Raw genomic sequence first — 227,509 nt, forward strand, 5'->3', positions numbered from 1 at the left:
CGGCCAGACGTTCGAGGTCATGGCGCCGGCCAGGCGGGCCGACAAGAACGCCCCGCCCGCATCGGGCGAGCGGTTCCGGATCAGCCAGAGCGACGGCCCGGGCATCTGGACGGCGGAATTCGAAGGCGATGGCGTCCGGCTCACCGCGAGTGCCGAACCCTGCGACGTCGAGGTGACCGGTACGGCGTCGGACCTGATGCTGTACCTCTGGCACCGGATCCCCGCAGACCGGCTCGAGGTAGCAGGCGACCGGGAGTTGTTCGACCGCTACTTCACCCTCGTCCCGCCCATGTGACGTCCCCGCGTCACAGGTTCAGCGCCGTGCCTTCGCGACGTCCGGCGGAGGGGAGGGCAGCTCCTGCTCGGTCCAGACGGTCTTTCCCTCGTGGGCGTGTCGCGTGCCCCAACGCGCTGTCAGCTGGGCGACGAGCAGCAGACCTCGGCCGCCCTCGTCGGTACTGCGGGCGCGCCGAAGGTGGGGGGAGGTACTACTGGGGTCGGAGACCTCGCAGATGAGGCGGTGGAGGCGGATGAGCCGCAGGGTCACGGGCCCGCCGGCATAGCGGTAGGCGTTGGTGACGAGTTCGCTGACGATCAACTCCGTGGTGAAGATCATCTCTTCGAGTCCCCACTCGGTGAGCTGCTCGGCGGTCAGTCGCCGGGCTCGAGCCGGTGCGGTGGGCTCTGCCGGCAGCTCCCAGGTTGCCACCTGCTCCGAGGCCAGCGTGCGGGTCTGGGCCAGCAGGAGAGCGACGTCGTCGGACGGCCGGGCAGGCAGCAACGCGTCGACCACTGCCTGCGAAGTCTCCTCCAACGGCCGGCCCGTACCGGCCAGCGCGGCGCAAAGGTGAGAGAGCCCGGCTTCCATGTCGTGTTCGTCGCCCTCGACGAGCCCGTTGGTGTAGAGGGCCAGCACGCTGCCTTCGGGAAGCTCCAGTTCGGCGGCTTCGAACGGCAGCCCGCCCAGGCCCAGTGGTGGACCGGCAGGGAGGTCGGGGAGACTCACGTCTCCGTCCGGTGTCACCACCGCCGGAGGGGGGTGGCCGGCGCGAGCTAGGGAGCAGAGCCGGGACACGGGGTCGTACACGGCGTAGAGGCAGGTGGCGCCCACTACCTGTTCGCCCGGGGAAATCTCGCTGTCGGACTCCTGTTCGCCGGCCAGCCGCGTCACCAGATCGTCGAGGTGGGAGATCACCTCGTCTGGCTCGAGATCGAGGTCGGCCAGTGTGTGGATCGCGGTACGCAGCCGGCCCATCGTGGCCGCTGCGTTGATGCCGTGACCGACCACATCGCCGACGACAAGGGCGACCCGAGCCCCGGAGAGCGGAATGACGTCGAACCAGTCGCCGCCCACTCCTGCGGCGCCGCCGGCCGGCAGGTAGCGATGGGCGACGACGACCGCCGGGTGATCGGGAAAACCACTCGGCAGCAACCGGCGTTGCAGGGCCAGAGCGGTGCGACGCTGCTGGGTGTAGCGGCGGGCATTGTCGATGGAGAGCGCGGCGCGAGTGGCGAACTCACCGGCCAGAGTGAGGTCGTCGTCCTCGAACGGTTCGGGAAGCCGGTGCCGCCACAGGCTGAGGAGGCCCAGGACGAGACCGCGGGCGGTCAGCGGAACCACCATCAGGGAGTGGACGCCACGGGTACGCGCATGCTCGGCCCTTTCCGGGTCGAGGCCGGACGCCGCGTCCGACGGGTCGAAGTCGGCTTCCAGAACGGGGCGCCCGCTGGAAAGACACCGCCCCTGTGGTGTGTCCACGGGGAGCGACCTGAGTGAGCCCACCGGGTACAGCAGGTTCTCCGCCGTCGGCGAGACCGTCTTGAGTGCCACTCTGCGGAGAGCACCGATCGCGCCCGGCTCGGGCTCCTCACCCAGGCTGAGCGACTCGAAGAGATCGACCGTTACGCAGTCGGCGAGGCCTGGAACCGCGACCTCGACGAGTTCCGTCGCGGTGGTCACCACGTCCAGCGTGGTCCCGATGAGGGCACTCGCCTCGTTGAGCATCGCCAGTCGGCGGCGTGCCCGATGCCGGTCGGTGACATCTTCGACGAGCTGGGTCACACCCAGCGTCGCGCCGGCGGAGTCTTCCATGCGGAACGCGGAAACGGCGACGAGCCGCTCACGATGGGGGTCGCGGCGCGTCCGGCACAACTGCTCCGTGGAGATCATCGGAGTCCCGGTCTCCAGCACCTCTGTCAGCCGGTTCTCGATCACCTCCGCGTCCGCACGGACAAGGAAGTCGCCGATACGGTGGCCGCGCGCATGCTCGCTCGGGATCCCGCCGAGGTGCGCGATCGCCCGGTTGACCCGCAGGATCTCCAGCCCCGGGTTGTGCACGGAGAGGCCGATCGGCGACCGGCGGAACATCCCGTCCATGACCGACCGGTCGATTTCCCACTGGGCGACCTCCTCGGCCGGCGCACCCACCAGATACCACTCGGCGGTCCGGTCGGCCCTGGCCACGCGCCGGGCACGGACGCCGAAACCGAGCCTTCGCCCGTCGTGGCCCCGGACAGGCAGGATCCCGAACCAGCCGCTGTTCCTGACGCAGGCAGAGGCGGCCTCCCGTACGACGTCGCGGTCGCGGCGATCCACGAGAAGCTCGGCAGCGAGCCGGCCAAGAACCTCCTCGGCCGTATATCCCAGCAGCTCACGAGCACGGTCGCTCCAGCCGACCACCGAGCCGCGGCGGTCCAGCACGACGGAGACGGCGCGAGCCACCGAGAACGGGTCCTCCGGGCTCTCACTGATCAGGGTCACGGATCCGGTCATCACCCTCATGCTCCACCGGGTCCGGTGGACGCGCACGCGCTGGTCTCCGCATTCCACTGCGGGCGACGGGCGACGGGTGACGGGTGACGGGCGGCGGGCGGCGGGCGGCGGCCGCACCGCAGGACCGCGGGACCGCCGCTGCCTTCGGCCTTCGCGATTGCAGCGGGGCCGGCCGTCCCCGCTGCACGTGGAGGCTGTGCCGTCCGCGCACGGAAAGGTTCACACGTCGGCGTTGCGCTCGCGCCACACCCGGCTCTCCGCGTAGTGGTTGTCGTACTGCTCCGAGGAGTCCTTGATGTCCTGGACGGTCGCCTCGCCGTCGTGCACCCGGCCGAGCAGTCGGTAGTAGTCGAATCGGTCCATGCCCGGGGTGAAGCCGACAAGCACCTCGGCGGTGGAGTCGAGGGCGGGGGCGAAGGCGTGCGGGGTGTGCGGCGGCACGGCGAGGAAGTCGCCCTTCGTCAGGGTCAGGACCTCCTCGCCGACCAGCACCTGGAGCGATCCGTCGAGGACGAAGAAGAACTCCGTGGCACGGGTGTGGAAGTGCACCGGAGCCCCGGCTGCTCCTTTCTCGAAGCGCGCGCTGTTGACCGTGAGCGCTCCGCCCGTGGTGTCCGAGTCGGCGAGGAGGGTGATCAGGCTGCCGGGGGCGTCGGACAGCCGCTCGGCGGTGGCGGCCCGGGTGAGAAGCGGCTGGTGGGGGCGGTTCTGGGAGTTCTTCGTCTCGTTCATGACACCAAAATTACGCCGCCAGGTGACCGGATGCATGGTGCATTTGGCCGCCATAATCTCGGGTCAATTCTGCTCGACGAAGCCGCAGAGGCGCCGACCGTCACGGCGGGCTGCACGTTCACGGGCGGCCGGTGGTTCTCGTACTACGACGAGCAGTACGTCACCGACAGCGGGAGCAGATCACCGAAGCGAGGGCGAGGTGGGTGGCGGTGTGACCAAGCCTGTTTCGTAGGCGAGGATGACGAGGTGGACCCGGTCGCGGGCATTGAGTTTGGACAGCAGTCGTGCCACGTGTGCCTTGGCAGTGGCCACACTGATGCAGAGCCGGGCGGCGATCTCGCTGTTGGACATGCCGCGTCCGATGAGTGTCAGTACCTCGCGCTCCCGCTCGGTGATGCCCTCGACTGGGCGTGGCCGGGGGGTGGGTTCGGGGCGGGCGGCGAACTCCTCGATCAGACGGCGGGTGACGCTCGGCGCGATCAGGGCGTCTCCCGCGGCGACCACGCGGATCGCGGTAAGGATGTCGTCCAGATCCATGTTCTTGACGAGGAATCCGCTCGCACCGGAGCGCAGAGCGGCGTAGACGTAGTCGTCGTCCTCGAAAGTGGTGAGGATCAGGACCCGTGTCGTCGTGGAGTCTGCCGTGATCATCCGGGTGGCCTCGATGCCGTCCATTCCGGGCATGCGGATGTCCATCACCACCACGTCGGGCTGGACATCCCCCACGAGCTGGAGTGCTTCGGTGCCCGTCGCGGCCTCTCCGGCGACATGGATGTCGTGGGTGCCGGCCATCAGCACGCGCAGGCCGGAACGTACCAGCGGCTGATCGTCGGCGAGCACGACGCGGATCGTCATGGAAGGTGGACTCCTTCGGGCAGGGGAAGCCGGGCCGCCACACGGAAGCCGCCTCCGGGACGCGGACCGGCCGTGAACTGGCCGCGCAGCAGGGCGATACGCTCGCGCATTCCGACGATGCCCCAACCGGTGGCGCCGCCAGTACCCGGAACGAGGCCACTGCGACCGCCGTTCTCGACCTCGATGGACAGCTCACCGGCCCGGTAGTCGACGGTGACGTGGCAGTCGCGGGTGCCGGCGTGGCGTGCGACGTTGGTGAGTGACTCCTGAACGATCCGGTAGGCGGCCAGCTCGATGTCGGCGGGCAGCGGCCGTCGCTCGCCGAGCCACCGTATGTCGACACGGATACCGGCGCCTTTCGCCGATGCGGCCAGGCGGTCAAGATCGTCCAGGCCCGGTGCCGGATCACGAGGCGCGGGATTCGCCCGGGCGCCCGCATCGGCGCGGCGCAGTGCGCCCAACGTCCGCCCCAGACCGGCCAGGGTCTCCTTGCTGGTGGCCTCGATGGCGGCGAGCGCGTTGCGGGCCTCGTCCGGCTGCGTGTCGATGACCCGTCTGCCGACGCCGGCCTGGATGGCGATGACGCCGACGCTGTGCGCGATCATGTCGTGCAGTTCGCGTGCGATCCGAAGCCGTTCCGCGGTGACGGCCTGAGCCGTGGCCTGGGAATACAACGCCTTGGCGTGCTCCCGGCGCTCGCGGATCGAATCACCGGCCGTCCATGCGGCGGCGAGGGCCACCACGATGAAGGCAAGCGTCTGGACGTACGCGCCCTGCCCGGACGGAAGGTAGAGCGCGGATGCCGCTTGCGCGCCGAGCGCCACGATGGCGGCGGTGAGCGAGGTGCGGCGCGGGCGTGTGGCCGCAATGTAGCCGACAGCGAGGTCGCTGATCAGCACCTGCAGGAAACCGACCTCCAGCATGCCCCTCGCCGACGCTGTGGCGAACCCGCCGGCGAGCAGCAGCGCAAGTGCCGACAGCGGTCTGTGTCGCAGCAGACTAGCCGTCAGCACCGTGAGGACGGCCACCAACAGGAGCATCGGGGCAGAGAAGCCCTGCCGGCTGCCACGCATCGTGACGTGGAGAATCACCGGGTACGCGATGGCTCCGCACCAGGTCAGAGCCTCCCCCGCGACGCGAGCGCCCCTCGGCAGCGGTAGATGTGGGATGGCGGGCATGCCCTGATCGTAGATGTCGTACTCCCTGGCGGGTATTGGCCCGCGGGCGTACGCCCACGGGCCACCGGAGAGCACGGGACTGTGGCCGACGGCCCGATGCCCCGCGGGCCGGCCCGCGGCACCGTTGGCCGGGTGATCGAAGTCAACGAACTGACCAAGCGATACGGAAAGACCACGGCCGTGAGCGGTCTGACCTTCACCGTCCGACCCGGCCACGTGACCGGGTTCCTCGGCCCGAACGGCGCCGGCAAGAGCACCACCCTGCGGATGCTCCTCGGCTTGAACCAGCCCACCAGCGGTACCGCCACCATCGACGGTCTCCCTTTCCGGGCCCGCCCGCGCGGGCTCCGCCACGTCGGCGCGCTCCTCGACGCCCACGACGTACACGGAGGCCGGACCGCTGTGGGGTACCTGTCGGCCCTGGCCCGCAGTAACGGCATTCCGCGGCGCCGGGCGGACGAGGTCCTGCGCGAGGTGGGGCTGGACGGTGCGGCCCGCCGCCGTATCGGCGGGTTCTCCCTCGGTATGAAGCAGCGGCTCGGCATCGCCGGCGCACTGCTCGGCGACCCACCCGTGCTGCTGTTCGACGAGCCGATCAACGGCCTGGACCCGGAGGGGGTGCTGTGGGTACGCGGCCTGTTCCGGCGGCTGGCCGCCGAGGGACGCACCGTGTTCGTCTCCAGCCATCTGATGAGCGAGATGGAGCAGACGGCCGAGCACCTCATCGTCATCGGCAGGGGCGAGTTGATCGCCGCGGAGAGCGTGACGGAGTTCGCGGCCCGCGGCGCCCGTCTGAGCGTCTCCGTGCGCACCCCGGACCCCGCTGCGCTTACGGCGGTGCTGGCCGCCGAGGGCGCCTCGGTTCACTCCGACGGCCCGGAAGGAGCGAAGGAGCTCAAGGTGACTGGCCTGAGCGCGGACCGCGTCGGCGAACTCGCCCTCCAGCACCGCGTCGTGCTGCAGGAACTGGCCACGCGTACCTCCTCTCTGGAGGAGGCCTTCATGGAACTCACCGCCGACAGCGTCGAATACCCCGCAGGAGAACCCCAATGACCCCGATCCACTCGGCGCCCACGCAGACGGCGGCCGCATCCACCGCCGCACGCGCCCGCTTCCGCGACCTCCTCGCCGCCGAATGGATCAAGCTGTGGTCGCTGCGCTCCACACCCTGGGCCTTCGGGATCAGCGCGTTGGCCATCATCGGCATCAACGTGAACGCCGCCATCGCCGACTACAACAACTATCCGAACTATCCCCAAGGCACCAAGGACCTCTTCGTGCCGATCTGGGCGATGCGGGACGCCTTCACCGTCGGCGCCGGCATGGTCCTCATGCTTGCCGCCGGCAGTATCGGGGCACTCACGCTCGTCAGCGAGTACAGCACCGGACAGATCCGTACGACCTTCGCTGCCGTCCCCGCTCGCCGCTCGGTGGTGGCAGCCAAGCTGGCCGTCGTGACAGCGATCATGCTCGTCTACGGTGCATTCGTCGCGGCCGCCTCTTTCGGCGTGACGCAGGCCATCCTGTCCGGGCGGCACATCGGTCTCCCGCTCGACTACCCCGGCTCGCTCCGCGCCACTGCGGCATCCGCCCTGCTCGCGCCGGTGTGCGCGCTCATCGGCATGGGCCTCGGCGCGCTCATCCGGCACACCGCGACCAGCATCGTCACGATCACCGGCGTCCTCCTGCTGCTGCCCTCCCTGATCAACAACCGTAACGAATGGTCGGCGGCCCTCCTCCACGCCCTGCCCCGAGGCGCCTGGGATCGGCTGACCGAGGTGGGCGACTCGCCTGTGCCGGTGCTCTACCCAGCGACGATCACCGAGGCGTGGATCGTGTACGCGGCCTGGCCACTCGCCGCCGCAGCGATCGCCACTGTCGTCGTCCACCGGCGTGACCTGTGAACACACCGGTGGCTGCCGCCAGCCGCCCTGCCCCGTGTAAACGCGCGTCTGCCCGTGAGGCAGCCGGGCCCGACGGACGGGGAATCCCGCACCACCGGAATGACGCTCCCCGCCGACTGGAGCCTCGGGTCTGGACTGCGGCCCGCCGCGAGGCCTACGCGAACGATCAGGATGCCGCCACGTCTCTGGCCGCGGTCAGCGCCCGCGCGCCGGCCGGACCAAGGCCGACAAGGACCCGGGTGAGTGGCTGCCGACAGCCGCGAGCCGGCACTGCCGATACGTCTCCGAGCGGGTCACCACCAAACTCCGCTGGGGCCTGACCGCCGACAAGGCCGAGGCCGGGGCCGAGGCGCTGAAGGTCTTCGCCGACGGCCCCTGCGAAGAGGGTCATCATCTTCACCCCTGCTGCGTAGGGACGAACGGGGCCGCGGTCACGACCGGTGATCACGCGTCGGCGCGCCTGCTCCGCCTGCCCCTTTCCCCGCGCTTGACCTCAGCGTGCGACCCACTCGAGTCGGACGGAGGATGAAGCCGATGAGCGAAGCGGTGGTAACCAAGGGAGATACCCAGCCAGGCGCGCACGATGCCCTGGTCGTGCTGAAGGACGTCAACAAGCACTTCGGCGCGCTGCATGTGCTCCAGGACATCGACCTGACCATCGTCCGTGGCGAGGTCGTGGTTGTCATCGGCCCGTCCGGGTCCGGGAAGTCCACACTGTGCCGGGCCATCAATCGTCTGGAGACCATCGACTCGGGCGAGATCGCCATCGACGGCAAGGCGCTGCCCGCCGAGGGCCGCGAGCTGGCCGCACTGCGGGCCGATGTGGGCATGGTCTTCCAGTCCTTCAACCTCTTCGCGCACAAGACGGTGCTGCAGAACGTGACGCTGGGCCAGATCAAGGTCCGTAAGAAGGACAAGAAGGCGGCCGAGGAACGGGCGCGCTCGTTGCTCGACCGGGTGGGGGTCGCCGATCAGGCGGACAAGTACCCCGCGCAGCTTTCCGGCGGACAGCAGCAGCGCGTGGCCATCGCCAGAGCGCTCGCCATGGACCCGAAAGTCATGCTCTTCGACGAGCCGACCTCGGCCCTCGACCCCGAGATGATCAACGAGGTACTGGAGGTCATGCAGCAGCTCGCCCGCGACGGAATGACCATGGCCGTCGTCACCCACGAGATGGGATTCGCCCGTTCGGCCGCCAACCGTGTGGTGTTCATGGCGGACGGCAGGATCGTGGAGGAGACGACGCCCGACCAGTTCTTCAGCAACCCGCGCAGCGACCGCGCCAGGGACTTCCTCTCGAAGATCCTTCGCCACTGACCGGGACCTGCGGGAATCACATCCCGCTCCGCAGATCGCCCACCACACGTCAATCCCTAGGGATGATCACCATGAAGCTTCGCAAGGTCACCGCCGCGGCCGCCGCTGCGTTCGCGCTGTCCCTGACCGCCACGGCCTGCGGCTCCGACGACGGCAACGGCAGCGGTTCGGGCAGTGGCGACGACAAGATCACCGTCGGCATCAAGTTCGACCAGCCGGGCATCGGCCTGAAGACCCCGGACGGCAAGTACACCGGCTTCGACGTCGACGTGGCGACCTATGTCGCCAGACAGCTCGGCTACAAGCCGGGCGACATCGAGTGGAAGGAAGCCAAGAGCGCCGACCGCGAGACGCTGCTCCAGCGCGGCGATGTCGACTTCATCGCGGCCTCCTACTCGATCAACGACGAGCGCCAGAAGAAGGTCGACTTCGCCGGTCCTTATCTCCTGGCGCACCAGGACGTCCTGGTCCGTTCGGACGACGACTCCATCACCAAGCCCGCGGACCTGAACAACAAGAGGCTCTGCTCGGTCACCGGGTCCACTTCCGCGCAGAACGTCAAGACGAAGCTCGCGCCGCAGGCTGAGCTGCAGGAGTACGGCGGCTACTCCGAGTGCCTCACCGGCCTGGAGAACAAGGCTGTCGACGCCCTGACCACCGATGACTCGATCCTCGCCGGCTATGCCGCGCAGGATCAGTTCAAGGGCAAGTTCAAGCTGGGTGGCTTCAAGATGAGCAACGAGAACTACGGCATCGGAGTCCAGAAGGGCAGCGAACTCAAGGCCAAGATCAACACTGCCCTGGAGAAGATGGTCTCCGACGGCACGTGGGACGCCTATGTGAAGAAGAACTTCGGCCCGGCCGATTACAAGAACGAGCCCGCCCCGAAGATCGGCGTCGTCGTCAGCTGAAGCAGGTTGCCGACCGGCGCGCCGCCCACAGGTGCGGCGCGCCACGCCGTCCACGCACGCGGAAATGTGGGTGACCGTGTTCGACTTTCTCGAGGGTTATGACCTGTTGGGGGCCTTCTGGGCGACGGTGCAGCTCACCTTCTATTCCGCCATCGGCTCCCTGGTCTGGGGAACGCTCCTTGCTGCCATGCGGGTCAGCCCCGTGCCCCTCATGCGAGGCTTCGGCACCGTCTATATCAACGTGGTGCGGAACATCCCGCTCACGGTGATCATTGTGTTCACCTCGCTGGGCCTCTTCCAGACACTCGGTGTCAACCTCGGCGCGACCGCCTTCGAGAGCATTAACTTCAGGCTCGCCGTGCTCGGCATGAGCGCCTATACCGCCGCGTTCGTGTGCGAAGCGCTGCGGTCCGGCATCAACACGGTGCCCATCGGCCAGACGGAGGCTGCGCGCGCCATCGGCTTGAGCTTCCCCCAGGTGCTGTGGCTCATCGTCCTCCCGCAGGCCTTCCGCTCTGTGGTGGGTCCGCTGGCGAACGTACTGATCGCACTGACCAAGAACACCACAGTGGCGGCCGCGATCGGTGTCGCGGAGGCGGCGCTGCTGATGCGGGAAATGATCGAGAACGAGGCTCAGCTCATTCTCATCTCCGCCATCTTCGCGGTCGGATTCATCTGCCTCACCCTCCCGACCGGACTGTTCCTCGGCTGGGTCAGCAAGAAGGTGGCGGTGAAGCGGTGACCTCCGTCCTCTACGACGCCCCCGGGCCGCGCGCCAAGCGGCGCAACGTCCTGTTCACGGTGGTGTTCCTGGTCGCCCTCGCGGCGCTGATCTGGTGGGTGGTCCAGAGCCTCGCCGAAAAGAATCAACTTGAGTGGGACAAGTGGAAGCCGTTCGTCACGGACCCCCGCACCTGGACCACGTACATCCTGCCGGGGCTTGAGAACACGCTCATCGGCGCCGCTCTCGCCATGGCCATCGCGCTGCCGCTCGGTGCGCTCTTCGGTATCGCCCGGCTCTCCGACCACCGGTGGGTGCGGGGCGCGGCCGGCACGGTCGTGGAGTTCTTCCGCGCGATCCCGGTACTGATCCTGATGCTCTTCGCCAACGCGGCCTACTCCGAGTTCACCGACGTCAGTCCGGACAACCGGCCGCTGTACGCCGTGGTCACCGGTCTCGTCCTCTACAACGCCTCGGTGCTCGCCGAGGTGGTGCGGGCCGGAATCCTGTCCCTGCCCGCCGGCCAGACCGACGCGGCGAAGGCGATCGGCATGCGCAAAGGCCAGACGATGCGCCTCGTGCTGCTGCCGCAGTCCGTCACCGCGATGCTGCCGGCGATCGTCAGCCAGCTGGTCGTCATCGTGAAGGACACCGCACTCGGGGGCGCGATGCTCGGCTTCTCCGAACTGCTGGCATCGGTACGCCCTATGAGCGCGAACTACGGGGCGAACACCATCGCCAGCTTCACCGTCGTCGCCGTGGTCTTCGTCGTGCTGAACTTCGCGCTCACCACCTTCGCGAGCTGGCTGGAGGGCAGGCTGCGGCGAGGCAAGAAGTCCACGGGTGCGGTGGTCGGCGTCGACGCGGTCGCGGAGCTCGCGACGCCGGGTGAGCACTTCCTCCCGGGCGGGCCCGGCGGCTCGGCGGGACCGACGAGGCGAAGTGACGATACGAGATAAGACAAGTGAACGAAGGACCCAGTGGCAGCCGGGGCTCCCGCGGCAGCGGGCGGCACCGGGCGACGAACACACTGCGGGCAGGCCCGGCCGACGACCGCCTCGACGGCGGGGCGAACACCCGTCGGTGGGCGTACGGGGCTGGGCCGTGCCCCGAAGCCAGGAGCCGCCGCTCGTGCGGCACAGGCCCCCTGCCCCGCTCTGCGGAGGGCAGGGGGCCCGTGTGCGGCGGCTGTGGATCAGCGCTGCTGGGTGAACGTCCTCCCCTCGTGGGCGTCCGCCGAGCAGGACTGCTTCTCCGTAGCCGTCATCTTGCGGCTCTTGACGACCACTGCGTTGTTCCTGCCGTCCGTGCCGTTCTTGGCCGGGCCGGTGATGGTGTCCTGGAAGAACCAGTAGTAGTGGCCCCACTTGGGGCTGTCGTAGTGGGTCTGCCAGGTGCCCGAGACCTTCTGCATCACCTGGGCGCGGGAGATCCAGCCCACTTCACCGGGCTTCACCGTCATGTTCAGGGAACTGCTCTCCGAGTGAGTGCTCGACCAGCTGTGGTTGTAGCTCGCCGTCACACTCAGGTCCACTATGCCCGCGATCTTGCCGCCCGCGGTGACCGAGACGCCGACCGAATCGGTGGAGCCCACGGTGTCGCCCCAGGTCATGGACTGAGTGGCGTCCGAGGTACTGCAGTTGAACAGTGAATCGGAGACCTGGCGGAACTGACCGAGGTACGCCTCCCCGAGTTCGGGGGAGTTGAAGGTGCATTTACCCAAGCCTGAGCCGCAGTCCGCCGTGAGCTCCTGCCGGGTCGGCTGCTCTTCGGCAGCCGCGGACGGGGCCGCCGCCGCCGCGATTCCGCAAGCCGTCACTGCGACGGCCAGTAGCCGGCCGCCGTGCCGCAGGACGCGGTTGATTGTCATCTTTGGTGCCCTTCGTGCCGTGCTGGGGGGTCGGTGAACTGACGTGTGCGGCAAGGGATTTGAGGCATCCCTGACGTCACGTCGGGGGATCACCGCCTGGTGTATGTGAGGTTGTCCCAACAGCTGACGCAGCCACACCAAGAACAGGCAAAGTTGTAGTTGACGACGAAACGGACGGCCGTGTTCGTACCCGCGCCGTGGGGGCCTGACGACCGCTCGGTCTCATACCTCTGGCGGACCTGCCCGGCGACTGGGGTGACGACCGCCCTCAGCGGGGCCTGGGCAGACCTTTCCCCTTGACCGGGACGTGGCTGTGGGAGGACGACCCGCGACCGGACATCAGTGGCGAAGGGGCCGCCCCCTTCGGTGCTCGGTGCTCCGTTCGGCTTCACGACCGGGGATGCGGGGTTCGCCGGATGGGCCAGGTGCCGGGCCGGTATCAAGCCCTGGTTCGCGGGCCAGGCACAGGGCCGGTATCAAGCCCTGGTTCGACGAACAAGCCCTGGTTCGACGCCGTATGAGGCAGAGTCAGTCGACCGGCCAGGTGTGTGCCGGGGCGTTGAGGTGCATGTAGTCGATGTACTGCCGTGTCATCCGTCGCAGCGCTTCATGGTGGTCGACGTGGGTGGTGTCGTAGATGTGGTGGAACATCTCCGCCTGCCATACCGCGCCGTTGCGGCCGGTGACGCACCGCTGCTCGATGATGCCCAGCAGCGGTTCCCGCCACGCCGTGTCCATGCCCGCCTGTTCCAGCCCCCGGTGTGCCAGGGGCAGCAGTCGCCGCAGTACGAGTTCGGCCACCGGCACCTCGCCCATCCCGGGCCAGTACAGGCGCGCTTCGATCCCGTGCCGGGCGGCAGCGTGCAGGTTGTCCTCCGCGGCCGAGAACGACATCCGTGACCAGACCGGCCGTTCCTCGTCGACCAGGGCGCGCGTCAGCCCGTAGTAGAAGGCGCCGTTCGCCAGGGTGTCGGCCACCGTCGGGCCGGCGGGCAGCACCCGGTTCTCCACCCGCAGATGCGGTTTGCCGTGAGCGACGGCGTAGACCGGGCGGTTCCATCGATAGACCGTGCCGTTGTGCAGGGTGAGTTCGGCCAGCTCGGGGTTGTCGCCGGCGTCGAGCGTCTCCTGCGGATCCTCGTCCTCGCACAGCGGCAGCAGCGCGGGGAAGTAGCGCACATTCTCCTCGAACAGATCGAAGACGCTGGTGATCCACCGCTCGCCGAACCACACCCGGGGCCGCACCCCCTGCACCTTGATCTCCTCCGAGCGGGTGTCGGTGGCCTGCTCGAAGAGGGGGATACGGGTCTCGCGCCAGAGTTCCTTACCGAACAGGAAGGGAGAGTTCGCCGCCAGGGCCACTTGCACCCCCGCGATCGCCTGCGCGGCGTTCCAGTAGTCCGCGAACTCGTCCGGCGAGACCTGCAGGTGGAACTGGGTGCTGGTGCACGCCGCCTCGGGCGTGATGGTGTCCGCGTAGGTCCGCAGGCGGTCCACCCCGTCCATCGAGATCCGCAGGTCCTCGCCCCGGGCCGCAAATATCTGCTCGTTCAGCAGCCGGTATCGCGGGTCCTCCGACAGCGCCGCCTCACCCACATCCCTCTGCCGCAGCGTCGGCAGGATCCCGATCATGGCCAGATGTGCCCCCACTGCCGCCGCCCGGTTCTCGGCATGGTTGAGCGCGTCCCGGATCTCCTGCTCCCACGCATCGGGACCACCGGCCGTCAGCCGTCGCGGCGGGATGTTGATCTCCAGGTTGAAGCGGCCCAGCTCACTGTCCCAGGCAGGATTTGCGATCGCCTCGAGTACCTCGATGCTCCGCATGGCCGGCTCCCCGGCGGAGTCCACCAGGTTCAGCTCGATCTCCAGACCCACCTGAGGCCGTTCGAATTCGAAACGTGCCTCACGCAGCATCTGCGCGAACGCGTCGAGGCATTTCTGCATCTTGTTCCGGTACCGGCGACGGTCATCACGGGTGAACACCAGCGCCGGGACGTCGCGTCCCATCGGCCCTCCGCAGTCTCCTGGGCGGACACCCCTCTACAGAGTCCCACCCCACGGCCGCCCGGACCACTGCGGGCGACGCCGCCTGGGGGTTCCCGCGGCTGTCATACGGGTGCCTGCTCCGGCCTCCACCCCCAGGCGGTGATCATCCCGGGGGAGAGTCCGGCGCAGTCGGGTGACGCCAGATACCGGACCGCTTCGTCGACCCGTGCGTCGTCGACCAGACCGGTGGCCACGATGGCGTCCCGCGCGCGTTCCCATGTCCCGGCCCAGAAGCGGCTGATGGGACTGCCGGGCAGCAGGGGCGGCACATGTATCTCCGCCGCCACGGATTCGAGCCCCGCTTCCCGCAGCAGCCGGGGATACTCCGGAACCTAGGAGACGTCGGTCCCGATGCTGTCCCGCAGCCCTTGCCACATCTCGCGCATCACCTCGGTGTACGCAGTGGTGGGAGCCGTGGCGGTGGTCAGATCCACGGCGTCGCTGAGGACCAGCACACCGCCGGGAGCGAGGAAGGAGCTCAGCCTGGTGACCATCTGCTGCGGGGAACGCAGATGCATGAGGACGAACCGTGCGTGCACGAGCTGGAACCGGCCGGGGTCGAAGTCCGGGGCGGTGATGTCCGCTTCCAGGGCGGTGAGTCCGCGGGTGCGGTCGGCGCTGAGAAACCGTACGTCGCGGTCCACGGCGAGCACCGCGGCGACACCGGCCCGGTGCAGCAGCAGGCGGGCGACCGTACCGGTTCCCGCGCCCACGTCCAGGCAGTGCCATCCCGGTCCGGCCCCCAGCCGCTGCAGCCGTGTCGCGGTGACCTCGTCGTATGTGAGAGCGCCGAGGTCGATCCGGTCGTCCTCGCCCGCCTGCTCCGGGCGGAACACCCGCTCGCCGTAGCGTCCACCTTCTTGGGAGGGCGCCGGGGAGTGCTCGTGCGGCTGTGCAGGCATGCGTCACCGCCTTTCACCACCTCTTGCCGCCTCGGGCCCTCGCAAGGAGCAGAAGGGGGGAAGGAGCGTGAGGCGGCGTGGGGCTGCCCGGGCGCGGAGTGTCCGGCTCAGGCGCCTGTCATCCCAAGTATGACGCGGCCGGCCGACGTGCTCCTGCCGGAGCCGCTGTCTCCGTCATGCCGGGCAGGCTGAGCTCCGTCACCACCGGGTGGGCGGTGGCGGAGCTCAGCCGCGGGCTCAAGGACGTACGCGTACGTACGCCGGTGAAGCCGCAGGTCCTCAGATGACTCCGCAGTCCGCGATGGTGATCTTGGCCTGGGTCTTCCCGCTCTGCGTGCCGTATCCCTCGATCTTCTGGACCAGGGCGAGGCTTTCGTTGTCGGCGACCTCACCGAACACGACGTGCTTGCCGTCCAGCCATGACGTCACCGCGGTGGTGATGAAGAACTGGGAGCCGTTGGTGTTCGGACCGGCGTTGGCCATCGACAGCAGGCCCGGCTTGGTGTGCTTGAGCTGGAAGTTCTCGTCCGCGAAGCGGTCGCCGTAGATGCTCTTGCCGCCGGTGCCGTTACCCCTGGTGAAGTCACCGCCCTGCAGCATGAAGTCCGGGATGACGCGGTGGAAGGACGAACCCTTGTATCCGTACCCGTGCTCACCGGTGGCCAGCGCGCGGAAGTTCTCCGCCGTCTTGGGGACCACGTCGTCGAACAGATTGAAGTTGATCCGCCCCGCGGGCGCGTCGTCGATGGTGATGTCGAAGTAGATCTTGATGGTCATGGTCCCATCCTGACATTCCCAGTCGCCCTGCACGAATTCGACCGCTGGGACGCCCCCGGTTCGCGTGCCGGGAGGCAGGCCTGCTGGGTGTTCTCCGTCCCGTCCGGCTTGCGGAGCAGCCGGGCGTGCACGTCGAGCCCGACGGCGCTCAACCGCTCGGCTACCGCACGGTCGGGTGACGCCCGGTGGACGTCGAGCTACAGCGCGTGGCCGTACGTGTGCTCAAGGCGTGCACAGTCGTCGCAGGGTCCGGGCCGGTCATCGAGCCCTCGTCGAACCGCGGCTTCGGGTGCCTCCGACGGGCAACCGCGACCAATTGCCGGGGACAGGTCGACTGCCGGGGACAGGTCGACGCCGAACGCGCTCAGTCCGAGCGAGCGCAGGTGTGCCGTCACGTGGCCAGGTCGAGCACCCTGTATTCCACCAAGGTCGAGACAAGGGCGATCCTCTGCTCGTCGGGAAGCTCTCCCGGTAGCTCCCGGACGAAGAAAGTTCCTGTGCAGGTGATGAACTCGAGTGCGGCGCGGGCGACCTGATCGACCGCGAAGACCGCTTCGCCCTTGGCGTTCAGCAACTCGACCATGTCGTCGTCGTCACGCAGACTGAAGCTGCCGACACGGGCGTTGACGATTCGGCGACCCAACGTCACGTTGTTCCCGTCGTACCACAGGTCCGGCAGCGGCTCACCGAAGAGCTGCTCGTAGGTATCGGCGAACAGGTGGAACGTCGACGGTGTGAGACGTTCCATGCCCTCGACCACGGGCGCTGTACTCGGCGCGTGCTGAATGTACTTGTCGAAATTCCGAAGGCAGTAGTCGATGTACTGACGGGTGAACAGGATGAACTGGTGCCAGATCTGGTCCACCCTGAGCGAGTACATGGCCCACGCGACCGTACGGTCGGCAGCAGTCAGCACCAGGAATCGCTTCACCTCCCGGAACAGCGCCTGGGCTTCTGCGGCGGACTCGACGACGTGATCCTTCAGCAGTTTCTCGATGAGGAAGGGGGCATCGAACTCCAGCGCCTCGGAAGGGAGTTCTGCTGCGACGGGCTCGGTCGTCGTCGTCATTGAGGCTGCGCCAAGCATTCGCATGTGCACGGAACACACTGTGTCCCGTCGCAGATGTACTCGCATGTGCAGGTATCGCGGGCTTCGGGCCGGACCTTCATCCGGAGCCCGCTGCGTCGTACGTTCGTCAGCCCGGTACCGGCTCCGGCGCCCGTCGTCCGGGCCGCACACGCCTCTGCCTTCTCGGTGAGCCGGTGGTGGAGCGCCGCGTCCCGCTTCACCCAGACGGCCACCGCGCCGAGACCGGATTTCGGCAGTTCCACGGTCGCGACAATGTCGCTTTCGGCAATCTCGATGCTTCTTGACATGTTGTTGAGCCCGGGAAACAGGCGAACGTGGCCCTCGTGGCCCGACGGGGCGAGAAAGCCCGTGAGCGTGATGGCGTTCTCGCTCCCGGCGTCCAGCAATCTGGAGACCAGGGGATTCGTTTCGATACGCTTCCCCGAATCCGATCCCAAGCCCTTTTCCTTGGCCATGGCCGATCTCCTGTCCGTGATGCCGACCTGCGGGACACAACACCACCAGGCTCATCGGAGCACACGCGAGGAAGCCTCGCCCCTCGTACGACTCCATTCAGGTGTGACGTCTGCCCGCAGTTGAGGGATGGAGGGAGAACCGGCCCGGGTCAGTCGGCCACAGGGCTGTCGGTCGTGTCCGCCGTCGACCGGTGACCGGGCCATGCGTTCAGGGCGGTCGCCAGCTGGGCACGCGAACGGACGTCCAGTTTCTGGTAGATGCGGGTGAGACGCGCCTCGACGGTCTTCACACTGAGGTACAGCTTCGCCGCCGCTTCCTGATTGCTGGCTCCCTGGCGGACCAGCAGGGCGAGGCGCAGCTCCGCCTCCGTGAGGGAGGACAGGGCGCCGCCACGGGCCGGGTCGGGTTCGGTCGTACGGGACGGAGTCTCCGTCACCAGTGCCAGCCAGGGCAGCGCCCCCGCCCGTTCGAAGACGGCGGCAGCGCTCTGCAGCGCGTTCTGTGCGGCCGACCGTCTGCGGCGGCGGCGCTCGACCCGGGCGAGCGCGATGAGTGCCCGTCCACGCTCCAGCGGCAGGCCCTCCGCCGCGAAGCGATCGGCGGTCCGGGTCAGCAGCCCCGCCGCCTCCTCGGACTTCCCGTTCGCTGCCAGGTACAGCGCGTACGCCCGGTCGCAGCCGAGCAGCACCGTCGCGCGGCCCAGGCGTTCCGCGACGGGACGCACATCGGCGAGGAGGGTTGCCGCTTCCTCCGGGGCGTCGTTCGCCACCAGTGCCTCCGCCAGCTCCTCGTGCCAGCGCAGCATCGACGGGTCGACCGTGGACTGGGCGTGTTCGCCGACCTGGACCTTGCGCAGGGTCTCCAGGGCGTTCGCCACATCCCCGGCGGCGAGCTGGACCCGGCCCAGTGCGTACAGGCTGCGGGAGAGAAAGACGTGATCGCCCTCCTCCTCGGAGGCCTGGGCGCTGCGTCGTGCGTAGCTGGCGGCGCGGGCGAAGCTGCCACCTGCGGTCTCCGCGAGCGCCAGCGCGTACCAGGCGGGCCCCGGCGAGAGCCCGGCCTCGAGTGTCAGGGCGAGCGACCGGCCGGCGTGCGAGAGTGCCGCGGCGCACTGCCCCTGCCGGGCCCCGATCTCCGCGAGGGTGCGGAACAGTTCGATGGCGTCCTCGACCGGGCCGCGCCGCTCGACCAGTGGCAACAGGGCGTTCAGCTGGTCGCGTGCAGGGGTGAGGCGGTCGTCGAACAGGGCATGACGGATCGTCAGGATCTGGGCGGCGTTGCGAATGCCGAGTGGCCGCTCGAACACTTCGAGGGCCCGCGCCTCGGCGAGCACCCGTTCGGCGTCCGCCGAGCCGAGGACCCGGTCCATGCGCGCCTGCACGGTCAGCGCCCTCGCCGCCGTCCTCCGGTCGCCCACCGAGGCGGCCAGCGCGGCGGACTCGACGGCGGCGGTCCGGGACCGCACGGGATCTCCGTCGGCCAGCACGTACTTCACCGCCAGCCGGAGCTGGACGGCAGCCCGCAGTGCCGCGTCGCCCTCGGAGTCCTCCATGGCATGTACATAGATCTCGTCGAGGTCGGTCAGCCCCTGCCCGGCCGTGTCCAGCACCGCCAGCCGGGCGCGCACTCGGTCGGCAGGCGCGGCGTCGCGGGCGAGGAGATCGGTCGCGGCGCGGATTGCAAGGTCCGCCCGGGCGGCGCGGGCAGCTTCCTCGGCGGCGTCGACGAGCCGGGCGAGTCGCTGCGGGCCGTGCTGGACGGGCGTGGACTCGGCGGCGAGCAGGGCGAGTTCGGCAGCCAGCGCGCTGTTGCCGCGGCGTCGCGCGGTGTCGGCCGCAGCCGCGACCTCCGCTGCCCGTTGCTCGTCGGGAGTGTCCGTGGCCAGCGCCCGGTGCCGTACCGCCTCGACGGGGTCGTCCACGACGTGCGCGAGCGCCGCGTGACCGTTGCTGCGTTCGCTCCAGCAGGCGTCGTGCACCAGCGTGGACGGCAGCACCCCGGCGGTGAAGGCGACGGTGCCGTCCTCCTTGAGGGAGACTAGATTCGCCCGCTCGGCGGCGGCGAGATCGGCCTCGGCCGTGGGGCGGCCCGCGCGGCGGATCAGCGAAGCTGTCGGGCGCAGCGCCAGTGCGGCCAGCAGGAGCGTGCTGCGCACGTCGGGGGAGGCGGCGCCGAGCAGTTGCCGGGCGAGATCGCGGGCGCGCCCGGACAGGGACAGCGCCTCGGCGTGGTGCACGGGCGTGCGTGCGTCCGCGAGGGAGCGGCCGACGGCCAGCGCGAGACGCGGATTTCCACCGCTTGCCTTGTGGATACGGCCGGCCATCCGGGACGGCAGCCGGTGGTGGATGAGGAGTTCGGCGATCTCATCGGCGTGCAGCGGCGGTACGAACAGGACGTCGGCCTCGGACGGCACCCAGAGGGGTTCCGGGCCGGCCGCGTCCGGCTGCTGCGTACTCGTGGCGGGTGTGTCGGGGCCGTATGCCGCCGGTGTCTCGACGGCGATGACCCGTAGCGTCGGGGGAGCGAGATGGAGGGCGAAACGCAGCAGGTCGGCGCTGTCGGCGTCGATGCGCTGGACACCGTCGACGACGAGAAGGACGGGGCCCTGCGCGGCGAAGGTCCGCAGGGTCTGTGCGAGGGCAAGCCGCAGGGCGATGGGGTCCCAGCCGTCGTCGGGGACGGGGGCCTCGCGGCACAGCATGGCGACGGCGGTCCGCTGCGGACCGGGCAGCCTTTCGAGAATGTCGTACGCGCCGGGGCCGCCGTGGGACCGGGCCGCGGGCCAGGAGCACGCCGACAGGGAAGCGACGAGGGCGGCGGCAACGGCGCCGGGTATGTCCCGGTCGGCGGGCAGCGTGGCGACCCAGAGCACGGTCTCGCCGCGGGACTCGGCACGCGTGGCGGCAGCCAGGGCGACTTCGGTCTTGCCGACTCCGGCGTGGCCGGTGAGCAGGGCACGCCCGCGGGTGTGCAGGACACGTTGCGCGAGGAGATCCGCCCGCCCGACCGGCGCAGGCCGGTACGCCGACGCAGTCGTCACGTACCCACCACCCCCTTCCGACCTGCGGGTCACTGCCCGTGAGAGCAGAGAATACGAAGCAGGCCGCCGCAGTCCAGGCCCTGTGTCCGGCATTCGGACGGACACCATGGACAGACGGCGGGGCGCGCCCGCGGCAGCATGCCGCGAACGCGCCCCTGACCAGCCATGTTGCCGCTGTGGCGGGTGTTTCAGAAGGTGAGGCTCCAGGCGTCGATGTAGCCGGTGTCACCCGATGCCACGTCGCGGACCTGCAGCTTCCAGGTGCCGTTGGCGACCTCGCTCGACGCGTCGACGGTGTACGTCGCGATGACGTTGTCGGCGCTGTCGGAGGACGACGAGGTCTTGAGATTGCGCACCGTGCCGTCGGGGGCGACGAGATCGACGACCAGGTCGCCGCGCCAGGAGTGCTTGATGTCCACGTCGACCTTGAGGGCGGCGGGGGCGTTGCCGGTGCGGCCGGTGACGGCGATCGACGAGCTTGCGGTCGAGATGTCCGCGATCGTCACGTCCGCCGCATTGCTGAACGTCGTGCCGCCGGGAGTGCCGGTGACAGCGTTCACGGTCTTCGCGGCGTCGGCGATGCCGGTGCCGCAGCCGCCGGTGCAGCTGCCGGGCAGCGGCCGGGCGTTGCTCTTGATTGCCGACTCGATGTCGGCCGGGGTCAGCGCAGGCTTGGCCGACTCCAGCAGCGCGGCAAGGCCGGCGATGTGCGGGGCTGCCATCGACGTGCCCTGGTAGGGCTTGTAGTTCTCCGCCGACGGGGTGGTGGCACCGGAGTTCAGCGTCGAGAGGATGCCGTTCTCGGGGGTGGTGACGGTGCCGGGGGTGTCGGTGGCGCGGCGGGTCTCGCCGCCGGGCGCGGCGACGTCGACGCTGGTGCCGAAGTTCGAGTAGAACGAACGGTTGCCCTCACGGCTGGTGGACGCCACATTGATGACGCCCGCGCAGTTCGCGGGGGTGAAGCCGGCAGCGTTGGCGTTGCTGTTGCCGGCCGCGACGACGACGGTGGTGCCGCGCGACACGGCGCCGTTGATGGCGTTCTGGTAGACGCTGGGGCAGGTCGCGTTGGGGCCGCCGAGGCTCATGTTGATGACCTTGGCCGGGTTCGGGTTCGCCGGGATGCCCGGGACGGTGCCGCCGGACGCCCAGGTGATGGCGTCGGCGATGTCCGCGGAGGAGCCGCCGCACTTGCCGAGCACGCGGACCGGCTGGATCTTCGCGTTGTACGCGATACCCGCAACGCCCTTGCTGTTGCCGGCCGTTGCCGCAACCGTGCCCGCGACGTGCGTGCCGTGCCAGGAGGAGTTGCTCGCCTTGGAACCGGCGCCGCACTCGCCGTCGGTGGCGTTCCAGTCGCCCTCGTCCTTGGCGTTGTTGTCCCGGCCGTTGCCGTCACGGGCGTCCGCGGAGGTCGAGATGAAGTCGTATCCGGAGACGACATTGGCGGCCAGGTCCGTGTGGGCGGCGTAGCCGGTGTCGATGACCGCGACGGTGACACCGCTGCCGGTTGTCTTGTCCCAGGCACCGGGCACGTTCATACCGCCGGTGGACTCGAACAGGTCCCACTGCTTGGGGTATTCGGTGTCGTTCGGGGTGACCGCCATCGCGTAGGCGCGGATGTCGGGCTCCACGGAGGCGACGGAGGGGTCGGCGCGGAAGGCGCTCATGACCTCGGTGACGTCCTTCTTGGACGCCTCGCCACCCAGATCGACCAGCGCCGCGCCGCCGGCGAGCCGACGCTCGAACGACAGGCTCTCGCCGGTCTCGGTGCCCTTGGCCGTTGCGTCGCCGGCGGCCGCCGCGTTGGACTTGGCCTCTGCAGCCTTGGACTTGTACGTGACGATGACCCTCTCGACCGGTGCGGCCGGCAGTGTGGTCATGGACTGCGAAGCAGGGACGGGCTTCGGTGACGGCGGCGGGGTGGCGGCAAGTGCCACGGAGGAGGTGGCAGCGACGCCGGCGATCACGGCGCTCGCGGCCACGACGGATATGAGTCTCCGTCTGGAACCGTTCAAGGTGTTCCCTTTCAACTGACGCTGCGGAGCGCGGCGGGCGGCGCAGGAATCACGGTTCGCTGTGGGGGTGCGATCCGTGGTCCCCTGGGCCGGGTTCGCCCGCGCGCCGCCGCCGACGCGACAGCCCCTGGTCAAGGGCCGCCACCGACGGAGCTCATGATTTACATGCACCTGACATTGAAGAGTCAGAGGATGAGATCTGCCGGTGCGGCAGACAGTAGGGAACGCCGAGATGAACCCGATACGGGGAAAACCCTTGTCACCCCGTGCGGGCTCCCTGGCCGGCCTCCGTGGTGCGGGAGGCGGGGGGAGGCATGAGAGGTGTGGCGGGCCCGGAAGCTGACGGTCCGTCGGTCCTTTTGTGGCGATACCGCCGGACTTACGGCCCTGTCACTGTGCGGCCGGACCGCGGAGGAGAAGCGGAAGCCGTGGAGCCCCCCGGACGGATCTGCTCACCGACCGGATTGCTGCCGTCTCTCGTCCGGACGGCTCCCCGCTCGCCGGTATCCGAAATACGGAACAGGCTCGTCGATATCCGGTAGAAGCAGGGCTGGTCCCCGCGCCGAAGCCGCCCTGCATCGTTCCGTCGGCGAGCTTCGCCAAGGGACCGCCCGCTCGGTGCCTCGCCCTTGCCCGCACCGGCTCTCACCGGAGTGCGCGGACCTCGCAGGCTGTCGCGGCGACCGGGACCGCCCGGTGCGGCTTCGCCGCACGTACCGGCGTGCACCAAGCGGGGTGGTGGCACCGCCGGCCGCGGGTGACGCCCCCGGGCCGGTGCCCACGGTCAGGGGTTACGAGCGCTGCCGCCGGCGTCCGCGGGCGGCCGGGGCGCGTGCAGGGACAACGGCGGCACCTTGCCCTGCAGGGCGAGCCGGTGGCGTACGGCCATGACAACGACGGACACCAGCAGGATCACGGCTCCGCCCACCCGCAGGATCGTGTCGTAGACCTCTTCGGGCGGCCGCTCAGGGGTCATCGCCGTGATCGTGGTCGCCGCCGCGGCGAGGGCGATGGCCCCCAGCGTGACCAGGAAGGTCAGCAGGACGCCGGACGCCTCGCCCGCTCTGGCGGTCGGTACGACCTGCTGGGTGGCGACGCTGGAGAAGGTCCAGCCCAGCCCCAGGCCGAGCCCGCACCAGGCGAACACGGGTACGTAGAGCCACCACGCGGTCACATGACTGAGCGTGATCATCCCCGTCCCGGCGATCGCTCCGGCGAGGGCCATCACCGCTGTGGGGCGCATCCGCGGTGCCAGCCGGGCCCCCAACGGCCCGGCGAGGGCCACGAGCACTGCGGGAGCCAGGAACACAATGCCCGCCATCAGCGGGGACAGGCCGCGCACGCCCTGAAGGTAGAGCGTCGCCACGAAGACGGTGACGCAGTAGCCCATGTTGGCGACGGAGCCCATGCCGGTCACCAGGACGTAGGGGACGTTGCGGAACAGGCGCAGGTCGACCAGCGGATGCCGGGCGAGGCGTTCCCTCAGCAGGAAGAGCCCGCCCGTCAGCACCGACGTCCCGAGGAGGGTGAGGGTGCGGACGCTGTCCCAGCCCCAGGCGCTGCCGCGTTCCACGGCTGTGGTGAGGGCCGCCAGCGTGCACACGATGGTGAAGCAGCCGATCAGGTCGAGCTGGCGGGGCGCCGAGGTGTCCCGGGAGTCGGGGACGTAGCGGACCGCGATGAGGAGTGCCACCGCGCTGAGCGGTGCGAGCAGCCAGAAGATCCAGCGCCATCCCGGTCCTTCGGTGAACCCGCCGCCCACGAACGGGCCCAGTGCGGTGCCAATGTTCGCGATACCGAACGCAGCGCCCAGCGCGCGGGCCCGGCTCGCTTCGGGGAAGGCGTTGCTGATCACGGCGACGGACACCGGGAAGACGAAGCCGGCGCCGATCCCCTGCACGATCCGGGCGGCCACCAGCAGCGCCAGCCCGGGGGCGAGCGCACACCCCACGGAACCGGCCGCGAACAGGGCGATGCCGACGAGCAGAGTGCCCCGGCGCCCGAAGACGTCCCCCAGCCTGCCGCCCACGATGAAGAAGCAGCCGATGGCGAGCATGTACGCGGAGAGGGTCCACTGGGCGGCCGAGGGCGTGACACCGAGCTCGTCCGCGATACCGGGGATGGCCAGGTTCAGGGCGAAGAAATCGACCTGAATACAGAACAGCGCGACCGCGACCGCGATGAAGGCCCCCGTCCGCGCGGCCGATGGGGACTCTGCGCGCATGGGCACGTTCCTCTCGGGCGAGGCTGTCGCAACGTCGGGACTGGGTCGGGCGTGCCCTTCACCCAATTGTCTGCTCGCCCTCACCGCTCCGCAGCCGGGCCGGTCCGGGTACCACATGGCCTCGTCCGGAAACGCTTGCCGCACGACCGCGGCGGCCGTCCGCGGGCCGCACACGCGCACATGCTGCTGCGCGGATCGGCGCATCGCGCTTGTGCCTGTCCCGGTGAGGGCGGATTCTGGAGGCAATGAACCGGGCCGGTGGCGCTATGAGCGCATGGAACGCGGCGCAGAGTGCCGATTTCCGTGGTCCGCTCGACATCACCCGGGCTGCCACGGCGGTTCTCGACGCCCAGGACACGGTCGTCGGATGGAGCCGCGCGGCCGAGGTTCTCCTCGGTTACCCGCAGCACGAGATCATCGGAAAGCCCCTGGACACGTTCCTGTCGCCCCGGCAGGCGTCCGGGCTCACCCCGGCGCAGGAGTCTGCACCGGCCTTGGGCACCCGGTTGAGCGGCAGTGAGATCCGTGTCGCCCGGCACCGGGACGGCCGCGAGCTGCTGGTCGCCACGGCAGTGTGTCCCCTGCTCGACAGCGGCGCCGCGGCCCGCGTCCTTGTTGCGGCCGAGCTGGAGAGTCTGCGGCTGTGGGAATCCCGGTTGGCCATGCTTCACGGACTGGCCACCCAGTCACCCGTCGGTCTGGCCATCTACGACACCGACCTGCGCCTGACGTGGTGCAACGCCGCGTACGAACAGGAGATCGGGCTACCGTTCGCCGAGTTCCGCGGTATGCGGGCCGACGAGCTGTACTCCGAGGGCAGGTTTCTGACCGAGGGCTATCCGCGCACTCTCGATGCGGTCATGCACCACGTGCTCGACACCGGTGAGCCGATCCTCGACCTGCACTTCCTCGGTGAGCCGCCCAGCGACCCCGGAACGGACCATCTCTGGTCATGTTCCTACTACCGACTCCAGGACGCTGCCGGGCATGTGTTCGGAGTGTGCGAGGACGCATTCGACATTACCGATCGCTACGAGGTCCAGCGGCGGCTTGCCCTGCTCGTCGAGGCCGGCCGCGGAATCGGCACAACCCTGGACGTGATCGTCACTGCCGAGGACCTCGCCGAGGTGGCGGTCCCCGATTTCGCCGCCACCGTGACGGTCGACCTCGCGAAAGAGGTCCTGGAAGGCGAGGTGCTGAGCGGCGCCGGCAGCCCGGCAGTGACGAGTCTCGTACGAGTCGCCTTCCGATCGGCCCGGGCGGCGAACGGCCAGGGCGGCCGGGGGAAGCCGCCTCAGCCTTCCCCTGTCGACCACCCGCCGGGTTCGCCCCAGGACCGCAGTCTCGCCTCGGGCGGGCTCGTGCTCGAAGACGACACCCTGGTCGTGCCGTTGCGGGCCGGGGGCAGCATGCTGGGACTCGTCACGTTCCTCCGCGACGGTCCGTCGGCCACCTTCGACAACGGCGAGGTCGCACTCGCCGACGAGCTCGCGACCCGTACGGCAGTGAGCATCGACAACGCCCGGCGCTTCACCCGTGAACGCACGGCCTCGCTCGCCCTGCAGCGCCAACTGCTGCCGCAACACCTGCCGCAGCAATCGGCTGTCGACGTGGCCCATCGCTACCTGCCCACGGACGACCTGACGGGTGTCGGCGGTGACTGGTTCGACGTCATCCCGCTCTCCGGAACCCGGGTCGGACTCGTGGTCGGGGATGTGGTCGGCCACGGCCTGCAGGCGGCGGCCACCATGGGACGGCTGCGCACGACCGTACGCGCGCTCGCCCAGATGGACTTGTCGCCCGATGAGTTGCTCACGCGACTCGACGATCTGGTGAGCCAGTCGGCGGAGGAGCAGACGGACCCCCTCGGCGGGCCTGCCGATCCTTACGAGGATGACGCCACCGGTGCGACCTGCCTCTACGCGGTCTACGATCCGGTCTCGCGACGATGCACCATGGCCCGGGCGGGGCACCTGCCACCGGCGGTCGTGGACTCCGAGGGCGCCCTGTCCTACCCGAACCTCCCGGCCGGCCCGCCACTGGGGCTCGGCGGCCTGCCGTTCGAGTCCTTGGAGATCGAGCTGCCGGTGGGCAGCCTGATGGCCCTCTTCACCGACGGCCTGGTCGAAGCCCGCGACCGCGACATCGATCTGGGGATCGACATCCTGGGGCGGGTGCTCAGCGACCCTCGCGGGTCCCTGGAGGAGCTGTGCGACCGCGCTCTGTCGGAACTCCTGCCGGACGGCACGACAGCCGACGACACGGCCCTGCTACTCGTCCGTACCCGCGAACTCGACGCCGGGCACGTCGCCGAATGGGAGCTGCCTGCCGAACCGGTCGCGGTGGGCCATGCACGGGATCTCGCTACCGGACAACTGCACAAATGGGGCCTGGAGGAGCTGTCGTTCTCGACCGAGCTCGTGGTGAGCGAGCTGGTCACCAACGCGGTCAGGCATGCTGAGGGGCCGCTGCGACTGCGCCTCATCCGTGATCGCACACTCCTGTGCGAGGTCGCGGACACCGGTCACACCTCACCACATCTCCGCCACAGTGCGGAGGACGACGAAGGCGGGCGCGGACTGTTCATCGTCGCGCAGCTCGTGCACCGATGGGGAACGCGCTACACCCCGTCCGGGAAGACCATCTGGACGGAACAGGCCTTTCCTTCGGCGGGACGCCCGGCCTGACCACGACCACGCCTGACCACACCGGGCCGCGCCGGCCACCACCTGCCGCTGTGCGTCCTTGAGATGAGCTTCTGCCTCGGCGGCCCCGACCGGGGACTGCCCGGATGCCGACGAGCCGTTTGGCCGACGGATTCCAGGTAACTCGCTTTGATGAGGGCCTCTGTCGAGACGAGTACGAGTCGTACACCGCATCGAACACACCGAGTAGTGAACCAGGAAGGCAGCCATGTCCACAGTCCTGATCGTCGTCGCTCTGGTAGCGGTGCTTGCGATCGTCGCCGCCGCGGTGTTCGTCCTCGGGCCGGGCAGGGGAGGCGGGCGGAGGGGCCTCAAGCGCCGGTTCGGCCCCGAGTACGAGCAGACCCTCGCCCGCCACGACGGCGACACCAAGGCCGCGGAACGCGAACTGAACGAACGCGTCAAGCGCCACGGCGGTCTGAAGCCGAAGCCGCTGGCCAATGAGACGCGTGAGCAGTACGTCGCCCTGTGGGCCGGCCTCCAGGAGCGCTTCGTCGACTCCCCGGACCAGTCGGTCGCCGCGGCGGACCAGTTGCTGGGCAAGCTGGCGGGGGAGCGCGGCTTCCCCGAGGCCACGGAGTACGAGGACCAGCTCGCCGCGCTCTCCGTCCATCACCCGGAACGGGTCGGCGGCTACCGCCGGCTGCACCGCGCGGCGCGCGGGGAGGCGAGCACGGAAGAACTGCGTGAGGCGATGGTGGACGCCCGTGCGCTCTTCACCGTCCTGGTCACCGCACACCCCGTGGACACCCGCAGCCGGCCTGCGCGTCCGGCCGGGCACGGAGGGCGCAGGCACCAGCTCAACCCGAAGGGGAGTGGGGCGTGATGACGTACGAAGCAGAGCGTGCTGGGTCACCCGAGCGCGTCGAGCGCCCCGAGCATCCTGGCAGTCCCGAGCTCGGTGGGTCGCACGGCCGGAACACGGCGAGGCAGCTCATCCCGCAGGAGGAGCGCGACAAGCTGACCCTCCGACTGCAGCAGTCCCTCGGCGGCTTCGTCGACGGCCCGCGGCATGCGGTCCAGGAAGCGGCCGCGGTACTGGACGACACCGCCGACCGCATCACGGCCGCCCTCACCGAACGGCGCCAGTCCCTCCGCGCCGGCTGGCACGGAGACGGAGACGGAGACGCGGCGGAAACGGAGGAACTGAGGGTCGCCCTGCGCGCATACCGCGAGGTGACGGAACGGCTGCTGCGTTGGTAGACCGTGGTCGTACGACACGGATCGGACCAGGAGGCGGCGGGCTTGGGACGGCTCGCCGCCTCCGCCTGCCCGCCTCCCCATCTCCGAGGGCTTCGGCGGTTGTGTACCGGACCCCCAGCGAGCGCGGTGAGGCGCGGCGGTCAGTCCCGATTCCGCAGCCTGGCGAGCGCGGCGCGGCCCCGAGGCGAGAGCCGGTAGCCGATTTCGAGGCTCTCCGTCAGGCCGAGTTCCTTCAGCTTGCGTACGTCGGACTTGAACGCCAGGCGCTCCCGCCCGGTGCGGACCGCGAGGTCCGCGGCCCTGGTGCCCGGGTGCGCTGCGATCAGGGCCAGTACCTGCAGAGTCCACGGGCCGTGGCGGGACGCTGCGTCGAGTCGGGCCAGCCGCCCCCGCAGCTCGTCGATCGCCGCCTCGTCCAGAGTGTCGTCGCGGCGCAGGCTCTCGCGCGGATCGTCGCCTGCCCGCCGCAACCCGATGCGGTACGTGCTGCCCTCACGCTCCCTCAGCTCGGCGAGCAGATCATCGAGCGATGTGTACCCCGCGCGGCGGGCTTCCTGTGCGGAGATGCGGTCCATCTCGATCTGGTCGAGGGACACCACCTCCAGGACCCCGATGGCCGTGCGTATCTGTGAACCGGCCCGCACGCGAGGGTTCCGCCAGGTGCGGAAGGCCAGATTGATGCGGCCCTCCGCGATCCCGTCCAGCACCGTGCGCTTGAACAGCACGACGACCTCCTCCAGGCGGTGCGTCCGGCGCATACTGCCTCATGCCGTTCCGGGGCATCGGCCTCAACGGGGCGGTTCCCCGCCATTCACACCAAGGGATCAGTGGCACCCGACGGCCCAGCAGCCTGGGGACGGGCGCTGGGGCGAGCGCAATGCTCACCCATGCGTCAAGAGCCGGTACAGCAGGAACGGCCGCTGGTGTTGCCGTCGGAGCGTACGACACCCAGCGGTGGGCGCAGTTCGGCGCTGACGAGGCCGCCGCTTCCGTGAGCAGGGCCTCGCAGTCGGAAACGGGAGGCCCGGCCCTACCGTTCGCCGCGGTTGTCGAGCAGGCGCTCGACACGGTCGAATCGTTCGTGCAGTGCCCGCACTTCGGCGCTGAACACCTCCTCGCCCTGCCGGGTGTACTGGCGAACCTCCGCACCCAGATGGTGGGCTTCGTGCTCCGCCTTGCCGACGAACCAGGCGGCGATGGCCGCGGTGATCATGCCGAAGGTCGTGATCCCGGCCAGCATCACCACCGAGGCGATGACACGGCCCCAGGCGCTCACGGGGTACAGGTCCCCGTACCCGACCGTCGTCGCGGTCTCGACGGACCACCAGACGGCCTTGGGGAAGGAGGTGATGTTGGCCCCGGGGGCGTTCTCCTCGGCGGGAACGACCAGTGCCGAACCCGCCACCAGGATGGCGGCGGTGGCCAGCGACACCCACAGAGCGGCCCGGACATGAAATGTCCGCCACCACCGGTTGCCCAGCAGACGACCGAGAAGGAGTGCGAAAAACGACTGCTGCACGGGCAGAACCCCCCGGGCTACGGGCAAGAGCGTGAGGGCGAGGCTACCGTCGTGCAGAGGGTGTCAGCGGCCTGACACACGCCGGTCCTGGTCCGAGAACGAAATCTGCCGTGCGCCGCCGGAGCGACGAACAAGCGGCCGGAGCCGGTGAACACGGATGGCTTGTGATCTCCGATGTGGGGACAGCGCGACGCCGAAGGGGACGTCGGTGTCGTACGGCACTCAGGCCGGTCCGTCATTCCGACTGAGCAGCGCGCCGATTAATCACATGCGCCGCCCGGCAGGCTGCGCCCACACTGGCGTCCCGGATCACATCCACCCGAAGGAACTCCACGCGTGCAGGCCTCCGTCACCGTCACTCCCGCCCGGATACCCGAGCTCCTCCTTGGTCTCGCCACCGTCCGGCCGGTGTTTCTCTGGGGCGCTCCCGGGATCGGGAAGTCCTCCCTGGTACGGAAGTTCGCCGAATCGCTCGGGCTTGAGTGCGTGAGTCTGCTCGGCACCCAGCTCGCCCCCGAAGACCTGATCGGCGTACCGCAGATCAGGGACGGGCGGTCGGTGTTCTGCCCGCCCGAGGCGATCGCCCGCGACGAGCCGTACTGCCTCTTCCTCGACGAGCTCAACGCCGCGACGCCCGATGTGCAGAAGGCGTTCTACTCGCTGATCCTCGACCGCCGGATCGGGAACTACGAGCTGCCCGCCGGCAGCATCGTCATCGGCGCCGGCAACCGTGCCACCGACAACGCGCTCGCACGGCCCATCGCCTCCGCACTCGTCAACCGGCTCACCCACGTTCATCTCACCGCGTCCCCCGCCGACTGGATGGTGTGGGCCGGGGAGAACGGCATCCATCCCTGGGTGACCGACTATCTGACCGACCGGCCCGACCACCTCTGGTCGGCGCCGCCCAAGTCGGAGGAGCCGTTCTCCACCCCGCGCTCGTGGCACATGCTCTCCGACGCGCTGCACTCCTTCGGGCCGGCGCTCGACGAGGACACCCTCAAGGTGATCACTCACGGCACGCTGACGCCCGCGCACGCCGTCTCCTTCTGCGGCTACGCAAAGATCGTCCGTCACACCTTCGGCATCGAGGCGATCCTCAAGGGCGACGCGTCCTGGCCGCAGCGGATCGAGGACCGTGACCTGCTCTTCTACCTCGCCGAAGCCTTCCGCGGCCGGCTCGTCAAGGAGCTGCCCGCGAACAGGGAACACGTCTCGCCCTCCGTGCGGCAGATCGCCTACCGAGCCAAGTCGCTGCTCGTCCAGCTCGCCGAGATCTCCGTCGAGGTCGCCCAGACCGTCATCGCCGACGACTCCGACGGACAGCCCGTACTGCCCGCCTGGTTCCTCATCGAAGCCGCGCGGGACATGCCGAGGCTCGTCGAGGCACGCCGGTGAGCCGCACCCGCAAGCAGACGGGAGAGCGGCCTGACCCGGCGGCCGAGGCATTCGCGGCCGGGGTCGCCCTGGTGAAGCGCAATCCCGCACTGGCCGCGCTGGAGACCAAGTTCTGCCGGGAAAAGGGCTGTGAGCGAGCACCCCGCAACGGCCTCGCCACCGTCGACTCCAACGGCTGTGTGCATGTTCATCCGAGCCGGCGGGCCGAGCCGGCCGAGTGGGCCTGGGCACTGGCCCACTGCCTGCTCCACCTCGGCTTCGGTCACGTCCGGGCGGCCAAGGGGGAGCGGCAGCAGCCGGACCGCTACGACCTGACCGCACGCTGCGTCGTCGTCAACCGCTTCATGCTCACCCTCCCTGTCGGCCGCGCCCCCGACGAACTCCCCGACTCCTATCCCGGCGGTGACGAGGAGCAGCTCGCAGCCCGGTGGCGGCGTGACGGCATCCCTGCCGGACACGAACACTGCGGTACGGGCGGCACCGCCCCCGACCAGCTGCTCCTTCCGCACACCAGCTGGATGGCCCAGCCCCCCGACTGGCAACTGGCCTTCGCCCACGCCCTGACCCGCACGGTGTCCGCGGCCATGGACGTCGCGGGCGGGCGACGGGACAGTCTCACCGGTGAGCGGACCCCGCAGCAGCCCTGGGACCGGGCGCTGAGCTGGTTCGTCTCCTCGTATCCGCTGCTCGGCGGGATCGCGGCGGGTATGACGCTGGTCGCGGACGCCGAACTCGCCCGCGCCCACGGCATATCGGTCGCCGCCGTCAACGCACATGCGGGCGAGATCTACATCAACCCGCTGAGGCAGTTTGCCGACGACGAGTGGCGGTTCATCCTCGGCCACGAGATGCTGCACGCCGCCCTGCGGCACGGCGAGCGCTGCGGCGCCCGCGACCCGTTGCTGTTCAATGTGGCCGCCGACTATGTCGTCAACGGATGGCTGCACGCGATGGGCGTCGGCTCGATGCCCGAAGGGCTGCTGTACGACGCGGAGCTGAAGGATCTCTCGGTCGAGGAGGTCTACGACCGGATCGCCACCGATCTGCGTCGGCTGCGACGACTGGCGACGCTGCGGGGCAAGGGCATGGGGGACATCCTCGGCGAGCCCCTCGCACACGGTCGCGGCCCGGGGACGTACGTCGACCTCGACGAGTTCTACCGGCGCGGGCTGCTCCAGGGACACGACCTGCACATGGCCGGGGTGCGCGGGCTGCTGCCGGCCGGGCTGATCGAGGAGATCCGGGCGCTGGCCCATCCGCCCGTGCCGTGGGACGCGCGGCTGGCGCGCTGGTTCGACGAGTTCGTACCGCGCCCGCAGCCGGTGCGCAGCTTCGCCCGCCCCGCACGCCGGCAGGCGGCCACCCCCGCCATTCCCCGGGCGGGCCGGTACTTCCCGCCGCAGGAGATCGCCCGTTGCACGTTCGGGGTGGTACTCGACACCTCCGGCTCGATGGACCCCGCGCTACTGGGCAAGGCACTGGGCGCCATTGCCTCGTACGCGGAGGCCCGGGACGTGCCGGCTGCCCGTGTGGTGTTCTGCGACGCGGCGCCGTACGACGCGGGCTATCTCCCGCCGACGGAGATCGCCGGGCGGGTCCGGGTGCGCGGGCGCGGCGGCACCGTGCTGCAGCCGGGGATCGACCTGCTCCAGCGGGCAGACGACTTCCCGGCCGCCGCGCCCGTACTCGTGATCACCGACGGTGGGTGCGACGTCCTACGGGTCCGGCGTGACCACGCCTTCCTGATCCCCCGGGGTGCCGCCCTGCCGTTCACCGCCCGGGGCCCGGTCTTCCGGGTCCAGTGAGTCGCGGTCCGTCGGACGGACAGGCGACAGAAGTCCGGGACCTGCCCGAGGCCGGAGGATCGAGCCGGCAGGCTCTAGCGTCCGCGCCGCCGTGCCTGCCCGTTCGTCCTCCTCTGTGCCTGCTGCTCGGTTCCCTGCCGGGCCGCCTTCCGTATCTTCGCTGTCTTCCCTTTGGGGTTTCCCGGCTTCCGCTTCACCAGCGCCTCGGGGAGACCCGCCGTCAGCCAGGTGAGGAACGCGTCTGCGGACTCCCTCTCGGTACGCGACAGTTCGAAGCCCCGCTCCGTCACTTCTGCGAGGAGTTCCCCGAAGTCACGGGCCACCTCAGGGAGTTCCGCCCAGGTGCCCCGCCCGGTTCCCGCGAGTACCTCCAGCAGTACGCTCTCCAGGAGGATGCCCCCGTGAGCGCGATGGACCTCCCTCCGTAGCGCCTCCACCGCCAGTGGCACGGTCCGGACCAGCGCCACCCGCTGGCTGACGAGACGGCGCAGCTCGTCGGCCTCCAGTGTCCCGACCGGCCGGCGCCTCAGGGCATGTACGGATATGCCGAGGGGGCTGTACTCCGGGGGCTCCGGCCAGAAATCACCGGTGAGCTCTTCGAGGGAGCGGCTGCGGTCGACAACTCGGTTCATCCGCGGAGGCTTTCACGGACCGGCCCGGCAGAACACCGCAGTCCGAGGATCCCCGCTGGCCGGAGCGGCTGCGGGACCGGCGGCGACGTTGCCGGACGAGAGAGGGTCAGGTCTCGGTGGGGACGCAGAGGACGGGGATGGTGGAGAGGTGCAGGAGTTTGTGGGGGGTGGAGCCGAGGAGGGCGCCGCGCATGGGGCTTTCGCCCCAGCTGCCGACCACGATGACGCGTGCCCGATGACGTTCGGCGGCGCCGAGCAGGGCCTGGGCCGGCTTTTCGTCGACGATCTCGACGGCCGACGGGACACCGGCCGCGTCGGCCGACTCCACTGCATGGGCGAGGGCGGTGCGACCGGTCTGGCGGATGGCCTCGTGGTGGATCCGGTACTCCTCTCCGAGGCCGCCGGGGGCTGCGGCGCCGTAGACCAGGACGAGGGGTTCACCGAAGGCTGCCGCGACCTCGATCGCCACCCGCAGGGCACGTGCCGCGCCGGGCGACTCGTCGTATCCCAGGACGATGGACATCTCATGACTCCTTGCGGTGGACGAGCTCCGGGTCGGCCACGCCGCGGCGCTCCGTCCAGAAGGCACCGGACCTCAGGCGCCAGAAGCACATGATGATCACGCCGACGAGGACGATCCCGATGCCGATGACCAGAGGCGGACCGAGGCCGAACCAGGAGACGCCGCTGTACGAGTTCTCGGGGTCGGCCATATCGGTGACCGATTCGACCAGCAGCCAGGCCAGCAGCGCGGAGCCGATCAGTGGACCGACGCCGATGAGGAGGAAGTTGTGCACGCTTTCGGTCAGATGGCGGCGGTAGTAGATCACGCAGGCCAGGCCGGTGAGCGCGTAGTAGAAGGCGATGAGCAACGAGAGTGCGGTGAGCGAGTCGAACAGGGCGTTCTCGCTGATCTGATTGACGACGAGATACCACACGATGGCGATGCCGGCCACCCACCAGGTGCTCACATCGGGCGTACGGAATCGCGGGTGGATGTGCGCGAACGGATGCGGCAGCGCCTTGCGGCGGGCCATGGACAGCGCGGTACGGGAGGCCGGGATGATCGTGGTCTGGGTCGAGGCCAGCGCGGAAGTACAGACCGCGAGGAGCACCACCCAGTCCCAGCTGCCCATCACTTCCCGGGCGAGCACGGCGAAGATCGCTTCCTCTTCTGCGGCGTTCTCGGCGAGGAAGGCGGCCCCGGCGTAACCCACGACCGCGAAGCCGACCGACAGATACGTCACCAGCAGCACAACGGTCGACCAGATGCCGGCTTTGCCGGGCGCGGTGGCGGAGTCCCTGACCTCCTCGGTGAGGTTCACTGCGGACTCCCAGCCCCAGTAGATGAACACACCGAGCAGCAGTCCGCCGGTCAGGGCCGCGCCGCCGGCGCCGAAGGGGTTGAGCCAGGCGAAGGATGGTTCGATGGGGTCCAGCGAGCTCGTGCCTGCGTAGACGCGGTAGATGGCCACCACGGCGAACACCAGCAGGAAGAGGATCTGGGCGAGGATGAGGATGTTCTGGACGTGGGCCGACATCTCGGTGCCGATGACGCACACCGCGGTCATGACCAGGATCAGGACAACGGCAAGCGTCTGTCGTACCACTTCGTTCTCGGCCAAGCTGTCGAGACCGACGGCGAGCAGGCCGAAGCGCACGGCGACGTCCGCCAGCGAGCCGATCACCAGGACGCCGGTCATGGTGATGGCCCAGCCGCCGAGCCAGCCGGACCAGGGACCCATCGCCCGGGTCACCCAGGAGAAGGTCGTCCCGCAGTCCTGGTCCACCTTGTTGAGGTAGTAGAAGGCCGAGGCGATCAGCAGCATCGGGACGAAGGAGGCCAGCATCACGCCCGGCGCGTAGATGCCCACCAGGGCCACGATCGGGCCGATGACGGCGGCCAGCGAGTATGCGGGTGAGGTCGCGTTGAGACCGATGACCAGCGCGTCGAGGAAGCCGATCGCATTGGCCTTCAGCTCAGTGGGCGGGCTGGTGCCCGCTGCATCGTCGGCCATGATCCCTCGCTTCGTCGGCGCGCGGGTGCATACGCATATTCGCCCGGCCCGGCCCCCGGCGCACGGCGGGCACCGCCATGTGCAGGACGGCAGCTCCGCCGCACAGGTTGATGGACGACGCCGGCCATGGGCAAGCCGTGCCGGGAAGCAGTTGAGCGCCGTGAACCACCGGCAACCGCATGCCCGGCGTTGCTGTCCCAAGGGATCGGTTGCTGTCCCAAAGGGATCGGAGCAGGAGCCGTGGCACTGGGAGGGAAGGGCGCGCGTCGCATGGTCGTGGATGGTGATCACCGGCCAACCGCACGGCAGTGACTGGTTCGACAGGCCGGCAGTCCCGATCCTGCCCGCTGACGTCGCGAACCGCATCCGTGTCGCGCCGGCCGAAGGATGGAGCCCCGCGCACGGCGGACCCGCCCTTCGGGCTGACCCGTCCGAGGGCTTCACGCCCTCCGCCTGAACGGCTCGTCGGCCCAGGGCAGTGCGCCGGAGACGACGCTCGGGGGCGCGGTGTCACTCGTGACGGTGATCTTGGCCTTTACCGCTGTCGGGCGGTGGAGGTGCTGCGGGAAGCTGAGCGGATGTGCCACCAGATCCGGATCATGCCTTTCACCGTCGTCGCCCTCGCCCTCCTGGGCGTGAGCGGCTGTGTGTCCGTGCCTCCCGCTGCGAAACCGGTGACGCCGGGTCTCGCGCCGGCAGAGGGCCGGTCGCCCTCCCCGATCGCATCATGGCGGCCGGTGCAGCCTTCGCCACGGGAGGAGCTCGCGACGACGGGCCCGAAGCAGGTGGAGAGCAGGCCTCCTGCGGGCAAGGACCGTACGGACGACCGTCCGGTGCCGGGCCGGGCTCTGCCGGATCCGCCGGCCCGTCAGACTCCGCCTCCGCAGCGGAACGCACAGCGCCCCCGGATGGAGCGGCCGCGCCCTGTGGTGCGCCCTGTGCATCCTGCGCTTCCTCGGCAGACGTACGACATGCACAGTCTGTGCGATGCCTCCGACGGGTTCAACAATCCCTCTCTGACTGCCATGTGCCGTGACTCGTACGGTCGTTGACTTCAACCGGCCAGGGAACGGCGGAGTACTGCGCTGATCGCCGTGGTACGGTGCGAAACCGGCTCAGAGCGGGCGATGGTGGCCGGGGCGCGCTCGGCGCGCGGCCGAGGGCCGCACGGCGACGGTCGCGCCCTGGCGGCATACGGCCGGCCGGGAGAGCGGGTTGATCATCGTGGCGACGGCGCTCTGCGGGAGCGTCGGCGTCACGATGCCCACGCTGCCCGCCAGGTCGTCCGAGTGAACGGCACGTTCTTTCATCCGGGTGATCAGCATGTCGTCGGGCGTCAACGGCCGCGGCCGCCACAGCGCGATGCGTACCGGCCGGTCTGCCACTGACGCCAGGCCGGCGTCTCGGTTACCGGGTGTCCCCGCACTCTCCTCGTGTGCCCCGCCGTCGCGCCCCCGGCCGCCGGGGCCGCTGTCACGTCCCTTCGGGCGCCGGGGATACCGGCTCCCACGGCGGGAATCCGGCGCCGGGCCGCGCTTCGGGGCCCGCCGCGGACCCGACGCAGCGATCGTCACTTGCGGAGCGGCCGAGTACCGCTGCGCCCAGCCTCCACTCAAGAGCCCGGAACGACTCACCCATGCAATCTGTGCATGCATGAGACGTCAGGCGCTTGAAATCGATAGTATTCGTGTATGTCGATGTCGTTGAGAGAGACCCTGCAGCTGACCGTGGCGGCGTTGATGCATGCCACGGGCGACTCGCAGAGCGAGCTGGCCGGCGCACTCGGCCTGACGCAGACACAGGTGTCGCGTCGTCAGGCAGGGCGCACCGCATGGACGTTGGACGACTGCGACAGGCTGGCCGCACACTTCGGGCTGCCCGTGCTGGACGTGCTGGCCGGGCCGACCCGTGCCTGCGAGCTGCTGTCTGCCGCCCGGCGGCGCACCGTGCACGTCACACGCGGAGCGGCACGGGCTGCGCGGGGCAGCGACCTGTCCGCGCAATCGGACTCCGGCCTGCTGCTGAACAGGCCTTCGTTCTCGCACGAGGAGGTCGGACGATGACCGACTTCGGGTCCATCGACGCGTTGCTGGCTTCGGCCCGGCAAGAGGTTCAGCTTCCGCCTGTCGAGGAGCGGCGCTCTCTGCGGGAGGGACTGAATCTGTCGCGCGCCCAGGTCGCCGGCGTGCTGGGAGTGAGTCCCTCGACGGTGGGTGGCTGGGAAGCGGGCCGTGATCCCAGCGGTGAAGTCCGCGAGAAGTACGCCTATTTCCTGCAGGGTGCACAGGCAAAGCTCCATGCTCAGAACAACGAGGAAGCTACCGCGGCCGCCGACGCGCACCTGCCGGAACAGGCGCCGACCGAACAGGTGCCGATCGAGCAGGCGCCGATCGAGCAGGCGCCGACGGAAGAGGCGCCGACGGAACAGGGCACGGCCGACGCCGGCCGTACGGGCGTGGAGCCGGACGACGTCGACACCCTCTCGTCCCCGCAGCCCTGCGTGCTGTGCGGGCAGCCCGCACACCACGAGGTGGCCGGATTCCCGCAGCACCTGGACATGGCCGGCTGCGCCGCCGCCGGCACGCAAGCGCCCGCCTCCGCGGTGAATCCGCCGGCCGCCGGGGCGTCCCGGCCCGCCGCACTGCCCCGGCCCGCGCCGACAGCGTCGAGCGGCGAACGGTCGGCGCCACGCCGCGGTGCCCCGCCGGTGAAGGTGGTGCCTGTGGGGCGCCGGGTGCAGACGGCGTCGGACATGCCGGATCTGATCGGCCGGGCGGTTGCCGAGGCATTCGCCAAGCAGGGCGGTGACATCGAGGCCGTGACCGCGGCGTTGATCAAGCGTGCGATCCCGGATGCGATGATCCTGCTGGACGAGACCCGCAAGGGGGCGCGCTACGACATCATCGGCCACCCGTGGATCCCGGACATCCTGCGCAAGAAGACCGCCAAGGGTGCCGACGAGATCTGGGAGGCCCGCCCCAAGTGGACCCGGCCCGAACTCCCGCCGGGACGGCACGAGATCACCGCGCTCGACATCAACGGCGCCTACCTGTCCGCGTTGAAGACGCATCTGCCGATCGGGCAGCTGGAACACTCCGCCGGCCCCGGACATGACCGGCGCCGGGCCGGCGTCCACCTCATCACCCCGCCCGCCTGGGAGCACGAGGACGTACTCCCGAATCCGACCGGCAACCGGGACGAGCCCGGCCCGCTGTGGGTCACCGAACCCACGCTCCGCCTCCTGCTACGCCTGGCCGGCCCCCGGTACGGACTGTGCGAAGCGCCCGTCATCCATGAGTCCTACACCTCCGGCGCCACCGAGAACCTGCTGGAGAAATTCCGTAACACGCTCAAGGACGCCCGCAACAAGGCCATCACCGAGGACGACGAGGTGACTTTGGAGTACGTGAAGGCCATGTACTCCAAGTTCGTGTCCACGATGGGGGAGTCGAACTACAACCGGGAGCTGTACCGTCCGGACTGGATGCACCTCATCCGCTCCCAGGCCTTCGCCAATCTCTGGATGAAGGCCTACAAGGCCCACGATGAAGGCCTCATCGTCGTACGGGCCATGGGCACCGACGAACTCCATGTCATCGGCGACTGGCAGAGTGTCTTCCCCGAGGGCCGCGGTGTTACGGAGGTCAAGGTCAAGGACACGTACACCGCCGGCACCGGTATCGACCCGGCAGCCGCCGGGGACAGCGACGAGGCGGGGGAGGAGTAGCACGTGCCTGAGCGCAACATCGAGTTCGGGAAGTACGGTGCCCGCGGCATCAAGGGCCACGAGGCCGTTGCCCATCAGCTCGACGCCCTCGCCGGTTACATCGCCACGCCCATCACCCAGCGGCGCGGCCTGATGGCCCGCCTCCACTACCTGACGAAGACCGAGCACGCCCGTAGGGCTGCGCGCGAGGCCGGACTCACCGTCACCGACCGCACCTTCAAGGCCTGGCTGGGAGGCAGGCGCAGCCCTTCCCGCAAGAACCTCGAGCGCATCGACACCGCCTATCGAGCCGTGCGACGGCAGAACGTGGCCCGCTACCTGCTCGTCCGCCTCAATGCCCGCGGCGGCACCCGCGTCGAGCTGCACCCGCTCAACCAGTCCCAGGTCGCCCGCCCCCACCAGCGGGTGCTGGAATTCCGTACGCTCAATGTCCGCCGCTGGGACCGCATCGTCGAGGCGTGGGTCGCCGATGACGACCGGGCCCTGGACGACGCCTGGATCGATCAGATCGTCGACCTCGGCTCCCAGTGGGGACAGTACGAGTACGTGTCGAACCTCGGTTTCGCCGCCTGACGGAGCTTGTGCCGACCGTTGGGCAGACCGCTGCCGCGCCGGTCTGGGGGCAGGGGGATCCGGCGTGCCTCAGGGCGGTGGGTGCGGCCGCCGTGCGGGGGCGGGCAGGGAGTGCAGTCACCCCCGCCGACCCTTGCGAACGTGTCGGTGACGCGGGCCGGCATCCCGCGGCCCGGCCGGCCGGTCGCGCGGTGGAGGACGGTGGTGCCGCCCGGCCCGCAGGCCGGTTCAGCCGGGGGGCGATTCTGCGGACGGGCGCTCCGCCTGCTCGGCCGCGGCCTGTGCCGTGCGGCGCGCCGTTTTGGCCGCACGGTCGGCTGCCCGGGCCCGGTCGTGCGCCTCGCGGGCCCTGCTTCGGGCGGCCTGACGCTGCTCCTGGGCCTGCTTCAGCTCCCTGGCCAGCGTGGATGCTCGTTCCTCGGCCTCCCGCAGCAGTTCCTCGGCCTGCTCGTGCTCCGCCTCCGTCTGCTCCCGCTCCTCCTCCAGGGCGCGCGCCTTTTCCTCGGCGGCTTCCGCGTCCTTCCTGGCTCGGTCGAGCTTTCTGAGCTGCTCCTGTTTCCGGCGTGGCTCCTCGGCTCTGCGCCCTGCGGATGCGTCGGCCTCATCGGCGCCTGCGCGGCCGGAGCGGGTGCCCCGCCGGGCGGGCGCCGATGGGCCGGGTGACGGCCTGTGCAGCACGGTGGCCTGCAACGCTTCGGTGAATCCGACCGGTGCGCCAAGCGGCTTGGCGAGGTGTCCCGCTGCCCATTCCCGGGCTGCCCGAGGGTCGGCCAGCACCGCGTGCAGGGTGGATTCGACTTCGTGCTGAGCCTCGTCGCTGACCGGCTGGCCGGCGGCCTCCGCCAGCTGCCGGGCCTCGCGGGCCAGCGCCCCGACCAGAGCGTGCTGCCGACTGCTGAGGTCACGCAGCTGTTCACCGTCGAGTTCCTGGTGCGCCCGGCGCAGGCCTTCACCGAGGCTGATCAGCGGCTGGACCTTTTCCGGCCGGCGGCGTACGAGGAGGTTGCTGGCCCAGGCCGACAGCGTGGGGCGGCGCAGCTCCTTGATCTGCGCGGCAAGTTCGCTGTCTCCCGCTTTGCGCGCCGCCGTCGCGCGCTCGTTGCGGGCGGCGGTGAAGTCCTGGGGCCGCAGCTCGTACAGCTCGTCGGTAACGCTCTCGAGGTCCACAGTCCTCCCGAGTCCTCCTGCGGGCGCGCTCCCCGCTACCGATCTTCCCACTGCGGAGTTGTTTGTGCCGTCCGGCGGTGCGTACTCCCCGCACGGAGCCGGCGGGGGCGCCTTCGCCGGCAGATCCCGGGGAGCGGTGTTGCGCCATTCGTGTTGTGATCGATGGCGGAGGAAACCACCATGCCCTGAAAGGACGGGAGGGATCATGACTGAGAAGCTGCGAGCCCGAGACATCATGTCCAGTGGGGTGCAGTGCGTCGGTGCGCACCAGTCGCTGTTCGATGCGGCGAAGATGATGCGCGATCTGAACGTCGGCTGCCTGCCCATCTGTGGTGACAACAACAAGCTCACGGGCTTGATCACCGACCGTGACATCGTCATCAATTGCTGCGCCGAAGGAGTCGACCCTGCGACGGTGCAGGCCGGATCCATGAATGCCAAGGTGCACTGGATCGATGCCGACGCCGATGCCGCCGAGGTCCTGACCACCATGGAGGAAAATCAGATCAGGCGGCTGCCGGTGATCGACGTCAAGAGCGGCCACCGACTGGTCGGAATGATCACGGAAGCCAATCTCGCCAAGAACCTCAGCGACGATCAGATCGCCGAGTTCGTGAGCCGCGTGTACGCGACAGCCCCGATGTCCGATCGGTCCGACGCCTGAGCGCGCCTCTTCGCCCCTTGGCCGGGGTCCGCCCCCGCTTCGCGCTGCCGGCCGTCGCTCGCGAGGCTGCCCGTCACCGGCGGGTTCAGCCTCGAGGAGCGGAAGACCGGTGGTCGGAGCGGGGCCGCGCCCGCAGCGGCCCCGGCGGGCCTGCAGCAGACCCGCCGGTCGTACGTCCCGCCGTGGATCCGGCCCTCACGGCCGGCAGCAACGGAGCCGGCACACCCGCTGGGTCACGCTATTCGTTGAGCCACGCATCAATAGGCTGAGAACACATTGTCTATGGATCCGTAGCGGTGAGCGGCGTAATTGCATGCGGCTACGATGTTTGCGATGGGGTCGTAGATGTCCCACGAGGTGCCGTCGACATGGTACTGACTGAATGTCGGATCGATCACCTGCATCAACCCCTTTGAAGGGATCCCTGCCCGCGCGTTCGAGTCCCAGAGGTTGATCGCTTCTGGATCGCCACTCGATTCCCGCATGAGGGTTCGGTGGATGCCGTCGTAGCTTCCGGGGATGCCTTTGGCCTTCATGACGATCAGGGAATGGTTGATCCAGCCGTCAAGGCGCCCTGCTTTGGCCGGCGCTGCCGCAGCCGTGGTGGGGAGGACTGCCGAGGTCACGACGAGCGCTGCAACAGCGCCGGCGAGACCGCCTGCGAAGCGTCTGCCCATCTTGGTCAGTCGGGGCTTCAGTGTTGCGGAGAGGTGCACGGCGATCTCTTTCTCAGGTGAACCCGTGGGCAATCCTGGGGGCGATCGACATTCGCGTATGGAATGAGGAATCGCCATTCGGAATTGCCAGCATCGGAGAAAGGGGGACGTGCAACAACCCCTTTTTGCTGTGATTGGCACCACAGGGGTTTTAGAATGCATATGTCCCAATTAAGTCCGATTTGTAGTTATCAATTAATGCTGAGGAGGACGGGGTCGAAGAGCCTCGGCCTCCCTGCCCTCCCGTGTCGGCGGACGAGTGGACCGCCTTTCAATCGGCCGTCCGGGACAGGGAATTCGCCCGGAAAGCCGGACAGCGCGGCCGGACCTCACCGTCCGAGGTCCGACCGTCGGCGGCGAAGGGGCAAAGGCCCAGACCGCCCCGGGCGCTGCCCGCGCTACGGGCAGGGGTGCGCCTCGCCTTTCGCTCCCCACGTCTTGCGTTGGTCGCCGCGCGCCAAAGTGCCGCACAGCAGCTCGGTCACCGGCTCGCCGTTGCTGCCCCGCAGCACCGCAAGCAACTTGTCCTCCGTCAGCCGGCCGCCGCCCGCCGCGCCGTGCGCGTCGATGCGGCCGGTGGCCCCGTCGAAACCCCCGCCGCCCAGGCCCTGGTACAGCACCCCCTGCAACAGCCCGCGGTCGAGGCGGTCGTCATGGCCGCCGGTGGTGCGCCAGGCCTGGTCGATGCCTTCGGCGAGATAGCGCAACGCGTCCCAGGCGAGCGTGACATGGCCGTCCTCGCGCATGGCTTTGGTCCTGGCGCTGCGGTCGCCGCCGTACGCACGGTCGTACGCGGCGAGGAAGGCACCGGCCTCTGGGCTCTGCGCCGCCAGCGTGGGGGCGTAACCGTGCGAGACGTAGAAGAGAGTGAGGCCCTTGAAGGCGTCCCAGGGGCGCTGCTCCTCCGTCAGCGTATTGGTGACGTCATCACCGCCGAGCACGCTGATCTTCGGGCAGTCGCCGGAGATTCGGGCGATCTCGGCCAGGAACAGCTGGAACTGGCTGGCCCGCGCCGACCACACCACCGCCGTCCGCGGCTCCTCCTTCACCGCACGGCAGACCTCACGGGCCAGGTCCTCCACGGTCTGCACGGGCCGCCCGCCGAGTGCACCCGGCACCGGGTCGGGCTCCGGTGCGTCGGTGGGGGTGTAGAGGAGTACGTCGGTGCGCCGCGGACCGTACGAGGCGCGGAAGGAGGCGGCGAGGCTGTTGCTGTACGCGTCGGTGGCGTCGGCGACGAGACTCACCCGGCGCGCCTTCTGTCTGCCCGTGGTCATCCCGGCGTCCGAGGCGAACGCCGCCATCAGCTCGGCGGCCCGCGCGTCGGTGGGGGCCGTCTGGTAGTAGTGCTCGCCCTGGCGAAGGAGTTCATCGGCGGTGCCCGATGTGCCGACCATCGGGATGCCGGCCTTGTCGAGGGTGCGAATCGCCTCGTACGTCTTGCGACGGCTCTGCCCGAAGCCTACGACGCCCGCGATGGAGGGGTCGCTCGCCGCGAGCTCCGCGATCCGGTCGGCGACGGCGGGTGCGTCCTTGAAGCGGTCCCCCGCGTTGGCGGCGAGTACCCGCAGCGGTACGCGCTCGCCGGAGCGCAGTGCATGGGCGTTGATGCGCTGCTGTGCCAGCGCGATGCCACGCAGCTCCGCCAATGTGCCGCCGCGTACCGGGTCTTCGGCGTCCTTCCCGCCGGTGAGCGGTCCGAAGTAGACGACGGTGCGGCGGCCGGGGCGGGGATCGTCGGCGGGCCGGCCCGCGAGCTCCTTGTCGACCTCCTCGTTCTGCCGTTCGATCTGCTGGAGCACGGCTCGTACGGCCTGTTCGCTGGGCTCCTTGCCGAAGCCGGCCGCACCTTCGGCGACGCCGACACACTGCCCGTCGGTGCCGAGGAAGGTGGAGCCCTGGCAGGGGTCGTCCTTGTTGCGACCCCCGAAGTCCGGTACGAGGACGAGGCCGACGACGACTGCCAGCGCGAGTACTCCGATGCCGAGCACTCCGGCCACCTCGGTGCCCGGACCCCACCGCGGCGACGGCGTCACCAGCGTCGGCCAGCGGCCGAGCCAGTACACCGCTGCCTGGTCGTCCTCGGGACCCTCGGCCACCGGCACGACAATGCCGGTCGGCTGCCCCGGTGTCATCCCGCGCCGTTCGATGTTGATCAGTTCGGCGCCGGCGTGGGCGAGGCCCGATGCGTCGATGTCGGGGATGCGCGAGGCGAGCGAACGTACACCGCCCGCCACCGCGAACACCGAGGTGCAGCGCAAGTCCTCCATGGCGGAGCGGAGTTCACGCAGGAAGCGCTGGACGCGCGAGTCGGCGGGCCCTGCCTCGTCGAAGAGCAGCACGAAGCGGGAGGTGCGGCGGCGCCGCCAGGGATTGAGGAGGCGGGCCCGGCAGACCTGGTCGAGGTCGGCGAGCAGGGCATGCATGAGCACCCGGTCCATGCGCTCCGGCTCATCGGCCGCCTCGCCGTGTACGAGATCGAGCGCGGAGCGGAAGAAGTCGGTCGGAGGACTGCCGTGCTGCCGGCGTACCCACTCCGCATACCAGCTGCGGCTGCGGGCCCGCCCCAGCATGCGGCGGTTGGCCCGCCAGCCGTAGAGGGCGCGCGGCAACCGCTGGAAGAGCGGGCCTGCGATGAAGTTCCACAGCAGCTCGAGGAGGGTGCCGCCGCTGGCCTGGTCGCGGCCGCCGAGCCACCACAGCGTCTGGGCGGTACGGGACCAGTTGCGGTGCTCCGCGTAGCAGTGGTTGCGCAGCTCGGCGTGGCGGCGCTCCATCAGTCCCTCGATAGCGGGCGCGGTGACGACGGAGCGCAGTAACCGGTAGCTGTGCAGCCGAAGTTCCCCGGTGCCGGGCGGCATCGTCTCGGCGAGCTGGAGGGTCAGATGCTCGAAGATTTCGAGGGGTGGCGGATCGGTCCCGTCCGGGATCTGCGGGATGTACGCGTGCGGCGCGAGGACCTCGCTACGGCCGCGCATCCGTGAGCGGAGCCCCGCGACGATCCGCCGTCCCGCAGTGCCGCCGCCCGGCTCGCTGAGCAGGACGACCGGCACTCTGCTGCGGCTGCGCCGCGGCTGTACCACCAGTTTGTCGAATGCATCGATGAAGCGCTCGACGCCCGGATAGGCCGGAATACGGCTCTGTGGATCCCCCGCTGCCATGACAGGCCCCTCCCTTGTTCCCCCTGAGAAGCAAGGGATATTCCCCTTAACAGCGCTGTGCAAGCGTGTAGTTGGATCACATGGCAGGCACAATCCTGGGAGCGGCCGGGAGACACCTTCACCCATGACTTCCACCCCACCCACGAGAAGGCAACCTTGGTAGGTTGCCCGGATGACGTCATTGCTGCGCCTGGAGAAGGTCACACCGGACAACGTTCTCGCCGCGTGCCGGTTGCAGGTGCGACCTGACCAGGAGGAGTTCGTGGCTCCGGTCGCGCGGTCCCTGGCGGAGGCCTATACCCAGCCTGAGATCGCCTGGCCTCGGCTGATCTTCGACGGTGAGCAGCTCGTGGGCTTCGTCATGGGCTTTTTCATGGTCCGTTTCGACCCGGACAACCCGGACGACGCGTTCCGCAGTGGGATCTGGCGACTGAACATCGCCGCCGGTCAACAGGGCCGGGGGTATGGCCGCTTCGCTGTGCAGTCCGTGTGCGAGGAGGTTCGAAGGCGAGGGCAGACACGCGCAACGGTGACCTGGGCGCCGGGCGAGCACGGGCCCGAGCGGTTCTACCTGGGTCTCGGATTTCGCCCAACGGGAGAGAAGAGCGGCGATGAGGTCGTGGGTGAGCTCGCCCTGACCGGGGCCGGGGCCTGACAGCGCCGGCGTCGACGGCGGAGGCGAACGACTGCGGACGTGCCCGAGTCGGTGTACATCACGGCATCACCGTGAGCGCCGACACGTGCTTCCGTGACCTCACCGGCAGTTGCGCGCCCCGCTTCCGGTCCAGGTACCGTGCGGGTCGACCACCGCCGGACCACGGCGACGGTTCGTCAATGGGCCGATGGGCCCGCCCCTCGGTCGGGGGCCGGGGCCTGCAGTGGCTCCGGTTCGCGCAGCCGGCGCAGCGCCTGATGGGCCGACCAGACGACGGACACCAGGGGCACGGCCACCACCGCGCCCACCACTCCGGCCGCGATGGCGCCGCCGACGACCGAGAGCGCGACCACCACAGGGTGCAGCCGCACGGCCCAGCTCATCACGAGAGGGTGCAGCAGATGGCCCTCGATCTGTCCGATGATCACGATGAGGGCGACGACCATGGCCGCGATCAGCGGGCCTTTGGCCGCCAGGGCGACCACTGCGGCGACCGCGAGGGCAATGGGTGAGCCGATCAGTGGAATGAAGGCGGCGAAGAACTCCAGCAGGGCAAGAGGGACCGCGAGCGGCACGCCGAGAGCGAAGAGGGCGACGCCGACCAGGATCGCGTTGGTCGCGGCCACCAGCACGATGCCGTGGGTGTAGCCGGTGAAGGTCCGCCAGGCGGCGCGGCCCGCGACCGACACACGTTCCCGGGCGGCCGGCGGCAGCTGGTCGCAGAACCAGCCCCACTGCCGGTCACCGGAGTGGATGAAGAAGATCGAGCAGAACAGGGCCAGTGCGAACACGGTCAGGACCTCGACGAGGCGGCCCGCGCCGCTCAATGCCGTACTGACGAGGGTGGACCGGTGGCTGGACAGGAACTGCCCGATCCGTGACCGGATGTCGGTGAGTGCCTCGGGGTTGAGCCTGAACGGCGGGTCCTCGAGCCAGCGCTCGATCCTGCCGACGCCCGCCCCGAACTCCCGTGCCAGCCCGGCCCGCTCTCCGGCCACCGCCTCGCCGACCAGGGTCAGGACCCCGAGAACGAGGACGATGCTGCCGAGCAGGGACACGGTGACGGCCAGCGGCCGTGGCAGGACCCGCGCCAGGAGGTCGGTCAGCGGCCGGAGCATCGCGGTGCCGACCAGGCCGAGGAAGACGGCCACGCCGATCTCGTGGAACCGACCCAGCACGGAGAACACGGCGTACACGAGGCCGCCCACCACGAGGATTCGCCAGGCGTACGCGGCAGCGGTCTGCAGGGCGGGGAACACGCGCGGCTCGCCGCCGGGCCGGGAGTGGGGCGGCGTGCGCCGGCTGCCCGTCTTCCCGGCCGGAGGGCGGGTGAGGCCGCGCAGTGCCTGACGCGACGCGGTGCGGATCCGGTGCCGGCGCCCGGCGGACGGCGCGCCGGGGTCAGGGTCTGTGGAGTGCGGATCCGGTGGCATGGACATCCACAAGCTCGTACCACCGCGGGCTCTCCGTGCCACGCCACCGGCGCGACATTCGCCCGAAGGTACGCGGCCGTGTGCGGTGGCGACGGCCGCTCCCGCCCGGCGGGGAGTCCAGGAGGCGGCAGCCAAGTGCGAGCGGCCTCGAGCGGCCTCGCGACGCTCACTCAGCGGCCCTGCTCAGCGGCGCCGCTCAGCGGTTTTGCTCAGCGGCGCTCCGGGCGCTGTAGGCGAGAAGCGTGCCGGCCCCAGCCGGGTCGCGAGCGCCGGGGCGAGTTGTCAGCCGGTCTGCCGCTCATCCTCACCGGGAATGTCAGGGAACGAGTGATGCTCGTGTGCCACCACCCATCGTTCCCCCTGCTTGCGCAGCCCGAGTGTAAGGCGGAGACGGTTCGCCGGTTGTGAGGCGAGCTCCTGCGGAGTTCCGCAGCGGAGCAGGGCCTGGGCGTAGGCGACGTCATCGCCGGCGGTGACCTCCAGGGACGTGATCTCGAACGCGGCGCCCTGAGCCTGCCACTCGAAGAAGGGCGGCCACGTCTCGCGGTAGTCGTCGATGCCGCGGACCCCCTCGTAGGGCGGCGGCACGTCGAACATCACGATGTCGTCGGCGTGATTCGCCAGGACACCTTTCAGGTCGCCCGCGTGTACCGCCGTGGCCCACTGCTCGATCAGGGTCCGAATCTGCTCTTCGTTGTCGGACATGGCTCAGCTCACAGTCCTTTGGACGGCACTGCTCCGCAGTGCGTTCGGGGGCGCGCGTCAAACACGTCCACCTAGGAAGACATTCTTCCGCACCGAAACTCATCGCCCAGATCGCGCCCGCGTCACGGCTGGAACCGTTCTGCGCTCCCTGACAGCCGGTGAGCCAAGCCCGGGTAGTCGATGACGAGCCCGTCCATGTCGAACTCCAGGTCACTGCGGTACTCACCCGAAGCGAACCGGACGAGCGCACCGCTTTCGGTACGCGTGAGATGGGTGTAGGTCTGGCGTGACGCATGCACGGTCAGGTCCGGCACCGCGACCCAGGCCATCAGGCACGTCTGTTCACCGGGTGCCAGATGGAGCCCGTGTCGTAGCACCGGCATGGTGTTGGTGAGGGGGGAGAGCCCGAGATCGCAGTCGAGCGCGCCGCCGGTGTCGGACACGTGCTCACCGTTGGCGGTCCACCGGCCGCTGCCGTCGTGCAGCAGGAGGAGTTCGTGCGAGCCCGTGGCATTCGCGGCGTGAACCCGCAACTGACTGGTCACGTAGTCCTCACCGGTCTCGAGTTCGTACGAGATCCAGTACGGCTCCGGTGCGGTTCCGACCGCGCGTCCACGCGCTCGCAGGGTCGTTCCGCGGAGTTCGATCCAGGAGGTCTCGTATCCCCGGCTCTCCGTGACTTCCCATGTGAGGACGTGGGAGGCGGCCATGTCCTCACCCTAACGAGGTTGCGGTGACGGCGTCACCGACGCTCCGGCCGGTGAAGGGGTGAAGGGGTGAAGGGGTGAAGGGGTGAAGGGGTGAAGGGGTGAAGGCGCGGAAGGCGCGGAAGGGGAGAGGGGCGCGGAGGGGGAGACGAGCCGTACCTGCGCTGTTGCGCCGCCCGGCGGGGCGGGCCACTGGTCGGTACGATCAGAAGTGATCGTCGGCCGAGTCGCCCGGGGGTTCGAGCATGGGGCAGCCGGGCGGAGCGAAGAAGGTCGCCATGACTACGATCTCCCTCAAGGCCGCACCTCTGCGGGAGGGGCTTACCCTCCCCTACGCCGAGGCCGGCTATCCCGGTGGCACGCCTGTTGTCTTCGTACACTCCTTCGCCGACTCCTGGTGGTCTTTCGAACCCCTCCTGAGGCGCCTCCCGCCGTCCCTGCACGGTTACGCACCGAGCCAGCGTGGCCACGGCGACGCCGACCGGCCCCCTGACGGATACCGGCCCGAGGATTTCGCCTCCGATCTCGTGGCTTTCCTCGACGCCGTCGGAATCGGCCGCACCGTACTCGTCGGATCTTCCAGCGGCGGCGTGCCCGCCCGTATCGTCGCGGGCAGCCACCCCGACCGCATCTCGGGGCTGGTACTGCTCGGTGTCCCGGCCACGCTCGCGGACAAGCCTGCGGTGGCCGGGATGGGGGAGGCCGTCCAGCGCCTCTCCGATCCCATCGACCGCGAGTTCGTCGAGGACTTCATGGGCGCAATGGTGTCCCGGCCGGTCGCCCGGGGACTCATCGAGACCATGATCGACGAGAACCTCAAAGTCCCCGCCCGCGTGTGGAAGGAGACGGTGCGCGGACTGCTCGAAGCCGATCTCACCTCGACCCTGGCCGGCATCCTGGTACCGACTCTCGTCATCTGGGGCGACCAGGACGACTACCTTCCGCGCAGCGACCAAGAGGTCATCCTCGACGCCATCCACGGTGCGCGCCTGCTCACCTACGAGGGCGTCGGCCATGTCGTCCACTGGGAACAGCCCGACCGCGTCATCACCGACCTCGTCGAGTTCGTCGCCCGTACGGAGCCCGCCGGCTCTCCCGGCAGTCACTGAACGCACAGAACGAGCTGCAACCGGAACTCCTCCGCGGAGCTAGACAAGCGTGATCGCCGCGGCGGCGATGAACAGCATCTGCAGTGCCGTGCGCGGGCCGAGCGGATCCCCCTGCGCCACGCGCCGCCTGGTCGCGGAGACGTTGGCAGGGAACATGGCGATCATGAGCAGGATCAGCCCGGCCGCTGCCCACGGCGCCGTCACTGGGATCAGCAGGCCGACTGCGCCGACCAGTTCGAGGATGCCGGTGGCGGTGACAAGGAGGTCCGGTCGGGGCAGCGCCGGCGGGACCATGCCTATGAGGTCGTGGCGGAGCTTGGGGTAGAAGTGGGCGAACCCGGTGAGCAGGAACATCAGCGCCAGCCCGACGAGCAGTGCCGGGTGCCAGCCGTCGAGTGCCTCTACACCGGCCAGCCCGGCCAGGCGGGCCGCCAGAAACCCGGCAACGAGTGCGACAAGGGGTTCCATGAAGACCTCCCAGAGCGTGAACTTGTCAGTATCAAGATAAGCGGTTCGGGCACTATCTTGTCAATGGAAAGATATGCTGAGGTCATGACCGACCGGCCCTATCACCACGGGAACCTCCGCCGCGCTCTGCTCGCCGCGGCCGTCGAAGCGATCGAACAGAACGGGCACGCGGCGCTGAGCCTGCGCGATCTGGCACGCCGCGCGGGCGTATCGCACGCCGCCCCCACCCACCACTTCGGCGACAAGACAGGCCTGCTCACCGCACTCGCCGCCCAGGGCTACGACCTGCTCGCCGACGCGCTCGACGCTGCCGGTGACGAGATGCTCGAGGCGGGCGTGGCCTATGTACGGTTCGCCGTCGACCACCGGGCTCACTTCGAGGTGATGTTCCAGCCCGGCCTCTACCACCGCGACGATCCCCACGTCGCCGCCGCCCGCAGCCGGGCCGATCAGCGTCTCGCGGATGCGCTCTCGGCACTGCCCGACCCTCCGGTAGCCGAGGACCGCCGGGCGGCCGAACTCGCGGCGTGGTCCATCGTGCACGGCTTCGCGTCCCTCTGGCTCAGCGGCGCGCTGCCCACCGAACCGGACGATGACCCTGGCACCCTGGCCCGGACAGTCATTCGCCGGCTGTTCGAACACCACTGATCAGACGGCCGTAGGACGCGGCTCTGGTCAGGGCGCGGTAGCGGCCGACGGGCCCCGGTCCACTCGCCGATCTGCCGTACGGGGCCCTGTTCAACCCCATGAAATTTGGGGAGTCCGCCCGGGTCAGCGAGACCCACCCGTCGTAGAGCGGCGGTCCTGCGGGATACGCTCGAGCAGCCCACGGAGATCGTCGGCATGTTCTTCCTCCTGCGCGAGCAGGTCCTCGAACACCCGGCGCGTAGTGGGGTCGTCCTTGCCGAGCCACTGGATGATCTCGGTGTACGACGTGATGGCCACCCGCTCGGCCACCAGGTCCTCCTTGATCATGTCGATCAGGTCGGAACTCGCGTCGTACTCCGCATGGGCCCGCGTGGTCAGCGTGTCCGGATCGAAGTCCGGCGCGCCGCCCAGCTGCACGATCCGCTGAGCCAGCTTGTCGGCGTGCTCCTGTTCCTGCTGCGCATGCTCGAGGAACTCCGCGGCCACAGGCTCGGAGTAGAGCCCGGACGCCGTGTAGTAGTGCCTCTTGTAGCGCAGGGTGCAGACGATCTCGGTGGCCAGGGCTTCGTTGAGCACTTGGAGCACCCGCTCAAGATCGGCGCCGTACGCGTCCGTCACCGGCCCCTTCCCCATCTCCTTGCGGGCACGGTCGCGAATCTGCTCGATGTCGGTGAGGAAGTCGGCCACGGTGCAGAACACCCTTTCCTGTCGCATGGGGCGCGGACAAGCTACGGGTACCCGCCGTGTGCCCTCGCCCATCGGAGTCCGTCAGGGTTCAGCCGCTCGGCACAGGCCTGAACCTTGCCCGATGGGGGAGGTGTGGGTTGCGGACAGCACACTGAATGGGTGCAGCGGACATCCGCACGGCGAGAAGGAGACCGGTCATGAGCCGCCCCACGGACAGTGACGGCAGCACGGGCGACGGTACAGAGGGCAACGCCGGGTACGGAAAGAAGCCGTTCAAGCGGTCCACCAGCCACTTCGCCGACCGCATCACCGCCGACGGCAGGGACGGCTGGCCGGTCGAGGCAGGGCGCTACCGCCTGGTCGTCAGCCGCGCCTGCCCATGGGCGAGCCGCGCCCTCGTGTCGCGACGTCTCCTCGGCCTTGAGGGCGCGCTGTCGCTCGCCGTCACCGACCCGATTCAGGACGATCGCAGCTGGCGCTTCACCCTGGACGCGGACGACCGTGACCCGGTGCTCGGCATCCGCTACCTGAGCGAGGCGTACGACGCGCGGGAGAAGAAGTACCCGGGCGGCGTCAGTGTGCCCGCGATCGTGGACGTGCCGACCGGACAACTGGTCACCAACGACTACCAGCAGATCACCCTGGACTTCGCGACCGAGTGGACGGCACTGCACCGCCCCGGCGCACCCGACCTCTACCCCGAACGGCTGCGCGACGAAATCGACGAGGTCATGGAAGGCGTCTACCGGAACGTCAACAACGGTGTGTACCGCGCCGGTTTCGCGGCGGAGCAGAGTGAGTACGAAGAGGCGTACCGCGACGTTTTCCGCCAGCTGGACCTGGTCGGCGAGCGGCTTTCCAGCCGTCGCTATCTGGTGGGCGACACCATAACGGAGGCGGACATCCGGCTGTTCACCACACTGGTGCGCTTCGACGCCGTTTACCACGGCCACTTCAAGTGCAACCGCTCGAAGCTGGCCGAGGACCCGGTCCTGTGGGCGTACGCCAGGGACCTCTTCCAGACTCCCGGCTTCGGCGACACCGTCGACTTCGACCACATCAAGCGGCACTACTACCGGGTGCACGAGGGCATCAACCCGACCGGGATCGTGCCCCTCGGCCCCGACCTGACGCAGTGGATGACCCCACACCACCGTGAGGAGCTGGGCGGACGGCCCTTCGGCGACGGCACACCGCCGGACCCGGTGCCCCGGGGAGAAGAGATCTCTGCGGAAGGCCGCCACTGAGAGGCCGTCATCGCGCCTCCCGCCTCCCCTGCGGCGGCCTCGTCCGCCACTTCGGATCTCTCGAGGACGTCGGGCAGCGCGGCGGCTTCCCGAAGGGGGCTCAGCCCCAGCCCTGGGAGTAATGCCTGCGGAAGCTTCTGCGGTCCTGCGCCGACCGGATCCATCGGGTGGCCACCAGCCCGAGAAGACTCACCACAATGACCGTCAGACCGGGTGTAAGGGTCCGGAGGTTGGCGATTTCGGCAAGTGTCGTCGGAACGTCTGCTGCTCCCGGCGCGACCGCCCCGCCGTCACCCGGTGGCGCGCCTGCTGCCGGGTCTGTGCCGATACCGCCCCCGGAAGCCGTGCTGCCGCCGATCACGCTCACGCCGAGGGCTGCCAACGCCGTGGTCACCGGCTGGAAGTACGTGGTCCCACCACTGGCGCAGTCGCCGTTGCCGCCCGAGGTCACGCCGAGCGCCAGCCCCTGGGCGAACAGCGGGCCCCCGCTGTCCCCGGGCTCGGCGCAGACTGTCGTCTCGATCAGACCGGTGACCGTGCCCTCGGGGTAATTCACCGTCGCGTTCAACCCGGTCACCCGGCCGGACCGCATTCCCGTCGTGCTGCCGCTGCGGAAGACCTCCTGACCGACGAAGGGATCGGCGGCCCCGGTGATCCCTATTGCCTGGCCGCCACCGATGCCCACGACGCCACTCGCACCGGAAGCGCCGCCGTCTTCGTACCGGACGAGGGCGAAATCGCTACCGGGGAATGTGCCGGCCGTTGTGGTCCCGACCCGTTTGCCGACCCCCGAGTCCCGGAACCATGTGGTGCCCGTCGGACCGCAGTGTCCGGCCGTCAGGATGAAGTTGTTCCGGCCGTCGGTCACATTGAATCCGGCGGAGCAGCGCTCGTTGCCGCCGAAGATCGGGTCGGCGCCGTTGACCCTGGTGGTGAACGAGCCCCTGGTCCGTTGCATGTCCACGAAGCCGCCGATCTCTTCGGCGAGGCCGGACATGCGTGACCAGTCCGCGGCGGAGACGGTGCTGTCGGCCTGCACCACGACCTTGTTGGAGGCGTAGTCCACCGCCCACGCGGTGCCGGGCACCCGGGGCGCCGCGCGCAGCGCATCGGTGGCCGAGCGGAGCCGGCTCATGCTGTGGCGGACGACTTCGGCGCGTGCGCCTGCCCGTCCGACCTCGGCCGCAGCGTCTGCATCGGTCACCGCGACGACCGGGCGCCCGTCGGAGCCCATCCAGGTACCCGCGGTACGAGATGTGCCGAGCCGTGCGACCAGAGTCGTACCCAGGTCGGCGCGCGCGGCGGTGCCTCCGTCCCCTTGCCCTGCGGATTGCCCTGCGGCCGGTTCGTTCGCCATCGCGTTCGTCATCATCAGCCCGCCGCAGAGCAGTCCGCCGACGGCCGCCAGCCTCGCGATCCGCTGCAGGCTGCGTCGTGCGTGCTTCATCCGTCGCCCCCAAAGCCGTTCCGGCACGGCGTCACCAGCGCCGGGGTCCGCGGAAGGCGGAGCCCTCCTTCCATTACGTGCCGCCCCGCCGTCCTGTTCACCTCCACACCGCCCAAGCCGTCCAGAGCCCTCCATGCCGGCCTCATGCCGCTCTCACGCCGGGGGGATGCGTACGGTGATGATCACAAGCCGTCGGGTACGGTGGCCAGGCCATTGACTCCAGAGGGCGGAGGCCGGCAGCGTCGCCAGCCTTCACAGCAACGAGGCATTTCGTGCCTACCCATGAGGGAAGCACCCCTGCCGATCGACATCGGCCGATGCGGTGCCCGGACCAACAATCTCATCGACACCTTCCACGAGGCAGCCGGATACCCCTCACGGCGCCGGTGACGACATCACCGGCCCTGGGGCCATCCCGCCAGCGAGACGACAAGGGAGTTTGATGTTCGGCAAGGTACTGGTCGCCAACCGTGGCGAGATCGCGATCCGCGCATTCCGCGCAGCATTCGAGCTGGGCATTTCCACGGTGGCGGTGTTCCCTTACGAGGACCGCAACTCATTGCACCGTGCCAAGGCGGATGAGGCGTACCTGATCGGTGAACCCGGCCATCCCGTGCGGGCGTACCTGTCGGTCGATGAGGTGATCAAGGCCGCGCGCAGGGCCGGCGCGGACGCGATCTACCCCGGCTACGGGTTCCTGTCGGAGAACCCGGACCTGGCCGCGGCCTGCGCGGAGGCGGGGATCACCTTCGTCGGACCCCCCTCCTCGGTACTGCATCTGACGGGGAACAAGTCCCGTGCGGTCGCGGCGGCGCGGGAGGCCGGCGTCCCGGTACTCACCTCGTCGGAGCCGTCCACGGACGTGGAGGCGCTGCTCGCCGCGGCCGAGAGCATGCAGTTCCCGCTCTTCGTGAAAGCCGTAGCCGGTGGTGGCGGGCGGGGCATGCGCCGCGTGGCCGAACCCCGTGAGCTGCACGAGGCAATCGACGCGGCGATGCGCGAGGCGCAGTCCGCGTTCGGTGACGCGACGGTCTTCCTCGAGCAGGCCGTGGTGAACCCGCGCCACATCGAAGTGCAGATTCTGGCCGACGCCGACGGCAACGTCGTGCATCTGTACGAGCGGGACTGCTCGGTGCAGCGGCGCCACCAGAAAGTCGTCGAGATCGCGCCCGCACCGAACCTGGATCCGGAACTGCGCGAGCGGATCTGCGCAGACGCCGTCGCCTTCGCGCGCCACATCGGCTACGTGAACGCGGGCACCGTGGAGTTCCTCGTCGACGAGCGAGGCAACCACGTCTTCATCGAGATGAACCCCCGCATCCAGGTCGAGCACACCGTGACCGAGCAGGTCACCGGCCGGGACCTGGTGATCGCCCAGATGCGCATCGCCGCCGGCATGACCCTTCCCGAACTGCACCTGACACAGGACGACATCGTCCTGTCCGGCTCCGCCCTGCAGTGCCGCATCACCACCGAGGACCCCGCCAACGGCTTCCGCCCCGACGTGGGCACCATCTCCGCCTACCGCTCACCGGGCGGGCCCGGAGTCCGGCTCGACGGCGGCACGGTGCACACCGGCGCCGAGGTGTCGGCACACTTCGACTCGATGCTCGTCAAACTCACCTGCCACGGGCACGACTTCGCCAACGCCGCCCGTCGTGCGCGCCGGGCGATCGCCGAGTTCCGCATCCGCGGGGTGGCCACCAACCTGCCCTTCCTCGGTGCGGTGCTGGACCACCCGGAATTCAACGCCGGCCGCATCACGACCAGCTTCATCGACGAGCATCCGCAGCTGATCCGGGCCCGTCCCTCGGCCGACCGCGGCAGCCGCATGCTCAGCTATCTCGCCGAGACGACCGTCAACCGGCCCCACGGGCACCGGCCGCAGGTCATCGACCCCAGCGACAAACTGCCGCCCATCCCCGTCGGTACATCGGCGCCCGACGGTTCCCGGCAGCGCCTCGCCGCCCTGGGGCCGGACGCCTTCGCGGCCGAACTCCGCCGCCAGTCGGCTGTCGCCGTCACGGACACCACCTTCCGTGACGCTCACCAGTCCCTGCTCGCGACCCGTGTGCGAACCCGGGACCTGGTGGCCGTTGCCCCGCACGTCGCGCACACGGTGCCGCAGCTGCTGAGCCTGGAGTGCTGGGGCGGCGCGACCTACGACGTGGCGCTGCGGTTCCTTGCGGAGGACCCCTGGGATCGACTCGCGGCGGTACGCGAGGCGGTGCCCAACGTCTGCACACAGATGCTGCTGCGTGGGCGCAACACCGTTGGCTACACCCCCTATCCGACAGAAGTGACGGAAGCGTTCGTCGCCGAGGCCGCAGCCACCGGAATGGACATTTTCCGGATTTTCGACGCTCTCAACGACATCTCACAGATGCGCCCGGCGATCGATGCGGTACGCGCCACCGGCACGTCCCTGGCCGAGGTCGCCCTCTGCTACACCGCGGACCTGTCGAACCCCGCCGAGAAGCTCTACACGCTGGACTACTACCTGCGTCTGGCCGAGCAGATCGTCGAGGCCGGCGCCCATGTGCTGGCGATCAAGGACATGGCCGGGCTGCTGCGCCCGCCGGCCGCCCGCACTCTGGTGACGGCGCTGCGCGAGCGGTTCGACCTTCCGGTGCACCTGCACACCCACGACACGGCGGGCGGGCAGCTCGCGACACTGATCGCCGCGATCGACGCGGGGGTCGACGCGGTCGACGCCGCGGTCGCCTCGATGGCGGGCACCACCAGCCAGCCGCCGCTGTCGGCACTGGTCGCGGCCACCGACAACACCGAGCGGGCGACCGGACTGTCGCTGCAGGCAGTCGGGGATCTGGAGCCGTACTGGGAGGCGATGCGCAAGGTCTACGCGCCGTTCGAGTCCGGGCTGGCCTCGCCCACGGGGCGTATCTATCACCATGAAATCCCCGGCGGGCAGTTGTCGAATCTGCGCCAGCAGGCCATCGCGCTCGGTCTGGGGGACCGCTTCGAGCTGATCGAGGACTGCTACGCGGCGGCGGACCGGATGCTCGGCCGGCTGGTGAAGGTGACACCGTCGTCGAAGGTGGTGGGAGACCTCGCGCTGCATCTGGTCGGAGCCGGAGTGGAGGCCGCGGACTTCGAGGCCGACCCGGCCAAGTTCGACGTGCCCGACTCGGTGATCGGCTTCCTGCGCGGTGAGTTGGGCGACCCGCCCGGCGGTTGGCCCGAGCCGTTCCGTACGCGGGCGCTGCACGGCCGTCCGCCGCAGGCGGAAACCCCCACGCTGTCGGACGAGGACCGGAGCGGTCTGCGGGACGCCCCCCGGGCGACACTGAACCGGCTGCTGTTCCCCGGCCCGACCAAGGACTTCGACGCCCACCGCGAATCCTTCGGCGACACCTCCGTACTGCCCACGCAGGACTTCCTCTACGGCCTGGAACCGGAGACCGAGCACACGGTCACCCTCGAGCCCGGCGTCACGCTGCTGATCGAGCTGGAAGCCATTTCCGAGCCCGACGAGCGGGGCTACCGTACGGTGCTGGCCACGCTCAACGGGCAGATGCGACCGGTGTCGGTCCGGGACGAGTCCGTCGCCACCGACGTCAAGGCGGCGGAGAAGGCCGAGCGGGGCAACGAACGCCACGTTGCCGCACCGTTCGCCGGCGTGGTCACACTGCAGGTCGAGGAGGGCGCCTCGGTGTCCGCGGGCCAGACAGTGGCCACCATCGAGGCGATGAAGATGGAGGCGTCCATCACCGCCCAGTACGCGGGCACCGTCGGCCGGCTGGCGATCGGCAAGATTCAGCAGGTCGAGGCGGGCGACCTGCTCATCGAGATCGCCTGACACCTGTCGCGAACGGGCGGCCCGGAGAGGGGATCTCCGGGCCGCCCGTCAGACGGGCCGAAACCGGACGTGGCGCCTCTGCTCGCATCAGGGGATCGCTGTGGGTAACCGTTCGAGGTGCGGGGGCCTTGTGGCGCTGGTTCGCTGAAGGCGCACGATGTTTTCTCTCGTCCAAGGAGCGACGATGAGCGTTGTGGGTGACCCCGGTGGCCGAGCCCAGCAGATGCGGGACCAGGCTCAGCAGATGACGGAGGCGGCTGAGCGCACGACTGACCCGGACGAGCGTCAGCGGCTCCAGGAGAAGGCCCGGAAGCTGCGGGACCAGAGCGAGCAGCAGAGCAGCATGGGCGGCGGAGACATTTACCCCCCTGAGTAGGCGCTTTGTGTACGGCAGAGGTGGGGACCCAGCCGCTTCTGCTCGACACGTTTGGAACCGTCGTCCACCGGTCACCCGAGCACCATGGGCAGGGCTGCAAAGAAGCGCGCCCGATCGCAGGCGCGGCTGCCTGCCGCGGAGACGGCACGATGTACGGAGCCGAGCATGGGTGAAATGGACGCAGTAGAGAGCGAGGCTCTCTGGGATGAGTTTCATCGACTGGTGAACATGACCTCCCAGGAGCTGAGCGCATGGCTCGAGACCCGAGAGGCGGCCGAGAGTACGGAAGCTCTGCCGCAGGGCGTCGGCGCCGAGGAGGGCAGGCGTGTGCTGTCGATTCTGTTGAAGCGGCGCGCCGACCTCACCGACGACGACGTACAGGTCATGCACCAGGTCGTGGAAGCGGTCGAGGCGCAGCAGGAGCGGGATGGAGACGCCACGGACACTCAGTGGCGTCACAGCCTCATGACCCTCGGACACGATCCGCTCAAGCCCTGAAGGAAGCGGAACAAAAGAGGCGGGGCCATGGGCGACCGTGACGTGGTGGCAGCACTGCTGGACTCGCAGGGCCGCAGCTTCGCGCAGGAAGCGGGGATCAGGCTCCGGGACACACCGCAGCCGCTGTACCAACTCCTCGTACTGGCCCGCCTGTTGAGCAGGAGAATCCGCAGCAGCACCGCGGTGGAAACCGCCCGGGCCCTGAACGGGGCGGGGCTGCGCACCCCGCGACGCATGAGGGAAGCGACCTGGCAGCAAAGGGTCGACGCCCTGGGGAGGGGCGGTTATCGCCGGTACGACGAGAGTACGGCGACGCAGCTCGGTGACGGAGCACAGCTGGTGATGGACGAGTGGGGCGGAGATCTGCGTCGCCTCCGGGCCGAGGCGGCCGGTGATGTCGCGTCCCTGCGCCGGCTGCTCCAGAAGGTTCCGGGTATCGGCCCTACGGGCGCGGACATCTTTCTCCGCGAGGTGCAGGACCTCTGGTCCGAGGCAGCGCCCTATCTGGATGAAAAGGCATTGCAGGGCGCGCGGAGTCTGGGGCTGCCGGACAAGCCGTCGAGACTGGCGCGGTACGCCGGAGAATCAGGGGCGGCTGTATTCGCCGCTGCCCTGGTCCGTGCGGCCCTGGACAAGAAGGTTGCCGACGCCTGTCTGCGACGGGCGGAGACGGAGCACACTCCCGAAGGCAGAACGGAGTGAGGGTCGAGCCGGGTGTGTGAGGGTCGAGCCGGGTGTGTACGGAACAGCAGGCAATGCGCGCTCGATCTCCGACGCGCGTGCCCTGCTGCGGTGACAGCAAAGGGTGTCAAGGGCTGTGTGGTGACCGCGGTGTGTGGTGACCGCAAGGGGGCTGGACCTGACGCGGCGGGTGTCCGCCTCAGTCCCAGCCCTGAGTGGTTCCGGCTTACCGTCCTGACTTCTTCGCCCGGTCGGCAGTCTCTTCCGCGACTTCCTGTGCCTTGCCGGTGATCTGCTCGCCGCGGCCCGCCGCCTGCATGCCAGGGTCGTCCTTGGCCTTGCCGCTGGCTTCCTTCATCTTGCCCTTGACCTGCTTTGCCTTCGCCTTTGCCTTACTCATGACGGTTTTCTCTTTCGCATGGGAAATGGATCGACCCACCTGCGCCCATCACTCCGAGTGCGCATGTGCGTGCTTATGGGTTCTGTTCGACACACCGCCACCGGCTTGGCCGTGCCACAGGCGATGCGTTGCCGCCGTCTCGAACAGCGGGTGCCCGCATTGCCGCGGAATATCCCAAACCTCCCGACCGGATGGGAGAATGAGGGAGTCGGTCGTTCTGCAAATCGGCCTCATCGCGGGAAAGGTCGCGATCGGGTGGTCCGGATACGCCCGTCCATCGAAGCGGTGGGCATCCAAAGGGATGGGCATCGCGAAGCGCCGACGTGGGTCCGGCCGGTGTTACAGGTGTGGGATCGGGTACGTGCACAGTTCCCAGGATCTAGGAGGGTGATATGCAGCGAGGCAGTGATCGCCTCAGCGTCCATAAGGACGACGAGATGAAGCATGAATTGCAGGGTCTGCTCCGTTCAGGACACCCCACACGGGTAGAGGAGTGGCACGACCCGGAGCCCGGTGCGGATGACGACCCGGAGATCGCGTCGGGCGCGGTGCCTGCCATGGGCTCGCTGGGACCGGACGACAGGGCAGAGGTCGAATTGGCCCGGCATCTGGGCCGTAGGGCTTTCCCGGCGACACGCAGCGGACTGGTGCAGGCTCTGAGCGAAAAGCATGCGCCTGCCTGGCTGGTCGATCTGGTGAACGGGCTGCCGGCCGACGAGACATACCCCACTGCGCACGAAGCGGTCAGGGCCCTCGCGCGTCAGGCGTAGCCCTCCCGCCGGGCTGCGGCCGCCGACGCCGGCAGCCGCAGCCCGGCGGCCTTCAGGACCCGTTTTCCGGGCGGCGCGCCGGAGGTGTGAGGCCGGGCGTGTGGCCCTCTCGTCCTGTTCAGCCTTCCGTTCCGGGCGCCTCACGGGATTCCAGTGGCCGGGTGGCGGGTCCGTGAAGGACCGAACCGTTCGTCGCGAACCGTGAGCCGTGGCACGGGCATTCCCAGACCTGCTCGGCGTCGTTGAACTGCACCAGGCAGCCGAGGTGGCTGCAGCGCGCGGAGAGCACGGTGACGTGGCCCGACTCGTCGCGGTACACGGCGCACCGCCTCCCCTCCAGACGCACGACCGCCCCACTGCCGGGCGGAATGTCGTTCACCGAGTCGACGTGGCTGGTGTGCAGGCGGTCGCCGACGAAGTGCCGGGCGACAGCCGTCTGGAACTTCGCCAGCTCCGCCGTCTCCCTCACCCGAGGCAGCCTCCTCGGGTCGTACAGCTCGGTCCAGTCCGGCCTCGAGCCGCCCGCGATGTGCGAGGCGAGCAGGCGGCCGGCCATCACCCCGTTGCTCATGCCCCAGCCGCCGAAGCCGGTGGCCACATAGACGTGTTGGGTGCCCGGGTGGGCATGCCCCACGTACGGCAGGTGGTCGCTGGAGTCGTTGTCCTGCGCGGCCCAGCGGTAGGCGTTGTCGGCCTCCGCGAACCCCGGCATCCGTTCGCGCGCCCAGGAGTCGAGGCGCGCGAACCGCTGCCGTACGTCTCCGGCCCCGGGCTCGAACGATTCCCCCGTGACGATGAGCAGCCGGCGCCCTTCGCCGTAGGGCGCACTGCGCACCGAACGGACCCTGTTCTCGGGACTCATGTACATGCCTGCGGGGGCGGCGTCGGACGGCACCGGCGCGGCGATCACCAGCTCCCGCCGGGGCTTCAGCCGGGTGAAGAGAAGGGTCCGGTCGAATACCGGGTAGTGCGTCGCGATGACGGCGTCGCGCGCCTCGACCGTGACTCCGCCCTCGGTCGACAGCCGACAGCGGCTGCCGTCGTGGAGTGCGGTGACACGGCAGCGTTCGTGGATGCGGCCTCCGACAGCGACGATCTTCTCGGCCAGCGCGAGCAGAAACTTCCGGGGATGGAACTGGAGCTGGCCCTCGACACACACTGCGCCGGAAACAGCGAAGGGGAGCTCCGTCTCCGTCACGAAGGAAGCGTCGAGACCCGCCCTGCGGGCTGCCTCCGCCTCGTCCCTGATCCCGCCCGCGAGCTGCGGATCCTCCGCGTACGTGTAGGCAGAGGCTCGCTCCAGGTCGGCGTCGATGTCCAGCTCGGCGCAGAGAGTGGCGGTCCGGTCGACAGCGTCCTGCTGCGAGAGCGCATACAGCGCGGCCTTGTGCGCGCCGTGCTTCGCCTCCAGCCGCGCGTATCCCAGACCGTGCAGGGACGTCACTTTGGCTGTGGTGCAGCCGCTCACGCCGGCGGCGATCCGGTCCGCCTCCAGGACGACGACATCCAGGCCGGCCCGGACCAGTTCCCATGCGGTGCACAGGCCGACGATGCCGGCGCCGATGACGGCGACATCGGCGGTCAGATCCGTTCCGGGGGGTGGATAGCCGGTACCGGGAGTGGTGGCCATCCAGTACGACTCGTCGATTGTGGGGCGTTCCGCAGCCATGTCAGCCATGTCTCCCGACCTCCCGTTCTGCGCTCCGGCCAACCGTGCCGCGTGACCGGACTTCCCTCGGCCCCGCGCGCCGGGGACGTGAGGTGGCGCAGCACTCAATCGGTCCTCGCGCGGGCGCCTTCCCGTGTCCTGCCGCTCGCCGCGCGGCGGTCGGGATGGCGCTTCAGGTATTCGGCTTCCAGCTCCGTCATGCGCTTGCTGTGCGCTATCAGCGCGTTCTGCGAGCCGTGCAGCAACGTGTCGTGCCGGGTGCGGTGAATGGTCTCCAGCTCCCGCAGAAGCTGCTGCTCGTCGAGATCTGCCGGCCCCACGCCGCTGCGGCCGCGTCCCGCGTCACTCATCGAATTTCCTTCCGTCTGCACATCTTCCGCATACCGGTTACCCGGCGGGGGAGCGATGACGTGATTGCCGTCGATTCGAGCAGCGGCGGCACACTCCGGGCACCGCACCGCATCGCCGGGCAGGCCGGCTCGCCCGGGCCGAATGCGGGCCGATGGCGCTGTCAGCACCCGTAACCCCGCAGCTGAGCTCTGGGCGACCGGGCGACGGACATCTACGAGAGGGCTGCGGTCCTCTGCCCTCCCCTCCACTCTGGCCCCACGGACAGGCATTGGCACGCCGAGCCGAGACGCGACCAGCGATTCTCCGGTCGTCGCCCTGCCCCGGATGCCGCAATCGGAGGGGGACCAGGCTCGGGCGGCCCCCGGGCGCGCCGCCACCACTGGCGCGCCCGGGCGGCCCTGCCGTGGCCGGACGACGCTGCTCGTCGCATGCCCTCGTCTCCGGCCATGCCCCTCGTTCTCGATCCGGTCCGCATGGTGTGGGCGGGTTCCCGCAAAACCGGTACCCGGCAGCGTTCGCTCCATCCGTACCGGCCTGGGGCTTCGGTTCGTAGACACCTCGCTGACTCGGCCCTCCGGGCCGATCGGGCGAACTTTGTGATCGTGGGCAATTCGGGGGCACACGCCATGACCGAAGGAACCGTCCGGACGGAGGATTACATGATCGGCATGACGTCACTCGCTGAGCAGGAGCACGGAAGTACGGCTGACCTCGCGGCCGGCAATGAGTGGGTCACAGGAATTGGCCCCTTCATCATCGGCATCGCCGTGGTCGCGTTGTTGATCGGAGTGGTTGCTCGGAGAAGCGGTCGCGGCCGAAGCAGGCCTCCGCGCCCCGAGGAACAGCCCCGGCGCAGCTCCCACCGTGCCCCCACGAAGGCCGAAACCCGTGAAGCCGATGACTTCGGCGGCGAGGGAGAGCGACTCTCCCCTCATGAACTGAGGGGCTACGGCAACCAGGGTCGGTCGTCCGCTCCCCAGGAGAAGCGGCCGGAGGACGAGGACAACAGGCGAGGCGGCTTCGGCAGCGGCGGGCTGGGCGGCTGAGGCGACGGGCCCGGCGGCTGAGCGTCGGCGTGAAGCCGTCCTTCTCCACACCGGGAACCCGGCGTCGAGACGTCCCGACCGGGCAAGCTGCCTGGTCGGCAATCCCATCGAGCCGACGGCGAGTACGGTGCATTTCGTGAGGATCTACTCGCACGACAGCCCCGCCGGTGACCGGGGTAATCCGGCTGACCTGCGGCCGGCCGTAGGCAGTGCTGCGAAGGGCGAGCGCGTGGAGCAACAGAGCGCAGAACGCGCGGAGCGACAGGTGGAGCAACAGGGTGTGGCGCAACAGAGCGCAGAGGCGTGGAGCAGTGCCTGGCCACTCCCACCGGATCGCACTCAGGCGATCTTGGAAGCCACCAAGCATGTGGCCGCCACACTCAAGAGCGGCGGGCACTCGTTCGCCCTGGCCGGCAGCGTGGCAGCCTACGCGCACGGCGTGCCGGTCAGCCTCCAGCACGACGCCGACTTCTGCATTCTGCGCGAAGACGCGGCCGTGGTGACCGAGGCCCTGGAGAACGCGGGCGTCGAGGTGCGTACCCCGCCGGAGGACTGGCTGATCAAGGCGCGCAGCCATGGTGAGGAGATCGATCTGATCTTCGAGCTGGCACAGCAGCCGGTGACCGCAGAGCTGCTCGGCCGGGCCGAGACCCTGCCGGTGGACTCGGTGCGCATGCCGGTGCTGTCACCCACCGACCTCGTCAGCAGTCTGCTGGCCGCCTTCTCCGAGCATCACTGTGACTTCGGAGCCGCACTCCCCATCGCCCGAGGCCTGCGCGAGAAGATCGACTGGGGCCGAGTGCGCCGCGAGCACCGGGATTCGCCGATGCCCGACGCGTTTCTCTACCTCCTCGAGCGTCTGGAAATCATCCAGCAGCGGGAGGCAAAGCCATGACTCACGCCGACGCCGCCGAGTACCGCATTGCGCACCTGCGCGAGCGGCTGGCGAGCGGGCCGACCGCGGAGATGGGCGTACGGATCGAACTGCGCGGCGACACCGTCCTGCTGTCCGGCACGGTCTCGAGCCCCGCCTGCCGGGACGAAATACTGCGTGTCGCACGGGAGGTGCTGGAAGGGCTCTCGTTGCGGGAGGACGTGGTGGTGGCGTCCACGACCGCACCCGACCATCCTGAGGAGCTCTCGTGATCCGAGTGGCGGCAGTCGGCGACATCCATATGGGACCCGACAGCGCGGGGACGCTCCGGCCTGCCTTCGACACTCTGGGGGAGTGCGCCGACCTGCTCCTGCTCGCCGGTGACCTGACCCGGCACGGGACGGTCGACGAGGCCGAGGTGGTCGCCGGGGAGGTGGCCGGCCTGGATGTGCCGGTGGTCGCGGTTCTCGGCAACCACGACTACAACAACGATCAGCAGGCCGAGGTGACGGCGCTGCTCGGTGAGGCGGGAGTGACCGTCCTGGAGGGCGAGGGTGCCGTACTGGACATCGGCGGGGTGCCGGTGGGGGTCGCCGGTACCAAAGGCTTCGGCGGCGGGTTCGCCGGACGCAGTGGCGGCGAGTTCGGCGAACCCGAGATGAAAGCGTTCATGCGTCACAGCCGGCTCTGCGCGGACGGCCTTCGGCGGTCTCTGGAGGAACTCAGGGAGCACGACTGCGTGGTACGGGTCGCGCTGACGCACTTCGCGCCGGTTCCGGACACCCTCGCCGGCGAGCCGCCGGAGATCTTCCCGTTCCTGGGCAGTTACCTGCTGGCCGAGGCCATGGACGAAGCCGGGGCCGACCTCGCTGTTCACGGCCATGCGCACCTGGGCAGCGAGCGGGGGATGACGAGCGGCGGAGTGCACGTGCGTAACGTCGCCCAGCCGGTGATCGGACGCGCTTTCGCCGTATACCACCTGCCCGTGCACGCGAGCCGGAACGGCGCGGCCGCCTCGGCGGGGCCGCCGAACACCGCCGTGCTCGGCTGAGGGACCCCGCCTCACACGACCACTCGGTCACGCCGCACACGGCCACTCAGTCACAGGGGTGTCCTGAGACTCGACTGCCCCCCGCGCCACGCCGAGAGCAAGCGTTCACCGAGACGTGCGTCGCCCCAACCAGTGGCATCGACACCGAACGCCACCTCTTCCTCGAGCCAGGGCTCCTGCTCGAGCAGTCCGCCGATGACATCTCGCCGGACAATCTGCTCGTGGACGGCGTCCGCCTCCACGTGTTCGGCGTAGAAGTGAACCGCGGCGGCCCCCGCGCCGACCCGCTGCAATGCCTGAGCCATTCGCCGCGAGCCGGGCGATGAGGTCACTTCCACCGCCGCGAAGTGCCCCACCAGAGCACCTCGAAGCGCACGATGCAGCCCGAACATCGACATCATGTTGACACTCGACAGCATTTCCGCCACAGCCGCGTCGACATAGCGCCCGTACGTCGTGTCCAGACCGAGGTCCGCCATCAAATCGGCGAAGAGCCGCGCATGCACCCGGTCCGCACGTCCGGCGCCGAACTCGTCGAACTCCACTGCCACCATGGCAGCCTTCGCCCTGCCCCACAGTCGCGGGATGACCCATGCGTGGGGATCTGCTTCTTTGAGGTGGTAGAGGGACCGCTGGGCCGCGTACTCCCGAAGGTGCCACAACTCGCCCACGTCCTTGAGGAAGTGGGACGGGCCCGTACCGGTAAGGGGTTCGACAAGGATCTCCTCCAGTGCCTCCTCGGCCTTCCTGGGCGGGCCGGCATCCGCGCGCAGCGCGGCGAGGAAGCGCCGCTCCATCACCCCACGAAGGCGCAACAGTCCGGGATCCCACTCCCACAGGGGATCGACACCGGAGAATCCGCGGTAGTGCAGTTCGTAGCAGAGGTATAGCGCCAGTTGCAGGTCGTCTCCGTAAGGGTCGGCGCCCCCGGCCGCCTCATCCTCCGGCAAGGGGGTGCCGGGTGGCCCGGTGAGGGCGCGTACGACTCCGTACGAGAGTTCTCCACGGCCCTGGGGCAACGCGGGCTCGCTGAGCCGGCCGTCGGCAGTCCGCAGGGGGGTTGTCTCTTCCCTCATCACGTCTTCTCCCGGCGCCGGTGGCTGGTGTCGCACCATGGATAGGTCCGACTGCGCCGGCAGGTGCACAGCGCGACGGTGAAACGATCCGATGCCACCGTGCTGCCATCGTCGAGAACCACCTCGACGGGGCCCTCGACAAGCATCGGGCCGTCCTTTGTCAGCGTGACGCGACGCGGTTGTTCACTGGATGCGGTCGGCACGGATGATCACCAGCTCTTCCTTCTCCTCGCCGGGCCCGATCAGCCCCTGCTCCTCCAGCCATCCACTTCGCGAGCGGAGCACCGGTCCGAAGGGGATGCAGCGCCGGTCGGTCACCTCCGCCCTCAGCCCCGCCCGGCTCAGACGCGCCAGCGTCGGCTCGACGCCGCACAGAGCGGAGTGCACCAGCAGAAGGGCTCCACCGGGGCGAAGCAGTTCAGCGGTGCCGTCGCATATCCGGTCCACCAGGGCTCGGCCGTCGCAGCCCGCGTCCCAGGCCAGGGCCGGCCCGCGGTGCGGCAGACCGGGTTGCGGCGCAGGCACATAGGGCGGATTGCTCAGGATGAGATCGAAGCGGCGGCCTGCGGCCGGAGCCAGCAGATCGCCGCGCAGCACTTCGACTCTCAGCCGCGCGAGCGTGGCGTTGAGGCGGGTGGTGAGTACGGCGCGCAAAGCCTTGTCGACGGCGGTCACACGAGCGCCGCGCCGGGCTGCGGCCAGCGCGAGCGTTCCCGCTCCTGTTCCCACATCGAGGACAGCCGCGCCCGGATGCAGGGGTTCGCGTTCCAGAGCCTCTGCCAGCAGGAGTGTGTCGTCCTGGGGGGCGTATACCCCGGGGGGAGTCAGTGGGCGCCCGACTCTGCTGTCCGCTTCCAGCATGCTGAGCATCGCGACACCTCCGCAGCTTGTGTACGCAGTCCCTCGATCAAGCTGCCCTGCGCCGCGCAGCGCGATCATTGCGGGCTGTTCCAGGGGTGCCTCGTGCCGCGCACCCGCAAAATCCGTCACAATCCCCGGATTCCCCGCCGAATGACTTTCTCACAGCGGAACCGAACACTTCACGATCGTACTCTGCATCCCTGCTGGTCACAGCCTTGCACCGGCACGTCTGTGCCACCACGCATGGACCTGTGCGGGCCACGCCGACGGCCTCGTTGCCCGAGATGCACCGGTCGGACGGCAGCGGAGTATGGGAACCCGCATGGCACGACCGCCACACGGAGGAAGGCAGGCAGATCCCGGTGGACGACTGATCGATGGCTCCGGGGCAATGACGGGTGGGCCTCTTCGCGCGACGTCGGATGTCGACAACCTGGAGGCCGCCGAGCGGGCGCTGGCGGCTGTCTGGTCCCGGCTGTTCACCACTTCAGCATCACGCAGCTTCCCGGGGCTGTCGCGGGCACGCACCACCGCCAACCCGTCACGGGCGCCGGAATGTGCTTTCCGCCGCCTGGAGACGCAGCTCCTCCAGTGTCCGAAGCTGACGGTCCGCGCGTTCGAGGAGGGTGTCCAGCATCTGCGACTTCAGCCGTGGCTCGTCGTCAGCCAGCACCCGGAGCGTCTTCCATAGCGCCGCTTTGCCCTCCACGCCCAAGCGCATCATCTCCAGCTCCAGCAGGGAGCTGAGCGGCGAGCGACGCACGAGGCGGCCGTTGCTCTTGAGGCGGCCGGCCTTCTCGGCCAGCCGGCCCGCAACAACCTTGTGACGGCGGACTGGAAGGTCGAGCCCTCTCATGATCTCCAGCAGAGCCGCACGGTCCTGAGCAATCTCTGCCGCAATGGGCTCCAAAGCGGAAGAGGCCGCCGGTTCGCTGTGGGTCTTCGCCATACGACGGGCCAGGTCGGTGCCGGCGAAAGAGCCCGCAAGATGGTCGTTGAGGTAGATGCCGAGCAGCTGTGAGCGTTCCGCAGTGGCGTGTCCCGATCGAGAATGGTCCACGGCGTTCCTCCTTGCGTATCCATGTCCGTGCGAATTCACGGCCGTGCGATTCACGTCCGGGATGTCGATCCCGCGCCGACGGGACGCCCGCGGGGCCGGGCCGGCACGTACAGGCCGGGGTACCTCTCAGGAGCTGGACCCCTGGGAACAGAACGCCGTGGACGCGGCGGTCACGTGTGCAGGATGCTGTTCTGGCCGTCGTGGGCGTCGGCGTGTTCGTCGTCGAACCAGTAGTTGTCGGCGGCGAGGTAGCGGAACTCGTAGCACTGCTCGCTCGGCAGATGGAGAGTGACGGCGCGGATCCCGTCCTCTCGCTCCACCAGGGGGTGGGCGCCGGGCTGCCAGTCGTTGAAATCGCCGACGACGCTGACATTGCCGCAGGGCTGGTCCGAGGGGAGGACGAAGGTGATCTGTGTGTCGTTCTTGCGGCGGAATCGCTCCAGCATGGAGGTGCCTTTCATCACGGAGAGGGGCTGGGGCAAGCATTCCCGTCACAGCGTTCGCCCGTCGCGCCCGGTTACGCCAACGGGGCCTCCCGTCGCCCGTATGGCCCGGGCAGGATGCGGCGGGGCGATACCGCCGTGCGCAGGGACTGGCCGAGGTGCTCCCCTCGTCGGTGAGTCCGGCCATACGGGCTGAACAGGCATCGACCCCCGCCGTGGCGAAGGCCGGTCGGCGCGGGCGGGAAAGAGCTGGGGGATCGGTGACATCGCCGTTCTGGAGGGCACGGCGCTCACCTGCGAGGTCCGCGCTTACGAGGGCTGCGTGAGCGTCCCCGTAAGCGCGCTCCTCTACCAGTAGTGTCGTCGGCCGCCGACCGCATGCCCCATGGCCCCCAGGATCCACAGGATTGCCCCGATCACGAGCAGGATGATCCCGATGGTCCACAGGATGCCGATACCGAACAGGAACCCGATGATGAGCAGAATGACGCCCAGAGCGATCACGGTGTCCTCCGATCTCGCAGAAACCTGCCTCTCTCACTCTGCTCCATGGCTGTTTCGGCGGCAACCGCTCCCGAATCGACGCGGCGTCGCTCATGCGGGTTCCCCTTCCTGCGCCGGCTCGAGGGCCCACGACACTCCGCTCCCGCCTCTGAGCCGCTTGGCCCAAGGTGTCATCAGCGGGCGCGGCCGGAGCGGACGCGGCTTCTTCAGGGAGTGAGGATCGTCTTGATCATCCCGTCCTGCTTGGCCTGGAACGTCTTGTACGCCTGTGGACCGTCCTCGAGGGACAGCGTGTGCGTGGCGAAGCCGTCCACCCCCAGTGGGTCGGAGTCGTCGAGCAGCGGGAGAATCTCGTCGACCCAGTGCTTGACGTTGGCCTGGCCCATACGGAGCTGGACCTGCTTGTCGAACAGGGTCGCCAGCGGTACGGGGTCGATTGGCGGTAGAGGTGATCCGGACGATGGCGTCGCTCGGCTCGGTGATCTCAAGGTCGGGCACCGTGTCGACCCGTACGTCACGCCGGCCATGCCACGTAAGCGCTCTCATACGACCGAGGCGCCGGTAAAGCGCTTCGGGCACGAGCCCACGGCGCCTACGCCTCGCAGTCGCGCAACCGGGCCCGGCACATGGAGAGGGCGGCGGGCGCAGTGGCCACGCCGACGGCCCAGTACAAGATGCGCCGCGCCCATGAGTGATGAGACTTGTTTCTATGGCAGAACAACGGCGCACACGCGCCCGGCCCTCCGCAAAGACGTCGGGCACGCGAACCTCTTCCGCCCGGGGGCCGGAGCAGGCTGCCCGCGATGCCTGCCAGCGGCTGGAGGGACTGATCGGCCATTCACCAGAGGGTGTGTCGGCAGTACGGCGTACGGACGACGGATGGTGTGTCGTCGTTGACGTCCTTGAGGTGGCTCGAATTCCGGACACAACGAGCTTGCTCGCCTCCTACGAGGTGCAACTCGATCAGGGCGGCGAGCTCTTGGAGTACAGCAGGGTCCGCCGCTATCGAAGGGGCGCCGCCGACGAGTGATCCGCCCTGCCCGACCAGCTGAGAGGACGCCCTATGCCCACGACCACCTACGCCGACGAGGTCTCCTGCCCCCCGCGTGCCGGAACGTTGTACGACGTGCTGGAACTCATCCTCGACCGGGGCATGGTCATCGACGTGTTCGTCCGGGTCTCCCTGGTCGGCATCGAGATCCTCAAGATAGATGCGCGCATCGTCGTCGCCAGCGTGGACACCTATCTGCGGTTCGCGGAGGCGTGCAACCGGCTGGACCTGGAGCGTGACTCGGGCAGCACCACCGTTCCGGAGTTGATCGGCGGCGGTGCGGCCAAGTCCATCGGCAAGCGCAAGGTGAGGAAGGCCACGGAAGCCGTGGGTGACACCGTGCGCAAGGCGGTCGGAGGACGTGACGACGATGACGCCGACGAGTCCGACGAGGAGGAAGAGCAGGAGCAGGAGCGGCCGCGTCGGCGCGCCCCTGCACGCAGCGGGGCCCGACGCCGACGCGCGGAGGCATGACCGGTGACGAACAACGGTGTGTACGTCTACGCGATCATCCGGAGCGGGAGACCACTGCCGAATGACACTTCCGGCGTGGGCAGCCCGCCTGCTCCCTTGAGGATGATCCGGCAGGGACCCGTCACTGCCGTTGTCAGCGACGCGCCCCCACAGCTGCGTGCGCGGCGCCGAGACCTGCTCGCACACCAGGATCTCTTGATGCACCTGGCCGAAGGCGGACCGCTGCTCCCCATGCGCTTCGGAATGGTGGCACAGGACGAGGAGAGCGTGCGCAAGCAACTGACCGTCGCCAGGACACGTCACATCGCGGCCTTGGAGTACCTCGACGGTGGGGTCGAAGTGAACATCAAGGCCCTCCCGGCCCAGAATGGGCTGGCCGCCCTCGTCGCGGAGGACCAGAACATCCGGCGGCTCCGCGAGGAAGTACGTCGCCATCCCAGTTACGACGCCAGTCTCCGACTGGGTGAAGCCGTGTCTGCCGCTCTCTCCCGCAGGGCGGCCGAGGCCGGCCAGCGCGTGGTGCGCGAACTCACGCCCATGGCCCGCGCGGTGGCCGGGGGACCGGAGGTCCACGGATGCGCTCTCAACGTGTCGTTCCTCGTCAACCGGAGCGACAGCGACGACTTCAGAACGAGGGCGCAGCGGTTTGCTGACGCGCACCGTGAACGAGTCGAGCTCCGCATGGCCGGCCCGCTGCCCTGCTACAGCTTCGTCGCCGCCGACGGCCCTCTCGTATCGGCCGGAGCCTGACATGGGACTCATCACGGGACTGCTGACACTCCCTCTCGCGCCGGTTCGCGGAGTGATCTGGGTGGCCGAGAAAGTCCATGATGCCGCCGAGCGTGAACTGCATGACCCCGCCGTAATCCGCGCCCAACTGGCTGCGCTGAACCAGGAGCTCGAAGACGGAAGCATCAGTCTGGAGGAGTTCGAACGGGAAGAGGAACGGCTGCTCGACCGACTCCATGATGCGTACTGCGCACCGAGAGAACGAAGGTGACTGACTCATGGATGATCAAACCAAGGTGGCCCTCGCCGTCTCAGTCGTGGGCGGCTACGTGCTGGGCCGTACGAAGAAGGGCCGACTGGCCATCACCGTGGCGACGTATCTCGCAGGAAGGCGATTCGGCCTCGAACCGCGTCAGCTTGCCGCTGAAGGAATGCGCAGGCTGGGTGAGATCCCACAATTCGCCGACCTGCAGGAGCAATTGAAGGGCGAGGTCCTCGACGCCGGCCGTAAGGCGCTGACGGCTACAGCGAACCGAGGGATGAGTTCGTTGGCCGACGCGATCAGTGATCGCACAGCCCGCCTCGGCGAGGGCCTGGGCGAGGAGGAGGAAGAGGAAGAGGGCGAATACGAGGACGAGTACGAGGAGGCGCCGGAAGAGGAAGAGGAGGAAGAGGAAGAGGAGGAAGAGCCGGAGGAAGAGGGCGAGTACGAAGACGAGGAGGGCGCCGAGGGCGAGGAAGAGGAGGAGGAAGAGCCGGAGGAGGAGGAAGAGGAGGAAGAAGAAGAGGAGGAGGAAGAGCCGGAGGAAGAGGAAGAGCCGGAGGAGGTAAGCCCGCGACGGCGCCGAAGCCCTCGGGAATCGGCACGAAAGAAGCCCGAACCCGCAAGGGCCCAGCCGTCGCGAGGACGCTCCACGAGGGCCGCGGGCAGGAAACAGGCCCCTGCCAAGAAGGCGGCAGCGAAGAAGAGCGCGCCGACGAAGACCGCTGCGAAAAAGACAGCAGCGAAGAAAACCGCAGAGAAGAGGGCTCCGGCCAAGAAGTCCGCGGCCAAGAAGGCCACGCCCTCGAAGCGCGCGGCCAAGAAGACGGCTCCGGCCAAGAAGTCCGCGGCCAAGAAGACCGCGCCCTCGAAGCGCGCGGCCAAGAAGACGGCTCCGGCCAAGAAGTCCGCGGCCAAGAAGACGACGCCCTCGAAGCGCGCGGCCAAGAAGACAGCCAAGCGCGCCGATCGCCGGAGGTAGCCAGCCATGGCCAGGACGCAAAAAGACGAACCCGAGGCGGAGGAGTCGGGTGTTGACCGTCTCCGTGAGGAGCTGTCGAACTTTCTCTCCGCACAGGTGGAGCACCTCGCGGAGAAGGCGGGCGACAAGCTCACCGACGTCACGGGCCGGCTCACCGATGCTGCCGAGAGTGGCGGAGCCCTGCCCATGATCGGCTCCGTCCTCAAGGGGGACTCGCCGCTGAAAGCCTTCGTCACTCAGAAGGCAAAAGGCGTCAAGGACAGCGTCGTGGACAAAGCCAAGGAAGCTTTTGGAGGTGGAAAGGGGAAGGGGAAGGGCGGCGGCGGCAAGTCGATGAACATCATCGAGGTTCTCGATGTGGGAGTCCCCCTGCGCACCGCCTACGACTTCTGGACGCAGTACGACCAGTTCAGCAGTTTCACCAAGGGGGTCCGGAGCGTCTCGATGAGCGACGAGATGGCCAGTGACTGGAAGGTCAAAGTCGGGCCTTCGTCGCGAAGCTTCAAAGCGACCGTACAGGAGCAGATTCCCGACGACCGCATCGTATGGACCTCCGAGGGATCCAAGGGCAGCACCCGCGGAGCCGTCAGCTTCCATGAGCTGGGACCGACGCTGACCCGCATCGTGCTGGTCGTGGAGTACTACCCCTCCGGGTTCTTCGAGAAGACCGGCAACCTGTGGCGCGCTCAGGGCCGTCGAATGCGACTGGACTTCAAACACTTCCAGCGGTACGTCACCCTCACCGACAACGAGCCCGAAGGCTGGCGCGGCGAAATCCGTGACGGCGAGGTCGTCGTGTCCCATGAAGAGGCCATGGAGGAGGAAGAAGCAGCCGAGGACGAGACAGAGGACGCGCAGGACGACAACGGCTACGAGGACAACGAGGAGGAGGGAGAGGAAGAGGAGGGAGAGGAAGACGAGGAAGAGGAAGACGAGGACGGTGAGTGGGAGGACGAAGAGGAACCTGCCGACGAGGAGCGAGAGGACTGAGGCGCCCACGTGACCGACGTCGACTTCAGACAAGGCTCCCAGCCCGTCGCAGGGCCGCAGACCACCAACCTCGCCGACATTCTTGAGCGCGTCCTCGACAAGGGGATCGTCATCGCCGGTGACATCAAGATCGACCTTCTCGACATCGAGCTGTTGACCATCCGGCTCCGTCTGTTCGTGGCATCCGTGGACACGGCGAAGAAGGCCGGTATCGACTGGTGGGAGAGCGACCCGGCGCTGAGCTCCCGCGCGTCCCGCAGCGCCTTGCAGGTCGAGAACCGTCAGCTGCGTGAGCGCCTGGAGGCGCTCGAATCGAAGGTGGACGACACCTCGTCCCTGCAACGGACCAAGGAGAAACGAGGCACATGAAGAAGCAGGTCCCCGACTCCGCCGGCGCCGTGGCCACTTATGTCTTCGCTGTCTGCCGGGCCCCGGAACCGGCCACGGTGACGGGGCTGCCCGGCCTCACTGACGAAGCGCCCGTACGTACTCTGCCGTTCGGCACACTCACCGCCGTTGTCCAGCACGTGCCCGCTGCCGACTTCAGCGACGAGGCATGGCAGGAACGCCTCTCGGACCTCCATGAACTCGAGCGATGTGCACGCGCGCACCATGACGTGGTTTCCGCCGTTGCCGCCGGCGGCCCCACGATTCCCCTTCCTCTGGCCACGTTGTATCGCGGCGACGAGAGCGCACGGCGAACGCTGGAGAGCGAGGCGGACCGATTCCACGCTGTTCTGAAGCGCATCGAGAACCATGCCGAATGGGGGGTGAAGGTGTACGCCCCCAGCGCCCCGTCAGGCGGGAAGGACACCGTGAGCCCCACCACCTCGCCTGCTGATTCCGCACCCCCGGCCCCGGGTGCCGGACTCGCCTATCTGGACCGCAAGCGAGGTATCCAGCAACGGCGCGAACGACAGCAAGAAGATACGCTGCGCATCGCGGACGAAGTGGATGCCGGACTCCGGACCCTGGCGACCGCGTTCCGCAGGCTGCGGCCACACGGCCAGGAGCCGGCGGGCGATCGGCGCCTTCAGATCCTCAACGCCACCTACCTCGTGGCCGAGCACCGGGTTCACGAACTCGGCGGGCTGGCGCAGACGCTGCGGCAGCGTACCGGGGCAGAGATCGAAGTCTCAGGGCCCTGGGTACCGTACTCCTTCGTCGGCGAGGTGTAGGCGATGACGCACGAGGTGGTGCCCTGGGATACTCCGGGGCCCTTGTCGGGGCCCATCGGAGTCCCGCTCGTCGACCTTCTGGACCGCGTACTGGCCACTGGCGTGGTCATCAGTGGCGATCTGGTCATCGCGATCGCCGACGTTCCACTGGTGCGGCTGTCCCTGCATGCTCTGCTGTCGTCCGTCAACGAGCGAGTTCCCGCACCCTGGGCGGACGGGGGCCCTCTATGACGGCCGGCCGACTCGACGTGGACCGTGACCAGATGGGGCGTGACCTGGTCACGCTCGTCCTGACCGTGGTGGAGCTGCTCAGACAGCTGATGGAAAGCCAGGCACTCCGGCGGGTCGAGCAGGGCGATCTCACGGACGAACAGGTCGACGAGATCGGTACCACGCTCATGCTGCTCGAGCAGCGTATGACCGAACTCTGCGACCAGCACGGTGTGCGTCCGGAAGACCTCAACCTCGACCTCGGACCGCTTGGAACCCTGCTGCCGCGCAGCTGAATTCGTGACGCGGGCCGGCTTCGGCCAGTTGAGGGCCGAGCGCTGCGTCCTGCCTGCGTCGGCCCGGCGAACGGGAGTGCCTGACCCGGTGACCACTCCGGCGGCTTCAGTGCGCCTTGTGACGGCTCCATCCCGGCTCGCGGCGCACACGAGCGGTACCAACGAGCGGCAGCCGCAGTACCGCGGCGAACAGGTGCGGCGACGCCGGGACCAGACGCAGGCTCCACGCGGCTGCAAGAGCCGTGCGTGGCGCACGCCGCGGCAGACGCACCACTCGGGACGTGAGCAGCGTGCCCAGAACCTTTGCGTCGATGACGGGTTCTGCGACGAGGTTGAACGCTCCGCGCACATCACGCAACACCGCGAGGCGGTAGGCCTCCGCGTCGTCGTCGGTGTGCCGTATCTGGAACCGCATGCCCTCCATGTCCGGCACGAACGGCAGCAGGCTCGGCGGCAGCGGCGGGCCGGGCCTGAAGCGGCCTGCGTGGATACCGCGCGTACGCGGCGAGCCCGGCCGGGCTCGCCGCGTACGGCTCGGATTCTCCCGGCCCGAGTGGCCGTCGGCCGGTTGGCCGACCTTCCTGCCGGCGCGACAAGACCTGTCTGCCACGGTTGGTGGACCAGCCGTGTCCCTCCTGGCCACTGTGGTGCGGGACACGCCGTGCTGCCGGGCCAGGGACGTTTATCCGGGCTGGATACGGCCGCGCCACGATCCGGTTTCGCCGCCGCGGTGCTCGATGAACTCCTTGAAGCGTCGCATGTCGCCCTTGACGCGCCGGTCGATCATTCCCGTCGCGTCAGCGGCCGTCTCGGCGGCCCCACTGGACTCCACATCCATCACCAGCTCCACCTTTGTGTGCGTGTCGTCCAGGCGCTGGAAACGGACCATGCCCATCTGCTTGGTGTCGCCGCCGGTGGTACGCCAGGCGATCCGCTCGTCGGGGAGCTGGTCGATGATCTCGGTCTCGAACTCTCGGCGTACCCCACCGATCTTCGTGGTCCAGTGGTTGTGGCGGTCGTCGAGCTGTGTGACCTCCTCAACTCCCTCCATGAAGTTCGGGAACTCCTCGAACTGCGTCCACTGGTTGTAGGCGATGCGGACGGGGACCTCGACCTCGACCGTCTCCTTCACCGTGCTCACTACTGCGCCTCCTCTTGGTGACTGCCGCAGGACAGCTGCCCTGCCGCTCGGATCTCGGCACGTCGCAACGCGTACCCGGCGGCCGCCTCCCTATGGGTGATGTGCTCCTACGATTTCCGCGCCGGACCAGGGCGCTGGCCATCCGGGGGATCTCCTTACTCCCGCCCGACGCGTTGCGCCGGTCGCTGCAGGGGAGCGGTTACGTTCGCCGGTACGAAGGCGTTGCGCCGGGTGACCAGACATCCGGTGACCGGCGGGTCCGGGAGGTGAATGGTGGGGCGCGTGAACGGACAGGCCCTCCCGGCACATGCACAGGCCCAGGCCCAGGCAGAGGCAGAGGCAGAGGCAGCACAGGCACACGCGCGGGCACGCGGAGAAGCATCGCCGCGCCCCGCCGGCCGTGGCGTCGCGCGGCGGCTGCGGTGCCTCTCCGTGCTGCCCCTGCTGGCCGGGCTGCTGACCTCCTGCGAGTCGGCTGAATCCGGCCCGGTCACCCTGAACTGGTACAACTTCCCCGACGACTCAGGTGCTCTGGCCGACGCAGCGAGCAACTGCACCCGCGCCTCGGGCGGGAGGTACCGCATTGCGTACAACAAACTGCCGCGCGGCGCCGACGGCCAGCGTCAACAGCTCGTCCGCCGGCTCGCCGCGCACGACGGCACCCTCGACATCCTGGGCCTCGACGTCACCTGGGCTGCGGAGTTCGCCGAGGCCGAATGGATCCTGCCGTGGACCGGACGCAACCGCCGGAGCGCCACCGAGGGCACCCTCGAAGTGCCGCTGCGGACGGCGACGTGGAAGGGCAGGCTGTATGCCGTCCCGTACAACACCAACACCCAGTTGCTGTGGTACCGAAGCGACCTCGTGCCCAAGCCCCCCAAGACGTGGGCCGAGATGCTGGGCATGGCACGCGAACTCGCCAAGGAGGGCAAGCCCCACTACGTCGAGATCCAGGGCGCCCAGTACGAGGGGCTGACGGTCTGGTTCAACACGCTCGTGGAGAGCGCCGGCGGCTCCATCCTCAACGCCGCAGCCACGGCCCCCTCGCTCGGTCCGCCCGCGGTCCAGGCGGCCACGATCATGCACGACCTGGCCACCTCACCCGCCGCGGACCCCTCCCTGTCCAACCAGATGGAGGATCAGAACAGGCTGGCCATGGAGTCGGGAAACGCCGCCTTCGAGCTGAACTACCCGTTCGTCTATCCGTCGATGAAGGCGAACCAGCCCGAGCTGTTCAAGAGCTTCCGCTGGGCGCCGTACCCCGGAGTGGACCCGGGCAGGCCCTCGAAACCCACCATCGGCGGCATCGACCTCGCCGTCGGCGCCTATTCGCGCCACCCCGACCTCGCGTTCGAAGCCGCGCTGTGCCTGCGCAATCGTCAGAACCAGATGGCCGCGGCGCTCAAGGGTGGACTGCCACCCACCCTGCGCGCGCTCTACTCCGACAAGGCACTCGCCAAGAGCTATCCGTTCGCCTCCGAAGTGCTCTCGGCCCTGGAGAACGCCAGCGTCCGCCCCCAGACCCCCGCCTACCAGAATGTGTCCATCGCGATCTCGCACACGCTCTCCCCGCCCTCGGGGATCCAGCCTCGGAGCGACATCGAGAACATCGGCAGCCAGATCGAGGACGCTCTCCAGTCCAAGGGGCTGATCCCGTGAACACCCCAACCCCTGCCACGCCGACCGTTCCCGCCCCTGCCCCCGGCAAGACGGTCGTGCTGTCCGAGGGCGCACGGCAGGAGCGACGACTGGGCTGGCTGCTGTGCGCGCCCGCGGTGGTCGTCATGCTCGCCGTCACCGCATACCCCATCGGCTACGCGATCTATCTGTCCCTGCAGCGCTACGACCTTCGCTTCCCGAACCAGGCGCGCTTCGTGGGCCTGAGTAACTACGCCGCGGTGCTCTCCTCCGAATTCTGGTGGGAGGCGTTCTGGGTCACCGTGCTCATCACCGTCGTCTCCGTGGTCGTGGAACTCGTCCTCGGCTTCGCCTTGGCGCTGGTCATGCACCGCACGATTTTCGGCCGCGGCACAGTGCGTACCGCGATCCTCGTCCCGTACGGCATCGTCACCGTGGTCGCCGCCTATTCCTGGCAGTACGCCTGGACCCCGGACACCGGCTACCTCGCCGCACTCCTGCCGACCGGGGATGCCCCGCTGACCGAGCAGTGGCCGGCCATCGGGCTGATCATCCTGGCCGAGGTCTGGAAGACCACCCCCTTCATGGCACTTCTGCTGCTGGCCGGACTCGCCCTGGTGCCCGAGGAGACGCTGCGCGCCGCCATGGTCGACGGTGCGTCCGCCTGGCAGCGCTTCGCTCTGGTGACGGTGCCGCTGATGAAGCCGGCCATCCTGGTGGCGCTGCTGTTCCGCACCCTGGACGCCTTCCGGGTCTTCGACAACATCTACGTACTGACCTCGGGTGCGCACGGCACCGGCTCGGTGTCGATCCTCGGCTACGACAACCTGTTCACCGCGCTCAACCTCGGCATCGGATCGGCGATCTCCGTGCTCATTTTCCTTTGCGTCGGCGTGATCGCCTTCGCCTTCATCACACTCTTCGGGGCTGCCGCACCCGGCTCACAGGAGGCGGGACGCTGATGGCCGGCGCAGGCAAGAGGCACCTCACCGGCTGGGCCGTCACCAACATCGTGGTGATCGCCTATGCCCTGTTCCCGGTCTGGTGGATCGCAGCCCTGTCGTTCAAGGACCCGAGCACCCTCACCGACGGAAATTTCGTCCCGGAGAAGTGGACGCTGGAGAACTACCGGGGCATCTTCCAGACATCGGAGTTCACCCGCGCCCTGATCAACTCGATCGGTATCGCCCTGATCGCCACAGTGATTGCCGTCGTACTGGGGACCATGGCCGCCTACGCCGTGGCGAGACTGCGCTTCCCCGGCAAGAGGCTACTGATCGGCATGTCCCTGCTGATCGCGATGTTCCCGCCGATCTCCCTCGTGTCCCCGCTGTTCAACATCGAGCGCATCCTGGGCATCTTCGACACCTGGCCGGGGTTGATCATCCCGTACATGACCTTCTCCCTCCCGCTGGCGATCTACACCCTCTCGGCCTTCTTCCGGGAGATCCCGTGGGATCTGGAGAAGGCGGCCAAGGTCGACGGAGCGACGCCCGCCCAGGCCTTCCGGCTGGTGATCGCGCCGCTGGCCGCGCCGGGCGTGTTCACCACCGCGATCCTCGTCTTCATCTTCTGCTGGAACGACTTCCTGTTCGCGATCTCCCTGACCTCGACAACCGCGGCCCGCACAGTGCCGGCGGCCATCGCGTTCTTCACCGGGAGCAGCCAGTTCCAGCAGCCCACCGGTTCGATCGCCGCCGCCGCGGTAGTGATCACCATTCCGATCATCGTCTTCGTGCTGCTGTTCCAGCGGCGCATCGTCGCCGGACTGACGTCCGGGGCCGTCAAGGGCTGACCGGCAACTGCCGACCGTCAGGACAAGGAGCACCGACCGTGGCCGAGATCGTTCTCGAGGGCATCACCAAGAGGTATCCCGACGGTGCTCTGGCCGTGCGGGACGTCAACCTCACAGTGGACGACGGGGAGTTCGTGATCCTGGTCGGCCCCTCCGGTTGCGGCAAGTCCACCACGCTCAACATGATCGCCGGGTTGGAGGACATCACCGAGGGCACCCTCCGCATCGGCGACCAGGTGGTCAACGACAAGGCGCCCAAGGAACGCGACATCGCCATGGTCTTCCAGAGCTACGCCCTCTACCCGCACATGACCGTGCGCGACAACATGGGCTTCGCACTGCGCCTGGCCAAGGCCGACAAGGCCACGATCCGGAGCAAGGTGGAGGAGGCCGCCCGTATCCTCGACCTGACGGAGCATCTGGACCGCAAACCCGCGAACCTCTCGGGCGGCCAACGCCAGCGCGTCGCCATGGGCCGCGCCATCGTCCGCAGCCCCAAGGCGTTCCTGATGGACGAGCCGCTGTCCAACCTCGACGCCAAGCTCCGCGTCCAGATGCGCACCCAGATCTCCCGCCTCCAGCAGCGGCTGGGCACCACCACCGTCTACGTCACTCATGACCAGACCGAGGCGATGACGCTCGGGGACCGCGTGGTCGTCATGCGCGGCGGCGTCGTTCAACAGGTCGGCACCCCGCAGCATCTCTACGACGAGCCACGCAACCTGTTCGTCGCCGGGTTCATCGGCTCACCCGCCATGAACTTCCTCCACTCCACCCTGGAGGAGAACGCTCTGCGCACCATCGTCGGTGACATCCCCCTGTCCGACGACGTACGCCAGAGCCTGGAGCGCCACAACGCGCCCCGGGACCTCATCGTAGGCCTGCGGCCCGAAGCCTTCGAGGACGCCGCACTGGTCGATCCGGGCCGGCCGGGAACCACGTTCTCCACCACCGTGGACGTGGTGGAGTCGCTGGGCTCGGACGTCTACGCCTACTTCACCGAGGATGACTGGCAGCCGACCGCCACCTCGGAACTGGCGGAGCTGGCCGCCGATTCCGGCCTCACTGAGACGGGAGCCAGCGGCCACCAGATCGTCGTCCGGCTCAGTACCGCGACGCGGATCGCCGAGGGGAGCCAGGCCGAGCTGTGGGTGGACACCTCGAGGGTCCATGTCTTCGACCCACGCACCGGTGCGAACCTCACTCACCGGGAGAACAACGGCTGATGAGCCCGAACCAACAGTGCTGATGAGCCCGAAGCAACAGTAAGGACGTCTGCTCGCCCCGGGCTGTTCGGTTGGTTCTCCGGTCGGCGGCGAGTGCCGTACAGTGGTGTCTACCGACGCGGGGTGGAGCAGCTCGGTAGCTCGCTGGGCTCATAACCCAGAGGTCGCAGGTTCAAATCCTGTCCCCGCTACTCGCAGTGGAAGGCCCGGCGCCCTGGCGCCGGGCCTCCTCCGTATCCGGGGCGCGACGATCAGTGTGTCCATGGTGCCTGTCTCGAGCCTTCACCCCATCCCGTAGACTCGCCCACCGCTTCCGGCAGTTGGCCCGAGGCGGTACATGAATGCCAGCGAAAGGTAGTTCCGTGAGTTCCGTGGACAGGGCCGAGGCGCCGATCTATGCGAGTCTCATAGAGGAGCGGGGAGACGTACCTGCCGAGGTTCGCCGAGTCGCTGAACAGGCTCTGCGGGAGATGGACCGGGCGGTCGACTTCAGCGACGTGCGCGCTTCGGCGATGCGCTGGTAAGAGAGCTCCGCGCCGCGCGCGACTACCTCAACGGCCGGCACGTACGGCAGCGCTTCCCGCATGCTTTCCCGGCGCCAGCGGATACTGAGGCTGCGCTGCGGGGCCGACGTCTGATGAACGCACGAGTAGTCGGGCACATCAGGCCGGCGGATAGGAGCGATGTGACCGGCCAACCTCTGCGCTGCTGTGTGTGTGGTCGCGACACGTCCGATGGCTCCGACTATGTGCTGCTGGAAGTGACGGCGGAGCACGTTGACACGAGACAGTTCCTTGGTGCTCATGGGGAATGTCTCAACGGCGTCCTGGCACCGGGCTTCAGCGTGGAGGTACACCTCATGTGAGCGAGCCCGTGGGTACGCCCACTCGCGTCTGAAGGGCTCGGCTGGAGACGGCGGGCGGGGCGGCTCTCTCTGCTGCCGCCGGCAGACGTGAGGCTACGGCCTGCTGCAGCTCGCCGGAGATCACCGCATCCGTTTCCGGGCCTCCAGATCGCCGGATGTCCCCATTCGCCGTCCTGGAATCGCGTCGTGTGGCGGCCGCGCCTACCGTCGAAGGGTGACGGGCCCTCGCGTCCCGCGGCGGCTCTGGGCTCGCGACAGGAGGATCCCGTGTCAGAAGCCGTTCGCCGCCCGCTGGTGCTGGACAGTCCGGAGTTCACAGCGAGGGCCGGGCATTTCGCCAGCCTGATGAGTGCCGGAGACTTCCAGGAGCGCTTCTTCCGGGACCCCGCCGCTGTGGCGGCGGAAGAGTTCGGGCTGTGCGTTGACACCGCAACGCTGAGCCGGGCCAACCGTCTGACCTACGCACTGCTGGCAGACCCCGACTTCGCCACCTGGGCCGCGGACTTCCAGGCTCGCGTGCCTGCGACGCTGGCCTCGGGCGCCGAGGGCGTGCCGAGTCTCGCGGCGCTGCAGGCGGCGAAAGCTCAGCTGGTCCGGGAGTTCATCGACTCGGTGCAGGCACATCTCGATCCAGCGACCGTCGCTACTGTCCAGGACCTCGACCCGGGCACGGCTGTGGCGGAGGGCGATGCAGCCGTCGCCCCGACGGCCTTCATCGTCATTATCGTCATCATCGTCGTTGTGGTCGTCGTGGCGGGCGTCGGGCAGGCCGACGGGGCCCTGTCGCGCAAGACGCTGCAACTGGTGATCAGGCAGCTCGACGAGCAACAGGCCGCCCAGATCGCCGCAGGGCGGGAGCTCAATGCATGAGGACATCACCACCAACACCACCATCACCACCGACGCGGCTGCGCCGCACGGCGCTCTCGGGATCCTGGACCCTCTGCCTCAGCCGCGCGTTCTGTCCCTGCTGCTGACCTTGCGCTGCACGGCCGAGTGCGGGGAATGCGGCACCCACAGCAGCCCGCGGGTACGGACAAGGCTGCCTGAGGAGGAAGCCGCCCGCCTCATCGACGAGGCGGCTGCCGACAGCTACAACCTGGTGGCTTTCACCGGCGGCGAGCCGATGCTCTACGGCATCGGTCTCCGACGTCTGATCCAGCGCACGACAGACCATGCGATGCCCTCACGGATGGTGTCCAACGCCTTCTGGGCGCGTACGCCGGACAAGGCCGCTCGAGCGCTCGCCCCCCTCGCCGCTGCGGGCCTCGGGGAACTGAGTGTGTCGACCGGCGACGAGCACGCGCGCTTCGTGCCGGTCGAGCGGGTCCTGCATGCCGTTCGCGCCGGTATCGACCGTGGCCTCAACTGTGCCGTGATGATCGAGACGAGGTCCGCGAACCGTGTGACCAGGCGCACGCTGTGCGAGCACCCCTTGTTCCGTGAGACCTTCACCCCGCGCGAGGAGGAGTCGATCACGTTCTGTGAGAGCCCGTGGATGCCGCTCGATGAGCATGAGCAGTATTCGTACCCCGACGGAATGACGGTCAACTCGGGCAACCTGTTCCGCCGGACCGGCTGCGACAGCGTCATCGACACGGTCACCGTCCTCGCGGATGGCCGGATCATGGCCTGTTGCGGCCTGGGCACCCAGGCGATCCCGGAGTTGCAGGTCGGCCATGTATCAACGGGTGGGGTGCACGAGAGTCGACTCCGGGCCGAGGCAGACTTTCTCAAACGGTGGATCCGGGACGAGGGCCCGGAACGGATCCTTGCCTGGGCGGCGGCGAGAGACCCGCGCATTGTCTGGGAAGACCAGTACGCGCATCGTTGCCAAGCGTGCAAGCGGCTCTACAGCGACCCTATGGTGGCCGATGCAGTCCGAGAACACTACGAAGAGAAGGTCCTGGACGTACTGACCAGCGAGTGGCTGATGCACAGACCGTTGCAGCAGTCGTCGCGCGGGGAAGACGCAGCGATCGACACCTGACGCCCCGTCATGCCCGGTGATTCGACCGGCCGATGACAGCGGTAGTCAGCCAAGCCAGGACGTAGTGCTCGGCAGTACGGGCCGAAGACGACCGGCTGAACGACAGCGGCCTGTTCGGGCGGGCGGGCCAGGATGTTCGGCACCACCAGTGGCTTGGGCCGGGGGACCCCTGTGTGCGTTGTGTGTTCGGTCTGGTGGACGATTGGGGGTACGTGGTTCAGCGACGCGCCGATAGACCTGACTGCCTGGCGCCGTGAGCGTGGGGGTTGATCAGCCGGTGTTGCGCATTGCCGACGGTCGTGGTGACGGAGCCGAAGAGGACCGTGGTGGCGAGGATGGGCTCGGCGTGGATGGTGAGCCGCCCACGAGGCATGGTGACGTCCGCGGGCGACAGCGTGCCGGGCTGTCCCGGTTCTTGCGCGGTGCGGGGCGCGTCCTGAGGGGGGAGTGGCAGGGAATCGTCGTCGCCCCCGTGCGGGAACTCTCGCGCCGGGGGGTGCGGGGAGTGTCCTTGGCGCTGCTGGCCACGTTCGCCGTGATCTTCCTCCACGAGATCCACCAGACGCCGAGGGGTGCGGTGGTGGTGCGACTGTTCGGTGAAGTACGCGGCGACTTGCCGCTCCCGCTGGCCCTGTTGCGGACTCCGGTGTCGTTGTTCGTTCCGGCCCTCGAACTGCCGGTATGGGCGGGTCTCCCGAAGCTGTTTCTCGCGTTCGCGCTGGCCGAACTGTCGCTCGGCCGTACACGGACCCTGATGATTGCGTATGGCACGACCCTGGCCGGCACGCTCAGTGCACGGGCGATGATCGGGCTCGGCCCGGGCGGTCTGGGGCTGCCGCCGGAAGCCGGGCAGGCACTCGACACAGGACCGTCCGCCGCGGTGGTGGGCCTGTTCACCTATCTCGCGGTCATCCGGCGCGCGCCCGTCCTGTTCGCGCTCACCGGTGGCTCGATGGTGCTGCAGTCGGTCAGCAATCCCAATCTGGCAGGTCGTGAACACCTGGTCGCGGTGGGCGTTGCGATCATTCTCGCCGTGCTGCACGAAAGGTTCCGAACCGGGCGCCTGACCGGGCGGATCCGATCCGTAGCGGGGAACCGGGATACCGAGGGCAGTCGATAGCGGGGGCCGGCGGCAGTGCCGGTCGGCCGGGGGCTGCGTACTGGTCCGGCTCGGACCCACGAGCGGGCGCAGTCCCGCCCACCGAGGCACGGCACTTGGACGGGACCGGAGGCCGGTCACCTGTCAAGGGCGGCCAGATCGGGTTGCCGGAGGCGCGCGGGGTTGGCGATCACGTCATACTCGGCGATCCTTTCGCCCTCGATGGTGAAGGTGAGGGCGAGGAGGAGCCGTCCACGCGGGGCCACGACAACTCCCACAACTCCATTGACGAGCGCCGGTTCTGCGAACCGCGACCTCCGCCCGAAGACAACGGTTTCCTCCGCCACGGTTTGCGCCCCGCGGACCACTGTTGCTGCGCCCGATGGAAAGGCAGCAGGGTCAGCCCGGCGCATCACGTCCGGAGCCAGCACCGCGAGAAGCGCGTTCATGTCGCCGCCTCGCGAGGCAGCGAGGAAGGCATCGACGACGCGCCGGTGTCGGGCAAGGTCGGCGGCGAGAGCCGCGGGGGTGCCTCGTACCTTGTGGCGCGCGCGGCCGGCGAGCTTCTTCGTGGTGACCGGTGAGCGCTCCACGATGGGAGCGATCTGGTCGAACGGCACGGCGAACATCTCATGGAGAACGAACGCGATCCGCTCGGCGGGAACGAGCGTGTCGAGCACCACGACGCCAGGACGGCATTCAGGCTGCCGTGCCCGAGAACTGAGCCTGGCTCGGGACCTCGTCGTGTCGCGGACATCCACGCGACGGCTCGGCTCATTCACGGCCCGACCCAAATGAGTTGACGGCAACGGCCGTTTGTATCAAGGTCGGCCTGGTCTCCCATAGCAACCATCCGCCCGGCCCTGCGCACAGTCACGCCGCCAGTGCCGCACGGCGGTCTTCATCCGGTTCGGAAGGTGCCTATGTGCGCTCGCAAGATGCATGCAGACGAGGTGGACATCGACGTGTCTCTCGTACGCCGGTTGCTCGGAGCGCAGTTTCCGCAGTGGGCAGACCTTCCTGTCGAGAAGGTCGACTCTGCCGGCACATCCAACGCCATGTACCGGCTCGGCGAGGACATGGTCGTGCGACTCCCTCGCATCGCGGGGGCGGCCAACGACGTGGAGAAGGAACACCAGTGGCTGCCGCGGCTTGCGCCGCCGCTTCCGGTTGCCGTTCCCGTACCGCTGGGCAGAGGAATGCCCGCTGAGGGCTATCCCTGGCATTGGTCCGTCTACCGCTGGCTCGAGGGCGAGAACCCGACCATCGGCCGTCTCGCCGAACCCGGCCTGCTTGCAAAGGATCTGGCGGAGTTCGTCGCCGCGTTGCAACGGATCGATCCCGCGGGCGGGCCGCCTTCCTACCGCAGCGAACCCTTGGCGACGCGCGACGCTGCGACACGCGCCGCGATGGAGACACTGCGCGGAATCATCGATGCCGACGCGGCGACCGTCGCATGGGAGACGGCTCTGCATGCCCCCGTGTGGTCCGGTCCGGCCGTCTGGGTCCACGCAGACCTGCAACCCGGGAACCTGCTGACCGCCCGTGGACAGCTCAGCGCCGTCATCGACTTCGGGTGCCTGGGCCTGGGCGATCCCGCCGTCGACTTGATCGCGGCGTGGTACCTGCTGCCCGCCGATGCGCGCAGTGTCTTCCGTACCGCCCTGGGGGCCGATGACGCGAGCTGGGCGCGAGGCCGTGGCTGGGCGCTGTCGATCGCGCTCATGGAACTCCGGTACTACCGCGACACGAACCCGGTGATGGCGTCCATCGCGCGACACGTCATCCATCAAGTCCTTGCTGAACGGCGATGCTGAGCACTCCGCGGACACGAACCACCTACGAACTTGTGAACATCACCCATGCGGGGGCCGAACCGGCGCTACTCAACCCGTTGTTCTGTGCCGTCGCAGATGTGAGCGTTGTCACCAGTGATTGATGCACCTGACTGACCCACGTCCGGCCGACCGCTGAGTTCCTGGCTGTTCGAGGCAGGACAGTACGCCGCCGAGTGCCACACCGATAGCCGCACAAAGATCAGCAGGCCCGGCGCGAGTGCGCCGGGCCCGATGTCGTATTGAGTGGGTTGTTGACACAACTCGCTGGCCTGCACGTATGACCTGGGCTGGGAGGCTCCTGCACAGGCTAAGCAGTGCTGTGAGCACAGCGATTTGCCTGCCCTTGCGGACCGCCGGGATCGCGGCGCCGGATGTGAAAGCAGGCTGCACGAGACGGTGCAAGGCGGCACGACCGTGGCGTCGCCCGGATGGGCCCCCACTCCGTCTCGCGTTCAGCCAAGCGCTCGGACCAGGCCCGCAGCTCGTCTGACCCGGATCGCGGCCCAGCCGCCGCACCCAGAAAACACGCCATGCCCGCACAGATCAGCCCTTGAGAAGCCGCTTCAACACGCGCATTCAATAGAGAATTCATCGCCCTGGGGACCTGATGATCGGCTCCGGCAACACCCGCAACATGGCCCCCCCTCGTCGCCGCCTGGAAGCAGGCCCTCCACCTGGCCACCAACAACTCCACCTCCTACGACAAGGGCCTCAACCTCCACCGCAACGGCGCCATCGCCCAGATCCACGCGCAACCCGGCCGCCTGGCCGCCGCCGCGAAGAAGGCCACCCACCGAGCCGTCCTGTTCCTTCCCGCACTGACCGACACCCAGTGGGACACCCTCGCCAGCCGCCTCGCCGGCAACCCCCAAGCCGTCGCCGACCTGCTGGCCAACAGGGTCCCCGCGGCCATCCGTGCTCCAGGACACGCCGCGCGACCTGAGGCAGCTCAGTCTCAGATACCTGCCGAAGGCTCTCGTCGATTCGTGTGCGCTTGCTCCCCGCCTCCGGGGGAACCGGCGGCATGCCCAACTGTGCGCAGACCGGGGTCAACTCACGGTGCGTCAGGGTGCCAAGACCCGCGACGACCTCGCCTACCAGTGTGCGCAGCGCCGAAACATCCCTGCCGTCCGCCATGGGTGGATGGTCCCAGAAACCGGGGGAATCCTGCAGGGGAACTGGAGGCGGCGAGGCACATGGAGGATCCGAACGGCCGCCGGGCTTCGTGCCGCATCTGACGGAACGTGACCTGTGTGCAGGCGGACCGGGCAAAAGACTTCTCGCGCTGCGGCCCGGGCGGTGCCACAGCAGCTCTGACGCCCAAGCACTATTTCGTTACGACCACGCGTGGTGCCACACGGTGGTCGGCGCCTTCGCAACCAGCGGCTCTGGGCGGCCGGCACTGCGGTCCGCACGCAAGAGTGGGGGTGCCGAAGGTCAGGTGAGTGCGCCGACGCGGTGAGCGAAGGACCGTACGCCGGGCAGGGTGCGGTCGTGGCGGAGCAGACCGCCGGCCATGGTGCGTACCGCGCCGCGGCGTACTTCTTGCGGGGCGGCTTCCTCGGCGGCGAGGAGGGCGCGGTAGCAGTTGCCGGGTTTGTTCCACTGGTCGAAGGAGCGGGCGACGTCGATCCAGTACCGGGCCCGGCGCTCCGCTGTGGGCAGCTGGGCGGTGTTGACCTGGCGGGCGTGGTCGATGGCGGTTCCGGCGTCGCCGAGGAGGTGGCTGATGGAGATCTGGTGCAGCAGGACCTGGGAGGGGCCGAAGAACGCCGTCCCGGCCGGTGACTGGTCCGCGCCCAGCTGCTTCGCGGTGGCCTCCGCTTCGGCGATCAGGGTGTGCGCGGCCTGCCGGTCGCCTTGTTTCGCGGCGGTGTAGGCGGCGGTCACGTACAGGTTCCCCTGTACCGAGAGGCGCTGGGGTTCGGGGGTAGTGCGGTTGGAGGCCAGGTGCTGGGCGGCGGTGACGGCGACGTCGGTGGCCCGCGCGTAGTGGCCCTGGCGGCGCCAGGAACTGGAGACCATGCGGTGTGCTTCGGCGACGGTGAGGGCGTCGGCTCCTGAGAGGGCGGCGGTCAGAGCGCGGTCGGCGGTGACGGCGGCCAGTCCGTCCTCGCCGAGTTTGATGCACAGCCGGGTCGCGATGCTGTAGAGCTCGGCGACCGCCGTCGCCGACTGCCCCTGCGCGTCGGCGTGTTCGCGGCCAAGCGCCTGGGCGAGGGCGATACGGGAGGGCAGGGCTCGGGCGAGGGCGTCGTAGCGGCAGGTCCCGAAGTCCCGGCGGGAGGCGTCCACCGCCGCGGTGACCGCCGCGCGGGTCGGTTCGCCGACGGGTGTGCCGCCGCGGTGCAGGAGGAGGTCCTCCAGTCCGGTCAGCGCCGGACGGGCCGCCGCCGGGCCTGCGGACGCGCCACCGAGGAGGGTGCCTGCGGTGGTGGCGGCCAGGCCGGCCAGGAGGTTGCGGCGTCGCACCGGGTCCTCACCCTCTCCCTCGTCACCGAACACGTCTCGTGCGTCTCGTCCGGCCACCCTAGTCCCACCGGCAGGCGGGTGGGCCACGACGCCGGGAGCGGGCGGGGGCGCGTGTCGGGCGGCCAGGCCCAGGAGTTGCGGCGGGATGCTGAGGACATCGGCGATCCGTTGGAGCAGCAGCATGTCGCGCATGGGCTGCTTGCCGCGTTCCATGCGGGAGATGGACGCGGCGGTGTACCCGGTCGCCGTTCCGAGCTGTGCCTGGGTGAGTTCGGCCGCGCGGCGGGCCAGGCGCACGACCGCCCCCGCCTCGCCGCGGGTGATGGCCTCGCGCATTTCTGGGGTGTGCCAGATGGGGTGGGTGTCGTGTAGGGCCACGGCCCGCTGCCTTCCGCCGGTGCTGCGGCAATCATCCCGCCAACACGGGTCAGCGTACGGGTTTTTGTACGTCGCTCACACCCCGTGCACACCGTGTACGCGATGCGTGGTCGCCCCTGACCCCGGCCGGTGAGCGGCGGTTGTCTGCCTGAACGGACGGTCCGAGACCCGGACCTCCGCACATGGGAGGCAGGGACATCATGCGTGTGCTGTATCTGCTCAACATCTCCAACCCCGACCGGCTGGCCGCCGACTCGGGCTGGATCTTCGCCGACCTGTTGGCCCCGGCTCTGGCGGACGCCGGTGCCGAGGTGACGGTCGCATCCCCGGCGCCGGCCGGGGACACGCGGGCCGTGTTCCACCGTACGAGGGTGCACGGCACGAAGTACCGGGCCCGGTTCGGCGCCGACATCGGTGAACTGGCGTCGATGATCCGGGCCGCGAAGCCGGATGTGGTGGTGGCCAACCAGATCGAGGAAGCCCCCGCCGTGCGCGCGGCCCTGCTGGAAGCCGGGTCAGGCGCCCTGCTGGCGGGGTACTGCCACTACCTGCCCTTCTCCCTCACCGGCGGCGGACGGGTCGTGCTGGATCCGTCGCTGGACGACGGAGGGCTCGGGCGCAGTGTGCTGCTGGCGTTCGCCGCGGGCGTGTCCGCCTGCGACCGGGTGATGGTCCACTCCGCCACGGCCGCGTCCTGGGTATCGGCGGCCACCGCCCAGGTGGGCGTCGATGTCGCCGGCCGGATGCGGGTGGTTCCCCCGCCGCGCGACGGGCGCCTGGTCCGCGACCCCGCCACCGTCACCGCTGCGGACCGTACCGGTGCGGGGGCGATCGGGGTGTACAATCACCGGCTCTACGCGCACTACGGCACCGGGCGGTTCGTGGACCTGGCCAGGGAGCTGACCGCGTCGGGGCTGGTGCGGGTGCGGGTGATGGACCTCTTCGGCACACGGCGGGCCGAGCGCTCAGGGCTGGACGACAGCCCCGAGCGGATGCGCGACCAACTGGCCGCGATGGCGCATGTCCAGGTGGTCTCCGACCGGGGCGACCGGATCCGCTACCGGCAGCTACTGGCCGGCGCCTGCTTCGGCATCGCCCCCTTCCGCCCCGGCTGCCCCTGGTCGATGTCGGTGATCGACTGCCAGGGCATGGGCCTGCCGGTGATATCCCCGCGCATGGGCTGGCTCGCCGAACACATCGCCCCCGCCCTGCACTTCACCACCACCGCTGAGGCGGTCGCCCTGGCCGAACGCCTGGCCACCGACGACGCCTTCCACGCCGAACACGCCCGGCGCGCGTTCGCCTCCACCACCCGCCTCACCCCGGCCTCCGTGGCGGCGTCCTACCTGGAGGCGGTCGCATGAACCAGTTTGACGCGGTGTTCCTCTCCTACGACGAGCCCTTCGCCCACCGCCTCCACACCCGCCTGGAGCGGGCGCTCGGCGTACCGGTGAAGCGCCTGCACGGCGTGCACGGAATGCGGCGCGCCTACCGGCTGTGCGCGGAGGTCGTGGACGCGGAGCAGTTCTTCCTCGCCGACGGCGACTTCGACATCCACTCCGCCTTCAACATCTCGGTTATCGGGCCCTTGGAGGAGGGGGTGTCAATGCGGGTGTGGCGGGCCGTCAACCCGGTCACCGGCCACGCGTACGGGTATGGCGGACTCAAGCTGGTGCGGCGTACCGCGCTGCGGCAGATGGGCGACGCGGTCGATGTGCTGGCCGCCCTGCCCGGCAAGACCGAATTCGCCCGGGAGAGTGCCGGGGTCACGCGGTTCAACCAGAGCCCGTTCCACGCGTGGAAGGCCGGGTTCCGTGAGTGCGCGATGCTCACGCGCGGCAGCGAGTACGGCATGAGCGCCGGACGTGCCACAGCACGGATCCGTGCCTGGACCAGTGCCCGGGAAGGCGAGTACGCGCCGTACGTCGCCTCCGGTGCCCGCCACGGCATCGTCTTCGCCCGCCAGGCCGCCGCCGACCGGAAGGCGTTCGAGCACCTCAACGACCCAGCCTGGCTTCGCGCACGGTTCACCGCCGTGCACGGGACACCCGAGGGGATGAGGCCATGAACAGCACCCCGAACCACCAAGATCCCCCACTCCACGGGCCCCTGGTGTTGATCGAGCCGTACGCGTACCGGCTGGGCGGACACCATCAGCACGCACTGCTCGCCCTCGCCCAGGCCTGCCCCGGCACACTGGTGATCGCTCCCAACGGCATCGCCCAGCAGACAGCCGCCGGACTCCGCGACACCGAGGCACAGCTGGTCACCGGAGCGAGCGGACCGTACGCGTGTCTCCTGCTGCGGATCTCGGGCCTGCTGGCCCGGCTCTCCTGGATCGCCCAACGGGTCTTCCGCTCCCACCGCTGGCCGCATGCGGTGCGGCGGAGCCCGCACCAGATCACCCTGATCGCACAGTGTCTGGTGGAGGCCGCCGCACTGCGGACCGCCCGCCGCCACGGCACGGGTGCGGGGACGGTGGTGATCCTGAGCGGCAGCGAGGCCCTCCACGGGGCCGCCGCGCTCCTGGGCGGACTGCCTCACCTGCGGTTCATCCACGAAGTGCTCACCACCGAGGACCCGCCGCTGCACCTGCTCGGACGGCTCACCCGCGGCGGCGAGCGGCGGGTGGTCGCCCTGTGCCCGACCACCGCGGTCCGCGACCAGGTCGACCGGCTTTTCCCCGGCCTGGCGTCGGTGGTGCGGGCGTTCGCGGTCGACGACGGTTGCCGCCTCACCGACGGTGAACGCCATGGTGGCCGGGCCGCCTTCGCTATCCCCCCGGCGGAAGCAGCGGTGTGCCTGGTCGGAGGCTGGTGGCCGCACAAGGACATCGGGGTGATCGGCGCGGCGCTCGGCCGGCTGAAGGAACCGCTGCACCTGATCGTCGCGGGCCACCCGCTCGACGACACCGTGCTCGCCCGCTGGCAGGCCCTGCCGAACGTCCACCTCCACACCGAACCGGGACCGCTCAGCGAACCCGTGCTCAGGCTGGTCTACGCGGCGGCCGATGCCGCCCTGGTGGCCCGCCACTCAGGGGTGGGCAAGGAGTCCGGGCTCGTGATGGACACGGCTCGCTACGGTGTGCCGCTGATTGTTTCCGACCATGACCCGGATCTCAGCCAACGGCTGCGGGACCAGTCCTGGGCCCGGATCTTCCCCGCCGGCGACGCCGCTTCGCTCGCCAGGGTTCTGGAGGACCTGGTGCGCCAGCCCTTCGACATGCCCGGTCCCGAAGCGCCGAAGGTCCTGGACCTGCGGAGTGCCGCCGAGCAGGCCCGGTACCTGACACAGTCCGCGCTCGGTCTGCGCGGGAAGGGGGCGGGATGCTGACGCCGACGCTGATCGCCGTGATCGGGCCCGTCGAAGCAGCCTTGCTCACCACCTGGATCAAGCACTATCGCAGGCTGGGTGTCGAACGCTTCCTGCTCACCTTCCACTTCCCCGAGCACGTCCCCGACCAGCGCCGCCACGAACTGCATGCCGTGTGCCGCCAGGCGGGCATCGTGCCTGCCGGGACCAGTAGCGGACCGTGGCACGAGCACACCAACACCCACATCCGCGACGCCCTACGACACCAAGCGGGGCGGGGGTGGCGCCTGTTCGCCGACGCGGACGAGTTCCACCAGTACCCCACGCACCTGCGCGAAGTCGTCGCCCAGGCCGAGCGCAGCCGCAGGCGGGTGGTGGGCGGTCTGCTCCTCGACCGCGTCTCGGCCTGCGGGCACCTGACCGACTGGAACCAGCGCGACGGCCTCGATCTCGCCTATCCGCTCGGAGGGCACCTCACCCACCGGCTCCTGCACGGCGACCCGCGCAAGATCGTCCTCGCCCGCCACGACGTCCCACTCTCCTCCGGCAACCACCGCGCGCCCGGCCACCACCCCGACCCGGACCGGCTCTGCGCGGTCCACCACTTCAAATGGCGCACCGGGATCCTGGACGACCTGCGGCGCCGAGTCCATCACTTCTCCACCGGCCTGTGGCAGGAACAGAGCCCCGCCGTACGGGACGAGGCCGAGCGGCTCCTCGCTCATGTCGGCCGGTACCAGGGCAGGGTGAACATCGCTGACCCACGCTTCGCGTTCCGCCGGGTCAGCCTGGACCTCATGCCCCACAGCTGGCCCGCCGAAGCCCGGGCCGTCCACACCGCCTGGCGACCACCCGCCACAAGCCGGGAAAGGGGACAATGACGAGGCTGACCGACTGACCGACCGCTGGTGAAGGACTGAACGACATTGCCACCCCTCGCGGTTCTCCTCGCCGGCCTCACCGGCTCCGGGAAGACCACCCTCGCAAAGGCCCTGGCCGCACGCGGGTTCACCCGGCTGTCCGTGGACGAGGAAGTCCACCGCCTCCACGGCCGGTACGGCGTCGACTACCCCGAGGACACCTACTTCGCCCGCGAACGCCCCGTCCTCGCAGCCGTGCGGGGGCAGTTCACAACGAACCTACGCGCCGGGCACGACGTGGTCCTCGATCACGGCCTGTGGCAGCGCGCGGACCGCGAAGCATGGAAGGAGGCCGCCCGCACAGCGGGCGGCCTCCCTGTCCTGGTCCATCTGCCCGCCCACCGTGAGGAGTTGCTGCGCCGCCTCACCGAGCGGAACCTGCGGGCCGACGCGAACGCCCTCGCCGTCACCCCCGAAGCCCTCGACGACTTTTTTGCCCGCTTCGAACCCCCGACCGCCGACGAGAACCCGATCGCATATCCCGGCGATGCCCAGGCACTGGCTGTGCTGCTGGAACGGGCACGCGGCACAGGCCAACCAGGCTCCTAGACAAGGCGATCAGCGTCAGCGAGTTCGCCGGGCAGCTCCTGGACGCGTCCCTTCCCGACGGCTTCCCGCTCACCGGGGTGATGGCGATCGACTCCACCGACTACGAGACGTGGGCGCGGCGCCGGGCCTGGACCCCCCAGCCCGACGTCGCCACAGACAACCTCCCGGTCACGGACACATCGCCGCCGAGCCGCAAGCGTCCGCCGAACGAGCCCGGCTGGCTGTGCACCGGCGCCGACGGCCGACTCATGCACACCGTCGACCCCGACGCGCGCGAGGGATACCGCTCCGGCACCAACTCCGCACCCGGCAATGTCTTCTGCGGCTTCGATCTCCACCTCGCCGTCAACGCCCGCGCCCTCGGCGCACCCGAGGTGCCCTTCGTGATCACCGCCATGCACCTGGCAGCAGCCGGATCCCACAAAGGCGACGCCGGTGTTCACCTGATCGACCAGCACCTCAGCCGCCGTCCGCACACGGGCGAGGTCATCGCGGATCGCGGCTACTCCTTCTGCACCCCCGCCCGCTGGGCCTATCCCGTCCGCGCACGCGGCCTGGAGCCGGTCATCGACCTTCACCCCCGGCAGCGCGGAACCCACCCCGGCCCTCTCCCCGGGACGGTCATCATCGACGGCACCCTGTTCACCGACGCCCTCCCGCACCCCCTGCGGGACCTGCCGGGCTTCCCGATCGGCATGCGCACGGACGAGAAGGGCAAGGTCCGTGACCGCTATGACCGACGCGCCGCTTACGCGTTCACCCCGCACAGCCGTCCCGACGCCGACGGCTACCAGCGCTTCAAAGGCCCCGCTGTCGCCGGACACCTGCGCTGCCCCAACCACCCCCGCTCCATGCGCCTGGCGCCACCCACCCCACCAGCCCCTGCCGCCCCGGCACCGACTGCGCGTGTGGCAAGACCGTCACCCTGGGCCCGGACGTCATGGCGTGGACGCGCCAGCGCACCATCTGGGGCACCACCGCCTGGGCCGCCGACTACGGACGCCGCTCCGCCGTCGAATCCGGAAACGCCGAGATCAAAACCCACCGCCTCCACATGGACCGCGGCTTCACCCGCGTCCTGGGCACCACCAAGAACAGCGTCCTCATCGCCTTCGCCCTCGCCGGCCTCAACCACACCCTCCTCCGCGCCTGGCACACCAAACGCGACCTCCCCGACCCCTGGGCCAAACCCGCAGGCGAAGAAACGAACGACCGCACACTTCCCGGGCCACGCAAACGCGCCCGCCGCCGCGCAACCAGCCTCACCGCGCTCATCGAAGGCGCTCCACCCGGCTGACCCTCCCGAAACCCCACCACCCTGTACGTTCGCGCCCGAGCTGGCTGCGCCATGCCTCCGTACCCCCAGACCGGGTACCAACGGCCCGGGGAAAACCGATCATCCCGCCAACTGCAGTGGGATGAAAAGGTAGAAGGCGGGCGTCAGGCTCGTCAGCCCGACTCCGCCGAACAAGATCCCGAACACAGAAAGAACTCCTAGCCCGGACGAGTCCGGGCTAGGAGTTCTGTAAAGCCAAGTGGGGTATTTGTGTGAACTACCCAGAGTAGCGGGGACAGGATTTGAACCTGCGACCTCTGGGTTATGAGCCCAGCGAGCTACCGAGCTGCTCCACCCCGCGTCGGTAAGGCCACTCTACGGCACAAGGGCGCACGAGCCGAATCGGCCGTCCCGCCCGGCCGGGGACTCCTGCACCAGCAGTCGGCCGAAGTGATCCGTCGGGGTTCTGGCGGGCCCGAGGGTGGCGCGGCCGCGGGATGCCCTGGAGCTGGGGTGGAGCAGCCCGCGAAAAAGTTCTTCAGCTTCTCCCGCAGGCCCTGACATCATCAACGGGCCGGAATGGCATCCGATGAGTGCAACAAGGCGCTCTCCCGACCAGGGAAGAGTGTCCGTGCACAGCGCCGTACGACGCGTCCTGATGTCCATTGTCCGGTCAGCCGCCGCCGCGGCCACCGCAGCGTGCAGCTCGGCGGCCACCCCCGTCACCGCAGAGTCCCAGCGCGCCCCCGGCCAGAAACCTCTGACCGCAGCGGAACTGACGGACGCTCTGCCCGTGGACGCCGACTTCCCCGGCTTCACTGCCGAACCACAGAGCATGTCTCTGCTGGAGGCAGAGGAGGTCGTCACGGTCGACAATGCCGCCTGCCGGCCGATCGCCGACATGATGAGTGTGCATCCCAAGCGCCCCCGTGAGGCGATGGCCTGGGCCACGCTCAAGGCCAATGACGCGCCTCTCCGGGCAGCCCCCGGCAGCGTGACGCTCACCAGCCATGCCGACGACGACGCCCAGGTGTGGATGCGGGAGCTCGAGGACGCCTTGGCCAAGTGCAACAGGTTCACCGCCTCCTCCGAGCGGGGCTGGACGCACCGGTTCCAGGTAAAGCCACTGCCTTCGGTGACGGTGGGGGACGACTCCGTCGCCTACATCCTCACGAGCGTCCTCGCTCCTGGTGGGAAGGGCAATGTCATCACTGTCGTACGTACCGGAGGCACTTTCGCCACGTACCTCATGAACCAGGACGCAGATCGGCCCAGCGCCATACCGGCATCCATCGCGGGCCGTCAGCACAAGAAACTGCAACTCGCCGCGGCCGAGCACTGATCCGGCGGGCTCAGCCGGCCGGAAGCGGAGCGCGGCGGGGCAAGGCGAACCTTCACGGCACTGCATGCCGTTGGGTTCGGCAGCAGGGAATCCTGTCATGCCAACACCAGGTGTGCTCACGCCGAGGCTTCGCGCGACGGACACCGGCGGGACTGGGAACGCGATCCGGCCGCAACACTGGCTTCGCAAAGCCGCCTTTGAGGTCCTGCTCGACGTCTACGCTGACGGTGCCGTCCGCTGCCGCCTGGACATGGGCGGTGAGGTCGAGGTTCACCACCTTGCGCTTCGCTTCCCACTGCGACGTCCATTCACCGGGTGAGGCCGAGGAACTCGGAATCCGGCGTGAGGGCGGAGGAGCCGTCGTAGGAGAACTCGACCTCGGGTCCGGCTGCACATAACCCCCGACCGACGCCCCACTCCCGGCCGACGCCCCGGGATCGATCCGCAGGGGGCGAGTGGTCCAGCGCGACAACACAGGTGCAGGCCTGGCACACGGCTCCGGCGCCGTCGCCTGACGTCCCGCAACGGGAACCGAGCGCCCCCGCCCGGAAACCGGACGCTGTTGGTAAATCCGGGGCCTGCGTGACGACGGCCTGTACGACCCCGTTGGGGTGGTACAGGCCGTCGTCGTGTTTCTGGGGTGGGTTCGTGTCGTTGCATGGGGTGGAGTTGGCGGAGATTCCGGAGGAGACCGCGCGGGTGGCGCGTGCGGTGTTCCCGAAGGGCTGTCTGGCGATGCGGATGCGGGATGTGCTCGGGCCAGTCTTCGCTGATGCCCAGTTCGAGGGGTTGTTCCCGGTGCGGGGGCGTCCGGCGGTGTCGCCGGCCCGGCTGGCGCTGGTGTCGGTGTTGCAGTTCGCGGAGGGGCTGACCGACCGGCAGGCCGCGCACGCGGTCCGCTCGCGTCTGGACTGGAAGTACGCCCTGTCTCTGGAGCTCGCCGATACCGGGTTCGACTTCTCCGTGCTCAGCGAGTTCCGGGCCCGGCTGGCCGAGTCGGATGCGGACCGGGTGGTGTTCGACGCGGTGCTTCGGGCCGCTGGGGAGGCCGGGCTGGTCAAGGCGGGCAAGCGGCAGCGTACGGACGCCACCCATGTGCTGGCCGTGACCAGGGACCTGAGCCGGCTGGAGTTCGTGGTCGAGACGCTGCGAGCGGTGCTGAACCAGGTTGCTGAGGTGGCCGGGGAATGGCTGGTGACGGTGGCGGCGCCGGAGTGGTTCGACCGCTACTCGGCCCGGCCGGAGGACAGCCGTTTCCCGTCCCGATGGGCGGCACGTGTCGAGCACGGAGACCAGTGCGGGGCCGATGGCATGGTGCTGCTTAAGGCTGTCTGGTCGGTGTCGGCGCCGCCCAGCCTGCGGGCCCTCCCGGCCGTGGAGTTGCTGCGCCAGACCTGGGTGCAGCAGTTTTACCAGGCCGACGACGCCGTGCGCTGGCGGGAGCCGAAGAACACCCCGCCGGGCCTGATCCGCTTACGCACCCCGCACGAACCCGGGGCAAGGACCGGATCCAAGCGGGATCTGGGCTGGTCCGGCTACAAGGTCCACCTCAGCGAGACCTGCGAGCCCGACGCACCGCACCTGATCACCCACATCCACACCACCCCGGCACCGGTCAGTGACATCGCTGTCCTGGAGGACATCCACACCGCGCTGGCCGAGCGTGAGCTCTTGCCGGACGAGCACCTGGTGGACGCCGGATACGTGGACGCCGAGCAGATCCACCACGCTCGCCGCGACCACGGCATTGACCTCGTCGGCCCTGTCGGGAAGGTGACCAACCGGAAACAGGCGGCCGGGGACTTCTTCGACAACACTCGCTTCACCATCGACTGGGACCAGCACACGGTCACCTGTCCCGGAGGCAAACAGAGCACTGTCTGGCGAGCGACCACCAGCCACCGGGGCACCCCCGTGACCCGGGTCAAGTTCCCGGCCAGAGAGTGCGGCCCCTGCGAGCTGAGGACGTCGTGCACCGACTCGCCCAAGGGACGCGCACTCACCTTCCGCCCCCAGGCCGAGCACGAGATCCTCCAACAGGCCCGGATCGAACAGGACACCGCGCTATGGCGACGACGCTACGGGCACCGAGGTGTGTCTGAGTCTTTGAGCCAAGGTCAGGGTTAAATACCCAACCAGGACGTGACGGATATTGAGGATTCTCAGTTCTGTTTCCGACGGTAGGCGATGCGGTGTTCGCGTGCCTGCTGGAGACCGTGGGCGCGGGCCGTTCGGATGGCGTCGGCGCGTCCGGTGTGCTCGTCGTCGGGGGTGACGTAGCCGAGCCCGGCGTGCAGGCGCACGGTGTTGTACTCGGTGTGGACCGCGTCGAGTTCGGCCTCGAGTTCGAAGGGGTCGCGGATCTTGGTCAGGTGTGGCCACTCGCCCTTGACGTGGCTGAACAGTGATTCGATCCAGGCCTGGTCGTTGGGGGTGTGAGGGCGTCCGAAGTGCTGGCCGATCAGGCAGGCGGCCATGAAGGTGCGGGTATCCGCGGAGCGCATCTGGGGGCCGTTGTCCGAGACCGCCAGCAGGACGGGCTGTTCGTCGGGCGGTGGCCCGGGGGCGGTGAGTTCGGCACGCATCCGGCGCTCGGCGAGGTGCCCGAGGTCCTCGGAATGCAGCGCGGACAGGAACGCGGTCTCGACCTGGAGGGAGGACTCCTGGGCGGAGACCAACGTGGTGATCCACTTGCGGCTCACCAGGTCCATGATTGCGAGAGCGCACCTGCGTGCTGCCGTGAAGTGCGTGAAGTCGTAGATCCAGATTGATCTCGGGCGCCAGAGCGCCCAGTCGGGAAACGGTTTCTTCTCGCGGTGTTCGCGTACCGGGCCGCCGGGCAGGCGGATGCCCTGGTCGTCCAGGACCCGCAGCACGGTGGATTCCGAGACGTGGACCCAGCCCAGGCGGGAGCCGCGGTGGGCGAGTTTGCGGTGCGAGCGGTCCGTGCCGCCCCACTCCTCGGCGAGTTTGACGATTGCCTCGCGCTCGAAGTCCAGCAGCGCGTGCACCGCAACGTTCGGGCCGGCCGGGCTGTCCTCGAGCCGTCCCGCCACGCGGCGCTGCTGCCAGCGCAGCACCCGCATATGGTCGACGCCCAGTGTGTCGGCGGCATGGCGCACCGACCAGCCGGCCCGCCCTGCATGGTCGACCAGCTCCAGAAGCCCGGCCTTGATCTCCGCGTGCACGCGTGGCGCGACGGGGCCGGCGCTCAGGCCCATCGTGCTTTTCCCTGCTGCAGATGGAGCGCGACTGCCTGCTCCGTGATGGTGGCCCGCAGCCGTTCCACCTCCGCGCGGGCCTCGGCCAGCGCGGCTTGCTCGACGGTCATGCCGGGCCGGCCCGGCACCGCGGCGGCGAACCCGTCGAGCACGCTCTGCTTCGCACACCGCAGCACTGCGATCACGGTGGAGCGGTCCACGCCCCAGCGTTCCGCGGCCTCGCGCTGCGTGTGCTGACCGGTGAGCACCGCCACGAACATCTCGTACTTCTCCGACGGGGCCAGCCGCTTACGCGGCTTCCGGGGAGTAACTCCTGCCATGATCGAAAACCTTCCAGATCAAGGCCCGAAGGCCAGAGACCTGGCTGGGTGTTTCCTCACGATCTTGGCTCATTCACTCAGACGCATACCGGGCACCGTGCTGGGGTCGAGGGCACCATCTCCCAAGGCGTCCAGGCGTTCGGCCTGCGCAGATCCCGCTACCGCGGCCTCGCCAAAACCCGGCTGCAACACCACTTCACCGGAGCCGCCATCAACCTCGCCCGCCTCGACGCCTGGCTCACCGGCAGACCCCTCGCCCGCACCCGTATCTCACCCTTCGCAGCACTCCGCCCCGCTGGATGAGATCCAGCGGGGCGGAATTAACCAACAGCGTCCGGAAACCGGCGGGGGCGCTTGCGGCTCGTGGAACCGGAAGCTGATCACCGTGCTGACCCTGGTGCGAGAGGCCGAGACCTCGCCGGGGCGCCTGTCACGCATCGTGTCCAGGACGGGACACTCCGCACGCGCAACGTCGCCGTGATGTCCGAATAGTGAATGACAGGCAGAATTGCTAGGGAACTCGTCTGCCGTCGTGCGGACGGACTCAGCCGCCGCGTGTCTCGGGTGGAAGGGGACATCTGGTGCCATCGGTTCGGCCGGGGGGCGAGAAGGCTTCTGGTCCGCTCTGGTCCGAGCCAGGGACGCTGCTGGAGCACGTGGCCGTGGCAGTGTTCGGCATGGACGACGATGACCGGATCTGCTACTGGGGGCCCGGGGCGCAGAGCCTCTTCGGATACGAATCCGCGGTGGTGCTGTCCCAGCCGGCCGCGGCCCTTTTCCCCGATCCGCCCCGGGGTGCCCCGGAGGCGGCCCCGTGGCTGGCGGAGCAAGGCCGGACCCTGGGGTACTGGCGCGGCCGGCTGCCGGCGCGGCATCAAGACGGCACGGTCTTCGAATGCGGTTTCCGGGTTTTTCCCGTTACCGGCGCCAGGGGCGGTTCCGTGGTCATGGGCCTGGCGAGCAGGGGCGACGAGCTCGACCGGGTGAAATCCAACCTTGCCTTCCTCGACGCCCTCTTCGAGACCTGCCCCATCGGCCTGGTCATGCTCGACGAGGACTTGCGGTACGTCCACCTCAACCAGGCGCTCGCCGACATGGACGGCCTCCCGATCGAGGATCACATCGGGCGGCACATGGAAGAATTCATGATCACGTCCGATGGCGGCGAGTACCAGCGCATGCTGCGAGGTGTGGCGGAGGGGGGCCGGCCCGTTGTGAGCACGCTGGTGGGCCTGCGCACGCCCGGTCATCCGGATCGTGACCAGGTGCGGTCGGTGAGTTTCTTCCCGCTGAGTCAGGCGGGCGACACGCGCCCCGGGCTGGGCGGGCTGCTGGTGGACGTGACCGACCGGGAGCAGGCCATTGTGGAAGCAACGGCCGGCCGGCAGCGGCTGGCTCTGCTGCACCGGGCAGCGGCCCGGATCGGCACCACCTTGGATGTGAACGTCACGGCCCGGGAGCTGGTCGACACCGCGGTTCCGGAATTCTCCGACGCGTCCGTCGTGGAGATCGTGGAGTGGATGGACGAGCCCGAGGTGTTCAACCCGGAACTGCCGCTGGTCACCCGCCGGATCGCCTCCGGTACGACACTGCCCCCGCCCGCCTTCGAACTCGTCAGCGGACTGGAGAGCGTGACGTATCCACCAGGTTCCAGCATCCACCAGATGCTGCGAACGGGCCGCCCGGTCTCCGTCCCCGTGAACGAGGAGTTCGTGACCCGGACAGTACTGCACCAGGCTCGCGCCCAGCTATTGGTCGAAAGCGGTCTGTCGTGCATTCTCATCGCTCCGCTCATCGCCCGGGGCACGGTCCAGGGAATCACCATGTTCGGCCGCTCCGCCGCCCGCCCGGCCTTCACCGAGCAGGACCTCAGCCTCGCCAGTGAACTCGCCTCCCGTGCTGCTCTGTGTCTGGACAACGCACGTCTCTACAGCCAGGTCCAGACCATTGCGCTCACCCTCCAACGCGCGCTGCTCCCCAGCGCCCTGGCGACCAGCCCCTACGTGGACATCGCCCACCGTTACCTCCCCGGCAGCCACATCACCGAGGTCGGCGGCGACTGGTACGACGTGATCAACCTGCCCGGCGACCAGGTGGCGATCGTCGTCGGCGACGTGATGGGACATGGTGTGCTGGCCGCCGCAGCCATGGGCAGGCTGCGCATCACCACCAAGGCACTGGCTCGCCACAACCGGGAACCCGACGACCTGCTCACGGAGCTCGACGCCTGTGCACAGGAAGCGGGCATCGAACTGGCAACCTGCCTCTACATCCTCTACGACCCCACGACAGGCCGCGCTCGCATTGCCAACGCCGGTCACCCTCCACCCCTCGTACGCCATCCGGACGGCACGGTCGAAACCATCGGCGACGTACTGGGAGTCCCTCTCGGGGTCGGCGGTTTCCCGTTCCGTACGACCGAGATCGACCTCCGCGAGGGCGCCACCCTTGCCATGTACACCGACGGTCTCATCGAAGCGCGCGGCCAGGACATCGAAGAAGGCATGGACGAGCTCCGCGCCCAACTGCACGGGACTTCAGGTCCGTTGGAAGCGACAGCGGACCGCATTCTTTCGAGCCTGTTGCCTGACCCGCCGACCGACGACACGGTGCTCGTCCTCGCCCGCGTCCGCCGCGCGCCTCCGCCTGGCCGACGCCAGGGGTGACCGCGGCTCGATGCCCGTGCGACCTGCCTCGACGGGCCCGGCCCTCGACCTCCCGGGGCGAGCTGGAATCACACCGGAACGGGAAGGGCGGAGGCCGTACGGAGCGGCGTGTTCGGGAAGCTGAGAGTCCGGTAGACCGCCACATTGCCCGCCAGCTCCGAGCATGCCCGAGCCGCCGCTGTGGCGCGGTGCGTGTACGCGGGGTCCGCGGTGTCCAGTAGTACGCCCAGGGTCGTGCCGCTGTGCCCGACGGCCACTCCCAGTCCGCCGACCTCACGACAGATCTCACGCATGGGCTCCAAGGACCACTTGTGCCGGAGGGACTGGTTCATCAACGCACTCCGGGTAGCGATGCTGCCCACCTCTGCAAGGTCACTCCTGCATACGGCGACGGTGAGTCGATCCAGCAGACGTGCGTACTCGTGTCGGTCGGCTGTTGTGAACGGTTTGGGGATGCGGTTGAAGTCGACCGTGTCGACGGCTCCGCCTTCGTCGATCCCCACAACGGCCATGGACGGCAGGGATCCGAGGACCGCGCGTAGGCGCACGCTGCGGTGGTGGAAGGCGACGATCGCCGGGTAAAGCACCCCGTCCGTGGGCTCGATGCGCGCCAGGAACCGCTCGATGCAGGAGGCCGGCATCTTGATGTTCAGTGCTTGGCCCACCGCGCGTGCGGTTGCGACCAGATCGGCCGAGGAACTGGCCAGTCCCTTGCCCTCCGGGATCACGCTGGTGACGGTCAGGACCCCTCCAGCCGGCTGCAGGGCCTCCTCGGTGATCATGCGTGCCAGTTGAAGGGCCTTCTTCTTGTGGGATGGCTGGACCACCAGGTCACTGGAGTCTGGATCCTGCCGGAAGGTAGCCATCGTCCAACGGGCAACGGGCAGCGTCACCAGGAAGTCCCCGTCGTTCTCCGGGAGTACGCCCTGGAGCAATTCGCCGAAGGTCCCAAAGGCGGTGCCCACTCCGGTCGGCCCCCGTGGCGGCGCGAACTGTTGGGACAGCTTCACAGAAGTCCTCTCCTCGTCTTGCCTGCATGCCTGCATGCCTGCGTGTTGGCTCGCCTCACACAGAACCGGGCAGGGCGCCGCCTGTCCTCGCAGACCAGGGGGTGGCGGAGAACACTAGATGAAAGTGATAATCGTTTTAACGTACGGGGATGCCTGAAGGCAAGTCGTCGACAGGGTGCAGCGGCGTCCGGGGGGACTGTCGCCCCCACTTGGCGCCCCGGCGGCGCCGCGCGGCGGTGATCCAGTGCTGGCAATCGGTGTTGACAATCATTTTCATTTAATGTGATGCTCTGCGACGTCGTCCCGGGCTCCTGTGCTCGTCGTGACCAACGAAGCGGCGCGTGGGGAGCGATGGACGGAGCCGAGAACGCACTGCGCCGCGCCTTCCGGGCGGCAGGCAGGCCGATCCAGGCCGGCCCCCGGTCAGCAGGAAGAAGTCGGCAGGAGGAAGTCAGCAGGGGCGAGGCGTCAGAGGGGCCACCGGCGAGCAGAACCGCACGCGTTGCCGGCCGGTGGCGGGGTGTATCTGATCGTTTTCAACACCACAGAATTGCGGGACATCATCAAGTACGCCATTGAGACAACGTTCAGGCGTTTCCTGTTCAAGCTGCGCCGGCGTATAGCCGCTTAACAGGAAGACAGGTCATGCACGTACACATTGCAGAAGCAGTCAAGAAACCCGATCTCATATCCCTTCAGCCGGACATGGTCTGTCTTCGGTTCGAGACGATGAAGATCTATTCGGCCCTGGGAGCGGTCCGCCACCTCCTGGAGTCAGGTGTCGTCAAACCCGGTGACACGCTCATCGACAGCTCGAGTGGAATCTACGCACAGGCGCTGGCACTTGCCTGTCACCGCTATGGAATGAAGTGCCACATCGTGGGCTCCACGACGGTCGACCGGACGCTGCGCGTGCAGCTGGAAATACTCGGCGCCACACTGGAACAGGTCAAGCCGTCGAAGAACCTGCGCCTCGACCAGGAGCTGCGGGTGCGGCGGATCGCCGAGATCCTCGAGGCGAACCCGTCCTACCACTGGATGCGGCAGTACCACGACAGCATCCACTACTACGGCTACCGCGACGTGGCCGGAGCGATCGATCGGGAGATTCCCTCCGGACCGCTGGCGCTGGTGGGCGGAGTGGGCTCGGGTGCGTCGACCGGGGCCATCGCCACCTGTCTGCGGGACGCGGGCAGGGATGTGTCCCTCGTCGGCGTACAGCCCTTCGGCAGCGTCACCTTCGGCTCGGAGCACGTGTCGGACCCGGACATGATCATTGCCGGGATAGGCAGCGCCATCGAATTCAAGAACGTCCGGCGTGAGCTGTACGACAGGCTGCACTGGGTGAACTTCGACTGCGCCATGTCCGGCGCGGTCAATCTCCTCCGGAACAGCGGAATCTTCGCCGGCCTTTCGACCGGAGCGGCCTATCTGGCCACCCTCTGGGAACGCCGAAGGGACGACAACTCCCGCACCTACGTCTTCATCGCGGCCGACACGGGCCATCGCTATGTCGAAAGCGCCTATGCCAGGCACGCGGAAGCCCACGACATCGACGCACTGAAGCCGCACGAAATCACCTCTCTGGATGAGCTGAGACACCCCTGGTCGACGACTTCCTGGTCCGGCCTCTGCGCAATGGGTGAGATCAGTGCTGCCGCTCCGGGAACTCCGCTCCAGGGATGAGAGGTTGACCGATCTCCCATGACTGCACCGACAACGCCGACGAGAGAACAGAAGATGTCACATCCCAAGCCGCAGACAGTCGCCGAACTGACCGACGCCGTACTGTCCGGCGCCTACGGCCCCGATCCGAAGGACCTGGCCGTCACGAGCGCGTTCTGGCTCTACAACACCACCCGGCTGACCGGGAGCCAGGTCACCTACCACAACCACTACCTCCTGCTCCGTGTCGGGCAGTCCTTCGGCGCCTGTTCCTTCGAGGCCGGTGAACTCGCCCCCGACTTCTGCGAGAACGCCTCCGGCTACACCCTGGACAAACTGCTGCGCCATGAGTCGGTCCCGGTCCGTATCGCAGCCCTCGACGCCTACCTCGCACAGGTGCAGCCGCACCGGGACGCGACGGACGCCGAGCCCGTCACACTGCCCGTCGGAACCCCGGAGGTCCGTGCACGCGCCCGCGACGCCGCCATCGCCGGCCTGCTCGACATGGAGCAGGGAGCGAAGGTGGCACTGATCGGCGTGGTCAACCCTCTGGTCGCAGCGATACGCGACCGGGGCGGGGTCTGCCTGCCCTGTGATCTGAACCTGCGCACCACCCAGTGGGGAGAACAGGTCACCGATGACATGACCGAAGTCCTCAAGGAAGCCGATGCCGTGGTGGCCACCGGCATGACGCTCAGCAACGGCACCTTCGACCTCATCCTCGAGCACTGCCGGGAACACGACGTGCCGCTGGTCGTCTACGCACAGTCCGGCAGCGCCGTCGCCCGCGCGTTCCTGCCCGCCGGGGTCACCGCACTGTCCGCCGAGCCGTTCCCGTTCTCGCAATTCAGCGCTGATCCGACATGCCTGTACCGCTACCGAGCCGACAAGCCGGTGCTCGCCAACCAGGAGGGAGCGTGAGCACCGACGCCAAGGAAGCCGCGGCGGATCGCCGGACGCCGGAGACGGCCGAGCCGCTGCCGGGCGACCTGCGGATGGCCCGTACCCTGTGGCCGGTCCTGGCGGCCTCCGCGGTCGGTCTGCTGCCGTTCACCATTTTCAGCACCTACCTGGTGCCCATAGCCGATGAGGCCGGGACCAGTGTGGCCGCAATGGGCGGACTCCGTGGACTGGGCGGCCTGGCAGCCCTGTTGGTGGGCACGGCGCTCGCTCCGCTGATCGACCGCGTGCCCAAGGAGCGGGCCGCCGCGGGCGGACTCATCGCTCTCGGCGCCTCGGCGGCCCTGGGCGCCGGCGGGGACTTCATCATGCTCGCCGTGTTCTGCCTGCTGGTCGGCGCCAGTACATCCGTACTGAACCCGGCCCTCACCGCGGCGGCCGCCGACCGCTTCGGCTCCGGGAAGGCAGCGGGCCGCGCGGCGACCCTGGTGACGGCGACGCAGTCGATGACCGCGATGCTCGCGGCACCTGTGGTGGCCCTGCCCGCGCTGTTGTGGGGCTGGCAGGGAGACCTCGTCGCTGTAACCGCGGCCTCGCTCCTGCTGGCTGTGGTCTTCCTGGCGCGGGGCAGGAGCAAGGGTGACGAGGAGACCGGCAGCGGCCCGCGCCTGAGCTACCTCGCGTCGTTCAAGGCCCTGGGAGCGATTCGCGGGGTGGCGCCGCTGCTCCTCATCGCCCTGCTGCGCACGGCGGTGTTCATGGGGTACCTCTCCTACCTGGCAGCCTTCTACGACGATCGCTTCGAGCTCGATCCCGGACTCTTCGCGCTCGTCTGGACGCTGAGCGGCGCGTCGTTCTTCGTGAGCAACCTCCTCACGGGGCGGATCACGAACTCCGACGAGCCCCGGATCGGTACTGAGCGCATGCTGGCCATCGGCCTGGTCGCAGCACTGGCTTCCGTCGTGGGGTTCTACTTCACGCACTGGCTTCCGCTTGCCCTCGCGCTGACGTCGCTTCATGCGGCCAGCCACGCTGTCGTTGCCGCGTGTGTGGTCAGCCTCCTCGTCCGGCGTTGCGGAACGCTGCGCGGCTCGGCCTTGAGCATCAATGCCGCCGGAATGAGCCTCGGAGTGTTCGTGGGCGCGGCCCTGGGCGGCGCCGGCCTCGGACTGGCCGGTTACCCGGGCACGGCCCTGGTCTTCGGTGCTCTCACCGTCGCAGCGCTGGTGGCCGCCGTCCTGGTGCTCCGGGCGGGCCCGGCGAGCGAGGAGGAGGCGGGCGACGTGCCTGCTTCCGCGTAGCCGACGCGCCGAGCCTGCGTCCGCGCAGCAGACGCGGACGTGCCGTCCGCCCGGGCCGCGGGCGGACGCCGCGCCTTGATCCGAACGCTCCACTTCGACCCGGAAGGCCGACCTCTATGTCCCCGCCCGCGACCTCTGCTCCGTCAGCGAGCACCGGCGCCGATACGTCGGTCGACGTGTCACCCGCCGACGTATCACCCATCGAACCGGCAGAGGTCGTGAAGGACCGGCTTGCCTCCCGCAAGGGCTTGGCCGTGACATGCGTCGTTCTGCTCGTCGTCCTCCTTGCCTCCGCTGTCGTGGCCATCGGTCTGGGATCCGCCGTGATCTCACCGGCTGACACCGCCCGTTACCTGTGGGCAGCTCTCAGCGGCGGGCGCATCGAAGCGGAAGAGGCGACGATGTACCAGATCATCTGGGAGATCCGTACACCGCGGGTGGTGCTGGCGGCGCTCGTTGGGGCCGGGCTGAGTGCGATCGGTGTCGCCATCCAGGCAATGGTGCGCAACGCGCTCGCAGACCCCTTCGTCCTGGGTGTCTCTTCGGGCGCGTCGGTCGGTGCCGTCGGCGTCACGGTCACGGGAGGACTGGCGGCGCTGGGCATCTACGCGGTGTCCGCCGGCGCCTTCATCGGCGCACTGGTGGCGTCGTTCCTGGTGTACGTCGCCTCCTCCAGCCGGGGTGCGCTCTCTCCGCTGCGTCTCGTCCTGACGGGCGTGGCCATGTCCCTCGGGTTCCAGGCGGTGATGAGCGTGATCATCTACTTCGCGCCGGACAGCGAGGCGACCAGCATGGTCCTGTACTGGACGATGGGCAGTTTCGGCGCTGCCACGTGGGGCGCGCTTCCCGTTGTGTCCGTGGCCGTGCTGCTCGGTGTGGCAGTGCTGTACCGGTACGGCAGGGCGCTGGACGTCATGGCGCTCGGTGACGAGACGGCCGCGAGCCTGGGCATCAGTCCCGACCGGCATCGCAAGGGCCTTCTCGTGCTCGTCTCGCTCGTCACCGGGGTCATGGTCGCCGTGAGCGGTGCCATCAGCTTCGTCGGACTGGTCATGCCGCACGTGGTGCGCATGGTGGCCGGTGCCACCCACGCCCGGGTACTGGCCGTCACTCCGCTGGTCGGGGCGATCTTCATGGTGTGGGTCGATCTGGTGTCCCGGACTCTGGTGGCACCGCGCGAGCTGCCCCTCGGCGTCATCACGGCACTCGTGGGCGTCCCTGTGTTCATCACCATGATGCGCCGCAAGGCCTACATGTTCGGAGGCCGCTGAGATGGATCTGAGGCTCGAGGGACTCTCGGTGGTGACCGATGGCAAGAGTCTGGTGCGTGACCTGTCCCTGGCAGTGGACAGCGGCCGGATCGTGGGCCTGGTCGGCCCGAACGGCAGTGGGAAATCCACCGCCCTCAGGTGTGTGTACCGCGCGCTGCGCCCCAGTTCCGGCACCGTCCGGGTGGGCGACGAGGACCTCTCCCGACTGACGATGCGTAGAAGTGCGCAAGTCATCGCGGCCATGACCCAGGACGGTGCCGTCGACCTCGACTTCACGGTCGAAGAGGTCATCGCGCTGGGACGCACGCCCCACCTGCAAGGCAACCAGGTGCTCAGCCGGCGGGAGCGGGACCTGTGTGAGCGGGTCATGGGCCGGCTCGACATCCGGCACCTCGCCCGGCGTGGCGCTCTCACGTTGTCGGGCGGGGAGCGCCAGCGCGTTCTGCTGGCCCGGGCCCTCGTCCAGGAACCGAAGATCCTGGTGCTGGACGAGCCGACCAACCACCTCGACGTGCGCCACCAGATCGAGTTGCTCTCGCTCCTGCGGGGCTCGGGGCTCACCGTCCTCGTCGTACTGCACGATCTCAATCTCGCCGCCGCTGCCTGTGACCGGCTCGGCGTGCTCTCCGGAGGGCGCCTGGTGGCCACCGGCACGCCCGAGGACGTTCTGACCACCCAACTGGTCGACGAGGTATTCGGAGTCAAGGCCAGCATCATTTCCCACCCGCTGACCGGTGACCCGCAGTTGTTGTATTCGCTGAACCCCTCCCTTTGAAAGGCGTCATCACGTCATGTCCATAAATCGATTTCCCGGCTCGGTCCGGCAGCGCACGGCCCTCGGATCCGCACTCGCGGCCACGCTGCTGATCAGCGGCTGCGGCGCCGACGTCGAACCGGACGCCACGGCGTCTGAGAAGGTCACTGTCAAGAGGTGCGGTGAGCCGGTCGAATACACGACACCGAAGCGAGCAGTGGCGTATGAAGGCGGCAGCGCGGACAAGCTCTTCAGCCTGGGCCTGACCGAGCACGTACACGGATATGTGATGCCCCCTGCGAACCCGCCGGTGAGTGAGTCCCCGTGGGCGTCCGAGTACGCCAAGGTGAAGATGCTCAGCGAAGACCTCCTCAACAAGGAACTCGTCGTGGACGCCAAGTCCGACTTCGTTGTAGCGGGCTGGAATTCGGGCTTCAGTGATCAGCGGGGCATCACCCCGGAGATCCTGGACAAGCTCGGCATCCAGAGCTTCATGCACACCGAAAGCTGCTTCAACTACCCCAAGTTCCCTGAGAAGGCAGCCCCGTTCGAGGCCCTGTACACCGACCTTGAGCGGCTCGGCAGGATATTCAAGGCCGAGGACAAGGCGGACGAAGTCGTCGGTGGCCTGAAGAAGCGCGTCGAGGCCGTCACGGCAAAGACCCCCAAGCGTGGTCCGGTGCCGGTCTTCCTCTATGACTCGGGCACGGACCAGCCGTTCACGGCGGGCAGCCAGGTTCCGCCCAACGACATCATCAGGACCGCCGGAGGCAGGAACATCTTCGACGGCCTCGACCAGCGGTGGACTCAGGTGAACTGGGAGGCCGTCACCAAGGCCGAGCCGGAGGTCGTCATCATCCTCGACTACGGCGACCAGCCTGCCAAGAAGAAGATCGACTTCCTCAGGAAGTCACCGCACACGCGGGAACTGCCCGCCGTCAAGAAGAACAATTTCTTCATTCTCGACTACAACGAGGGAATCAGCGGGCCCCGCAACATCGACGGCCTCGAGAAGTTCGCGAAGTACCTGCGTACCCTCGAACGCTGACGTACGGCACCGGCGCCAGGACCGATGTCCGCCCGGAACGGCCCTGGCTGTCGACGCGGGGCCGGCCGGTCGGCAGGCCCTCACGCCTCCGCCCGATGACAGATAGGGAAGGGCCGCAGCCCCCGTGTGCTGCGGCCCTCCGGATCGTGGTCGAGCTGCGGATCTACCAGGTGGGGCCGGAGTGCGGCTCCTCGGCGGATCGGCGCGCCTGCTCCTCCGCCGCCCGGGCCTGGCGCTCGGCCTCCTGCTGGGCCATGTACTCCTGGTGCTCCCGGGCGCGCCTCTCCTGCTCCTGGAAGGCGATCTGAGTGATCTCGTCGTCGCTGAATGCCATGATCATTCTCCTTGTGGTGAACGGTTGTTGTCTCGGTCGTACGGTCGCGAACACGGGGTCAGAAGACCACTCCTGCCCACAGGGGCACATGGTCGGAGTGGCTCGCCGAGGTGGCGTCGCTCCACTTCACCTCCACCCACGGAGAGACGAACAAGTGGTCGATCTTGCCGCCGCTGTTGTGGGTGGACTCACCCATGCGGCACGGCAGCGCGTAGTAGCTGAAAACGGGAGTGATGTCGTTGCCGCACGGGCTGTCCGTCTCCTTGAGCTCGCCCCTGGCGCCGAATCCGTACCCCGAGTGGTAGAACTGATCGGCCGTCGCGGACAGCGGATCGTCGTTCAGGTCTCCGCCCACGAGCTTCGTGTATCCGGCGTACTCCTGCTCCAGAACCCGCCGTGCCTCCACCGCCTCCTCGATGCGCAACTTACGGTCGTTATGCGTCAGATGTACTGAGCAGGCCACCAGCCGACGCGTCGGGGCGGTCACGCACAGCATTTCCCGCTGCTCCTTGCCCAGGTGCTCCGTCTCCCGCCCCCGGCCGGTGTTCTTCGTCAGCTCGTGGCCGCGGTACGTGCTGGTGTCGAAGCCGAGGTCCTTGCGCAGGAGCAGAGAGTTGCCGAAACCGAGCGAATTCATGTGGCCGCACTCGGCGTTCGGCCCGTCGGCACGTTGGAGCACGGGGTCCAGGATGACGTCGTACTGCTGTTCCCTCAGCTTGTTCCAGAGCGCGATGCTCCAGTCCCCGCAGCCCTCCTGGACGGCGACGACGGCGGGCATGCGCTTCCGCACGCTCCGCGCCACGGCTTCGGGTGCCTCGTCGCCCTTCGGGCCGTGTTCGGCGTTGCCGCCCGCCATGTTGAACGTGCCGATCTGGTACTCGGCGGGCGCGGCGGAGCCCGTCAACGGTGTGGGCGGGCCGGCGGTGGCGGTCGCCGTGAGCGCGGTGGCGAGCAGGACCATCGCCCCGCCCAGAGCCAGGGCGGCCTCGCGAAGGCGCGGCCTGAGACGTAAGGAAACCGTCATGGAGATCCTTCCGGTGGTGGAGTGTGCGGGGCAGCGGCCCGACACCTCCCAGGCTGGCAAGCGCAGCGGTTGTCCGGGCGATTCGGCGAGAAACCGCTGGTGAAGTGCGGACAATGAGTTGTCCGCGGACAACCGGCCTGCTGGGATGAACAGTTGTTGCGCGGGGGCGGGACGACGGAACAGGCGGAACGGGACGGAGGCGGCTGCGATGGGCAGGGCGGGCAGACCTCAGGGCGAGCCGAGGGGGCGTAGCGAACAGGCGAACGCGCTGGCACGTTTTGCACTGGAACTCACGCGCGGTGCGACGGTCCGTGAGCTTGCCGAGCGGTACCACATCAGCAAGACGGTCTGGGGGGAGTACCGATCCGGCCAGAAGGTCATCCCCTTGGACTTGCTCGAGCGACTGGTGGATGACCGCACGAGGGACGAGCGAACCCGCCAGTCCTACAAGGAGACCGCCGCGCGCCTGCACCGTGCCGCCGTGGAAGCAGACCCGGGCACCGGACCGGTTCCGTCCGCCGGGGCGAGGACACCGGAGGCAGCCCCGGCCCATGACCCGGCGCCAGTGCCGGTGCCAGTGCCAGTGCCGGATCCGGCCCCGGATCCGGTGGAGGGCAGGGCCCCGGTGAAGGTCCACGTCCCCGTAGAAACCGCGCCTCGGCGGACGGCTGTGCTCCGTCGCTCGCCGCGGCTTTGGGCCGTCGTGGCAGTGGTGGTCACCGTTCTGCTGGCGGTCGCACTGCTCGCGGCGAACCAGGACAGCTCCCCGGGCACAGACGTCTCGGGCGCACCGGGTGCCCCGCCGGGTGCTACGTCCGCCTCCCGAGCCCCTGAAAGCGCCGCGCCGCCGGCCGCCGGCAGTGTGTTCACCATTGGGCCCGGCGGACGCGGTATCTATCAGTGGGACGGACAGGGGGCGGCCTGGACCCGGATCGGTGACACCGCCGAACGGCTCTGGGCCGGGCCCGCAGGCCTGTTCGCCACCGGGACGCGGGACCGGCGCCTCCATGTGTACGGCGGCCGGCCAGGCGTCTGGTACCCCATCGCCGAGCCGGGGCGCGACTTCGCCGTCAGCGGATCGCACGTCTACCGGCTGGCCAAGGACGGCAGTGCCGTCTTCGTGTGGGACGGGGAAGGCACATCGTGGACCCGGATCGGCGGCCCGGCCGCCCGCCTGTACGGGGGAGGGCCCGGACTGTTCGCCACCGACCCGGGGGACGGCCGCATCTTCAAGTACCGGGGCAGGCCCGGTGACTGGGAGTACGCGGGTACGGCGGGCGCGGCCTTCGCACTCACCGACCGGCACTTGTACGGCCTCACTCTCGAGCGCGACGCGGTCAACCGATGGCTGGGCAGCCGGAGGAAGGAGACCGAATACCGCTGGACCCGCGCGGCGGGACCGGCCGGGGCGCTGTACGGAGGCGCGGCCGGACTGTTCTCCACCGACCCGCGGGGCGAGCGCCTACGCCGGTACGACGAGGGCGCCGGCGAATGGCGGGACATCGGCCCTGCGGGTGCGGAGGTCTCTGTCGGCGACCGGGAGGTGTACCGGCTGGCCGCCAACCGCGCGGCGGTGTTCCGATGGGACCGGAACAGCGGGACCTGGCGCCGGATCGGTGGCCCGGCACAGACTCTGACGGCGGCCCTTACCCACTGAACTGGACTGATCGTGTCGGTGCACCTTCGCGTCTCCGGTCGTACGTGAGGCCCGCTGCTGGGCGCGGCCTCACGAGTTCAGCGGTTCGCGGCCCTGGTGGTCACCACGCCGTCGGCCTCGGGCTACGGAGCAGAGCTCGAATGCGCCGGTTGCGCCTGTCGGCGTAGCCCACGTCTCGGTTCACCGCGTCGACGGACACCGGCGCCGGTGTTTGCCCGGCTTCCAGCGGGCCCCTGCCCGGGCCGGCGGCTCGCCATCTGCGAGCATCGGGGAATGACGGCCACCCACCTGGACATCAAGGACCTCATCATCGACTGCGACGACCCGGAGCGACTCGCCTCGTTCTGGTCCCAGCTCCTCGGGAGACCGATCACCGCGAGGACGGGCCCGTATGTCTGGCTCGCACGTGGCGATGGTCCAGGGGTGGGCTTCCAGAAGGTCACCGAGCCAAGAGTCGGTAAGAACCGCATCCACTTCGACGTCGGCTCGCCGGACCCGGCCGCAGAGCAGGAACGGGTCGAGGCGTTGGGCGGCCGGCTGCTCCAGCAGTATGCGGCGGGAGGCTTTCTGGTCATGGCCGACCCCGAGGGGAACGAGTTCTGCATCATCCCTCAGGAGCCGTTCGAGCTCGACGACGACGGGCGAGCGAGCTATCTCAACGACAGCTGCACCTCTCCCCAGTCGGCCTGAGCTTCATCTCCCGGGGTCGGAACGCCACTTGAACGTCGGGGTCGGCGCAGTCCGCCAGTTGCGCATCCGACCGCGACGTCTACGCCCCACTCGGCCGTCGATCCGCTCGCGCAGGAAGTCGGGTGCGTACGCCTCGTCACCCCGCAGGGACCTTCGGCCGAGGCGCGTCAGACGCTTGTCTCAAGCGGCTGACTGGTCGGCTGCTCGGCTGGTGGCCAAGCCGTGGCGGTCGGTCTCTGCCGGAGGATGGCGCGTCAACTGTTGATGAAGGCAAGGAGATCGGTGTTGAAGGCGTCCTTGTGGGAGCCGACCATCGAAAGCCCGTGCGGGGCTCCCGGGTAGATCTTGAGCGTGGCCTGCTGCACGAGTTGCGCCGACTTCTGCGCGGAGGCGCTGATGGGCACGATCTGGTCGTCGTCCCCGTGAACGATGAGGGTGGGGATGTCGAATCCCTTGAGATCTTCGGTGAAGTCGGTTTCGGAAAAGGCCTTGATGCAGTCGAGTGCCGCCTTGAGCCCCACCTGCATGCCCCACAGCCAGAACGAGTCGCGGACTCCCTGGGAGACGGTTGAGCCGGGCCGGTTGGCGCCGTAGAAGCTCTCGCTCAGATCCTTGTAGAACTGCGACCGGTCGGCGGCGACGCCGGCGCGGATGCCGTCGAAGACATCGATCGGCAGCCCTTCCGGATTGGCGTCCGTCTTCAGCATCAGCGGAGGAACAGCGCCGAGGAGGACGGCCTTGGCAACGCGGGCGGTGCCGTGACGGCCGATGTAGCGGGTCACTTCACCCCCGCCGGTGGAGTGGCCGACCAGGATCGCCTCACGTAGGTCCAGGGTCTCGATCAGCTGAGCGAGGTCGTCGGCGTACGTGTCCATGTCGTGGCCGTCCCACGGCTGGCTGGAGCGGCCGTGTCCACGACGGTCGTGGGCGATCGCGCGGAAACCGTTGGCGGCGACCAGTTGGAGCTGGTCGTCCCACGCGTCGGCGTTGAGAGGCCAGCCATGACTGAAGACGACAGGACGGCCGTTCCCTCAGTCTTTGTAGAAGATCTCGGTGCTGTCAGTGGTGGTGACCATGCCCATGACGCTGCCCTTCCTGTTGCTTTCGGCGCTGGTGAGGTGTTCTGCTCAGCTGTGCCGGACGGCGTTCAGTCGGACGACATGCGCCGAGCGTATTGCGGGTGCAGCGGCACGGCATCCTCAGGTCGGAGGGTCGTGACGAGCCTGCCGGTCACCGATTGCGCCGCGGCCTGCCGGTGACGGCTCCGGAGGCGACACCGCTGGTCGCGACGGTGGCGGCGACGCCCTCCTTCCCCCGCCACAGATCATCCGCCCGCTCCGCAGCACTTTAATCGAACACATATATGATAATTGCGGCACGTGCGAGGTGCCGTACGTGTCGAGCGTGGTCATCATGGAATTGCCCGGGCCAAAAGGAGCGCCGGACTGAAAGGGAAACGCGATGGAGCTGTTCCCGCCGTTGCCGCTCGCGGAGTGGCAGGACACCAAAGAAACGCTGCACCGATTCGCGCAAGTCGTCGGGAAGATCCGCCTCGCCGCGAGTGCCCGGCGCAATCACTGGTGGAATGTGCCATTCCATGTCACCGGGCGCGGCATCACGACACGTCCCATGGGCCAGGTCGACGGCAATCCGGTCTTCACGATCGACTTCGATTTCGTCGACCATCAACTGGTCGTCACGACATTGGACGGCAGAGCGATGTCGGTCCCGCTCTTGGGTCAGTCCGTGGCGTCCTTCCACAACAGCGCCTTGGCGGCTCTGGCCGCGCTGGACGTCCGGGTGAACATCGGTAATCCCAGGCCGTTCGACCTGCCCGATGCCGCCCGGCCGTTCGCCGAGGACACCGAGCATGCGACCTACGATCCCGTACAGGCCAACCGTTACTGGCAGGTCCTCAGTCAAGTGGCTCTGGTGCTGGAGGAATTCGCCGCCGGCTTTTCGGGAAAAGCCAGCCCCGTACACCACTTCTGGCACACCTTCGACATCGCCTACAGTCGGTTCTCCGAGCGTCACATGGACCAGCCGCCGCAGGTCGACCCGGTCACCCGGGAGGCCTACTCCCGGGAACTGGTCAGCTTCGGGTTCTGGTTCGGTGACGACGCCTTTGCCGAGCCGGCTTTCTACTCCTATACCGCCCCTGAACCTGCCGCGCTGGCCGGGGAGCCGCTCAGACCCGCGTCGGCCCACTGGGTCACGCGCAACAACAGCCACCTGGCCGTGCTGCCCTACGGCGCGGCCCGCGCCGAGAGTGATCCTCGTGCCGTCGTGCTGGACTTCTACGAGAGCGCTTACGAGGCCGGAGCCGCACGCGCGGGCTGGGACATCGCCGGGTTCGGCTGCCCCGGCGGGATCACGGACCCGCAACTGGCAGTCCCACGCGTCTGATTCGCACCCCGGCGACCTCAACAGAAGCGCCGGTGCAGGTGACGCTGCCAGTTCGCCGGGATGCCCGCAATGGATGCCCGCGAGGAGCGCGCCCTTGGCGACTCGGCCCCACGAGAGGCAGGGGTACGGAGCAGCCGGTTCCCGCCGTGGAAGTCTGTCGGCGGGTGTTCCTGCCGGTGATGGGGGCAACTGGCAAAGTATGGGTATTCAAGCAGCATCACTCCGCAGACGTGGACGCGGCGAGGCCAGGCGTGCGGCGAACAGCTCGGCCGTTGCGGCAGGGGCGCGTGCTGGGTTCGTTGCCCGTGGGGTGATCTATGCACTGGTCGGCGTGCTGGCACTCCGTATCGCCTTCTCCGACAGCGGAGGGCAGCAGGCTGACCGTGGAGGCGCCGTCGCCGAGATTGCCCACAAGCCCTTCGGCAACGTCATGCTGTGGTTGCTTGGCGCAGCCCTGGCAGGGATGGCTCTGTGGCGGCTGTCCGAAGCGTTGTTCGGGCAGGCCGGCCCGGACGGTGGCAAGGCAGGTAAGCGCGCCATGGCGGCCGGGCGTTTCGTCTTCTACGGATTCGTGTCGTTCTCCGTGCTGTCGTACGCGGCGGGCGACGAGAGCAGTGGCAGCGGCAGCGGATCGACCGACAAGCAGTCGGACGATGTGACAGCCAGGGCGCTGGAGTGGCCCGCCGGGGAGTGGATAGTCGGAGTCGCGGGAGTCGCTGTGGTCTGCGGCGGTTTGTGGATTGCCGCGCGCGCCGTCATGCGCAAGTATCGCAAGCATCTGAAGATGTCCGAGATGTCACAGCGGGTACGCCGGGGAGTTGACTTCCTTGGACTGTTCGGCGGTATCGCACGAGGCAGCCTCTTCGCTACCGCGGGCGGGTTCGCCGTGGCGGCGGCCGTGCAGCACGATCCCGGCCTGGCCAAGGGGATGGACGACACCCTGCGTTCTTTCACCGAGACCCCCGCCGGCCCTTGGCTGCTGACACTGATCGCGCTCGGCCTGGTCGCCTTCGGCGTGTTCTCCTGGGCAAACGCCCGTTGGCGCAAGGTCTGAGGGACCAGCTGACGACCGGGCTCCGGCGCCGGTGTACTGACCGTGAAGGGACGTTGCAGCCGTCACCGCCGGCCTGACCTGCCCTGGAGCTCGCGTGCTGAACCGATCAGGCAACTGAGTCGGCTCCTTGAGGAGCAGGAAGCCGGGTTGTCGGGCCCAGGCCCTGAGGTACTCTGCGGCGCCGTACGCGGCCGGCGCCGGCCAGACCGTACCCGGCTTTGATCATCCCTTGGGGCCGGAGGCACACGCGAGAGGAACAGTGCCCGTGAACGAATGGCAGTTGACCAAGACATTCCGCAGCACGTCCGGTGACGTCTGCTGGGACACCCTGGGGCCAGGCGGCCAGGATCCGGTCGTCCTCCTCCACGGCACACCCTTCTCCTCGTATGTCTGGCGCGCCGTCGCCCGCTCACTCGCACGCCATCACCAGGTGTTCGTCTGGGACATGCCCGGTTACGGGGCGTCGGAGAAGTCCGCTGGCCAGGATGTCTCCCTGGCTGCCCAGGGCAGGGTCTTCACCGAGCTCCTGGCGCACTGGGGTCTGAGGGAACCGCTGGTAGTCGCCCACGACTTCGGCGGAGCCGTCTCCTTGCGAGCGCACTTGCTGCATGGCGCCCGCTACCGCGCCCTCGCTTTGGTCGACCCGGTCGCGCTGGCGCCGTGGGGGTCCCCGTTCTTCCGGCTTGTCGGCGAGCACTCCGAGGTCTTCGAGCAGTTGCCGCCCGCGTTGCACCACGCTCTGGTGCGCGAGTACGTAAGTTCGGCCAGCAGTCCCGGCCTGCACCCGGCCGTCCTCGACCGGCTTGTCCGGCCCTGGCTCGGCGATATCGGCCAGGCGGCCTTCTACCGGCAGATCGCCCAGGCCGACCAGCTGTACACGGACGAGGTGCAGGGCCGGTACGGCGAGATCAGTATCCCGACGCTGGTGTGCTGGGGCGAGGACGACACCTGGATTCCCGTGGCGAAAGGACGGGAGCTCGCAGCCCGCATCTCGGGCGCGCAACTTGAACCGATCGCCGGCGCGGGCCACCTCGTCCAGGAAGACGCACCCGCCGAACTCACAGCCGCCCTCATCGCTTTTCTCCAGCTCTCCCGCTAGCTCCCCAGGTGCGGCTGCCGCGCTGACGATCGTGCCTCCGTCTCGCAGGCACCGATGCTTCGCCCTCCTCATGGGGCGGACCGGATCCTACGGCTCCGAGGCAGTCGCGCAGTGACGCAAGGGCCCCGGATCTTCTGTTGCACCCCGGCCGTCGGTGCGGCGCGCGAGTCTGCGGCCGGCAACCGCTGGCGCGGCTTGACCTGCTGTCGACTCCTGCGATCGCGCTGCCGTCGCTCCGCCATGGTTCCGGCTTTTCTCGCGGAGCTAGAAACTGGTAGTAATAGGTAGAAGCTGGATAAATTTCTGTTGAGGAGAGGGTTGAGATGTCATCGAAGCGACGTCGTAAGAAGAGGGCACGTCGTAAGCACGGGGCCAATCACGGCAAGCGGCCTCAGTGCTGAGTCGAGTCCTGGCCACTTTGCGCGTCCCGTAATGATCTCCGGGTGAGTGCGGGAACGGTCCGTCGTGCGGCTGCCGACCTTTCCAGCGAGGGCGAGATTGTGCTGCCGGGCGATACCGGGCATGACGTGGTGGACGCCGTCGCTCCCGGGACGACAGTCGCGAAGGATTCTCCGCTTCTTCATCCGGGCGAAGTCATGCCCGACTCGGGCGCGGACCTGCTTGTGGGATCTGTTGTGAGCCTCCTTCCCGCAGGGCAACTGCTCGCCCGCGCGGCGGCGGTGTGGCGTTACGGGGCCGGGCCTGCGCTGGGACAGCCGCCGTCGGCGATGGTGTTTGCCGACGGCGGCCTTGGCTCCGGATTCCTCCCATGCCTTGCAGTTGTTGCGGTGGTCTGGCAGCGGCTCGCCGACTACGACGGTCAAGCGGGACCGGCGTCGATGACGGCTTGGAGGTTGGTGGATACCGGTAGTTCTCAGACTTCGAGACGCCGAACGGCGGGGCCGGCCGGCGCATCGTCAAGGTCGTGCGCCAACTGACCGCGACCAGGCAGCACGTGATCCTCCAGGGGCGGCTCCCATGGCCGGTCCCGACGTGAGGGCGTGACCCTGAACCGGAACGTGGGCACGGCGTGCAGCTCCTGCGTGACGTCGTCCGCCAAGTGGGCGGACAACCAGGACAACGCGCCTGACGTGCACTGGTTCGCTTCCCTTGGAGGTGTTCTTGAGCAGGCCCGCGTTCACCGTGCGCGCGAACGGCCCTCACTGTCGGCGCAACCCCGGTGTCGCACTCCGAAGGCGCTGCCCGGGCAGGAGGCGGCGCCTTCGCGGTGCGGCGATCGGTCAGCGCATACGCACCCGTCGCCCGTACTCCTCCGTCGGGATTGCCGAAGCCGTCGACGCTGTCGAGTCCGTGTAGTCCGTGTAGTCCACGGGGCCCTCCGCCGGAGTCGGGTCGAGGTAGAACCACTGCGCCGCCGGCCCGGGCACGTGCGTCGGACTGCCGTCCGGTGTCGGCTTCGGCTCGGATGTCGACGGGCCGGGCGGAGTCGGCGCGTTCGGTGTGTTCGGACGCAGCAGTTCCACGCGTACATCCGCCCCTCGGTGCTGTGTCACGAACTCGTCCACCTGGCTGCGACAAGCGTGGTCCCAGTGCGCCACACCCGTCAGATCGAGCCGCATCCTCGGCATCCCGGCAGCGGCGACCGTGTCCAGCGCGTCGATCAGCTTCGGCAGCCGCAGGAAGGTCGCGTTGCCGGTCATGACCAGCTTCGCGGTGTCGCCCTCCACACTGGTGCGGACCGATGTCTGCGACATCCGCAGTGCGGCAAGCACGATGCCCGCGGCGAGGCCCACGAGGACGCCTTCGAGCAGGGCGGTGGCGACGATCGCGACGGTGGTGACGGTCATGACCACGAACTCGCCGCGGTCCTGCCGCCACATCTTCGGGAACTCCTCCGGCGCGAACAACTTCCAGCCGCTGTGCACCAGCACACCCGCCAGTACGGAGATCGGGATGAGGGCGAGCACGCCCGGCAGCAGCAGGGCGAACGCGAGCAGCCACAGGCCGTGCAGCGTGCGGGACAGCCGGGTCCTGGCCCCCGCCTGCACATTGGCCGAACTGCGGGCGACGACCGCGGTCATCGGCAGCGCGCCGAGGAATCCGCAGAGGGTGTTGCCTGCGCCCTGGGCGATCAACTCGGAGTTGTAGCGGGTGCGTTCGCCGGTGTGCATACGGTCCACTGCGGCGGCGGTGAACAGGCTCTCCGCCGAGGCGATGACGGTGAAGGTGACCACGGTGGTCAGTACCGAGCCGCTGGCCAGCGCCGCGAACTGGGTCGGCCCGGGAATCTGTACGGATGCCAGCAGATTGCCGACCTGAAGCGTGGTGACCTGGACCCCCGGCAGTGAGGCCACCGCCATACCGCCCGCCACCGCAACCAGGGCCGCCGGAACCCTCGCTACCGGACCCGGCATCTTCTTCCACACGAAGCTCAGCACGACGGTGGTGATGCCGAGCCCTGCCGCGATTGCCTTCTGCGGATCGCCCAGCGTGCTGGTGACCAACTCGGGGATGCCCAGGATGTTCTCGATGGGCTTGCCGAGGGCCTTGGCGTCGGCCAGCGGGTACGCCTGGCTGAACATCAGCGGCAGCCCGATCCCGGCCAGCATGCCCTGCACCACGGCGATGGAGATCGCCTGGAACATCCGGCCCAGCCGGATCAGCCCGAGCCCGATCTGCAACACCCCGGACGCCAGCACGATTACCCCGAGGGTGGCCAGGCCGTGCTCCAGCACGGCCTCCGCGACCAGCGCCGCCAGCCCTGCAGCGGGGCCGCTCACCTGGAGAGTGCTGCCGCGCGCCATGCCGACCACCAGGCCGCCGACAACCCCGGAGATGATGCCCAGTTCGGGCGGCGCGCCAGAGGCCACGGCCACGCCGATACACAGGGGGAGAGCGACGAGGAAGACGACGAAGGAGGCGGTGATCTCGGTGGCGAGATTCACCTTCTCGGGCATTCCTCCCTTCTTACCGCCCGGCGGCTGCGGTCGTCGTGACGGCCGTGGTGGTTGCGGCGGTGGTGTTCCGTTCGAGGGGGGCACGTTGCCGGACGAGTCGTACGAACCGGCAGCGCCGTACGAGGACGGCTCTGCCCTGTCCGGCGAGGAGGCCGTCGTCTGCGTACGACTCCGTCCGCGTCCGGAGCGCCGGGCGCGGTGCCGACCGCCTCCGGCCTTGCTCTTGCGCCCCTGGGCGCCACCGGATTCCGGGGCGTATCCGTAGGCCTGCTCCTGACCGGGGCTCAGCATGCGTGCACCCGGAAGGCGTCGCCGTCCTCGCCCAGTTCCCAGAGCTCGCCCGTGTCCACCTCGTAGTACCAGCCATGCAGCCGCAGCAGGCCCTCCGCCAGCCGCCGCCGGGCCGCGGGGTACTGCCGCAGTGCAGCCAGCTGTACACGCACGTTGAGCTGCGCCAGCTCTGTTATCCGTGCGCCGTCGCTCTCGGCGGTGGAGTCGGCCGAGCCGGCCGGCTCGCGGTCCAGCACGGGAGCCAGCCCGGGCCTGGCGACCTCCAGCCAGGCCCCTACCCGAGGCAGGCCGGAGAGGTCCTTGCCGGAGGACAGCGCGCCCATGGCGCCGCAGTGCGAGTGCCCGCAGACGACGATGTCACGGACGTCCAGCACCTCCAGTGCGTACTCGACCGTGGCGGCCTCCCCGGACACCAGGTGCGGCCGATACGGCGGCACGATGTTGCCCGCGTTACGTATTTCGAAGATGTCCCCGGGTCGGGCACCCGTGATCAATGCGGGTATGACGCGGGAATCGGAACAGGCGATGAAGAGTGCCTGCGGGAATTGTCCGTCGGCGAGTTTCCGATATGTGTGGCTTTCGAAATCTACCCGGCGCCGGAACGAGCGAGCGCGTGCGAGCAGTGCCTTCATGGTGCCTCCTCAGCGGGTGGTTGTGGCCTGGACCTGGCTCAACACCGTAGGGAGAGCGATGCAAGGCGAAGGTTAGAGCAACGCTAGCGGCGCGTCAGAATTGGGCGTGGGGCTGTGATGTGGCTCCCAATGTCCGGGGACCCGGGTGCCGTTGATTCAATCAATGTACGGTGATCATCCCGGGTGTGAACCATCGGGAATTCGTGCTGCGAGGATTTACTCAGGATTTACTTTGGATTCACGGGAAGACGGAACTCAATGACCCTGCGGGCCTTGCTCATCGAGGACGACGAGACGATCGCCGAACCCCTTGTGGAGGGCCTCGGCCGCTACGGCCTGACGGTGGGTCATGTGTCCACCGGCGCCGCCGGGCTGCAAGGCCCGTACGGCGACATCGTCCTGCTCGATCTGGGACTGCCCGACATGGACGGCATCGACGTCTGCCGTGGCATCCGCCAGGTCTCCGACGTGCCGGTCATCATGCTCACCGCGCGAGGTGCGGAGGCCGACCGGGTGCTGGGCCTGGAGCTGGGCGCCGACGACTACTTGGCGAAACCATTCAGCATCCGGGAGCTGATCGCACGTATCCGGGCCGTGACCCGCCGCTCTGCCGCATGGTCGGGCGCCGCCCCGGTCGCCGCAGCAGGGGAGTCCGCCGGCGGTCCCGGGGCCTTCGCCCGTGCGGCTGTGGCGGCTCCCCTCGCCAGACCACGCGGCCGGGGGTATGGGGCACCGACGTTGCAGGACTCCGCGCCGTCGTCCCTGTCCGCACCCCTGCCCGGCCGGTCGGCAGAACCGTCACACCTGCAGCCCGCGCCGACACTCCCGCCCGAACCCGGACGCGTAGCGCCACGGTCTTCCCCCGATACGGCGGCACTGATCGTCGACCGCCGCACCCGCCAGGTCTGGATCGGGGAGAACCCGATCACGCTCACCCCCAAGGAGTTCGACCTGCTGGCCCTCCTGGCGGAGGACCCCGGGGCTGTCTACTCCCGCCAGGAGATCCTCGACCGAGTCTGGGATCCCCACTTCCACGGCCCCACCAAGACACTTGATGTCCATGTCGCCACCCTGCGGCGCAAGTTGGGCGACCCGGCCTGGATCCGGACCTTGCGCGGGGTGGGTCTGCGCCTCGCCGTACGTCCCCACAGCGACACCGTCCACCCGGAGTCACCGACCCGATGACACGTCGACTGCTGCTCAGTTACCTGACGCTCGCCGCCCTCGTCCTCATCTGCCTGGAGATCCCACTCGGCTACGTCTACACCCGTGCCGAGCGTGAGCGCGCCACCAACGCCGCCACGGAAGAAGCGGAGTTTGTTGCCGACTACGCTGCCCTCTCCCTGACCTACGGCCGCTACGAGGAACTCGCCCAACGGGTCAGCGCCTGCGCGGACCGCATCGGTGGCCGCGTTCTGGTCGTGGACAGCAACGGCGACCTGCTCGCCACCTCCCACTCGCTCGGCCCCGACCAGCAGGCCGGCCTCGCCCGGCGCCCGGAGATCTCTGCCGCGCTCCGCGGCGGTGACGGAGCCAACGTACGTACGTCGACCATCGGTGGCGTCCAGTGGCTCTCCGTCGCCGTTCCGGTACGGCATGGTGCGAGGCTCCACGGCGCCGTACGCCTCACCGTGCCCACCGACGCGATCGCGAAGGACGTCCACCGGGTGTGGCTGGTGCTGGGACTCGGCGGGCTTGCGGTGCTGACCGCCGTCGCCATGGCCGCCTTCGCGCTGGCCCGCTGGATCGGCCGCCCGATCCGTGAACTCGAGCGCGCCGCCCAGACCTTGGGCGGCGGCAGTCTGTCCACCCCGGCCTCCGTCACCACAGGACCGCCCGAAGTGCGCAGCCTGGCCGTGACCTTCAACCGTACGGCTGCCCTGCTGGAGCATCTGCTTGCTTCACAGAGCGCCTTCGCGGGCGAGGCGTCCCACCAGTTGAAGACCCCGCTTGCCGCGCTGCGGCTGCGTCTGGACAACATGGAACCCACCATCCTGCCCCATATGCGCGGCAACCTGGACGCGGCGATGGCCGAGACGGACAGGCTGGCAAGAATGGTGGAAGGTCTCCTCGCGCTCGCCCGGATGGAGGAGACCGCGCTCACCCCCGAACCCGTCGATCTGGACGAGGTGCTGGGCGAGCGTGCCCTCGTCTGGTCCGGGTTGTATGCGCGGCAGGGCGTACTCCTCCTGCTCACCGGCAGACCGGTCGGCGCCGTCCTCGCAGTGCCCGGGGCCGTCGAACAGATTCTGGACAATCTGCTCTCCAACGCCCTGCGGGTCGCTCCCAAGGGGAGCCTGGTGACCCTCTCCCGGCGGCTTTCCGCCACCGGGGCGGAGCTGTACGTCGAAGACCAGGGCCCGGGTATGACTGCCGAACAGCGCGGTCGCGCGTTCGACCGCTTCTGGCGCGCCCCCGACGCCGCCAAAGGCGGCACCGGCCTCGGTCTCGCTCTCGTCCAGCGCCTCACCCTGGCCAGTGGCGGCGAAGCCCTGCTTCTCCCCGCCCCGGGCGGCGGCCTCAAGGCCGTCATCCGTCTCCAGCCTGCGATGTCCCGACGCTCCCCTCGTGGCTTGCCGGGCCTCCCACGCCCCCGCCACCGGCCGGTGGCCGGCGCGTGCACCGGGGCGAAGGAGCACTGACGGAAATCGCTCCCACCTGCCCGACAGGCGGGAGCGCATCCGCTGCATGGTGGCCCGGCCGACCCTCGCCCGTGACCGTCGGCGGCGAGCACTCGCGGGTCAGGCGTCGCCCGGTGAGGGACGGGCGCCTGGGCGGCGCTGTTGGTATTCGTCCGTGAGCAGCGCATCCATGGTCTCGCGGAGATGGCCGATGAAGTCCTCGAACTGCTGTAGCCGTTCGGGGGTGTACCGCGACATTTCCGCGGCCATGCGCGCGGCGTAGGGGCCGAAGAACTCCTCGGCCCGCGGCCTGATGTCGGGGCTGCTGCGCAGTGTCACGATCCTGCCGTCGGTGTGCTCGCGGGTGCGGACGATGTGCCCGGCCAGTTCGAGGCGGTTCAGCAGGATGGTCGTCGCGCCGGACGACAGGGAGATGCGCTCGCTCAGCCGGGCGGGAGACAAGGGAGAGCCCTTGTCCTCGGCGTACAGGATCTCGGTCAGGGCAGCGGCGTCGGTGGAGTGCAGTCCCAGCCAGGTCGCGAAGCGCTGGGTGAACTCGGTGTAGTTGGCGCCGAACGCTCGCAGCCCCTCCATGAGGCGGTCGCGCTGAACCTCAAGGTTGCCGAACTCCGGTGTCTCCATCGGCATGCTCCACCTTCCGATCTGCGCAGACGACGCGCTCCACCACTTCGTTTGACAACCTACCCTGATCAATCTACCTTTGCCGCAAAGGTAGTTACCTTTACGGCAAAGGTATATCAGAGTGGAGTCATCTTGAACGGCAAAGCGGGATCCCCTCCCATGCGCCAGTGGTTAGGCCTCATCGCCGTATCTCTGGGTGTGGCCCTGATCGTCGTGGACATCACCATCGTCAACGTGATCCTCGCCCCGATCATCGAGGACCTCTCGATCGACTCGGTCGAGGCCCAGTGGGTCCAGGAGTCCTACGCGATCGTCTTCGCCGCGCTGCTCCTGCTCACTGGACGCCTGTCCGACCTGTACGGCGCCCGAAGGATCTTCCTCATCGGTCTCGTCGTGTTCGGCGTGACGAGCGTGGTGGCCGCTGTCGCGCCGAACGGTGGCCTGCTGATCCTGGCGCGGTTCCTGCAGGGCATCGGCGGCGCCATGATCCTGCCGACGTCGTTGGCCCTGGTGAACGCGACGTTCACCGGCAAGGCCAGAGGTCAGGCATTCGCGGTCTGGGGATCGACCATCGGCGCCGCCGCGGCCGTCGGCCCGTTGCTGGGCGGCTGGCTCGCGGATTTCTCCTGGCGCTGGGCCTTCGGCATCAACATCCCGCTCGTGGCGGTGATCATCGCAGGTGTTCTGTTCTACCTGCCCGCCTCACCTCGCACTCAGGGGCGTATCGACGGCCTCGGCGGCGTCCTCTCGGCGATCGGGCTCGGCTTTCTGGCATTCGCCATGATCGAAGGACGCACCTACGGCTGGTTGATCACCACCCAGCCGCTGACCATCGGCGGGTTCTCGTGGAGCGGTGGTCCCTCTCCCGTTTTCGCCGCGTTCGTCGTGTCGGCTCTGGTCCTGTTCGCGTTCTGGCGCCGACAGACAGCGCTCGGCCGCAACGACGACGAGCCGCTGATGGATGTGCGGTTGTTCTCCATCTCCTCATTCCGCAACGGCAACGTCGTCACGCTGGTCGTCGGCCTCGGCGAGTTCGGCATCATCGCGGTGATGCCGCTGTGGTTGCAGTTCGCTCTGGACTACAGCGCATTCCAAGCGGGGCTCGCGCTCGTCGCTCTCGCCGTGGGCAGTTTCTGCGCAAGCGGTGCGAGCTTCGCCATGGCCGCTTCGGCGCTGGCCCAGGTGCGGATCGGTCTGCTCCTGGAGGCCGCAGGTCTGGTGATGCTGGGGCTGATCGCCGCCCCCGACAGCGCCTGGTGGTTGATCGCGATCGCGCTGTTCACCTACGGCATCGGCGTCGGGTTCGCTACTGCGCAAGTCACCAACGTCGTCCTCGTGGACGTGCCCGTCGAGAGCTCCGGACAGGGTTCGGGCATCCAGAGCGCGGCACGCGAACTGGGCTCCGCGCTCGGCATCGCTGTACTCACTACGCTGTTCTTCAGCACGCTCACCTCCAGCCTGCGCGACCGCCTCACCAGCACCGGGCTCTCGGATCAGGACGCCGAACAGCTCAGCGGAGTCGTCACAAAGAGCGCGGGATCGGTGATTCCCTCACTCTCGGCCGACCCGCAGACGGCAGCGGTCGCGGACGCTGCGCGCGCGGCAATGACCAGCGGGCTTGAGCTCTCCAGCTACGTCTGCGCCGGGCTGCTGGTGCTGGCGCTCGCGGCCACGCTGTTCATCGCCCCGAGGGGCGCGACGACCGCGGAGCGGGAGCCTTCGCAGCAGGAGCCGAGCCCGCACTAGCCCTCCGTGCGAACCCCGGTGGAGCGCGACCGCTTACGGCGGCCCCTTGCCGATGGCCCAAATCCCTTTCATCCGCGGGTGACTGGGACGTTCACGCCAGAATCTGACACAGCCAACCTCCCACGAAGGACCGAGTCGATGCCCGGGGCGCGTTGGGGAACTGGTTCCGTTGCGCGTTGGGAAAAGGTCTGTTGCTGCATCCCACGGCAGGACAGCACCCTCTTCAACACGCCCCAGCCGCCCAGCCATCCAGAAGCACGACGCCCGGCCCCCGCCCTCGGCGCGCACATCTGCGCCGGGGGCGGGTCTACGGCAGGGATGCCTCAGCTCCGCAGGTGCCCCAGCACGGATCGGACCGCGCGGTCCACTGCGTGGCGTGCCTGCTCGGTGTGATCGATCGTCTCGAACCCGTGGTGGCCGAGCGGTACGTCGATCACCTCGATACTGGCCCCGCAGTCCTTGGCGGCGGTCAGGAATTCCTCGACCGTCGCAGCGATTTCGGCGCGCTCCAGCTCCACTCGGGTCAACACGATCGGCAACTGCCCCGCAGCACGCACCGCAGCCGCAGGGCGAAACCGGGAATCGGTGAGCCCCCAGTTCGGCAGCGGCGCGAGCACGGGATAGGTAGCCGCCACACACCGCAACCATGACGGAGGCGCCGCGAGCCAGTCTGCCGACAACAGCCCGCCACCGGAGAAGCACCACAGCGCGACGCGTTCCCCGTCGACGCGCGGATCAGCTCGTACGAGCTCGACCGCTTCGGCGACATCCTCGGCAGCACGCCCGTAGTGTCCGACATCGTGGAGCCTGTGATCCAGTGTCACGCCGACCACTCCAAGACTCGCCACGTACTGGCCGTAGCCGACAAAGCCCGGCCAGTCGCGCGGCGTCGGCTGCACACCGCGGGGAACCGGGCCGCCATGGACGAACACCACCGCCGGCCGAGGGCCGTCGGCATCGGGCAGGTAGAGGTCGACCTTCCCCACCCGCTTGCGAGGCCGCTCCGCTACGTCCATGAGGAAGGGCCGCAGATGGGCAGGCTGCTCGCTCACCGTCCGGCTCACTCGGTGTCCTTCTCCTGCGGCGGCCCGGAGCAGTACGTCGGCCAGCTCGTCGGGGGTGGAGAGCATCGGCCAGTGCCCGGTGTCGAGTTCGAAGAAGCTCACCCGGGAGTCGGTGAGCGCCTGGAGGCGAGGATCCCCGAGTCCCACCAAAGCCTCGACCATGGCGATGCTCGACCCATTGCCGGTGCAGAGGACCCCGGTCGCCGGTAGCCCGGAGACCGCATCCGACAGCCGGAGCGGCTGAGTGAGCGTGCCCGCCGGCTGCGGCGCGGCAAGACGGGCCACACGCGCCAGTGCGTCTGCGGGAATGCCGTCGACGCTGCCCCAGCGCTGCCACTCGTCGCGCGGCGGCGGGGGGATCCGCCAGTCGTCCTCGGCCTGCTCAGCTCGGTGCAGCAGCCGCTCGCGGACCGCCTGATCGGGCACCAGCTCGAGGGCCGGGGCACCGTCCTGGGGCATGCCGACATCCAGGTACACGATCCGGGCGATCCGCTCCGGGCGCCGGCCGGCAGCGCCGAGCACCGGGTGGATGCCGTAACAGTGACCGACCATCACCACCTCCGGGGCATCGACATGGTCGATCAGCTGCACCAGATCCTGGACATGCCTCTCCAGGTCCGTCTCGGGTCCCGCCAGATGGCTGCGGTCACCCATGCCGGTGAGCGTCACCGGATGCACTTCCGCCCCCGAGTCCCGTAGCCGAGCGGCCACCTCCCGCCAGATCCAGCCACCGGTGAAAGTGCCCGGCACCAGGATGAACGCTGTCATGGACTTCTCCTTCTACGCCGTGGTCCGCGGGGCCGGCCGTACAGGCCGCCCGCGCTCGCCGGTACGGTAGGAACTCCCCCTGAGGGAGGTTCAAGCCGTGCCCCCTGAGAGCACTTGGAGCATCGGAGAGCTCGCCGAGCACGCGGGCGTCACCGTCAAGACCGTCCGCTTCTACTCGGACCGCGGTCTGCTGCCCGAAGCCGCCCGCAGCACCGGAGGCCACCGTCGGTACGGCCCCGAGGCGCTCGACCGGCTCCGCCTGATCCGCTCCCTGCGCAACCTCGACCTGCCGGTCCCGCACGTCGGCCGGATCCTCGACCAGGAAGACGCGATGGAGGACGTCATCGCGTGGCAGCTGCGGGAGATCGGCTCGCAACTGGCCGCCCTGCGCTGGCGGGAGGCCGCCCTCCAACTGCTCCAGGACTGCGCTCCCGAGGAACGAGCCGACCGGCTGCGCCTGATCGGCGCCGTCTCCGCACCGCCCAGCACGGCCGCGCTGGCGCGCTTCTGGCGGCACTGGCTGCCGCCGCGACTCCCCGCACACCTCGTCTCCGCCATCATCGAACAGGCAGTTCCACAGCTCCCCGAGGGACCGACTCCGGCCCAGGCACTGGCCTTCGCCCGGCTGCACGCCCTGGTCTCCGCCCCCTGCGTCGGTGCCGATCGCGGCCAGCCCGCGGCACACCGGCCCGACAAGGGCTACCGGCCGGCCGTGCTCTACGACGGTCTCGGCGAGGCGTACGCGCTGGCAACGCCGGAACTGCGGGCACAGCGGCCACCGAGCCGGGGGGAGGCACTCGACTGCTTCGTCTCCGCCTATGCCCACTCACTCGGCACGCGCGACACGCCCGCCTTCCGCCACCAGCTCAGCCTCCAGCTCGCCGCGGATCCCCGTATCGACCGCTACTGGCAACTCACCGCTGAACTGTCCGGCCCGTCGCAACCGACCCCCGGCGCCGCCCACGACTGGCTCTGCGCTGCCCTGGACACCCAGATCGCCCGTCCAGCCGCCTGAACAGGGCAGCTTCACGTGATGAACTCGGTGGTGGGCGTGGGGATCTCTCGGGTGGCCCGGGGGCAGTACGGGAACCGTTGTTGCCGGTCGCGGGGTGGGCAGGGCCGTCAGCGCGTCGGCGGAAGTCGACCCGATGGATGAGGTGGCGGGATCGTCCGCCGCGACACCACCCGCCGCGAGTACGAGGTCATTCGGCCAACTCCGCCCAGGCAGCGGACAGTCGGCGTACCAGTTCGTCGAGACGGTCGGCGGGGAGGGCGAACGGCACGCGGATGTGGTCGTTGTGCGCGCCGCTCGGGTCGGTCGCGGAGCCAGGGACCACCTCGACGCCGTGCCGTAGCGCGACCTGGGCGAAGACGTCGGCGTCGGTGGCGTGCGGGAGGCGGGTCCACAGTGCCGCGCCGCCGGTGGGGGAGTGCCAGGTCCAGTCGGGGAGTCGGTCGGCGAGCAGGGATTCGAGGCGGGTAAGTCCGGCCCGCAGGGTGTGGGCCCGGGCGTGTTTGATGTCGTCGAGGCGTGGCAGCAAGCGGGCAGCGAGCGCTTGGTCGAGCACCGGGGTGCCCATGTCCGCGAGCGCCTTGAGGCGGGCGAGCCGCTCCACTGTGCCGGCCGGACCTCGTAGCCAGCCGATGCGCAGGCCGCTCCAGACTGCTTTGGTGAGAGACCCGATGGTGAGCGAATCGGTGCCGGGCGGGGCGAAGGCCGCGACCGGTGGGGGTTCCGGGGCGTCGGTGAGTCTGGTGTCGTAGGCCATGTCCTCGACGAGGGGAACTCCGTGCCGGCAAGCGAGCTCGGCGAGGCGCCGGCGCCGGGACGCGGACATCAGGGTGCCGGTCGGATTGTGGAAGGTCGGGGTGACATGGAGCAGCGCGGCCCCGGGAAGGGCCTCGGCGAGCCCGTCGAGCCGGATGCCGTCCTCGTCGAGCGGTACCCGGCGCGGTCGGGCTCCCGCTGCCAGGAAGGCGTCGAGACAACCGGGCCAGCTCGGAGTCTCCACGACGATGGGTGAGCCTCGGCGTACATACAACTGCGCGGTGAGGGCCAGTGCCTGGGTGGCGCCGGTGGTGATGAGGATCTGTCCGGGTGTGGTGGGCAGGCCCTGTGCACTGTAGTGATCCGCGACGGTCTCGCGCAGCAGGGGCAATCCACGCGGATGGTAACCCGTGTCGGTGAGGAGCGATTCGAGGCCGATGCGGGTCACGTGGTCGAGGGCTTCGCGGACTTGGGGCGCAGCGCCGAAGGATGCCATCGCCAGTGAGATCATGTCGCTGGGACCGTCGACCAGTCGCTGTACGAGAGCGGTTGCCGACCCGCCCGGAACCCTTCCGTCGGCGCCCCGCACAGGCCCGGGCCGCACGGCGATCCGGGTTCCGCTCCCGCGGCGGCTGTCCACGGCTCCCGCGCTGCGCAGGTCGTCGTAGGCGGAAACCACGGTGGCCCGGCTGACGGACAGGGCGGTGGCGAGGGCTCGCTCGGACGGCAGGCGGTCGCCGGGTGCCAGGTCACCGGAGTGGATCCGGTGGTCAAGGGCGGCCGCCAGCCTGCCGTACAGGGGGCCGGGGCCGGTCATCCAGCTGCCGAGGATCGCGGTCAGCTCGGCCGGCTGCCAAGAACGGTCCACTTTCCCCTCCAATGGCCCGGTTGCTCTCGTCCGGGTGCCGACAGGCTAGGTCACATGGCCGACAGCCGGCCCGAGCCATGAGGAGTGACCCAGCCGATGGACAGCAGACTGCGCGCGATCACCGCCCTCTCGGTGCCTCGCACCCGTGAACTGGCCGGACTCCACGACGCGTACGACGGACGCGTCCAGGACCTCTCGCCCGACGGCGTACGCAGCGCGCTGTCCGCGCTGGAGGGAACCGGCGGTGCCGAGCCGTACCCGGATCCGCACGACGAGGCGCACGCCCGCGCCTCGGAAACTGCGGCAAGAGTGCACTTTGAGCAGCTGGAGCAGCACCGCAGCAACCCCTTCCTCCATATCGCCAACCTCGACACGGCCTGCTACCACCGCGCCTACGCCCCGGCCGAGGAGCGCCTGGCGGCGAAAGCCGCACACCTGCGCCAGTGGCCCGAAGCGGTGGACGCGGCGGTCTCGTCACTGGACCGAGTCAGCTCACCGGTGGCGCGGGCCACACTGCCCGCGGCCCGCGCGCTGGCCGACTGTGCCGACGGGGATGAACGCGCCCTGGCCGCACTCACCCGTCTCGTCGACCACCTCGAGCACGCCGCGGGCCACGGCGATCCCTCGGCGGCTCTCGGGGGCGAGGCGCTGCGACTGCTGATGTCCTCGGCCGAGGCCTGCGAGGTGGATCTGTCCGAACTCGCCGACAGCGCCGACGCGGAGCGCGTACAACTGCTCGGAGTACTCCGCGAGGCCAGGGCTCCGGGGGAGTCGGTGGCGGAGACCGTACGCAAGGCACAGGCCGACCATCCGCCCGCCGATGACCTGCTCGAGGAGGCGCGTGCACTGGCCGCAGAGGCGGCAGCATGGGCGGCGGAGCGCAATCTCGTCCCGTACAGCGACGGCGAATGCCTGGTGCTCCCGGCCCCCGCATCCCGCCGGCATGTGATGGCAGGTCTGCAGCCCGCAGCACCGGGAGAGGCCGACGCCGCCAGCCTTTTCCACATCACCACGCCGGATCCGGCCTGGCCCCAAGGTGAACAGGAGCAGTGGCTCTCGGTCCTCAACCGCTCCTTCCTCGCCGCGTTCGTACTGCACGAGGTGGCTCCGGGACACTTCTCGCACGGCCGGGCGCTGCGCCGGGCCGAAGGCGACGTGCGCCGCATCCTGATGTCCGAAGCCTTCACCGAGGGCTGGGCGGTCTACGCGGAGCACCTTGCGCTGGAGGAGGGCTTCAGGGCGCACGACCCCCGTACCGCGGTCGGGATCGCCCTCTCCGGTCTGCAGCGGGCCACCAGACTGTCCTGCGCGATCGGTCTGCACACGGGCGCCATGACGGTCCAGGACGCGGAACGCCGCTTCACCGAGGACGCGTTCCTTGAAGGGCCCGCGGCACGGGCCGAGGCGCGGCGAGGGCTGTGGGACCCTCAGTACGGGCACTACACCTGGGGAAAGACTGCCATCTTTCAGGTACGCGAACGGGCCAGGGCCGCCTGGGGCGCGGCCTATTCGCCCGCTCGTTTCCACTCCGCGCTGCTCGCGCTCGGAGCGCCGCCACTCGGTCTGCTCGACACGGCAGTGGAGCGCGGCTGATGCCTTCCGCCGCGCAATTGCTCGTGTTCGCCGGGGCCTCGTTGATGCTGGTCCTGGTGCCCGGCCCCAATCTCGTCTACATCCTGACCCGCAGTGTGGGTCAGGGCCGCCGGGCAGGGCTTGTCTCCGCAGCCGGAGTCGAGGCAGCAACGCTGGTGCACATCACGGCGGCCGCGCTGGGTGTTGCTCAGCTGGTAGCGCGCTCCGAAGCGGCCTTCCTGGTGCTGAAGTACGCGGGAGCCGTCTACCTGGCATATCTGGGGATCAAGACGCTGAGGGGGTCCGCTGGGCTGGATCAGCAGGTTCCTGCGCGCCCGGTCTCGCTGTGGCGGACATTCGGCGACGGAGCTCTGGTGAACCTGTTCAACCCGAAGGTCACACTGTTCTTCCTCGCGTTCCTGCCGCAGTTCGTCACCCCGGGACCGGCCGCGCGTACACACATGCTCGTGCTGGGCGGGGTGTTCTTCGGGATCGCCCTCGCACTGGATGTGATGTACGCGCTCGCCGGCGGCGCGGTGAGTGCATGGCTGCGTCGGCGACCGCGCGTACAGGCCGGACAGCACCATGTGGTCGGCTGCGTCTATCTCGCACTCGGGGTTGTCGCGGCTCTGCCGGTGTTGTAGCGCCGGAGGGCGGCTGTGGCCAGCGCGAGCCGGGACACAGTTTCCACTGGTCAGGTGGTGTGTGTCAGGGGCCGAGGAGGAGTCATGGCCCATCGGATCGTCCTGGTCAGCCCTTGTCCGGCCAGTCGTACGCACGTTTCCTCGATCCCTGGCAGGCGGGGCAGCCTCAGCTGCTCGCGGGCCCACAGCGGAAGCGTGGATACGGCGTTCGCGGTGAGGACGGCGTACGGGACACGGGCGATCCAGGGCAGGGGCGGCTGGAGGAGTATGAAGCGCGCTGCCTCGCGGGCCTCTTGGGTTGCGCGCAGCTCCGGGCGGTAGGCAGCGAGCCGGTCGGCCAGCCCTGCCTGGTCGCGCGGAGGGTCGGTCACACCGAGCGCGACTGCGACTCGTGCAGTGTCGGCGATGTATGCGTCGCACCCGGCGGCATCCAGGGGATGTGCACCGTAGCGCTGGTGGGCGCGGAGGAAGCTGTCGACCTCGGCGATGTGCACCCAGGCGAGGAGATGCGGGTCGGCGGCGTGGTACAGCTGACCGGCGGCGGTGGTCCCTTTCACGCGGTCGTGCACCGACCGGACGCGGTCGACCGCTTGCTGAGCGTCAGCGGCGGTGCCGTAGGTCGTCATGGCGAGGAATGTGCTGGTGCGCTGCAGCCGCCCCCACGGGTCACCCTGATAGCCGGAGTGCGCTGCCACCGCGGCCATGGCCAGCGGGTGCAGAGACTGCAGCAGCAAGGCTCTCAGTCCGCCGATGAACATCGAGGCGTCGCCGTGGACGGTACGGATGGGCCGGTCCGGGCCGAACCAGCGAGGTCCCGGCGTGTCGTGAATGCGGGCACGGTTGTCCGGGCCCGCGAGGCCTGCGACGCGGGTGAACAGGCTGCTGCCAAGTCGCTCCCGCAGGTAGAGGACCCCGGGCACTGACAAGTTCACCCATCAAGTATCCGCCTGGACACGCGGCAGGTCAGCAGGATTCGACGGATCCGGACGTGAGAGCGGCCGGCGTGGGACCGTCGCGGGGCGTGCTGGGGCTTCGGGCCGCCGGTATCCGGTCATGCGTGTGGGGGTGGCCAGAGCAGATGCTCTGGCCACCCCCACACGCATGTGTCCGTGTCAGGCGCGGTGGCTGCCGTAGTAGCCACCGACCTGCTCGTGGTAGCCGGCGTCACCGAGGTGCTTGTCCTTGTCGAACTCGGGCGCGTCCTTGATCTGCGCCTTGGTTCGCTCGACGTAGATCTTCTCCTCGGCTGCGTCGATGCGCGTGACGACGCCTGCGGGCAGCAGCACGTGCTTGCCGAAGATCCATACTCCGGTGTCGACGACCAGGTACGAGGATCCGACGTCGTCGGAGTGCTTGTCGACCTTGCCGATACGTCCGTCGGTCGCCTCGACCGTGAACCCGACCAGGGTTGTGCCTGTGGTGTGGCCGGTCGTCGGCTGGTAGCCCCAAATGTTGCTCATACAACGGCTCCTTCTTCGACTGTTGATGGCCTGGAAAAGCTGTTCACGTCAGCTGAGGTGAATGATTCCCATAGCCTGCGCTTGCCCAACGTTCCTGACCGTACACATCGCTCGAGGAATGCGTACGAAAGCACGGTTCTGCGGTGGGCTGCCGTGATGGAGTAAAAGGTTTCCGGTGCTGCATGGAAAACATCTCACTCACACTTCTGTCTGCTCCGTCTGCAGGGCTGTGCACCCACCTACCAGCGGTACCAGCGGCCACGCTTGCCGCCGCCGGTAGCAGGACGGATCACGAAACCGAGCAGCCACACGACCAGAATAATGATTGCGATCCACCAGAGGGCCTTGAGTGCGAAGCCCGCACCGAAAAGGACCAGGGCGAGCAGAAGAACGAGTAGCAGGGGAATCATGGCTATCAACCTCCAGGAGCCGTGTGCCCCGAGGATTCCCCGTCATGCACTCGAATCCTGCATGGCCCTTTTCTTCTCCCCGGGTGCTGTCCTGCTGTGTTTGAACGACTCATTTGCGGTGAGACGGAAGTCTGTTCACTGGTTCCGAGTCAGGCAGGACGTGAGAGATATGACCGACAAGAAGAGCGAGAAGACCCAGGCCAAGGGTGAGCAGGCCAAGGGCAAGGTCAAGGAGACCGTCGGCCGCGCCGTGGGCAACGAGAAGATGACGGCCGAAGGCCGTGGCGAGCAGGCCAAGGGGGATGCGCGCCAGGCGAAGGAGAAGGCCAAGGACGTCTTCAAGCACTGACTGCCCCCGACCGAGCACTGACCTTGACCAAACACTGACCCTGACCAAGCACTGAGCCCGACGTGCCGGCTTTGGGCCCGACAGGCCACATCTGTCGGGCCCAAAGCTGTCTCGGGCGGGCGTACAGAACGCTGTGCGCGAGTGCGCCCTGCCGGAAGTCCGTGACGAAGGCGCGGCACATCGGGCGTGGCGACTGCGCGGACGGCAGCGGCGCGGAAGGCGGACTCCACGCCCTGTCCGTCATCCGTCAGGTTTTCGTGCCGCGGGGCACAACCATCTCGGTCAGCCGGGCGGCACCGGGCGCGAGGGACGACCAGGAGCCCGGCACGTGCAGCACGGCGATCGCGGATGTCGGAAACTTCGTACGGGTCTGCTCCAGCGCGTAGCCGTCCGCCTCACCGGCAAGCATCATTACCAGTTCCTGCACGCCGGGGTTGTGTCCGATCAGCAGGAGCGTCCTGACGTGCACGGGGGCTTCCCGTACGACGCCGAGCAACTCCCCGGCGCTCGCCCGGTAAATGCGTGCGTCGTGCATCACCGGCGTGATGACGCCGAACTCGACCGAGACGAGGTCCCACGTCTGGCGGGTGCGAAGCGCCGGGGAGCACACGACGAGCTCGGGAAGGCAGTCTGCCTCGCGCAGCCAGCGGCCCGCGGCCGGCGCGTCGCGGCGGCCGCGCGGAGCGAGCGGCCGCTCGTGGTCGGCCACGTCCGGCCATGCCGACTTGGCGTGCCGCAGGACGACGAGGCGCCGGACGTTGCCCGATGTCATGGCGTCGCCGGGTGCTGGTGGCCGACCTCGCGTGCGAGGTCCAGCCCGAGGACGCGGTCGAGGTGGGCGAAGGTCTCGAACTTGGCGCCGGCCGGTACATCGGCGCGACTTTCCATGCCGCGCAGCATGTCCATCACCGCGGGGACGCCGAGATTGTCGGCAAGCGCGGCATGAGCCTGTCGCATCAGGTCGGCGGGGATCGGCCCGGACGGCTCCTGCGCCCAGTCGGCGACCTGCTGACGCCAGTGCCGCAGTGTCCGCCAGGCCTCGGCGAGCGCGGCGCGGGTGATGGTGACCGGCGTGCCGTAGGCGTGGCCGAGCAACAGCATCCTCACAGCCAGCGGATCGATTCCTTCTGGCGCGAGGGCCTCCAGCAGACCCGGGACGCCCTCGTCCGGGGGCGCCGAGCTGACCCGGCCCACGTCGATCAGGACCCCGTCAACGGCGTCCGGTGTGTCGGTGCCGTGAGCGAGCAGGTGCACGTCGGCAGGGGCGCCGAGGGTCTCGGCCGAATGGTGAGCACCGACGGTGGCGGGCGGGTGGATCCCGAGACCGGCCATGGCTCGGTCGAGCGCCTGGGCCTGCTCGCGCGGCAGGTCCGGTGTGGTGAGGACCGTAAGGCTCTGTACGCCGTGCAGCTCCGCGGTGCGCGCCAGTACGTCACCGACCAGGGGCACGCGCAGGTGGTGCACTGTGGCGATCCCGGTGTCGATGGCCGGCAGGTGGGCGCAGATGCGCAGGAGATGGCGGCGTGCGGAGGGAATCTCCATGAGGCGGCCGGTGGGGGTGTCGGCGATACGCAGCATGCTGTGGAGGCTAGTCGTGGGTGCCTCCGAAGAGCGGGAGGACCTGATCAGGGCGTCGAGGTTGCGAAAATGCGGCGCCGCGCGCGACAGGCGGCATGCGAGGCCATGCGGCCGGGCCGCGGGCGTGTGGACCTCCCCTCGGCAAGAGCGAGGCGCGCAGGGGACGCGGACTGCAGCACGGTGCGACGGGGGCCACGTCGATGTCTGTTCCCTCTGTCGGAATGCTTCCTCCGGCGTAGCATTGATTTCGGGTTGGTGCACTCTCACGTGCACGGCCCGGAAGGGCGGCCCCGGTGTGTAACTGCCGGGGCCGTTGTCACAGCCGCAGACGGACCACAGTGGCTCCGGAGCGGGCACCGAGGCGGCGGGTCTCAGCCTGTGCCGCCCCCGCGCTCACGAGGACCGCGGGGGCCCTGTGGGGATCCGGCAGCGGTAAGTGGTCACCTGGCACCCGGAAGTGAGCAGGGCGGCCCGGAACGGTGCGCGGCGCAACCACGACGGTGTCGACCCGAGGGGGCACAAGGTCGTCGTGCGCGAAGCGATCTGTGGTATGGACACACTGGCTGAAAGTTGTACCCATCGCTCTGTCCGGACTGGGTAGGCATGGGTCTGCGCGCAGCACGGGTTTCGGTATCTCTCGTAGAAGTGGGGCGAACGTGATCCGGGTGTTATTGGTGCACGACACATGGCTCATGCGGTCGGCTCTTACCGCGCTGTTGGAATCCGCGGAGGGCATCGAGGCGTCAGCCGCCTGTTGGGAAAAGGCCCCGAGCCAGGCGCGCTCGTTACGGCCCGATCTCTGTGTTGTGGACACGGACTGTCCGGGGTCTTCGCGGTTACCGGACCATCCAACGGGGCAACGATGCGAACTGCTCGTGCTGGCCACCTCTTGCCGGCCCGGCGTTCTGCGCCGCGCCGTTCAGGCGAAGGCTCTGGGCTTCGTGAACAAGGACGCGTCGCCGGCCCTGTTGCTGAACGCGATCAGGCTTGTCGCGGCCGGGAAGCGGTACGTCGACGCCTCGCTTGCTCTGGACCTCGTCCAGGCGGCCGACATGCCGCTGACCCCCCGTGAGTTGAGCGTGCTGGCGCTCGCTTCGGACGGCGCGTCCGTTCCTGAGACCGCCCGCACTCTGCAACTGAGTAAAGGGACCGTGCGGAACTACATGTCCGCGATCACTCGCAAGACCAACGCCCGCAACTGGAGCGACGCCGTCCGCATCTCGCAAGGAGCGGGCTGGGTATAGGCGGGCCGGCTCAGTTTCGCTCCGCGTGCCAGCGTCCGACCAGGTCGCGGTAGAGCGGCGAGTGGTCGAGCAGCTCCTGATGGCCCCCACACGCGGCGTTGAGGCCGTCGAGCACCAGTATCCGATCGGCACGCAGGGCCGAACTGATCCGGTGGGCAACCACGATCAGCGTTCCGGGCCGCTGCGCGAAGGCCCGTTCGGCCCGGGCCTCGGCCGCCGGATCGAGGTGGCAGGTGGCCTCGTCCAGGATGACGAGCGGCGCGGGGGAGAGATACGACCGGCCGAGCGCGATGAGCTGTCTTTCGCCCTGCGACAGGGTCGCGGGATCGACGTGCGCGTCGATCCCGCCGAGCCTGTGCACCAGGGGGCCGAGGCCGACCGCTTCCGACGCGGCATCCACCGCTGACCGCGACGCTCCGTCCGGGCAGAGGTAGAGCAGGTTCTGGTAGAGGCTGCCGGTGAAGACGTAGGCCTGCTGCGGGATGAGCACGCGCAGCCGGGAGAGGTCGGCTCCACGACCGGCTTGCGCATGCGCCGGCCGGTCGTGGAGCCGTACCTCACCCTTGTCCGGTTCGAGCAGGCCGGCGAGCAGACAGGTCAGCGTGGACTTGCCGATGCCGCTGGGTCCCACCACGGTGAGGTGCTCGCCGGGCTCGATCGTCAGGTCGAGCCCGCGCAGCACGGGCTGCGCCCCAGGGCCGTAGGCGAACGTCACTCCACGCAGTTCGACCCGCGGTACGCCGGGGCGTCGCGGAGCGTGCCCCGGCTGCTCGGGGGTGCCCCCGGGCTCCGGGGCGGCCGGGCCGGGGTCCGGCCCGGGGGACAGTCGGCCGAGGACCACGAGCAGTCGGGTGCCGGCCGCGCCCAGTGCGTTCATCAGGTTGTGCAGAGCAGGCAGCAGTGCCTGGGTCAGAAACGTCAGCGCGCCGAGCAGAGCGCCCGCCGTGACGCCGTGACGCAGCAGCCAGGGGGCGGCGACCAGCAGCAGGACCACCGGAAGGTGTCCGGCGACGCCGAGTGACAGGGAGCGGGCACCCGCCCACCGGGCCAGGGACCGTGCCGCCCGGGCCTCCTGCTCGATCAGCGCGTGCGTCTGCGCCGCCATGGGTGCGCCTGCGCCGCAGGCCACCACATCGCGCAGGCCCTGCGCCATCGAGCCGAACTGCGCGGACAGAGCTTCGTCGGCACGGAGGAAGTCGCGTTGTCGGGCAGCCATCGGTGCCAGCGTGGCCAGAAAGAGCAGCAGCCCCGTGAGCAGCGGTGGGACCACGACGACCAGCAGAGCAGGAGCGAGCGCCGCGAGACCGACAAGTGCCCCGACCGCGGTGAAGACGAAGGACCGCGCCACGAGCACCAGCCCCGCGAAACTGTCCCGTGCGATCTCCGTCTGGTTGGTCAGCCGGGAGACCACCGAGCTGTCAGCGGCCTGCGCCGGTTCGGCCAACGCCTGGTCCAGAGACCGTCTCACCACCCGGCGGACCAGACCGTCCCGCAGTGGTTCGACAAGGTCGGCGAGTCCTCGGAAGACACCGCCGGTGGCCAGGCCGCCGATGACGACGGCCAGCGCGGCCACCGCCAGCCACGCCAGGCCGGTGCCGGTACGGCCGGCGAGAAAACCGCGGTCCAGCGCCATCGCCACGCCGTAACCGCCGAGAAAGGTGTGGGCCGATTCCAGCAGGGACCAGCCACCCAGCTTCAGCAGTACGCGTTTGCGGTGGCCGAGGAAGCGCAGGGCCTGAGGCAGGAGCTGTGAGCGCGTCGTCGTCATCAGCTCCCCTCCGTGTCCTGACCCGTAGCTGCGAACACGGCCCGGTAGTCGGGCTCTTCCCACAGGCGTTCGTGCGGGCCCACGCGGCGGACGCGGCCGTCCTCGACCCATGCGACCAGGTCGGCACGTGCCGCTGAGGAAACGCGGTGGGCGATCAGCAGCCGGGTACCCTTCCGGACGTCGCGTACGAGTGCCCGGCCGACGTGGAGTTCGGTGACGCTGTCCAGGCTTGAGGTGGCGTCGTCCAGGATCAGCAATCGGCCGGCGTGGGCGAACGCCCGTGCCAGCCCGAGGCGTTGCAGTTCCCCGCCAGACAGGGGGGCGTCGGCGAGCGGCGTCGCGTACCCGCCGGGCAGGAGCTGGACGAAGGTGTCTGCCCCTGCCGCCCGGGCCGCCGCCCCGATCTCACCGACGGTGGGCGTGTACGGTCCGAATCCGATGGCTGCGCCGACCGTTTCACCGAACAGGACCGGCCGTTCGAAGGCGTAGCCGACCTCCCGGCGCAGCTCCGACGGATCGGCCTCGGTCAGCGGTACGCCGTCCAGCAGCACCAGCCCGCTGTCGGGGTCGGCCAGCCGCCCGGCGACGGCAGCGAGAGTGGACTTGCCCGAGCCGGAGCGCCCCACGACGGCCATCGTCATGCCCTCGGGCACGACGAGATCGACTCCGCGCAGCACCGGAGCGCCGCCGCGGCTGACGCTGACCGACAGCAGCTCGACGCGCCCGGGACCGTCGGCGGGCAGTGGGCGCGTCCCGTGGCGTACGGCGGGAAGGGTGAGCACTTCGCCAAGGCGACGGGCCGCGGCGCGGCTGCGCAGGAGGGAGTTGAGCTGTCCGACCACCGCACCCAGGCCGGCGGCGAGGGCGGCATAGCGGGAGGCCGCCAGCAGGTCTCCCACGGAAAGGCTTCCACTCACCAGTCGCACCCCGCCGACAGCCAGGACGGCCGTGGTCAGCAGGGGCACCAGAATCCCGCTGCCCACCGACGCGCGTCCGTAGACCTGCCACATGCGCCGCCCCTGGGCGCCCAGTTCGGAGAGCGGAGCCAGTACGCGGGCGAGTTCGCGCTCGGCGGTCCCCGCTGCGGCGACGGTACGGGCACCGCCGAGGGCCTCGAGGAGGCGGCCGGCGATGTCCGCCTGCACGCGCTGGTACTGGGAGATGCTGTCGGAGGACCCGCGGGCGAAGGCCCGCAGCAGCAGGGCCAGCAGGGGGATCCCCGCGAGGAAGACAACGGCCAGCCAAACGTCGATGAGTGCCAGGCAGACCAGACCGCCGACCGGGACGAGGAGTGAGGCCAGGCCGATGGCCGCCGTGGTGGGCGCGGTGCCCGCCTCTGCGGCGTTGCCGGTCAGCCGGGTCACCAGGTCGCCCGGGGTGAAGCGGTCGGCGGCGCGGTGCGGCGCGAGGGAGAGCAGGTGGTCGGCTCCGCAGCGGCGCAGCCAGGCGGTACTGCGGGCGCTGATCGCACCGCCGGCCAGTGCCTCCAAGGCGTCGAAGAGGACTTCGGCGGCGACAAGCACGGCGCACAGCACGACGGCCCGTTGTACCCCCGCGGCATCTTCGAGCAGCAGGTCGAGCGTGTGCCCGAGAGCGGCGGGCAGTGCGACGGCCGCGGCGGCAGATGCCGTGCTGAACAGGAAGAGGGCGAATGTGCGGCTCGCACTGTGCCGTGCCGCACCGAGCAGGACGCCGGAAGCACCGGCGAGGGGCGCGAGTTCGGCTGGGTTGCGGGGCGGGGCGGGCCGGGGCGTGGGGGCCATGGGGGTGCAGTCCTCGCCTCCGTCGGTGAGATGCGGGCCGGTCACGCCGCGGTCCCGGGCGAAGTTGCTCGCCCGGGACCGCTGCGCGCGTGTCACCACAGAGCCGAAGTCCCGTGGTGACCACGCGTCAGTTACAGGTGGTGACGCTCAGGCTGCTGTTACCGCAGAGCAGCAGGCTCGCACGGCTGCCGCCGGTCGCGAGCTCGCCGGTGTCCTCGGACTCGGGGATCTCCATCGTCTGCAGGTCGAGAAGTGTCATGGTGGTGTTCCTCTCCTATTGGGGACGGATCTTGCTCAGGTCCCCCCGTGCAGGGGGACCGGCTTCAGGGCCGCGGTGGCGGCGGGAGGAAGGGCAGATGCACGGGCTGGTCGTGCAGCGCGCTGCCCAGCGCGAGCAGGCAGCCGGCTGTGCCGGTACTGAGGTCCATGGACAGGCGCATCATCTGCTCGCCGGCGAAGGCGAGATGCCCCTGGTAGGGGACCGCGCCCCACGAGAGCGAGTCGATCTGACGGTGCAGATCGGCGGCGTGGGTGCCCGGGCCTCCGGTCGTGGTGCGGCTCAGGTGCAGCACCATGCCCGCAGCGCCGCGGAACAGGCCGGGCTGGGCATAGAACTTGGCCTGCGCCGCCTGCACGATTTCGCCCCTGGCCTTCTCGAACTCCTCGTCGGCGCGGTGGACGAGGTAGTCGTCGAGCACCATGCCGATGCCGACGCTGCCGGCGCCCAGGTAGGGCATGGTCCGCCAGCCCTCATTGACCTGGAGGGCTCCTCCCACGCCTCGTACACAACGGGCCAGGTCGCGGCGTAGTGCGTCGGCGGCCAGGTCCAGCAGGGCGTCGTCGCCGGTCGCCTCGTACAGGCGCAGGTGGAGCAGCGCCGTTCCGGTGGCTCCGTGGAGGAGTCCGGCACGCGGGGCCCGGGCGCCGACTGGCCCGGACGGGGGAGCGCCGGCCTTGTCGGCCGTGAGCCGGGCGCATTGGAGCGCCTTGTCGCGCAGCGCGCTCTCGCCCGTGGAGGTGGCCAGGGAATCGAGGGCCAGGCCGAGTCCGGCCAGTCCGCTGTGCAGGTCGGGGGCGATGTCCTCCCAGCTCTGGGAGGTGATCGTGTCGACGAGGTCCAGGGCGCGTTCGCGGTGTCCGAGCCGGTCCAGGACCCAGGCGATGCCCGACAGGCCGTCGTAGAAGCCGAGTGGGCTGCCGGAGGCAGGGGTTCTCGCGGCCCTCAGCAGCCACTGTTCCGCTTCCGGAGCCGGTTCGGCGCCGGTCTCGGCCAGCGCGTAGAGGACGCCGGCCGCTCCGTAGGCGAAGCATGCGCCGCCGACCGTACCGAACTGGGCTATGTCTCCGGGAAAGAAACGATCCTGCCGCTCCGGAGAGGCGGAGGCCAGGATCGCCCGGGCCATGGAGTCGCGGCTGCGCGGCCAGTCGGCCGGCTCCACGGGTAAGTAGGGGTTCGCCGCCCCTTGGATCCGACGCTCCGGTATGTCCGTACGGTGACCGCGCAGGATCTCGTCGACGGCTTCCTGCAGGAAATCGCGCGGCACCGGGAACTGCTCGGCGGCGATCTCCGCCAGATGCGCGGCTTTCGCCCGGTCGATGGCGAACAGACTGGTGAGGGGCAGGAACAAGGCCAGCCGCAGGCACGCCAGGGCGTACCGGTCGACGTCGAAGCCCCTGCGGTCGGCAGGTGCGACGAACCCCGGATTGGCGATCACCTGACGACGGTTCACGTCGTCGACCGCGGCTGCCTCGAAGTCCAGCAGCACCACCGAGCGTTCGTCCTCGGACAGCATGATGTTGAAAAGGTGCAGGTCGTTGAAAGCCACGCCCCGCGCATGGATCGCCGATACGGCGTCCTCCACCAGGCGGTGCACCCGCATCGCCCACTGGGTGTACTCGGCGAGCCGCTCCGCGCTGGGATCCGCTTCGATCAGCGGGTGCCGGTGTGCGAAGAAGCTGTTGAGCGGACGGCCCTCGATGAATTCCAGTACGAGGAAGGAGTGGTCGCCCAGGGTGAACCAGTCGCGCACCTCGGGTGTGCAGCCGAGCCCGGACAGCCGCTGCAGTGCGTCTCTCTCCCGCTCCAGCCGGGTCACCGCGTCGGCTTCGTCCGCGGCCAGGCCGGCGTGTGGCCGGGCCTCCTTCAGGACCACCTGCTCATCGGTACGCAGGTCCCGTCCGACGAACACGCCGCCGCCGTTGGAGAAATGCAGCGCGCGCTCGAACCGGTACGGGATGTCGGTGAGCGTCGTGGCAGAGCGGGCGGCCAGATGCGGTTCGAGGAAGGCGGGGAGGGTGACCCATTCGGGGACGTGGAACGTCGGGTCCCTGCGGTCGGGAACAAGTCGTCCATGGTTGTCTTCGACCGCGGGGCACAGCTCGCCCCGGTCGTCGTAACAGTGCCGTTCCGTGAAGCTGCCGTAGCGCACATGGACCGGTCCCGCGCCCCAGCGTAAGTCGGTGAGGATGTACGGGCCGGGCTCGCCTCCGAGCAGACCGTCCAGGTCTTCGGCGATGGTGCGGCACTGATCGTCGTCGGCGGGGTAGATGGTGAGGAACTTCCCGCTGGCGGCGCGGTCGGCGTACTTGGCGTTGCGGGTGTGCAGCAGATACCGGCTCGGCATGCACTTGAAGGCGATGGATCGAGGGACGCAGTAGTCCCAGACCTGGGCGAGCACCTTCTCTGCGTTGTCCAGGCAGGCGGATATATGGATCTTCCATCCCTGACTGGGCAGTGCACTGTCGAGCGGTCGGAACGCCAGCCAGTCGCCCGACCGGTGGCGCTGCCAGCCGGCCGGGAGCTCGCGCCGCACGGTCTCGTAGAGAGCGGCGGAACCACTGCCTTCCTCGTACGACCGGTGCGGAGCGTCGTAGAACTGCCGGTTCGCGTCGCAGAAGACGGCGTACCCCTTGTTCATCGCACTCCCTCGGCCGGTGTCGTTGAGACGTTTTCACGCCGCCAGGGCATTCAACAGTTGCGATTGTCATGAACCACCCATGAAGAAATGCATGGGTGGCAGAGAGGCGCAGCCGGGGCATCCCCGCCCGGCGGCGCCGTCGGTTCGCCCGCCATCAGGTTGCGGCCCGTACCGTCACTGTCGATGTCCCCATCGGATGTGCCGGTCCTTCGGGAACGATGGCGCGTCACCGCCGTTTACGGGCGGTGCCGGCCCGGCCTGCCCGATCCCCGGTGGATGGCCTTTCCGGTCATCTGCTGAGCTGTCCGAGCTCGGCCCGGTAGTCGGGGAGGGCGATGGTGCTGACCTCCTGTCCTTTCTTGAGCATCCAGTTCAGGAGGGACTGCCTGCTGAGCAGACTGTTGCGGATACGGAGACCGGTCGCCGTGGCGGGGGCGAGGAATTTTCCTGTGCGGTCGCCGCCCTTCTGGCAGCCCAGGGCGTAGCTGCGAAGCCTGTTCTCGTATCGAGTGAAGGCCGTACGGTGGTCGCCGTTGGCCAGTGCGAGTTCACCGGCCAGCACGTAGGCGGCCACCACGCCGGTTCCTGTGCCCATGCCGCCGATGGTCGCGCCACAGGCGGCGTCCCCGACGAGGCCGATCCGCCCCTTGGACCAGGTGTCCAGGTCCGCCCGGCTGATCGAGTCGAAGTACATCTCCGGAGCGTTCCGCAGGGAGTCGAGGAGTCGTGGCACCTCCCAGCCCAGCCCGGCGAACGCCTGGGCGATCGATGCCTTCTGCTGCTCCGGGTCGTGGCGGTCGTACGAGAGCCGGGGGGCGGCGAAGACGAAGAAGGCGCCGGCCTTCGTCGCGTCCCGGTGGTCGCCGCCGACGCTGGCGAGCCGGCCCGGTGCGTTGTAGCCGACCGAGCCGCGTCCGAGCCCCAGATAGTTGGGCAACTGCCAGGTGGCGGCGTAGTAGCCGAGATGGCGGACGAACGTCTCCTCGGGCCCGAAGGCGAGCCGACGTACGTTGGAGTGCAGCCCGTCCGCACCGATCACGAGGTCGAACTCGCGGGGAGCGCTGTGCCGGAAGCTCACCTGTACGCCTGTGGCTGTCTCGGTGAGGCTCGTGATGGAATCGCCGAAGAGGTACTCGGTGTGCGGGAGGCTGTGCTCGTAGAGCGCCTGCGCCAGGTCGCCGCGGAGCACCTCCACGTCGCCGCCCGCGAAGTCGGCCGGCAGGTGCAGCAGTTGTCGGTCGTGTGCGTCGACAAAGCGAATCGGGCTGCCACCGGTCTGGATCCCGCGCAACCGCCCGAGTACGCCCATGCGTTCCAGGACGGTCAGGTGCGTCTCGCCGCGGAAGTCGACTGCCTGCCCGCCGCCGCGCAGAGCCGGCGCCAGCTCTACCACCGTGGGCTCGAACCCGTACCGCCCCAGCCAGTAGGCCAGAGCCGGACCGGCGATGCTCGCACCGGAGATGAGGACGTTCTTGCTCATGAACCACTCCTCGGACAACTGTGTCCAATGGACACTGATTATTGATGTGTACGGTAGACACAGTTTCGGGGACTGGCAAGACCGTTGAGGTGAGGAGTGGAGAGATGTGTGCCGACTGGAGTGCGAGCGTGCGGTTGCTCTGGGGCCCGCACCCACAGCCCTCGCGGGGCCCCAGGCCGGCGCTCAGCCTGGATCGCATCGCGCGGGCCGGTGCCGAGATCGCCGACGCGGAGGGGCTGGCTGCCGTGTCCATGCAGCGGGTCACTGGGCTGCTCGGCGTCACCAAGATGGCCATCTACCGGTACGTGCCCGGCAAGGCCGAGCTGGTTGCGTTGATGGTGGAGAGTGCGATCGGCGAGGCCCCGCCGCCGAAGGGGTCACCCTGCGGCTGGCGAGAACAACTCGGCGACTGGGCCCACCAACTGGCCACCGTCTTCCACCGGCACCCATGGCTGCTGGACGCAACCGTCGGCCCGAGGGTCATGGGCCCCAGGGAGCTTGCCTGGATGGAGCAGGCCGTCGCCGCACTGGACGGCACCGGTCTGTCCGGCGCCGAGCGGATGGACGCGGTCGTCCTGGTCGCCGGCCACGTGCGGGGGATCGCCCAGCAGGCCCGCGCAGCGGATCCGTCGGGCGACCCCGAAGAGCAGTTCATGGTCATTCTCGGGGAGCTGATGCAGGCGCACGGCGAGCACTACCCCGCCATCGCTGCCGCAGTGGCCTCGTCGATCCAGCACGGCGGGCAGGGGCAGGCACTGGAGTTCGGCCTGCAACGCATCCTCGACGGCTTGGGCCTGCTCATCGCCCAGCGCTCTGGTTGACCCCGCCCGGCCCGGGATCACATCCCCGCCGCCGCCGGCGGTACGGCACCGTCGGCCCGGCCGGCTCCGCCAGGCGTGCGTGATGTGGTGTCCGAACACCGGGGGAGCGTACTCACCTGCCGCCGGCCGTCTCTGCCGCCAGCCGTCCCTGGCGCCGGATGCGGCTGTGCTGCTCCGACTGGCCGCGCACCGCGCGGCCTGACCGAGTGCCAGCCGGTATTCAGGAGGCCCAAGCGCTGCCCGGCGTGCCTGACCAGGAGACCGGGCACCATGACGATTCATGCCGACGCAGAGAGCAGTCAGCAGGAAGGCGTGTCTCCGGAGGGGCCCGCGCGGCGCCGGGTCTCGAGCGACCACATGTGGGTGCAGCGGGGGCACTGGAGGTGGACGAGGGTGCCCTTGTTGGAGATCAGATAGCGCCAGTGTTCACGGCAGTTGCGCATGTCGGCGCACGTGGCGCAGTCCCGTGCGTCGTCGCAGCCGGGGCAGGGCACCCACGCACGGCGGGCAATGTCCGCCTGCGGATCAATGGGCAGCCGCATGGCCTGCGTCCCCTCCGGGAAGTATGCCGGCCCTCACGAGCACGTCGTACGTGCGTTGCTGGTCGGCGTCGAGCCCGGAGTAGAGCAGTGTGTGGGCCTCGTCCTCGCTGCGCAGGGCGGCCACCGGGTCCCAGTCCGGCCCGAGTGCGGCGACGACCTCGGCGCGTCGTCGGGCTTCTTCGAAGGTGAGGTCGATCGAGAAGGGGATGAGGTCGGGGGCGACGTCGTGATCCATGGGGCGACTTCCGGTGGTGCCGACGGGGTGCACTCACACATACCAGCGACCGCATCGTGCGTGAAGGGATGCGGAAGGCAGAGTTCCGCCCTGGTGATCACCTGCCGGGGAGGTCGATTTCCGGCAAATATGCCCATCGCCTATCGAATTCTGCCATTGTTTTGCCCGATTTTGATGCGATGTGCCTTCTGAGTTCCATTCGTGCGGCTGTGACGTACTTCATGGCTCTCGGATTCCCCTGGAAGCAGTGTTTGCTCGGAGGACGCGCTTGTCGAGGTCACCGACCACTACTGCGAGGGCGCCGAGCAGGTCATCGCGGCGAAGGCTGAGGGCAGCGGCCTCCGCAGCCCGAGAGGGCGCAGGAACCGGCCGGCCGGGTCGTCGACGGGCGGTGGCTGTCCGTCGGCCTGAGGTGCCCCGTCGACGGTGCGTTGCGCCTGTACATCGACAACGCGCGTGTGTGGTGCCGAGGGGGGGCTGACGCTGACCGGCGGGCGAGGCCGCCGGACGGCGGTGAGATACCGGGCTCGTCAACTCGCTCAACCCACTCATTCACGAGTCGACGAGCCGTAGACCCCTCTGACGCCAGAGCCGACCTTCACACACCCACGTGCGGACGGCCGCGGCGCGCAGCCCATTCTCGGTCCAGAAAGGACATCCGGATGGAGTCGACCCACTCGCCTTCGTGCAGCAGCGTTTCGCGCTCAGTGCCCTCGGCGACGAACCCGACCTTCTCGTAAACACGGTGGGCCCGGGGGTTGAAGGTGAAAATATGGAGGGAGATGCGGTGGAGACCGAGTTGCTCGAAGCCATAGTCGACAGTCAGTTGGGCAGCCTCAGTGCCACAGCCGCGGCCGCGGCCTTTCGGGCCGATCAGAGTGCGAAAGTTGCAGCTCCGATTGGGCTCGTCCCACTCGTTGAGGACGACCTCACCCACCAGTTCGCCGGTCACTCGATCGACGACGGCCAGGTCGATCCGGTCAGCCTGGTCATGGCGGCTTGAGTACCAGGAGCGTAGATGTTGCTCGTCGAACGTGGCGTCCATGGACCCGGTGAACTTCCGCACTTCGAAGTCTTCCAAGATCTCGGTCATCGTCGGCACATCGTCGGCGGTGAAAGGGCGCAGGAGCACCTTCTCGCCCGTCAGGACCGGCTTGATCGAGAAGTTGGCCTTCGGGTGTGAGGTCAGCGGCGTCATCGACAGATTCTCGGCGATGACCTCCGGCTGAGCAATCACTTTTCGCGGCGGCTCCGGCCCGGGGCGTGTTGGCAGGGCTCTTGGCTCTGCCACCTGTGCGTGACCCGGTCGCGAGCAGTCGTGTGCCGGGGGCGGGCCCGAGGCTTCCCCGAGCAGCCCACCGGACTGGACAGCACCTTCGGAGCACGCCTCAGCGGAGCTCGCCGGCCAGCAGTCCCATCGTGAACATGTCGTACCACTTGCCCTCGCGGCGGAAGACCTGGCGCAGGCGGCCCTCGTCGACGAAGCCGACCTTCTCGTAGACCTTGTGAGCCGCATGGTTCTCGGTGACCACTGTCAGCGTGATCTTGTGGAGGCGCATGTCCTCGAAGCCGTAACGGCAGATCGTCCGCATTGCGTCGGTGGCGTAGCCGCGGCCCCAGTACGCCTTCTCGCCCAGATAGATGTCGAGCTCCGCGATACCCTTCTCCGGGTCGGCGTCGTGCAGCGCGACGAGGCCGATGAGCGTACCGTCGGCGAGCGCTTCGACGCCGAGGAGCAGGTTGCCGTACGTGTTGCGGGGGCGCTCCTCCAACCACTTGCGGACCTGCTCCACCGGCTGGGCATACGTGTCGTCCATCCAGCGCATGACCTCGGGGTCGTGGTTCCAGCGCCACAGCGCCTCGGCGTCCGCGGGGCCCATCGCCCGCAGTTTCACCAGATCTCCCAGCACCCTGCCCACCCGCCCCTTGCGCTTTTCATGATCAGCTTACGAACCTCGTAGTGATAACACGGCCGGGCCCGCACGCTCAAACGGTTTCCGCACCGCTGAGGCGGCGGCCCCAGTCGCGGTCAGACACGGACTTGCAAGGCTGTGCCGCGCGTCCGCGCTGCGGTGGACCCGGCAGAGGCATGGTCGTCATCCAGTGCCGGGTCCGGGTCCGGCGCTAGCCGCACCTACGGCCGGTGTTGATGCAGTTCACTGCATTCCTCGTCTGCGACGAGGACATCACGTTGATGAAGTCACTGTGGTCTGTCAGAGGCTTGTGCAACTGCTCGGGAAAGCTGTCGACGGCAAACACTGAGCCGGGCGAAATCTGGTAAGTGATCCGCTGGACCAGCTGGGGTATGGCCCGGAATCCCTGGGGACACGCGCCGTTGGGGCGGGCGAAGGCCACATGTGTGCGGTGGTTCGCACTGTCGGCGTTGGTGCCGTCCCAGCAGCTCTGGAACGCGAACGTACGCACCACCTTGCTGCCCCTGGGGCACAGCGGGTACTTGTCCTTCAGCTGTCGGTTCTCGAAGCCGGTACAGCTCCAGGAGGCATTGGCGTTGGCCGTCCCGTTGGTGAACGCCTTGGCGTCGCCGGTGATGATGCGGAGGAACTTGGGCATCGCCGTCACCTTGCTGACGGGGCTGCCCCGGAAGGTGAGCTGCACCGAAGCGGGCTGGAGAATCCGTCCGACGTTGCCGTCCTGCCCTCCGCCGGGGAGGTTGGCGTCGGCCTCGTTCTTTCCGTTGCGCAGTCGCAGGACCGGCCAGTAGTGGGTGGAGCGGTCGCCGTTGGTGCACGTCGTCCCGGCAGCGGCGAGGTCGTCATTGGTGGAGAAAGCGTCGGTCTCGAGGTTGCCGACGTAGTCGTGCATGTGATGGGCGCCGTTGCTCACGCCGGGGGCGACGATCACGTTGTCCGGGTTGAAGTGCTTGTTCTCGTTGCGTCCACAGCGCGACGTGAAGGTGCCGCGGGAGGCGTTGCCCTGCACGCGGGGCTTGGCGACATTCGGCCGCACGTTGCGGATGTCCACGAAGTCCGACCGTTGGGGACCGGCCTGCGCCTGACCGCCTGCGGCCGGCGGAACGGAGGCGCCAGGAGCAGGGGCGCTCGGGGCTGCAGTGCCGGAACCGGCCGCGGGAGCGGCGGCCGCGGCGGTCGTGGCGTCCCGCTTGACCGTGCACGAAGCCAGCGAGCCCAACCCCTCGGGCCGGCTCGAGACCCTGTCGATCTCAGCGGCGATACGGTCCAGTGTGCGGCGACGCTGGGACGAGAGCGGGTCCAGCACTCGTGTGCGCACCCAGTTGGAGTCGGCTTGCGCGCTGCCCGTGGCGAGCTGCCCATAGGCATCTGCCACCTGGCTGTCCAACTGCGCGAGTTCGTTGTCCACAGTGGGCCGCGCCGGCTGCGGTACGTTCGACAAACGCACGGAGATGTCGGGGCAGTTGATGGTCATCGCCCCCTGTGCGGTCGCCTGCCGGGGCGCAGATTCCCGGCTAGCCGAGGCGTTGTTGTCCGTCATCAGGAGAGCCCCGCCCCCGACGGCCGTTGCTGCCACGCAGGCGACCGTCATGGCGATCAGTCTGGACCGCCTACGTCTCTGTCTGTACCTCATGAGTCCGGCCTTCTCTGGTTGTCGTCGCATCCCGGGGACTTCATGCCCGTGGTCGAGAGAGATACGGAAGCCAGGACTGTTCTGTTCAGCAGGAACTGAGGTTCGTTGAAATTTTCGCGCCGGGCGGACGTCGAGGGGCTCTTGCGTCACGTCGGACGGCCGAGATGCGTGGCGTTCGGCGGGAAGCGGCGAAGGACAGGCCCAGCTCTTACTGCGCCAACTGCTCATCCTGCGCTGTGGCGCCGGCGTGGTTCTGTGGCTGAGATCTGGTGCCGGCTCCCTCGCGCGTGGGTCCCCGGGCGAGGGGAGCCGGAGGGCGAGACGCCTCTGTGCCAGGTGACAGCATGACCACGGACATGACGGCTGCCCCAGAGGCCATGGCGCTCGACGACTTCTGGCAGTTCGGCCGGTCCGGTGTCCGTGGGTGGACCGCGCGAGGCCGGTGACGACGCCGGCCCTGGATGGATGGGCGTCTCCCCGCCGACCGCGAGGTCTCCGGGCGGCACAGCCGGCGTACAGCCCGACGTGTCTGCCGCACCCACCTTTCCGGGCGCCGCGGCCCGGGGGCGCCGTTCAGCCCAGCGCCCGGTCGAGGTTGAAGGCCGCGCTGATCAGTGCCAGATGCGTGAACGCCTGCGGGAAATTGCCCTCCTGCTGGCCTGTACGACCGATCTCCTCCGCGTACAGGCCGAGGTGATTGGCGTAGGTGAGCATCTTCTCGAAGGCCAGCTGGGCGTCTTCCCGGCGCCCGGCGCGGCTGAGTGCCTCGACGTACCAGAAGGAGCAGATCGAGAACGTGCCCTCCTCGCCCCGCAGTCCGTCCGGGCTGGCCTGCGGGTCGTAGCGGTAGACCAGGGAGTCGGAGACCAGCTCCTCGCCCAGCGCGTCCAGTGTGGAGAGCCATTTCGGGTCGGTCGGAGAGATGAACTTGGCCAGCGGCATCATCAGGACGGAGGCATCGAGGACGTCATCGTCAAGATGCTGGACGAACGCATTCCGTTCGGCCGACCAACCACGCCGCATGATCTGGCGGTAGATGGTGTCGCGCTCCCGGGCCCAGCGCACCATGTCGGCCGGCAAACCCCGGTGCTGCGCCATCCGCATGGCCCGTTCGATCGCCACCCAGCACATCAGCCGCGAGTAGAGGAAGCTCTTGCGCCCGCCGCGGGTCTCCCAGACGCCCTCGTCGGGCTGGTCCCAGTTCTCGCAGACCCAGTCGACCAGATCGCAGACGGTGTCCCAGTGCGTGCTGGAGATCGGCTCTCCCCACTTGTCGTAGAGGTAGATCGAGTCGATGAGCGCGCCGTAGATGTCCAGTTGCAGCTGGCCGACGGCGTCGTTGCCGACGCGCACGGGGGCGGAGCCCCGATGGCCCTCGAGGTGGGGCAGTTCACGCTCGGGCAGGTCGCGGCGGCCGTCGATGCCGTACATGATCTGCAGTGGCCCAGTGCCGGGGTCCGAGAGGTAGGCGTGCTCGATCAGGAAGCGCATGAAGGCCTGGGCTTCGTCGGTGAAGCCCAGCCGAAGCAGCGCGTAGACGCCGAAAGCCGCGTCGCGGATCCAGACGTACCGGTAGTCCCAGTTCCGTTCGCCGCCGATCTGCTCGGGCAGGCTCGTTGTCGGTGCGGCCACGATGGCGCCGGTCGGCGCGTAGGTGAGCAGTTTGAGCGTCAGCGCGGAGCGGTGCACCATCTCGCGCCAGCGGCCGCGGTAGCGCGACCTGGACAGCCAGCGCCGCCAGTACCGCACGGTGGCCTCGAACAACTCCTCCGCCTCGGCGACGGCACAGCCCCGCGGGGCCACCTCGCCCCCGACCTGGTCGAGCGCGAAGACTGCGCTCTCACCTTCGTGCAGCTTGAACAGTGACCACGCGTCCCGGCCGTCGATCTCGACCGGCACGCTGGACGTCAGCGCCAAGGTCAACGAGGCCGACTCGAAGACCGGGCAGCCGTGCTCGCTACGGACGGTGTGCGGCTCGGCCCCGTAGCCGAAGCGGGGTGATACATAGGCGCGGAAGGGCAGTGATCCGCGGACGCAGACCACCCTGCGGATCAGCCGGTGCCGGTCGGTCTCGCGCGAGTCGTCGACGATCGGCATGAAGTCCTGGATCTCGCCCACCCCGTCGTCCGCGAAGAAGCGGGTGATGAGCACATTGGTGTCGGGGAAGTAGAACTGCTTCGTGGCGGCCGGCACGTCCGGGGCGAGCTCGAAGCAACCCCCGTTACCTTCTTCGTGGCCTCGCAATGAGGCTCCCGGCCTTCGGCCCCGGTATGACTTGCGCCCCCAGTCGACATGATCGAAAAGGTGGTGTCGCCGGGTGCCGGAGGCATTGGCAGACCGCTGATTAGAGGCACGAGCGCCCCTTGGGCAGTCTCTTCGTAACGTGGATGCCGGCACGCTGATGCCGCAGGTGAGGCCGGGGAGGACGCGAGCACGGGAGCGAAGGGCATGACGGACGAGACTGGCATCGACGTCTATCTGGGCCTGGACGTCGGCAAGGGCGATCACCACGCCACCGCCGTGAGCCGGGCGGGGAAGAAGGTGTTCGACAAGCCGCTGCCCAACAGTGAGCCGAAACTGCGGGAGCTGTTCGACAAGCTCCGGGCCAAGCACGGCACGGTGCTGGTGGTCGTCGACCAGCCGGCTTCCATCGGGGCCCTGCCGCTGGCGGTCGCGCGGGACACGGGCTGCCAGGTCGCCTACCTGCCCGGTCTCACAATGCGACGGATCGCCGATCTTTACCCCGGTGAGGCCAAGACCGATGCCCGCGACGCGTTCATCATCGCGGACGCCGCCAGAGCGATGCCCCACACCCTGAGGACCATCGATCCCGCCGACGAGACCGTCGCCGAACTCGCGATGATCGCCGGGTTCGACGACGATCTCGCGGGCGAGTCCACCCGGATCGCCAACCGGCTCCGCGGCCTCCTCACCCAGATCCACCCGTCGCTCGAACGGGTCCTGGGCCCGCGCATCCAGCACCCGGCCGTGCTCAGACTGCTCGACCAGTTCGGCTCACCCGCCCAGATCCGCAAAGCCGGACGCCGTCGCCTCGTGACCTTGATACGTCCCAAAGCGCCGCGGATGGCGGAGCGGCTGGTCGAGGACGTCTTCACCGCACTCGACGAACAGACCGTCGTCGTTCCGGGCACCGAGGCTGCCGCGCTGATCGTCCCCAGCCTTGCGAGTTCGCTCCAGTCCGTTCTTGACCAGCGCAAACTCCTCGCCGCGAGGATCGAGGAACTCCTGGAGGCCCACCCTCTTTCCCAGGTCCTGATCTCGATGCCCGGCATCGGGATCAGGACCGCGGCCCGCATCCTCGTCGACGTCGGAGACGGCAGCGGCTTCGCCACCGCCGGCCATCTCGCTGCCTACGCCGGCCTCGCTCCCGTGACCCGGAACTCCGGCTCCTCCATCCGCGGCGAACACCCCTCCCGGCGAGGCAACAAACAGCTCAAGAGAGCCTTCTACCTCGCCGCGTTCGCCTCACTCTCCCAGCCCGAGTCACGCGCCTACTACGACCGCAAACGCAGGGAGGGGAAGCACCACATCGCCGCCCTCATCGCGCTCGCCCGACGACGCATCGACGTCCTCTTCGCCATGCTCCGAGACGGCACCTTCTACCAACCACCCACAGCGGCTACGGCTTGACGAAAACCATAGAGGCACCTTTTCGGCGTCGAGAATCGAGGCGAAAACGCTGGGTGCGTCGAAGCGGCCGCAGCAGTACCAGTCGATCGTGCCGTTCGTGCCCACGAGAGCGGCGCTGCGCAGATCCCCGATCAGCCCGTGCTCGGAGACCGGCAGATACCGGGGAGTCCCGGCGCTCCCGGGGCCGCGCGCCACACCGGGGACTTCTTCCGCCCTGTGAGCCTCAGCAGTCACGGATCCTCCCTCTGCTGTGGCGGTTATAGGCATCTTTATGTCTGCATTTCATACTAAGACGTACGGGTCGGAGCCACCCGGGCATGGGGGCGCCGCCGTGACGCCGCAGGCCACGACCGTGGGCGACGCCGCCTCGGTGCTGTCGCCCGGCCGGAGCCGTTCCTGGTCAGGCCGAGGGTGGACCCGGCACTCCGCCGAAGACCCACTGGCACCCGAGACGGCGTACACCCTGCCGGGGAGCGGCGGCCGCAAGAGCGCGATCCGCCAGTTCCGGTGCGGCATCCAGACCCGAGGTGCAGCGCTCTGCGGTACCCACGCGGTAACAGTGGGCTACCGCGGACCTTCCACGAGTACCAGCACGCGGTCTGAGTCAGGTGGATGATCAGTCGGCACGCGCAGCATCAGCGGGGGTGAGCACCATCCGGAACGGGGCGGCGCCGGACGTCATCCCTTGGTAGGCCTCGGCCGTCTGGTCCGGCGACACGATCTCGGTCAGCGGGCGGATCCCGTGCTGGACGCTGAACGCCATGATGTCCTGCACATCCTGCACATCCTGCACTTCCTGCGCCGTACCGGCCAGGTGGCCACGGACGATCCTGCCGAAGCCGCTTACCGTGAGAACACCCAAGAACCCCAGGTCACACTGTGGTCCGGTCGATGCCGCCCCGGCCAACAGCCGAAGCGGCCGGTCGGCAGCGCGGTCCTGATCTGCTCCCGCGGTGTCGTCCGGGTTGACCAAGCCGCTGTCCTGGTCACCTGAGCGCGGATGTCCTGATCACGTAGGCTCGGCGGATGGCGAAGTATTTCGACGTGCATCCCGAGAATCCTCAGCGGCGCACCATCAGCAGTGTGGCGGACAGCATCCGCTCCGGCGCGCTCGTCGCGTACCCCACGGACTCCTGTTACGCATTGGGATGCCAGCTGGGCAGTCGTGACGGCATCGGCCGAATCCGGTCGATCCGGAACCTCGACGATCGTCACCACTTCACCCTTGTGTGCCAGAACTTCGCGCAGCTGGGTCAGTTCGTGCAGGTCGACAACGATGTGTTCCGCGCGATCAAGGCAGCGACGCCCGGCAGTTACACCTTCATCCTCCCCGCGACGAAGGAGGTGCCACGCCAGCTGCTGCACCCGAAGAAGAAGACGGTCGGAGTCCGGATTCCCGACCATGCCGTTGCTCAGGCTCTGGTCGCCGAACTCGGTGAGCCACTGCTCTCCAGCACCCTGCTCCTGCCCGACGAGGACGAGCCGATGACACAGGGCTGGGAGATCAAGGAACGGCTCGACCACGTGGTGGACGTTGTGCTCGACTCGGGCGACTGCGGCACCGAGCCGACCACGGTCATCGACTTCTCCGGCGGCGACCTCGAGATCGTACGCCGAGGGGCAGGCGACACCGCGCGGTTCGAGTAGCCGCGTCGATGGCATCACCCATCCACTGAGTCCCGCAACGGGATCGCGCACTTCGCCCACCACGCCGCGATTGCCGGACCCGTCCGGTTGCCAGGCCCCGTAGCAGGGTCGGGACCTACTCAAGCCCATCACCTGCGGCTTGTGCCAGGAGCGAGGACCGGTGGTTCGTCATGGTCGCCCACGTGGCGGTGGACGTCGCCGCCCCGTTCAGATGACGCTGTGCCGCGATTCGCTATCACGGTTCAGAGGATGAAGGCGTGAGCCATGACGGCTGTCGCTGCTCCGCCCACGACCGGCGTGCGAGGTCCGGCAGCCGGCGGGGTAGCGGCTCCCGTAGGCGTGGGGACCACACCATGTCGCCCTTGAGAAGGTCTATGGAACTCACGAACCTGGGACGGCGGCGTAGGACGCAGTGCCCGGATGTCACTCGGCAGTTGGCGTAGTGTCTGTGCATGCTTCTGTGGATCAACGGGCCATTCGGTGGCGGCAAGACGCAGACCGCATACGAGATTCAGCGGCGGCTTCCGGGTAGCGTCATCTGCGATCCTGAGCACGCTGGTTTCGGTCTGCAGCGGATGCTGCCTCCGTCCTTGCGTGGCGACTTTCAGGACCTCCATTCCTGGCGGCAGGCCGTCTACGAGGTGCTGGATCTGGCCCTGACCAAGTACGACGGGACCGTGATCGTGCCCATGACGATCGTGGAGCCGGGCTACTTCCAAGACACCGTTGGCCAACTGCGGGCACGTGGTCATGATGTCCGGCACTTCGCCCTGCTGGCCGACCGAAGAACCGTTCTGAGACGACTCCGCGAGCGAGGTTTCGGTCACGCCATGCAGCTCATCGCGGGAAAGGACGCTCCCTTGCGTCGGGAAAGCTTCGCTGTGTCGAAGCTCGACCTGTGCTTGGAGCGTCTGCGTATGCCGGAGTTCGCGGAGCACGTGTGGACCGATCGGATCACCGTCCCGCAGGTCGCTGATCACATCGCTGCCTCCGTCGGCTTGACCCTCAAGCCGAACACGGACGGCACTCTGCAAGGACACCTGCGGCGGGCTTGGACAGGAGCCAAGCACATCCGGTTCGATTGAAGGGCAGCCTCAACTCACCAGCGAAATGTATCGCCAGGATTTCAGGCGCAGGACACTAGCCCGTGCGCGACACTCGGCGGCGGTACTGGCCCGGGGGCATGCCGTACTCGCGCTTGAAGGCCTTGGCGAACGAGAACTCCGAGGTGTAGCCGGAGCGTTCGGCCACCGCGCGCAGCGGGGTGTCGGCCTCGCGGAGCAGGCGGCCCGCGGTCGTCATGCGCCACCAGGTCAGGTACGCCAGAGGCGGCTGGCCGACCAGGGTGGTGAAGCGGCGGGCGAAGGCTGCCCGGGACAGGCCGGCCTCGGCGCCGAGCTCCTCGACCGTCCAGGGGCGGGACGGCTCGCGGTGGATGGCCTGTAGCGCGGCCGTGACGGCCGGGTCGCGCAGGGCGCCCGCCCAGCCCCCGGGCCCCTCCATCCGCTTCTGTTCCGACATTGTCCCTGTTCCCCCTGTTCTCTCCGGGCGCTCCTGGATCCACCAGGTGCGCAGCAGGTACACCAGCAGAGTGTCGAGGAGGGCGGGCACGATCGAGTCGGAACCGGGGCTGGGGTCGGCGAGTTCGGCGCCGAGCAGGTCGACGGCGGCGCGGAGCCGGGGGTACGTCCCGACGCGTGCCGGGATGTGGACGAACGGCGGCAGTTCGGAGAGCAGGGGGTGCGCCCGGGCGCGACTCAACTGGTAGGCCCCGCAGAGCAGAAGTGTCCTCTCGCCGGAGGCCGGCCCAGGATCGGGCAGTGCCGGCCAGGACCCGTCGGGCGCCAGTTCGGCGTCCTGGAGGGGGGTGTCGGGGGCGTCGGCGAGCCCGTGACCGTATCCGTGGGCGAGAAAGACGACGTCGCCGGGACCGAGCCGGACGGGATCGGCGGCCCCGGGGCGCAGCAGCCAGGCCGTGCCTTGGAGGACCACGTGGAATCCGGCGCCGTCGGAGGCAGGGAACCGTACGCCCCAGGGGGCCGACTTGACCGTGCGGGAGGAGTGGGGGCGTCCGGTCCGCATGGCCGCGATCGCATCGCTGAGTACGTCCATGAACCTGCACCGTACTCCTGTAGTGCAAGACGTTGGGACAGAAAGAGAAGCTCTGTGGACATGGATCGTCTCGCGTCGGCTGCATACGGTCGTCCCCATGACAACTTCTTCTTCCACCAAGGCAGTTCTCTTCCACGAGCTCGGGGGGCCTGAGGTCCTGAAGGTCGAGGACGTGCCGCTGGGCGGCCCCGGCCCCGGTGAGGTCCTCTTCCGGGTGGAGGCGATCGGCCTCAACCGGGCCGAGGCGCTGTTTCGCACGGGGGCGTACTACTACTCTCCGACGCTCCCCGCCTCCCGGCTCGGCTACGAGGCCGCAGGCGTGGTCGAGGCAGTCGGCGAGGGCGTGACGGCGTACGCACCCGGCGATCCGGTGATGGCCGCTGCCAACTTCGACTTCGGCGTCCACGGGGTGTACGCCGAGCGGGTGGTTCTGCCCCAGGAGTCGGTGGTCCGCAGGCCGGAGGGGGTGGGCGCGGTGGAGTCCGCCGCCGTGTGGCTGACGTACTCCACGGCGTACGGCGGCCTGGTGGAGGCCGCCGAACTGGCTGCCGGCGACCATGTGGTGATCACGGCCGGGTCGAGTGGGGTCGGCACGGCGGCGATCCAGACTGCGCTACGGCTCGGAGCCGTACCGATCGTGGCCACACGCGGCGAGGCCAAGCGGCAGCAGCTCCTGGACCTGGGCGCTGCTCATGTCATCACCACGGACTCCGAGGACCTGGTGAAGGAGGTCAGGCGGCTCACCAATGGCAGGGGTGCCGAGGTCGCCTTCGACGCCATCGGCGGCCCCGGCTTCGCAGCGCTCGGCGACGCTCTCGCGCCCGGCGGCACGGCGGTGCTCTACGGGTTCCTTGACCCGCGCCCGATCGAGCTGTCGATGAACTGGCCGTTGACGGTCCGCGCTTACAACAACGGCGCTCTGGCCGGTACCGAGGCCTTCCGTCGCCGCACCTCCGCCTTCATCGGGTCGGGACTGAGCGGCGGGACGCTGGCGCCGGTGGTTGCCGAGACCTTCGACGGTCTGGAGCGCATCGCGGACGCCCACCGCCTCATGGAGTCCAACGCCCATACGGGCAAGATTGTGGTGACGGTTCAGGCCTGATCCGAAAGACAGGCCTCTGGCCCGCGCGCCGCTGCCGCAGCCCGCTGCTGGAAGCGGGACTCCCGGACGTGCAGGGGTGATCCGCACCGGCGTGTTCACCGACGCGATAATGCTGCCCGTGCCGGCCGGCATCGCTGAGGCCGCACGCGCCGCAGACGCGGTCACTGGTCCCGAAGCCGAGGCGTCGCGGCGGACCGGACGTTTGTCGCGGGTGGTTCCCTTCTCGCCGCGGATGGGACTGTGCGTTGATGCCCGTCGCGAGAGCTCCAGGCATCCAGGAGTTGTGTGCGCGACTATGAGATCAACGGGTTGCTCTTGTAGGCGGGGCGGGTTCGGAGCCAGTAGGAGCGGGTGGCGGCAAGCAGGGCGACGCCGTAGACGGCGAACGCGCCCAGGCCGATCCAGCTCATGAGCAGGGCGTCCGCGGAGGAAGGGAAATCGCCGCGTGGGAAAGTCACCACGCCGGGCGTGCCAAGGGCGGTGTAACAGACCCTGATCGAGCCGTACGGTGCGAGTGTCGCAGCGCCGATGGGTGCCGGGGTGAGCGGCAGCCGGCGTGGCACTCTCCTGCCGTGCAGAATGAAGGTCCAACGGGGAAAGACTTGGCCCCAGGGTCGGACCAGCCCGAAGATCAGGAACACGCCGAGCGCGGCAAGCAGGGCGGTAGCGTCCAGGCCCCAGGATTGCAAGGTGAGCCACAGCCCGGAAGCTCCGTTGTGCTTGGAGATCGCGAGCATCTCCGCGCCGCTCGTCCCGGCGAAGGTCCCGTCCAGCGCCCAGGTCAGCTTCATCCCCGCGTACGGGAGGAATGCCACGGTTCCGGCGTAGGCGGCGAGCTCTGCACGGCGGGGGCCAGGGATGGTTCCGGCCTGGCCGTTGAATCGTGCACGCCACCGCATCGGGCACAGGTGATGGGCCGGTGGGAGCGGGCGGTGGCGGCGAGAAGGACCACCCCGAGCATGCCAAGTGCATGGTGCATGGTGCGTGGCGGCAACGGTGCTGTCGACCTCTTGGTTGACGAGCAGTGTGATCACCTCGAACAGCAGGTCGAACGCGGAGACCATGGAAAGTGCGCAGGTTCCAACCGGACCGTGACTTCGCCGTCCTTGGTGCGGACTGGGCCGGTGGGACGTGTTCCACGACCCGCGAGCGCAGGGGGGCGCCGTGCGCGTGAAGCAACGGCCAGCACTGGTAAGGCTGTTACCGCCGGACCAGGACTCGGGAGCCAGTGCTCCGGGAAGCTTCCAGCGCTACGCTCATGTCCTCATCCTTTCAAGGCTGCGGCGCTGAGCCACCTGCCGGCGTCGCACCGGAAGGATCCGCAGTCGGCGGTGCGGCGCAGACATTCGGTGATGACGAGGCTTCCCGTACGCGGCGGTGAGACGGGACGGTGAAAGAAGACGGTGAAAGAACCTGACCCCGTCTACGGCATCACGTCCTCGGCGTACTCGCGAAAGCTGCGGGCCGGGCGTCGCGTGACGCGTTCGACAGTATCGGTAATGCGGTCTTCGGCCCCCTGGGAGATAGAGCGGTCCAGGCCCGCCAGCAGCACGGCGAACTCCTCGGGCATGTCGGTGGCCAGATGGTCGCGCATCTGCTCGTAGGTGAGCGGCCGGTGGGAGACGGGCCTGCCGCTGACCTCGGTGATGATGGCCGCGACGTCCTCGTAACTCAGCGCCTGCGGCCCGGTGATGATCAGCTCGGTATTGGGTGCGGGCTCATCGGTCAGAGCGCTGACTGCGACCGCCGCGATGTCGTCGGCGTCGACGAAGCCGACCCGGCCCGTACCGGTCGCGGACATGATGACGCCGTCGTCGCGGATGCTGTCCGCGTGCACGTGCTGGTCGGTGAAGTTCTGCATGAACCAGGACGGCCGCAATACCGCCCACTGACCGAACAGATCGGCGAGCGCCGCGTGCACCTGGCCGACGCCCGGCCCTCCTGCCGGGATGGCCGAGGAGCTGAGCAGTACCGCTCGCTCCACGCCGGCCGCACGGGCCTGCCGGAGGAAGGGCAGCATGACGGCCGCCGGGTGCGGTTCGCCGATGGGAGGAACCAGATACACCCGGTCCGCGTCGTGCAGAGCGTCAGCATGGGTAGCCGAGTCGTACCAGTCGAAGCGCGCGGCCCTGACACCGTCCCGTGCGGCGGGGCGGCGACTGGCTGCGGTGACCAGGCGGCCGAGTGCGGTGAGTCGGGACACGATGCGGCTGCCGGTATTGCCAGTGGCCCCGGTGACCAAGGTGGTGCGGTCAGTCATCTCTGTCTCCGTTATCGCGTGGTGGGGAAGAACGTTGCATCGTTCAAGGCGCCCGGGATGGCGGACGGGTTCCAGTAGTCGCGGTAGTGGGTGATCAGGCCGTCGCCGACCGATACCACGGCGACGTAGGGCATGTCGTAGGGCGCGTCGGTGGCCACGATGCGGCCGACACCGCGCCACTCAGCCACGATCGTGTCCTGATCGGTGGTCTGATGGATCTTCAGGAAGGGGATCTCTCGAAGGTCGACGTGCTCGGGGTAGTCCCGCATGTAGTCGGCGACGGACGCCCGGCCCTCCAGCCTTGTGGGAAAGCCTTGCGGGGCGAAGGGAAACTCGAAGACCACGTTCTCGTCGCACAGCCTTACCCAGCCGTCGATGTCCTTGGCCAGCAACAGGCGCAGGCTGTGACGGTACACATCCGCAGGTGCCATGGGGACAGTCATCATTGCGGGCTCTCCATCCTCTATGATTCGGACTGTGAGTCCACTTAGAATACGGACTGGCGGTCCGATTATGCAAACGGAGAGGTCATGACCCCACGCAAGGAGCGCGCGGACGCGGCGCGCAACCGCGAGGCCGTCTTGGCTGCAGCCGACGATCTCTTCGCTCGCAGCGAGAGCCCCCGAAGTGTGTCCATGGACGACGTCGCGGCGGCGGCCGGTGTCGGCAAAGGCACCCTTTTTCGCCGTTTCGGCGACCGTACTGGCCTCATTCGCGTCCTTGTCGAGAGGCGGATCGAACCGCTGCGGCAGGCCGTCGAGGCGGGACCGGCACCCCTCGGCCCCACTGCTGAGCCGCGCGAACGGGTACTGGCACTGCTCGACGCCGTCCTGCAGTTCAAGCTCGACAACCGCCATCTCGCCTTGGCCCTGGAAGAAGCCGGCAGCGCCAGCCCCTACCAGGCGGATCATTACGCGTGGTGGCACACCACGCTTCAGTGCACGCTGCGACGGCTGCCCGGCATGGCCGACAGCGGCTTCACCGCACACGCCCTGCTGGCCACCACCCGCGCGGACCTCGTCGAACACCTCGCCGGCCAGGAGCACATGACCCCAGAGCAGATGAGAAGCCACCTGGCGGCCTTCGCGGCCAGGATCCTGGACTCATGACAGCCGCCGCCGGCTCTCACCGGGGCCGAAACGCGGATGCAGTGCGGCGCCGGCCCGTGATGGGATGCACTGCGTGAGCGATCTGTCCCTGCGTGCCTGCATCGAGCGGTACTACGCCACCGTGCCGCTGATGTTCGCCGACGCGGAGGAGTTCGGCCCCTTGCGCCTGTTCGTGCGAAAGGCAGCAGGCGCCCCGTACTACGGCGGCCCGAACCACGCTCAGCCCACATCGGCAGGATCCGCGACGGTCACCACGGCCGACATCGCCCGGGTGCGCTCCCGGCAGCGTGAGCTCGGCGTGCCGGAGGCCTTCGAGTGGCTCGCCGAGGTGGCTCCATCGCTGCGCGCCCGCATCGAGGCCGCGGGCCTTCCGGTGACGGAACGCCCGTTGATGACCCTCGACCCCCACCACGTACTGCCCCCGCAGGCCCTGCCCGAAGGCGTCACGATCCGCGCCTTGGAGGCCGACGACCCGGCTCTGCCTGCCGCCCTCGCCGTCCCCCACCTGGCCTTCGATGAAGAGGGCACCGCAGTCGGCTCTGCCGGGCGCCTGGAACTGGCGGCGGCTGCCGAGAAGCTCACGGCGGACGGCACGGTCGCAACGATCCGCCCCACCATCCGCGCCGGTCACAAGACGGTCGTCGCTGCCCTCGCCGCTGACGGCACGCCGCTCGCCGTGGGCCACTACCACCCGGCAATCGGCACTACCGAGATCGGCGGTATAGGCACCCTTCCCACTGCCCGCCGGCAGGGCCTCGCCGCCGCCGTCGCGGCGGCCCTGGCCGCCCATGCCCGCGACCATGGCGTGCGCACCATCTTCCTCGCCTACGGGGAGGAGGCCGTTGCCCGTATCTACGCCCGCCTGGGCTTCCGCCCGGCCGGCACCACTCTGCTGATCGCCAACCAGCCCGCCCGTTCGTAGGGGTGGGACTGGAATCGCCCCCCTGTCTCCTTCACTACGTCGTCCCGCCGCTCACCCAGGTGCCGGCGCAGCACGGACGCTCCTCTGCCCGCCGACTCGCCGTGTCAGCGCCCAGGATTCGGGCGGAGGAGTTGTTCGGCAGAGCAACTGATATCGGGGTCCTGGACCAGACAGAGGTTGAATCCCTGCTCGTTCCGCCGCACTTGGGCTGATACGAGGCAGCTGTCTCCCGGGTCGTCGATACTCAGGGCGATGTTGTCACCGCTGGTGAGGGCTTCATCGGCAATTGAGGTGCCCGCATCGTTCGGGGGACTGAAAAAGCTCCACCGCCCAACTGTCGTGTCAGGGCACGATGTGCCTCCCGGCGTGGCGCTGTGCAGTTCCTTCCCGGTCATGCGGCGGTCGGCTTCCAGGTCGAGACGTGCGCCGGCTTCGTTGGTCCAGCTGCCCACGAGCATTGACTGCTCTATCTGGGCAGCTTCTCCTCCCGTGCCGGCGCAGGCCACGCAAGCCCATGCCAGTACGGCGGCGAGCGCCGGAACCCGTCTCGCCCCTGAAGTCGTCATCAATACCCCTACCCCATGAGAAATTGAACGTGTTCAGTATGGAAGGTGGCCGGTGGCTTCTGGGCGGGGTGCTGGTCTTGCGCCGATGGCGGGTCGGGTTGGCCTTCACCTTGGCGCTCGTGCACAAGGCAGGCGAAGGACCGGACGTGCTCCGCACCGTCCACTCGTCATCGGGTCCCCATGCTGATCGCGCCCTCATTTCGTGTCGGTGGCAGCGTGTGGGCTGTTGGGTAGCAGGTACACCAGGACGGTCGCCGCGATCGCGGCGATGAGGGTGGATAGGGAGGACATCGCCAATGCGTGCGCTGCCGGCTCGGTTCTGTCTTGTGTGGAGGGATGGAAGGAGTTGGAGAACACGACTCCGATGATGGCGACGCCGAGTGCGCCGCCGACCTGCTGGGCGGTGGAGAGGACTCCCGAGGCGATGCCCGCGTCGCTGGGATCGATACGTCTCAGGACCGCGTTGAGCGACGGGGTGATGAGCAGTCCGCCACCGACGCTTTGCAGCATGAGCGTCGGGATGACCACCGCTGGCTTGAACGGGAGGCCGCCGGCCAAGACGATCGCGGTTGACGCGTAGCCGGCGGCGAGCACGATCGCCCCGATCTCCAGGACGCGGCGGCCGTGCTTCGGCACGAGCCTGCTCGCGATCATGCTGAAGACGAAGAAGGTCACCGCCGCCGGGGTGTAGACCAGTCCGGCCTCGAGGGCCGACATGCCGAGTCCGTCTTGCAGTGCGATCGACAGGACGAGGTAGTAGGAGGTGAGGACGGCGTAGAGGGCGAGGACAAGGACGATGCCGACAGAGAATGACCGCGTGGCGAAGAGGGAGATCCTCAGGAGGGGGTCGCCGCCGCGATGGCCGGTCCTGCGTTCGATATGGACGAAAAGAGCGAAGCCGAGGGCGCTTGCGGCGAGGCAGGCCCACGCCCACCGGGGCCAGCCCGCTTCGTGGCCCTGGATGAGCGGGAAGGAGAGCAGGAACAGTGCGGCGCTGAGGACCACGACTCCGGGGATGTCGAGCCTGCGGGCGAGTGCCGCCCGGGATTCCGGCAGGTGTCTGGCCGCGAGCAGGACGGTGATGAGCCCGATCGGGACGTTGATCCAGAACACCGGTCGCCAGCCGGAGCCGAAGAGGTCGGCGCCGATCAGCAGACCGCCGATGAGTTGGCCGCCGATGGTGGCGAGCCCGATCACAACTCCGAGCACGCCGAAGGCCCGGTGCCGGTCCTTCTCTCCGACCAGCACGGTGATGACGGCGTAGACCTGGGGGAGCATCAACGCGGCTCCCAGGCCCTGGACGAGACGCGCCATGATGAGGCAGGCCGCCGTTGGTGAGACGGCGCACGCGACGGATGCCAGGGTGAACAGCGTCATGCCGGCGATGAACATGCGTTTGCGCCCTTGTATGTCGCCGAGGCGGCCGCCGGTGATGAGGAACACCGCGAAGGAGAGTTGATAGCCGGCCAGGATCCATTGCAGCTCGCTGCCGGATGCGCCGAGGTCGGCTTGGATCGCCGGCCCGGCCACGATGACGACGAAGGAGTCGAGGACCGCCATGAACGCGCCGACCAGCACGATCGACACCGCCGGCCACGGTGTGGGGGCTGCGGTTGGTGGCGCGGTGGTTCGGTTTCGGACGGGTTCATCGACGTCTCTCACGCGATATCTCCTTGATTCGTGTCGAGCGCGGCCGCGAGTGCTTTGACGACCTCGGCGGCCAACACGGCCTGGCCCGAGGTGGAGAAGTGGATGCGGTCGGCGCTCAGCAGGTTCGGCCGGGAGTTGACCGGGTGGTCCCACATGTCGACGAGCACGGCATCGTGGTCTGCGGCCAGTTGGCAGGTGATGGCGTTGAGCCTGCGCACCCTGTCCGGCCAGTTGGGGAATTTCGGCACTACGAAGGCTTTGCCCAGCGTGAAGGCCGTCAGCTGGGCGCCGGTGCCTGCGGCGAGTTCGAACACGCGCCGCAACGTCTGCTCGATTTCCGTGAAGTCGGGCTCGGGATGGAACAGGTCGTTCGCGCCGCACGGCACATGGACCAGGTCCGGGCCGTACGCGACCATCCGGTCCGCCTGCGCCGCCAGTGTTCTGGCGGTCGTCGCCCCGATCTCCGCGGCGTTCAGGTAGGCCAGACCGGGGTGCACGCGGCGAAGGATGCCGGCGACACGATCGGCCCATCCCAGGGTGGTGTAGCCCGGACTTGGGTCTCCGGTCCCCGCCGAGAGGCTGTCGCCGATCACCGCGAATCGGCGCCAGGGCGCGTCGGCGAGGAGCTTCGCGGCGCTCGTCGGCAACAGGCAGAACGGGTCGGACTCTTCGGTGAGGGAGGTTGCGGTGGCAGTCATAAAGTAAACGTACGACCGGTCGTACGTTCAATGCAAGAGTGTGGCAGGATGAGGACGTGAGTGAGCCAGCGGAGCGATTGGGCGCCGACGTGGGCGCGGGGACGACCGACCGGCGCCTCCTGCGCGGCGCGCAGACCAGGCAGACGATCGCCCGCTACGCCGCCGACGTGGCCTCGCTCGAGGGGCTCAACGGGCTCAGCATCGGCCGCCTCGCCACCGACCTCGGGCTCAGCAAGAGCGGCGTCCAGACGCTGTTCGGGACGAAGGAAAGACTGCAGGTCGCCGCCGTCGAGTCCGCACGGGCGGCCTTCCTTGACGCGGTCGTCCACCCCGCGTCGTCCGCCCCTCGCGGTGTCGCCCGGCTGCGTGCGCTGACCGAGCGTTGGATCGCCTACGTAGAGGCGCCACTCTTTCCCGGCGGCTGCTTCTGGACGGCGAACCTCGCCGACTTCGACAGCCGGCCCGGGAAGGTCCGTGACGCGCTGGTCGGCCACCACCGGGACTGGCTCGGTGCCATCACAGGCGAACTGCAAGAAGCCGTCCACACCGGGGAGATCGCAGACCTGGACGTCGACCTCGCGGCATTCCAGATCGACGCGGTGCTCACCGCCGCGAACATCGCCTTGCGCCTCGGCGACAACGACGCCGCGGACAAGGCCCGCCGTGTGGTCGACGGGTTCCTCACACCTGCACGCTGAGCGAGTCCCCTCACTTCGGACCCGTAGGGCCGCGGTCGTGCGCGAAGTCCAGCAGTTGGGCGGCCATTGGTCGGAGCCGCCCGCCTGCGATGTGGTTCACACGGCGTACGGCCCCCAGCGCCTGATCTCCGCATCATCCACGGACTCCGTCGTCCCCCGGCGACGTTGGTGCGTTCGGCAGGGGACTGGTGACTGCGCCGCACGGGGGACCGGCGGGGGCGCAGGAAGTGCAGGCTCACGCAGGTGCGCTGCCGGTCAGGTGGCGTCTCCACGGCCCGGGGGACCTGCACGGCGTTGACCTGGGGTGTCAACTGGCTGGCCACACACGCCTGTTCAGGGGAGCTCCTCTATCATCTGATCGACTCCCGGGCGCCGACTGGTGAATGCGGGGGTCGAGAAGCGTTTTTGGTGAAAGGGCAACGGGGACTTGCGATTTACAGGTAAGCGTCGAATATCCATTGTCGCCACGTGCGCCGTGGCGGCGATCGTGGGGAGTCTGCAGATCTCGTCCAGTGCGTTCGGCTCCCAGGACGAGGAGCCGGAGGTTGCGCACTCGGCTGAGGCGCGGGAGGGCACGGGGGCGGACGGCTCCGATGCGGGGGACTTCGGTACCTCCGACACCGACGGGACGACCTTCAAGAACGGGGTCATGTCGCTGAATGCGGCATCCGTGTCGAGGATGGCCGCAGCCGCGCCGCCCCAGGGCGAAGGGTGGAAGCTGAACGGTGCGACCAAGTGGCTGCAGACCGGCTACACGATCAAGTTCTACGACCAGAAGTCCGCGGACTGGCTGGCCCGCTATGTGAAGGCGTCGGCTGCGGACCTGCAGCGGGTCACCAACCTGCCCGTCACCGTGGATACCAAGCCGGTGGGCTGGGACTATGTCAGGCCCAAGGGCGAGGTGGTCGTCGGTGTTCTGAAGCGTCCGTGTGTGCCACCCGCGGACGGCGGGAACAAGGGATGGAAGATCGTCCGCGACGGGTCGGGGAGCCCGAATCTGAGTTGCGGTCTCACCTCCTCGTCTCTCCCCGCCACCGTGACCAGCGGACACGCGTACATCGACAGCGAGTTCTTCACCACAGACGGCAAACCCGTGCCTTCCAGGGGTGACACGTTCATGCGGAACCACATCAGCCACGAACTCGGGCACACGCTGGGGCTGACGCACGCGAACCGCAGCGCGACGAGGGGTGACTGCGTCAAGGGCAGCGACTCCGGCCAGAACCCGGTCATGTGCACGCCTGCCGCTGCGTATCAGGACAAGCGCGCGGGCACCTACGTCCAGCAGTTCGACATGCAGGGTCTGCGCTACCTCGCCGCCGGTGCCGGCGCGGCGCTGCCGGCGCAGGGCAAGGTGACCGGTCTCGGCAACAAGTGCCTCGACGTCAAGGGCGGGAAGGCGGCCAACGGCACGCAGATCCAGCTCTACACGTGCAACGGCTCGGTGGCACAGTCATGGATCCTGGGGAAGGACGGCACGCTGCGTGCGTTGGGCAAGTGCCTGGACAACGCGCGCAACGCGACTACTGATGGCAACAAGATCGACCTCTACGACTGCACCGGCCAGCCGGCGCAGCGGTGGTCGGTCAATGCGAAGGGCCAGATAGTGCACGTTGCATCGGGCAAGGTTCTCGATGTGAGCGGCGGCAGGACCACCAACGGCACCAAGATCCAGCTGTACACGGCGAACACGAACAAGCGCCAGCTCTGGGTCGCCCCGAAGTAGCACCCGTCACAGGGGAGGGGGCCGCCCGGGCACGAGCCCCGTCCGGCCCCTTCATCGTCCCCACATTCAGGAGCGTGTCGGCGGGCGCGTCGTCCCAAGAGTCGGCGAGGAAGACTCGTACGACACGATCCTCGTCCCGAGGAGTGCGACGACGTCCGGTGGACGTGGGGCGTGGACGTGGGGCGTGGGGCGTGGGACGAGGAGGCGCCTGCCGAGTCCGCGGAGAGGTTCCGGCAGTGGGCCGGTGGGCTATTTCACCGCGGTGAGTGCCGCGTAGATCACGACGTTGCCCCGGTAGCCGGTGTGACGGGAGTAGCCTCCGCCGCAGGTGATCACCCGTAGCTCCGGCAGGTCGGAACTGCCGTAGACCTTCTCGTCCGGGAACTTCCTCTTGTCGTAGACCTCCACGGCGTACACGGCGAACACGGCCGTGCGCAGGTCTGTCCGGCTGATCTCGATGATGTCGCCCTTGGTCAGCGCACCGAGGTCGTGGAAGACGGCGGGGCCGGCACGCGTGTCCACGTGCCCGGTGGTGATGGCTGTCCCTACCGAGCCGGGAGCCGTGCCGTCGCCGTACCAGCCGGCAAGGCCTGGTGTGTCGGCGGGCGGTGGTTGTAGTGCCCCCGCCGCGTCGAGGTCGAGTCTTGCCATGGGGGCGGCCACGCCGATGGCGGGGATCCGGAGCCAGACCGGATCCGACGGGGGCAGTTGCTGGACGGCGGGGAGCGCGGCCGCCTCCGTACGGCTGGGAGCCGGCCGTACAGGGGCGGAGAAGGCCTGGGCAGCCGGTGGCTGCGGTGGCTGCTCGTCGCGTGCCCCGTTGGTCACCAGCACGGCCCCCGCCACCAGTGCGCAGGTCAGAAGTTTGACCGAAGGGATGAAGGAGTGTGGGGAGGCGCTGGTCGTGTGCCCGGTTTCCATCGAGGTTGAGCCTCTGCTTGGCAGCGGGGTGGGGTGGGTGTGGCCCTCGCGGCCCCCGGCACCGATGCGGTGTCCGGGGGCCGTTCGTGACAGGACGCCGGCGAGTCAGATTCGGACACCGCTTGGGCGGCGGCGCATCCTGACCACACTCCCGGCGGCGGCTCCGGCGAGCAGTACACCGCCCAGGGCGATCTGGGTACCTTTGTCGACGTCGGCTCCGAAGCCGGCGTCGACCGCGCCGCTCGGGTGGCGGCTGGTGATCTCGTACGTGTCCGTGATCTTGGTCCGCGGTGGGCACTTCAGGGTCACTGTGTCGCTGCCGGGCCGGGCCCCTTCCGGTACCTCGAACTGGCCGGTGAGCACACCCTTACGGTCACCTTCGAAGAAGTGGAACGCCCCTGCCGCCTCCGACTCGCCCTTGCCGTAGGTCACCTCCGGGCCGCAAGCCGTGGTGGTGACGGTGACGGTGGAGCCCGGGGAGGCGTTCCCCGGGTGGATGCGGATGCCTGAGTCATCGGCGGCGGCAGCGGCCGGGACGGACAGACCAAGGGCTCCGAGAACCAGGCCGATACCGATGACGACACGTGCGTTACGCATAAAGATCCTCCAACGGAGCAGTGTCCGGCCTGTCTGCGCGGCGCCTCTGCTGTGCTCCGTTCACGAGGCAACCGACGGACCGTCAACTCCGCAACCTGACGTACTGCCACATGTGTCACCCGGGCAGGTGCAAGGCCTGTTCCGGCTTGATCGTTTACGCAGGTCACCCGCGCAGAGACCCTCGCGGTGAAGGAAGCACCACAAGGGCGGCGAACGGGCTAGCGCCGACTGTGACGGGGCCGTCCGCGGGCCGTCGGGCAGCGCCCCGAGGCGACCGGCAATGACCACTGACGACCTCGGCCCCCGCTGGGTCGACGGTGTGCCAGAACCCGGCATCCCGCAGTCACCTCGGCGTGTCAGTTCTTCGACTTCTGACAGGGCAACCACCGAAGGTGTCAACCCAGCTGATCCTCAACTCCCAATGATCGGCAGGGAGTCGGGCAAGCGCCGACCCGGACGACTCCTCAGCAGCGGCGCAAGGCGGGCGTACGGCGTGCTCCTGAGGCGGAGTGCCGCGGCCCCGTCCGGGCCGGACGGGGCCACATGATCGCGCCATGGCAAATCCCGCTCGTTGCGGAAGCAGGCCAAGGGTCAACTGGTCTGAGGGCTACTACGAGCAAGCGCGCGCAGCCGCGCCAAACTCGCTATCGCCTACCGGGCGGCACGCGGCCTCGCCGCGATCTTCGTCCGGACCCGCTGCTGATCCAGGGGGCGACCTGACGGTAGAGGGTGCGGCCGCCGGCACCGGAGGAGAGGGACCGGACCTCACTCATCAAGCCGCTGGTGACCCTGAGGGGGTCCGCCCCGCTCCTGGCGATGGTCCGGCCGTCGTCGTCCGTGAGCGCGCACCATAGGGGCGGGCGACAGGGGCGGGCGACCGGGCCGGTCGGTGCGCCGTCGGCGAGTCGAGGTCCACGACCGCCGTACCCTCGGCCGCGAAGCGGAGTCCGAGGCGGCTCTGATGCCGGACTGTGATGAGGGTGGGCGGGCTGCCGCGGCGTACGGGCATCGTCGAAGGCCTCCGTGCCTGCCTGGGCATGGCGCAGGGTGAACTCCGCAGACATGATCTCCTCGGCGAGGTCCACATCGCCGTTCCACATTGCGGTCCGCCGGTTGTGGATGTGGACACCGAGTCGCCGCGGGTCGTCGCGCCCGGCCGCGCGAGCGTCACAGATCGCTCCGGCTTGCGTCCACCGACCGGCAAAATCGGTACAAAATGGGCGTAGGCTGGTCGGAACGCCGTATTGCACCGTGAGCGAGGGCTGGAGGCGGCGCATGACCGACCCTCACGGCTTCCTCAGAACCCCCCGTCGGCCCGTCCCGGCGCGCCCCGTCGAGGAACGGCTGAGCGACTGGAACGAGGTCTACGCGGGGCAGGTGCTGCTCCCGCTCGTGTCCGAACAGGCGGGGCGCTGCATGGACTGCGGCATACCGTTCTGCCACAGCGGCTGCCCGCTGGGGAATCTCATTCCCGAGTGGAACGCGTACGCGTTCCGGGGCGACTGGCGGGCAGCGGCCGAGCGGCTGCACGCGACGAACAACTTCCCCGAGTTCACCGGGCGGCTGTGCCCGGCGCCGTGTGAGGACGCCTGTGTGCTGGCCATCAATGCCGATCCGGTGACGATCAAGAACGTTGAGCAGGCCATCGCCGACCAGATCTGGGAGCGCGGGTACGCGTCACCGCAACCGCCGGAGCGGCTCAGCGGGAAGACCGTCGCCGTGATCGGCTCCGGACCCGCGGGACTGGCGGCGGCGCAACAGTTGACCCGTACCGGTCACACCGTCGCCGTGTACGAGCGTGCCGACCGCATCGGCGGACTGCTGCGCTACGGCATCCCCGCGTTCAAGATGGAGAAGCGGTACCTGGACCGCCGCATCGAGCAGATGCGGGCAGAGGGAACCAAGTTCCGCACGGGTGTGGACGTCGGCAGCGATCTCGACGCAACCGAGCTGAGAGGGCGCCACGACGCGGTCGTCGTCGCCGTCGGAGCCACGGAGCAACGGGAGCTCCCCGTCCCCGGCCGCGAGCTGAACGGCATCCATCAGGCCATGGACTACCTGACCCTCGCCAACCGGGTCAGGGAGGGCGACTACGCCTCGCCCCCCGTCACCGCCGAGGGCAAGCACGTGGTGATCGTCGGCGGCGGGGACACCGGCTCGGACTGCCTGGGTACCGCCCTGCGCCAGGGCGCGGTCTCCGTGGTGCAGCTGGACATCAACCCGGAACCGGGCGATGCCCGGACGGACACCGAACCCTGGCCGACGTATCCGAAGGTCTACCGGATCTCCCATGCCCATGAAGAGGCCCGGGGGCGGAAGGGCACGGATCCGAGGGTCTTCTCCTCCGCCACCCTCCGCTTCGAAAGAGGCCCGACCGACCACGTGCACGCGCTGTGCCTGACGGAAGTGGAACCCGAGGCCAGAAGGCCGCTGTCGGACACCGAGCGGGTGATCCCGGCGGAGCTGGTGCTGCTCGCCCTCGGCTTCTCCGGTCCTGCAAGGGGCACCGGCCTGATGGAGCAGCTCGGGCTCACGCTGGACGGCCGGGGAAACTTCGCGCGGGACGCCGGCTTCGCGGCAGAGACGGTGGAGCGGGCCGGGCGGTCAGACCGCACCGAGGCGGATGGGGTGTTCGTCGCGGGTGACGCGGGACGCGGCCAGTCCCTTGTGGTGTGGGCCATCGCGGAAGGACGGGCCGCCGCGGCGGCCACGGACCGGTATCTGACCGGCTCCACCGTGCTCCCGGCCCCTGTCACCCCAAAGGACCGGCCCATGGTGGCGTGAGGCGCCCCGGCGGGGCAGAGAAGGAGCGCGGGTAGCCGCGGCTCCTGCTGCTGCAAGGGCGGCCGGCAGCACGCCTTGACCGGCACCAGTGCCGTCGCGCGCCGGCCGAGTGCCGGCTTCGACGGCGATCTTCTCCACCTCGCCGGTGCCCACCACGCCTCGCTCGGAGCCGGGCTGCCGGGCCGCACCAGCGGTGCGGCCCGGCAGCCCTTGGCGTTGCGCCGGGTTACCAGGTGTGCGCGACGTCCACGATCAGCTGGTCGCCGGACTGGAGCACCCGGAACGGCAGCTTGGCGCGAACGCCGACGCCGACCTGGGTCTGTCCCTCGAAGCTCGCCCCGAACTTGGTGTCCTTGAACGTCTTGTATCCGGTGATGTTCACGCCCGGCAGCGCCTTCGCGGCCTTTCCGGCGTAGGTCGGCTTACCGGTCGCCGGGTCGTAACTCGGCGCGGACACATAGACCTGCAGGATGGCGCCGCCGGTGACCGGTATCAGGTCACCAGACCCGTCCTGGTGGAACTTGTCGACGTAACCGACGTGGTAGCCCAGCTTGCCCGTCACACCACTGACGTCGAAGACCATACGGTCGTAGCAGGTGTTCTGGCTGGTCTTGATGTTCTTCAGCGGCCTGGAGTCCGTGTCCGTGGCCGACTTGCCGCCGCTGCCCCAGGCGGTCGAGCAGGCGCTGGCCGAGGCGGCCTTCCCCACCTGGCCGGTCGCGGCGCCGGCCACCCCGGCCGTGCCCACAAGCCCGGCACCCGCCAGCGCGAGCGCCGCGGCTGCTGTCGTTAACCTTCGCATGACCTACCTCCAACTATGAGCTGAGTACACGTACTCGCGGTAAGACGGCTGGGTCTGTGGCGACGTTGCGTGTCGGTCGGCTTTCCGCCAACGGTGCGGCGATGTTGGCTCGAAGGCGGTGCTGTTGATCACCGGGTGCCCTTCAGCGGGACTGCACGACGCATTCAAGGGCGACGCCGTGCGGGCAACCAGTGAGTGACTGACCGACCCCGCGGCAGCGGGTCTTGTCCACGCGGTACTCACTCAGCGCGCATGCACCACAGAAGTTGAGCCATACCCGAGAGGTGACGGTGAGCCCGACTGACAGTGAGGATGTACGTGAGCGTTCCCCGGCGGGGTCTGACCCACCGACTGACTGACTTCGGGTCCTCAACGGGATTTGTCGGCTCCGGCCGGGGGGCGCTCGCGTGCATCCGCCGGACCGGGGGGCGTGACTTCATAAGAGCCTGGCCAGAGGCCCCATCACTGTCTTGTCCGCCCTCCCGGCCGACGGGTGCCATCCTGCCCGGTCGAATGGAGAGGACGGCACGATCCACGATGGCACAGCATGAGGTCGAGGTCACCGGCGGCGTCGACACCCACAAGGACACCCACACCGCGGCCGCGGTCGACGCGGCCGGCCGGGTCCTGGGCTCGGCCCAGTTCCCCGCCTCCGCGCTCGGATACCGCAAGCTCCTGACCTGGCTCCGCTCCTTCGGCGTCCTGGTCCTGGTCGGAGTTGAGGGCACCGGAGCCTACGGCGCGGGCCTGTCCCGCCACCTGCGTGAACACGACGTGACGGTGGTCGAGATCGACCGCCCGGACCGCAAGACCCGTCGCTGGCAGGGCAAGTCCGACCCGGTCGACGCCGAGGCAGCGGCCCGGGCCGCGCTGGCCGAACGCCGCACCGGCACCCCGAAGTTTCGTGACGGCCGCGTCGAGGCCCTGCGGGCCCTGCGGGTCGCCCGCCGCAGCGCGGTCCAGCAAAGGGCCGACGTCACCCGGCAGATCAAGACCCTGATCATCACCGCACCGGAAGGGGTCCGCACCATGCTGCGGCACCTGAAGGACAAGGACCTGCTGACCATCTGCGCGGCATTCCGCCCCAGCCCCGGCCAGGCGGGCGACCCGGTCACCGCGACGAAGATCGCCCTGCGCTCCCTCGCCCGCCGCCACCGCGACCTGGGCCAGGAGATCGACGAACTGGACGAGCTCATAGCCCCACTCACCCAGGAGATCAACCCGGTCCTGAGCGAGCTCAACGGCGTCGGCCCGGACGTCGCGGGCCAACTGCTGGTCACCGCGGGCGACAACCCCGGCCGGCTCCGCTCCGAGGCCGCGTTCGCGATGCTCTGCGGCGTCGCCCCACTGCCGGCCTCATCCGGCCGCACCCACCGCCACCGCCTCAACCGGGGCGGCGACCGCGCCGCGAACGCCGCCCTCTACCGAATCGTTCTCTGCCGGCTGCGCTGGGACCAGCGCACCCGCACCTACATGGAACGACGCACCAAAGAAGGCCTCTCGAAGAAGGAGATCATCCGCTGCCTCAAGCGGTTCATCGCCCGCGAGATCTTCCACGTCCTGACCACCACCAACGCCACAGCAGCGGCCCCGAGTCACCTCACAACCGCCGCTTGACATCCATAAGAGCATCCCTCAGCCGGGCGAGTGTCGCTGGATCCTGGTGCGCCGATGCGAGGGGTAGATCGCTGCCTCAGATGTGGAGGTCGGGCGGGAAGCCGGTCCAGCGAAGCTCTGCGGGAAGGTGCCCCATGTCGTTGTAGAAGAGTACGGAAGCAGGCCGTCCGGGTGCGTACCGGATGACGGTCAGTGCGGCGTTGGCGTGGTTGAGGCCCATCCAGCGCCACTTCGGGGAGTCGAGGGCGGCTCGAACGAGCCAGCCGATGAGGAAGTTGTGGGTGACGATCAGTTCGTGGCGAGGCTTGTCACCGTCGACAGGTCCAGCGAACCGTGTGAGAGCTGTCTGAGCCAACTGCGGACCTTGCCGGCGTTCTTCGTCCGGGAACTGGGACAGGCGGGCGAGCATGGCGTCGGCTGAATCCGAAGGCAGTTCCTCTCTCTGCGGCAGGTAGGGGATGTAGTCCCCAGCGAGCTCCGACGGCTGCAAGGGGACGCCGTCGAGTTGGTCGCAGATCAGCTGGGCAGTCTGCTCCGCTCGTGGAAGCGGGCCGTGACAGATGGCCGTGAGAGGGTTGCGCTGAAGCCGCTCACCAAGCAGCACGGCTTGTTGGCGGCCGTTGTCCGTCAGCTTGCTTTCATCCGGTGAAGCCTCACCGTGCCGCGCGAGGTAGAGGTAGCGGGTAGCTGTTCCAGTCATGGGCCAGATCCTCTGTCAGCGTTCATGATCTTGCGGATGTCGGGATGGACGTTGACATGCGTTGTGTGGTTCCGCCGCCGACGGACGCACCGGACGCGCCGGGAGACGTCACGCGCAGGCTCGGCGAGGACCGCGAGCGGCTGAGTCGCGTTGCCCTCGAGAGGGTGCACGACCGAGCCGCTCACTGCCTGAGCGGCTCGGATCCCCAACAGCCTTGCCCGCTGAACGACGACGATGGCCCGGCTGCCGGCCGGCCGCCACCTCGCCCGTCGGCGTGCGCCGCGCCAGGGCAGCCTTGTCACCGACTCCCTCGAGCACCGCCCCTCCGGCCTCGATCCCAGGATGCGCTTCCATCCCGCCCGTCCCCGGCAGTTCGAGATGCCGACACACGCGTACGAAGCGCTGATGAAGACCGGGCAGGCCGCCGCCAGGGCATCGCTCATCATCGCGAAACAGACCGGCGCAGTTGCTCCCCGCGCGCTGCTCGACGTCGCCGCGCACCGTCTCATCGCCGGGCAACAGGACCGGGCACAGCAGGATTCGCCGGCTGAAGCAGGGCACCCTGACAGCTCCTCCACCGTCGGCCATACCCAAACCCGGACGGGCTCTGCGCAGGATCATGACGCACCCTGAGCAACTCCGGTCGCACGAAGCCGTCGGGCTGAAGGCGATCCGCGCTGCCTGCCCCGAACTCGACGCAGCCATCGGGCACGTCCGCGTCTTCGCCCACCCGGCGAAGGCCCGAGATCGCTCAGACGGCGAGGGGTTCAGGAACGGTGAGATACCCGGCAGGCATCCAGGACCCCCAGCCATCCGGCGCCGGAGTCACGCTGCGGTGACCTTGGCCGCGAAGGCATCCAGATTGCCCGACATACGTGCGAGGCGCTCGTCCAGGGTCAGAGACTCCTCGTACCCTCCGGAACGGAGCTTCGGCTGCCGCTTGCCACGCAGATACAGGGGGCAGGCAAGGTCCGCGCAGACATAGATACCGACCGTGTTGCCCTCGCGGCCACGGGCGCCCGCCAAGGGCGCAGCGAGCAGAGCGACCCCGGAGGAAGCGTGACCTGTCAGGCAGATCTGGCACAGACTGGACTTCACCGCACTGGTGCGGCTCACGGAGGGAACACGCAGAGAGATCCCCAGCGGACCCTGCGCTCGCGAGAGCACGAGATGTGCCCGCAGCGGCGCTCCCGGATCCACCCACCCCAGGAAGTCCAGGTCCTTCCAGGGCAGTTCGGCGAAGTCGAGCGGCAGCCGCAGCCGCGCGGCCTCGCCCTTGGTGCAGTTCACGAAGGACGAGCGGATCTGTTTCTCACTGAGTGGTTCCACGGGCGTCGACCCTATGCCCGCCCTGACCAGCCCGCATCTCAATATCGGCATGATCCGCCGAGCAGGACCTCATGGTCGGGACTCTGCTGGGAGGAGGCTGACCGGCAGTCCGGTCTTCAGCCGCTGGCCTGGAATGCGGGTGTGCCGTCGTTCAGTATTGGGGCAAGGAGCGGGGCTGCTGAACGGCCGCGGGGCTGCATCCGGATCGGTGAACGCGTAGGTGGGCCGGTGGCCGCCGCCGAAGATCACGTACTGCGTCTCGGTCCGCTCGGTGTCGAACCGTCGATCCGGTCCGCTTCGAGGGGCGGGGAGGGCAGTTGGCCCATACGGCCGGTCCTGTCAGACCCCTTATCCTCGGCGACCGTGAGTGAATACTTCGCGGCCAGCCCCGCACTGCGCCCCGGTCCGGGGTACGCCGCCGGGCGGCCCGTCACCTTGACCGTCCACAGGATCGGCAATGTGTCCGTGCCCAGCGGCGCGCTCGGACTCGGCGACCCTGGCTACCCCGCCCCGGACTCGCTGCTCAAAGTCCCCGTCGACCCCGGGAAGTACGCGGTGGTGGTCACTCGGTTCGACACCGCCCGCAACAACGGCACACCGTGGACGGTCAACGCCACACTGAGCGTCGTCCTGGCGGACCTCCCCGAGCAGCGGCGGGGTCCGCTGCCCACCGACGACCCGTCGGCGAAACCATCCGAGATGGACGTCGTCGGCGTGGACGGGGGAGTGGTCGCGGCCATCGACTGGAGTGCCTACGCGCTGCTCTGCGAGCAGGACGAGGAGCAGCTCGAGTCGTTCTTCCTGGACGACATGGCCTCGCGGCCCACCCCCTGGAACGCCCCGCTGCCCGGCCGCACCGAGAACGTCGTGGCTGATCAGTCCGGCTACGGCGACGGCGGCTATCCGGCGTACGGTGGCTTCGCGGACGACGGCCGACTGGTCGCGGTGCACATCGACTTCAGCAACGCGGCGTTGACCCCCGACCGGTACCGGGACTGACGTCCTCGCCGGCCGGGCAAGGAGCGGTCCAGGTCACGGCTGGACGCCGGTCCCTGGATCAATCCGAGCGGGCGGATCGCCGATCCCCGTGCGATCGGCAGTACCACAGGCATGGAGCTCTTCACGGACAGCGGCATGGCACAGGTCTGAGGCCCGGTCTGCAATCCGACCGGATTCCGGTTCCGAGCACGCGCGCGCACTGAGACGGTGGCCGCTCCGCCCTGCGGCCCCGCGGCCCCGCGGCCCCGCGGCCCCGCGGCCCCGCGGCCCCGCGCGGCTTGGTCCGGCTTGCCACTTCCCGGCCGATGCCCCTGCAGATGGACTACGACGGCGGCTTCCTCAGGTAGCCGACGGCGCCGAGTCGTCGTTGTCGTGGCCGGCCGCGACGGTGGCTTGCAGGCGGTCTCGGACGGCCTGGAGCAGAGGGCCTGGGGCAGCGACTGGGCGCGCGAGCACGGTAGAGCCACAGGGCGTCGGCGCCCTGGCAGAGGAACGAAGCGCCCTTCAGGCGATTGCGTTGACACGGCCATCGTCGTCAGGCCCTGATGTGCGGCTTCCAGAGGTGGGGGTTCCACCACCTGCGTACGGATTGCCCAGCACCTCGAGCGCGACCGCACGCATCTGCCGTCGGCCGCGCCTCCAGCCCCTACGACCGTTGCGGCTCGCTCACCAGGCCCTCCTTCTCCGCTTCTCCGAAAGAGGAGGTGCGGCCTCGGGCCGGCGGGGCAGAGGTCAGCGGATGATCGGGGTCACAGGAGAGGGAGTACTGCACAGGGCATGTACGGCTGAGTGTGCTGCCTGCTCCACGGCGGAGATGCCGTGGGACATGCTCCGGCTGCCGTGGGAGAGGATCACGAGGTAGAACGTTCTCCCGTGTGCTGTGACCCGCCCCATGCTGTTGATTGCCCAGCGTTGGGACTGGCTGCGCTGCAGCCAGCCGTTCTTGAGTTGCGAACGGCTGCCTTCCGCGGACACCCCCCAGTCCTGGTCGGCGTCGATCTGGCCCATGAGGGTCTGGATCACGTCGCGTGAGGCTCGATTCAGCGGTGAATGGTCGCCGAACACGGCTGACAGCAGGGTCAGTTGGTCTGCCGCGGTGGTCCGGGTGAGGCCCCAGTGGGGGCCCGGTCCCGCTTGGGTGGAGGTCAACCCCAGGGTCCTGTTGGCGTCATTGAGTCCTTGGCCGCCGCCGATACGCCGCCACAGGGCACCGGCGGAGTCGTTGTCGCTGCTCTGGATCATCGAGGCGGCGGTCGATGCCTCCCACTGGGTGAGCGGTCGTCTCTCGCGCTGGGCATGCAGCAGAAGGGCGGCCAGAATGTCCACCTTCGCCAGGCTCGCCGTGATGTGCGCCTGCGAGCCGGACACCGCTCGGCGACCGTTCCTGGGCTCCAGAACAGCGACCGACACCTGCGTACCGCTCCGTGTTCGGATCGGTTCGAGGGAACGGGCGAGCGCACTGTTCACATCCGCTGGGGCCGGCACCCGCGTGCCGAGGCTGCCGTGCGGCGCCTTGGTCGGCTTCGTGTTCCCCGCCGTCAGAGATGCCTGGCTCTGAGCCGGGGGGTGTCCACCCTGGTCGCCGACTCCGTTCTGACCGGCTGCGAAGCAGCCCGTGAGCAGCATGCCCGCAGCTGAGCATGCCAGTGCCCGCTGTATCCGCCCCCGGCCGACGAGGGCCTTGTCGTGTCCGCCCGCATCGGGCGGGACAGGCTCCTGCCCCATCCCTTGGGGCGAACAGGCAGTACCAATCGGATCCATCGGGAACCTCACTCGCACAAGTGGGCGGCAAACAGAACGGAAGATGTGTCCTTAGTCTTTTCCGTCGGGAGGCGCGCCGCATCCCGACGCGGTTTCCTCCCAAAGGCGCAACGCGCTCACCTCGCACAGCCACCTGACGGCCCCTCGGGACAAAACGAAGGCCCTCTTTCCCTGCCCGCTCCGCACCTGCACCGCGCCGCTGCGTCGCGCAACGTCGTCCCCGGTACTGGTGCCGCGGCCTTTCCGCGTCACCCTTCCCGGTGAGCGCCTCGCGGCGTTTGGGGGTGAGTTCGATGGCGATTGCTGCGCGTTCGCGTGGTGTCAGTCGCGGTTGCACCGGCTGCTGGGGAGTGCGGAAGAGGTGTCTGGGGGCGGTCGGATCCGTGGTCGGCCGGTCTTGACTTCCGTTCGGCGCGGAGCTGAGGGACCTGCATGAAGGGACACGCTCGGTGCGGTCGCGCGGTTCGGTCCGGGGACCGTGCTGCGTTCGACGGGATATTCGATGCGCATGCGCGGGTGGTGTACGCGCTGCCGTCCGAGTGACCGGGAACTGGGCTGCGGCCGAGGACGTGGTGTCGTTGACGTTCCTGGAGGTCTGGAGGCCTGGAGGCTTGGCGGCTGCCGGAGAAGCTGCACACCGAGGTAGTGAGCGTGCGGGCCTGAGACCATGCCCGACTTCGCCGACGAGGTGGTCGGCCGGATCACCGACACCGAAGAGCTGAAGGCAGCAGCCCGCGCGCTGGGCAAGCTCCGCCGCAGCGAGCGTGAGGTGTTCACCTGTGCGTGTGGAACGGGCTGGGCTACGCGGCAACCGCTGAGGTGCTCGGGATACCGGTGGGCACCGTCCGCTCCCGCCTGTCCCCGCGTCCGCGGACGGCTGCGCAGACTCGCCGAAGCCGAGCTCGGCCACGGCCACAGCAGGAATCGTGAGGAACCGCCTGCCGGCAACGGACACATACCAGGCGGCCGCACCGTTGCGGCCCGTTCATCGAAGAGTACCAGCCCGAGCGGCGCGAGCGGGCCGAGCTCGAGGAACTGGCCCGGCTGCTGCCGGCCCCGGCCGATCCCGACCTCGCCCCGGACCGCCACCGCGTGGTGACGCCGGGGATGCGAGCAGCGGCCCGGTACAGGGCGGTGCTGGTCTCGGGCGGGGCAGCCGTGTCCCGCAGGAGGTCTCCGATGGTGACGAAGGCCTCCTGATCCGGGCGAGTGGGAGGGCCGGACGGTCCACACACCCTGAGGAGGCTTGGACATCGCCGATATCTGATTTGCGGTGATCCGCTTTGCCGGGAAACGATTGCGGTCATGGAGCGCCCGAAACAGATCATCGACTGCGGAGACTTCGCCCTGCGGCGCTGGCAGGCGGAGAGCGACTTCGATCCCCTGTTCCGGATGATCGAAGAATCGCTCGACCATCTCCGTCCCTGGATGCCATGGGTCGCCCGCCACAGCCCGGAGCGCATCCGCAACTTCCTCGCCCGCTGCGACCCGAAGTGGCAGAGCGGCGATGCGTACAACTACGCGATCACCGCGAACGGCACACTCGCCGGCAGCTGCTCGATGTACCGGGTCGGCGATCCACAGGGCCGAGGCGCGGGGTACTGGCTGCATCCCGCCGCCACGGGTCAGGGCATCGCGACCCGGGCGACGGCAGTCCTGGCAGCCGAAGCATTCGCCCTGCCAAACGTGGAGTACCTGGAAATCGCGCACGACCTGGCCAACACCTCCAGCGGCGCCGTACCGCGGCGCTTGGGCTTCTCTGAAGTCCGCCGCGAACAGGTAACGACGCCCCCGGCACCCTCTGACAGCGGGATCGACGTGGTCTGGCGGTTGAACCGCCCCACATCGCCCCTCCACGACACTCTCGGCCCCTGACCAACTGCCCGAGCGACGTAGGCACAACGCTGTGCATGCATCGGACCATGTTCGCGATCCCCAGCGTGCTCGCTCCCACCGTCCACGCCTCCACCGCCCGGGCTGTCGCCGCCACGGATCGCACCGGCTGCCACGCCCTCCTCGCGGAATCAGACTGGAGCGAGGCCGAACACGCGGGTCCCGGCAAGTCTTGCCAGGCCCGGCAGAGCGCGGGTTCGCGCATCCTGCGGGTCCTGGCCGCTGGGCCGTGGCGAGATCGAAATGTCCGGCCTTACGACGGGATCGGCGGTCGCCTCAGCAGAGGCTGCCACCTCGGCCACGGTCACCCGCCCGCGCGTCTGCAGGAACAGCAGCAGCGTCGTCACCGGACGATCAGCTCGCACGCCGATCATTCTCTTTCAGGAACTGGCCAGAAGATGGCCTATTTGACTTCCAGGATGGGAGTCATGACCGAAACCGCGAACGTTGCCGAGACGGTGACTGCCATCACCGCCGCAACCGCAACCGCAACCGCAACCGCCCCCGGCGCCGACCCCCGGCCAGGCCTCGCGAAGGCCGTCGCTCTGGCCGGCCGTACTCTCGCCGCCGTGAGTGCCGATCAGTTTGACGGACCGACGCCCTGCACCGAGTACACGGTCCGGCGGATGTCCAACCATCTCGTCGCCATCCTGCGCAGGGTTGCTGTGATCGGGCGCGGCGGTGATCCCCTGAGCGTCCCGGCCATCGCCGACGGCGACTGGTCGAAGGCGTGGGACGCCGCCGCCCGCGAGGTCGAGGCCGTGTGGTCTGAGCCCACGATCCTGAGCCGGCCGCTGCGGCTGCCGTTCGGCACCCTGCCGGGTGCGGCCGCCGCCGTTGTCTACACCACTGAGTTCACCCTCCACACCTGGGACTTGGCCGCAGCTACCGGCCAGCGCCCCTCATGGGACCCCGCGGTGCTGGCGGTCTCCCTCGCGGCCATGCGGCGCGCCGTGCCTGCCGAACCACGCGGCGGCCAGGTGCCGTTCGCCGCTGTTGTGGACGTCGATGCGAATGCGCCGGACATCGACCGGCTCGTGGCGTGGTACGGCCGACAGCCGTAAGCCGGAAGACGCGGTGATGGCGCCGACGCGTCGGCGGGGCCGGTGCATGTGGTGCCAGAGCGCGTAGCCGTGCAGGACCGACCGGGCGCTCGGCGAGATCGGTGCTGTCCTGGTCACTGCTCCTCTGCCGGGCATGGCGGTGCCCAGTTCGACGCCGAGTAGCTGCTGGGGCAACTGGCCGGATCACCGACTACCGTCGAAAGGGGCTTGAAACCTCAAACCATCTGACTGTTCAGGGGTTGCGATCATGACTTCCACCTCCAGGACGCCCACTCCACCCGCTACCGCCCGCGACGCCCCCTCCCCAGGCGCCTACGATGTCGGGCTTTTGCTGCTGCGCCTCGCGGTCGGCCTGACGATGGCCGGACACGGCGCGCAGAAGCTGTTCGGCTGGTTCGACGGTCCAGGCATCCACGGCACCGGACAGTTCTTCGAGCTGAGCGGCTATCCGCACGGCGACGCCATGGCCCTCTTGGCCGGTCTCAGCGAGACCCTCGGAGGCCTCGGTCTGGTCCTCGGCCTGCTCACACCACTGGCCGGCGCCGCGATCGTGGGAACCATGATCAACGTCATCGCTGTGAAGTGGGGCGGCGGCTTCTTCGGCCCCCGGGGCATCGAGTTCGAATTGCTGCTCATGGTCTCCGCTGCGACCCTCACCCTCACCGGCCCCGGTCGCTACGCCCTCGACCACTTCATCCCGGTGCTGCGCGCGCACCGGCTGGTCTACGGCGCCCTCGCGATTGTGCTGGCAGCGGTGGCGGCCGCCGTCGTCCTCCTTATCCGCGGCTGATCCGCGCCTCATCCGTGGCCGGCAGTGGGCAGACCTGACCACAGTCACTGGTTACGGACGGACAGCAACCGGACACCCCGTGGGGCGTGGGTCACCGAGCGCGCGGGTGGCGTGCAGGGCGCCGGTCCCTGTACACCCCGTATGGGTGGGAGCTGCAGTTCGCCACCCATCACCTCGGCCACTTCGCCCTGCACCAAGCGCGCTGACGCGTGGAGCCCGGACACGTATCCGGGCTCCCAGGAGCTTCAGGCAGGCAGGGAGGCGAGCCAGTCGGTCAGGAGCCGGTTGATCTCGGCGGGACGTTCTTGCTGGATCCAGTGGCCGCAGCCGTCGAGTACGTGGGGGGAGACCAGGCCGGGCAGCGTGGTGGGGTATGCCTTGATCGCGTCGGCCATCCAGCTGGTGGAGGCGTCCAGGCTGCCGCCGATGAACAGGGACGGCTGGGTGATGGGGGCGCCGTCGAAGTCGGCGAGGTCCTCCCAGTCCCGGTCCATGTTCCGGTAGCGGTTGAGCGGGCCGCTCATGCCGGTCCGCTCGAACTCCCCGGCATAGACATCGAGGTCGTGCTCGCTCAGCCAGGCGGGCAACAGGCCTGCGGGGAACCGGGCGCGCAGCGTCCCGCCTCGGCCGACGAAGTGGGGGTCGGGTGCGCCGGGTGCGGGCATGGTGTCGGCGGACAGGGCGGCATAGAAGCCCGCGAGCCAGCCGCGCACGTCGGGCTCGATCTCGGCCTCGGCGCGATCGGGCTCCTGGAAGTAGGAAACGTAGAACTCTTCGTCTCCGCCCATCTGCGCGAAGACCTCGCTGGGCCGCGGTCCGCCGCGCGGGGTGTAGGGAACGCTGAGCAGCCCCACCGCGCGAAAGACGTCCGGCCTGACCAGGGCGGAGTTGGCGGCGATGGCCGACCCCCAGTCATGGCCGACGATGACCGCGGACTGTTCGCCCAGGGCATGCACCACCGCCGCGTTGTCCTCCACCAGCTCGAGCATCCGGTACGAGTCCGTGTCGCCGGGCTTGGAGGAGCGGCCGTAGCCGCGGACATCGATGGCGACTGCGTGGTACCCGGCGGCGGCCAAGACTGGCAGCTGATGGCGCCACGAGTACCAGGACTCCGGGAAGCCGTGCACGAGCAGCACCAGGGGCCCGGTGCCCTGCTCCACCAGATGGATCCGGCCTGCGGGCGAGGAGACCAGCCGGTGAGTGACGTCCGTGGCCTGCTGCGACATGAATCCTCCGTAAGGGCTCTTGATCTGCAATGCCGCATGATCGGTGCACCGATCATGCGGGGAACGGAGCGGTTGTTCCGAGTCTTATTGCCGTTTCAGCAAAATGGCACCGGGGGTCACAGCTCACGCCCTCCGACGTTCCTCACCTGCCCCGGAGCGCGGCCGGACGAGCGCCTCCCGTTCTCCCGGTGTGAGCGGAAGAGCGGCCGGTGCCGGGCAGCCGGCTGTCGTGCCTCTCGCTGCACGGCGGCCATGATGATCACGCCTCATGGTCAACAGCGAAGGAGCCAAGATGCCCGGAGTCGGTGGCAAGGTGCCCGAGTCGGCCGAGTCCGGCGCCGGCTCTGCCATATCTCAGAGCGGCCGGATCATCTTCTTGAACGGGACATCCAGCTCCGGGAAGTCGAGTATCGCGAAGGAACTTCTTCAGGTTCTCGACGAGCCGTACTTCCACATGCCCGTGGACGCCTTCCACGCCATGCGGTCTCAGCGTGAGGCCGCCCCTGACGAGCTGCGCGATGTTCTTCGGCGGACCTGGATGGGCTTTCACCGCGCGGTCGCCGGTATGGCTGCGGCCGGGAACAACGTGGTGGTGGATCACGTGCTGAGCGAGCAGTGGCGTCTGCTGGACTGCCTCGGGCTGTTCGCTGCCAGGGATGTTGTTCTGGTCGGCGTGCGCTGTTCGCTCCTGGAAGTGGAACGCCGCGAGCGGGAGCGTGGCGATCGCCCGGTAGGCCTGGCGGCTCGTCAGTTGGAACAGGTTCACGCCCACGGGCTGTACGACATCGAGTGCGATACGACCACGGCCGACGCCGTGGACTGTGCTCAGCAGATCAGGGACTGTCTGCCACGGCGACCAACTCCGACCGCGTTCGAACAGCTCAGGGCCGAGCTGCGACCCGATCTGTCGGCCGCCGGTTGATGCGCTTGCCCCGCTGTCACGCCAGCACGACGCGCTTGCTCAGCAGGGGGAAGCCTGTGCGGCCGAACATCTGGCGCTTGAGCATCTTGATCCGTGACGTGCCCTTCGACCAAGCCTGAGCTCCAGGCTCGGCAGGTCGTCTCCTCGGACCGTGCGGGAAGACGGTGGCCTGGGACCGGCCGGCCGGCCGACCGCGGCGAGAGGTGCGTTCGGGGCAGATGCGGGCGCGCGCAGGCCTCCGTGCTGCCCTGGTGGACACAAGGGGTGATCTCCTCCCAGAGAGTCCCAGCGTTGGTGCAGCCCTCGGCCAGGCGGTTGTTCAGACAGAGCTTGAGCCCATCGAGTTTGCCGGGGCGGTTTTGCCGTTGCCCCTGGAACAGATCCTCTGCGGTGGCCACGTCGCGTTTCGCTTCACCGTCCGGTGGGTCATGTCGAGCCGGCGGGCGACCGCATGTCGGCTGTGGCCGGCTTCCCTGAGCGCGTGGACTGCCCGCTTGAGCGTCTTGACCCGGCTCGCATGGCTGACTCGTCCCACCCGCACACCGAACCCCGGAACAGCATGAACTCTGGCCCGGCTGCCACGCGTATCCGGCAAGGACGACGGTTTCCGCCCAGGGGGGAGGGGTAGGCGAGTCACTGAGCTTCTACGGAAGGACCGACATGAGTGCCGGAGAGAAGGCCAAGGCCAAGGCCGAGCAAGTGGTCGGGAAGGCCGTGAGGAAGGCCGCCCACGCCGTCGGCAAGGAGACCACCGCCGCCAAGGGTGCCGCGCTGGAAGCCCGGGGCAAGGCCCGTGACACCAAGGAGAAGTCGAAGGACGTCTTCAGGCGCTGACCACGTCAGACATGGGCGGGGCCTGGCGCACGTCGTGCAGGGCAGCACCGCCGCGCTGCCCTGCACGCTTGCCCACGTCGCCGACAAGCCCATTGGGTCCACCGAGACATCGGTTGCATGATCCATCTTCCGGGAGCAACGTGCGGCCGCCAAAGCGCGTCTTCCTGGGCGTGATCGAACTTCACGACCTCCCCAGCCCTGACGACGACGAAGAGACCGTGCTGCCTGGCCCGCTGTGGCGCCACGCCTTGTGGGTGGCGGGCATCACCATCCTTGGGGTGGGCCTGGGTTGGGCCAGCGCCTTGTTCCGTATCGGCCCCGAAGAATACGGACTGCCGTCCGCCGCTCCGGGTGCAGTCTGGCCGTATCTGGTCGCCTGGACCGCGATCGGCCTGGCAGTGGCAGCCGCACTACGGGCTGCCGCCGCCAGGGTGCCGGTCTACGCCCCGGGGCAGATCGCAGTCGTGCTCACGGCCCTGGGCACCCGGCTCTCCCTGGGCTGGCGGCCGGAGGCACCCGTGCTGGGTGCGTTGGCCGCGGCCGCACTGACGGCGGCGGCCATATGGTGCGCCCTTGCGCTGCGCTCCGACTCCCGTGACAACCGCGGCCGGGGCATTACACCTGGCGCATGAGGGGGCGGAAGCCGACGACCCGGGGGATCAGGGCGAGGAGGTCGATTGACTCGGCTTCCAGCCCTACGAGCGGCTGAGCGAGCAGGCGTCGCAGCAGCTGCTGTGGCCGGTGGCCGGACCCGGGAGCGGGGTGGTGTGAGGCGGTGGGCCGCTTCGTGCTCAGCCGGTGAGGGCACGCAGGAGGGGGCGCAGGGCCTCGGCGAACGCGGCCGGGTGGGTGAGGTAGGGCACGTGCCGACCCGGGAGTTCGAGGAGTTCGGTGTGCATCTGAGTGGCGAGCCACTGCGATTCCTCGTACCCGTGGTGGTAGACCGCATTCGGGTCGCGGTTCTCGGCGCCCGCCGTGACGATGCGCGGAACCTTCACACGGGAAAGCTCCTCAGGCGTGGGCAGGTACTCGATGAAGGCCCCAAGCTCCATGCTGAGGAACACCTCCGCGTTGGACAACATCCGTTCACGGACCTGAGGTTCGACGGCGGCCAGACCTTCCTCGCCCCAGGACCAGCGGAGCAGAGCTTCCAGCGCACCCGCCAGCCCACCCGTCGTCAAGCCCTCCTCGAACAAGGCACCCATCAGTTTGCCCACCTCATCGGCCTCGGAACTGACCGAGACGAACGGCGGCTCATGGAAGACAGCGGCGCGCACCACATCGGGGTGACGCAGCACGAGGTTGGTCAGGATGACTGCACCGCCGCTCGCACCGAACACCACGGCCGGGGCGAGACCGAGCCCGCGCAGCAGCCCCGCGGCGTCATCGGCCTGCTCATCGACGGACGTCGAGATCCAGCTCTCGGGACGCGGACTGCGTGAGTTGCCCCGCCGGTCGTAGGACACCATCGTGAACTCGTCCGCGAGTGCCTCGGCCGTGCCCGTCCACAGCGCGGAGTCGCCCGTGACTCCCGAAATGCACAGCACCGCAGGACCGCGGCCACGCTGCTCGTAGTAGACAGTGGCGTCGCCGATGTCGATGGTGCTCATAACGGACGTCTCCCGGAGTTCGCCCCCGCCTTCAGGGCCATTCTGCCTTGCGGCGACATTGCCCGGCCGGAGGCGGGGGCTGAGAGAGGAAGCCGCTGAGCAGCAGCTCGGACTGTCTGCGCAGCCCGGGGCTGCCTCGCACCCTCGGCCGCGTTCCCCAGGCGCTTCCGACCCCGGGGCAGTGGGCGAGGATCGCCCACCCCCCCATCCGCTCCGACCGGAGCGTCGACGCTCATGTGAAGGCCGGCCTGACGACCTCCGTCCACCCGCCCGGATCACGGGTAACGAGGGGGGAAGCGCCGGAACCGGGGACCGGTGACCCCATTGCAGGGCCCGACGAAGAAGGCGATGGTGCTAGCCGTTCGGCGTACGTGCGGACTCGAAAAGCGGACAGCGGCGGCAAGCGGTGAGGAGCTGCCCGAAGCCGCGGCCGTCGGCGTCGTGCTTGTCCCCTTCAGATCGCATGACGTGCCCCAAGGTGATGCTCCGCACCTGCGGTGCGGTGGTTCAGGGCCGGGGGGCGGTGCGAAGCCGGGCCAGGGTGCGGCGGCCGCGTTCGACGAGCTCCGGGTCGCCGTGCGTGATGCCGTTCTGGATCCCGAAGACGGCATCCAGAACGGAGTCGACGGCCAGGCGCTCCTCTTCCGCCGGGGTCAGCTCTCTGCCGTAGCCGTGGCGAGAGCAAGTACGGCACGCCGTCCGGGATCCCTGCCGCCTCGAGCCACGGTTCCGGATCGCGAGGAGCGCCCTGCAGGAACCGGGAAAGTTCATCCAGCAGCGGCAGCTCTCTGCTCGTGTAGTGCACTGACCACGCGTCCCTCGTGAGCACCGTCCGACCGTAGATGGTCAGTGACCACTCCACGCGGCAGAGTTCCACAGGTGAGCGCTCTTCTCATGTTCTTACCCGTTGCCGACCGTTCAGGGACGGCCTATTGCCCGCCTGATCGACGAACGGACCGGTTCGGGACCGTCGGGCCGTTGTCAGTACCCTGCGTCACGATGAAGCTCATGAGCGACCAGCCCTTCCCCCGCGCCCGACAGATCTCCGGCTTGGACGTGCACCGGCGGCGTCGGCTGGCGTCCGCTCCTCGCCCAGCGCCATCACAAGATCGGGTCGTTGTCCGAGAGCGCCGCCCCCCTCATGCTGATGCCGCTATTCGGTATCACCGAGCAGACCGCTATGCGTTACGGCCCAGTACTCCCGAAGCTACGGCGAAGTGGCAAGTAGCCGAGAGTGATGCTCTGGTGCTGGTTCCCGTGGGTGGGTTTGGTGCCGGTAGCGTGCCACCGACTACGTGATGCGAAGAGCGGGGCTCCGGTGGCGAAGCGGTGGGTCCGGTACGTGATGCCGGTGATGGTCGAGGTCGACTGCGACGACGACAAGGTGACCGGGATGGTCACCCTGCCGGAGGAGGTCCGCGAGGTCCGCGACGACATGGGGCACTTCCTCATCTACGACGAGAAGTTCGTCCGGCGGGACAGCGACGGGCAGCCCCAGGTGCACGCGTTCTGTGTGTTGGGGGGGAACCACGCTGGGAGCACCCGCAGTTCCGCGTTGGCGGTCCGGTGAACTGGCTGGAGACCTCGGCGTGGGAAGAAGGCCTCGACCTGACCGAGGCAGACGACCGGTACGCGGAGATCAACCCGTATGAGCTGCGTGAGCGGTAACTGGACGTGGTTTCGTACGCGAAGCCCGATGCGGGGCTCGGTCAGCGGCGGGTGACGCTGAAGCCCGCGTCGTGGAGGGCGTCGGTCCACACGTCGCGGTCGAACCACCTGCCGCCGTCGGGCAGCAGCGTGCGGGGTCATTTTTCCGATGTACCGCGCGATGCCCCGTGGTTCCTGGCGAACGCCATGACCCCACCTTTTCAACAGAGTTCGGGTCAAGGGCCGACAGCGACGCCATACTGATCACACATCAGATGTTGTGCGAGGGACGGATGCCTGCCATGTGGGTGCTGGTTGAGTGCGACGACCCGGCCGAAGGACTTGCGGAGCTGTCCGACTGGTTCGGTCAGGAGCCCGAGTTCAGGGGTTTGGTCAGTGGGAACACCACGCCGAGGCCGGGCGAACTCGGGGCGATGACCGATGCGCTGGTCGTCGCTGTGGGCAGTGGTGGGGTGTTGACCGTGCTGGCCGCGTCACTCAAAGCGTTCCTGGCTCTGCCACGCCGCTCCGATGTGCGGATCAAGGTCACCGGCAGGCCGGATGGACGCACGGTGGAACTCGACGCCAAGCGCGTGAGCGACGTCGAGACGCTGCTGCGAGAGGCTCTCGGGCAGGACGAACGAGCGAGCGAGTGATCGATCCCGCCCGTTCGAGGATCGTGTTGGTCGGGACCCCCTACTACCAGGACCCGGCGCTGGAGAACAGACCGGTCATCGCCAACAACATCACCGATCTGGTTGAGGTACTCACCGACGAGAAGCTCGGCGGCTTCAGCCCCTTCCACTGCTTGCCGGTTCCCGCGGCGGCCAGTGTGGCGCAGGTCGGCAACGCGCTGGTGCGTGCGGCTGAAGAGGCGGAGGACCTGCTGCTGTTCTACTACAGCGGACACGGGCAGCTCGGCCCACGGCGCAGGGAACTGTATCTGAGCCTGGCCGAGACCCGGCACGACCAGCTGGCATTCACCGCGGTGCCGTTCGAGGCGGTACGCGAGGCGTGTCTGCAAAGCAGGGCTACCAGCCGGGTGGTGATCCTTGACTGCTGCTACAGCGGGCGGGTGTTCGGAGACACGCTTGCAGGCGATGACGAGGCGGTGCTCGGCGAGATCGAGGTCTCCGGTGCCTATACTCTGACCTCGGCCCCGGCGAATCGAGCGGCGTTGGCACTGGACGGGGAGCGGCACACCGCGTTCACCGGGCGGATGCTGGCCATGCTGAGGGCCGGCAGTCCGGCGGCCGGGACGATGATCAGTCTCGGAGACATCTACCGACACCTGCACACCACGCTGCGCGCCGAGGGCTTGCCGTTGCCGCAGCGCTGCGGCGTAAACAACGCCGATCTGCTCGGGCTGGTCCGCAACGTCCAGTCTGGCCATGCGCCGGGCGACGCACCGGCGACGCCCGGCACCGCAGAACCGGAATGTGTTGCCAGCACAGACATGACCCAGCGCCTGACACACGCCGAGCGCATCGCCCACACGATCGGTGATGGACTGTGGAGGACACGGGCGCTGACACGGGTGGCGTTGGCAGCGGCGAACACCTTCGACTCCGAGCGCTTGGGACGCCTGATCGACCAGGCGGAGCAGGCCGCGATCACGGCCAGTCGGACTACGGCGGAGGCGCTGACCGCCGTGGTTACCGCAGTGGCCGCCCTCGACCCCGGTCGGGCCGAACGCATCGCCCACACAGCAGCCAACACGGTCGCCAATGGCGACGCTCTGACTGCTCTGTCCAAAATGGTGGCCGTCAGTGATCCGGACCGAGCCGAGCACATCGTCGGCAGTATCACCAGCACATACCACAAGTGGCGAGCGCTGAGCGCCATAGCCGCGGCCATGGCCCCCAACGATCCCGACCGGGCCGAACGTATTGCCAACACCATCACTGACACGGGCTCCAGGTGGGTAGCGCTCAGCGCCGTGGCGAGGGCGGTGGCCGCCAGCAATCCCGACCGGGCCGAGCACATCGCCAACACCATCACTGACACGGGCTCCAGGTGGGTAGCGCTCGACGCCGTGGCGAGGACGGTGGCCGCCAGCAATCCCGACCGAGCCGAGCACATCGCCAACACCATCACCAACAAGTACCTCAGGTTGAAGGCGCTGAGCGCCATAGCCGCGGCCATGGCCCCCGACAATCCCGACCGGGCCGAACGTATTGCCAACACCATCACCCACACGGGCTACAGACGGTCGGCGCTCAGCGCCGTGGCGGTGGCCGCCAGGGACCCAGAGCGAGCCGAGCACATCGCCAACGAGATGGCCCGCAAATGCAACAGGTGGTCTGCGAGGTTCTTCGCGGAGACCACTCTGGCCACAGCGCTCAGAGAGGTGGCCGCGGTGGTGGCTGCCGATGACCCTGACCGGGCCGAACGCATCGCCAACACCATCACCCACAGGCGCACCAGCGAAGGCGTGCTGGCCGTGGTGGCGAGGGCTGTGGCTGCCGATGACCCTGACCGGGCCGAACGCATCGCCAACACCATCACCCACAAGCACACACAAACGACGGTGCTGATCGCCGTGGCCTCAGCGGCGGCCAAGGGGGATCCCGAACATGCCACCAGCCTGATCGGCCAGGCGGAACAGACCGCCAGCATGGTCAAACTTCACGCCAGGACGGAGGCACTGACCGCCGTCGCTACCGCGGCGGCCGCCTTCGACCCCGGCCGGGCCGAGCGCATCGCCCGCGCGATATCCAACAAGCCCACGAAGGAGAGCGTGCTGACCGCCGTAGCCGAGGCGGTGGCTGCCGACGACCCCGACCGGGCCGAACGCATCGCCAACACCATCAGCGACGAGTATTTCCGTGTGAGGGCCCTGGCCAGTATCGCCAAGGCAGTGGCCGTTGCCGATCCCGACCGCGCCCGGCGCATCGCCCACCGGGTCCCTGGCCAGGCCCAGGCTCAGATCCTGCACTCGGTCGTACATGTGCTGGCAGGCCAGACAATGGTGACGCCCTTCACCACCCCGCGCGTCCGGGAATGAACCAACCCCCTTGTCATCGACCACCGCCTTGCGCCACTCATCGCGCACCACCCCGGAAAGCGGGATCTTCTCCGCCTCGTCGAAGTACGCACCCTCCTTGGCGATGGGCTGGTCCAGGTACCGCTTGATCAGGTCGATCGCGTCCATCACCGGCCGGTAGGCCGTGTTGTTGCACTTCAGCTCCAACGCGCCCAGCAGCGGCGAGAGCATCCGGCGCCAGTGGTTGGAGTACGACGAGCGCAACACCGTGCGCACCCTCGCGCGGTAGCGAGCCTTGTTCGCCGCGGCCTCCGCCGCCAGGGCCTTCAGCGTGGACTCCCCGGCCACCGGATAGATCACCTTGCGGACGGTGCCGCCCGGCTCGGCGACCGCTGCCTCCGCGAGCCGCAGCAGGACGCCCTCCTTGCCGCGGACCCGCTTGAGCTCCTTGGTGCACTCGTTCTCGACCTTCTTCGCCGCCCGGGTGTTGATCTTCTGCACCAGCCGGATGAACAGCTCGACCAGGGAGTCGGCGATCTCCGTCTCCCGCACATGGCACAGCGTCGACAGCAGCGTGTACCGCACCGGACCGGCGGCCACCCGCAGGTCCGAGGGGTACTCCTTCGCCGCCCGCGCCCGCCATGCGGCCACCAGCTTCTCCGAGACATCCGCGAACAGCTCCGGCGGCAACTCCAGCCCGCGTACCCGCTGGAGCTTGTTCACCTCCGCCAGCAGACTGTCCAGCCCCAGCGCCCCCGGGTCGGCCTTCAACTCGGTGAAGAACGTCCCGCCGCCGCCGAGTTCCCTCGCAGGACCACGAGCCGGGTCTCTTCACTTCCCACGATCACTCGGGGCGCGCTCCCGACCCCCCCGCGAAGTCTGCGGCGCAGCGTTCGAGCGAGGTCAGTGACCACCCGTACACAAGCCCGGACCTCCCGGGCGTGGAAGCGCTCGTTCTGGTGGACTTTGACGAACCACACGCCGCCCTTTGCGCCACGCGCCCGCCACACCCGGCTGCCTTCCCGGGCCGAGGACGCCTCGGACCAGTCGGTGATGCGCCCGACCGCCCGCTCGGCGAACTCCCGCACCGGGGCCGCGGGCAGACCCGCGCCCGTGTCGCCGACGCCGGTGACCACGCGGAGTCGGTCCGCTCCGGCGTCGTACGCGATCGGATCGCCGGCCTGATGGAAGTGCACAGCGAGCCGGCCGCCGGCCCGGTACGTGTCGAGCCCGGCTCGGCAGTAGGCCACCATCGGCGCGGGCAGCGCATCGAGCCGGTACCAGTCCATCGCGTCGCACACCTTGGGCTCCATGACCCGCGGTGTGCCCTGCCAGCGCCGGACCTCGAAGAAGAATCCGACCCGAGCGCCCCCATAGGGACTGCGGTGGTGCACCGTGACGGCCGCGCGGACGTCGGCCGGGTCGATGACCACGCCGGTCTCCTCCCGGGCCTCGCGGATCAGCACGGCAACGACGTCCTCGTGAGGGCCGTCCAGGTGGCCCGACGGCAGATGCCACAGCCCGGCGGCGTAGACCTGCCCGGCCCGTCGGGACAGCAGCACCTCCGGTCCCTCGTCGCCGTGGCGGAGCAGGATCAGGTGGACGTCGATGTGCTCCTTGTGCCGCTCGGGTGTGCTCGTCGCGTGCTCGCGGGGTGGTCCATCCAGTGGAAGGCGGCTCATCGGGAGTCTCCGGTCTCGTCGTCGCGGTGGTTGGCGGCGGGCAGGGCCCAGGACAGCTCGTTCGGGCCGGCACCGGCGCTCACCTGCTGCGTGCCGTCGGAGGCCAGGTGCAGCCGGTAGGTTTCCGGTTCGCCGGCGGCCTGCCAGCGGGCAGCGGTGTCCTGGATCTCGTCCCGGATGCCGCGCGGCCCGGCTGCCGTGAAGGCCCAGCCGCCAGAACGGTCCGGGCGGACCGTCAACCAGGAGCCGCAGGCGGGAGCGCCGATCACCAGATGGTCGGCGGCCCAGTTCCTCACAAGGCCGGGGTGGAGGTGGTCCAGCGCGAGCCACATGCCCCGCGCGCGATCCGAGGGCGGCGCGGTGCGGCTGTGCGTGGTCAGGCCGCCGCCGGCCGCGATGCGGTCCCGGAACATCGCCGAGAGGAAGATACGGTCGAAGCCGTGCACCGGCCGGTGCCCGAACTCCACCGCCCGCAGCTCCGCCTCCACCCGGCCCTTCGGCGTCTTGGCGACCACAGCCAGCCCCGGCCACGACGGCGATGTCGTCGAGAGGTTGGCCAAAGCCAGCCCCCCGGAGGCCAGTTGCGCCACCCACGCCCAGGGAAAGCGCGGCACGGCGTAAGAGACGAAGACCCGGTCGTACGGGGCCTGCTCGGACCAGCCGGCCGCCCCGTCCCCAGTCACCACGACGGGAGTGTGACCGAGATCGGAGAGGCGCGCGCCGGCGGCAGCGCTGACGTGAGGGTCGCGGTCCAGGGTGACCACGCCGGCATCCCCGCAGACCCAGCACGCCACTGCCGCGGTCACCCCGGCGCCGGTGCCGACATCAAGCACGCGCTGCCCGGGGCGCAGGTCGAGCAGTTGCAGCAGACCAGCAGTCATGGCGACCGTGCTGGACATCGACGTGATCGAACCCCCGGACCGGGGCCCCGGCAGCTGCTCCAGGATCGACTCGTCATCGTGCTGGATCAGCACACTGTCCCCGCCGTACAGCACGCCGAGCAGCTCCTCCTGGTTTTCGGCAACTGCCCACTCCAGCAGCGCCCACCTCGGCGGGGTCTCGTCCGGCGCGCTGCGCCGCACATACGCCTGGGGCATCAACCTCTCGCGGGGCAGCGTCAGCAAGGCGTCGCGCACCTGCCCGGGGCTCAGGTCGCCGGAGGCTTCCAGGCGGGCGACCATTGCCGCCCGCGCGGCAGCAACGCGATCCCGTGCCGTCGTTTCGGCTGTGGGATCGGTGACGGGTGGGGACGGGTCTCGCATGGGTCCTCCTTCAACAGGCTTAAGTGGCAGGGTGGTTGCCGAACGCGTCAGGTCCAGCCCATCTCGGTGTAGAGGCGGCCGGCCCGGATGCCTTCGATCGCGGCCCGCGTGTAGGGCACGACGGGTTCCGGGAGCGCGCCGACGGGCCACCAGTCCCAGCTGACGCACTTGTCCGGTTCGCGTACCTCCGGCCTGCCTTCCCATCGCCGAGCGCGGAAGACCATCTGGAGACGCGGCTGCGTCCCGGGCTCGTCGATCAGATGGACGGCGTGCACGAACTCGACGTCGTCCGCCTCGATCCGAAGGCCCGCCTCTTCCCGGGCCTCCCGGATGAGGCAGGCGACCGCGGATTCCTGCTCGCAGTGCCCGGCGAGAAAATGGTGGGTTGATCCGGCATACGCGGAGTCGGGATGCCGCAGCCCGAGCAGAACCGTGCCGTCGCGCTCCAGGTACAAGTGGACGCCGATGACGTTGAGGACCGTTTGCCCGCCCGGGGCCGGTGCGGCGGCGGTGGGGGCTGCGGACAGCCGGTGTACGGCCGTGTGGGCCTGGTGCTGCGCGATGACGTCGGCGGCCCAGGGAGACATGGTCAGCTGCTCGGTGCTCGACGCTGCGAAGTGGTGGAACATGATCCCCTCGGTCACGGGCAGCGCCGAGGCGTCGCCGTCCCAGTGCCCCAGGTAGACCTGGATGTGTCCCTTGGTGATGCCGTCGGGCCCGGTGCACTCGACGACCGTGAACCGGCACAGGTCGGCGATCGTGAGTCCCGTTTCCTCCTTGAGCTCGCGGGCGATCGCCTCGTCCAGGGTCTCGGTGCCTTCCCGAGCGCCGCCCGGCACCGACCAGGTGCCTGGGTCGCAGATCTTCTTGTGGGCATCGCGCAGGTGCAGCAGGTACTCACCGCGCTGGTTGACCAAGAGCGCGGCCGTCCCGCGAGGCTCGACAGCTGTGGGCATGGGGACCGCCTTGAACTCGGGGGTGGGGGTGTGTCGGATGACGGCCGACGCCGACGGGCAGCGCCGGCGCAGCACTTCGTGGCTGCGGAAACTCGACCGTTGAACCGTCGGGGAGCAGGTGCCCCAGGGCCGCGTCGACCGTGACCAGAACAACAGCCTGCGCAATGCCCCCGGCCCAGCTCGGCGATCCACACGGTACGCAGCGCCCGCGCGTCGGCCCGGTGCGCCAGCGGGACTGCGGTGCCGACCAGTTGGGGCAGCGTGCGGGCCGTCGCCCACAGGTCGAGTGCGAGCCACGCCCGCCGGTATCGGTTCCGGCCGATGTCGTACGCCGGCTCGCCGCCGAACAGCAGCCGCTCGGACTCCGAGACCCTCGCCTCGCTCTCTGCCTTGGCAACGGTTTCCTCGCTCATGGCCCCACCTCGTATCCGGTCGTGGTGCGCGGCGGGCATGGGCCGTGGGCGCGTCAACAGCGTGCCCGGACAGGGTCAGGGGCAGCGGCGTCGAGGCGCTGCCGTTCGAACAGGGCAGGGTCGTTCACGGGAGCAGGCACAGGATTCATGGTGTCCTCCAGATGGGTGCGTCAGGGGTACTGGTGCTCCAAGAACGGTCCCGTGGAGGGCTCGTAACGGGGGAATCAGGGGCAGGTTGTGAACGTATGTTCTAAATTGCGGTGGAGACCAAGCAACCTCTGGCCTGGTGTGACGCCGACCGATAGTTGGCCATGTCGTTCGATGGTTGGCCGGCGTCCCTTGGTGGTGGACCGTGATCGGCTGCCACCGGAGTTGAGGAGTGGTCCTACCACCGCCATCCCGACGGCGAAGGCATCCGAGAGGGACGGCTCCGCCGATGGGTACCGGCTGCCGACCGAAGCAGAGTGGGAGCACGCCTGCCGCCGGTACGACTGAACCGTGTTACGGGCCCCTCGACGAGATCGCTTGGTATCGAGGCAACTCGCAGGAGCGGATTCGCGAGGTGGGTGGCAAGCGCCCCAATCCCTGGGGCCTTTACGACATGCTGGGCAACGTGTGGGAGTGGTGCTGGGACGTCTACGACGCCGAGGTCTACGGCACCTGTCGAGTACTCCGTGGCGGTGGTCGGTTTGACGAGCACTGGAGCTGCCGGGCATCTGTACGGTGCCGCAGCCACCCGGGCCTTCCGCGTCGACGACGTAGGATTCCGCATCGCGCGTTCCACGGTGTGTTGATCTGCGCAGTCAGACGGCCTGTCATCAAACTCTGCCGAGGATCGATCAGCGTTCGTTCATAGGTGGAAACCAGCTTCTCGTTCACTTGGTCGTCGCTACTGACCTTGTCGGCGTGATGTCGCGGGGCTGACAAGCTGTGGTTGTCGCGGTAGGCCGGTCGCATGAGATATCCGCAAGGGGGCGGGCTGACTGCGGAGCGACGGGCGTTTTGCGAACACATCCGGATGAGGGCGGCCGAGCTGTTCGCCCTGGGGCACGACAATGCCGCGGTCGCCAGGCAGTTACGTGTCAGCGTGCGGTCGGTACAACGATGGCACCAGGCATGGGTACAGGGCGGAAGCCCGGCTTTGGAATCGAAGGGACCCGCGTCCAGGCCCAAGGCGCTTCGTCCGCGTTCGTCGCCGCGGCCGGGGCGCCGGGCGCGGAGGTGATCAAGGAGGACAGCAGGGCCGTGAGGAGCTCGTAGCAAATGCCGGAGAGGAGCCTGATGGAACCGATGCGGGCGGGCCGGACGGCGGTCGCCCCACCGTGTCGCTCAGGCGCGCTCGTCGAACAGCGGGACCTCGGCCGGCGCCAGGTCGGGGCGAACAGCTGCTACCCGTCACATGCCCGAGGTTGTTGCCTGTCGCCCGCAGACGCGGTGGCAGGGCGGAGGCCGGCGATGCTGCGGAAACCGGCGGTGTTGGCTGCGATCATTCTCGTGGCCACCCACCCGGCGCAGCCGTCAGCAGCGGCCTTCGTCGTTCGGGTTCCCGGGCCCGACGGCTCACCGCGGGTTCGGCGAGTGGTTCACGGCCCGGGTCCGGGCCGAGCCGCACCGCCGGATACTGGGCGGCCGGGCGCCGGTTCCAGGGAGCATTGGCGACCATCGAGCGCAGCAGCGGGTGAGGCTGCTCTTGCACGAGCTCGTCGGCCGACGTCGAACTGGCCAGGAGCCGCCAGTTCGTGCCGTCGGAGATGAAGCGCACGTCGCCGTTGGTGGCGGTGGTCAGCACCGACTCGTCGGTGGCCCAGACTTTGTAGGGGAGGCCCTTGCCATCCGAACAGGTCACGTCGTGACTCACGGCGCCCGCGAGGCAGTACTTCTCCAGCAGTTTGATCGTTGCGCAGCTGGGGTGGGCGTAGGCCATGTTCGTGCCGCTCGCCGAGATCACGTCGACGTCGGGGTCCAGCGCTTTGGCCCACGGGCGTCCCGTCGACTCGGCGGCACCGTGGTGGCCGGGCATGAGGACGGTGCAGCCGGCGAGGAGCTTCTTTGGGACCTTGCTCAGGATGAATGCCTCGGTGGTGGTGTCCGCGTCGCCCGGGAGGACCACCACGTGCCGGCCGAAGCGGATCAACAGCACGATGCTCTTGCTGTTCGGCGACTTGCCGTAGCTGGCGGACAACACCATCACCCAGGCCTCACCCGGCGTCGTCTCCGATGCGAAGTCGGCGTCCGGCTGAGGCATGCAATAGTCCGCCCGGTACCTGAAGACGAACTGGTCTTTCTGCCCCTCCTGTTGATTGATCCAGTCCTGGACGTCCTCGCTGTAGTCACCGATCGGGCCGCCGTAGTGCACGTAGGTCGGCCTGGCCGCCTCTGGGATGTAGGGGACGAAAGCGGTGTGGTCGTCATCGCCGTGGCTGAGGACCACGCAGGAGATGGCGTTGCCACCTGTGACGCTCGTGATGTAGCTCTTCACGTGCCTGAACGGCTTGCCTTTGGTGCTCGTCGTCTGTGATCCACAGTCGACGAGCATGAAGTCGCCGTTCGGGTAGGTGACGAGGACGGCGTTGCCCTGGCCGGTGTCGATGAAGTCGACGGTGAGCTTGGCGCCAGGGCCGAGATTTGTCCCGCTGGTGCGAATGACCTTGCTGGGTGGCATGTGGTCAGCCTCCGGTGATCCGGGCCGTGCCCTCGATCGACGTCAGGCCGGCGAACGTCGCGAAGTGCACGTCGGTCGGCGTGACGACGAGGCGCACGCCGCTGGTGTCGATGGATACGCTCGGCAGGGTCGTCACCGGGAAGGAGAGCCCCTCGAACGCCTTGGTGATGAGCGGCGAGAACGCCGCCGTGACCGCCTGCAACAGCGGCGCGGTCAGCACCGAGAGCAACCACTCGAACGGATTGCCACTGGGGCTGAGGATCAGCAGGAACGTGTTGACCTGCTGGGTTCTCGCGCTCACCCGGGTGCCGCTCAGTTCGAGGCCGATCCTGCCGGTCGGCGGCGGTGCCGCCACCAGCGTGTAGTTCACACCGAAGGTCGTGCACCCGATCGTGATGCCGGCCCGTACGTTGCCGCTGATCGCCGCGTTGAACGCGAACTGCGGCGCGCCCTGGTCGGCGAGGCGGATGTCGATCGCGGCGATCCGTGCCGTTCCCGCGTACTCGGCGGTGCCGATCCCGATGTTGACTCGCCCGCTGTCGCCGAACGTCCTGCCGACCAAGGACCGCACGCCCGCACGACCGATCGCCAGCTTGGCCTCGTCGCTCATGACCGCGAAGAACGGGCTCTCCGGCCAGCTCTCGGGAAACGGCGGCGTGGGCACCGGTTTGCCCTCCAGTGCGGCAAGGACGACGACGTGCCCGGGTGTCACGTCGACGGCCGGTGCGGTGAGACCGACGCCGGCGAAGGTGAATGGCGGCAGGTCGATCGCCGGCAGGAACTCCCGGGCGATCTTGACCGCCTCGGGCAGAATGATGTGGTTGAGGAACCAGTCGTCGGTGGGGTTGCCGGTCGTCCCGGTCGCCTTCAGCGGACGCAGCGTCAGATGCGCGCCGAACGAGTCGACCTGCACGTACAGGATGACCTTCACCGGGACGGTGGCGGACTCGCCGCCGCCCTGGATGGTCATGGTCATGTCGTTGGCGACGACCCGGAACGTCGTGTGCTCGAGTGTCGTGACGTAGGCGTCGATGAGCTGCTCGACGGTGAGGCCCGGAGGTGGCTCCAGGTGCTCGACGAGGTGCTGGGTGACGAGGTGCTGGGCGACGAGGCGGCGCCCTTCGGGTGGCGGGCCGAGTGCCACGGTCGGGGGCGCCGTCACATCCCATGAGACGTCGAACTCAAGGCCTGACCTCTCGACGCGTTGTGACCCGGTGAACACCTTGGGATACAGCTCGTGGTAGACGGCCGCCATGGCCTGCGACATGGCCGCCTCATCGAGCCCCACCGCAACGTCGAACGTCGTCATCGTGCGCCTCCTTCCGGGCGCGCAGCGCCGCTGTAGATCACCGATTCGTTGCTGGCCAGGGCACAGGACCTGCCGACAGCCCGAAGGGCGTTCACCGCGTCGTCGTAGCCCACCCCGAGCACCTCCATGAGGGCGTCGACCATGTCCGTGAAGCCGAGCCGAGCGGTGTCGACGAGGTAGCCGGCCATGTCCACCACGTTCGTGATCCGGAATACGTGGTAGAGCGCCTGGGCGATCTCGATCGCGCTCTGGCCGGCCCAGATGAGGCCGTCGGCCAGTGCCTGGACGTACTTGGTGACATCGGCCAGCAGGTCGGCGAAGAACACCTTCGGGTTGTTCCTGATCCAGGTGACGATGTGGCCCCACAGGTCGGTGAGCATGTCCTTGACCTGGGTGGCGTCGAGCGAGAACGTCGGGTGGAAGTGGAACGAGTTCCAGTGGAGGTCGAGGTCGAGTGCGACGCTCGCCTCGGTCGTCTTGAGTACGAGGTCGATCGCCAGCGACGCGTTCGGCCCCTTGACGACGACCGGCGGCAGCACCGGCCAGCCGTCGATCCGCACGCCGTCCGGGAAGTCGAGCGAGAAGTCGAACGAGCCTTGTGTGTGCCCCTCGAACCCCGACCCCTTCGAGAACGACGCCATGAACTGCGCGCGGTACAGGTTCGCCAGCTGAGAGTGGAAGTTGACCTCGAAGCCGTCGGAGGTGACGGATCCGGAGAACGACTCCTGCAGGCCGAGCACCTGCACCGCGCCCGACGCCGTGAAGTACGCCTTGTCGGACGCCCCGGTGGTGAGAACGGCGTACGGGTTGACCGGCATGACCGCGTACGACACGCCGTCGGGCAGCGGACGGGCGCGCCGGAACGTGATCTCGTCGATGCGGCTGCGTACGGGGATGCCGGTCAGCGCACTGGTGTCGATCTGCATCCGCGGCCCCTTCACCCCGTCGGCATCGGAGATTTTCAGGAGGTCGGCGATTTCGATCGGCTTGCTCAGAGCGCCGTCGGCGAGGATTCCGTGCTTCTCGTCCACTTCAAGGCTGAGCGTGAGCTGCCAGTCGTAGAGCGTCAGGTCCGCGTAGATGCCGATCCCGGGCGGATAGTAGCCGCCCGGTCCGGTCCACCCGGTCGGGTTGGCGACGATGTAGAAGTCGAGCTTGGTGAACGCCAGGCCGTCGAGGAGCGGTACCTCCGACAGGTCGATCGAGGTGTACTGCTTGATGAGGTCGGTCATCTTGAGCGCCCGGTGCGATACCGACTCCAGTGCGCACACGAACGCGTCCGGCACCTCGAAGTCCTTCACGTCGCCGCCGACCGAGAACTCGAACTGCGTCGCGGGGTCGTCGCCGATGATGAAGTTCCCGAGTACGCCTACGCCCAGGCCCTCCGCGTCGAGCGTGACGCTGAGCCCGAACGTGCGGATCGTCAGGCCGGTGATGCCGAACGGGTGCTCCCAGTCGGTGACGCTGATGGCGAACGTCCCGCTCGGTGGGGGCCCGAGTTCGATGACGCCGATGCCGCGCAGCGTCAGCGACTCCCCGTACATCACGAACCGAGCGCCGGCGGTGATCGAGAAGTGGCCTGCCCCGGGCTTCATGTCGACCTCGAGGCCGGTGAAGTTGACCGCGTTCCTGCCCGCGTCGCCCGGTAGGGAGGCCTTGATCTCCGAGTCGACGATCTTCGAGGGGTCGATGCGCGCGTACAGGTCCAGTTCGAGGTCGTGGTCGAAGAGGCGGCGCAGCATGGAGAAGACGTCGCCCTTGAGCTCGACGGCGCTGAAGAACGTCACGCCGGGCTGGATCTCCGAGGGCACGTAGGGCAGGTGGTCGAAGCCCGGCAGGGTGAACTGCTGGTCGGTGATCGAGGACAGGACCAGGCCCGCGTCCTGGACCTCGAGTACCTCCATGACGCTGCGCAGTCCGCTCCAGAGCTGGTCGGGCTTCCACTCGGGCTGGAGCACCAGGCCTGCGGCGAAGCCGGTCCGGCCGTCCGTGCCACGGCGGACTGCGAACGCCAGCGCGGCCTGACCGATGTTCGTGACGTCGACCGTCGTGGCGAGGTCGAAGCGATAGCTCGTCGTGCCGGTCAGCCGCTGCCGCCGGCCGGCCGCCTCCTCCATCCGAAGCCGCACGAGCGAGTCGCGCAGGACGATCTCCGGAACCCCCTCGGCGTTCGGGACCCCGCCTCCGGTGAGCACCGTCGCCAGCCGCGTGAGGTCGATCTCGGGGAAGGTGCCCTGCAGCACGAAGTCGGCGCCGGGCAGTTTCCAGTCGGCGAAGAACCGCGCGATCTCCGTGTCGTCCTGTGCGAAGAGCACGGCGTTCGCCGCGACCTCACCGCTGAAGCCGCTCCCCGCCGCGGCGCCGTCGTACCCCAGGGCGAGCGAGGCCTGCTCAAGCTCGAACTGCGCGATCCCGATGGGGATCTTCCAGCCGCTCAGGATCGCGAGCTGGAATGCGTACCGCTGCTGCCCGAAGTCGGCGGCCACATAGAGCTGATCCAGACCCAGCGCGGGAAACGACGTGACGCTCGGGACGAACTGTTTGACGATGTGGGCGAGCGGAATCGGCTTCTCCGGCTGGAGGCTCCCGGTGAAGAGCATCTCCGGGTACGCGGCGGTGATCGTCACCGGGATGTCGTCGAGGAAGTCGAACGTGCCGCTCAGCAGTGCGGTGACTGTCGGAGAGTCGGCCGGGCTGTTGACCATGAAGTCGACGTGGACATCCGGGATTTTGACCCAGTGCGGCACGATGCTCAGCGGCTTGGTGGTGCCGACACCGAGTCCGATCGCCGCGAGTGACGGCGGGTCGGTGCCGATATGGACGCTGAGGTCGCGCAGACCGACGTAGCTGCCGATCTCGAAGACGTCGTCGAGCATCGTGCTGATCGGCGCGCCCCGGACGAACTGCTGGAGGGCGCTCATCGCGTACTGGCTGATCTGCCGCAGGTCGGCTCTGAACGTCAGCATGGCGCCGACTCCCGCGAAGCGCAGCGACACGGGGATCGACGGGGCGCTGCCGATCTGCACCTCGGAGACGAACTGCAGGTAGCTCTCGACCGGCGGCGGCGGGACCTGGATCTTGCCGTTCCCGGACGGCGGCGCCGACACGGCGGTGAACTCGAGCGGCAGGTCGAGGCCCTGGATCGGGACGGGCGTGACCGGAGCAGCCTGGAGCTGCATGAGCGGCGCGGTTGCCGGACCGGTGATCGCGCCGTCCAGATCGAGCAGTTGCAGACCCGTCAGGTGCGTGAGCGCGCCGAGGACGCCCTCGAGTTTCAGCGCGGCGGCGGAGAACGTCAGGCCCACGGCGACCGCCGCCCTGTCGTCCGTGGCAGCCCGCTCGATCGAGCTGTACCAGAAGGCCGGTGCGTCGAACACGAGCTGTGTGAGGACCGACCGCTGCTCGCTCCACACCGGGAAGGCGTTGCCGAGGTTCCACGCCGGGAGGGGGCGCGGCTGGTCGAGCGGTGCCAACTCGGCGAGCAGACTCGGCAGCCCCGCGTCGGCGAGGTCGAAGGAGACCCGCAGCCGCGCCGGCGCGAGGCCGAGCAGCAGGTCCATGGTGCCCATGAGGACGACGGCGGAGCCGTCGATCCGCGGATCGCTGGGGGCTTGCAGCACCCAGTCGCCGTCGGTCAGGGGGAACGAGTCGGCGATGAGCGAGGCGACCGCGGGGGAGCCGAGGTAGCCGGGTGCCATGGCGAACCGGCGGCCCTCGCCGCCGCCCGTGATGCACTCCTGGACGGCGGTGAGCAGTTCCTGCAGGTCATGTGGCGGCATGTCGCTCCTGCAGCCCGAGGTCCTTCAGACCGGCGTTCAGCGCGTCGCTGAAGTGGCCGAGCACAGCCCTGCTGTTCAGGCCTGAGTTCAGCTTGCTGATGAGCAGGTCCTGGAAGCTCGGCGTGTTCGCGATCCAGTTGGTGACCTTGTCGTACAGGCCCGGCTGGCTGTTGAACCCGCCCTCGTTGCCGAGGATGATGTACAGCGCCCCGATATTGATCGTGATCGACTTCGCTTGGGCGACCAGCTTGTTGTCAGAAGTCGCGGTGAACGCGGCGGCCACCTCCAGAGAGAGCTCCTGGGAGCGGTCCATGAATTCTCCACGGACGTGGAACCAGTCGTCGGCGGCCCGCGCGCGCGGTGCGCGCGCGGCGTGGGCTCGCAGCGCGCGTTCGCGGTCGATCGGCCACGGCTGCACGTGGCCGACGACCTCCTCGCTGCCGGGCGCGTGCACCGGGATGCCGGGCAGTCCGAGATCGGCGCGCCTGTCGTCCGGCAACGGACCGGCCGCGGCCACGTAGTCCATGATCTTTCGCGTGTCGTGCTCGCCCGGGTTGTCCCTCTGGTACGCCAGGACCTGGTCGTTGAACTGCCCCATCGCGTTCTGCAGGTCGGCGAACTCGTTGCCCGGCTCCAGCGGCAGGCCCGCCTGCTCGCGCATCTGCTGCACGGCCATGTTGAGGTACGTGTACGTCTTGAAGCCGCCGTCGTACTGCGGGCGGTCACCGATCACCGGCGGCCGTCCAGGCGGATCCTCGCCGGACTCCTGCTGCTGGTAGTAGGCGGTGGAGGCGGTCACCGCGTCGGCGCTGTGCTTCTGCTGGGAGAGCACCTGCCGGTACAGTCCGGCCGCCGGGACCTCGGACGCCGGCGCGGTCGTCACCGTGTCGATCGTGTCCTCGTGCAGGTAGTAGGTTCCGACGAGGACCTTGCCGTTCTCCGATCGCCCCAGGCCCTGCAGGTCGTCGCGGTACCACGTCGCGAGTTCGAGCCGCGGGTCGGCACTGTCGCCGGCCCTGGACGGTGGGTAGCCGAGCTGCGCCGCCGCGTACGCCAGGGCGCACCCCGTGAGACCCGACGCGCCGACGTCGTAGCCGCCGTAGAAATCGACCCGCGAGAACAGGAGCGTCAGGGTGACGTCCGTCTCGGTGCCGCTCACCGGCTCACACACGACGTTGCCGCCGTTGAACGTGCCCAGTCCGCTGAGCACCGTGTCCGACATCGCGATGCCGAGGTGCTCGGCCGCCCAGTCGAACATCGTCTGCTCGGGGATGTCACCGATCGCGACGTCGGGGAACGGGGGGATGTCGATCCCCAGGGCGGGGACCTGCAGCCCGTTCTTGATGATCGAGCCGAGGTACCACTCGCCCGAGGAGGGCGAGTTCAGCAGCTGCCACAGGCGGGCGACGAGATCGCAGTCTGTGTTGTCGCCCGCGCCGGGGAGGAGCGTCATGGCCGTGGTGGTCCCTTCTCGGGTGAGCAGGCGGTGGCGGTGCCGTAGGAGTCCAGGAACGGCTGGTCGACGAGGTGGGCGGCGAGCGCGTCGAGCGCGTCGCGGTGCGGGCCCTCGGGCAGCAGCGCGAGCTCGGCCCGGGCGGTGACGACGATCGCGCGCGCGTCCCCGAGCGCACGGACCCAGCCGTTCCCGTGGCGCACGACCCGCATGCAGTCCTCCAACTCGTCCTCGGACAGCTGTCGTCCGTCGGTGATCCCGTGGAGCGGGTGGTCGTCCGGCAGTTCGTCGAGGGTGTAGAGCAGCGGCAGGGAGAGCCGGCCCTGCCGCAGATCCGTGAGCGGCTCCTTGCCCGCGGCCGACTCGGGCCGTACGACGTCCAGCACGTCGTCGACGACCTGGAAGGCGCGGCCGAGCCACCCGCCGAAGCGCCGCAGGCCGCCCACCGCCGACGGCAGGCCGCCGACCAGGCGGGCGCCGCTTTCGCACGCGAAGGCGACGAGCCGCCCGGTCTTCCGGTCGACGGTCCGGAAGTAGCGGCGCACGAGCTCGGAGCGGTCGCCCGGCCGCGTCGCCAGCATCTCGTCGAGCTGGCCGCGGCACATCTCCTCACCCGAGGCGAGGAAGTCGCGCATGAGGGCGATGTCCTCGCGAGTCTCCACGTGGGCCGACATGGTCCGGGTGGCCTGCACCCACTGCAGGTCGCCCATGACCAGGGCCAGTTCGTAACCGCGGGAGGCGCTCACCGTGGGCATGCCGCGGCGAGTGGGCGCGCGGTCGACGATGTCGTCGTGGATGAGCGATCCGACGTGCGCGAGCTCGAGCGACGCCGCTGCCGCCACGGCCTTCTCGGGCAGCACGTCGACCGGCGTACGTGCGGCGACGTGCGCGCTGAGCAGGAGCAGTAACGGGCGAAGACGCTTGCCGCCGCGGTAGAACGCGAGCTCGGCGTCGGACAGGTAGGAGCGCTGCCCCTCGAGGAGGTCCTCGAGCCGAGCGTCGAGGGCCGCGACCTCCGCCGCCACCAGCGAGCGCGCCCGGTCGTAGGGGTGCGGCACCACTGACTCAGGCATAGGGCATCTCGGCCAGGATGTTCTTGAGTGCCTCGTTGGCGAACGTCTCGATGTTCTCGATCACGTCGGGCTGGTTGAGGAACGTCCGCATGCCGTCCACCAGACCCCCGTTGCCGACGCCCTCGTTCACCGCGATCTCGGCGAGTTGCTGTACCCACCGCGGCTCACCTTCCACGTCGAAGTCGATGGTGACCGCCTTGGAGTCGACCGTGAGGCCCACGCCGAGCACATTGATCGTCATGGGCCCGGGCTCGCTCGTGTTCAACCGGACGATGAAGGTGAGGATCGCGTCGTGTGCCCGGGCGACGAACCTCCCGCCGGCGTCGGTGGTCCAGCGCTGCTCGCCGCAGTCGCGCGAGTCGGGCGTGACGGGTTCGCAGCAGCCGATCTGGAAGAGGTAGTTCGGCTGGGAGGGGTCGTCGGCGTCCAGGGTGAACGGCTGGGTGACGGTGCCGACGCTGACCACGGCCGTGAAGACCGGCTCCGTGGTGGAGAAGGTCAGGCTCACGTCCTGCATGACGCTGAGATTCGTGAAGACGATGTTCGTCAGTTGCAGAGCCGGCGGGGTCGTACAGATCGGCGGGTACGGCAGGTCGTAGCGCGCGCACGCCGCGTCGCCCACGCCGTCGGGAACGTTGGGGATGTCGATCGGCGCGCTCGTCCCCCCGGGCACCGCAGGGTCGTAGGAGGGCAGCCCCCACTCCGGGTAGCCGTCGCGGATGATCCGCGGAAGGTACATCGGGTTCGCCGGATCCGAGTTGAACGTCCGCCTCCACAGGGCCGAGATGATCGCTTTGGTGATAGGGCCCGGTGGCTCTGAGACCGTCACGGGCTCGCCCTGCGCGGCATGCTTCATCGCTGTCCTCCCGGAGCGGGCCAAACGCAGGGGCGATGGTGAAGGCGGTGATCACTCATGATCAACACGTCTATCACCATTTGGGCAGAATCAGGCCGTTTGAGCTGCTCTGTCGGCATGCTGGAGGGCTCTGACCGGTCATTTCCGAGCGGCGTGGGTGCGTCCGAGGTGCCCGACTCGGCCTTGCCGGCCGCGCCGGCGTGAGGTTCACCCGGTGTACGGGGGTGCTGGGGTGTCAGGCGTTCAGGTTCGCTCGTTCGACCGTCGCCCGGTCGGTGTACTGCTTCTCCTCGAACTCGAGGGGGCTGAGGCAGCGGGGCCGTTTTGATACCGCCGAGAGCAAGGTCCTGCCCTGGCCCGAGCAGGCCCGCAGCGTCGAGCAGGCCGTCGACGACGACCGGCGCCGCCGCGAGGACGTCACACGCAGCCGGCCCGCTCCCGTCCCGCCGCCGCGACTGGGTGACTCCTCGATGCCGAAGGCTGAGAGGTCCCGGGTTGCGTGTGAGGCCCTCACGTCGGCCGTGTGGGGGCCACGCCTTGATCTGCTGCAAGTCCTCGAAGAGCTCGTGATGAAGCCGACCGACTGACGGCAGCTAGTGTGGCGTGCACACAGCAAACGCGTGAGGACATGCGGGTGGACGGGGGTATGCGGGCGGACTCTGCCTTCTCCCGGAAGCGAGGGGGCGGAGGGGCTGGTGGCGGCGAGGTACGAACTGGTCGAGGACGGCAGGGCGGGCGGGGCGGTCAAGGTCGTCGCGACCGGCCCGGGCGGGAAGGATTCCCGCCGTACCGTGGCGCATCTGCTGCGCAGTTCCTCCGGTGGCCCCAACGCCTACCGGCCCGGTGCCCGGGAGATCGTGCTGTACGGCGGGGACGACGCCCGGCGCAAGGTGCTCGCCATCGTGACGACCGAGCACGGTACGGGTTTCGGCATCGCCGGGCCCGCTGCCGTCTACCTCGTGCAGGACCCGGACGGCGCGCCGATCGGGCGGATCAGGCTACGCCGCGGCCTGTGTTTCCGCCTGGGCCGGTCCCGGTGGACCGTCGATCAGAAGGCCACAAGCGCGGGCACGGTCCAGGCGTCAGCCCGGGGCGTGGCCGGCAGGCTGGGCTGGTGGGCGCTGTGGTGGACCGTGTTCCTGCCGTACAACATCGTGATGCTCCTCGCCCTCTTCGCCGGCGCGGGAGAGGACCCGGTGACCACCCCGCGCAGGATCGTGTGGCGGGACAACTCGGGCCGGACGGCGATGATTTTCCGGGGGATGGCGGGCGACTACCGGGTGATGCAGGAGCACTGGGATCCGCGACTGGTCGCGGCACTTGTGGGGATTCACCAGACGTACGCCTCGCTGGCGATCACGGACAGCAAGGACTGGTACCACCGATGACGGTGGACAACGGGAAGTGGAGTGTCCCCGGGCAGGGGCGTCGACTCGTGGCCGTGGCAGTCGATGCGGTCCTCGCCGTGCTCTCCGCGCTCGGAGTCGGTGTCGCCGTGAGCATCGAGGCGGTCGATGGGGTACTGGTTGTGGGTCCCCAGTGGGGAGCAGCCATCGCCGTGGGGTTTGCTTTCTCGTTCCTCAACCAGGTGGTGATGACCTGTGCGGTACGAGCCAGTATCGGTAAGGCCGTTGCGGGGCTTCGGGTGGTGCGTACGCACGACGACATGCGCCCACGGTTCGGTCAACTCACGCACCGGTGGCTGTTCGGCTTCTACTGGATGCTCGTCTTCGTGCCCCTGCACGTTGCGTCGGATTCTGATGTCGAGCAACAGGACGCAGCGGGGCTGCGCGTGATCCGGCCGGCGGCCTGACACGCCATTGACCTTGAAGGGTTACGGCCCCGGAGGAGGCACGCCGCACGACGGTCACACCGTAGACGGCTTCTGTCAGGGCCTGTTAGCACCGGCTGGGCCTTTCCGCAACAGGTGGCAGCCCCTACGCGGCAGCCGCGTTGTGGAGCGCCTCACCATGGCGTAGCGGATGGCGCGCTTCCTACTGTGACCGCACCCCCGGCCGTCCTCCTGCCTGAGACGGCGGCTGAGGCCACGGGATCACCTGCGATCCCGTAAGTCCTTCGGGAGGTCACGTTGTTGCCCATGCCGTCGTCGAATCCCGCCCCACGGAGATCGTCACCACGGACCACCGCACCGCCCGGCCGCCGGCGCCGCATCATGGGGAGACTGGCCGCTGCCATCATTCTGGCGACGGGCGTGGCACTGCTGTCGCCCGCACCCGAGGCACAGGCAGCCGTCCCCCTGGAGCGAGTGAGCAACTTCGGGGCCAACCCGGGCAGCCTGAACATGTACGTCTACCGGCCGTCGTCCCTGCCTGCGAACGCGCCGGTGGTGGTGGCTCTGCACGGCTGCACGCAGAGCGCCCAGATCTACGCCGACAATTCGGGGCTGACCACGTTCGCCGACCGGCACGGCTTCCTGCTGGTCTTCGCGGAAACCACCTTCGCCAACAATGTGAGCCAGTGCTTCAACTGGTTCCAGAACACGGACATCCGGCGCGGGCAGGGCGAAGCCGCCTCCATCCGGCAGATGGTCTCCCACGCCGTCTCGTCCTACGGCGCCGACGCCGGAGACGTGCATGTCACTGGTCTCTCGGCCGGCGGAGCCATGACGACGGTCATGCTCGCCGCGTACCCCGAGGTGTTCAAGGCCGGTGCGGTCGTCGCAGGACTTCCGTACGACTGCACCAAGGACACGGGAGCGTTGACCTGCATGAACCCCGGAGTGGACCGTACGCCCGCGGTGTGGGCGCAGCGGGTACGCGACGCCGGCCCCGGCTACTCGGGCCCGTGGCCGCGCGTTTCGGTGTGGCACGGTGACAATGACACGAAGGTCGTCCCGAAGAACGCCGACGAGCTGCGGGACCAGTGGACCCAGCTGCACGGTCTGGACCAGAGCCCGGACCGTTCTTCCGTCATCGGCCCCAACGGCACGCGCAGGACCGAGTATCTGGCCGGGGACGGAACCGTCGCCGTGGAGGTCAATCGGGTGCCGAACATCGCGCACGGCACCCCGGTCGACCCGGGCAGTGGCGCGGAGCAGTGCGGCCAGACCGGCACGGCGAACTTCATCGACTCCATCTGCTCCAGCTACTGGATCACCCGGTTCTTCGGACTGGACAGGTCCGCTCCGCAGCCGGGCAGGCTGCCGGCTCCGGCCGGACTGAGGGCGACTGGTGTCACCGACACGTCCGTCTCGCTGGACTGGGAACCGGTGGACGGGGCGGCCGACTACGCGGTGTACCTGGACGGCACGCGAGTCGCCACCCCGGCAGACTCCCGGTTCACCGACAGCGGCCTGGGGGTCGGAACCACTCATGCGTACAGCGTGGCGGCACGCGAGCCGACCGGGGCCGAGGGCGCCCGCTCCGCCCAGATCGCCGTGGCCACCACCGGCGCGGCACCTGCCTGCTGGACGGCGAACAACTACCAGCAGGTGCAGGCCGGCCGGGCTACCACCAGCGGCGGCTATGCCTACGCCAAGGGCTCCCAGCAGAACATGGGGCTCAACAACACGTTCGTCACCCACACCCTGAAGGAGTCCCCGGCGGGCTACTACGTCCTCGCCGACGGCGGCTGCCCCTGACCTGACCTGACCTGACCGGACCGGACCGGACCGGACCGGACCCGGGGACGGGGATGGGGATGGGGGCGAGCGGCCCTCTGTCGCAGATCACCGCGACCGCATGGTGCGGGGCGCCACAGCCGGGCGTCCGGCTATGGCGACCACGGCTCTGCCGGCGCCCCCGCGCCGCCCGGTAGCGTCCGGCCGCTCGGTACGTGTGCTCCCCCCAACGGAGGTACAGCCCATGTCACTTGTCCCACCGAACGACCCGCCGGCCAGAACGCGACCACGTCAGTGGTGCGGCCCGGTCCGTGCCCGCACCCAGTGGATCCGTGGCGCAGCCGTCGCCGCCGCGGCCGTGATGACATGGAGCACGGCCCCCGCCGGTGCCACGCCACAGGACGCCGGCCAGGACGGCCGACCGGGCCACTGCACCCGGATGAACTCCCTCACCGTTCTCGGGGCGGAACATCAACAAACCGCCTGCCTACAGGAGTTGACCACCGCCGGGACCGTGGCCTCGGGCCACACCGATCCCGCGGACTGGGCCGGACTGACCCCAAAGGGTCTCGCCACCCCGAGCGGCGTACCCGGTATCCAGATCGACGGGTACTTCCCCGACTCCTCGGCCACCAATACCAACCATGGCTGGAACCACGACTCCCAGTTCGTGATCCGGCTGCCCGACCGCTGGAACGGCGGCCTCGTGATCGCGGGTGCGCCGGGGGTTCGTGAGCAGTACGCCAACGACCGGGCCTTCGGTGACTGGATGCTCTCCCGCGGCTATGCATTCGCCGCCACCGACAAGGGCAACACCGGTGCGGCGTTCCACCGCGACGGCATCGCCCCGGGCGACGCCATCGCCGAATGGAACAAGCGGGTCACCCAACTCACCCGTGCGGCCCGGCTGGTCGTTGCCCAGCGGTACCACCGGCTCGCGTCCCGCACCCTCGCCATGGGGATGTCCAACGGCGGCTACCTCGTGCGCTGGCAGCTGGAGAAGCATCCCGAGCTGTACGACGCAGGGGTGGACTGGGAAGGCACCCTGTGGCGTACCGAAGGCCCGAATCTGCTGACGTTCCTGCCGCCCGCCCTGCGCGCCTACCCCACCTACGCGACGGGCGGCGAGGATGCTGAGAAGGCCCACCGGGAGATGACCGCCGCCGGATTCCCGGCCGGCTCGGAATTCCTCTGGCCGTTCCACCACCAGTACTACTGGGACATCACCCAACGGATCTACCGCGAGGAAGTGGACCCGGAGTATGACGGCGCGGCCGAGGCCGGCACGCCTTTCTGCGCACCGGGCAGCCCCGCCTGCGACGCCGACTACGACTACGCTTCCCGGCCCGACTCAGTCCGCGAGGCCATCTCCGCGATCGACCTGACCGGCCGGATCGGCAAGCCGCTGATCACCTTCCACGGCACGCTCGACGTGCTGCTGCCCATCAGCGAGACCTCGGACGTCTACGCCCGGATGGTACGCCGGGAGGGCCGTGGCTCACTGCACCGCTACTACCGCGTCGAAGGCGGAACCCATGTCGACTCGCTCTTCGACACCTTCCCCGACAAGCTGCGTCCGCTGGTTCCGTGCCACCGTTCCGCCGTCACCGCGCTGGAACGCTGGCTCGACGACGGTCGGCGACCGCCGCCGAGCCGGACCCTGCGCATGCCCGAAGGGGCCGACCCGGCCATGCTGCTCACCCGGTGCGCATTGACCGCGTAGCAACGCCTGCCCGTCCCACCCCGAGCGCACGTCGCCGACCGCGGTCCCCTCGCCGCTCGCCCGGACGGCACCCCTGCCATCACCGTCACACTGCCTGGCGACAGCAAGAGTTCCGCCGACTCGAGGCATTCCGCGAGGCCCGGCCGTGTGATCCGCACCGTCCAGCCGCTGCAGGCGGGCCTGCAGGCGCTGCGCCGGTCTCAGAGATCCCGGCGCCGCACGACAATCACGGCGACGGCCGCCGAGACGAGCGCCCAGGCCGCGAGCGCAATCCAGGAGCCCGCAACGGTGGCCGGGTATGCGCCCAGGCTGGTGGGGGAGTCGGGGTTCAGCGTCAGGCGGCCCTGCGCGGCGAGAGGCAGGTGGTTGCCGATCTCCTTCAACAGCCTGTACCTCTCGCCCCCGAAGAGCAGGGGCAGGATGAAGAGCACCCCTACGACGGCGACGATCGAGGCCGTGGCGTGTCGCAGGACGGCGCCGAACGCCAGCCCGATGAGGGCGCAGACCGGGATGACCAGCGCGTATGCCGCGATGGCCCGCAGACAACCGGGATCGTGGATCGAGAGGCCGACGTGGCGGGAGGCCAGCATCGCGTTGGTGGTGAAGAACGACGTCACGGAGACGATCACACCGAGCACGAGCGTGACCGCCGTGACGAGGGCCACCTTGGCCGTGATCACCGCGCGCCGGTCGGGAACGGCGGCGAGCGTGGTGCGGATCATTCCCGTGGCGTACTCGCCGAAGACCGTGATGGCGCCGAAGCCGGCCGCGGCCAGGGCCATGACGTCGGCGGCAATACTGCCCAGGCCGTGGAACAGCGGGTCGTACTTGAAGGGCGGGAAACCGGGTAGCGGCGGATGCGGCTGGTCGATGTACGTCAGGTCGGATCGGACGGCGTTCACGTTGATCACGACGGCGACGACGGCACTGAGGGCGAGCACCCAGTAGGTCGACCGGAGCGACCGCATCTTGATCCACTCAGCGGCGAGCAGGTCGACGAATCTGGGCACCCGTTCGGCCGCGCGCTCGGACGGCCTGGTGCCGGACAATGTCAGTGTGCTCATCGGGCTTCTCCTGCGAGGTATTCGACGCTGTCGGCGGTGAGGGACATGAACGCCGACTCCAGGGACGAGGCGTGGGTGGCGAGTTCGTGCAGCACGATGTGGTGCCGGTGGGCGAGGTCGCCGATCCGGGCCGCGGTCAGGCCGGTGACCCGGCCCGCCTGCTCGCTCTCCCGGCGCACCGACGCCCCCTCGGCGATCAGCACGGGCTCCAGGGCCGCCAGGCCGGGCGTGTGCACGCTCACGCTCAGGGAGGCGTTGCGGGCCGAGAAGTGCTCCAGGTTCTGGTCGGCGATCAGCCGGCCCCGGCCGATGACGATGAGCTGGTCGGCGGTGTGCTCCATCTCGGCCATCATGTGGCTGGAGACGAACACGGTGCGACCCTCGGACGCCAGACGGCGGAACAGGCCGCGCACCCACAGCACGCCCTCGGGGTCCAGACCGTTCAGGGGCTCGTCGAACAGGAGCACCGGCGGATCGCCGAGCAGGGCACCCGCGATGCCGAGACGCTGCTTCATCCCGAGGGAGAACCCCCCGATCCGGCGCCGCGCCGCCTTCGCCAGCCCGACCTCCTGGAGGACTTCGTCCACGCGGGACAGCGGGATGCGGTTGCTGCGGGCCAGGGCGGACAGGTGCGCGAGTGCGCTTCGCCCGCCGTGGACGTCTTGAGCGTCCAACAGCGCGCCGACGTGACGCAGTCCGCGCGGACGGTGTGAGAAAGGGACCCCGTTCACGGTGACGGACCCACCGGAGGGCGCGTTCAGGCCCAGGATCATCCTCAGCGTGGTGGATTTGCCGGCGCCGTTCGGGCCGAGGAAGCCGGTGACCTTGCCCGGTTCCACGGTGAAGGTCAGGTTGTCGACGGCAACGGTGTCGCCGTACCGCTTGGTCAGTCGGGTGGTTTCGATCACGGGTCCAAGCTGCCGGGGAGGGCACGAAGCCGACATCGGCCGGTGGATCACACTTGTGAGACCTGCCGGTAGCCCTGGGGATTACGCCCGTGGGCCAATGCCCCTGCGGCAGCACGTCGATAGGATCGACCGGTGATCGCCACTCCTCATCCACCCCTGCTCAAACGCGTGCCACCGGGTGTGTGGGTGGCGGCCTTCTGGTCGGCCCTCATCCTGGTACGCACGCTCCAACGGCCGAACGAGCTGCAGCGTCTACTCCGGTACAACGGCAACATCGAAGACGCGCCGCTCCTGGTCACCGCCATCGTCACGACCCTGGGCGCACTGCTCCTGTTCCGCGCACCCTTGGCGGCCGTGGCCATCGCGCTCACGGGCGCTGTCTTCTCCCTCGGGATGCCGGTGCGGGAGACCCCGTTCGTCCTGTTCCTTCTGGCCGACGTTCTGGTGGGCTACACCGCGGCAACGCGCTCGCGGCGTGTGTCGGTCCTCGCCGCCATGCTGCCGGCCGGCACGCTGGCCGGCTACACGCTCTGGCGGCTGGCACAGGGGTACTACTTCAACCTCTCGGTGCCTGCCGCCCTCGCATCGACCGTCGTCATCGCCTGGCTGATCGGCAACACGGTCCATCAGAACCGGTCGCACGCCGACACGGTACGCGCCCAGGCCACGCAGCAGGCGGTCACGGCCGAGCGGCTGCGGATCGCCCGGGAGCTGCACGACATGGTCGCTCACAACATCGGCATCATCGCCATCCAGGCCGGCGTGGGCAGCCGGGTCATGGACACCCAGCCCGCCGAGACACGCAACGCGCTGAACGCCATCGAGGCCACCGGCAGGGAGACCCTCGCCGGCCTGCGGCGAATGCTCGGCGCACTGCGGCAGAGCGACCAGGAGCCCGTGCCGCTCGACCCGGCTCCGGGTCTGGCCGCCCTCGATCAACTGGTCGGGAAGACCGCGGCCGCCGGGGTCCGGGTCGACGTCCGGTGGCGGGGGGACCGTCGTGACCTGCCCTCCGACATCGACCTGGCGGCCTTTCGCATCGTCCAGGAGGCGGTCACCAACGTGGTGCGGCATTCCGGCATCCGGCACTGCAGCGTGACGGTTGACCACCGGCCGGGCGAACTGGCCGTCGAGGTCGTCGACCGCGGTTGCGGCGGCACCGTGGCAGGCTCCGGATACGGCATCGTCGGCATGCGGGAACGAGTCGGTCTGCTGCACGGCGAGTTCAGCGCCGGGCCGCGTCCGGAAGGCGGCTTCCGCGTGGCAGCCCGGCTGCCGGTGCCTGTGGAGGCACGACAGTGATCCGTGTTGTTCTCATCGACGACCAGCCCCTGATCCGTACCGGCCTTCGCGTCCTCATCGCCGACACCCCCGACCTGGAGGTGGTAGGGGAGGCCGGAAGCGGTGCCGAGGCGGTGGAGCTGGTCCAACGGCTGCGGCCGGACGTCACCATCATGGACATCCGCATGCCAGGTATGGACGGCATCGAGGCCACCCGCCGGATCAACGCGGATCCGGAGTCGAGGACACACGTCCTCGTCCTCACCACCTTCGATGACGACGACTACGTCTACGGCGCGCTTCGCGCCGGAGCGAGCGGCTTCCTCGTCAAGGACATGCCGCTGGAGACCATCCTCGACGGGATCAGGATCGTCGCCGCCGGAGACGCTCTCATAGCTCCGAGCGTGACGCGCCGTCTCATCGAGGAGTTCGCGGCACGGCCCGAACCCGCCCCCGCCCGCCGGGTGGTAGTCGACGGCATCACCGAACGGGAACGGGAGGTCCTGACCCTCGTCGGCCGCGGCCTGTCCAACACCGAGATCGCCCAGGAGCTCTCCATCAGCGTGGCCACCGTCAAGGCGCACATCGCACGGCTCTTCACCAAACTCGACGCACGCGACCGGGTCCACCTCGTCATCCTCGCCTACGAGACCGGCCTGGTCGCGCCCCCCGGGTCGCCCCGGCGATGACGAGCTACCGCGCCGCCGCCGGTTACGGCAGCGGCGGCGCGAGCCCCACGGCGGCGGGGGATCAGCGGTAGGTGTAGTGCCGCGTGTGGTCGAGCATGTCCTCCGGTGTGACGTCGTTCCACGGCTTCATGGTGTCGCGCAGGCCGATGACATTGCGCTGAGCGGTGGTCGGCACGTATCCGGAGGACGGATGCCGGCTCTGCCAGTCGGCCCACAGTTTGTCGATGAAGCAGTGATGGAGCCAGAAGACCGGGTCGTTCGGCGAGGCTCCGGTGGTCATCTGGCCCCCGACCCAGACGTGGACCCGGTTGTGGAGGTTCGGGCCCCGCCAGCCCTCGACGTTGTTGCGGAAGCCGCTGGAGCTGCTGTTCCAGGGGGAGGCGTCATACGTGGGCATGGCCAAAACGCTGTCCACTTCGGCCCGGGTGGGCAGCTCCCGGACTCCGACGCCCAGTGACCGCCGTAGAAAGGTCCTTCCGTCGACCCGTATGTTCATGGGCCAGTTGCCGCCTCCGAAGGCGAACGGGCCGGAAGTGACCCGGCCGTCCCCGCTGCGGCCGTCGCCACCGAGGAAGTTGTCCGCCCACAGGGAGCTGCGGGGCGTACGGTCGACCGTCCAGTCCCAGTAGGGAAGGGTGACGGAGGGGTTGACGCTCTGCAGCGCCTGTTCGAACTGCAGCAGGAATCGGCGGTGCCAGGGGAGGAACGACGGCGAACGGTGTCCTGTCCGCTCACCGTTGTCGGTGTCACTCATGATGAAGGCGTTGTGGGTCGTGATGAACTCGTCATAGCGGCCCTGACGCTTGAGTTCGACGATGGCGTCGATGAAATCACGCTTCTCGGTGGCGGTCAGATCTGCTTGGTTCTTGCGGTCTGCCATGGCGACGATCCTTTTCGGTGGGAGGTCTCGAACGCGATGTCAGACGGTGACCGGTACGAGAGTTGCGCCATGGAGCTCGCGTACGGCGGCACGGGCGGCGTCACGCGGCGTGTGGTGTGTCTCGTAGTGGTTGATGACGCTGATCCAGGTGCCGTCCGAGTTCTGCATCACGTGCAGATCGTCGTCGTCCACGCGGACGACGAACTCCACTGGGCTGTGGCCGTCGTCCGCGGCTCGGCTCGTGTGGCCGCCGTGAGCGCTGTGGCCGTCATGACCGTCGTGGTCCTCGGCCGCCGGCCAGCCTTCGATGTGGCGACCGAGGTACACCTCGTCGAAAGGCTCCGGCACCTGTGCCGCGCGCGTGGCGGCAAGGTGTGTCGTACCGGCCCCGGGCTTACGGGAACCCTGGGGCGTGCCGGACCTCGACGCGGTCGCTGCCGCGATGGCAGCCGGGCCGGCGAGCGCGGCTCCGGCAAAAGCCAGCGTGGTCCCTCGCACCATGTCGCGGCGGGTGAGACGTTGCACGGTCTGCTCCTCTCGTCGGTCCACCGCGGGGCTCGGAAGACCCGCGGCAGGATCGTTTCTCCGTGAGACGGGACGCGACCGTCCCGTGCGGCCACATGCTGGCAGCGGTGAACGGGTCGCGAGAGGGGCCCTGCGATCACGTGGTCATGAACGAGACAATGTCCCGTGGAAAGTGCACTGTTCAACGGCGAAGATCTTCTTCCGTCGCCCTCTGACAGCCCGGAGGGAGCCGGAAACTTGGCCCACCGTGACGCTTGCATCCGTAAATCTTTCAGCTGTCATGTCCGACGCCGACCGTGCGTGCGTCAGCAACTCGACGAGAATGCACGGGCAGTGCCTGCTCCGCGGGGTAGGCGCTGTAGTTTCGGCGTCACCCTGACCTGACATCGACGGGCGCCAGGCGTGGGCTCGGCTCTCGATGGCCGCTGGTCGGCTCGGCGGTAGAAATCGCTGCCGCCCTTCATCGCACATTCCAGGCAGCCTGCGTGAAGCGAGGATCCACAGACGGGCCGTCGCCGAACTTCGACAAGGAGCAGTACAAGCGCGGCTATGTCTTCCTCGGCACCGTCACCGCCGCAGCCACCATGATCTGGCTTCGATCGTGACAGCCCGCAGACCTGTCCGCCTGACCTTGATCACGTTAGCTTGGCGGCATGTCTGAACTGCGTACCGATCGCCTCATGCTGCGCCGATGGCGCGAGTCGGACCTCGAACCGTGGGCGGCGATGAACGCCGATCCTGAAGTCCGGGAACATCTGGGAGACCTGCTGACGCCTGAGCAGAGCGAGGCCTCGGTGGCGCTCATGCAGTCCGAGTTCGACGAGCGGGGCTACGGGTGGTGGGCGGTAGAGGCGCTGGAGAGCGGTGAGTTCATCGGCCGCGCCGGCTTGGACGAGGTGGACGAGACCATGCCGTTTACGGGGGTGGATGTCGGTTGGCGGCTGACCCGCTCGGCGTGGGGACACGGATACGCTACCGAAGCCGCCCTGGCTGGCTTGGCCTTCGGCTTCGGGTCCCTCGGACTGCCTGAAATTGTTGCGTCGACGACCGTCAACAACACGCGTTCCCAGGCCGTAATGCGCCGGATCGGCATGACCCGTGACCCTGCCGACGACTTCGACGACCCGAGCGTGCCCGACGGGCCACTGCGCCGGTGCGTGCTGTTCCGGATCCGCCCGTGATCAGTTCACGCTCGGGCGTCATCCACTGCCACCTGTGCCCTGAACCCCCTCATGACCGGCCGGACAGGCCTTGGTTGGCCCATGAGCGTCCTCGTTGGCGAGTGTTTCCGCTCCAGTTGGCGCGCAGGGCAGCCCTTGGCCGGTGTGATCCGGATGTCTCCCTGGAGAAGACTCGTGGGCCTCGAGGTGCTCGGTATGGTCAGCCAGGGCAAGAAGCGCCTCGCCCCGACCCCGAGCCCCTTGCACGCCTCCAAGTTCGACGTTGCCCTCTGCCCGGCTGCGTGACGGGCGACCGGTTCAGCCCTTGAGCCCTACACCGCCGAGGGCATCGGCGCGCCACGTCCGTGCCGGGAGTAGGAGAGGACACCCGTGAGGACGATCCTGACGCCTTGGGCTGCCCCCTGAGGTCCTCGCAGGGTTGCCGCTGATCACGTGGTTCGCAGCATCAGGGCGTGGCGAGTGTGGTCGCCGTAGACGCCGGTCTCGTCGCCCCGGATGCCGTACCACTCTTGGAATCTGGCCACGGCCGCCCGGACCTCAACGTCGTAGCTGCCACCGATCGTGCCGTTGTCGTAGATGTCGGGGACCTGGCGCAGACGTACCTGCAACTCGTACACGCCATGGCCGCTGTCGCCCTGGCGCAGCACGCCCGTGCCTGGAACCTCGGGGAGCTTGGGAGCCGGGTTGTCGGGCAGCGGTCGGTCCGTTTGCCCGGAGGGCGGGGAGGGGACCGGCGGTGCGGGGTCGTCGTTGACCAGCAGCGAAGAGGCGAGGATCAATCCGCTCACGGCAACCCCTCCGAAGGCTCCGGTGAGACGAGTGTCCCGCCGCTCGGTGAAGGAACGCCATCCTCGATGTCTGTTCCTCGCGTGCGCGCTGACGGGTGACGGTGATGCCTTCGAGGGCGGGGCGATGAGTTGGTCCGCGGGCGGGGCCGGGCGTGGAGCCGGGCGTTGGGGGACAGCCGACCCGGTGGTGTCCGGGCGCGGGCCGGTCCAGCGGAGTGCGTCCTCCTGCGGCGGAGCCGGGGGCAGGAAGGTCACCGGCGGCGTGGCGTACGTCGGGCCTGCGCCGCTCGACATTGCCGGTTTTCCCACCGGCGGGGGCGGGACACTCTCCGGATGGGCGCCGCGCAACCACAGCGGCTCCACCACCACATCCCGCGGAGCATGGGCCTGGCGCCGGCCACCGTTCCGCCGAGGCTCCACGACAGGCGGTGAGATGGCGTGCGGAGGCTCCGGATCCAGGTACTCGGGCCCACGCCCTACCGGCTGTGTCCGTCGCAGTGGGGTCGGAGTCGGGGGCGAGGGCAGGGACGGGGCCGGATGAGTGGAGCCGGCGTCCCTCACCGGTTCGCTGCGTTGACGCCGGGACGGCGGCGGGGTCTCGGACAAGCCCTCCTGCCAGTCGAAGGCGTAGAGGTCGGCGCGGGCGGCGTCCAAGGCGTCCAGCACGGCCTGAAACGAGTCCCGTATCTCTTGGGCGGTATCAGGACCTGAACCGTGAGCTCGCCGAGGTTCGGTGTCGTTGAATGCCACTGGCAGTCTCCTCAACCAACGTCCGTGGAATGCCGTGTCTCGGACAGACCAGCAATGTCTTTCCAGAAGGGATACGTATCAAGATGTCGAGTGGTGATCGCAGGGGTTTTATGACGGGGAGCTGGGCTGCACGGGTCGGGCTTCGCTGTTTCGTTGTGAGGTGATACGCAGTCCGTGCGGGCTTGTCTCATCCCGCCCTCCGGGACGTAGCTCACATCTGATCGACTTCCTGGAGGAGTTGACCGCGTCTGCCGAACCCGCCTGGCGTGAACTCGGGCGCGGGCGCACGGTCGTGGGCTGCACCCGTCCGGCCTCGCCAGAGCGGCACTGCACCGGCCGCGGGACCATCCCCTCACGACCCCGGCACCGGCCCCCGGTCCCGACTCCCGGTCCCGACTCCCGGAAAACCCCGTGCCCCGGGCCGACTTCGCTCACTACACTCGCCACACGCGCTGCCGACAGAGCATCGCGCGCCTCATGCCGAGTGAAGAGAAGGGGAGCCTGGCCATGTGCATCAGCCGCACCGCCGCCTTCGTTCCCCCGCCCCGGTACGACGTGATCCCGGTGTCCAGCAGCGCGCGGTGCCGGCTGCGCGGCCGTCACCGTATGCCCGTGACGCACCTTTAGGTTCCGTCCCTCCCGTTCCCGTACGTCGCCTGCCCGGACATTTCTGCCGGGCAGGGCGGCGACACCGCGGCTGCCTGGTGCTCCCTCCTCCGCGGAAGAGCCCCGGGGCAGTCCCGGCCGGACCGGCGGGGGCGGGACGGCCTGCCGTCCGGGAATCGCGCAGCCCTTTTCTCATCACTCGAAAGGCCTTGGGCCATGCGCACCAACAGGCGTCCCGTCACTACCACTTCCCCCACCGCCGTCCGCAACCTGGGCATCCTCGCCCACGTCGACGCGGGCAAGACCACGATCACCGAACGCATCCTGTTCGCGACCGGTGCCATCCACAAGCGGGGCGAGGTCCACGACGGAACGACCGTCACCGACTTCGACGCCCAGGAACGCGACCGCGGCATCACCATCTCCGCCGCGGCTGTGAGTTGCACCTGGGGCGGACACCGCGTCAACCTGATCGACACCCCGGGGCACGTCGACTTCTCCGACGAGGTCGAGCGGTCCCTGCGGGTGCTGGACGGGGCGGTCGCGGTGTTCGACGCTGTCGCCGGAGTCGAGCCGCAGAGCGAGTCGGTGTGGCGCCAGGCCGACCGGCACGGTGTGCCGCGGATCGCGTTCGTCAACAAGCTGGACCGGGCGGGCGCCGACGTCGACACGGCGGTCGCCT

General features: G+C 68.9%; 208 protein-coding genes, 2 tRNA genes and 10 pseudogenes (2 of these 220 cut by a window edge). 112 read left to right on the plus strand and 108 right to left on the minus strand.

Features of this window, described 5'->3' with window-relative positions; translation table 11 throughout:
• On the plus strand, positions 1 to 295 hold the end of the coding sequence (locus OG883_RS14810) for a maleylpyruvate isomerase family mycothiol-dependent enzyme (RefSeq protein ID WP_266540190.1). Its footprint begins 500 nt before the window's first position; 295 of the gene's 795 nt are visible here — the last part of the coding sequence; its start codon lies beyond the left edge, outside the window; its stop codon occupies positions 293 to 295.
• Positions 296 to 313: 18 nt separating this feature from the next.
• Here the strand turns inward: OG883_RS14810 and OG883_RS14815 are convergent, their stop codons facing one another.
• The 4 genes from OG883_RS14815 to OG883_RS14835 all read right to left on the minus strand — a co-directional run bounded on the left by OG883_RS14815 (position 314) and on the right by OG883_RS14835 (position 5,538).
• Positions 314 to 2,773 carry a SpoIIE family protein phosphatase gene (locus OG883_RS14815; RefSeq protein ID WP_266540192.1) on the minus strand — a complete coding sequence of 820 codons (2,460 nt, stop codon included), beginning with the start codon at positions 2,771 to 2,773 and terminating at the stop codon, positions 314 to 316.
• Between the two features lie 219 nt (positions 2,774 to 2,992).
• Positions 2,993 to 3,505 (minus strand): cupin domain-containing protein, encoded by a 513-nt coding sequence (locus tag OG883_RS14820; RefSeq protein WP_266540194.1) that lies wholly within the window; start codon positions 3,503 to 3,505, stop codon positions 2,993 to 2,995.
• A 180-nt stretch (positions 3,506 to 3,685) separates the two neighbouring features.
• The gene (locus OG883_RS14830) at positions 3,686 to 4,360 is read right to left on the minus strand and encodes a response regulator transcription factor (RefSeq protein ID WP_266540196.1); all 675 of its coding nucleotides are present in this window, start codon (positions 4,358 to 4,360) and stop codon (positions 3,686 to 3,688) included.
• Positions 4,357 to 5,538 carry a sensor histidine kinase gene (locus OG883_RS14835; RefSeq protein WP_266540198.1) on the minus strand — a complete coding sequence of 394 codons (1,182 nt, stop codon included), beginning with the start codon at positions 5,536 to 5,538 and terminating at the stop codon, positions 4,357 to 4,359. Before OG883_RS14835 ends, OG883_RS14830 begins: the two co-directional genes overlap by 4 nt.
• A gap of 132 nt (positions 5,539 to 5,670) precedes the next feature.
• Here OG883_RS14835 and OG883_RS14840 point away from each other — a divergent pair, with 132 nt between their 5' ends.
• The 7 genes and pseudogenes from OG883_RS14840 (at position 5,671) to OG883_RS14870 (ending at position 11,350) form a co-directional block, all read left to right on the plus strand.
• The gene (locus tag OG883_RS14840) at positions 5,671 to 6,591 is read left to right on the plus strand and encodes an ABC transporter ATP-binding protein (RefSeq protein ID WP_266540200.1); all 921 of its coding nucleotides are present in this window, start codon (positions 5,671 to 5,673) and stop codon (positions 6,589 to 6,591) included.
• A complete protein-coding gene (locus tag OG883_RS14845; protein ID WP_266540202.1) occupies positions 6,588 to 7,442 on the plus strand; it encodes an ABC transporter permease subunit in 855 nt (284 codons plus the stop codon). The genes OG883_RS14840 and OG883_RS14845 overlap by 4 nt, the downstream gene beginning before the upstream one ends.
• A gap of 131 nt (positions 7,443 to 7,573) precedes the next feature.
• A pseudogene (locus OG883_RS14850) lies at positions 7,574 to 7,855 on the plus strand (HNH endonuclease); the annotation flags it as partial.
• A 121-nt stretch (positions 7,856 to 7,976) separates the two neighbouring features.
• Positions 7,977 to 8,759, plus strand: coding sequence for an amino acid ABC transporter ATP-binding protein (locus OG883_RS14855; protein WP_266540204.1), 783 nt, complete (start codon positions 7,977 to 7,979; stop codon positions 8,757 to 8,759).
• A gap of 71 nt (positions 8,760 to 8,830) precedes the next feature.
• Positions 8,831 to 9,670, plus strand: coding sequence for a glutamate ABC transporter substrate-binding protein (locus OG883_RS14860; protein ID WP_266540206.1), 840 nt, complete (start codon positions 8,831 to 8,833; stop codon positions 9,668 to 9,670).
• Positions 9,671 to 9,746: 76 nt separating this feature from the next.
• On the plus strand, positions 9,747 to 10,412 hold the full coding sequence (locus OG883_RS14865; protein ID WP_266541551.1) for an amino acid ABC transporter permease: 666 nt from the start codon (positions 9,747 to 9,749) through the stop codon (positions 10,410 to 10,412).
• Positions 10,409 to 11,350 carry an amino acid ABC transporter permease gene (locus tag OG883_RS14870; protein WP_266540208.1) on the plus strand — a complete coding sequence of 314 codons (942 nt, stop codon included), beginning with the start codon at positions 10,409 to 10,411 and terminating at the stop codon, positions 11,348 to 11,350. Before OG883_RS14865 ends, OG883_RS14870 begins: the two co-directional genes overlap by 4 nt.
• A 236-nt stretch (positions 11,351 to 11,586) precedes the next feature.
• On the opposite strand, the gene OG883_RS14875 is transcribed toward OG883_RS14870, so the two are convergent.
• The 10 genes and pseudogenes from OG883_RS14875 to OG883_RS14920 all read right to left on the minus strand — a co-directional run bounded on the left by OG883_RS14875 (position 11,587) and on the right by OG883_RS14920 (position 24,811).
• The gene (locus OG883_RS14875; protein WP_266540210.1) at positions 11,587 to 12,261 is read right to left on the minus strand and encodes a hypothetical protein; all 675 of its coding nucleotides are present in this window, start codon (positions 12,259 to 12,261) and stop codon (positions 11,587 to 11,589) included.
• A gap of 528 nt (positions 12,262 to 12,789) precedes the next feature.
• The gene (locus tag OG883_RS14880; protein WP_266540212.1) at positions 12,790 to 14,268 is read right to left on the minus strand and encodes a glutamate-cysteine ligase family protein; all 1,479 of its coding nucleotides are present in this window, start codon (positions 14,266 to 14,268) and stop codon (positions 12,790 to 12,792) included.
• 101 nt (positions 14,269 to 14,369) lie between these two features.
• A pseudogene (locus tag OG883_RS14885) lies at positions 14,370 to 15,209 on the minus strand (class I SAM-dependent methyltransferase).
• A gap of 279 nt (positions 15,210 to 15,488) precedes the next feature.
• On the minus strand, positions 15,489 to 15,986 hold the full coding sequence (locus tag OG883_RS14890; protein WP_266540214.1) for a peptidylprolyl isomerase: 498 nt from the start codon (positions 15,984 to 15,986) through the stop codon (positions 15,489 to 15,491).
• Positions 15,983 to 16,390: pseudogene (locus OG883_RS14895) on the minus strand (hypothetical protein); the annotation flags it as partial. The pseudogene OG883_RS14895 and the gene OG883_RS14890, both read right to left, overlap by 4 nt.
• Entirely contained in the window at positions 16,378 to 17,055 is a 678-nt protein-coding gene (locus OG883_RS14900) for a hypothetical protein (RefSeq protein WP_266540216.1), read from the minus strand. The pseudogene OG883_RS14895 and the gene OG883_RS14900, both read right to left, overlap by 13 nt.
• Positions 17,052 to 17,531 (minus strand): hypothetical protein, encoded by a 480-nt coding sequence (locus tag OG883_RS14905; RefSeq protein ID WP_266540218.1) that lies wholly within the window; start codon positions 17,529 to 17,531, stop codon positions 17,052 to 17,054. The genes OG883_RS14900 and OG883_RS14905 overlap by 4 nt, the downstream gene beginning before the upstream one ends.
• 149 nt (positions 17,532 to 17,680) lie before the next feature.
• A complete protein-coding gene (locus tag OG883_RS14910; RefSeq protein ID WP_266540220.1) occupies positions 17,681 to 20,572 on the minus strand; it encodes a LuxR family transcriptional regulator in 2,892 nt (963 codons plus the stop codon).
• Positions 20,573 to 20,760: 188 nt separating this feature from the next.
• On the minus strand, positions 20,761 to 22,554 hold the full coding sequence (locus OG883_RS14915; RefSeq protein ID WP_266540222.1) for a S8 family serine peptidase: 1,794 nt from the start codon (positions 22,552 to 22,554) through the stop codon (positions 20,761 to 20,763).
• 817 nt (positions 22,555 to 23,371) lie between these two features.
• On the minus strand, positions 23,372 to 24,811 hold the full coding sequence (locus tag OG883_RS14920; protein ID WP_266540224.1) for an MFS transporter: 1,440 nt from the start codon (positions 24,809 to 24,811) through the stop codon (positions 23,372 to 23,374).
• A 266-nt stretch (positions 24,812 to 25,077) separates the two neighbouring features.
• Here OG883_RS14920 and OG883_RS14925 point away from each other — a divergent pair, with 266 nt between their 5' ends.
• The 3 genes from OG883_RS14925 to OG883_RS14935 all read left to right on the plus strand — a co-directional run bounded on the left by OG883_RS14925 (position 25,078) and on the right by OG883_RS14935 (position 28,719).
• A complete protein-coding gene (locus tag OG883_RS14925) occupies positions 25,078 to 27,498 on the plus strand; it encodes a SpoIIE family protein phosphatase (protein ID WP_266540226.1) in 2,421 nt (806 codons plus the stop codon).
• A 226-nt stretch (positions 27,499 to 27,724) separates the two neighbouring features.
• Positions 27,725 to 28,342 (plus strand): hypothetical protein, encoded by a 618-nt coding sequence (locus OG883_RS14930; RefSeq protein ID WP_266540228.1) that lies wholly within the window; start codon positions 27,725 to 27,727, stop codon positions 28,340 to 28,342.
• Positions 28,342 to 28,719 (plus strand): hypothetical protein, encoded by a 378-nt coding sequence (locus OG883_RS14935; RefSeq protein ID WP_266540230.1) that lies wholly within the window; start codon positions 28,342 to 28,344, stop codon positions 28,717 to 28,719. Before OG883_RS14930 ends, OG883_RS14935 begins: the two co-directional genes overlap by 1 nt.
• Positions 28,720 to 28,859: 140 nt before the next feature.
• Here the strand turns inward: OG883_RS14935 and OG883_RS14940 are convergent, their stop codons facing one another.
• Together OG883_RS14940 and OG883_RS14945 are read right to left on the minus strand one after the other, a co-directional pair.
• On the minus strand, positions 28,860 to 29,477 hold the full coding sequence (locus OG883_RS14940; RefSeq protein ID WP_266540232.1) for a hypothetical protein: 618 nt from the start codon (positions 29,475 to 29,477) through the stop codon (positions 28,860 to 28,862).
• Between the two features lie 272 nt (positions 29,478 to 29,749).
• Positions 29,750 to 30,238, minus strand: a complete 489-nt coding sequence (locus OG883_RS14945) for a potassium channel family protein (protein ID WP_266540234.1) — start codon at positions 30,236 to 30,238, stop codon at positions 29,750 to 29,752.
• A gap of 336 nt (positions 30,239 to 30,574) precedes the next feature.
• On the opposite strand from OG883_RS14945, the gene OG883_RS14950 reads away from it, so the two are divergent.
• On the plus strand, positions 30,575 to 31,636 hold the full coding sequence (locus OG883_RS14950; RefSeq protein WP_266540236.1) for an ATP-binding protein: 1,062 nt from the start codon (positions 30,575 to 30,577) through the stop codon (positions 31,634 to 31,636).
• Positions 31,633 to 33,441 carry a hypothetical protein gene (locus OG883_RS14955; RefSeq protein ID WP_266540238.1) on the plus strand — a complete coding sequence of 603 codons (1,809 nt, stop codon included), beginning with the start codon at positions 31,633 to 31,635 and terminating at the stop codon, positions 33,439 to 33,441. The genes OG883_RS14950 and OG883_RS14955 overlap by 4 nt, the downstream gene beginning before the upstream one ends.
• Before the next feature lie 74 nt (positions 33,442 to 33,515).
• Here the strand turns inward: OG883_RS14955 and OG883_RS14960 are convergent, their stop codons facing one another.
• The 5 genes from OG883_RS14960 to OG883_RS14980 all read right to left on the minus strand — a co-directional run bounded on the left by OG883_RS14960 (position 33,516) and on the right by OG883_RS14980 (position 37,476).
• A complete protein-coding gene (locus OG883_RS14960) occupies positions 33,516 to 34,073 on the minus strand; it encodes a contact-dependent growth inhibition system immunity protein (RefSeq protein WP_266540240.1) in 558 nt (185 codons plus the stop codon).
• A 106-nt stretch (positions 34,074 to 34,179) separates the two neighbouring features.
• The gene (locus OG883_RS14965) at positions 34,180 to 34,596 is read right to left on the minus strand and encodes a universal stress protein (protein WP_266540242.1); all 417 of its coding nucleotides are present in this window, start codon (positions 34,594 to 34,596) and stop codon (positions 34,180 to 34,182) included.
• Position 34,597: 1 nt separating this feature from the next.
• Positions 34,598 to 36,091: an APC family permease gene (locus tag OG883_RS14970; protein ID WP_266540244.1), complete on the minus strand. Its 1,494-nt coding sequence runs from the start codon at positions 36,089 to 36,091 to the stop codon at positions 34,598 to 34,600.
• Between the two features lie 440 nt (positions 36,092 to 36,531).
• Positions 36,532 to 36,678 (minus strand): hypothetical protein, encoded by a 147-nt coding sequence (locus OG883_RS14975; protein WP_266540246.1) that lies wholly within the window; start codon positions 36,676 to 36,678, stop codon positions 36,532 to 36,534.
• A 528-nt stretch (positions 36,679 to 37,206) separates the two neighbouring features.
• Complete coding sequence (locus tag OG883_RS14980) at positions 37,207 to 37,476, minus strand: hypothetical protein (RefSeq protein ID WP_266540248.1); 270 nt, start codon at positions 37,474 to 37,476, stop codon at positions 37,207 to 37,209.
• 306 nt (positions 37,477 to 37,782) lie between these two features.
• Between OG883_RS14980 and OG883_RS14985 the strand changes: the two genes are divergently transcribed.
• The 3 genes from OG883_RS14985 to OG883_RS14995 are packed head-to-tail and all read left to right on the plus strand — an operon-like array spanning position 37,783 to position 40,391.
• Positions 37,783 to 38,154, plus strand: a complete 372-nt coding sequence (locus tag OG883_RS14985) for a helix-turn-helix transcriptional regulator (protein ID WP_266540250.1) — start codon at positions 37,783 to 37,785, stop codon at positions 38,152 to 38,154.
• Positions 38,151 to 39,818, plus strand: a complete 1,668-nt coding sequence (locus OG883_RS14990) for a DNA-binding transcriptional regulator (RefSeq protein WP_266540252.1) — start codon at positions 38,151 to 38,153, stop codon at positions 39,816 to 39,818. The genes OG883_RS14985 and OG883_RS14990 overlap by 4 nt, the downstream gene beginning before the upstream one ends.
• 3 nt (positions 39,819 to 39,821) lie before the next feature.
• Positions 39,822 to 40,391: a transcriptional regulator gene (locus OG883_RS14995; protein WP_266540254.1), complete on the plus strand. Its 570-nt coding sequence runs from the start codon at positions 39,822 to 39,824 to the stop codon at positions 40,389 to 40,391.
• A gap of 228 nt (positions 40,392 to 40,619) precedes the next feature.
• Here the strand turns inward: OG883_RS14995 and OG883_RS15000 are convergent, their stop codons facing one another.
• Positions 40,620 to 41,558, minus strand: coding sequence for a hypothetical protein (locus OG883_RS15000; RefSeq protein ID WP_266540256.1), 939 nt, complete (start codon positions 41,556 to 41,558; stop codon positions 40,620 to 40,622).
• 205 nt (positions 41,559 to 41,763) lie between these two features.
• On the opposite strand from OG883_RS15000, the gene OG883_RS15005 reads away from it, so the two are divergent.
• Entirely contained in the window at positions 41,764 to 42,222 is a 459-nt protein-coding gene (locus OG883_RS15005; protein ID WP_266540258.1) for a CBS domain-containing protein, read from the plus strand.
• Between the two features lie 257 nt (positions 42,223 to 42,479).
• Here OG883_RS15005 and OG883_RS15010 read toward each other — a convergent pair whose 3' ends face one another.
• Both OG883_RS15010 and OG883_RS15015 read right to left on the minus strand, forming a co-directional pair.
• Positions 42,480 to 42,899: a transglycosylase SLT domain-containing protein gene (locus OG883_RS15010; RefSeq protein ID WP_266541554.1), complete on the minus strand. Its 420-nt coding sequence runs from the start codon at positions 42,897 to 42,899 to the stop codon at positions 42,480 to 42,482.
• 437 nt (positions 42,900 to 43,336) lie between these two features.
• Positions 43,337 to 46,099 (minus strand): ABC transporter substrate-binding protein, encoded by a 2,763-nt coding sequence (locus tag OG883_RS15015; protein ID WP_266540260.1) that lies wholly within the window; start codon positions 46,097 to 46,099, stop codon positions 43,337 to 43,339.
• A gap of 172 nt (positions 46,100 to 46,271) precedes the next feature.
• On the opposite strand from OG883_RS15015, the gene OG883_RS15020 reads away from it, so the two are divergent.
• Positions 46,272 to 46,754 (plus strand): GNAT family N-acetyltransferase, encoded by a 483-nt coding sequence (locus OG883_RS15020; protein WP_266540262.1) that lies wholly within the window; start codon positions 46,272 to 46,274, stop codon positions 46,752 to 46,754.
• A gap of 176 nt (positions 46,755 to 46,930) precedes the next feature.
• On the opposite strand, the gene OG883_RS15025 is transcribed toward OG883_RS15020, so the two are convergent.
• The 3 genes from OG883_RS15025 to OG883_RS15035 all read right to left on the minus strand — a co-directional run bounded on the left by OG883_RS15025 (position 46,931) and on the right by OG883_RS15035 (position 49,602).
• Positions 46,931 to 48,193 (minus strand): AI-2E family transporter, encoded by a 1,263-nt coding sequence (locus tag OG883_RS15025; RefSeq protein ID WP_266540264.1) that lies wholly within the window; start codon positions 48,191 to 48,193, stop codon positions 46,931 to 46,933.
• 276 nt (positions 48,194 to 48,469) lie between these two features.
• Positions 48,470 to 48,892 (minus strand): nuclear transport factor 2 family protein, encoded by a 423-nt coding sequence (locus OG883_RS15030; RefSeq protein ID WP_266540266.1) that lies wholly within the window; start codon positions 48,890 to 48,892, stop codon positions 48,470 to 48,472.
• Between the two features lie 122 nt (positions 48,893 to 49,014).
• A complete protein-coding gene (locus tag OG883_RS15035; protein ID WP_266540268.1) occupies positions 49,015 to 49,602 on the minus strand; it encodes a putative glycolipid-binding domain-containing protein in 588 nt (195 codons plus the stop codon).
• A gap of 275 nt (positions 49,603 to 49,877) precedes the next feature.
• On the opposite strand from OG883_RS15035, the gene OG883_RS15040 reads away from it, so the two are divergent.
• Positions 49,878 to 50,708, plus strand: a complete 831-nt coding sequence (locus OG883_RS15040; protein WP_266540270.1) for an alpha/beta fold hydrolase — start codon at positions 49,878 to 49,880, stop codon at positions 50,706 to 50,708.
• Positions 50,709 to 50,747: 39 nt separating this feature from the next.
• Here the strand turns inward: OG883_RS15040 and OG883_RS15045 are convergent, their stop codons facing one another.
• Positions 50,748 to 51,176: a DoxX family protein gene (locus tag OG883_RS15045; RefSeq protein WP_266540272.1), complete on the minus strand. Its 429-nt coding sequence runs from the start codon at positions 51,174 to 51,176 to the stop codon at positions 50,748 to 50,750.
• 84 nt (positions 51,177 to 51,260) lie between these two features.
• Here OG883_RS15045 and OG883_RS15050 point away from each other — a divergent pair, with 84 nt between their 5' ends.
• Positions 51,261 to 51,824, plus strand: coding sequence for a TetR/AcrR family transcriptional regulator (locus OG883_RS15050; RefSeq protein ID WP_266540274.1), 564 nt, complete (start codon positions 51,261 to 51,263; stop codon positions 51,822 to 51,824).
• A 123-nt stretch (positions 51,825 to 51,947) separates the two neighbouring features.
• Here OG883_RS15050 and OG883_RS15055 read toward each other — a convergent pair whose 3' ends face one another.
• Positions 51,948 to 52,538: a bacterioferritin gene (locus OG883_RS15055; RefSeq protein ID WP_266540276.1), complete on the minus strand. Its 591-nt coding sequence runs from the start codon at positions 52,536 to 52,538 to the stop codon at positions 51,948 to 51,950.
• 170 nt (positions 52,539 to 52,708) lie between these two features.
• Between OG883_RS15055 and OG883_RS15060 the strand changes: the two genes are divergently transcribed.
• On the plus strand, positions 52,709 to 53,758 hold the full coding sequence (locus tag OG883_RS15060; RefSeq protein WP_266540278.1) for a glutathione S-transferase family protein: 1,050 nt from the start codon (positions 52,709 to 52,711) through the stop codon (positions 53,756 to 53,758).
• A gap of 100 nt (positions 53,759 to 53,858) precedes the next feature.
• On the opposite strand, the gene OG883_RS15065 is transcribed toward OG883_RS15060, so the two are convergent.
• Positions 53,859 to 55,205 (minus strand): S1 family peptidase, encoded by a 1,347-nt coding sequence (locus tag OG883_RS15065; RefSeq protein WP_266540280.1) that lies wholly within the window; start codon positions 55,203 to 55,205, stop codon positions 53,859 to 53,861.
• A 442-nt stretch (positions 55,206 to 55,647) separates the two neighbouring features.
• Here OG883_RS15065 and OG883_RS15070 point away from each other — a divergent pair, with 442 nt between their 5' ends.
• The 4 genes from OG883_RS15070 (at position 55,648) to OG883_RS15085 (ending at position 60,601) form a co-directional block, all read left to right on the plus strand.
• Positions 55,648 to 59,025 carry a pyruvate carboxylase gene (locus tag OG883_RS15070; protein ID WP_266540282.1) on the plus strand — a complete coding sequence of 1,126 codons (3,378 nt, stop codon included), beginning with the start codon at positions 55,648 to 55,650 and terminating at the stop codon, positions 59,023 to 59,025.
• A gap of 184 nt (positions 59,026 to 59,209) precedes the next feature.
• Positions 59,210 to 59,401, plus strand: coding sequence for a DUF6381 family protein (locus OG883_RS15075; RefSeq protein ID WP_266540284.1), 192 nt, complete (start codon positions 59,210 to 59,212; stop codon positions 59,399 to 59,401).
• Between the two features lie 165 nt (positions 59,402 to 59,566).
• Positions 59,567 to 59,899 carry a DUF3140 domain-containing protein gene (locus OG883_RS15080; protein ID WP_266540286.1) on the plus strand — a complete coding sequence of 111 codons (333 nt, stop codon included), beginning with the start codon at positions 59,567 to 59,569 and terminating at the stop codon, positions 59,897 to 59,899.
• Positions 59,900 to 59,926: 27 nt separating this feature from the next.
• Entirely contained in the window at positions 59,927 to 60,601 is a 675-nt protein-coding gene (locus tag OG883_RS15085; RefSeq protein ID WP_266540288.1) for an endonuclease, read from the plus strand.
• A 205-nt stretch (positions 60,602 to 60,806) separates the two neighbouring features.
• Here the strand turns inward: OG883_RS15085 and OG883_RS15090 are convergent, their stop codons facing one another.
• Positions 60,807 to 60,980, minus strand: coding sequence for a CsbD family protein (locus tag OG883_RS15090; RefSeq protein ID WP_266540290.1), 174 nt, complete (start codon positions 60,978 to 60,980; stop codon positions 60,807 to 60,809).
• Positions 60,981 to 61,372: 392 nt separating this feature from the next.
• On the opposite strand from OG883_RS15090, the gene OG883_RS15095 reads away from it, so the two are divergent.
• The gene (locus OG883_RS15095) at positions 61,373 to 61,750 is read left to right on the plus strand and encodes a DUF2795 domain-containing protein (protein ID WP_266540292.1); all 378 of its coding nucleotides are present in this window, start codon (positions 61,373 to 61,375) and stop codon (positions 61,748 to 61,750) included.
• Positions 61,751 to 61,868: 118 nt separating this feature from the next.
• Here the strand turns inward: OG883_RS15095 and OG883_RS15100 are convergent, their stop codons facing one another.
• Positions 61,869 to 63,419: an FAD-dependent oxidoreductase gene (locus tag OG883_RS15100; protein ID WP_266541556.1), complete on the minus strand. Its 1,551-nt coding sequence runs from the start codon at positions 63,417 to 63,419 to the stop codon at positions 61,869 to 61,871.
• A 104-nt stretch (positions 63,420 to 63,523) separates the two neighbouring features.
• Entirely contained in the window at positions 63,524 to 63,769 is a 246-nt protein-coding gene (locus tag OG883_RS15105) for a DUF6158 family protein (protein WP_266540294.1), read from the minus strand.
• A 669-nt stretch (positions 63,770 to 64,438) separates the two neighbouring features.
• On the opposite strand from OG883_RS15105, the gene OG883_RS15110 reads away from it, so the two are divergent.
• The 4 genes from OG883_RS15110 (at position 64,439) to OG883_RS15125 (ending at position 66,741) form a co-directional block, all read left to right on the plus strand.
• On the plus strand, positions 64,439 to 64,816 hold the full coding sequence (locus tag OG883_RS15110; RefSeq protein WP_266540296.1) for a DUF6479 family protein: 378 nt from the start codon (positions 64,439 to 64,441) through the stop codon (positions 64,814 to 64,816).
• 136 nt (positions 64,817 to 64,952) lie between these two features.
• On the plus strand, positions 64,953 to 65,711 hold the full coding sequence (locus OG883_RS15115) for a nucleotidyltransferase family protein (RefSeq protein WP_266540298.1): 759 nt from the start codon (positions 64,953 to 64,955) through the stop codon (positions 65,709 to 65,711).
• Positions 65,708 to 65,962 (plus strand): BON domain-containing protein, encoded by a 255-nt coding sequence (locus OG883_RS15120; RefSeq protein ID WP_266540300.1) that lies wholly within the window; start codon positions 65,708 to 65,710, stop codon positions 65,960 to 65,962. Before OG883_RS15115 ends, OG883_RS15120 begins: the two co-directional genes overlap by 4 nt.
• Entirely contained in the window at positions 65,959 to 66,741 is a 783-nt protein-coding gene (locus OG883_RS15125; protein ID WP_266540302.1) for a metallophosphoesterase, read from the plus strand. The genes OG883_RS15120 and OG883_RS15125 overlap by 4 nt, the downstream gene beginning before the upstream one ends.
• 50 nt (positions 66,742 to 66,791) lie before the next feature.
• On the opposite strand, the gene OG883_RS15130 is transcribed toward OG883_RS15125, so the two are convergent.
• The 7 genes and pseudogenes from OG883_RS15130 to OG883_RS15160 form a co-directional block, all read right to left on the minus strand.
• Positions 66,792 to 67,817, minus strand: coding sequence for an iron-containing redox enzyme family protein (locus OG883_RS15130; RefSeq protein ID WP_266540304.1), 1,026 nt, complete (start codon positions 67,815 to 67,817; stop codon positions 66,792 to 66,794).
• Positions 67,817 to 68,020, minus strand: coding sequence for a CDGSH iron-sulfur domain-containing protein (locus tag OG883_RS15135; RefSeq protein ID WP_266540306.1), 204 nt, complete (start codon positions 68,018 to 68,020; stop codon positions 67,817 to 67,819). The genes OG883_RS15130 and OG883_RS15135 overlap by 1 nt, the downstream gene beginning before the upstream one ends.
• A complete protein-coding gene (locus OG883_RS15140) occupies positions 68,001 to 68,687 on the minus strand; it encodes a HemK2/MTQ2 family protein methyltransferase (RefSeq protein ID WP_266540308.1) in 687 nt (228 codons plus the stop codon). The genes OG883_RS15135 and OG883_RS15140 overlap by 20 nt, the downstream gene beginning before the upstream one ends.
• Positions 68,688 to 69,219: 532 nt before the next feature.
• Complete coding sequence (locus tag OG883_RS15145; RefSeq protein ID WP_266540310.1) at positions 69,220 to 69,738, minus strand: hypothetical protein; 519 nt, start codon at positions 69,736 to 69,738, stop codon at positions 69,220 to 69,222.
• 170 nt (positions 69,739 to 69,908) lie between these two features.
• Positions 69,909 to 70,184: an isoamylase early set domain-containing protein gene (locus OG883_RS15150; RefSeq protein ID WP_266540312.1), complete on the minus strand. Its 276-nt coding sequence runs from the start codon at positions 70,182 to 70,184 to the stop codon at positions 69,909 to 69,911.
• Positions 70,185 to 70,529: 345 nt separating this feature from the next.
• Positions 70,530 to 70,685, minus strand: coding sequence for a DUF6131 family protein (locus OG883_RS15155; protein ID WP_266540314.1), 156 nt, complete (start codon positions 70,683 to 70,685; stop codon positions 70,530 to 70,532).
• Positions 70,686 to 70,891: 206 nt separating this feature from the next.
• Positions 70,892 to 71,119 (minus strand): annotated as a pseudogene (locus OG883_RS15160) (glutathione-dependent formaldehyde dehydrogenase); the annotation flags it as partial.
• Between the two features lie 275 nt (positions 71,120 to 71,394).
• On the opposite strand from OG883_RS15160, the gene OG883_RS15165 reads away from it, so the two are divergent.
• The 10 genes from OG883_RS15165 to OG883_RS15210 are packed head-to-tail and all read left to right on the plus strand — an operon-like array spanning position 71,395 to position 76,857.
• Complete coding sequence (locus tag OG883_RS15165) at positions 71,395 to 71,715, plus strand: gas vesicle protein (RefSeq protein ID WP_266540316.1); 321 nt, start codon at positions 71,395 to 71,397, stop codon at positions 71,713 to 71,715.
• A 33-nt stretch (positions 71,716 to 71,748) separates the two neighbouring features.
• Positions 71,749 to 72,210 carry a gas vesicle structural protein GvpA gene (locus OG883_RS15170; RefSeq protein ID WP_266540318.1) on the plus strand — a complete coding sequence of 154 codons (462 nt, stop codon included), beginning with the start codon at positions 71,749 to 71,751 and terminating at the stop codon, positions 72,208 to 72,210.
• Positions 72,211 to 72,213: 3 nt separating this feature from the next.
• Entirely contained in the window at positions 72,214 to 72,960 is a 747-nt protein-coding gene (locus tag OG883_RS15175; RefSeq protein ID WP_266540320.1) for a GvpL/GvpF family gas vesicle protein, read from the plus strand.
• 1 nt (position 72,961) lies between these two features.
• Positions 72,962 to 73,210, plus strand: a complete 249-nt coding sequence (locus tag OG883_RS15180) for a gas vesicle protein GvpG (protein ID WP_266540322.1) — start codon at positions 72,962 to 72,964, stop codon at positions 73,208 to 73,210.
• A gap of 7 nt (positions 73,211 to 73,217) precedes the next feature.
• Entirely contained in the window at positions 73,218 to 74,183 is a 966-nt protein-coding gene (locus tag OG883_RS15185; RefSeq protein WP_266540324.1) for a histone protein, read from the plus strand.
• A gap of 6 nt (positions 74,184 to 74,189) precedes the next feature.
• Positions 74,190 to 75,173: an SRPBCC family protein gene (locus OG883_RS15190; RefSeq protein ID WP_266540326.1), complete on the plus strand. Its 984-nt coding sequence runs from the start codon at positions 74,190 to 74,192 to the stop codon at positions 75,171 to 75,173.
• A 9-nt stretch (positions 75,174 to 75,182) separates the two neighbouring features.
• The gene (locus OG883_RS15195; RefSeq protein ID WP_266540328.1) at positions 75,183 to 75,542 is read left to right on the plus strand and encodes a gas vesicle protein; all 360 of its coding nucleotides are present in this window, start codon (positions 75,183 to 75,185) and stop codon (positions 75,540 to 75,542) included.
• Positions 75,539 to 76,351 carry a GvpL/GvpF family gas vesicle protein gene (locus OG883_RS15200; protein ID WP_266540330.1) on the plus strand — a complete coding sequence of 271 codons (813 nt, stop codon included), beginning with the start codon at positions 75,539 to 75,541 and terminating at the stop codon, positions 76,349 to 76,351. The genes OG883_RS15195 and OG883_RS15200 overlap by 4 nt, the downstream gene beginning before the upstream one ends.
• Positions 76,352 to 76,354: 3 nt before the next feature.
• Positions 76,355 to 76,582 (plus strand): gas vesicle protein, encoded by a 228-nt coding sequence (locus tag OG883_RS15205; protein ID WP_266540332.1) that lies wholly within the window; start codon positions 76,355 to 76,357, stop codon positions 76,580 to 76,582.
• Positions 76,579 to 76,857, plus strand: a complete 279-nt coding sequence (locus tag OG883_RS15210) for a gas vesicle protein K (RefSeq protein WP_266540334.1) — start codon at positions 76,579 to 76,581, stop codon at positions 76,855 to 76,857. The genes OG883_RS15205 and OG883_RS15210 overlap by 4 nt, the downstream gene beginning before the upstream one ends.
• A gap of 142 nt (positions 76,858 to 76,999) precedes the next feature.
• Here OG883_RS15210 and OG883_RS15215 read toward each other — a convergent pair.
• A pseudogene (locus tag OG883_RS15215) lies at positions 77,000 to 77,353 on the minus strand (NAD-dependent epimerase); the annotation flags it as partial.
• A 186-nt stretch (positions 77,354 to 77,539) separates the two neighbouring features.
• A complete protein-coding gene (locus tag OG883_RS15220) occupies positions 77,540 to 77,998 on the minus strand; it encodes an SRPBCC family protein (RefSeq protein WP_266540336.1) in 459 nt (152 codons plus the stop codon).
• Positions 77,999 to 78,280: 282 nt separating this feature from the next.
• Between OG883_RS15220 and OG883_RS15225 the strand changes: the two genes are divergently transcribed.
• The 8 genes from OG883_RS15225 (at position 78,281) to OG883_RS15260 (ending at position 85,512) form a co-directional block, all read left to right on the plus strand.
• Complete coding sequence (locus OG883_RS15225; protein ID WP_266540338.1) at positions 78,281 to 79,657, plus strand: ABC transporter substrate-binding protein; 1,377 nt, start codon at positions 78,281 to 78,283, stop codon at positions 79,655 to 79,657.
• 56 nt (positions 79,658 to 79,713) lie between these two features.
• Positions 79,714 to 80,598 carry a carbohydrate ABC transporter permease gene (locus OG883_RS15230; RefSeq protein WP_266541559.1) on the plus strand — a complete coding sequence of 295 codons (885 nt, stop codon included), beginning with the start codon at positions 79,714 to 79,716 and terminating at the stop codon, positions 80,596 to 80,598.
• Positions 80,598 to 81,431, plus strand: a complete 834-nt coding sequence (locus OG883_RS15235; RefSeq protein ID WP_266540340.1) for a carbohydrate ABC transporter permease — start codon at positions 80,598 to 80,600, stop codon at positions 81,429 to 81,431. Before OG883_RS15230 ends, OG883_RS15235 begins: the two co-directional genes overlap by 1 nt.
• A 38-nt stretch (positions 81,432 to 81,469) precedes the next feature.
• A complete protein-coding gene (locus tag OG883_RS15240) occupies positions 81,470 to 82,657 on the plus strand; it encodes an ABC transporter ATP-binding protein (RefSeq protein ID WP_266540342.1) in 1,188 nt (395 codons plus the stop codon).
• 117 nt (positions 82,658 to 82,774) lie between these two features.
• Positions 82,775 to 82,848 (plus strand) — tRNA-Met (locus OG883_RS15245).
• Between the two features lie 171 nt (positions 82,849 to 83,019).
• Positions 83,020 to 83,181 (plus strand): hypothetical protein, encoded by a 162-nt coding sequence (locus OG883_RS15250; RefSeq protein ID WP_266540344.1) that lies wholly within the window; start codon positions 83,020 to 83,022, stop codon positions 83,179 to 83,181.
• A 608-nt stretch (positions 83,182 to 83,789) separates the two neighbouring features.
• A complete protein-coding gene (locus OG883_RS15255; RefSeq protein ID WP_266540346.1) occupies positions 83,790 to 84,392 on the plus strand; it encodes a hypothetical protein in 603 nt (200 codons plus the stop codon).
• Positions 84,385 to 85,512, plus strand: coding sequence for a 4Fe-4S cluster-binding domain-containing protein (locus OG883_RS15260; RefSeq protein WP_266540348.1), 1,128 nt, complete (start codon positions 84,385 to 84,387; stop codon positions 85,510 to 85,512). Before OG883_RS15255 ends, OG883_RS15260 begins: the two co-directional genes overlap by 8 nt.
• 217 nt (positions 85,513 to 85,729) lie before the next feature.
• Here the strand turns inward: OG883_RS15260 and OG883_RS15265 are convergent, their stop codons facing one another.
• Positions 85,730 to 85,885: a hypothetical protein gene (locus tag OG883_RS15265; protein WP_266541689.1), complete on the minus strand. Its 156-nt coding sequence runs from the start codon at positions 85,883 to 85,885 to the stop codon at positions 85,730 to 85,732.
• 132 nt (positions 85,886 to 86,017) lie between these two features.
• Between OG883_RS15265 and OG883_RS15270 the strand changes: the two genes are divergently transcribed.
• On the plus strand, positions 86,018 to 86,632 hold the full coding sequence (locus OG883_RS15270) for a hypothetical protein (RefSeq protein WP_323180903.1): 615 nt from the start codon (positions 86,018 to 86,020) through the stop codon (positions 86,630 to 86,632).
• A 116-nt stretch (positions 86,633 to 86,748) separates the two neighbouring features.
• Here the strand turns inward: OG883_RS15270 and OG883_RS15275 are convergent, their stop codons facing one another.
• On the minus strand, positions 86,749 to 87,294 hold the full coding sequence (locus OG883_RS15275) for a hypothetical protein (protein ID WP_323180904.1): 546 nt from the start codon (positions 87,292 to 87,294) through the stop codon (positions 86,749 to 86,751).
• 255 nt (positions 87,295 to 87,549) lie between these two features.
• Between OG883_RS15275 and OG883_RS15280 the strand changes: the two genes are divergently transcribed.
• A complete protein-coding gene (locus OG883_RS15280) occupies positions 87,550 to 88,428 on the plus strand; it encodes an aminoglycoside phosphotransferase family protein (RefSeq protein WP_266540350.1) in 879 nt (292 codons plus the stop codon).
• A 1,458-nt stretch (positions 88,429 to 89,886) separates the two neighbouring features.
• Here the strand turns inward: OG883_RS15280 and OG883_RS15285 are convergent.
• Positions 89,887 to 91,299 (minus strand): helix-turn-helix domain-containing protein, encoded by a 1,413-nt coding sequence (locus OG883_RS15285; RefSeq protein ID WP_266540352.1) that lies wholly within the window; start codon positions 91,297 to 91,299, stop codon positions 89,887 to 89,889.
• A gap of 200 nt (positions 91,300 to 91,499) precedes the next feature.
• Between OG883_RS15285 and OG883_RS15290 the strand changes: the two genes are divergently transcribed.
• From OG883_RS15290 to OG883_RS15310, 5 genes are read left to right on the plus strand one after another with little or no spacing between them, the layout of a single operon-like run.
• The gene (locus tag OG883_RS15290) at positions 91,500 to 92,663 is read left to right on the plus strand and encodes a glycosyltransferase (RefSeq protein ID WP_266540354.1); all 1,164 of its coding nucleotides are present in this window, start codon (positions 91,500 to 91,502) and stop codon (positions 92,661 to 92,663) included.
• The gene (locus OG883_RS15295; RefSeq protein ID WP_266540356.1) at positions 92,660 to 93,367 is read left to right on the plus strand and encodes a hypothetical protein; all 708 of its coding nucleotides are present in this window, start codon (positions 92,660 to 92,662) and stop codon (positions 93,365 to 93,367) included. The genes OG883_RS15290 and OG883_RS15295 overlap by 4 nt, the downstream gene beginning before the upstream one ends.
• Complete coding sequence (locus tag OG883_RS15300) at positions 93,364 to 94,632, plus strand: hypothetical protein (protein WP_266540358.1); 1,269 nt, start codon at positions 93,364 to 93,366, stop codon at positions 94,630 to 94,632. Before OG883_RS15295 ends, OG883_RS15300 begins: the two co-directional genes overlap by 4 nt.
• Entirely contained in the window at positions 94,626 to 95,492 is an 867-nt protein-coding gene (locus OG883_RS15305) for a glycosyltransferase family 2 protein (RefSeq protein WP_266540363.1), read from the plus strand. Before OG883_RS15300 ends, OG883_RS15305 begins: the two co-directional genes overlap by 7 nt.
• A 45-nt stretch (positions 95,493 to 95,537) precedes the next feature.
• Positions 95,538 to 96,080 carry an ATP-binding protein gene (locus OG883_RS15310; RefSeq protein ID WP_266540370.1) on the plus strand — a complete coding sequence of 181 codons (543 nt, stop codon included), beginning with the start codon at positions 95,538 to 95,540 and terminating at the stop codon, positions 96,078 to 96,080.
• On the opposite strand, the gene OG883_RS15315 is transcribed toward OG883_RS15310, so the two are convergent.
• On the minus strand, positions 96,077 to 96,904 hold the full coding sequence (locus OG883_RS15315; RefSeq protein ID WP_266540372.1) for a hypothetical protein: 828 nt from the start codon (positions 96,902 to 96,904) through the stop codon (positions 96,077 to 96,079). The two genes, OG883_RS15310 and OG883_RS15315, sit on opposite strands and share 4 nt — an antisense overlap.
• Before the next feature lie 116 nt (positions 96,905 to 97,020).
• On the opposite strand from OG883_RS15315, the gene OG883_RS15320 reads away from it, so the two are divergent.
• Positions 97,021 to 97,377 (plus strand): hypothetical protein, encoded by a 357-nt coding sequence (locus OG883_RS15320; protein WP_266540374.1) that lies wholly within the window; start codon positions 97,021 to 97,023, stop codon positions 97,375 to 97,377.
• Between the two features lie 266 nt (positions 97,378 to 97,643).
• Here the strand turns inward: OG883_RS15320 and OG883_RS15325 are convergent.
• A tRNA-Met gene (locus OG883_RS15325) sits at positions 97,644 to 97,717 on the minus strand.
• A 264-nt stretch (positions 97,718 to 97,981) separates the two neighbouring features.
• Between OG883_RS15325 and OG883_RS15330 the strand changes: the two genes are divergently transcribed.
• Both OG883_RS15330 and OG883_RS15335 read left to right on the plus strand, forming a co-directional pair.
• The gene (locus tag OG883_RS15330; RefSeq protein ID WP_266540376.1) at positions 97,982 to 98,698 is read left to right on the plus strand and encodes a hypothetical protein; all 717 of its coding nucleotides are present in this window, start codon (positions 97,982 to 97,984) and stop codon (positions 98,696 to 98,698) included.
• 648 nt (positions 98,699 to 99,346) lie between these two features.
• On the plus strand, positions 99,347 to 100,825 hold the full coding sequence (locus OG883_RS15335) for an IS1182 family transposase (RefSeq protein WP_266540378.1): 1,479 nt from the start codon (positions 99,347 to 99,349) through the stop codon (positions 100,823 to 100,825).
• Positions 100,826 to 100,860: 35 nt separating this feature from the next.
• Here the strand turns inward: OG883_RS15335 and OG883_RS15340 are convergent, their stop codons facing one another.
• On the minus strand, positions 100,861 to 101,919 hold the full coding sequence (locus tag OG883_RS15340) for an integrase core domain-containing protein (protein WP_266540380.1): 1,059 nt from the start codon (positions 101,917 to 101,919) through the stop codon (positions 100,861 to 100,863).
• Positions 101,910 to 102,239 carry a hypothetical protein gene (locus OG883_RS15345; protein ID WP_266540382.1) on the minus strand — a complete coding sequence of 110 codons (330 nt, stop codon included), beginning with the start codon at positions 102,237 to 102,239 and terminating at the stop codon, positions 101,910 to 101,912. Before OG883_RS15345 ends, OG883_RS15340 begins: the two co-directional genes overlap by 10 nt.
• 90 nt (positions 102,240 to 102,329) lie before the next feature.
• On the opposite strand from OG883_RS15345, the pseudogene OG883_RS15350 reads away from it, so the two are divergent.
• A pseudogene (locus OG883_RS15350) lies at positions 102,330 to 102,542 on the plus strand (transposase); the annotation flags it as partial.
• Between the two features lie 278 nt (positions 102,543 to 102,820).
• Entirely contained in the window at positions 102,821 to 104,905 is a 2,085-nt protein-coding gene (locus tag OG883_RS15355) for a SpoIIE family protein phosphatase (protein WP_266540384.1), read from the plus strand.
• 68 nt (positions 104,906 to 104,973) lie between these two features.
• Here the strand turns inward: OG883_RS15355 and OG883_RS15360 are convergent, their stop codons facing one another.
• Positions 104,974 to 105,915, minus strand: a complete 942-nt coding sequence (locus tag OG883_RS15360; RefSeq protein WP_266540386.1) for a kinase — start codon at positions 105,913 to 105,915, stop codon at positions 104,974 to 104,976.
• 645 nt (positions 105,916 to 106,560) lie between these two features.
• Here OG883_RS15360 and OG883_RS15365 point away from each other — a divergent pair.
• From OG883_RS15365 to OG883_RS15390, 6 genes are all read left to right on the plus strand, one after another.
• Positions 106,561 to 107,601, plus strand: coding sequence for a pyridoxal-phosphate dependent enzyme (locus OG883_RS15365; RefSeq protein ID WP_266540392.1), 1,041 nt, complete (start codon positions 106,561 to 106,563; stop codon positions 107,599 to 107,601).
• 54 nt (positions 107,602 to 107,655) lie between these two features.
• Positions 107,656 to 108,501, plus strand: a complete 846-nt coding sequence (locus tag OG883_RS15370; protein WP_266540393.1) for a DUF364 domain-containing protein — start codon at positions 107,656 to 107,658, stop codon at positions 108,499 to 108,501.
• On the plus strand, positions 108,498 to 109,781 hold the full coding sequence (locus OG883_RS15375) for an MFS transporter (RefSeq protein ID WP_266540395.1): 1,284 nt from the start codon (positions 108,498 to 108,500) through the stop codon (positions 109,779 to 109,781). The genes OG883_RS15370 and OG883_RS15375 overlap by 4 nt, the downstream gene beginning before the upstream one ends.
• A 176-nt stretch (positions 109,782 to 109,957) precedes the next feature.
• Positions 109,958 to 111,052 carry an iron ABC transporter permease gene (locus OG883_RS15380; RefSeq protein ID WP_266540397.1) on the plus strand — a complete coding sequence of 365 codons (1,095 nt, stop codon included), beginning with the start codon at positions 109,958 to 109,960 and terminating at the stop codon, positions 111,050 to 111,052.
• Position 111,053: 1 nt separating this feature from the next.
• Entirely contained in the window at positions 111,054 to 111,827 is a 774-nt protein-coding gene (locus OG883_RS15385) for an ABC transporter ATP-binding protein (RefSeq protein ID WP_266540399.1), read from the plus strand.
• A gap of 16 nt (positions 111,828 to 111,843) precedes the next feature.
• On the plus strand, positions 111,844 to 112,854 hold the full coding sequence (locus OG883_RS15390) for an ABC transporter substrate-binding protein (protein ID WP_266540401.1): 1,011 nt from the start codon (positions 111,844 to 111,846) through the stop codon (positions 112,852 to 112,854).
• A 163-nt stretch (positions 112,855 to 113,017) separates the two neighbouring features.
• On the opposite strand, the gene OG883_RS15395 is transcribed toward OG883_RS15390, so the two are convergent.
• Both OG883_RS15395 and OG883_RS15400 read right to left on the minus strand, forming a co-directional pair.
• Complete coding sequence (locus OG883_RS15395; protein ID WP_266540403.1) at positions 113,018 to 113,188, minus strand: hypothetical protein; 171 nt, start codon at positions 113,186 to 113,188, stop codon at positions 113,018 to 113,020.
• A 58-nt stretch (positions 113,189 to 113,246) separates the two neighbouring features.
• The gene (locus tag OG883_RS15400) at positions 113,247 to 114,212 is read right to left on the minus strand and encodes an endonuclease/exonuclease/phosphatase family protein (RefSeq protein ID WP_266540405.1); all 966 of its coding nucleotides are present in this window, start codon (positions 114,210 to 114,212) and stop codon (positions 113,247 to 113,249) included.
• Between the two features lie 709 nt (positions 114,213 to 114,921).
• On the opposite strand from OG883_RS15400, the gene OG883_RS15405 reads away from it, so the two are divergent.
• Together OG883_RS15405 and OG883_RS15410 are read left to right on the plus strand one after the other, a co-directional pair.
• A complete protein-coding gene (locus tag OG883_RS15405; protein ID WP_266540407.1) occupies positions 114,922 to 115,869 on the plus strand; it encodes a hypothetical protein in 948 nt (315 codons plus the stop codon).
• Between the two features lie 273 nt (positions 115,870 to 116,142).
• On the plus strand, positions 116,143 to 116,559 hold the full coding sequence (locus OG883_RS15410) for a VOC family protein (protein ID WP_266540409.1): 417 nt from the start codon (positions 116,143 to 116,145) through the stop codon (positions 116,557 to 116,559).
• Between the two features lie 254 nt (positions 116,560 to 116,813).
• Here OG883_RS15410 and OG883_RS15415 read toward each other — a convergent pair.
• Positions 116,814 to 117,641, minus strand: a pseudogene (locus OG883_RS15415) (alpha/beta fold hydrolase).
• Positions 117,642 to 118,020: 379 nt separating this feature from the next.
• Here OG883_RS15415 and OG883_RS15420 point away from each other — a divergent pair.
• The 3 genes from OG883_RS15420 (at position 118,021) to OG883_RS15430 (ending at position 121,118) form a co-directional block, all read left to right on the plus strand.
• The gene (locus OG883_RS15420) at positions 118,021 to 118,965 is read left to right on the plus strand and encodes a DUF5996 family protein (RefSeq protein ID WP_266540411.1); all 945 of its coding nucleotides are present in this window, start codon (positions 118,021 to 118,023) and stop codon (positions 118,963 to 118,965) included.
• A gap of 205 nt (positions 118,966 to 119,170) precedes the next feature.
• Positions 119,171 to 120,019: a DUF1206 domain-containing protein gene (locus OG883_RS15425; RefSeq protein ID WP_266541566.1), complete on the plus strand. Its 849-nt coding sequence runs from the start codon at positions 119,171 to 119,173 to the stop codon at positions 120,017 to 120,019.
• Between the two features lie 265 nt (positions 120,020 to 120,284).
• The gene (locus tag OG883_RS15430; RefSeq protein WP_266540413.1) at positions 120,285 to 121,118 is read left to right on the plus strand and encodes an alpha/beta fold hydrolase; all 834 of its coding nucleotides are present in this window, start codon (positions 120,285 to 120,287) and stop codon (positions 121,116 to 121,118) included.
• A 482-nt stretch (positions 121,119 to 121,600) separates the two neighbouring features.
• On the opposite strand, the pseudogene OG883_RS15435 reads toward OG883_RS15430, so the two are convergent.
• The 3 genes and pseudogenes from OG883_RS15435 to OG883_RS15445 all read right to left on the minus strand — a co-directional run.
• A pseudogene (locus OG883_RS15435) lies at positions 121,601 to 122,048 on the minus strand (IS5/IS1182 family transposase); the annotation flags it as partial.
• 311 nt (positions 122,049 to 122,359) lie between these two features.
• On the minus strand, positions 122,360 to 124,036 hold the full coding sequence (locus tag OG883_RS15440; RefSeq protein WP_266540415.1) for a SulP family inorganic anion transporter: 1,677 nt from the start codon (positions 124,034 to 124,036) through the stop codon (positions 122,360 to 122,362).
• A gap of 284 nt (positions 124,037 to 124,320) precedes the next feature.
• Positions 124,321 to 124,959: a carbonic anhydrase gene (locus OG883_RS15445; RefSeq protein ID WP_266540417.1), complete on the minus strand. Its 639-nt coding sequence runs from the start codon at positions 124,957 to 124,959 to the stop codon at positions 124,321 to 124,323.
• 258 nt (positions 124,960 to 125,217) lie between these two features.
• Between OG883_RS15445 and OG883_RS15450 the strand changes: the two genes are divergently transcribed.
• Positions 125,218 to 126,144 (plus strand): response regulator transcription factor, encoded by a 927-nt coding sequence (locus OG883_RS15450; protein ID WP_266540419.1) that lies wholly within the window; start codon positions 125,218 to 125,220, stop codon positions 126,142 to 126,144.
• Positions 126,141 to 127,601: a HAMP domain-containing sensor histidine kinase gene (locus tag OG883_RS15455; protein ID WP_266540421.1), complete on the plus strand. Its 1,461-nt coding sequence runs from the start codon at positions 126,141 to 126,143 to the stop codon at positions 127,599 to 127,601. Before OG883_RS15450 ends, OG883_RS15455 begins: the two co-directional genes overlap by 4 nt.
• A gap of 99 nt (positions 127,602 to 127,700) precedes the next feature.
• Here OG883_RS15455 and OG883_RS15460 read toward each other — a convergent pair whose 3' ends face one another.
• The gene (locus tag OG883_RS15460; protein WP_266540423.1) at positions 127,701 to 128,228 is read right to left on the minus strand and encodes a MarR family winged helix-turn-helix transcriptional regulator; all 528 of its coding nucleotides are present in this window, start codon (positions 128,226 to 128,228) and stop codon (positions 127,701 to 127,703) included.
• 153 nt (positions 128,229 to 128,381) lie between these two features.
• Between OG883_RS15460 and OG883_RS15465 the strand changes: the two genes are divergently transcribed.
• Complete coding sequence (locus OG883_RS15465; RefSeq protein WP_266540424.1) at positions 128,382 to 129,968, plus strand: DHA2 family efflux MFS transporter permease subunit; 1,587 nt, start codon at positions 128,382 to 128,384, stop codon at positions 129,966 to 129,968.
• A 323-nt stretch (positions 129,969 to 130,291) separates the two neighbouring features.
• On the opposite strand, the gene OG883_RS15470 is transcribed toward OG883_RS15465, so the two are convergent.
• Positions 130,292 to 131,800 carry an alpha/beta hydrolase gene (locus tag OG883_RS15470; protein ID WP_266540425.1) on the minus strand — a complete coding sequence of 503 codons (1,509 nt, stop codon included), beginning with the start codon at positions 131,798 to 131,800 and terminating at the stop codon, positions 130,292 to 130,294.
• 97 nt (positions 131,801 to 131,897) lie between these two features.
• Here OG883_RS15470 and OG883_RS15475 point away from each other — a divergent pair, with 97 nt between their 5' ends.
• Positions 131,898 to 132,815 (plus strand): MerR family transcriptional regulator, encoded by a 918-nt coding sequence (locus OG883_RS15475; protein WP_266540427.1) that lies wholly within the window; start codon positions 131,898 to 131,900, stop codon positions 132,813 to 132,815.
• 187 nt (positions 132,816 to 133,002) lie between these two features.
• On the opposite strand, the gene OG883_RS15480 is transcribed toward OG883_RS15475, so the two are convergent.
• Entirely contained in the window at positions 133,003 to 134,436 is a 1,434-nt protein-coding gene (locus OG883_RS15480) for a PLP-dependent aminotransferase family protein (protein WP_266540429.1), read from the minus strand.
• A gap of 96 nt (positions 134,437 to 134,532) precedes the next feature.
• Between OG883_RS15480 and OG883_RS15485 the strand changes: the two genes are divergently transcribed.
• Together OG883_RS15485 and OG883_RS15490 are read left to right on the plus strand one after the other, a co-directional pair.
• Positions 134,533 to 136,029, plus strand: a complete 1,497-nt coding sequence (locus OG883_RS15485) for a DUF885 family protein (RefSeq protein WP_266540430.1) — start codon at positions 134,533 to 134,535, stop codon at positions 136,027 to 136,029.
• Positions 136,029 to 136,652 (plus strand): LysE family translocator, encoded by a 624-nt coding sequence (locus OG883_RS15490; RefSeq protein WP_266540432.1) that lies wholly within the window; start codon positions 136,029 to 136,031, stop codon positions 136,650 to 136,652. Before OG883_RS15485 ends, OG883_RS15490 begins: the two co-directional genes overlap by 1 nt.
• A gap of 50 nt (positions 136,653 to 136,702) precedes the next feature.
• Here OG883_RS15490 and OG883_RS15495 read toward each other — a convergent pair whose 3' ends face one another.
• From OG883_RS15495 to OG883_RS15505, 3 genes are all read right to left on the minus strand, one after another.
• Complete coding sequence (locus OG883_RS15495; RefSeq protein WP_266540433.1) at positions 136,703 to 137,584, minus strand: oxygenase MpaB family protein; 882 nt, start codon at positions 137,582 to 137,584, stop codon at positions 136,703 to 136,705.
• Between the two features lie 180 nt (positions 137,585 to 137,764).
• Positions 137,765 to 138,112, minus strand: coding sequence for a PRC-barrel domain-containing protein (locus OG883_RS15500; RefSeq protein WP_266540435.1), 348 nt, complete (start codon positions 138,110 to 138,112; stop codon positions 137,765 to 137,767).
• 239 nt (positions 138,113 to 138,351) lie between these two features.
• The gene (locus OG883_RS15505; RefSeq protein ID WP_266540437.1) at positions 138,352 to 138,522 is read right to left on the minus strand and encodes a hydrophobic protein; all 171 of its coding nucleotides are present in this window, start codon (positions 138,520 to 138,522) and stop codon (positions 138,352 to 138,354) included.
• Positions 138,523 to 138,691: 169 nt separating this feature from the next.
• Between OG883_RS15505 and OG883_RS15510 the strand changes: the two genes are divergently transcribed.
• Positions 138,692 to 138,871 carry a CsbD family protein gene (locus OG883_RS15510; protein ID WP_266540438.1) on the plus strand — a complete coding sequence of 60 codons (180 nt, stop codon included), beginning with the start codon at positions 138,692 to 138,694 and terminating at the stop codon, positions 138,869 to 138,871.
• Between the two features lie 247 nt (positions 138,872 to 139,118).
• Here OG883_RS15510 and OG883_RS15515 read toward each other — a convergent pair whose 3' ends face one another.
• Together OG883_RS15515 and OG883_RS15520 are read right to left on the minus strand one after the other, a co-directional pair.
• Positions 139,119 to 139,643: a histidine phosphatase family protein gene (locus tag OG883_RS15515; RefSeq protein ID WP_266540440.1), complete on the minus strand. Its 525-nt coding sequence runs from the start codon at positions 139,641 to 139,643 to the stop codon at positions 139,119 to 139,121.
• A complete protein-coding gene (locus OG883_RS15520) occupies positions 139,640 to 140,449 on the minus strand; it encodes a hypothetical protein (protein ID WP_266540442.1) in 810 nt (269 codons plus the stop codon). The genes OG883_RS15515 and OG883_RS15520 overlap by 4 nt, the downstream gene beginning before the upstream one ends.
• A gap of 875 nt (positions 140,450 to 141,324) precedes the next feature.
• Here OG883_RS15520 and OG883_RS15525 point away from each other — a divergent pair.
• Positions 141,325 to 141,693, plus strand: a complete 369-nt coding sequence (locus tag OG883_RS15525; protein ID WP_323180906.1) for a response regulator transcription factor — start codon at positions 141,325 to 141,327, stop codon at positions 141,691 to 141,693.
• A gap of 10 nt (positions 141,694 to 141,703) precedes the next feature.
• Here OG883_RS15525 and OG883_RS15530 read toward each other — a convergent pair whose 3' ends face one another.
• The 5 genes from OG883_RS15530 to OG883_RS15550 all read right to left on the minus strand — a co-directional run bounded on the left by OG883_RS15530 (position 141,704) and on the right by OG883_RS15550 (position 149,622).
• A complete protein-coding gene (locus OG883_RS15530; RefSeq protein WP_266540444.1) occupies positions 141,704 to 143,461 on the minus strand; it encodes an ABC transporter ATP-binding protein in 1,758 nt (585 codons plus the stop codon).
• A complete protein-coding gene (locus tag OG883_RS15535; protein WP_266541571.1) occupies positions 143,461 to 145,224 on the minus strand; it encodes an ABC transporter ATP-binding protein in 1,764 nt (587 codons plus the stop codon). The genes OG883_RS15530 and OG883_RS15535 overlap by 1 nt, the downstream gene beginning before the upstream one ends.
• Positions 145,225 to 145,351: 127 nt before the next feature.
• A complete protein-coding gene (locus OG883_RS15540; RefSeq protein ID WP_266540446.1) occupies positions 145,352 to 145,483 on the minus strand; it encodes a SapB/AmfS family lanthipeptide in 132 nt (43 codons plus the stop codon).
• Between the two features lie 64 nt (positions 145,484 to 145,547).
• A complete protein-coding gene (gene lanKC / locus OG883_RS15545) occupies positions 145,548 to 148,142 on the minus strand; it encodes a class III lanthionine synthetase LanKC (RefSeq protein ID WP_266540448.1) in 2,595 nt (864 codons plus the stop codon).
• Between the two features lie 289 nt (positions 148,143 to 148,431).
• Positions 148,432 to 149,622, minus strand: coding sequence for an FAD-dependent monooxygenase (locus tag OG883_RS15550; protein ID WP_266540450.1), 1,191 nt, complete (start codon positions 149,620 to 149,622; stop codon positions 148,432 to 148,434).
• Between the two features lie 104 nt (positions 149,623 to 149,726).
• On the opposite strand from OG883_RS15550, the gene OG883_RS15555 reads away from it, so the two are divergent.
• The gene (locus OG883_RS15555; RefSeq protein WP_266540452.1) at positions 149,727 to 150,443 is read left to right on the plus strand and encodes a TetR/AcrR family transcriptional regulator; all 717 of its coding nucleotides are present in this window, start codon (positions 149,727 to 149,729) and stop codon (positions 150,441 to 150,443) included.
• A gap of 299 nt (positions 150,444 to 150,742) precedes the next feature.
• Here OG883_RS15555 and OG883_RS15560 read toward each other — a convergent pair whose 3' ends face one another.
• The 6 genes from OG883_RS15560 to OG883_RS15585 all read right to left on the minus strand — a co-directional run bounded on the left by OG883_RS15560 (position 150,743) and on the right by OG883_RS15585 (position 157,028).
• Positions 150,743 to 150,985, minus strand: coding sequence for a hypothetical protein (locus tag OG883_RS15560; RefSeq protein WP_266540454.1), 243 nt, complete (start codon positions 150,983 to 150,985; stop codon positions 150,743 to 150,745).
• A complete protein-coding gene (locus OG883_RS15565) occupies positions 150,969 to 151,220 on the minus strand; it encodes a DUF6400 family protein (protein ID WP_266540456.1) in 252 nt (83 codons plus the stop codon). Before OG883_RS15565 ends, OG883_RS15560 begins: the two co-directional genes overlap by 17 nt.
• Positions 151,221 to 151,818: 598 nt before the next feature.
• Positions 151,819 to 152,418: a GNAT family N-acetyltransferase gene (locus OG883_RS15570; RefSeq protein WP_266541574.1), complete on the minus strand. Its 600-nt coding sequence runs from the start codon at positions 152,416 to 152,418 to the stop codon at positions 151,819 to 151,821.
• Positions 152,419 to 152,608: 190 nt separating this feature from the next.
• Positions 152,609 to 153,139 carry a GNAT family N-acetyltransferase gene (locus tag OG883_RS15575; RefSeq protein WP_266540458.1) on the minus strand — a complete coding sequence of 177 codons (531 nt, stop codon included), beginning with the start codon at positions 153,137 to 153,139 and terminating at the stop codon, positions 152,609 to 152,611.
• Between the two features lie 205 nt (positions 153,140 to 153,344).
• Positions 153,345 to 154,742: a DUF1996 domain-containing protein gene (locus OG883_RS15580; RefSeq protein WP_266540460.1), complete on the minus strand. Its 1,398-nt coding sequence runs from the start codon at positions 154,740 to 154,742 to the stop codon at positions 153,345 to 153,347.
• A gap of 615 nt (positions 154,743 to 155,357) precedes the next feature.
• Positions 155,358 to 157,028: a glycoside hydrolase family 15 protein gene (locus OG883_RS15585; RefSeq protein WP_266540462.1), complete on the minus strand. Its 1,671-nt coding sequence runs from the start codon at positions 157,026 to 157,028 to the stop codon at positions 155,358 to 155,360.
• Positions 157,029 to 157,232: 204 nt separating this feature from the next.
• Here OG883_RS15585 and OG883_RS15590 point away from each other — a divergent pair, with 204 nt between their 5' ends.
• Positions 157,233 to 158,435 (plus strand): IS110 family transposase, encoded by a 1,203-nt coding sequence (locus OG883_RS15590; RefSeq protein WP_266537911.1) that lies wholly within the window; start codon positions 157,233 to 157,235, stop codon positions 158,433 to 158,435.
• 30 nt (positions 158,436 to 158,465) lie between these two features.
• On the opposite strand, the pseudogene OG883_RS15595 reads toward OG883_RS15590, so the two are convergent.
• Positions 158,466 to 158,702 (minus strand): annotated as a pseudogene (locus OG883_RS15595) (hypothetical protein); the annotation flags it as partial.
• 349 nt (positions 158,703 to 159,051) lie between these two features.
• On the minus strand, positions 159,052 to 159,408 hold the full coding sequence (locus OG883_RS46765) for a hypothetical protein (protein WP_323180907.1): 357 nt from the start codon (positions 159,406 to 159,408) through the stop codon (positions 159,052 to 159,054).
• Positions 159,409 to 159,461: 53 nt separating this feature from the next.
• Here OG883_RS46765 and OG883_RS15605 point away from each other — a divergent pair, with 53 nt between their 5' ends.
• Positions 159,462 to 160,082: an L-threonylcarbamoyladenylate synthase gene (locus OG883_RS15605; RefSeq protein WP_266540464.1), complete on the plus strand. Its 621-nt coding sequence runs from the start codon at positions 159,462 to 159,464 to the stop codon at positions 160,080 to 160,082.
• Positions 160,083 to 160,534: 452 nt separating this feature from the next.
• Complete coding sequence (locus OG883_RS15610) at positions 160,535 to 161,167, plus strand: AAA family ATPase (protein WP_266540465.1); 633 nt, start codon at positions 160,535 to 160,537, stop codon at positions 161,165 to 161,167.
• 55 nt (positions 161,168 to 161,222) lie between these two features.
• Here the strand turns inward: OG883_RS15610 and OG883_RS15615 are convergent, their stop codons facing one another.
• A complete protein-coding gene (locus tag OG883_RS15615) occupies positions 161,223 to 162,194 on the minus strand; it encodes an AraC family transcriptional regulator (protein ID WP_266540467.1) in 972 nt (323 codons plus the stop codon).
• Positions 162,195 to 162,291: 97 nt separating this feature from the next.
• Here OG883_RS15615 and OG883_RS15620 point away from each other — a divergent pair, with 97 nt between their 5' ends.
• The gene (locus tag OG883_RS15620) at positions 162,292 to 163,296 is read left to right on the plus strand and encodes a zinc-dependent alcohol dehydrogenase family protein (RefSeq protein ID WP_266540469.1); all 1,005 of its coding nucleotides are present in this window, start codon (positions 162,292 to 162,294) and stop codon (positions 163,294 to 163,296) included.
• Positions 163,297 to 163,589: 293 nt separating this feature from the next.
• Here the strand turns inward: OG883_RS15620 and OG883_RS15625 are convergent, their stop codons facing one another.
• From OG883_RS15625 to OG883_RS15635, 3 genes are all read right to left on the minus strand, one after another.
• On the minus strand, positions 163,590 to 164,111 hold the full coding sequence (locus OG883_RS15625) for a hypothetical protein (protein ID WP_266540471.1): 522 nt from the start codon (positions 164,109 to 164,111) through the stop codon (positions 163,590 to 163,592).
• Positions 164,112 to 164,719: 608 nt separating this feature from the next.
• Positions 164,720 to 165,556, minus strand: a complete 837-nt coding sequence (locus OG883_RS15630) for an NAD(P)H-binding protein (RefSeq protein ID WP_266540473.1) — start codon at positions 165,554 to 165,556, stop codon at positions 164,720 to 164,722.
• An 11-nt stretch (positions 165,557 to 165,567) separates the two neighbouring features.
• Positions 165,568 to 165,999 carry a nuclear transport factor 2 family protein gene (locus tag OG883_RS15635; RefSeq protein WP_266541577.1) on the minus strand — a complete coding sequence of 144 codons (432 nt, stop codon included), beginning with the start codon at positions 165,997 to 165,999 and terminating at the stop codon, positions 165,568 to 165,570.
• Positions 166,000 to 166,086: 87 nt separating this feature from the next.
• Here OG883_RS15635 and OG883_RS15640 point away from each other — a divergent pair, with 87 nt between their 5' ends.
• Both OG883_RS15640 and OG883_RS15645 read left to right on the plus strand, forming a co-directional pair.
• On the plus strand, positions 166,087 to 166,665 hold the full coding sequence (locus tag OG883_RS15640) for a TetR/AcrR family transcriptional regulator (RefSeq protein WP_266540475.1): 579 nt from the start codon (positions 166,087 to 166,089) through the stop codon (positions 166,663 to 166,665).
• 64 nt (positions 166,666 to 166,729) lie between these two features.
• The gene (locus tag OG883_RS15645) at positions 166,730 to 167,587 is read left to right on the plus strand and encodes a GNAT family N-acetyltransferase (protein WP_266540477.1); all 858 of its coding nucleotides are present in this window, start codon (positions 166,730 to 166,732) and stop codon (positions 167,585 to 167,587) included.
• Positions 167,588 to 167,691: 104 nt separating this feature from the next.
• Here OG883_RS15645 and OG883_RS15650 read toward each other — a convergent pair whose 3' ends face one another.
• The 3 genes from OG883_RS15650 to OG883_RS15660 form a co-directional block, all read right to left on the minus strand.
• The gene (locus OG883_RS15650) at positions 167,692 to 168,045 is read right to left on the minus strand and encodes a hypothetical protein (RefSeq protein ID WP_266540479.1); all 354 of its coding nucleotides are present in this window, start codon (positions 168,043 to 168,045) and stop codon (positions 167,692 to 167,694) included.
• Between the two features lie 303 nt (positions 168,046 to 168,348).
• A complete protein-coding gene (locus OG883_RS15655; RefSeq protein WP_266540481.1) occupies positions 168,349 to 169,740 on the minus strand; it encodes an MFS transporter in 1,392 nt (463 codons plus the stop codon).
• A gap of 71 nt (positions 169,741 to 169,811) precedes the next feature.
• Entirely contained in the window at positions 169,812 to 170,501 is a 690-nt protein-coding gene (locus OG883_RS15660) for an SGNH/GDSL hydrolase family protein (protein WP_266540483.1), read from the minus strand.
• A 56-nt stretch (positions 170,502 to 170,557) separates the two neighbouring features.
• On the opposite strand from OG883_RS15660, the gene OG883_RS15665 reads away from it, so the two are divergent.
• Positions 170,558 to 171,199 carry a TetR/AcrR family transcriptional regulator gene (locus OG883_RS15665; protein ID WP_266540485.1) on the plus strand — a complete coding sequence of 214 codons (642 nt, stop codon included), beginning with the start codon at positions 170,558 to 170,560 and terminating at the stop codon, positions 171,197 to 171,199.
• A gap of 487 nt (positions 171,200 to 171,686) precedes the next feature.
• Positions 171,687 to 172,925: an RICIN domain-containing protein gene (locus OG883_RS15670; RefSeq protein ID WP_266540487.1), complete on the plus strand. Its 1,239-nt coding sequence runs from the start codon at positions 171,687 to 171,689 to the stop codon at positions 172,923 to 172,925.
• Positions 172,926 to 173,174: 249 nt separating this feature from the next.
• Here the strand turns inward: OG883_RS15670 and OG883_RS15675 are convergent, their stop codons facing one another.
• Together OG883_RS15675 and OG883_RS15680 are read right to left on the minus strand one after the other, a co-directional pair.
• Entirely contained in the window at positions 173,175 to 173,846 is a 672-nt protein-coding gene (locus OG883_RS15675) for a class F sortase (RefSeq protein WP_266540489.1), read from the minus strand.
• A 105-nt stretch (positions 173,847 to 173,951) separates the two neighbouring features.
• A complete protein-coding gene (locus OG883_RS15680; protein WP_266540491.1) occupies positions 173,952 to 174,443 on the minus strand; it encodes a sortase in 492 nt (163 codons plus the stop codon).
• A gap of 1,275 nt (positions 174,444 to 175,718) precedes the next feature.
• Here OG883_RS15680 and OG883_RS15685 point away from each other — a divergent pair.
• The gene (locus OG883_RS15685; protein WP_266540493.1) at positions 175,719 to 177,227 is read left to right on the plus strand and encodes a glutamate synthase subunit beta; all 1,509 of its coding nucleotides are present in this window, start codon (positions 175,719 to 175,721) and stop codon (positions 177,225 to 177,227) included.
• A gap of 226 nt (positions 177,228 to 177,453) precedes the next feature.
• Here the strand turns inward: OG883_RS15685 and OG883_RS15690 are convergent, their stop codons facing one another.
• On the minus strand, positions 177,454 to 178,029 hold the full coding sequence (locus OG883_RS15690; RefSeq protein ID WP_266540495.1) for a hypothetical protein: 576 nt from the start codon (positions 178,027 to 178,029) through the stop codon (positions 177,454 to 177,456).
• A 537-nt stretch (positions 178,030 to 178,566) separates the two neighbouring features.
• On the opposite strand from OG883_RS15690, the gene OG883_RS15695 reads away from it, so the two are divergent.
• Positions 178,567 to 179,646 carry an IS110 family transposase gene (locus tag OG883_RS15695; protein WP_266538647.1) on the plus strand — a complete coding sequence of 360 codons (1,080 nt, stop codon included), beginning with the start codon at positions 178,567 to 178,569 and terminating at the stop codon, positions 179,644 to 179,646.
• Between the two features lie 76 nt (positions 179,647 to 179,722).
• Here the strand turns inward: OG883_RS15695 and OG883_RS15700 are convergent, their stop codons facing one another.
• A complete protein-coding gene (locus OG883_RS15700; protein ID WP_266540497.1) occupies positions 179,723 to 180,346 on the minus strand; it encodes a histidine phosphatase family protein in 624 nt (207 codons plus the stop codon).
• A 234-nt stretch (positions 180,347 to 180,580) separates the two neighbouring features.
• On the opposite strand from OG883_RS15700, the gene OG883_RS15705 reads away from it, so the two are divergent.
• A complete protein-coding gene (locus OG883_RS15705) occupies positions 180,581 to 180,979 on the plus strand; it encodes a hypothetical protein (protein WP_266540498.1) in 399 nt (132 codons plus the stop codon).
• Between the two features lie 192 nt (positions 180,980 to 181,171).
• Here the strand turns inward: OG883_RS15705 and OG883_RS15710 are convergent, their stop codons facing one another.
• A complete protein-coding gene (locus OG883_RS15710) occupies positions 181,172 to 181,675 on the minus strand; it encodes an FBP domain-containing protein (protein ID WP_266540499.1) in 504 nt (167 codons plus the stop codon).
• A 363-nt stretch (positions 181,676 to 182,038) separates the two neighbouring features.
• Between OG883_RS15710 and OG883_RS15715 the strand changes: the two genes are divergently transcribed.
• A complete protein-coding gene (locus OG883_RS15715) occupies positions 182,039 to 182,674 on the plus strand; it encodes a DUF4241 domain-containing protein (protein WP_266540500.1) in 636 nt (211 codons plus the stop codon).
• 732 nt (positions 182,675 to 183,406) lie between these two features.
• On the opposite strand, the gene OG883_RS15720 is transcribed toward OG883_RS15715, so the two are convergent.
• Positions 183,407 to 184,084 carry a serine hydrolase gene (locus tag OG883_RS15720; RefSeq protein ID WP_266540501.1) on the minus strand — a complete coding sequence of 226 codons (678 nt, stop codon included), beginning with the start codon at positions 184,082 to 184,084 and terminating at the stop codon, positions 183,407 to 183,409.
• A gap of 1,134 nt (positions 184,085 to 185,218) precedes the next feature.
• Here OG883_RS15720 and OG883_RS46770 point away from each other — a divergent pair.
• Together OG883_RS46770 and OG883_RS15730 are read left to right on the plus strand one after the other, a co-directional pair.
• Positions 185,219 to 185,365 (plus strand): sigma factor-like helix-turn-helix DNA-binding protein, encoded by a 147-nt coding sequence (locus OG883_RS46770; protein ID WP_323180908.1) that lies wholly within the window; start codon positions 185,219 to 185,221, stop codon positions 185,363 to 185,365.
• A gap of 375 nt (positions 185,366 to 185,740) precedes the next feature.
• On the plus strand, positions 185,741 to 186,310 hold the full coding sequence (locus OG883_RS15730) for a GNAT family N-acetyltransferase (protein ID WP_266540502.1): 570 nt from the start codon (positions 185,741 to 185,743) through the stop codon (positions 186,308 to 186,310).
• A 149-nt stretch (positions 186,311 to 186,459) separates the two neighbouring features.
• On the opposite strand, the gene OG883_RS15735 is transcribed toward OG883_RS15730, so the two are convergent.
• Positions 186,460 to 186,693: a hypothetical protein gene (locus tag OG883_RS15735; protein ID WP_266540504.1), complete on the minus strand. Its 234-nt coding sequence runs from the start codon at positions 186,691 to 186,693 to the stop codon at positions 186,460 to 186,462.
• A gap of 63 nt (positions 186,694 to 186,756) precedes the next feature.
• Here OG883_RS15735 and OG883_RS15740 point away from each other — a divergent pair, with 63 nt between their 5' ends.
• On the plus strand, positions 186,757 to 187,392 hold the full coding sequence (locus OG883_RS15740) for a TIGR03086 family metal-binding protein (RefSeq protein WP_266540506.1): 636 nt from the start codon (positions 186,757 to 186,759) through the stop codon (positions 187,390 to 187,392).
• 247 nt (positions 187,393 to 187,639) lie between these two features.
• Positions 187,640 to 188,182 (plus strand): DoxX family protein, encoded by a 543-nt coding sequence (locus OG883_RS15745; RefSeq protein WP_266540508.1) that lies wholly within the window; start codon positions 187,640 to 187,642, stop codon positions 188,180 to 188,182.
• 245 nt (positions 188,183 to 188,427) lie between these two features.
• On the opposite strand, the gene OG883_RS15750 is transcribed toward OG883_RS15745, so the two are convergent.
• Positions 188,428 to 189,408, minus strand: coding sequence for an alpha/beta fold hydrolase (locus tag OG883_RS15750; RefSeq protein WP_266540510.1), 981 nt, complete (start codon positions 189,406 to 189,408; stop codon positions 188,428 to 188,430).
• Positions 189,409 to 189,700: 292 nt separating this feature from the next.
• Here OG883_RS15750 and OG883_RS15755 point away from each other — a divergent pair, with 292 nt between their 5' ends.
• The 3 genes from OG883_RS15755 (at position 189,701) to OG883_RS15765 (ending at position 191,796) form a co-directional block, all read left to right on the plus strand.
• Positions 189,701 to 190,330 carry a chloramphenicol phosphotransferase CPT family protein gene (locus tag OG883_RS15755; RefSeq protein ID WP_266540512.1) on the plus strand — a complete coding sequence of 210 codons (630 nt, stop codon included), beginning with the start codon at positions 189,701 to 189,703 and terminating at the stop codon, positions 190,328 to 190,330.
• 660 nt (positions 190,331 to 190,990) lie between these two features.
• Positions 190,991 to 191,164: a hypothetical protein gene (locus tag OG883_RS15760; RefSeq protein WP_266540514.1), complete on the plus strand. Its 174-nt coding sequence runs from the start codon at positions 190,991 to 190,993 to the stop codon at positions 191,162 to 191,164.
• Between the two features lie 173 nt (positions 191,165 to 191,337).
• Entirely contained in the window at positions 191,338 to 191,796 is a 459-nt protein-coding gene (locus tag OG883_RS15765; RefSeq protein WP_266541580.1) for a hypothetical protein, read from the plus strand.
• 159 nt (positions 191,797 to 191,955) lie between these two features.
• Here OG883_RS15765 and OG883_RS15770 read toward each other — a convergent pair whose 3' ends face one another.
• Positions 191,956 to 192,774, minus strand: a complete 819-nt coding sequence (locus OG883_RS15770) for an alpha/beta fold hydrolase (RefSeq protein ID WP_266540516.1) — start codon at positions 192,772 to 192,774, stop codon at positions 191,956 to 191,958.
• A 1,318-nt stretch (positions 192,775 to 194,092) separates the two neighbouring features.
• Between OG883_RS15770 and OG883_RS15780 the strand changes: the two genes are divergently transcribed.
• From OG883_RS15780 to OG883_RS15790, 3 genes are all read left to right on the plus strand, one after another.
• Positions 194,093 to 194,344, plus strand: a complete 252-nt coding sequence (locus tag OG883_RS15780; RefSeq protein WP_266540517.1) for a hypothetical protein — start codon at positions 194,093 to 194,095, stop codon at positions 194,342 to 194,344.
• A 379-nt stretch (positions 194,345 to 194,723) separates the two neighbouring features.
• On the plus strand, positions 194,724 to 195,077 hold the full coding sequence (locus tag OG883_RS15785; RefSeq protein ID WP_266540519.1) for a hypothetical protein: 354 nt from the start codon (positions 194,724 to 194,726) through the stop codon (positions 195,075 to 195,077).
• Between the two features lie 23 nt (positions 195,078 to 195,100).
• A complete protein-coding gene (locus OG883_RS15790; protein ID WP_266541583.1) occupies positions 195,101 to 197,428 on the plus strand; it encodes a caspase family protein in 2,328 nt (775 codons plus the stop codon).
• A gap of 746 nt (positions 197,429 to 198,174) precedes the next feature.
• Here OG883_RS15790 and OG883_RS15795 read toward each other — a convergent pair.
• From OG883_RS15795 to OG883_RS15805, 3 genes are read right to left on the minus strand one after another with little or no spacing between them, the layout of a single operon-like run.
• Entirely contained in the window at positions 198,175 to 199,089 is a 915-nt protein-coding gene (locus OG883_RS15795; protein ID WP_266540521.1) for an NUDIX domain-containing protein, read from the minus strand.
• Positions 199,086 to 200,351 carry a protein-L-isoaspartate O-methyltransferase gene (locus OG883_RS15800; protein WP_266540522.1) on the minus strand — a complete coding sequence of 422 codons (1,266 nt, stop codon included), beginning with the start codon at positions 200,349 to 200,351 and terminating at the stop codon, positions 199,086 to 199,088. The genes OG883_RS15795 and OG883_RS15800 overlap by 4 nt, the downstream gene beginning before the upstream one ends.
• Before the next feature lie 47 nt (positions 200,352 to 200,398).
• On the minus strand, positions 200,399 to 201,307 hold the full coding sequence (locus tag OG883_RS15805; RefSeq protein WP_266540523.1) for an NUDIX domain-containing protein: 909 nt from the start codon (positions 201,305 to 201,307) through the stop codon (positions 200,399 to 200,401).
• 830 nt (positions 201,308 to 202,137) lie between these two features.
• Between OG883_RS15805 and OG883_RS15810 the strand changes: the two are divergent.
• Positions 202,138 to 202,514 (plus strand): annotated as a pseudogene (locus OG883_RS15810) (formylglycine-generating enzyme family protein); the annotation flags it as partial.
• A gap of 224 nt (positions 202,515 to 202,738) precedes the next feature.
• Positions 202,739 to 202,945, plus strand: coding sequence for a helix-turn-helix domain-containing protein (locus tag OG883_RS15815; RefSeq protein ID WP_266541586.1), 207 nt, complete (start codon positions 202,739 to 202,741; stop codon positions 202,943 to 202,945).
• 261 nt (positions 202,946 to 203,206) lie between these two features.
• Here the strand turns inward: OG883_RS15815 and OG883_RS15820 are convergent, their stop codons facing one another.
• The 7 genes from OG883_RS15820 to OG883_RS15850 form a co-directional block, all read right to left on the minus strand.
• A complete protein-coding gene (locus OG883_RS15820; protein ID WP_266540525.1) occupies positions 203,207 to 204,382 on the minus strand; it encodes a ComEC/Rec2 family competence protein in 1,176 nt (391 codons plus the stop codon).
• Between the two features lie 4 nt (positions 204,383 to 204,386).
• Positions 204,387 to 205,691, minus strand: coding sequence for a hypothetical protein (locus OG883_RS15825; RefSeq protein WP_266540526.1), 1,305 nt, complete (start codon positions 205,689 to 205,691; stop codon positions 204,387 to 204,389).
• On the minus strand, positions 205,688 to 209,470 hold the full coding sequence (locus tag OG883_RS15830) for a hypothetical protein (protein ID WP_266540528.1): 3,783 nt from the start codon (positions 209,468 to 209,470) through the stop codon (positions 205,688 to 205,690). The genes OG883_RS15825 and OG883_RS15830 overlap by 4 nt, the downstream gene beginning before the upstream one ends.
• Positions 209,457 to 210,923 (minus strand): hypothetical protein, encoded by a 1,467-nt coding sequence (locus OG883_RS15835; RefSeq protein WP_266540529.1) that lies wholly within the window; start codon positions 210,921 to 210,923, stop codon positions 209,457 to 209,459. Before OG883_RS15835 ends, OG883_RS15830 begins: the two co-directional genes overlap by 14 nt.
• The gene (locus OG883_RS15840; protein WP_266540531.1) at positions 210,920 to 211,996 is read right to left on the minus strand and encodes a polyprenyl synthetase family protein; all 1,077 of its coding nucleotides are present in this window, start codon (positions 211,994 to 211,996) and stop codon (positions 210,920 to 210,922) included. The genes OG883_RS15835 and OG883_RS15840 overlap by 4 nt, the downstream gene beginning before the upstream one ends.
• Entirely contained in the window at positions 211,989 to 212,852 is an 864-nt protein-coding gene (locus OG883_RS15845) for a hypothetical protein (protein WP_266540533.1), read from the minus strand. The genes OG883_RS15840 and OG883_RS15845 overlap by 8 nt, the downstream gene beginning before the upstream one ends.
• Before the next feature lie 235 nt (positions 212,853 to 213,087).
• Entirely contained in the window at positions 213,088 to 213,366 is a 279-nt protein-coding gene (locus OG883_RS15850; protein WP_266540535.1) for a hypothetical protein, read from the minus strand.
• A 181-nt stretch (positions 213,367 to 213,547) separates the two neighbouring features.
• Here OG883_RS15850 and OG883_RS15855 point away from each other — a divergent pair, with 181 nt between their 5' ends.
• From OG883_RS15855 to OG883_RS15870, 4 genes are all read left to right on the plus strand, one after another.
• Positions 213,548 to 214,240: a hypothetical protein gene (locus OG883_RS15855; protein ID WP_266540537.1), complete on the plus strand. Its 693-nt coding sequence runs from the start codon at positions 213,548 to 213,550 to the stop codon at positions 214,238 to 214,240.
• A complete protein-coding gene (locus tag OG883_RS15860) occupies positions 214,237 to 214,665 on the plus strand; it encodes an RDD family protein (RefSeq protein WP_266540539.1) in 429 nt (142 codons plus the stop codon). The genes OG883_RS15855 and OG883_RS15860 overlap by 4 nt, the downstream gene beginning before the upstream one ends.
• Before the next feature lie 285 nt (positions 214,666 to 214,950).
• Positions 214,951 to 216,453: a PHB depolymerase family esterase gene (locus tag OG883_RS15865; RefSeq protein WP_266540541.1), complete on the plus strand. Its 1,503-nt coding sequence runs from the start codon at positions 214,951 to 214,953 to the stop codon at positions 216,451 to 216,453.
• Between the two features lie 340 nt (positions 216,454 to 216,793).
• Positions 216,794 to 218,155, plus strand: a complete 1,362-nt coding sequence (locus OG883_RS15870; protein WP_266541589.1) for a 3-hydroxybutyrate oligomer hydrolase family protein — start codon at positions 216,794 to 216,796, stop codon at positions 218,153 to 218,155.
• A gap of 200 nt (positions 218,156 to 218,355) precedes the next feature.
• Here the strand turns inward: OG883_RS15870 and OG883_RS15875 are convergent, their stop codons facing one another.
• Both OG883_RS15875 and OG883_RS15880 read right to left on the minus strand, forming a co-directional pair.
• Entirely contained in the window at positions 218,356 to 219,219 is an 864-nt protein-coding gene (locus tag OG883_RS15875) for an ABC transporter permease (protein WP_266540543.1), read from the minus strand.
• Entirely contained in the window at positions 219,216 to 220,127 is a 912-nt protein-coding gene (locus OG883_RS15880; RefSeq protein WP_266540545.1) for an ABC transporter ATP-binding protein, read from the minus strand. The genes OG883_RS15875 and OG883_RS15880 overlap by 4 nt, the downstream gene beginning before the upstream one ends.
• A gap of 132 nt (positions 220,128 to 220,259) precedes the next feature.
• Between OG883_RS15880 and OG883_RS15885 the strand changes: the two genes are divergently transcribed.
• The gene (locus OG883_RS15885; protein ID WP_266540547.1) at positions 220,260 to 221,429 is read left to right on the plus strand and encodes a sensor histidine kinase; all 1,170 of its coding nucleotides are present in this window, start codon (positions 220,260 to 220,262) and stop codon (positions 221,427 to 221,429) included.
• Entirely contained in the window at positions 221,426 to 222,097 is a 672-nt protein-coding gene (locus OG883_RS15890; RefSeq protein ID WP_266540549.1) for a response regulator transcription factor, read from the plus strand. The genes OG883_RS15885 and OG883_RS15890 overlap by 4 nt, the downstream gene beginning before the upstream one ends.
• A gap of 61 nt (positions 222,098 to 222,158) precedes the next feature.
• Here OG883_RS15890 and OG883_RS15895 read toward each other — a convergent pair whose 3' ends face one another.
• Positions 222,159 to 222,977: a tyrosinase family protein gene (locus OG883_RS15895; protein WP_266540550.1), complete on the minus strand. Its 819-nt coding sequence runs from the start codon at positions 222,975 to 222,977 to the stop codon at positions 222,159 to 222,161.
• A 39-nt stretch (positions 222,978 to 223,016) separates the two neighbouring features.
• Positions 223,017 to 223,502 carry a tyrosinase family oxidase copper chaperone gene (locus tag OG883_RS15900; RefSeq protein WP_266540552.1) on the minus strand — a complete coding sequence of 162 codons (486 nt, stop codon included), beginning with the start codon at positions 223,500 to 223,502 and terminating at the stop codon, positions 223,017 to 223,019.
• A gap of 653 nt (positions 223,503 to 224,155) precedes the next feature.
• Between OG883_RS15900 and OG883_RS15905 the strand changes: the two genes are divergently transcribed.
• Positions 224,156 to 224,683: a GNAT family N-acetyltransferase gene (locus tag OG883_RS15905; protein WP_266540554.1), complete on the plus strand. Its 528-nt coding sequence runs from the start codon at positions 224,156 to 224,158 to the stop codon at positions 224,681 to 224,683.
• A gap of 428 nt (positions 224,684 to 225,111) precedes the next feature.
• On the opposite strand, the gene OG883_RS15910 is transcribed toward OG883_RS15905, so the two are convergent.
• Positions 225,112 to 225,471, minus strand: a complete 360-nt coding sequence (locus tag OG883_RS15910) for a peptidoglycan-binding domain-containing protein (protein ID WP_323180909.1) — start codon at positions 225,469 to 225,471, stop codon at positions 225,112 to 225,114.
• 1,572 nt (positions 225,472 to 227,043) lie between these two features.
• Here OG883_RS15910 and fusA point away from each other — a divergent pair.
• Positions 227,044 to 227,509 carry the 5' end (the start) of an elongation factor G gene (fusA, locus tag OG883_RS15915; RefSeq protein WP_266540556.1) on the plus strand. It continues 1,607 nt past the right edge of the window, so only the first 466 of its 2,073 coding nucleotides appear in the window; its start codon is at positions 227,044 to 227,046; the stop codon falls past the right edge of the window.

It is taken from the genome of Streptomyces sp. NBC_01142 (genome assembly GCF_026341125.1).
Lineage (GTDB): Bacteria > Actinomycetota > Actinomycetes > Streptomycetales > Streptomycetaceae > Streptomyces.

Coding starts and splice junctions, on each gene's coding strand:
- OG883_RS15705 (WP_266540498.1), top strand. CDS start 180,581: ATGGCCCGGCTGCCGGCCGGCCGCCACCTCGCCCGTCGGCGTGCGCCG.
- OG883_RS15675 (WP_266540489.1), bottom strand. CDS start 173,846: ATGGAAACCGGGCACACGACCAGCGCCTCCCCACACTCCTTCATCCCT.
- OG883_RS15060 (WP_266540278.1), top strand. CDS start 52,709: ATGAGCCGCCCCACGGACAGTGACGGCAGCACGGGCGACGGTACAGAG.
- OG883_RS15180 (WP_266540322.1), top strand. CDS start 72,962: ATGGGACTCATCACGGGACTGCTGACACTCCCTCTCGCGCCGGTTCGC.
- OG883_RS15540 (WP_266540446.1), bottom strand. CDS start 145,483: ATGACACTTCTCGACCTGCAGACGATGGAGATCCCCGAGTCCGAGGAC.
- OG883_RS15485 (WP_266540430.1), top strand. CDS start 134,533: ATGGACAGCAGACTGCGCGCGATCACCGCCCTCTCGGTGCCTCGCACC.
- OG883_RS15695 (WP_266538647.1), top strand. CDS start 178,567: ATGGCACAGCATGAGGTCGAGGTCACCGGCGGCGTCGACACCCACAAG.
- OG883_RS15630 (WP_266540473.1), bottom strand. CDS start 165,556: ATGACTGACCGCACCACCTTGGTCACCGGGGCCACTGGCAATACCGGC.
- OG883_RS14880 (WP_266540212.1), bottom strand. CDS start 14,268: ATGGGACGCGACGTCCCGGCGCTGGTGTTCACCCGTGATGACCGTCGC.
- OG883_RS14845 (WP_266540202.1), top strand. CDS start 6,588: ATGACCCCGATCCACTCGGCGCCCACGCAGACGGCGGCCGCATCCACC.
- OG883_RS15510 (WP_266540438.1), top strand. CDS start 138,692: ATGACCGACAAGAAGAGCGAGAAGACCCAGGCCAAGGGTGAGCAGGCC.
- OG883_RS15760 (WP_266540514.1), top strand. CDS start 190,991: ATGAGTGCCGGAGAGAAGGCCAAGGCCAAGGCCGAGCAAGTGGTCGGG.
- OG883_RS14920 (WP_266540224.1), bottom strand. CDS start 24,811: ATGCGCGCAGAGTCCCCATCGGCCGCGCGGACGGGGGCCTTCATCGCG.
- OG883_RS15090 (WP_266540290.1), bottom strand. CDS start 60,980: ATGAGTAAGGCAAAGGCGAAGGCAAAGCAGGTCAAGGGCAAGATGAAG.
- OG883_RS15650 (WP_266540479.1), bottom strand. CDS start 168,045: ATGCTCGTGGGCAGCTGGACCAACGAAGCCGGCGCACGTCTCGACCTG.
- OG883_RS15095 (WP_266540292.1), top strand. CDS start 61,373: ATGCAGCGAGGCAGTGATCGCCTCAGCGTCCATAAGGACGACGAGATG.
- OG883_RS15565 (WP_266540456.1), bottom strand. CDS start 151,220: ATGGATCACGACGTCGCCCCCGACCTCATCCCCTTCTCGATCGACCTC.
- OG883_RS15740 (WP_266540506.1), top strand. CDS start 186,757: ATGACCGAAACCGCGAACGTTGCCGAGACGGTGACTGCCATCACCGCC.
- OG883_RS15410 (WP_266540409.1), top strand. CDS start 116,143: ATGACGGCCACCCACCTGGACATCAAGGACCTCATCATCGACTGCGAC.
- OG883_RS15645 (WP_266540477.1), top strand. CDS start 166,730: ATGCACTGCGTGAGCGATCTGTCCCTGCGTGCCTGCATCGAGCGGTAC.
- OG883_RS15605 (WP_266540464.1), top strand. CDS start 159,462: ATGGCGAAGTATTTCGACGTGCATCCCGAGAATCCTCAGCGGCGCACC.
- OG883_RS15520 (WP_266540442.1), bottom strand. CDS start 140,449: ATGCTGCGTATCGCCGACACCCCCACCGGCCGCCTCATGGAGATTCCC.
- OG883_RS15035 (WP_266540268.1), bottom strand. CDS start 49,602: ATGGCCGCCTCCCACGTCCTCACATGGGAAGTCACGGAGAGCCGGGGA.
- OG883_RS15500 (WP_266540435.1), bottom strand. CDS start 138,112: ATGAGCAACATTTGGGGCTACCAGCCGACGACCGGCCACACCACAGGC.
- OG883_RS15340 (WP_266540380.1), bottom strand. CDS start 101,919: ATGGGCCTGAGCGCCGGCCCCGTCGCGCCACGCGTGCACGCGGAGATC.
- OG883_RS14890 (WP_266540214.1), bottom strand. CDS start 15,986: ATGACCATCAAGATCTACTTCGACATCACCATCGACGACGCGCCCGCG.
- OG883_RS15680 (WP_266540491.1), bottom strand. CDS start 174,443: ATGCGTAACGCACGTGTCGTCATCGGTATCGGCCTGGTTCTCGGAGCC.
- OG883_RS15110 (WP_266540296.1), top strand. CDS start 64,439: ATGACGTCACTCGCTGAGCAGGAGCACGGAAGTACGGCTGACCTCGCG.
- OG883_RS14855 (WP_266540204.1), top strand. CDS start 7,977: ATGAGCGAAGCGGTGGTAACCAAGGGAGATACCCAGCCAGGCGCGCAC.
- OG883_RS15210 (WP_266540334.1), top strand. CDS start 76,579: ATGACGGCCGGCCGACTCGACGTGGACCGTGACCAGATGGGGCGTGAC.
- OG883_RS15870 (WP_266541589.1), top strand. CDS start 216,794: ATGACATGGAGCACGGCCCCCGCCGGTGCCACGCCACAGGACGCCGGC.
- OG883_RS15025 (WP_266540264.1), bottom strand. CDS start 48,193: ATGTCCATGCCACCGGATCCGCACTCCACAGACCCTGACCCCGGCGCG.
- OG883_RS15580 (WP_266540460.1), bottom strand. CDS start 154,742: ATGACGGTCGCCTGCGTGGCAGCAACGGCCGTCGGGGGCGGGGCTCTC.
- OG883_RS14820 (WP_266540194.1), bottom strand. CDS start 3,505: ATGAACGAGACGAAGAACTCCCAGAACCGCCCCCACCAGCCGCTTCTC.
- OG883_RS15555 (WP_266540452.1), top strand. CDS start 149,727: ATGTGTGCCGACTGGAGTGCGAGCGTGCGGTTGCTCTGGGGCCCGCAC.
- OG883_RS15370 (WP_266540393.1), top strand. CDS start 107,656: ATGTCACATCCCAAGCCGCAGACAGTCGCCGAACTGACCGACGCCGTA.
- OG883_RS14935 (WP_266540230.1), top strand. CDS start 28,342: ATGACGTACGAAGCAGAGCGTGCTGGGTCACCCGAGCGCGTCGAGCGC.
- OG883_RS15395 (WP_266540403.1), bottom strand. CDS start 113,188: ATGGCATTCAGCGACGACGAGATCACTCAGATCGCCTTCCAGGAGCAG.
- OG883_RS14875 (WP_266540210.1), bottom strand. CDS start 12,261: ATGACAATCAACCGCGTCCTGCGGCACGGCGGCCGGCTACTGGCCGTC.
- OG883_RS15045 (WP_266540272.1), bottom strand. CDS start 51,176: ATGGAACCCCTTGTCGCACTCGTTGCCGGGTTTCTGGCGGCCCGCCTG.
- OG883_RS14990 (WP_266540252.1), top strand. CDS start 38,151: ATGACCGACTTCGGGTCCATCGACGCGTTGCTGGCTTCGGCCCGGCAA.
- OG883_RS15640 (WP_266540475.1), top strand. CDS start 166,087: ATGACCCCACGCAAGGAGCGCGCGGACGCGGCGCGCAACCGCGAGGCC.
- OG883_RS15745 (WP_266540508.1), top strand. CDS start 187,640: ATGACTTCCACCTCCAGGACGCCCACTCCACCCGCTACCGCCCGCGAC.
- OG883_RS15865 (WP_266540541.1), top strand. CDS start 214,951: ATGCCGTCGTCGAATCCCGCCCCACGGAGATCGTCACCACGGACCACC.
- OG883_RS15305 (WP_266540363.1), top strand. CDS start 94,626: ATGCTGACGCCGACGCTGATCGCCGTGATCGGGCCCGTCGAAGCAGCC.
- OG883_RS15835 (WP_266540529.1), bottom strand. CDS start 210,923: ATGACGCTCCTCCCCGGCGCGGGCGACAACACAGACTGCGATCTCGTC.
- OG883_RS15005 (WP_266540258.1), top strand. CDS start 41,764: ATGACTGAGAAGCTGCGAGCCCGAGACATCATGTCCAGTGGGGTGCAG.
- OG883_RS14940 (WP_266540232.1), bottom strand. CDS start 29,477: ATGCGCCGGACGCACCGCCTGGAGGAGGTCGTCGTGCTGTTCAAGCGC.
- OG883_RS15020 (WP_266540262.1), top strand. CDS start 46,272: ATGACGTCATTGCTGCGCCTGGAGAAGGTCACACCGGACAACGTTCTC.
- OG883_RS15290 (WP_266540354.1), top strand. CDS start 91,500: ATGCGTGTGCTGTATCTGCTCAACATCTCCAACCCCGACCGGCTGGCC.
- OG883_RS15615 (WP_266540467.1), bottom strand. CDS start 162,194: ATGGACGTACTCAGCGATGCGATCGCGGCCATGCGGACCGGACGCCCC.
- OG883_RS15040 (WP_266540270.1), top strand. CDS start 49,878: ATGACTACGATCTCCCTCAAGGCCGCACCTCTGCGGGAGGGGCTTACC.
- OG883_RS15550 (WP_266540450.1), bottom strand. CDS start 149,622: ATGAGCAAGAACGTCCTCATCTCCGGTGCGAGCATCGCCGGTCCGGCT.
- OG883_RS15070 (WP_266540282.1), top strand. CDS start 55,648: ATGTTCGGCAAGGTACTGGTCGCCAACCGTGGCGAGATCGCGATCCGC.
- OG883_RS15030 (WP_266540266.1), bottom strand. CDS start 48,892: ATGTCCGACAACGAAGAGCAGATTCGGACCCTGATCGAGCAGTGGGCC.
- OG883_RS15690 (WP_266540495.1), bottom strand. CDS start 178,029: ATGCGAAGGTTAACGACAGCAGCCGCGGCGCTCGCGCTGGCGGGTGCC.
- OG883_RS15635 (WP_266541577.1), bottom strand. CDS start 165,999: ATGACTGTCCCCATGGCACCTGCGGATGTGTACCGTCACAGCCTGCGC.
- OG883_RS15320 (WP_266540374.1), top strand. CDS start 97,021: ATGGCGTGGACGCGCCAGCGCACCATCTGGGGCACCACCGCCTGGGCC.
- OG883_RS15905 (WP_266540554.1), top strand. CDS start 224,156: ATGTCTGAACTGCGTACCGATCGCCTCATGCTGCGCCGATGGCGCGAG.
- lanKC (WP_266540448.1), bottom strand. CDS start 148,142: ATGAACAAGGGGTACGCCGTCTTCTGCGACGCGAACCGGCAGTTCTAC.
- OG883_RS15450 (WP_266540419.1), top strand. CDS start 125,218: ATGACCCTGCGGGCCTTGCTCATCGAGGACGACGAGACGATCGCCGAA.
- OG883_RS15065 (WP_266540280.1), bottom strand. CDS start 55,205: ATGAAGCACGCACGACGCAGCCTGCAGCGGATCGCGAGGCTGGCGGCC.
- OG883_RS15420 (WP_266540411.1), top strand. CDS start 118,021: ATGGAGCTGTTCCCGCCGTTGCCGCTCGCGGAGTGGCAGGACACCAAA.
- OG883_RS15660 (WP_266540483.1), bottom strand. CDS start 170,501: ATGACTGCCACCGCAACCTCCCTCACCGAAGAGTCCGACCCGTTCTGC.
- OG883_RS15260 (WP_266540348.1), top strand. CDS start 84,385: ATGCATGAGGACATCACCACCAACACCACCATCACCACCGACGCGGCT.
- OG883_RS14925 (WP_266540226.1), top strand. CDS start 25,078: ATGAGCGCATGGAACGCGGCGCAGAGTGCCGATTTCCGTGGTCCGCTC.
- OG883_RS15105 (WP_266540294.1), bottom strand. CDS start 63,769: ATGAGTGACGCGGGACGCGGCCGCAGCGGCGTGGGGCCGGCAGATCTC.
- OG883_RS15610 (WP_266540465.1), top strand. CDS start 160,535: ATGCTTCTGTGGATCAACGGGCCATTCGGTGGCGGCAAGACGCAGACC.
- OG883_RS14815 (WP_266540192.1), bottom strand. CDS start 2,773: ATGACCGGATCCGTGACCCTGATCAGTGAGAGCCCGGAGGACCCGTTC.
- OG883_RS15455 (WP_266540421.1), top strand. CDS start 126,141: ATGACACGTCGACTGCTGCTCAGTTACCTGACGCTCGCCGCCCTCGTC.
- OG883_RS15345 (WP_266540382.1), bottom strand. CDS start 102,239: ATGGCAGGAGTTACTCCCCGGAAGCCGCGTAAGCGGCTGGCCCCGTCG.
- OG883_RS15535 (WP_266541571.1), bottom strand. CDS start 145,224: ATGGCCCCCACGCCCCGGCCCGCCCCGCCCCGCAACCCAGCCGAACTC.
- OG883_RS14900 (WP_266540216.1), bottom strand. CDS start 17,055: ATGACGACGACGACCGAGCCCGTCGCAGCAGAACTCCCTTCCGAGGCG.
- OG883_RS15235 (WP_266540340.1), top strand. CDS start 80,598: ATGGCCGGCGCAGGCAAGAGGCACCTCACCGGCTGGGCCGTCACCAAC.
- OG883_RS15815 (WP_266541586.1), top strand. CDS start 202,739: ATGAGGGCGGCCGAGCTGTTCGCCCTGGGGCACGACAATGCCGCGGTC.
- OG883_RS15750 (WP_266540510.1), bottom strand. CDS start 189,408: ATGTCGCAGCAGGCCACGGACGTCACTCACCGGCTGGTCTCCTCGCCC.
- OG883_RS15015 (WP_266540260.1), bottom strand. CDS start 46,099: ATGGCAGCGGGGGATCCACAGAGCCGTATTCCGGCCTATCCGGGCGTC.
- OG883_RS15515 (WP_266540440.1), bottom strand. CDS start 139,643: ATGACATCGGGCAACGTCCGGCGCCTCGTCGTCCTGCGGCACGCCAAG.
- OG883_RS15860 (WP_266540539.1), top strand. CDS start 214,237: ATGACGGTGGACAACGGGAAGTGGAGTGTCCCCGGGCAGGGGCGTCGA.
- OG883_RS15875 (WP_266540543.1), bottom strand. CDS start 219,219: ATGAGCACACTGACATTGTCCGGCACCAGGCCGTCCGAGCGCGCGGCC.
- OG883_RS15445 (WP_266540417.1), bottom strand. CDS start 124,959: ATGAAGGCACTGCTCGCACGCGCTCGCTCGTTCCGGCGCCGGGTAGAT.
- OG883_RS15295 (WP_266540356.1), top strand. CDS start 92,660: ATGAACCAGTTTGACGCGGTGTTCCTCTCCTACGACGAGCCCTTCGCC.
- OG883_RS15140 (WP_266540308.1), bottom strand. CDS start 68,687: ATGCTCAGCATGCTGGAAGCGGACAGCAGAGTCGGGCGCCCACTGACT.
- OG883_RS15845 (WP_266540533.1), bottom strand. CDS start 212,852: ATGAAGCATGCCGCGCAGGGCGAGCCCGTGACGGTCTCAGAGCCACCG.
- OG883_RS14970 (WP_266540244.1), bottom strand. CDS start 36,091: ATGGCCGACGATGCAGCGGGCACCAGCCCGCCCACTGAGCTGAAGGCC.
- OG883_RS14960 (WP_266540240.1), bottom strand. CDS start 34,073: ATGAACCGAGTTGTCGACCGCAGCCGCTCCCTCGAAGAGCTCACCGGT.
- OG883_RS15010 (WP_266541554.1), bottom strand. CDS start 42,899: ATGGGCAGACGCTTCGCAGGCGGTCTCGCCGGCGCTGTTGCAGCGCTC.
- OG883_RS15080 (WP_266540286.1), top strand. CDS start 59,567: ATGGGTGAAATGGACGCAGTAGAGAGCGAGGCTCTCTGGGATGAGTTT.
- OG883_RS15075 (WP_266540284.1), top strand. CDS start 59,210: ATGAGCGTTGTGGGTGACCCCGGTGGCCGAGCCCAGCAGATGCGGGAC.
- OG883_RS15185 (WP_266540324.1), top strand. CDS start 73,218: ATGGATGATCAAACCAAGGTGGCCCTCGCCGTCTCAGTCGTGGGCGGC.
- OG883_RS15130 (WP_266540304.1), bottom strand. CDS start 67,817: ATGAGGGAAGAGACAACCCCCCTGCGGACTGCCGACGGCCGGCTCAGC.
- OG883_RS15820 (WP_266540525.1), bottom strand. CDS start 204,382: ATGCCACCCAGCAAGGTCATTCGCACCAGCGGGACAAATCTCGGCCCT.
- OG883_RS15685 (WP_266540493.1), top strand. CDS start 175,719: ATGACCGACCCTCACGGCTTCCTCAGAACCCCCCGTCGGCCCGTCCCG.
- OG883_RS15190 (WP_266540326.1), top strand. CDS start 74,190: ATGGCCAGGACGCAAAAAGACGAACCCGAGGCGGAGGAGTCGGGTGTT.
- OG883_RS14965 (WP_266540242.1), bottom strand. CDS start 34,596: ATGTCCATCGTCCTGGGATACGACGAGTCGCCCGGCGCGGCACGTGCC.
- OG883_RS15390 (WP_266540401.1), top strand. CDS start 111,844: ATGTCCATAAATCGATTTCCCGGCTCGGTCCGGCAGCGCACGGCCCTC.
- OG883_RS15165 (WP_266540316.1), top strand. CDS start 71,395: ATGGCAGAACAACGGCGCACACGCGCCCGGCCCTCCGCAAAGACGTCG.
- OG883_RS15805 (WP_266540523.1), bottom strand. CDS start 201,307: ATGCCCACAGCTGTCGAGCCTCGCGGGACGGCCGCGCTCTTGGTCAAC.
- OG883_RS15200 (WP_266540330.1), top strand. CDS start 75,539: ATGAAGAAGCAGGTCCCCGACTCCGCCGGCGCCGTGGCCACTTATGTC.
- OG883_RS15700 (WP_266540497.1), bottom strand. CDS start 180,346: ATGACTGGAACAGCTACCCGCTACCTCTACCTCGCGCGGCACGGTGAG.
- OG883_RS15755 (WP_266540512.1), top strand. CDS start 189,701: ATGCCCGGAGTCGGTGGCAAGGTGCCCGAGTCGGCCGAGTCCGGCGCC.
- OG883_RS15400 (WP_266540405.1), bottom strand. CDS start 114,212: ATGACGGTTTCCTTACGTCTCAGGCCGCGCCTTCGCGAGGCCGCCCTG.
- OG883_RS15825 (WP_266540526.1), bottom strand. CDS start 205,691: ATGACGACGTTCGACGTTGCGGTGGGGCTCGATGAGGCGGCCATGTCG.
- OG883_RS15120 (WP_266540300.1), top strand. CDS start 65,708: ATGACTCACGCCGACGCCGCCGAGTACCGCATTGCGCACCTGCGCGAG.
- OG883_RS15055 (WP_266540276.1), bottom strand. CDS start 52,538: ATGCGACAGGAAAGGGTGTTCTGCACCGTGGCCGACTTCCTCACCGAC.
- OG883_RS15785 (WP_266540519.1), top strand. CDS start 194,724: ATGTGGGTGCTGGTTGAGTGCGACGACCCGGCCGAAGGACTTGCGGAG.
- OG883_RS14860 (WP_266540206.1), top strand. CDS start 8,831: ATGAAGCTTCGCAAGGTCACCGCCGCGGCCGCCGCTGCGTTCGCGCTG.
- OG883_RS15530 (WP_266540444.1), bottom strand. CDS start 143,461: ATGACGACGACGCGCTCACAGCTCCTGCCTCAGGCCCTGCGCTTCCTC.
- OG883_RS15590 (WP_266537911.1), top strand. CDS start 157,233: ATGACGGACGAGACTGGCATCGACGTCTATCTGGGCCTGGACGTCGGC.
- OG883_RS15560 (WP_266540454.1), bottom strand. CDS start 150,985: ATGCGGCTGCCCATTGATCCGCAGGCGGACATTGCCCGCCGTGCGTGG.
- OG883_RS14985 (WP_266540250.1), top strand. CDS start 37,783: ATGTCGATGTCGTTGAGAGAGACCCTGCAGCTGACCGTGGCGGCGTTG.
- OG883_RS15085 (WP_266540288.1), top strand. CDS start 59,927: ATGGGCGACCGTGACGTGGTGGCAGCACTGCTGGACTCGCAGGGCCGC.
- OG883_RS15440 (WP_266540415.1), bottom strand. CDS start 124,036: ATGCCCGAGAAGGTGAATCTCGCCACCGAGATCACCGCCTCCTTCGTC.
- OG883_RS15490 (WP_266540432.1), top strand. CDS start 136,029: ATGCCTTCCGCCGCGCAATTGCTCGTGTTCGCCGGGGCCTCGTTGATG.
- OG883_RS15385 (WP_266540399.1), top strand. CDS start 111,054: ATGGATCTGAGGCTCGAGGGACTCTCGGTGGTGACCGATGGCAAGAGT.
- OG883_RS15465 (WP_266540424.1), top strand. CDS start 128,382: ATGCGCCAGTGGTTAGGCCTCATCGCCGTATCTCTGGGTGTGGCCCTG.
- OG883_RS15795 (WP_266540521.1), bottom strand. CDS start 199,089: ATGAGCCGCCTTCCACTGGATGGACCACCCCGCGAGCACGCGACGAGC.
- OG883_RS15050 (WP_266540274.1), top strand. CDS start 51,261: ATGACCGACCGGCCCTATCACCACGGGAACCTCCGCCGCGCTCTGCTC.
- OG883_RS15460 (WP_266540423.1), bottom strand. CDS start 128,228: ATGCCGATGGAGACACCGGAGTTCGGCAACCTTGAGGTTCAGCGCGAC.
- OG883_RS14905 (WP_266540218.1), bottom strand. CDS start 17,531: ATGGCCAAGGAAAAGGGCTTGGGATCGGATTCGGGGAAGCGTATCGAA.
- OG883_RS14835 (WP_266540198.1), bottom strand. CDS start 5,538: ATGCCCGCCATCCCACATCTACCGCTGCCGAGGGGCGCTCGCGTCGCG.
- OG883_RS15365 (WP_266540392.1), top strand. CDS start 106,561: ATGCACGTACACATTGCAGAAGCAGTCAAGAAACCCGATCTCATATCC.
- OG883_RS15265 (WP_266541689.1), bottom strand. CDS start 85,885: ATGCCTCGTGGGCGGCTCACCATCCACGCCGAGCCCATCCTCGCCACC.
- OG883_RS15895 (WP_266540550.1), bottom strand. CDS start 222,977: ATGGCAGACCGCAAGAACCAAGCAGATCTGACCGCCACCGAGAAGCGT.
- OG883_RS15830 (WP_266540528.1), bottom strand. CDS start 209,470: ATGCCGCCACATGACCTGCAGGAACTGCTCACCGCCGTCCAGGAGTGC.
- OG883_RS15470 (WP_266540425.1), bottom strand. CDS start 131,800: ATGACAGCGTTCATCCTGGTGCCGGGCACTTTCACCGGTGGCTGGATC.
- OG883_RS14830 (WP_266540196.1), bottom strand. CDS start 4,360: ATGACGATCCGCGTCGTGCTCGCCGACGATCAGCCGCTGGTACGTTCC.
- OG883_RS15840 (WP_266540531.1), bottom strand. CDS start 211,996: ATGCCTGAGTCAGTGGTGCCGCACCCCTACGACCGGGCGCGCTCGCTG.
- OG883_RS15100 (WP_266541556.1), bottom strand. CDS start 63,419: ATGGCTGCGGAACGCCCCACAATCGACGAGTCGTACTGGATGGCCACC.
- OG883_RS15505 (WP_266540437.1), bottom strand. CDS start 138,522: ATGATTCCCCTGCTACTCGTTCTTCTGCTCGCCCTGGTCCTTTTCGGT.
- OG883_RS15205 (WP_266540332.1), top strand. CDS start 76,355: ATGACGCACGAGGTGGTGCCCTGGGATACTCCGGGGCCCTTGTCGGGG.
- OG883_RS15730 (WP_266540502.1), top strand. CDS start 185,741: ATGGAGCGCCCGAAACAGATCATCGACTGCGGAGACTTCGCCCTGCGG.
- OG883_RS15280 (WP_266540350.1), top strand. CDS start 87,550: ATGCATGCAGACGAGGTGGACATCGACGTGTCTCTCGTACGCCGGTTG.
- OG883_RS15150 (WP_266540312.1), bottom strand. CDS start 70,184: ATGCTGGAGCGATTCCGCCGCAAGAACGACACACAGATCACCTTCGTC.
- OG883_RS15800 (WP_266540522.1), bottom strand. CDS start 200,351: ATGCGAGACCCGTCCCCACCCGTCACCGATCCCACAGCCGAAACGACG.
- OG883_RS15770 (WP_266540516.1), bottom strand. CDS start 192,774: ATGAGCACCATCGACATCGGCGACGCCACTGTCTACTACGAGCAGCGT.
- OG883_RS14930 (WP_266540228.1), top strand. CDS start 27,725: ATGTCCACAGTCCTGATCGTCGTCGCTCTGGTAGCGGTGCTTGCGATC.
- OG883_RS15170 (WP_266540318.1), top strand. CDS start 71,749: ATGCCCACGACCACCTACGCCGACGAGGTCTCCTGCCCCCCGCGTGCC.
- OG883_RS15300 (WP_266540358.1), top strand. CDS start 93,364: ATGAACAGCACCCCGAACCACCAAGATCCCCCACTCCACGGGCCCCTG.
- OG883_RS15620 (WP_266540469.1), top strand. CDS start 162,292: ATGACAACTTCTTCTTCCACCAAGGCAGTTCTCTTCCACGAGCTCGGG.
- OG883_RS15570 (WP_266541574.1), bottom strand. CDS start 152,418: ATGACGCCGCTGACCTCACACCCGAAGGCCAACTTCTCGATCAAGCCG.